Source organism: Alkalicoccus luteus (assembly GCF_052061695.1).
Taxonomy (GTDB): Bacteria; Bacillota; Bacilli; order Bacillales; family Salisediminibacteriaceae; genus Alkalicoccus; species Alkalicoccus luteus.
On record NZ_JBPZEY010000005.1, the window covers coordinates 115,343 to 310,832 of the forward strand.

The window sequence follows — 195,490 nt, forward strand, 5'->3', positions numbered from 1 at the left end:
CGACGTATGACGCCTGCCGGAAGAATCAAATGGGGATATACGCACCAGCCGGTGCACACCTTTCTCTGCCTTCAGGTAGCCAAAAGCGTTATGCCCTTTAATAAGAAGCGTCACACTTTTGACGCCAGCCTCATCACCCGGCAGATAGTCGAGCGTTTCCACCTGAAAGCCCTGCGCTTCGGCCCAGCGGGTATACATGCGAAGCAGCATAGAGGCCCAGTCCTGGGATTCTGTTCCACCGGCACCGGGATGCAGTTCAAGAATTGCATTGTTGGCATCATGAGGTTCGGATAATAGCAGCTGCAGCTCAAACTTCTGCAGGTCACGCTCCACTGCTTTCACGTCCTCCACAAGCTCCGCTTTTAATTCTTCATCGTTTTCTTCTTTAACGAGCTCGTACGATACGTCCATGTTATCCAGCTTTTCTTCCAAATTGCGGTACGTTTCTGTCATAGCTTTCAACGCATTGTTTTCTGCAATCACTTTCTGTGCTTCGTCCTGATTGTCCCAGAAAGACGGATCGGCCATGCGTTCTTCCAGTTCTGCTACGCGGGTCTCCTTTTCATCGAGGTCAAAGAGACCCCCTGAAGTCCGCCAGCGTACCGGCCATATTTTCAAGCTTCTGTCTGATTTCTGCCATTTCCATCGTATATCACTCCATTAATTATTCCCGTCACGGCGAAAGCCGGCGGGGGCCGGCTATTCTTCTTTTCCGTGGCAATTTTTATACTTTTTACCGGATCCGCAAGGGCAAGGATCGTTGCGTCCGACCGTTTCCCCTTTTACATACGGCTGGGTTTTCCCCTGCTCCTGCTGCTGTTGCTGTTGCTGCTGCTCACCCGGCGTACGGTGAACGGCCTTTCCTTCGGCAACCTGCTGACGCTGGAGGTTCGATTGAATCTGGGCTTTCATGATATAGCGGGATACTTCTTCTTCAATAGAAGCAACCATTGTCTCAAACATTTCAAACCCTTCAAACTTATACTCCCGCAGCGGATCGTTCTGTGCATAGGCACGCAGATGGATCCCTTGGCGCAGCTGATCCATCTGGTCAATGTGCGCCGTCCACTTCTGGTCGACGGTGCGAAGCAGGATAACCCGCTCGAATTCACGCATCTGCTCCGGCGTAAACTCTTCTTCACGTGCATCATAATCCTTCTGCACCCGCTCTACAATCAGCTCGGTCATCTCTTCCGGATCAAGATTTTTCAACTCATCTTCCGAAACTTCCGAAGAAGCAAACACAGTCATGTTCATATACTCTGCTAAACCGGCCAGATTCCAGTCTTCCGGAACCTCTTCTTCCGGCGTGTATGAATGGACAACACGTTCGACGGTATTGTGAAGCATATCCTCCACGACCGGACGGAGGTTGTCGGAGTCGAGCACTTCATTACGCTGCTCATAAATGACGTCACGCTGCTCACGCATAACATCGTCATACTGCAGCAGCTGCTTCCGAGCATCGAAGTTGTTTCCTTCCACGCGCTTCTGCGCCTGCTCAACGGCTTTCGTAATGATCTTGCTCTCAATCGGCTGGTCTTCTTCCATTCCGAGCCGTTCCATCATTTTACTCATATTTTCAGAGCCGAAACGGCGCATAAGCGGATCTTCAAGCGACAAGAAGAACAGTGACATACCCGGGTCTCCCTGACGGCCTGCTCGTCCTCGCAGCTGGTTGTCAATCCGGCGGGACTCGTGCCGCTCTGTCCCGAGAACGAACAAACCGCCGAGATCGGATACGCCCTGACCGAGCTTGATGTCAGTACCGCGCCCTGCCATGTTGGTCGCGATGGTGACCGCGTGCTTCTGCCCTGCGTTTTCAATGATCTCCGCTTCACGAGCGTGGTTCTTCGCGTTCAGCACGTTATGCGGAATTCGCTTTTTCTTCAAGAGCTGGGAGATCAGCTCCGAATTGTCAACGCTGACAGTACCAACGAGCACAGGCTGTCCGGCCTTATAAAGCTCTTCGATTTTTTCCACAATTGCACGCTGCTTGCTCGCAAGCGATTTGTAAATTAAGTCAGATTTATCGATCCGTACGATATCTTTATTCGTCGGCACTGCGTACACATTCATGTTATAAATGTTCTGGAATTCCTCTTCCTCTGTTTTCGCTGTACCGGTCATCCCGGAAAGCTTCTTATACATACGGAAGTAGTTCTGGAACGTAATCGACGCCATCGTCATGCTTTCGCGCTTGATTTTGACGCCTTCCTTCGCTTCAATCGCCTGATGCAATCCGTCGCTGAATCGGCGGCCCTTCATCAAACGCCCTGTAAACTGGTCAACGATCGCAACCTGGTCATCCTCTACAACGTAGTCCTCATCGCGGATCATCACTTTGTGAGCTTTCAGCGCCTGATTGATGTGATGGTTCAGCTGCACGTGATCGGAATCAAACAGATTGTCGATGTTAAAGATTCGTTCTGCCTTTGCGACACCGTTCTCCGTCAGCTGGACAGACTTCGTTTTCTCATCGAGCGTGAAATCATCATCAAGTTTAAGCATTTTCACGAACTGGTTCGCCGTGCTGTAAAGCTCTGACGTCCGGTTAGCAGCACCGGAAATAATGAGCGGGGTCCTCGCTTCGTCGATCAGAATCGAGTCAACCTCATCGACGATTGCAAAATGCAGGTCGCGCTGCACCATGTCTCTCTTGTAGGTCACCATGTTATCTCGCAGGTAATCAAAGCCGAATTCGTTGTTTGTGCCGTACGTGACGTCTGCTGCGTAGGCTTCACGCTTCTCTTCCTTCGTCATGCCGGACGCGTTCAAGCCGACTGTCAGCCCGAGATAGTTATACAGCTTGCCCATTTCTTCTGCGTCACGACGGGCGAGGTAGTCGTTGACCGTGACAACGTGAACGCCTTTTTCCGAGAGCGCGTTCAAATAAACCGGGAGTGTTGCGACAAGAGTTTTCCCTTCCCCGGTTTTCATCTCTGAAATATCGCCGCGGTGGAGTACGATCCCCCCGATCAGCTGCACGCGGAAATGCGTCATGCCGAACACTCGCGTCGACGCTTCGCGTACGACCGCAAATGCTTCCGGCAGAAGGTCGTCGATCGTTTCGCCATCTGCCAGGCGCTTTTTAAATTCAACCGTTTTTCCTCGCAGCTCATTCTCGCTCAGCTGCTTTATTTTTTCTCCGTATTCGTCAATCTCGGCTACAAGCTTATCCAGCTTTTTCAGATGGCGGGCATCTGAGTCACCGATCACTTTTTTGAGTAATCCAATCATCGGGCATTGCTCCCTTTCTGCTAAATTCCTTCCCTGCACAAAAAAGCCGTGCCGGGCAGGATCCGCTGTTACACGCTGCTATTCATTTTATCAGGTTGCTGATAAGCTTACAAGGAGCGGCAGGATGCGGAAGAAGCTGCAGGTTGATCCCTGAAAACGGATACGACTATAATAGGAACACTAACGTCACAGCGATATACCTTTAGAAGGAAGGAGGGCTCCTGGTGCTTGCGGTAAAAAAAGTGCTGAACAACAATGTCGTCATCGCTACACATCCGGATCATGAGGAGGTTGTGCTGATCGGCAAAGGACTCGGATTCGGGCGCAGCCCCGGCGACGAGATCGCCGGCAGTCAGGCAGAAAAATTCTTCGTACTCCGGAACGAAACGGAACGCGAACAGTATAAACAGCTGCTGACCTACATCGATGAAGAGTTCGTCGGCTTGATGGAAGAAGAGATTTCGAGGCTTGAAGTCACCTTTTCTTCAAGTTTGAATGAGCATATCCACGTCGGCTTGACGGATCACCTGTACTTTGCCGTCAAACGGATTCAGGATGGTCATGGGATCACGAATCCATTTCTAAAAGAGACGGAGCTCGCCTATCCGAAGGAATATCAGGCGGCGGCTGCCATGGCGGAACGGGTGGGAAACAAGCTTGACGTGCGTCTTCCGGAAGGTGAAATCGGCTTCATTACGCTCCATATTCACAGTGCACTGACGAACCGTGATTTATCTGCAGTAAACCGCCATACGCAGCTTGTCAGCGAGCTTGTGCGCCGGATCGAAACGTTTCTCGGCTTTGAGCTTGACCGCCGGGATGTCAATTACCTGCGCCTCGTCCGACATTTGCATCATGCGATCGAACGAGTGGAAGCGGAAACGTATACAGAAAATCAGGATCCATTGTTAAACGTGTTGCAATCGGAGTATCCGCTCTGCTATAATTTGAGCTGGAAACTGATGAAAGTGATGCAGCAGCGCCTGAATAAACACGTACCGGATGCAGAAGCCGTCTATCTGACGCTTCACATTCAGCGGATATCCGGCGCCCAATCCAATTCCATACGCTGATCGGCTTTTTCCGTGTTACTGGTGATGCAGGCATGAGAGAAAAGGACGACTGAAACACTTCGGCAGGGGAGGACTATCTTCTGACGGAGGTTCGGTTCCTTTTTTCTCATGCCTTTTTTGCGTTCAGCTGTCTGCTTTCTCAGTTCATTATTCTTTTTAGGAGGTTTCCTGCTATGTTTAAACGTTTTTTTGGACAGCTGCAGCGGATCGGTAAATCGCTCATGCTGCCCGTTGCGATTCTTCCGGCAGCAGGTCTGCTGCTGGCGTTCGGTAACGCGATGCGCAACCCGAACATGATCAATCTGATGCCGTTTTTAGAGAGCGACTTCTTCATCAGTCTCGCAACGATGATGGAAAACGCCGGCGGTATCGTATTTGATAACCTTGCGTTAATCTTTGCACTCGGTGTCGCCGTCGGTCTCGCCAATGGGGCCGGTGTTGCCGCACTCGCAGCTCTCGTCGGCTTCCTCGTGATGAACGTGACGATGGGGGTTATGGGCGGGTTGACTGTTGAAGGCGTTCTTCAGTCCGAAGACCCGGCGCATGCGCTCGTCCTCGGCATTCCGACGCTGCAGACCGGGGTGTTCGGCGGGATCATTATGGGGGCACTCGCTGCCTGGGCATATAACCGCTATTACACGATCGAACTGCCTGCATTTCTCGGCTTTTTTGCCGGTAAACGCTTCGTTCCAATCGTAACCGCGTTTGCGTCATTCTTTGTCGGGATCGCCCTGTTCTTTATTTGGCCGCCGATTCAGGAAGGCATGAACTCGGCGTCCCAGTTCTTAATGGAAGAAGCCATGACCGTTGCCGTCTTTTTCTTCGGCTTCATTAAGCGTCTCCTGATTCCGTTCGGTCTGCACCACATTTTCCATGCGCCGTTCTGGTTTGAATTCGGGCAGTATACGAACGCCGCAGGCAACGTTGTCCGCGGTGACATGAACATTTTCTTCGCCCAGCTCCAGGATCAAACGGAGCTGACTGCTGGACACTTTATGGCCGGTGAATTTCCGATCATGATGTTCGGACTGCCTGCTGCAGCACTTGCGATGTATCATCAGGCACGTCCGGAAAACAAAAAAGTCGTCGGCGGTCTGCTTGGTTCCGCAGCCCTGACTTCCTTCTTAACCGGAATCACGGAGCCGATTGAATTTTCGTTCCTGTTCCTCAGCCCGCTTCTCTTCTTTATTCACGCGGTGCTCGACGGGATATCATTTGTGATTCTTTACTGGCTGAATATAAACATGGGCTACACCTTCTCCGGAGGTGCGATCGACTTCTTCCTGTTCGGGGTTGTGCCGGGACGTGAACCTTGGTGGATCGTCATTATCGTCGGCCTCGTGTTTGCTGTCATCTATTACTTCCTGTTCACTTTCATGATCAAGAAGTTCAACCTGATGACACCTGGCCGCGAAAAGAATGTGGATAATGGCGACACGCAAAAGTCCGGTTCGGTCAGTGAACTGCCTTATTCCGTGTTGAAGGCTTTTGGCGGTAAAGAAAATCTTTCCCACCTGGACGCCTGCATCACCCGTCTGCGGATCACCGTAAAAGACGTCGATCAGGTAGATAAAAATGAACTTAAAAACCTTGGCGCGTCAGGGGTCATGCAGGTTGATAAAAATATTCAGGCGATCTTCGGCCCGCGTTCGGAAACAATTAAGAGTCAGATGGAAGATATCATCAGCGGCAAAACGCCTGCTGAACCGGAAACGGCTCCGGAAGCCTCAAGCGGTCCTGTTCTTTCGAGTGCCGCCGTTGCGCTGCCGCTGAACGGCGAGCTGAAAAAGCTCGAAGAAGTGCCGGATGACATGTTCGCTGAAAAAATGATGGGCGACGGGTTTGCAATCGAGCCATCTGACGGTACGGTGGTCTCCCCTGTTGACGGGAAAGTCGTACAGCTCTTCCATACGAAGCACGCTGTCGGCCTTGAAGCTGAGGATGGCACAGAAATTCTCATTCATATTGGAATCGACACGGTCAATATGAAAGGAGAGGGCTTTGAAGCTTTCGTGGAGCAGGGCGATACGGTCCGCGTCGGCGACGAGCTGATCCGCTTTGATCTGGAGAAAGTAAGAAAAGAAGCAAAAGCATCGATCACTCCTGTTATTTTTACGAACTTAAGCGACAAGCAGCATATTGCGATTCTGCGGGAAGGCACGGTTCGCCGTGGAGACACCGACGCCGTTCGAATTGACTGATCAGAAGCATCCGCTGCTGGAAAAAACCGGCGATTCCAAACGAATTGCCGGCACGCTCCATCATATCGGTTCTAAATGTAAAGAAGCTGCCCCTTAGGAGGCAGCTTCTGCTCGTTTTTCAATCAAGATTCTGGTTCAATCAGGCCGTAGCGGCCGTCTCGCCGTTTATACACAACGTTGGTGTCTCCATTAACCGAATTGGAGAAGACAAAGAAGCTGTGCCCGAGCATGTCCATCTGCAGAATCGCTTCTTCTGCGTCCATCGGCTTCAGGTCAAAGCGCTTCGTACGAACGATTTCAAAATCGTCGTCCGGGAATTCTTCTTCTGCGAGCGGCTCCAGTTCATTTTTAAACATGAACTTCAAGCTGTCATCGCCGTTGCGGTATTTACGGTTTACTTTCGTTTTATGCTTACGAATCTGCCGCTCGAGCTTCTCGATTACGAGATCGACGGCAGCATACATATCCGCATGCTTTTCTTCTGCCCGAAGGAGGAGCTTCGGCATTGGGATCGTAATTTCCACTTTCTGCTCCTGATTAAGAACGCTCATTTTCACGTGTACGTCAGAGGATGGTGTTGTATCGAAATAGCGCTCCAGCTTGCTGACTTTTTTCTCCACGTGGTCTCTCAGCGCATCCGTAATCTCCAGGTTCTCGCCACGAATATTAAAATTCATAAGCTAACAACTCCTTTCGGTTATACGTACATTATTCGCTGTACCCTCGCGCTTCTCCTGCTGAAACATTCATTTTCTTCATAAATAATTAACAAAAACCTGCTGGGCGCCGAAGCGGGTCCGCCCTCCTTTCCGCAGGTTCATCTGGTAAAAAACGCCCCGTCAAAGAAGCTTTACGGGACGTCTGCTTATATACGTTATTTTTTCACAACGTTGGATGCCTGCGGCCCTCTGGCCCCTTCGACAACGTCGAACTCGACCTCCTGGCCTTCATCCAGCGATTTGTATCCTTCCTCATCGATGGCCGAATAGTGAACAAACACGTCCTCCGACCCTTCCACTTCAATAAATCCAAATCCTTTTTCGGCGTTAAACCATTTTACTTTTCCGAGCATAGAATGATCCCATTCCCTTCGTAAAAAGTGAGCGGCTGCTCCGTCACCTACAATATATCAACCTCCCTCCGCTTCGTCAATGCTATTTGTCAGATAATTTCATCATCTTTCGGGAGATGATTTATTTTTTCAGAAAGCGTTATCATTTTTGGTTCTTTAGACTCATTTTTCTCTCTTTCATTTGTCATATTATTATTTTAGTACGTATTTTGATCCATTATTTTACTTCTGATTCAGTATTCATTATGGTGCGTAAAACGGCATCCCGTATGCTGTTACATTCCATATGCAAAGGAGGGCAGTCGCAAATCGCAGTTTTCAATCCAGCATCCTAACCTACTACATCAACCAAGTTAAAGGAGCGACTATTATGCTGAATCAATTTATTTTTATCGGAAGAGTGGCTAAAACGCCTCATCATACAACAACTGCTAACGGTGCTTCCCTGACCCGCTTCACGCTCGCTGTCAGACGTTCATTTCGCAACAGCAAAGGCAGCTACGACACAGACTTTGTACAGATTGCCTGCTGGAACAAGCTCGCTGATCGTGTCGCCGACTACTGCGGCACTGGCTCCCTCCTGTCTGTAAAAGGTCGAATTCAGATGCGCCAGCTCGTCGTCAATGACGAAAAACAAGTATGGGTGCCGGACGTGATTGCAGACACCGTCACGTTTTTGAAGCTGAATAAACTCGACGGCACATACGAGGAAGAGACGATGGACGGGTCTTCCGAGGAAGCTGTGCAGGAACAGACGGGTGCGTGATCGGCCGTGACAGAACTGGACCTGCTGAAAGTGATCATCCGCCGGCTGTCGCGTCTTGAAAACCTGCTGTCGTCGAAGGATGATATGGAGCTGATTACGGAACAGCTTGATCATCAGTCAGATGCCATTCGTCATCTGCACGACAGCATGGCTGAAATGAAGGGACTCGTCGATTCCCATCATATGGAGAACGTCAACTCAGACGATGTTCTGCTCCGCTCGATTCTGCAAACCTCAGACAGAAGCTGATACAATCCTGCCTTCCACCCGTTCGCAGGAAAATCAAAAGAAGCCGCCCACGCGGCTTCTTTTCGTATTGTGTCAGATCCATCGGCTTTTGATGCAGCAGACAAGCCCTTAGCTTCTTTCCCCATTCGTGCACTTCTCTGCCGTAATCGCGCTGCTGATTTCATTTCCGCCGGTTGTCAGGATACGATGCTCGTGATTAGCAAGAACTAGCTTGATTTCGGTTCCAGGTTCAAGCTCGCTGAGAGCGTATGGAAAGTCATAGATTCTTGCTTCCCGCTCCCCGTTTACATATAAATGGGCGTGTCCTCCCCGTGTCACCGCTGTCTCTCTCGTAAAGCGGAAATGCTCGGCTTCCGCATGGAGCAGGCATTCGCCTTCCGTATCCTCTAAGCGAATGGCAAGCTCTGGTGCGGGCTCCTCTGCTTCCACCGATCCGTGGTCATGGCTCCCTGTCAGATGTCCAGTAAAATGGCTGTTGACCAGATGACCGTAGAGCATCAGCGCTGCTGTTACGAAAATGAGCACAAAGCTGATCGACCTATACATCAAGCTGCTTCACCCTCCTTAACAGCAGCCAGCCTGCTCCGAGCAGAATCACACCGCTTGCCAGAAAAGCCAGGTCAAACAAAAGCGGGTTTTCAGCTTCCGGATGCACACGGTGAATCTGAAGAATATGATGATTGATGATCCCTTCCAGCAAATTAAAGGTCCCCCCTCCGATTAGAAACAAGCCGCCTGCGGACTTCCACGCGCTTTTCGGCTCATGCGGCTTTCCACTCAACCAAAGCAGCACGGCTCCTGCTATAATCGTCAGCGTTACCGCAAAGTGAAACAGACCGTCGCTGATAATCTGAATCGTCGTCGGAGCATCATGAATCACGCTGTGCCACTGCAGCAGCTGATGAAAAACGATGCCGTCCAATGCTCCTAGAAATCCGAACCCGAGCAGGAAACTTCCGATATACATCTTCTTTTGATCCTTCATACCTCCATCTCCTCTCCAGAAAATTCGTTGTCCTTCTATACACGAGATTTCGATTTCCGAAACGTCATCGAAAGAACTATTATAAACGTTATATATTCGGTTGAAAAAGAGGTTTCTTGCAAGCGCTGACTGGGGAATTGTGTAAGTATCTGAAAATTTCATACAATTCTGTTTTAAGGGAGGAATCTGCATTGTCGAAGCAAGTCAGCGTACAAGTGAATGGAAAGCTCCATCAGGCTTCTGAAGAGCAGACGGTGCTGCAGCACTTAAATGAACGAGGGGTGGAAGTTCCCCAGGTCTGCTATCACGAAGCGCTCGGTCCAATTAAAACGTGCGATGCCTGTATCGTGGAAGTCGACGGCGAGCTCGTCCGTTCCTGTGACACGAAAGTAAAGAAAGGTTCCCGGATCGATACGGTTCAACAGGATGTGAAGGATGCCCAGGTCATCGCGATGGACCGCATTCTACATAACCATGAGCTGTACTGCACAGTGTGCGATTACAACAACGGCGACTGCGAAGTTCATAATGCAGTCAAGGACATGAAGATCGAGCATCAGACCATCCCGTTTGAACCGAAACCGGAACCGAAAGACAATTCGCATCCTTATTACCGCTATGACCCGGATCAGTGTATTTTATGCGGCCGCTGTGTCGAAGCGTGTCAGGACGTGCAGGTGACAGAAACGCTCCGCATTGACTGGGAACGGGACCGTCCTCGGGTTATCTGGGATAACGATGTGGCTATCAATGAATCCTCATGTGTCTCCTGCGGTCACTGTTCGACCGTCTGTCCGTGTAATGCAATGATGGAAAAAGGCATGGAAGGCAAAGCAGGCTATATGACAGGGATGGATCAGAAAACCCTTCGTCCGATGATTGAGCTGACGAAAAATGTGGAAACCGGCTATGGCTCCATTCTTGCAATCTCTGACATGGAAGCTTCCATGCGTGACGCTAAAATCAAAAAGACGAAAACTGTCTGTACCTACTGCGGTGTTGGCTGTTCATTTGATGTATGGACGCAGGGAAGAGACATTCTGAAGGTAGAGCCGCAGGAGGAGGCCCCGGCAAACGGGATTTCCACATGTGTGAAAGGAAAGTTTGGCTGGGATTACGTGAACAGCGAAGAACGGATTACGAAGCCGCTCATCCGTGAAGGATCCCGCTTCAGAGAAGGAACGTGGGAGGAAGCCTACAAGCTGATCGCTGAAAACCTGCGTTCGATCGAAAAAGAACACGGAAACGATGCGCTTGCCTTCATCAGTTCATCCAAAACGACAAACGAAGAGTCTTACCTGATGCAGAAGCTCGCGCGCAGTATTTTCAAAACGAACAACGTGGATAACTGCTCCCGCTACTGTCAGACACCGGCCACGAAAGGGTTATTCCGGACCGTTGGCTATGGCGGAGATTCCGGCAGCATCACCGACATTCAGCAGGCAGATCTCGTGCTCGTAATCGGCTCCAACACGGCTGAATCCCACCCTGTTCTTGCCACGCGGGTGAAGAGCTCCCAAAAGCTTCACGGACAAAAGCTGATCGTCTCAGACCTGAGGCGCCACGAAATGGCAGAACGAGCGGATCTGTTTATTCATCCGCGCTCAGGCTCTGATCTCGTGTGGCTTTCTGCTGTATCCAAATATATTCTGGATAACAACATGGAAGACAAAACGTTCATCGAGAAACATGTGAACGGCATTGATGAATTCCGCCAATCGCTCGAAACGTACACACTTGAGTATGCAGAGAAGTACACCGGACTCAGCCAGGACGAGCTCGTGAAAACGGCCGAGATGATTGCAGAAGCAGACACTGTCTGTTCTCTCTGGGCCATGGGCGTCACCCAGCACCTCGGCGGAAGCGATACGAGCACCGCTATTTCCAACCTGATGCTCATCACCGGCAACTACATGAAGCCGGGCGCCGGAACGTATCCGCTCCGCGGTCATAACAACGTGCAGGGTGCCAGTGACTTCGGCAGCATGCCAGATAAATTCCCGGGTTATGAATCGGTAGAGGACAGCGTAATCCGACGCAAATATGAAGAAGGCTGGGGCACCTCTCTTCCGGAGAAAGCCGGCTGGAACAACCACGAGATGGTAGAAGCGGTTCATGACGGCAGGCTCAAAGCAATGTATTTGAAGGGCGAAGACATGGGGATCGTCGACTCCAATATTAACTACGTGCACGAAGCGTTTGAAAAGCTCGACTTCTTCGTCGTCCAAGACGTCTTTTTATCGAAAACGGCTGAGTTCGCAGACGTTGTGCTTCCGGCAGGCCCGAGTCTTGAGAAGGAAGGTACATTTACAAATACCGAACGGCGTGTGCAGCGTCTGTATCAGGTTCTGGAACCGCTCGGAGACTCGAAGCCGGACTGGAAAATTATCATGGAGCTCGCGAATGAGCTCGGTGCGGGCTGGACCTATTCCCATCCGTCCGAAATCATGGCAGAATCCGCTTCTCTTGCGCCATTGTTTGCCGGTGTCTCCTATGAACGCCTGGAAGGCTATAACAGCCTGCAGTGGCCGGTGGCAGAAGATGGCACCGATACGCCGCTTCTATTTAAGGAAGAATTCCCGTTCCCGGACGGAAAAGCCCGGCTCTTCCCGGTAGACTGGACGGTTCCGCTTGATTTCGGCGAGGAATATGATTTGCACATTAACAACGGAAGACTGCTCGAACATTTTCACGAAGGCAATATGACGTACAAAGCGGAAGGCATTACGAGCAAAACGCCTGGCGCGTTTCTTGAAGTTTCTCCGGAGCTTGCAGAGGAGCGCGGGATTGAAGACGGTTCGTTCGTCAAACTGACGTCTCCATATGGACAGGTGAAGGTATCTTGTATCGTAACGGAGCGCGTGCAAGGTAAGGAGCTGTATCTGCCGATGAATGATTCCGGTGAAGCGGCCGTCAACCAGCTTACGAGCAGTTACGCCGACAAGGATACCGATACGCCTGCCTACAAGGAGCTGTCTGCGAAAATGGAGGTGCTGAAGCCGAAGGGCGCTAGCCCGCTTCCGCGCACGAATCACCGCTACGGCAATCCTCAGCCGCAGATCGGGGTCAATGTTGAAGCCAAATGGCAGCGTAAAGACTACGTGTTTCCTGGAGATATAGTGAGAAGGAAAGGGGCGAAACCGAATGGCTAGACCGATCCGCGACATTGAACCTGCTCCGCTCTCAGCTGAAACGCAGCGGCAAAAGGACCTGGAGGAGGTCGAACAGGCGCTCGCCGATAACAAGGAGGCCGTCCTCGGGGCGATTGATTTAATGAATAATCTGCATAAAAACGGCATCACCCGGATCGCCAACGGTCTTGTGTCAGAAGGCGATAAAGTTCTTGAGATCATCGTGCAGGAGATTTCAAAAGATGAAAACACGAACGCACTACGCAACATGCTGCTGATGGTCGGCGTGCTCGGTACGATCGACATGCGTAAAATCGAGCCGCTGCTGCTCAAGCTGAACAATGGTATCGAGCGCGTGGCCGAAGATCCGGATCCGGATGAAAAAACAGGCTATTTCGATCTCGCTAAGAAGCTGAAAGATCCGCAGATCAACCGCTCTCTGACCATTTTGATGCGCTTTTTGGAAGGCATGGGCCGGGAGACAAAAGATCAGGAACGCAATTAAAGCAGCACATCTCGAGCGGAGGGACACCGCGTTCCCTTCCGCTCGTTCTTTTTTCGTCAATCCGTTCAAAGGAGTGAATAAGTATGGCAGCAGAAACATCTAAAAACCGCTGGCTCATCGCAGCCGCGGCAGTAGGCATTCATATTTCCATCGGTTCCGTTTATTCATGGAGTGTTTTCTCCAATCCGATGAACGAAACGTTTGGCTGGAGCCTGACGGCGATCTCGATTACCTTCAGTATTGCGATCGCCTTTTTAGGTCTGTCGGCCGCCTTCATGGGGCACTTCGTGGAAAAGTACGGACCGCGTGTTTCCGGGCTTGTTTCCACCGCTTTATTCGGAGTCGGCATGATCGGATCCGGTCTGTCTGTCCAGCTCGAATCGCTGTGGATGCTCTATTTCTTTTATGGGGCAATGGGTGGCTTCGGTTTGGGTGTCGGCTATATCACGCCGGTATCGTCGCTCGTCAAATGGTTTCCGGACCGCCGCGGACTTGCGACCGGCATGGCGATTATGGGCTTTGGTTTCGCTTCGTTGATTGCAAGCCCCGTTATGCAATACTTAATTGGTGCCTTCAGCATCGCGGCAACCTTTTATATTCTCGGTGTCGTTTATTTTGTGATCATGCTTATTTCGTCCTTGTATCTCGCCAAACCGCCGGAAGGCTGGAAGCCAAAGGCGATGCGGGAAAAAGAAGAGAGCGGCGAGCAGTCTGAGAAAAAAGACCTTGCCTTTCTCACTGCGAACGAATCGGTTAAAACACGGCGCTTTTACCTGCTTTGGGTGATGCTGTTTATTAACGTCACCTGCGGAATTGCCATCCTGTCCGTTGCTTCGCCGATGGGTCAGGAAATTGCCGGTCTTTCTGCAGCAGCGGCTGCCACGATGGTCGGGATTATGGGCTTCTTTAACGGAGCAGGACGTCTTGCCTGGGCGAGTATATCCGACTATATCGGCCGTCCGAACGTTTACACCGCTTTCTTTGCGATTCAGATCGTCTCATTCATTGCGCTTCCGAGCTTAACCGATGCGCTTATTTTCCAGGCTGTCCTGTTCCTGATCATGACGTGCTACGGCGGCGGATTTGCGTCGATCCCGGCATACATTGGCGACATTTTCGGTACGAAGCAGCTCGGTGCCATTCACGGCTATATACTCACTGCTTGGGCCGCGGCAGGTCTCGTCGGGCCGGTCGTTGTTTCCTGGCTCCGTGAAGTGACGGAGAGCTACGCGCTGACGATGTACATTTTTGGCGGCATGTTTGTTGTCGCGCTGTTTGCCTCGATCCTCATCCGCGCAGACATAAAGAAACTGAAGGAAAAACAGGAAAACGAAGAGTACGCAGAAGCGTCTGGAAGCAGCAGCTGATACGAAAAAGGTGCCTGATCAATTTCTGATCCAGGCACCTCTTCTTATTCGTGCAGCGTTTTACTTGCTCAGGCTGATTCACCAGGCTCAGCAGCGATCAGCTCAAGCGTACCGGTAAAAACAGGCTGCTCCTCCCCTGCTGTGACGACGAAGTGAGCCCCCTTTTGGACGGGCATTTTCCCGCCGTTCAACAGGACATAGCCTTCTCCGTCAATGACCGAGATCAGCTGATACGACGCTTTTTTGGCCAGCGCAGTTTCTGCTTCGACCAGGACTCGGCGAACAGTAAAGTATGGAGCTTCGATCAGCGTTTCCATCGTGGCGCCGGCTGTCTGTTCCGTCGTACGTGGAGGGGTTTGATCCTCATGAGGCACCATCGAGCAGGCGATCGAATCCTCCAGATGCAGCTCCCGCATCTGCCCGTTTTGGTCAGGTCTGTCATAATCGTAGAAGCGGTACGTAATGTCAGAGCTTTGCTGGACCTCCAGCAGCGTGATTCCGCCGCCGATCGCGTGCACGGTCCCGCTCGGCACGTAGACAAAATCCCCTGCTTTCACCGGTACACGGCGAAACAGCTCCTCCCACTCTCCGTGCTCTGCAAGCTTTCGCAGTTCTTCACGGGAATTGGCGTTGTGCCCCAGCACCAGCTCCGCTCCAGGCTCTGCATGCGCGATGTACCAGCACTCTGTTTTACCGTAAGGCCAGCCTTCCTTTTCCTTGGCATATTCGTCATCCGGATGCACCTGAACCGACAAATCATCTGCCGCATCGATGAGCTTGACAAGCAGCGGAAACGTCCCTTCCGGATGACCGAACAGCTCCGGCTTTTCGCTCCAAAGTACAGACAGCGGCACCCCGTCATAAGGACCTCCCTGCACTTCTGTTGCTCCGTTTGTGTGCCCGGAAATGCCCCAGCACTCTCCTGTATTGTCTTTCGCTTGCTCATATCCGAAACGGTCTCTTAGCGCAGATCCGCCCCATACCTTCTCTTTAAATACTGGTTTCATCTTCAGCAATTGTGTCATAACAGCCTCCTGATTGAATGTCCATGGACACACCTTTGTACCCATGCTATACTGGCGGTACAATCGCTTTTTTATTCGTGCTTTTTGTGCAAACGATTGCACTCATTTTGTTGTGTATGAACGGCACGACGAGGTGCACTGACACTTATTGTAGCGGATCCGGGAGGCGCTGCCTACCCGCTCTGCGGACAGGGAGGAACCGATATGCTGCTTGAAGCAATCTACCACCAGCCAAAATCGCAATATGCGTACGCGTACGATCATGAAACACTGCACATTCGAGTTCGCACGAAGAAAGATGATATGGACCGGGTTTCGGTCGTCTGGGGAGACAAATACGACTTCCACGAAGAAACGATCCGGACTTCCGCCATGCACGTTTTTGCCCGGGATACGATGTTTGACTATTATGAAGTAGAAATCAAACCGCCGTTTCGACGCTTTGCCTACGCTTTTAAGTTTAAGAAAGGCGACAGAACCGTGTTTTGGAACGAGACCGGCTTTAAAGAAGACTCGCTGCACTCTGGCGGTGTCGGCATGCTCTGGTCGCCGTCCGGCATGTTCGAATTTCCGTTCTTGAATACCATTGATGTTTTCACGCCGCCTGAATGGGTCAAGGACGCCGTTTTTTATCAAATTTTTCCGGAGCGGTTTGCTAATGGTGACGAATCATTAAATCCGCCGGGAACAGAAGCCTGGACTCCGGACGCTGTTCCGACACGCGATAACTTTTTCGGAGGCGATCTGCAGGGGGTCATCGACAAGCTGGACTACCTGGAAGAGCTGGGCGTGACATGCATTTACTTCACACCGTTTTTCGAAGCGTTTTCCAATCATAAATACGATACGATCGATTACTTAAAGGTAGACCCGCAGTTTGGCGATAACGAAACGGCAAAACGACTGGTCGATGAAGCACATGCGCGCGGCATCCGCGTCATGCTCGATGCAGTGTTCAATCATTCCGGCTACTATTTCCCGCCGTTTCAGGATGTGCTGAAAAATGGAGAAAAATCACGGTTCCGCGACTGGTTCCACATTCGTGACTATCCGCTAGCCGACGATCCGCTCAACTACGATACGTTCGGTTTCGTCGCCCAAATGCCGAAGCTGAATACCGAGCATCCAGAGGTAAAAGCGTATCTGCTGGAGGTCGCCCGCTACTGGGTGGAGGATATCGGCGCAGACGGCTGGCGCCTTGATGTCGCCAATGAAGTCGACCACTGCTTCTGGCGGGAGTTCCGGGATACAGTGAAGAAGGCGAATCCGGATGCCTATATTCTCGGTGAAATCTGGCATAATTCACTCGCTTGGCTCGGCGGCGATCAGTTTGATGCCGTTATGAACTACCCGGTCACCAACGCGATTCTCGATTTCTTTGTGAAAGAAGAAATCGACGCTGCGCACTTTATGGGCCGGCTTGACGCCATGTTGATCTCCTATCCGCGCCAGGCAAATGAAGCTGCGTTTAACCTGCTCGATTCTCACGACACTCCTCGTCTTCTAAGTATCGCAGAGGGCAACAAAGAGCGGATGAAGCTCGCTGCTTTGTTCCAGCTTACGTATATGGGAGCGCCGTGCATTTACTACGGTGATGAAGTCGGCATGGACGGCGGGGCTGATCCAGGCTGCCGGCGTCCGATGGTCTGGGAAGAAGAGCACCAGGATCAGGAGCTGCTTTCGTTTTATCAGACGCTCATTTCACTGCGGCGCAGTCACCGCGCGCTTCGTGACGGCTCCTTCCGCTTTCTCTCCGCGGAATCCGGCAGCAGCGTCACTGCCTATGAACGTTCAGATGACATGTCACGCTTCGTTATCGCAGCGAACGCCGGCACAAAACAGGAGAAAATCGAGTTAAATGGACTCGGTCAAGGAACGTTCCGAAGCCTGGAGGACGACACGCTTTACGAACTTAAAAAAGGAAAGCTGACCATCACACTAGAACCGCTGCAGGCGGTCGTGCTGAAAGAGCAGTAACCACTGATCCGCATCTTCCGTTGACGAAGATGCGGATATTTTAGCAGAATCAGCCTGGATCCCAACTGGCTGGTTTGGATGTCCGGTTTGCAGATCGTGAGTAAAATTACGGATGCCATTACCGAAAGCATTCCATGAAAAAAAGCTCCGGATCGCATTGATCCGGAGTTTTTTCCTGCTTTATGCGTTGCCTTCTTTTTGCGCGAGACGGACGAGCGTGCGGGCGATGTGCCGCTTTTCTTCTTCTTCCGCGACCTGCCACATTTCCTGCAGCAGCTTCTCTTCCGAATTACGCGGCTCTTCATGGTTCTTCAAGTATTCTGCGACGCGCTCAGCACCTTTTGCGAGCTGCTCTTCTCCAAGACCAATCTTTTCACCGCGATTGACCTGCTTGTTTAGATAGTCGAGGAACCCTTGGAAGCTGTCGAGAATTTCCTGCTTCTTCTCTTCGGACGTATGCTCCAGCTTTTCTTCTGCCTGTTGTTTCGGATCCATGTGAAAACGCCTCCTCTATATAGTGTATACGAAGACTATTTCACAAATCGAAACAACCTAAACCCCATAATCAGGATTTTATGTAAAACTTTTTTCGTAGTCCAAAAGATGACAATTACTCTCTCTTGTTGTCTCTTCCTTTTACGTTGCAGTTAAAAACGTGAAAATCCGGTCCCGCATGCCGGGAAGCGCTTCGTGAGCAAAATCAGGATAGAGCACAATCTCTTTTTCCGACGTGATTTTATTATAGGCAGCAAACTGAGTCGACGGCGGACAAACCGGATCAATCAATCCGGTTCCCATTAAGACAGGTGCTTGAATCCGGTCAGCCAGATGCTGAATGTCAATATACCCGAGACGTTCGAAAAACGCATCACGGCCGTTATGGGTAGGATCGAAGCGGCGAAAGTAGCGGCGGACATCCTGATAGGCTTCCACGTCCAAATCCATTTCCCAGACGCGCAGGTAGTCAGATAAAAACGGGTACACCGGCGCTGCCCGCCTCACACGCGGCTCCAGCGCTGCACAGGCAATCGTCAGCGCCCCGCCCTGGGACCAGCCGGTTACCGACACGTTTATTTCATCAATATCGTCCCGCGCCATCACCAGACGGGCAAGTTGCACCGTATCGAGAAAGATATGGCGAAACAACAGCTCGTCCTCTCCGTCCTGCATGCCTCTCGTAATATGACCCTGCAGCGTGTTACCGCTCACGCCGCCGGCATCCTCCGACAGTCCGCCCTGACCGCGGATGTCCATTGAAAAGACGGCATGTCCCGCAGCTGCAAGCGCTGCTTTCGTCGTCCAGTCACCTGCGTTCATGCCGTAGCCATGAAACTCCAAAACAGCAGGCAGCTTTTCTGACCCAGCCGGGGGCTGATGCGGAATGACCGCCTGCACGTGAATCCGCGCCCCGCGCACGCCCGTAAACGTCAAATGCCGGCACGAGGCAAATGGAAATTGAAATGCTGCCTCTTCATCTTTTACGTCCGCCTCAATGGCGTCAAGCTCTGCGAGTGCCCGCTCCCAGTATTCATCAAAATCAGCGGGCTTCGGATTTCTTCCCTGATAGGTATAAAGCTCCTCAAGCGGCATATCAATGACCGGCATCGCTATCATCTCCTGAAGTAGAATAAAGAGCTGCTGTATCCTGCCACATTTTCAGCGCCGGGATAAATTGCTCGTGTAAAAAATGCATTTTTTCAGCTGTCGTCCATTCGTTTTCCGTCATCGCCGCCGCTTCCGTAACCGCATGATGAAACGTGGTCAGCCGGCTGAGCGCGGTCTCCTCAGATCCGAATATGGAGAACATCGTCATGTTTTCCGGATTGTACGGGATCAGTCCCGTACTCACAGAGGCGAGCAGCCTGTCTGCGATATCGTCATCCCCTTGAATGTAGCATTCTCCTGCGTACACAGCCGATTCCTGCACTTCCTGAAGCAGGCTCGTATACTGCTTTAAAAACACTTTCTGCTTCTCGTTCAGCTGAGCTGGCATAAAGAGTCTCCCCTTTCAGACATCATCTTCTTCAGTTTAGCACGCCTTGCCTTGTAAGAAAAAAAGAACACGAACCGGCTGAGCGGCTGTGTTCTGTAAGCTTGTACTGGTTATCGTTTTGCTCCTGCAGCTGCATACGCATTGCCGGCTGCTTTTGAAACACCGCCGGATCCGTGCCGTGCACGGCGGTCCATCTGAATAACTTCCTTCCACGTGTCGCGGAACTCCGTCACTAATCCTGCAGCTTCTGCGAGCGCCTCGCGGTCGTCTTTCGTATTGGCATCAATCAGCCTCGCCAGAATAAAATCGTACAGCTGCATCATACCCTGACTGACGTTAACACTTTGATCGAGCGTCACCATCAGTTCGCGGATAATGTTCTGCGCCTTTACCAGATTCGTATGGCGGTCCTCTGTGCTGCCTGTTTCCATCGCGGCATCGGCTCGCCTGATGAACTTCAAGCATCCGTCGTACAGCATGAGCGTCAGTTCTCCCGGTGATTTTGTTTCGATCGATGTTTGTTTATATGCAGCATATGGATTGTTTGCAGCCATACAGTATGACACCCTTTCTTTCTGGTAATAGACTTCCACTGTTCATATCGGTACATCCGGCGGAAAGGTTTAATGTATTTGCCTGCCAAAAAGAAAAAGAGGAGCCGCAGTCTCCCCTGTCCTCACACTTTCCGGTCAAATAAAAGGCCTGCAAACTCCAGCATGGAGGAGATCATATCGAGAAATTTCTCCGGCGGCAGTTCCCGGACAATTTCATCTGTTTCCCGGTCAATGATTTTGACCATCGTCCTGTCCAGCGTGTCGTGCTGTTCAAACTTTAAGGAACGCTCTTTCATGATCGAAAGCTCGTTCATGCCCTCGAGGCTGCGGTCCAGGTTTTCCTGAGACCATTTCCCTGCTTCTGTACGTCCTTGTGGAGCAGATACGGGCTGCTGCGGCAGCTGTTTCTCCTGATGTATCAGGGCAGAGCGGTCCGGCACCGCGCTTCGGCCTGTGTGCACTTCCATGTGCCAACACCTCACTTTTCCGATGGTACATCGTTTATATCGGACGAAAGGCTCATATGTGAAGGGTTATTTCTTAGAGTCGACGAAAACACCGTCCGGAGTGGGACCACTGTATGGGTTCTCGTACTGCACCGCCCGCTTTCGCTGTTCATGGGAGCGGATATCCTTTTGAATTGCTGCTTTGCCCGATTCCAGCTCCTTCGCAATCTGCTTGGAAAGCCGGATTATTTCCCGGGCAATACGTGTCTCCGCTTCTGATTCAGGCGGCTTGACGCCGTCCGTATACTGCTCCCGGCGCTCCAGTAAATCGTTGACCGTATCAATATACGTGTCACGTGCTTCCCCGTCCTTTGGCATCGGCACCTGGACGTGATCGTAAAGTGCTTTTGATGTTTCGTACAAGCTGCGCAGCTGTGCCATCTCTTTCTCTCCTTTATTTCCGTTTACATGCCGCTAAACATTTGCGCAAAGAAGGTCTCTGCCTGGGCATTCGCTTTTGCGACTGCTTTTTCCATTGCAGTGAACTGAGACCAGTACCGCTGCTCCACCTGCTGCATGCGGCGCTCAAAAGCGGACATCCGGTCTTCGATGTTGTTGATTTCCCGGCCGAGCGTAAACTGCTGATTCACCGTACGGCCCCGCAGTCCGCCGGCCCGTCTTGAAATCGATTCAATCATGCCGTTGGCACTGTCCCGCAGCCGCCGCGCCAGCCCCTTCTCCGATTCAGCCGCACCATCTGCCGCAAAGAGCTGGTACACGCCTTCTGCATCCTGTTCAATCGCTGCCCGCAGACGGTCCTCGTTGATTTCCAGCTTGCCGCCGCTGCGGAAATCGGATGTTGTTGTGATGCCGATTTGCGCCAGCTGCCTGAAATCGGAGCCGGTCCCCTGCACGCTGGAATACATCTGCACTCGGAATCGATCCATCCCCCCACGCAGAATAGAATCGTTCCGCAGCAATCCGCTCATCGCTTTTTCATCCCAAAGCTCGGCTTCCCGCTCGGTTAAATCGCGGCGCTCTTCTTCCGTCAACGGCGGAAAAGCACGGAATGCCTCTTCCGAAATACGCCCCTGCACGAGATCAATCAGGTTATTGTATTCTTCCACAAAGGCTTTTATCGTATCCATGACTTTATCCGTGTCACGCTGAACGGTTAGACTCACGTCTCTGCCGCTGAACGTTTCATGAAGTGTGATCGCCATGCCGTTTACGCTGAATGTATTGGACTGCCGGTGCGTTTCCAGGCCGTTGATCGTGAAAACAGCGTTCGTTCCGGCACGCTCATTCGCTTCATCGAGCTTGAGCGCCTCACGGAAAAAGGATCCGCTGAACGTCATTTCAGCGCCGCCCTCGTTATAAATACCGGTCTCATCCCGGACGATCGACACCCGGTCTGTACCAGTATCATAGAAGGCACTAACGCCGACCTTTGACCGGTTCATCATCTGCATCACGTCGTTCATCGACTGGTCACCGGTGATGAGAAAACGGTCCGTCACCGTCGAGCCGTCCTTCGCCTTCGTTTCAATATTGTTCATAGAAAACAGATCGGTACCGTTCTCGTCCTCGCGCGCAGTAACGACCTCTACACGAGCATTACGGGCAAGCTCCTGGCCGAACACGAGCGTATTCGTCTCCCGGTCAAGCATGACCTGTGTGGCGGTCAGCTCGCCGTCGAAGCCTTCCTCTACCACCTTATAAGAAACACCGTTCACCCTTACGACCGTTGATTCCGGATTTCCGAGCTCGCGGTTCAGGCTGATCGACGACTGGGACTGCTGAACCGTCACTGTTTCACGGTTGACGACACCCCGGGTCCATACGTTATCTGCATCTAGCTGCTGCTCGCTCAGCTTGCCCGAAACTGACAGCTGCTGGCCTACCCGGCTCGTGCTGGCATTCGATGCCGCAGTCGCCAATGATTTCACTTCCGTAAGCCTCAGAGAGCCTTCCAACGTGGATGAGCTTCCCGTTGCCGTCACGAGCGACGGCTGCGAGCTGACGATTTTATTCGCCATCATGGTCGAGCGGCGCATCACGTTATCAAACGTATTGTTTCGAAACTGATCAAGCTTCACGTTAATCTCCCGGAATTGATCGATTCGCCACTGCGTCTGCGTTTTACGCTGCTCTAATTTATTGAGCGGCATTCGTTCCGCCTTCATTAAATCCTGTACCATCTGATTGATATCCATCCCCGTTGCAAAGCCGCTGAGCCGCATATGCCTCACTCCTCATGTTCTATTCGGTTGTTATGCTGTTGTTATGCTGTTGTCAGTACGATCCTCTTCTAACTATATCGGATAAAAAAAGAAGCGCGTTCAGCGCTTCTCGTAAAAACAGGACTATCTGCCCTTTATTCATCAAGTGCCCAGTGACGATCGGCCATAAACGAAACGGTAAGCCATTTTTTTGGGGCAGCTCCGGTCAAAACCGAGGACAACTTTCTTCGCATTTCATCCTGCTTCGTCAACGAATTCAAAGGGCTCGTTTCCGGTGCAACAATGTCAATCTCTACCCAGATGGTGCGCCCTACCTTCGTCATTCGCAGAAAGCTTTCTTCCACGCCGTATTCGCCGGCAAGTTCCTGAAGGGTCTCCTCCATCCGGCTTCGCACTGCGCCGTCCGGACTCATCTCAAGTACTTCTTTCAGCGCTGCACGCATTTCTTTCAGCGGAAACTTCAGGAAGTAGAGTGAGACGAGCAGCACCATCAGCGGGTCCACGTACGGAATAACAGCAGGAAACCACTGGAAGAGGTCCAGTACGAACGCAACGAGAAATCCGGCAAATACACCGGTGCTCACGAGCGTATCCATGAGCCACTGGTTCGATTCCGCCTTCAACAAAGCAGACTCCGACCGTTTCGCACGCTTATGCAAATACATCGTAACCGCTCCGCAGGCGAGCAGTCCGACAAATGAATACGCAAATGCCGGACCAACCTGCATGTCACGCCCTCCCTGAAACAGCGCCGTTACCGCTGCCGCAGCGGAGCCTGCGATCAGGATTAGAATGACCGTATATTTAAACAGGACGACGAGCGGCTCCACAATATCTTTCCCAAACGGATACCGCTTCCAGTCGCTTTTTGCCATAAACGCTGCCGCCATGAGCGACACGTAGGAAAGCGCCACGCTGATTAACGAGTACAATCCGTCAAACAAAATCATCTGGGACTGAAACAGCATACCAAGTACGATGCCAGCACCAGAAAAAAGGATGGCTGCAGCCACAGACATCCAGAGAATATTCTTTTCTTGTTTCAAACTCACGTTTTTCACCTCATTAGATTGTAAGCGCACGAACGAGCATCCGCTTCAGTTCCGCTTCTGCAGTCGTCCGGTCTTCTGTTACCGCCCGGGATAAATAGTGGGCTTCTGCTGCATGCTCAATCAGGCCGACCGTATTATTAACAGCCGCCTTTAGCTCCAGCTCTGTCGTGATTCTGCCAGCCCGCTGCAGCTTGGAAAACTGCGATTCGAGCCAGTCATAGTAGGGCCGGTATATCTCATCCCACCGCTCAAACGAGTAGTACAGCGAGATCCCGCTGTAGCAGAAGCTGATATAGTCCCGGAATTCTTCTGTAATCGTAAACGTCACATCAATCATCGTGTCCATCAGCATCTCCAGCGTTTCTGCATCCCCTCGCTCCTTCATGCGGGCAAGCTGCTCATCGAGAATGCGTGCTGCGATTGCTGGCACAAGCTCGTTTTTTGAAGCAAAGTAATTGTAAAAGGTGCCTTGAGCGACGCCCGCTTCTTTCACAAAGCGCGACACCGACGCTTTATCAAAGCCTTCGCGGCGGATCACATTCATCGCCGCTTCGAGCAGCTGGTCATAGGTTGTCTGCTTCATATCCGCCTCCTGATTTTCAACCGAATAAGTGACTGACTGTCAGTCACTTTCTGTTTATAGTGTAGCACGGCGCAATTTTTTCGTCAAACGATCCCACGCATGGTTTATATGCAAACTTTAGAGAAGCTTGTAATAATAACCCAGTTTCTAGTTACGTATATATTCTACGCTTACGGTCGGACGCTTTCCGGAGGGAACGCGCCCGGCTTTTCCTCCTGACGTCGGGAGCGCTGGATCTTCGCCACGTTCTTACCCTCTCGGAGTCGACGACCTTCGCTTCGAAATTCTATGCTAATAAATTCCACTCGACTACACTCCAACTAAACACGAATCGCACCTAAGCTTTAAATTAGAATCTAACGTTCTCTTACTATTGCTTCATTACAAATGAGGCTTACGTTTCATTTGAAGTATTTTCACGCGAAACTGCCCTTCATCCTAAATTTAATTGAGGGATATTTACAGTTATTACAATGCAGATAAAAAAACAAACCCTAAATGACCGTCGAACAACTGAGCGTCATTTAGGATTCGCTATCGTTTTACAAGATCCTTCAATATCTTTGCCGCAAATACAAACTCTACTGAACTATTCTACCATTTAGATAGTTTCATCTTATCCGTATCGTTTTTATAATCAGTAAACTCTCAATTATTGCATCTGCATGCCGCCAAGCGAGGACATCAGCTGTTCCGCCTGGGCATTCGCTCGTGCCATCGCCTGTTCCATCGCTGTAAACTGTCTCCAGTGGCGCTCTTCCACCTGCTGCATGCGGCGTTCGAAGTTGGTAATCTGTTCTCCCTGCTGCTCCAGCTCACGCCCGAGTGTAAACGTTTGGTTAGAGGAGATATCGGTACGGCCGGCACGTTCACCGATCTGACCGATCGTTCCGCTCAGCGTGTCGCGGAGCCGGCGGGCTATCCCCTGTTCTTCACTCGTTTCGCCGTCTGCGGCAAACAGCTGCTGCACGCCTTCCGGATTTTCAGCAATTTGACGGCGCAGCTGCTCTTCGTCCACTTCCAGCAGTCCGCCCATCTGGTAATCCGACGAGGTCGTAATGCCGATCTCCGTAATCTGGGTCAGCTCCCCGCTGCCTTGTACCGGCTCGTAAAACTGCATCCGCATTTGACTGAGCGCACCGGTTAAAATCGAATCACGGCGCAGGAGCCCGCTGTTGGAGCGCTCCTCCCACATTTCAATTTCCGACTCCGTCATATCTCGGCGCTGCTCATCCGTAAGGGGCGCGTAGTCCCGAAAATACTCTTCGGACGTTTTTTCCTGCACGCCTGCCACCATCTCATTGTAGTCATCTACAAATGCCATCACGGTATCAAACATTTTATCCCCGTCAGAAGCGACGGATACGGTCACCGGTCCTGCCGACTCATTCTGCAGCGAAAACTGCACCCCGTTAATTTCAAACTGGTTGCTCTGGCGCTCCATTTCCGTCAGCCCGTTCATCGTAAATACAGCGTTCTCCGCTTCATCCACAATGGCATGTGCCGGATCAAAGCCGAACATCGAGGAAAAGGCGTTCGCTGCAGTCTCTGTAAACGTCTCTTCATCCCCTGTACCAAACCTGATTTCCGCCCCTGCTTCGTTGTAGACGCCTGTATCGGTCCGCTGCATGGACATCCGGCCGGAGAACTCATCATAAAACGCCTGCACGCCGATCCCCGATCCGTTGATATCTTGAAGCAGGTCATCCAGCGTCGTCGTATCGTCAATCGTAAACGAGCGGACGTGCTCCTCTCCTTCCTTATCGGTCACGGCAATCGCAAACTCCCCTGTCTCAAAGCCGGCTGCGAGCTCCTCTGCCTGATCTGCCAGCGCAAGCTGCCGATCCAGAGAACCGCCTTCGCGAATAAACGAACCGTTTGTGCTGCCTTCCAGAAACGAGGCCTGCGTTTCAGCTTTAGCGAGCGAAATATCGGAAAGCGTGTATGTTCCTTCCGGCGTTCCAGCGCCTGCCGAAACCGACACCGCTGCTTCATTGGAGCTTGCCGCTTCCATGGCGCGCATGTTCGAGCTGCGCAGGACGCCATCGAACGTGTTATTCCGAAACTCAGAGAAACTCCGGTTCATCGTCCGGTATTCGTCAATTTTCAGCTGAAGCTCTGCTGCGTTCTGCTGCATCGGCTCGAGCGGCTGCCGCTCTGCCCGCATCAAATCCTGCACCATTTGATTGATATCCATGCCGGAAGCAAAGCCTGTCATCCTGTTCATGCCATCCATCTGCTCACCCTTTCCAGATTCATAACGAGAAGCGCCTATCAGCCGCTCCATTTAATAAAAAAACAGAACACGAGGCCTCTTTCCGGCACCGTCTTCTGTTTTCCCTGCTTGTGCTTCTATCGGTTTCTTTCACGAAACGTTGACCATCTGCGGGTGATTCAATGAATAGTCCCGGTTGCACCTTCCACCATTTGCTCATAAGCCGCCAGCGCCTGGTTGAACTCCTGCTGCAGTTCCTGCCGCTCTGCTGATGTAACGGAAACTGCCGCTTGTTCAGCGAGACAGCGCATGTACAACAGCATCTGCTCCAGCTGTTCATAGTGTCGGTCCAGACGCTTTACTTCTTCAAGCTGCATCTCGAGCATTTCTTTTTCCACAGCTATCTCCCCTCTCCCTCCTTCCTCGTATCGGCGCTGATCGCCTTCTCGTTAAGGAGCAGGACCAATTTAAGGAAAAAATCACGGAAAACATGATACGATCAGACAAAGGAGCTGATCAGATGACATCTTACCATCCGATTGTAACGGCCGACTGGCTGCTGGAGCATTTGGACGATGACAACGTGCGCGTTCTCGATGCCAGCGTACTGGCGGAGGAAACACCCGATGAATTCCGTGTCCATCCCGGCGCCGAGGCGTATCAGGAGGAGCATATTCCCGGCGCATTTTTCGCCGATCTTCTGACTGTTTTTTCCGACACGAAAGCCACTGTTCCACTCACGGCTGTCAGTCACGACGCATTTGTCACGCTGGCCCGCGGACTCGGGATTCACGATGATACGACCGTCGTCATCTATGACCGAGGTCCGCTCGTCGATGCATCATTCACCTCATCCGACTGGGCCTCGAGGCTCTGGTGGCAGTTCCGGCTGGCCGGCCACGAAGACGTGTACGTTCTTGCATGCGGCCTGCCGCAGTGGAAAAAGCAGGCCGGACCACTTACCGATGAGATTCCGCTTGCTGCTGCCGGCACATTTACCGGATCCCATCGTCCGGAGCTGCTCGCTGATATTAACGACGTCAGACGGGCGATGCACGATGACCAGACCGTTATCATGAACTGTCTGTCGCTGGAGGATTTCCGTGGGGAGTCTGGCCGCTATCCGCGTAAAGGTCACATCCCGGGAAGCACTCACGTGTTTTTTGGCGACTTAAGCCGTGAAGATGGGACATTACCGCTCCCGGAACGACTGCACGAACAGTTCCGGGAATCTGGCGTGCTCGATGCGGATAAGCGCGTGATCACATATTGCGGCGGCGGTGTAGCCGCGACATGGAACGCACTCGTGCTTACTTCACTCGGCCGTGAACCTGCCGTTTACGACGGTTCGCTGATGGAATGGACGAGTGATGACGCCAATCCGCTGACACTGCCGGAAGACAGCTGAATGTAAAAAGAAGCCGTCCGGCGAATTCGGACGGCTTTCATGATTACTGCCCCTGTGCGGACATTTTATCTACTTGCTCACGAGCAAATTTGCCGGCCCACGGAAACTCATACCATTCGCCTTTATACGCCTTCACCATACAAAGGATCCAAATCACAAGCCCGACCGGTGCAAGCAGCGGTGCCAAAATCCAGCCAATAATCGGAATAAAGCTTAAGACGGTGTTCAAAATGAGAAATGCAACGGAAATGACAATCGACTGCATCGCATGAAACCGGATAAATTTATTATCCTTTTCCAGAAACAAAAAGATCAGACCAGTGATGAACCCGAGTACATAGCTGAGCGTTGCGGCTGTGCTTTGCGTAAGGCCGGAGCTGCTGACGGGAGGAGAATTTTTCTCGGACATGATCGATCCCTCCAACTAATTGGATTCCGTGCAAACCATGTTGCTACTTGTATTTTATCATATAACGAACGCTACTGTCACTTATATTTTGACTATTCAGATAACAAGAGAAAGAGGTGCTGCCACCTCTTCCACCTGCGGGGTTAAATCCAGACGTCTACGACACCGCCAAGATACGGCTGCACGCTGCGAAGCTGCTCATCCACCTGCTGCTGCAGCAAATGACGCTGCTGCTCCCGCGCCGCTTCATCCTCCCGGCTGCTGCCGGCTTCCGCAGGCAGTTCTGCCCCGTCCACCGGGAGAACCGACCGTTCTTCCCCTGCCTTGTCTAAAAGCTGATGCTGCTGTATGGATTCTACCTGCTGCTGCGTCTGAAGCTGATTGACGGCAAGCGACATTCTCCCTACATCCAACATAAGCCCTCCTTTCGCGGACAATCGTCCGTGCGGCCTGAACCGCATCTTTATCATACTAAAGATGTTCATCAAAAAGAATACAAGGATAGACCTGTTTCTCTAAAACGCAGTGCTGCTGCATTTATTTATTCTTTAAAACGAACACAATCTGTTATGTTTCAGGATTCAGCGTTTTCTTTTCTGCAAAAAAGGTATGTAATAGATACGCACACAATTAATCGGAAAACGTATTTTCTGCCGCAGATCACCACCATAGACCTACTATCAGGCGCCATATATACAGATCAAGCCGGACACTGCGTCCAGACCGGCAGGCGTAATTTCCTCACTTCTTTTTTTCTCTGCAGAAAACACTTGATTATTTTCACCTGTGCGTTATAATGAACTAAATCATATTCTTTATAACGAACGGAGGAGTACGAATGAGCGAACATCTGCACAGGGAACAAATGCGCTACTTATGGGATTCACCTACTGCACTTCGTGAAATGACGGATTTTCTCATCCGCCGCCTTGCAGGGAGCACCAGGCCTGTTGTTCTCGTTTGTATCGGGACAGACCGATCCACCGGAGATTCACTCGGTCCGCTTACGGGAACGCTGCTGAAAGAGCGATACTTAAAGCAAATGAACGTCTACGGCACGCTCGATGAACCGGTCCATGCCAAAAATCTGCATGGCGTCATTGCCGGGATTGAAGCAGAATACGACGACCCTTTTATCATCGCCGTTGATGCCTGTCTCGGCCGCCGTCAAAATGTAGGAACGGTCGTGGTCGGAGACGGCCCGCTGTATCCAGGTTCGGCGCTGAGCAGAGAGCTGCCGCCGGTCGGCAACATGCACATCACCGGAATCGTAAATGTCGCCGGCTTTATGGAGCTGTCTGTGCTCCAAAATACGCGGCTGCACACGGTGATGAACATCGCAAAGCTGATTGCCTCTGCGATCAAATATACCGACTGGAAGCTTCACCGGGAAAGCGAAGCGGTCCATGAGGAGCATACGAACGTCGTTCTGTTTAAACGGAACGAAAAAACAGCCGAGGTGTAACAAACGGCTGCAGTATTAACAGCTTGATGAAGCCCGGATCATTCTGTCATCATTGCAGAATCATCGCGGGCTTTTTTCTGTGCTGATCACTACGTAGATAACGCTACCGTTTAATCGCATGGCATCCTATCGCTATCTGCTGAAATATGAAAAACTATGAGAAAGTACCAACTTATGTTTAGTGACTCCGTGAGAGTGAAATAGCCTGTCGTAAGTGCTATCATTACTTATTACTAGGAGGATGTATTATTTATGAAAAAATCACTTAAACTTACAGCAGCAACAGGCATGATCGCAGCAGGGGTACTCGCAGGCTGCGGAAACGATGTCGACAACGGAATCGACAACAACGGTGATGGATTGAACAACAACGGTACAGAAGAAAACGCAGATATCGATAACGATGCTGGCGATAACAATGCAATGAACGACGATGACGATGATGACGACATGATGAACGACGATGACGATGACGACGATGATATGTAAGCAGCTTCACCAGCCAGGCGCGCCGGAACTTCCGGCGTGCTTTTTTTATGTCATCCACTGTTGTCACCTGTCACTAAAAAAATACGGGTAAAAACAAACAAAATACTTGAAAGTCAAAGATAGTCAAACTATAATATAGTCAAAGATAGTCAAAGTCAGACTTTGATGATATTAGAAGGAGGTTATCGATTATGAAATGCCAACACTGCCAACAGCGTCAAGCTGCCATTCACGTAAGATTACAGCATAACGAAAACGTTCAGGATATGCGCCTTTGCCACGTTTGCTTTCAGGAGCTGAGGTCCCGGGCTCCTCAGTCACCTACTATGGGCGGAGGGTTTTCCGGCAGCGGTCCGGCAGACGCCGGATTTCAGGCGCCTCCGGAAGCACCCGCGAAAGATCAGGGTGTGCTCGATGAGCTCGGAACGAACGTCACTGACGCTGCCCGCGCCGGTTTGATTGACCCGGTAATAGGCCGGGACAAAGAAGTGAAGCGAGTCGCAGAAATTTTAAACCGCCGTACGAAAAACAACCCGGTGCTGATCGGTGAGCCAGGTGTCGGTAAAACGGCCGTTGCCGAAGGTCTTGCGTTAAAAATTGCTTCCGGCGATGTCCCGGCTAAGCTGAAAAACAAGCAGGTGTACCTGCTCGACATGGCATCGCTCGTAGCTGATACCGGCATCCGCGGTCAGTTTGAAGAGCGGATGAAGCAGCTGATCAATGAGGTGCAGGAACGCCAGGATGTGCTCCTGTTTATTGATGAAATTCATCAGGTGGCCGGAGCAGGCAAAGCTGAAGGCTCTATGGATGCCGGAAACATCTTAAAACCGGCCCTCGCCCGCGGCGGCCTGCAGGTTATTGGCGCCACAACATTGAAAGAATACCGTCAAATTGAAAAAGACGGTGCGCTGGAGCGCCGTTTTCAGCCGGTGATGGTCAATGAGCCGTCGCTGGAGGAAGCACTGACCATTTTAGAAGGGTTAAAAGAAAAATACGAAGATTACCACGCTGTTTCCTTTACCGATGAGGCACTGCAGGCGTGCGTAAAGCTGTCCGACCGCTACATTCAGGACCGCTTCCTGCCGGACAAAGCAATCGATCTGATGGACGAGGCCGGCGCAAGAACAAACCTGCAGAACGGCGGCATAACGCTCAGCGAAGCCGAAGAACGACTCACTCAGCTGGCAGCTGAGAAGGAAAAGGCATTGAAAAAAGAGGATTACGAAACGGCTGCCAAGCTTCGCGACGAAGAAGAAGCGCTTGAAAAACACGTGAAACAGGCCGAGCCGGATGAAAAAACAGCGATCACCGCCGATGTGATTCAGCATATTATTGAGGAAAAAACCGGTATTCCAGTCGGCAAGCTTCAGGATAACGAAGCGTCCAAAATGAAGCACCTCGCCGAATCGTTAAGCGGCAGCGTCATCGGCCAGGAAGAAGCGGTGCAGCAGGTGGCAAAAGCCGTTCGCCGCTCCAGAGCCGGTCTTAAATCCAAGCACCGGCCGATCGGTTCGTTTCTGTTCGTCGGTCCGACCGGTGTCGGAAAGACTGAGCTGACAAAAACCTTAGCGAAAGAAATGTTCGGCACGAAAGAGGCGATGCACCGTCTTGATATGAGCGAGTATATGGAAAAGCACGCCGTTTCTAAACTGATCGGCTCTCCTCCCGGCTACGTCGGCCACGAAGAAGCCGGTCAGCTGACCGAAAAAGTGCGCCGCAATCCGTATTCCATTATTTTGCTGGATGAGATTGAAAAGGCGCATCCGGACGTGCAGCATATGTTCCTGCAGATCATGGAAGACGGGCGTCTTACCGACAGCCAGGGACGCACCGTCAGCTTCAAGGATACCGTGATCATCATGACGAGCAACGCTGGAACGGGTGCTTCCCAGCAGGAGCCGATCGGCTTCGGAGAAAGCGACTCTGTCCGCGAGCAGAACCTCATGGAAAAGCTGTCCGGCTACTTCAAGCCGGAGTTCCTGAACCGGTTTGACGCGATTATTTCGTTCAACCATCTGGAGCAGGAGCACCTCGTGTCGATCGTCGACTTGATGATCAGCGAGCTGAACGAAACGCTCGCCGACCAGGAGCTGACGCTTACAATCAGCGACGAAGCAAAACGAAAGCTTGCGGAGATAGGCTACAACCGCGCGTTCGGTGCCCGACCGCTTCGCAGAACGATTCAGCACGAAGTCGAAGACCGCATCACCGATCTGATTTTGGATCACGACGATCTGACAACAATCCGCGTCGATGTGAAAGACGAGGCGATCACCGTCGTAAAAGCATAGCCAAAACGCCCCGGGTTGAAATCAAACCCGGGGCATTTCTTTGTGATTTATTTTTTTCGCTGATCAGACCATCCGGGGGCTTTTCGTTTCAGCCACCGACCTCCCGCGAGAAGCTCTGCCCGGCTTCGCTCGCGCATGCAAGTCGATTGTTCATTTTGCCCTGCGTTACGTTACAATTGCAAGGTCTTAAGTTATTTTATCTGCTAAGTTGCTTCAATCATTTTAACCGCTCGCTATTGTGTTAGAAGAAACAGCTTCCAGCAGCTTCACATACACAAAAACCGTCTACAGCCTGAACCTGGGCCGTTTTGATGCGCAAAAGTCCGTTACAAGCTGCTTCTACTGCATTTCGTTATGCATCTGCTTCAGCAGGCCTAAAAAGCTGGAGACGCTGTGCTGCGTGAAGTCATTGCGAATTTCGTAGCTGTCGAGACTCGTGTGCACCGCTCCGATGCAGAGCGGCTTATAGTCATAGAACATCACGCTCTCCCGCCTATACTGCATGCGCAGCTGAAACAGGATGCCGGCCTTCGCTGCCTCTATGCAGCGCCGCTGCAAGTCCGTATCTCCAACGCGTTCAGCGAGTGCTGCCAGTGAGGATAAGCCTTCACTGCGGCAGGCAGTCGGCGTGGAACGAGGGGTCCCTTTCATGTCATAGGATCCGTGCCAATCCGGGTCTTCAGTTTTTTCCAGCCGCTGTGCATCCATGATCGCTTCTCCGATAAAATACGCGTGGTCCACGTAGATTTGCTTTGGGCGCAGCGGATACAGGTCATTTAACGCATACAGCAGCCAGTGATCGTGTGGAATCGACTTTTTGTCCGCGTCACGATCGCGGTCGTTGATTAAGTAATGCGCTTCGTCTTCTGCTGCATCGAGCCAACGCTCATCGCCATCATGGTGATAAAGGCGCACCAGGCCAAGAATCGCTTCACCAGGATAGTAGTCCGACGTAAACGGCGAAGCCTTCCCTGACTTAAAGGACATTTTATGAATGGCAAATTTCTTCGTTTCATCCTGCGTCGCGAGCATCCATTCGGCCAGCCCCTGCATCACAGGAAGAAACTGTTTGTCTCCTGTCACATCGATATACTGGCTTAACGCGAGCAGCGCAAGACCGTGCCCGCCCAGCTTGATTTCGTCTTTATGAACGAGTGCCTTTACGCTTCGTCCGTTTACGGTTACCGGCTCCACGTGCCGGACGAGAAAACGCACCGCTTTTTCTGCGTGCCGGAGAAGGTCCGCTTCATTCGTATGGGCATACGTCTGCAGCATCGCATATACGGTTCCCGCGTGCCGCAGCATATTGTAGGCGGTTGATACCTCATTTGTCACCGGATTAAACGCGTAGACGAACTGTCCCTGGCTGCTCACCGCGTGCTGAAAGTAATGCGTCGCAGCCGCTCTCACTGCGTCCTCCAGCACTGCTTCAGTCAGCTTTTCGTGCGACCTTCTGCCGCGAAACAGCGGACGCACGCCATCTTCGCTACAGAACCATGCATCCGTTTCAAACACGTGCACCTGAAGCCATTCTTCGGATACAAGCTCTTTGTATGTATGCCAGTCCTCAGAACGCCCGCGCTGTGGCAGCGCATGGAGCAGCGCCTCGCGGTTCAGCTTTCCTTTGACGATCATGCCATAGGCTTCCACTTCGTCCGGGAGAACATACAAATCTTCGCCAATCAAAAGACCGTGCTTTCTCGGAGTGTAGATGATCTTCGTTTTTGATACAGAGGTAAGCGCCTGCGCCCCGGAAGCCGGCTTCACGTTTTTAACGACGTCGATTCTCATCGCTTCAGCCCCTGCCGCTTTCTGATACGCTTGTCCGCGGAACGGCTGCACGCTGGCCCGCCCCGCCCCATGATCCGTCGACACGAGGACGACGGAGTCCTCCTGGATCGCTGCTTCTTTCTGTACGACCTGCTTCAGCTTTTCCCAGCTCACAAAACCCGCTCCTTCTCTACGCAGAAATACCGGTCCGGAATAACCGGACCGGCTGCTCATTTATTCTTCGTCTTCTACTTCCAGTTCGTCATCATCAAAAAACTCAATTTCCACTTCAAACTCCTCGTAGCCTTCTTCAATGCCGAATGCATTCATGACTTGATCCATAACTTCATCATCCGAGCTGTCTGCATCAAGATCAAGCTCTGTCAGCGGACCTTCCAGCTCTTCAAGCGCACCTTCCCCGGTCAGGCTCAGCTCATCACCGTCACGGCTGTCTTCGATCTGCGCTTCCGGAGTTCCGTCATTGTATTCGTACTCGGCTTCATATTCCTGATCACCGTAGTCGACATCGAGATCAAATTCATAGAAATTCAGATCTTCGTACCAGTCACTGGCCGCTTCTTCATTTCCCTCATCGCTTTCTTCCTCGTTATCTTCCACCTCGCCGTCGACGTCGTCGTTTCCTTCACCTACGAAGTCGTTCTCATCTTCTTCGTCATCCTCAGTTTCCGTCTGGCTCTGCGGGCTGTTGTCATCGGTCTGACCCGTATTTGTCGCATCCATTTCGTTCTCTGAAATATCTAGTCCATTATTATCTTCTCCGCACGCACTCAATACGAGCGCTGCAGCTAGTGTTCCAGTTGTCAGCAGTGTCTTTTTCATAATCGCTTCCTCCTCAAAATAACTAAGTCACAGTCATTATTTCCTGAAAGAGGGAATTGTAAACATATGACCCAGGTCGATGGATAAAGCGCGAATGGTTCAATGCATGTTCCTGGTATCCATCATCACACTTTGTCTGCTTTCTCGGTAAATTCTTTCGCATCATTTCCAGCCTTTGATCATGGACAGAGACGCTGTGAAACGTTGACCTACCTCGTGCAATCAAACAAAACCACGGCCGAGGGGGTATCGACCGTGGCTTGGTGTGCTTATTCGAAAGAAATACCGCTTCCATATTCAAACAGAGTGCCGCCGTCCGGATCCGGAATTGTGACCGGCAGGGTGCCAGTTGGATTCGCTTCGCCAAACAGAACGGCTGCGGTTGCGCGGAAGCTCGCGTCGCGGAAGCCGTACTGGGCGAGGTACGCATCGACGTCCGGGTAGGCCATGATGTCATACGGGTTGCGGATCGCAACGGCCGCCACATCGTCCTTCATGTCCATCACCTCAGCATACATCTGCATCACCGCATTGTCTGCGCTTCGCTGGGCAACAGTCGCTGTGGTGGAGCCGATCACAACGTGGTCTGCCGCTTCAATCGTGCTGCGCTGTTCATCTGTGAGGCTGCTCTGCCCGGAAAGGTTCACTGCATCGACGTGCTCATGATGCTCGCCAACAGCTGAAACCAGGCTGTTCAAATAGGTCGTTCCGACGACGGCAATGCGCTCTTCCGCATCCGGCGTGAGCGGGAGCACGTCATCGTTTTTCAGCATCGTCACCGCATCATCGGCGATCGTCTGCTCGACAGCCAGATGGGAGTCCTGTCCGATCGTATCCAGTGCACCCTGCTTTCCTTCTGCAGGGTCCTGCGGGGATTCCTGCTTGAAAATACCGCGCTCGACCTTTAGCGTCAGAATACGTTCGACGGATTCATCCAGCTCCGCTTCTGAAAGCTCACCGCCGTCTACTGCATCCAGCACACCGTCGACGACTTCTTCCAGTCCGACAGGCATGAGAATGATGTCCGCACCAGCGTCAATCGCCCGAATCGCGGCATCAACCGGGCCGAAGTGATCCGTAATCGCATTCATGTTCATCGCATCGGTCATGACAACACCGTCATAGCCAAGCTCACCGCGCATCAGGTCCGTCAGCACGGTGCGGGAAAGCGTCGCCGGAATCGAAATCTCCGTTCCGTTCTTTTCGGAAATTGCTTTATCTCCGTCAATTTGCGGGAACGTGACGTGTGCCGTCATCACCGCATCCAGTCCAGCGTTCATCGCCTGCTGGAAAGGGTACAGCTCCACGTCCATAAGCCGGTCTAAATCATGCGGCACTTCCGGCAGACCGAGATGCGAATCAACCGAGGTGTCGCCGTGACCAGGGAAATGCTTGGCCGTCGCTGCAATACCGTTTTGCTGCAGGCCGTTGATATAGGAGACGCCCATGTCCGCTACCAGCTGCGGATCTTCCCCGAAGGAACGCACGCCGATAACGGGGTTATCCGGATTGTTATTCACGTCCACAACCGGAGCGAGGTTCGTGTTAATGCCGAGTGAGGACAGCTCCGCTCCGATGACGTCACCTGCTGCTTCTGCAAGCTCCAGATTCCGGGTTGCGCCGAGCGCCATATTGCCCGGCAAATCCGTGCCTGTCTGCAGGCGGGTGACGATCCCGCCTTCCTGGTCAATGGTTACGAGCATACCGAACTTTTCTGCTGCTTCCTGATAGTCATGAACGAGCTGGTACGTCTGCTCCGTTTCCACGACGTTTTCTGCAAATAAAATCACGCCGCCTAAATGATAGTCTTCAACGAGCTGCTCAATTTCCGGCAGCATTTCCGTTACTTCCTGACCATCGTAATGACGGAAGTCCGGCATCATCATCTGTCCGACTTTTTCTTCAAGTGTCATGCCTTCAACTGCCCCGTCCACGATGTCGTAGCGCTCACCGGTCTGCGGGACAAGCTGGGCTTCAACAGGCGGCGGACCTCCCCCGTCTCGCGCATCTGGATTCGGCTTATAGTCCACTGCGATCCGGTCGGTGTACTCCCCGTCCGTCACCGAAATAAACGAACGGCCGCGCTGGCCGGTCATCTCAACGATGCCGCTGTCGTCAACGGTTGCCACGTTCTCATTCGTCGAGCTCCATTCAAGCCCATCTGCCCGTTCGGTGAAATGTCCGTCCTCATGCACGGCGAGCGCCCGGAGATCCAGTCCTTCCTCCAGATCAGTGTCCACACCCGGTACGTTTTGATACAAAATCAAGTCCCCGTCTGATTCCTGTGCCACAGCGGCAGGCGCTGCGTGCGTGAGTAGCATCGTGCCTGCCAGTACGGAAAGTGCTGCTTTTTTCATCGCTATTCTCCTCCCCTTCTATTTGCTGGATGTGCGTTGATCGAGTCGCTCACGGCATCCATCAGTCCAAGCCGCCACGGATTAATTGACCCGCCGTCACGTGTCGGATGCACGCGGTTCGTCAGTAAAATCGCAATCATATTCGTTTCTGGATCAATGACAAACGATGTGCCGGTAAAGCCGGTGTGACCTGCGGCTGTTGGGGCAAATTCTCCCATAAACCAGTCCCGGTTGACGTTAAAGCCGAAGCCCTGCTCCAAATCGCCGCCGGTTTGATCCGTCAACATCTCACGGACCGTGTCTGCTTCCAAAATCCGTTCTCCGTCATATACGCCGCCATTTAACAGCGCCTGTAAGAAAACCGCAAGGTCACTCGCCGTACTGAACAGACCGGCGTGGCCGACTGCCCCGCCAAGTGAATAAGCATTTTCGTCATGCACGCTTCCCCAGACGAGTCCGCGGTCCAGTGCCGGCTGTGGCTCTGTTGCGGCAATCCGCTCCTGCAGCGCTGCCGGCGGATTAAACATCGTATCTTCCATGCCGAGCGGTTCAAAAATCGCTTCTTCCATGTACGTATCAAGCGTTTCTCCGGACACCTCTTCGATTACCTGACCGAGCAGAATCATGTTCAGATCGCTGTAAATGTATGCCTCACCCGGCTCCTCCTGCGGTGCCGTGTTATAAATCGCGTCCCATCTCGCCTGCTCGTCTTCTAAAAAGGCAAGCGGAATCCAGGCCGGCAGCCCGCTCGTATGCGTCAGCAGCTGGCGGATCGTAAACGCCTCCTCCACTTCCGGAATGTAGTCGGCCACCTCATCATCCAGTGCGAGCTCACCTGCTTCGATCAGCTGCACCGCGGCTGTGGAGGTGAACGTTTTTGTGAGCGAAGCGAGATCATAAATCGTGTTGGTTTCCGCTGTAATCCGCTCTGCTTCCGGCAGAAGCGCTGACGCCGCATCGTAGCGAAGCGCTTCTCCGTATGCGTCATGCTTGACGATCGTTCCTTCCTTCGCAACGAGGGCGACAGCGCCAGGAAAGAATCCTTCGGCGATGCCTGCTTCCAGCTCCTCATCCATCTGTTCAAGCACTCGCGGATCCATCTGCACGCGCTGCGCTGGTCCTTCCTGCAGCGTGACGGACGGTCCGCCTGCTCGTTCCCAGGCCGGCACCCAGTCCGGCGCATTTGCCTGCTCTGGCAGACCCTCCAGCTGGCTCTCTTCCATGAGCTCCGGCTCCATCGACGGCGTCAGCTCCGCTGCTCCAGCCGCGGTTCCGGCTGCCAGCAGCGTAACGGCTGTGATCACTGTTTTCTTCATCGCGCTCCTCCTTCAAGAAAAACGACAGGCTTTCATTGAAAGCCCGCCGTCATCCATGCTTAGTTCCCGTGTCCCGGCGGGTTATTTCCGCGTCCAGGGTGATCCGGGCTTCCCGGCGATCGTCCCGGTGCGTCGTTTGATTCATAGAGCAGGTAGTCCGCACGCACATCCATGAAGTCGTCCAGCTCATCCTGCCACTTCGCAATGATCTCGTCTGCCGGCACGCCGTTTAAGAGATCCTCCCGCACGTAGCTGTTGCCGATCAGGTTATCAAAGAAGTTTGTGCCAAGGAATTCAAACTCATTCGGGTACAGCTCGAGCATCGTCTGCACGATATGAAGTCCCGTTTCGACCGGCTGGAACGCATCGCGGTCTTCAATATGAATCTGGACCCCGTTTGATAGCGTTCCCTGATGCTTGGAAATCGTCGGCGTAAACGATGCCGCCCGGAATGTCACACCCGGAAGCTCCAGTGCATTCAGCTCAGCCGCAAGCTCTGTCGAATTGACAAACGGCGCCCCGAGCAGCTCAAACGGCTTCGTCGTACCGCGCCCCTCTGATGCATTCGTCCCTTCAATCAGTGCCGCTCCCGGATAGACAAGTGCCGTATCCAAGGTTGGCATGTTCGGTGACTGAAGCACCCAATGCAGCGGCGTATCGTCGTAGTACATCCAGCGCTCCCAGCCTTCCATCTCGACGACGGATAAATCAGCGTTAATATCAAACTCCTCATTAAAGAAGTAAGCAAGCTCCCCGCTCGTCATCCCGTGCCGGAGCGGAATCGGATACAGCCCGACAAACGATTCAAAGTCCGGGTCGAGCACCGGCCCTTCCACTGCCTCCCCGTTGATCGGATTCGGCCGGTCGAGCACGACGACCGGAATGTCATATTCCTCTGCCGCTTCCATCACGTAGGCCATCGTATAAATGTACGTGTAAAAGCGCGTCCCGACGTCCTGTATGTCATACAGCAGCACGTCGACGTCTTCGAGCATCTCTTCTGTCGGCTGTCTCGTCTCACCATAAAGGCTGTATACCGGAAGACCCGTCTGTTCATCGATGTATGACTCGACGTATTCACCTGCCTGCGCATCACCGCGGATACCGTGCTCCGGGCCGTAAAGTGCGGTCAGCTCCACATCCGGATGCTCAAACAGCACGTCGACGATGTTGTTCAGCTCCTGATCGACACCGGTCGGGTTCGTAATCAGTCCGACATTTTTCCCTTCCACAAGCTCCAGCTCATCCTCCATCAGCACGTCCACACCGAGCTTAAACTCTCCATCCTTGTTAGGCGCATTGCCCGGACTTGCGCCGGCAGTCGTCATCACGGATGCCACCAGTGCTGCAGACAGTAAAATCGACACCTTCTTTTTCATCGTAACCCCTCCTTCGTTTAATAAAGCGCTTACAATTAAAGCGTTTTTGAAATAAAATTTTACAACTATTTATAATTTTCAATCTATCATTTTAGATTTTTCCTGACCACCCTTTTTCATACGGTTTATAGGAATGAACTATGTAAAAAATCCCAGATCCCTTCTTTCCGCTTACGTGCCCCTCACTGGTATGGTTCGTTCGCCTGCTGTCTGCGAGTCTTCAAAACAGGACAGATTCAGGTGCCTTTTTGTCCGCAGCAAAAAACCGCCCGATCGGAATCGGACGGCCGTGTTTCTTATTTATAGACGCTTTGCGACGCCATAATTTGTTCCAGCGCCTGATGGGTCGTCTGGTACGTTTTTAAATCCTGATCGAGCGCGCGGAAAGACATCGCAAGCGACGGTCCGATGCCGACAACGAGGCATTCGGTGCCGATCAGCTGCAGGCATTCGCACAGCTGGCGGATTGCGGATGCAAGCGTTTCGTCAAACGTGTGAATCCCGGAAAGCGCAACAATCACGTAGTCCGTCTCGGAATCCGTGCACGCTTCCAGCACTGCCGACACGAGCCGGCTGCTGCGCTCCTCGGTCATGCTGCCGACCATCGGCACGGCGATTGTGTTTTCCCAGACGTGCATGATCGGAACAGACAGGTCTTCAAGCATTTTCTCCCGCTCCGCGTCCCGTTCTGCGGTGCGCGTCACGTCCTGCAGCATGACAACGTATCCTTCAATCGGGGCGTCCTTCGCCTGAATTGCCGTGATGACAATATCGGTGATGATTTGATCCTTAATCGTGATACGGGTCCGGTGGCCTTTTTCAAGTGACGCCATGATACGCTGCTGATGCTCCGGCTGCTCGTGAAAGTGATTCATCTGCATCCCGATCAGATCCTCAGCGCTCCCATATCCGTATAGCAAGGCGATTTCGTTAAACAGCTTTACTGCCTCGGTATTCATCCAGGTGATGCGGTAGTCTGTATCTGCAATTAAAATGTTTTCCCCAATGCTGTCGATTGCATTCAGTAACGTTATCTGGTCCGGAAGATTTCCGATTGCGGGCACGTTGATCACTCTTTCTGATTGTTTTCATCATCATATCATATTCACTACGTTCAAAAAGGGAGTTAGGACCGATTTTTCATGAATAATCTATTAAATGAAGACCTATTTCAAAAGTATCAATCTTTCTAGTATCGGAATGTTTTCGGAATATTACATAGATATTACAAATTGAATATGATACATATATAAATAGAGACAATTCGAAAAGGCAGGTTTGTTTATGACGATGCTGACCGAAAAAGACGTTGCAATTTTGCACGCCCCCCAGGCAACATCCGAGAAAATGAAGCAGATCCGCTTTCCAGAACCGGTTTCCTGCTCATTTTTAACGAGCTTTGATCCGAAAGAAGCCGCCCGGTTTGATCATATTTTCGTTTACCACCCGCGCGCTGCGCTTATGCTGGAGCTCTTTCCGGAAGAATCGTCCACTATCATGAACGATCTTGAGCCGGTCATCCTCACCGATGAAGCGCATCTGGCAGAAGCGCGGACGCTGCTCGACTATCCGATTAAAGGGCTGCTGTCGATCGAATCAATGAGCGAACGACCGGAGCTGTATTTGCAGCAGCTCGAGGAATACGATTTTATCGCCGATCCCGGCCTCAGCTTTGAAATAGCCGAGCATAACTTTCAATATAAATTCTCACAGCGCCCGATCGACTCGTTTGAATTGAACCACGAGCAGATCCCCGAGTCTGTCACGAAGCAGGAGCGTCTTGTGCTCTACTACTTGATTAACGGCTACTCCACCCAGAAAACCGCCGATGAGATGCACTATTCGCTCAAAACGATCAAGCGCTACATCGGCAATCTGATGCGCAAAACGGGCTGCACCGAGCGCACGAGCTGTATCGTTTACGCGATTCGCCACCACTGGGTGACGAGCGTTCACCGCCTGCCGGAGCGCTAGCGCACCGACGACGTTAATAGGAGCGTCGCCCAGCCTTCATTCGCACGGCGGGTATCCAGCAACAGCAGGCCGCCGTCGTTCTCCAGCCGGCGGTCTGCAGACCCGTCCAGCTCCTCCCAGTCGCTCTCGGCAAGCTCTTCCACAGGCAGCTGTACGACGATCGTATACACGTCACCCGTATGCGAGCGAACGTACGCATCTACGTCCTCATAAGCGTGATGCACTGCGCTCACGATCAGCTCCTGACCAGGCGGCTGAAAATCGTGATGGAGCGTCTGCGACTCTGCAGCGCCAAGCGCTTCAATGAGCGAAGCCTCCGGCATACCTGCGTAAAGCACCGCACCATTTACTTCTACCTCAAACCGGTCGTCCGCTTCCGTCACCAACACCTCTGCATCCCACTCGTCGGCTTCCGCAAGCAGCTGATCCGGCTCACGCTCCGCCGCGGTCTGCGACTCCGGTTCCTCAGCTGGAACCTCGTCATCGATGTCCGTTTCAAATGAGGACAGCGGTTCTTCTATATCTATTTCTACTTCAGCATCGAGCTCCTCATTCGCCAGCGCTTCCTCCGGCTCTCCGTACACCCGGTCCAGAAACTGCGGCATAAACCACACATTAAACCCGAGCAGCACAACGACCGCACCAAGCATCACGTACCGCTCCTTCTTTCGACGCCTCATCCAACCGACTCCTCCTGCATAAAAATAACTATGTATATATTACTATATAACCTAAAGGATAGCCAGTAAAACAAGGACTTTCGAAAGTCAAAAAACAAAAAAGACCCATCCCGAAGGACAGGTCGTGAGAAGGTATTAACCAAGAAGCTGAAGCACGCTCTGCGGACGCTGGTTCGCCTGAGCGAGCATAGACTGAGAAGCCTGAGAGAGAATGTTCGCACGCGTCATTTCCATCATTTCTTTCGCCATATCTACGTCACGGATACGAGACTCCGCAGCAGAAAGGTTTTCAGAAGAGTTGTTCAAGTTGGAGATTGTGTGGTCGAGACGGTTTTGGAAAGCTCCAAGCTTAGAACGTTCAGCAGATACAGCTTCAATTGCATTGTTAATCGTTGTAATCGCAGCTGTAGCCTTATCAGCACTTGTAATATCAATAGCGTCATTACCGCTACGTAGACCCAGTGCATCTGATCTCATATCATTGATGCCAACTAATATATTTTGACCAGAGTTTGCACCAATCTGGAAAGATAGCGCTTTACTTGCATCATTATTTCCCTCATCAGCAGCCTTTACACTAATCGTGATGCTGTCGCCAACTTGCATGTCTGCAAGTCCACTTAAATTAATTGCACTGCCGAAAGCTGCGTCAGTAAGCGAGCTTCCATCAGCCGCTAAAGCAGCACTCAATTCCGATGGATCTCCAATACTAAAATCATCTGCTAAATCCGTAGCGCCTGATGAAGTTCTCGTTATCGTAATAGTTCCAGATTTGTCTAAACCTTCTGCGTCCGCAGCTGCAGCTGTTACATTTGCACCAGTATTAGATTGTAAAGTAACTGTTCCATCTGCCGCTGCTTTTAATCCTTCTTTTTCGCCGTTAAGAAGTTTTTGCGTGTTGAATTCTGTAGTGTTTGCAATTCGATCAATTTCATTAGTTAATTGGTTAATTTCTTTTTGAATTTCTTCACGATCAGATTCAGTATTTGTGTCGTTAGCAGATTGAACTGCAAGTTCACGCATACGCTGAAGGATGCTGTGAGTCTCATCCAATGCACCTTCTGCGGTTTGAATCAAAGAAATACCGTCCTGAGCGTTACGGCTTGCCTGATCCAAACCGTTGATCTGAGCACGCATCTTCTCAGAGATCGCAAGACCTGCTGCGTCGTCCCCTGCACGGTTAATACGAAGTCCTGAAGAGAGTTTCTCCATTGCAGACTGCATGTTGTTCTGGTTAATACCCATCTGACGGTGTGTGTTCAGAGCTGAAATGTTGTTGTTGATAATCATGATTACATGACCTCCGTGTAAGTAGTTTTTGGCATACATCCGTTTATGCCGTTCGTGGCTGAGTGACGGTTGACCTTCTGCTCTACATAAAAAGGACGAGCAGAGGAAAGGACAGAACATGTATCGTTCTGCATCTTCCTCCGCTCGTCCTTGAGCATGAATATTCTTATGCTTGAAGCTGTTGAGTTGGATCCTGCTGCGCAGCTAGAAATGCAGCTGTCTGTTGCTGCTCTTCATACACCTCTCCACGCGTGATGCTCATGTGTCGAGGTGCGTCGATGGCGAGTCTCAGCTGACCTCCAGCACCTCGCACGACCTTGACCGTGATTTCCTCATTGATAACGACGTATTCTCCAGGCTTTCTTCCTAATACCAGCATGTTATACCCTCCTTGGCATGTGAAAAACAAAAAAACGAACAGACTAAGAAACCGTCCACTGCATCCTGCAGCGCGTTTCGCTTGTCTGCTCGTCCTGAGCTTTTTTTATTCAATTCTTTTCCTGCTAAAACACCATTTACTAACCGGTCTGCTTCGTGTCTTGGCGCTTAATGGCGATTTCCTTTGGCGCGTCAAACGCCAGTCGTAACTGCCCTTGTTTGCCTTGAACGACCCGCAGAGTGACGTTGTCACCCACTACAATGCAGTCTCCTGCTTTACATTGCATTACGAGCACGGGACAGCTCCTCCTTCCATGGAAGATAACGAACAGCTTGACACAGGAAAAGCTGGTACGAAAAAGACGAGATACGAATGAACATCCATTGCCTCCTGCAATAAATAACACACGAAACTCGTCCTGAGTTTACCGTCTTTTGAGGTTTTACTGTTCTGATGTATATATCGGCGCTATCTTTCGGCTGTTTAGCGTTTTATCAAATAATAAAAATAATTATTTCTCTGCTTTATATACTTTAGTTTATTGCACATTTTTCTGCATCCATTTAATGACCTTCGCCTGATCCAGCCTGCCTTTGCCGTTCTTCGTGCGACTCAGCCGGATAAAGTTATAGTTCCCCTGCTCTTTTCTACAGTAGATTCTTCCCGTGTCGCCAAACCGGTACTCGGGAATCGTTCCGCCACTCACCTGCACTGGATTTTTCCTGATCGAAGAAACTGTTAGCTTATTCTCGTGCACAAGTCCGGCAATCACACCTTCTGCTTTTAGTCGGTCAGATGCCGTTAGCGCATAAAAATCTTGAAAGAATTCTTCATGAAAAACTGCCCGCTTATAGAGTTCGCGGAATCGAATTTCATATTCATTTCGGAGAATGATCAGCTTTTCTTTATCCTCCGGTGACACTTCAGTTTTCTCTGCCTCTTTTACCGCAATTGTTTCCTGCGCTTGCTCCAACTCTGCTTTGGCATTTTGCAGCTCCATATCAGCGACATTCAACTTTTGAGCAAACGTCGACTCCATCTGCTTCAACCTTGCTTCTGCCTCTTCCTTATCAACAACTATTTGCTCCGTCTCTTTCAAATAACGAAGTATTTCTGCTTCCTTCTCGAGCGTAAGCTGGTATAGTTTTTCTCTATCGTTTTGCAGTGTCGCAACCTCGAGTTTCGCTTGCTCGTAAGCTTCTTTCGTATTAGCAAGCTGATACTTTTCTTCGCGATACTTTTGTTTGTATTCATGAAACTGACTGTTTAATTTCCCAAGCGCCTGAAGCTTTCGCTGAAACTCTTTTTTCAGGTGATCCAGCTCCTGCTGATTAAGAGAAACCTGCCGTTCCAGCTCTGATACTCGTGTTTGCTTTTCTATGAGGAGTTCGGATGAAGGCTCTTGCTTAAACGCTTCTACCTCAATCAGTAATGCGTTCTTTTCCTCTATGAGCTGAGTCGTTCGGGCATCTAGTTCTTGATACTGCTCGCGATATGTATCACGTTCTTTCGCTGTAGTGAGCTGTTCAGCTTGGACCTGCTCCATCTTCATCTCGAACATGTTAAGCTTTGCTTCCAATTGTTCTAAATCCAACTCTGCCTGATGCAGCTCATTGACCTTATTGGCAAGCTCATCGCTTATAGCTGCATATTGCTTAGAGGACGATTCCGCAGTAAGCTGACTCAGTTTTTCATGAAGCTCGAGAATTTCCTGCTGCTTCAACTCGATATACGTCGTCAGCTCATAACGATCTTGCACGTACAGCTCAAACTCTGTTTTTGTCTCCTGCAGTAAGCGAAGCGCTTTGGATAAATAAAAATCCGTCTCATCAACGAGCTTCGAAAACCATCGCTGAGCAGTCGACAGCATTTTATGTAGGATCTTTTTCCCCTGGGATTTCACTTCGTGCATGCACTCACCTCCAAATCAAAATCAAAAAAGAGGCCCGGCCTAAGCCAGAGCCTCCCGTTAAGAAGTAACGAAATGAAATTATCCAAGTAACTGAAGAACAGACTGTGGCTGCTGGTTAGCTTGAGCAAGCATAGACTGAGAAGCCTGAGAGAGAATATTCGCACGCGTCATCTCCATCATTTCGGAAGCCATATCAACGTCACGGATACGAGACTCTGCAGCCGATAGATTCTCAGAAGAGTTGTCTAGGTTAGAGATAGTGTGTTCTAAACGGTTTTGAGTAGCACCTAGTTTTGATCTTTCTGCTGATACTCCTTCAATAGCATCGTTGATAACAGTAATAGCCGCATCTGCACCCGCTTGATTAGAGATATCAACACCGTCTACCTCTAAACCACCTGAAGTCATGTCAGAAAATGTTACTTGAATGTTTTGTCCTTCATTGGCTCCAATATGAAACAAGACACCTTCACCATCTGCAACATTATCAGGGTCAGCAGCAGCTAAATCTCCATTAAATAACGTCTGAGTATTAAATTCTGTATTGTCAGCGATGCGATCGATTTCTTCAATCAACTGACCTACTTCTTTTTGAAGTTCTTCACGATCAACGTCAACGTTTGTGTCGTTGGAAGATTGAACAGCTAATTCACGCATACGCTGTAGAATAGAATGAGTCTCATCCAGTGCACCTTCAGCTGTCTGAATCATGGAAATACCATCCTGTGCGTTACGGCTCGCCTGATCAAGACCATTGATTTGTGCGCGCATCTTTTCAGAGATCGCTAGACCTGCTGCGTCGTCACCTGCACGGTTGATTCTTAGTCCTGAGGAAAGCTTCTCCATCGAGTTCTGCATCGCATTCTGGTTCACACCCATCTGTCGGTGTGTGTTCATTGCTGGAATGTTGTTGTTAATAATCATAATAAATATCCTCCCTGATTTTAACTCCCGGTCACATCCTTGTGATGGAAGTACGTAGTTAGGGCGTTGGTTCCGTCGGCCGCCGACTCCTTTGCCCTGCATGGTTAATATCGGAGGAAGTTAATTAATGTTTAGGAAATAGGTCACTTTTCTTCTGAAAATAATAACCATCTCAAAATGAAGATCTATAAGCTCATATTAAAATGGTGCAGCCTTAACTTTCGCAAGAAACCCCGATCGGCTATACTCGTGCGTTTATGCATTTCGTAAACTGGAACAGGTCCAAAACTTTAAGCGGCATTTCTTTCTATTTACGTATCCGTAGGAAGGAATTAGTCCTTATCAACCTCCAAACGTTCTATTCGTAGCGCAGATCGACGACTCCGGGAGGATCAGGGCGAGCCGAAGATCCACTGGCTTTGTTTCATAAAGCCAGTTAGCTGAGGCCGCCCCCTCCGGAAAGCGTTCGATCGAAAGCGGAGAACGACCCGTCGGCCATTATTTTCTTTTCCTTTGCATACAAAATAAAGCCCTCCTAATCGGAGAGCTTCAAAACCTTTACCTCATTGCATCGACCCAGCCGTTGCGGATAATGCGCACCATGGCGTCGGTGCGGTCGTTAGCGCCGAGCTTTTTCAGCAGGTGGCTGATAACGGTGCTGACGGTGGATGGGGCGAGATACATAAGTTCGGCAATTTTACGGTTGTTATGGCCGTCCAAAATGTGCTGAAGAACGGCGCGCTCGTTTTTCGTGAGCTGGTACTGCACGTCCTCCTGCCTCAGAACGAGCCGCTTAATCGGCCGGTCGCGCAGCTTCTGCTCGTGCAGATGGCGGACGAGGTCGTCATGCATGCCCTGCTCGAGGTAGCAGCCGAATTCGTCGACGGTGCTGATAATCGTTTTTCCGTACGTATAAAAGCTATGTAACGACAACAGACCGCTCAGATGATTGGACAAATATGGAATCAGTGAACTGCTCGGACGTCCGACTGTCACAAGCAGCACCTTTGCCTCCCCCGTCCGTTCCAGCACGTCGTCGATCCAGTCGGTCGTTTCCGACGTCAGGGATTCGATCAGCAGAAACACATGGGAAGCGTCATCAAACGATTGGACATCTCCCTGTTCGACAATGACACGCTCTCCCGGCAGGGTTTCCTGCAGGCGCTTCTCGGAGTTGCCGGTGAGATAGCGGTCATGATCGATGACGAGGACCTGGCCGTTCGCTGCAGTGTGGGTCGGTGTATACGATTGTTGCATGAATGAAGATCCTCCCTTTATTGGTCTACTCATAAGAATACACGTTGAGAAAAAAAACGACAAGATTCGATAGGTATTTTCCAGTCAGTCATCGGTTCACAAAAGGCTTGCTATAGAGGCAAAAGACGCAGACAATTCTAAGACAATTATCGATGCCTTGCGGGTGCGCCTGCATGTTTATTCCACTTATTGGATGTTTTTAGTGACTCGAATCATTTTTTGCAAAGGCTGTCAGCACATCAATACTGGAAGAAGCAGCGCTTGCGTTCTCCTCTTGAATCGCAAGGTACACCTCTTTGCGGTGGATCTCGACGTTCTTCGGTGCGTTAATGCCGAGCTTCACCTGATCGCCTTCAACCGAAACGACCGTGAGCTCGATATCATCGCCGATTTTAATCGATTGATTCTGCTTGCGGGAAAGAACGAGCATTTACTTCCCCTCCTTTGCCGGCACCGGCAGCGCATGTTTCGTCGAATAGCTGCTTTCTGCCAGCACGATTTGCCGTCCGAGACGTGTCTCATGATTAATCACGATCGGTCCGCGCAGATTCGCAGAGGAGTCCTGCCACGAATCCTTCAGCGTCAGCATGACGAACAGCGACACGTCCTCTTCTGCGCTCACGTGGAGCGCTTCCAGCGTCTGATCGCTCAGCTCCACTTCATAATCCGGAAAAAACGTAAACGGATTCATAACGATGAACGCGAGCTCCGCTGTCGCGATGGACTGCAGAATGTAAAACGGCCCCGTTTCTTCTGCGAATGGGAGCAGCACAAACTGCTTTTCCGCTTCAAAGCTCGGGATACCGGACGGGAACACGGTAATGTTCGCTTCATTGATGTCCACCGTTCCGCTGTACTTCGTTTCAATTTGCATAATCATCCCCCTGTTTCTCTTCACTTCGTTTAGTGTACCGCATCAAGCTTCTTCATTTCGATAAGGAATTTGGCTTATATACACTAAATGTTGGTAGTGATTCGTGATAATGAAAAAGGTGTCCCTCGACAAATGGAACACCCAGTTTCTACTATTATATAGTCCGGTCAAGACGCGGGGCCGTGATGCGCACGTCGGGCTTTTGTGTGACGTACGTGTCAACGCTCCAACGAGGTGCATCGATCTGCGGCCGGTTCGGCGTCACATTGACTGCTACGTCAGCCGGATTGACCGTTACCGACAGCTGCGACGGCTCATAGGATATGCGCACCTTCTCCGTTCCGGACGGAATCTGACGGTAGGCGAGCTCGTGCTCAAAGATGCGGCCGCGCTCTTTGGCGAGCATGGCGATTTTATTACCTGGCTCTTCAATCCGCTTCAGCTGCTCCCCGTCCCGGGCCACCTTCGCGATATAGGCGAGCACCTGCTGATTCGCTTTAGCGGCCATTTCGTGGTTGCGGCGGATAATGCTTTTCAACCCGGCGTCTGCAAACGCTTCGGTCTGATCAATCGTCAGCTTCCCGTCCGTCTTACTCATCTGCACGCTGCCCGGATTCTGCTGAATCGACAGCTCTGCCGGCCGCTGCGTGATCTGCATCGGCGGCCGGTGGTGGGTCATGCCCGTTTTCGCGTGGGTTACCTCAATTTGAATCTGCATCAGCTGTTACCGGAGAAAATCCATGAGCGACGGCTGCATGATGCGTGCCCCGGAGGAGAGTGCAGCGCGGTGTATGTTTTCAGCGGTCATTAAGTTCATGATCGCTTCCTCCATTTCCACGTCCTCGTTGTCGGACATGATCCGCTTGGCGATCAAATCCTGCTCCTGCACGCGGCGGTCGATCATTTCGACCCGGTTCATGCGCGCGCCGAGCTCCGCGCGTTCATTAACGGAATTGTTCACGTGCTTATCAAGCACGTCCAGCATGGCGGAAAGCTCCGAGGCTGTTGTATCCGGATGCTCCAGCGCGTTCTCCAGCGCCTTTAAATCCGCAAAAAGCTGGTTGCCGAAGACGGCCTGCGGATTCACGTTAATGTCCACGTTCGTGCCCTTCATCAGCTCCACGCTCACCGTGCGTCCATTCGTCGATACAGCATCTTTGTGAGAGACGATAACGTTTCGTTCAGGGAGCGATTCCGTGCGGGTCGTGCCGTCCTCACTAAAGCTGCGCACGGCTCCGGTCACGCTGCCGTCCTCGATCGTAAACGAAATCGTCTCGTTATCCGGTCCGGTGAAGACCGCGCTGTCTCCTTCCATGCCTTGAAAGGTATAGGCGTTTCCTTTATACATCACGTCGAGCGGAAAGTCCTCGGCTTCCTCCGGGAGATCTCCCTCCAACACGCCGCTCAGGCCGTTAAAGCCGATATCCATGCGGCTCGTATCAACCGGAGCGTTCGTCGTATCCGTGCCGTTGAACATGTATTTATTGTTGTTGCGCGTGTTCGCAAGCGACGCCAGGTGCTCGCGCAGCTGGGCGACTTCTTTTGCGATATTGGAGCGCTGTCCGGATTCGTAGGAGTCATTGGACGCCTGCACGGTCAGCTCGCGGATGCGGTGGAGCGAGTTCGTCGCTTTATCAAGCGTCGCATCCGACGTATCCATCCAGTTGTGCGCTTCAGACAGGTTGCGCTTAAACTGGCCGGTTTCCGTCACCTGAGTCCGGTAGCGGATGCCGTTCATCGCCACGACCGGATCCTGGGAGGCGCGGGAAATTTTCTTCCCGCTTGAAAGCTGGTCCTGGTATTTCATCATCTGTCCGTACCCGCTGGATAAATGCTTCATCGAATTGGCAGTCATCATTGACTGGGTTACTCGCATGCCGTTTCCTCCTCTAGTCGTTTCTTACAGACCGACGCGGCCCATGCCATTGATGACGCGGTCGAGAATGTCATCCATGTTCGTCAGGCTTCGTGCCGCTGCGTTATAGGAATGCTGAAACTGAATCATGAGCGACATCTCTTCATCCAGCGACACGCTGCTCACCGAATGGCGGCGGTTTTCCACCGATTCCCGCAGCGAAGCCGTGTTTCGCTCGAGCCGGCCAGCTTCACTCGTTTCCACGGCCATTTCGCCGATCACCGACTGGTAAAAACTCTGTACGTTCGTTGTGCTGCCGCCAAAGTTCAGACGCGCATCCTTGACGTTTGCAAGCGCAAGCGCTCCCGATCCGTCTCCGGCAAACGCCTGGCCACCGTCAAAGCTTGAGGCAGCAATGTTATCGAGGCTGCTTCTGACCTCGTCGCTGACGCGGAAGTTTTTCGCTGCGCCGACGAAGTATTCCCCGTCACCGAGATTGGCAAAGCGCACGTCAGATCCGGTTCCGAAAAAGTCAATGTCCTGATTTTCTCCGGAGTCGATTTCACTCAGGCTCGCGTTGCTGTTATGCACGTCGTTCAGCGCTTTTGCGAACTGGCTCACCATCATGTCGAGCTCTCTGAGCATATCCGGATAAATGCCGCGGATGTCGGCTGCCGCAGCGGATGCCGGATTATCGGCTGCGCCTGCATAAATACCGTACGCTTCCGCGATACCGAACAGCTTGCCCGGAGAGCTGAATTCACTTAAACGGATTTCCTCACCGCCGATGGAAATAGAATAGAGCGGGTCCTCCAGCTCGTCGCTTTCGGACGGAACGGTGTTCATCGAGATCTGCTCGTATGTAAGGTCCGTTCCGTTGATGACCGTGAGCGGCTGGCCGTCTGCGCCGGTAAGCGCACGGCCGTTTTCATTGGCAAGCGTCACCGTCACTTTTCCGTCTGCCATCTGTTTCGCATTTCCGCCGCTCGGCACGCGGTCAACTTTAATGTTCACATAGGCCGACAGCTCATCCAGCAGCACGTCGCGCTGGTCGTACAGGTCATTTGGCAGCATGCCGTGTGGTTCGACGGATGCGATCTGCTTGTTTAGGCCGTCGATCTGGCGGATGAGGGAATTGACCTTGTTTTCTGTGACGTCCACTTCGTTCAAGTAGTCGCGCTGAATCGCCTGGATTGCGCTGTAATTCGTGCCGATCGTATCAGCAAGCGCTTCGCCGTTCTGACGCACAACGGATCGAGCTCCGGCGTCCTCCGGATTAACGGACAAGTCCTGGAGCGACTGCCAGAAACGGTCCATCGCTTGGGAAATCCCGTCATCGGACGGCTCGTTCATGATGTCCTCCATTTTCGTCAGTGCATCAAGCCGGGCGCCCCAGTAGCCGTTTTTATGATTTTCTTCGCGGTACTGAATATCAAGAAACGATTCCCGGACCCGCTGCACTTCCCCTGCTTTCACACCGGTGCCCATTTGTCCCGGAATACCTGGCTTATTGAAGGCCGGGCTCGGGAAGGCTTCCGTCTGGGTAAAATTCACCCGCTGACGGGAATAGCCCTCCGTATTGGCATTGGCGATATTATGGCCGACCGTCATCAGTGCTGACTGGTTGGTACTCAGCGCGCGGCGCGCTGTTTCAAGTCCGCTGAACGTGGAAACCATTGCGTTACTCCTTCCTGCAGAAAAAGGCCGCCCCTGTCAGGCTTTTGAATCAAACAGGGACCGCCCGTTCTGTTCCTCTTCTTCCCGGCCGCTGCCGGAATAGCTGCTGAACTGCCGGTTCGGCTTCATCGTATCGAGGCTGACGCTTACAAAGCGAAGCGAATCCTCCAACAGCTGCCGGTTTAAGTCATTTTGCGCCTGCAGCCTGTCGACGACATCGATCAGCTTCGTACGCATCGCGCCGAACGCTTCTTTCTCATCTTCTGTTAACAGCGGCGCGAGATCACTCAGCGTCGCCTGCTTCGGAGGCAGGTTCTCTGCCCGCAGCAGCCCTGCTGTCAGCGTGCGCCTTGCCGCTTCAAGCTTTGACAGCCTGGCAGCGAATCCTGCTTCCTGACGCACGAGGTCATCGAGTGCTTTCGTATCGTTTTGCTGAACGGCTGCTGTCTTCTCTTCCGCAGCTGTCAGAAGCTCTTCGTGCACGCTGAGCTGTGCCTGCAGAATGGTGTATAAATTATCCTTCATACAGGCCTCCCCTTACTTATTCCAGTAGTCGTATAGTTTCCGCGCGGTTTCATTTACGTCCGGCTTATACGTGCCGTTCTGCACCTGCGCTTTCAGCTCCTGCACCTTCTGCTCACGGGCTTCTGTAAATTCACGGGCCTTCGCAAGCTCTTTTGCCTGCGCGGAAATTTCCAGCTGATCCGCTTTTTTCACGATCTCTTGTTGCTGACGCTGCATGTTCTGCTGGCTTTTATAAGCCTGAACCGAGTGCATCGGATTGATTTTCATTCGGGCGCCACCTCCTTCTGCTCGCAGCAGAGTCATTTCCTCCATGATAGCATGTCATCCGCTTCCGTGCTTCTACGGCTAGTATCGGCAGAAAGCGCACGCATGTTTACCGGTCTTTGCGTACTTTTCCTTCTAGGGAATGGTAGGTCGTGTAACGGCTTTTTTCGCGAACGGCCTTCCGGTCGCTGAAATCCTTCTCGCGGTTTGACTGCTCGATGCCTGATTCGATCCTCGACCGGCACGTTGAGCAAAGCTTTCCTTCGCGGATATCTTTCCCGCAGGCGTCGCACGGGTACGTTAAATTCGGAAACTGGGAAAGTAAAATGCGTCCATCCCGGATAAACTGAAAGATGCGTTCCTTCGTGACGCCCGTACTCTCGACGACTTCATCGATCGTCGCCCGACGGTTGTCGCGTTTGCGGATAAAGCTGTACACCGTATCAAACTGGGCTTCAACGTCTTTGGCGCACGTTTCACAAACGCTTCTAAGCGCCTTGACGAAAAGCCCGCCACAGTCCGGACAGTTGGCTAACTCCGGCATATGCGTTCCTCCTCTGCAAACCGGATCATCTCCGGCTTTTCTACGTTTAATATCGGCAGGGAGGGCGCGGTTTACATGGGACTTTTGCGTAACGAACGTGCTACTGTTATCCCACAAACCGAGGCTGCGCCTGCTCGGATCAGGACGTCTTTACAGGCGCGCATCGTAGCACCAGTCGTATAAATATCGTCAACAAGCATAATCCGCATGCCGGTCACATTCCCTGTTACGTGAAACGCTTCGCGCAGATTCGCTTCCCGCTCTGCCGGGGTCGATTTACTCTGCTTCGCCGACAGCGTGTGCCTCGCGAGCAGAAGCTTCGGACGTTTCACGACGAGCGCAGCCTGATTAAAGCCACGTTCAAACAACCGGTCCGGATGCAGCGGTACTGGTACGACTGCGTCCGCTTTCGGAAGCCGGCGTAAAAGCCGCTGCATCGGCAGCTGGAATAATTGTGCGAGCGCCGCATCACCGCGGTATTTGAAGCGAGCAAGCACGTCCTTGACGTCGTCGTTGTACGGATAGAAGGAGCGCTGCATAAAGTCCTCCGGCTGACAGGCCGCACAGTGCGGCTTTGAATCGGGATGCCCGCAAATCGTACAGCACCTCGCCTGGTTAATCGGCGCGAGCTTATCGGTGCACGCTGAACAGAGCGGCGGCAGCTTCGACTGCAGCAGCGAATACCAGTCGCCGGCCGGATAAATCGTCTCGGAGCAGAGCAGGCACGTGCCGGTTACAACAAGCTTCATCGGCTTTCCCTGTTCAGGCGCCGTATCGTAGCAACGGCTCTCATCGCAGCAGTCGTCTTGCCAAAATGAAAAAACGCGACGTCGCCGTTCGGGTAGCGCGGGCTGCGTCCGGCCCGTCCGGCGATTTGAATCAGGGCGGTTTCAGTGAAAATTGGCGCTTCGATTCCGAGCACGGCTGTCTGCACGTTTTCGATCGTAATTCCCCGCTCCAGAATTGTTGTCGTCACGAGCACGTCGATCTGCTTGTTCCGAAAGGCCTTCACCCGCTCAGCCCGGAGCGGCTCCCCGGAATACACGCTCGTACAGCGGATACCGGGAAGGAGCTTAGTGACCGCTTCTCTGACTGGCTCCAGATCAGCGGTTTCCGGTACAAACAGCAGCACCTGCCGTTCTCGGTGCTTTCGTAAAAAGCGGGCGAGGGTCTCCGGCAGCCGGCTCTTTTCAAGCCGTTTCTGCCAGCGGCCTGCCCAGTAAAAGGCCGGGACCGGCAGATCAGCGCCGTGGTAGCGCCTCCCGACGGTGACAGCAGGAAGCTTGCCGCGTTTCGCCTCCTGCTGCAGCGTGCGTGACGGCGTTGCTGTCACATATACGGTAAGGCCGTTTTGTTCTACCGCCTGACCGGCTGCCTGGAGCAGCGCAGCATCCGCTGAAAATGGGAACGCGTCGACTTCATCGATGATGAGCACCGGAAACGCGTCGCGAAAACGGAGCAGCTGATGCGTCGTGGCAACGGCTATATCAAAGGAAGCGAGCCGCTCGTGCGGCTCCTTGCCGCCGTAAAACCCGGCCGTTTTCGCTTCCGGAAACGCAGCCCGAATGCGTGGTTCCAGCTCCTGCACGACGTCCCTCCTCGGCGTAGCGATCATGACCGGCTTCTGATCAGCCAGCACCGATTCGATAAGCGGAAACAGCATTTCTGTTTTGCCAGCGCCGCAGACCGCCCACAACAGCTGCCGGCTCCTCTTTTTCCGATAAGCCGTGACAAGCGTATCCGCTCCCTGCTGCTGCAGGTCCGAGAGCGAGCCGCTCCAGGTGCAGGCTGCAGGATGGGCTGCTGGCGGTGACGCCCGGTACAGATACGTGCACGCTGTGATTCGGCCCATCATCAAACAGCCGCGGCAGTAGCTGCACGCTTTGCCGCAGCGGCCGCACGAACCCGGTAAGTTTGTCGGCGTTTCTCCGCAGCGCCGGCATGTTTTTTGAATCGCCGCCGCTTTCGTAACAATCCCTTCTGCTTCGAGTGTGTCAAGAAGCTGTTTCATGCTGTCGTAGCTCTCACAAAATGGTTCGCCGCCTGCCAACGCCGCCACGAGCTCGTCGATCGTGAGCTGCCTGCCGCGAAGGGCGGTGATGATTTCTTTTTCCATAAAAAAGACCCCTTTCCCAATTGAAATGAGGTCCGTTCGTATCACATAGGTTGTCGTTCGATACATTTGCTTCCGCCGGCGGCTGTTAGACCGGTGCCGGCGGTCATGAATCTCAGTCGAGGTGCATCCAGCCGATGCCGATCGCGCCGGGCCCTAAATGGGTGCCGATGACCGGACCGAAGTGGCTGATGTACACGTCCGCGTTCGGATACTGCTCGCGCAGCTCGTCTGCGATCGGCTCTGCTTTATCCAGGCAGTTGCCGTGAATGACGGCAATCGACGCCGATTCCTCCTGCGTTAAGTCCGAGTCAAGCAGCGAGCGAATTTTCGCAATCGCTTTTTTCTCCGTACGCACTTTTTCGTACGGGACGATTTTTTTGTCTTCAAAATGAAGCACTGGCTTCACCTTGAGCATACTGCCGATAAACAGCTGGGCGCCGTTCAGGCGTCCGCCGCGGTGCAGATGATTCAAGTCGTCGGCCATAAAATAGGCGCTCGTTTTTTCTTTCAGCTCCTCGAGCCGAGCCATAATCGCTTTGCCGTCCTTGCCTTCGTTCGCAAGCTTGGCTGCTTCGAGCGCATAAAAGCCTTGAATCATGCAGCTCACTTCGGAATCAAACACGTGCACAGGCAGCTCCTCAAACATGTTCGCTGCGGCAACGGCCGTCTGGAACGTGCCGCTGATGCCGCTGGAGAGCGTGACGACGACAATTTCATCGTATTCCGCTCCAAGCTCGCGATACGTTTCCTCGAACAGACCGATGCTCGGCTGCGACGTCGTCGGCAGCTTTTCCGTATGCTTCATTTTGTAATAAAAATCTTCAAATGTAATGTCCCATTCTTCCTTAAACGTTTCCTCACCGAAAATCACGTTCAGCGGCACCATCGTAATGTTATACTGCTTGCGTGTTTCTTCCGGTATGTAGGATGTAGAGTCAGTAATCACCGCTGTTTTACCCATCGCCAGGTCCCCTTTTTCGTCAAAATTGTCCGTTTGCTGTCTATCTTCCATAGTAGCAGACCGTCTTTTCGCATGTCTATTGTTTCCTGGAAAACACGCGGAAGGACCCACAGAAAAGCCGCCCCTGCGTAAGGGACGGCAGCTTCCTTAATTTACTTTCACCCAGCCATTTTTAATCGCATCGACAACCGCCTGCGTGCGGTCATTCATGCCCATCTTCTGCAAAATGTTACTGACGTGGTTTTTAACCGTTTTTTCACTGATATAGAGTGCCTCGCCGATTGAGCGGTTGCTCTTTCCATCCGTCATCAGCTGCAGCACTTCGCACTCACGGCGCGTCAGCAGGTGCAGCGGACGGCGGTACTCGACTTCACGGAAGCCGACTTCCGTTTCCCCGCCGCCATCTGTCGCCAGACGACGATATTCTTTAATGAGGTTAAACGTTACTTTTGGATGGATGTACGCCCCGCCCTCGCCAACGACTTTAACGGCTTCGATCAGAGCCTCGGTATCCATTTCCTTAAGCAGGTAGCCGGAAGCGCCTGTTTTCAGCACGTGCGTGACGTACGTTTCATCATCGTGAATGGAAAGAATAAGAACTTTAACGTTCGGGAACGTTTCCACAAGCTGCTTCGTCGCTTCCATCCCGTTCATTTCCGGCATGTTAATGTCCATCAGCACCACGTCCGGCTGGTTTTGACGCACGAGATCGATGACTTCTGACCCGTCATTTCCTTCCGCCACGACTTCAATGCTGTCTTCCATGGAAAGAATCCGCTTTACACCTTCGCGGAACAGCTGATGATCATCAATGAGTACAATTCGCAGTTTGTTTTCCATGCTATCTTCCTCCTGTAGGTATATTCATTACGCTGTATCAACGGGAATCTGCACAATAATGAGGGTCCCTTTGCCTTTTTTCGAATCGATGCTTATTTTGCCGTCGAGCATGTTAATCCGTTCCTTCATGCCGATCAGACCAAAGCTGCCTTCTTTTTTCTTGTCGAGATCAAAGCCGCGCCCGTTATCCCGGATCACCGCGGTAACGAGGTGGTCCTTCACGTCAAGCTTCACCTGAATGAGCGTCGGGTCCGCATGCTTGACCGCGTTGTTGACGGCCTCCTGTACGAACCGGAAAATCGCAACTTCCATGTCCGTCGGATAGCGGATCTCACGCCCCATGTTGCGGAGCTCAATGGTAATGCCAGACCGTTCTTCGACGTTTTTTAAATACTTACCGAGCGTCGGCAGCAGTCCGAGATCATCGAGCGCCATTGGACGAAGATCGTAAATGATGCGCCGCACTTCCGCAAGCGAGTCTTTCACCATGCTCTTCATGTCGCGGATCTCCTGGCGGGCCTGCTCAATACCCTGCTTATCAAGCACGCGCTCGACAATTTCAGAGCGGATAGCCACGTTCGCCATCATTTGAGCCGGTCCATCGTGAATTTCACGGGAGAGCCGCTTGCGCTCTTCTTCCTGCGCCTGAATAATCTGCAGGCCGAACCTCTGCATTTGCTCCGCGTCCTCCAGCATCTCGGAAACCTGCTGCAGGTCTCCGGTTAAATAATGGATGACGACGTTGATCTGATTGATCAGCTGCTCGGCACGCTCTATCGTTTCCTGAAGCTTCACGAGCCGCCGTTCAATATGGTCACGTCTGCTGCGCAGCTGCTTTTCCTCCTGGTGAAGCACCGCAAGCTCCACCTGAAAGTTATTCGCCTGCTCATACGCCTCGCGCACCTCCTGATCGGAGTAGCTGTCAAAGTGACGGCTGACCTCTGCCAGACGGTTGCGGGCGAAGCGGGAATGAACTTCGGAGCGCTCGACCTTATCAATAACTGTAATGACCTTATCCTTTATCACTTTCAATTCTTCTGAAAGTGTTTCATACTCCTGACGGGAATCCTCACCGATGTCAAAAATCTGTTCTTTGCTTTTGCCGACGGTGTCCATCATCCCGGTCAGAATATCGTCTATCGACTGTAAGGAGCTCATTGCACCCCTCGCTTTCTCCCTGGGGACGGCATCCTTATGCAGGGCTTCTTCAAACATAAGCCTATATATCTAGTCGATGCCGGATATTTTTCTCTGGGGGTCCCGCAGCATGAGGCGAATAGAATATTTCGTAAAACTTGTCCCCTCATTCCCTTGCTTGGGATAAAGCGGCGTAAACCTCAGACAGGCATGAAGCCTTTTTCCTATTTTCTCTTATATGCAGAAAATGGTCAAGTAAAGCTCTCATCATCAGAATGCCTTCCTTGACAGTATCTCATTACTCATCTTACCCTAAAAAGGGACTGATCTCGGGATAATTCACAACTTTTCTATATTTTTTTAGAATCCAACTTTTGTGCTAGAAATCAGGATGTTCGCTGAAAGGAGCGATGACGTTGCTAAATCAGTACTATACCGTCAAGCCGGAGGGCGAGTCGGAAATTGTCATTCAAAAGTCACGTTTTATTACCTACGTGCGGCGCACGGAAACGGAAGAGGAGGCTGCAGCCTTCATTGACGAAATCAAGCAGCGCCACCGCGATGCCAACCATAACTGCTCCGCCTACATGATCGGCGAGCACGATTTAACCCAGAAAGCAAACGATGACGGCGAGCCGTCCGGCACCGCCGGTGTCCCGATGCTGGAAGTCCTGAAAAAACGCGCCTTAAAAGATACGTGTGTGGTCGTTACCCGCTACTTCGGCGGCATTAAACTCGGCGGCGGCGGGCTGATCCGCGCATACGGTTCGGCAGCCTCTGCCGGCATCAATGCGACCGGCGTCGTGGAGCGCCGTCTTGGCACGGTGATCCGCTTCCAGTTCGACTACGGCCTGCTCGGCAAAATTGAGAACGAAGTCCGTAACTCCGATTATATTCTGAAGGACATCGCCTACGAAGAGAACGTCAGCATGACCTGTTTCGTCGAAGCTGGCGGCGAAGACACCTTCGAAAGCTGGATCGCCGATCTCTCCAGCGGCCAGGCAGCCATTACCCGCGAAGGCAGCGAATACATCGAAATCGACGTCGCGATACAAGGCGACGAACGCGAATGAACGAAGCAGAGGCCCCGGCGATGAAGTGACGCCGGGGCGGTTTTAGGTGGATTGATCGGGTTCTGAGGTGGTCGAAACGAAAATGTTCAACTTTCTTCGCGAAAGCATTAACTTCGCCTGTAATATGTTCAACTTTTGTTATAAAAACATTAAGAACTGCTGTAACATGTTTACGAGCTTCAACTTAGGACTGCTATAACGAATAAATGTTCATCCTTATCAACCAAATGATCAACTTCCCAGACAAAACATTCAACTTTTCCAGGACTACGCCGCCCCACCACCAGTCCCACAAACCCGTCATCCACCTCCGCAGGCTCCTGCCTGCCTTCATAAAAAACTGAGGCGTTTTGTAGAAACAGAAAAACTTCCGGCATCGGCCCGGAAGTTCTTTTAAGCTATTTTCCTTGTGTTTGCTTTTGAATAATTGAATATACGTGACCGTGCCGAATAACAAACGGTTTTAATAATCGTCGGACCAGTTGCATGGGAGGCTGCCCCATCATCATAGCAAATGCCTGCATCGGCAAAGGTTCGCTTAGCAGTAAACTCAAATCGCGCAGTGTCGCTGCATGACTTTCTCTATTGGTGCTCATACATTGCTGGCATCTCCACGTTCCGAATTCACGGATGAGCCGGCCGCTGCACGATTCACAATACATGCTTTCCATTATATCTATTGGCTGGAGCTTGTATTTCTTCAGTAAATCATCTCGTTTGTCGGTACTCTCCTGCTTCAAGTGTATCAACAGCTGCTGCAGCTGTTGTTTCGATATCTGCTTACGCGGATACTTGTGATAAAGCTTCCGAATCATTTCCGGTAGTTTTGCAGCATGATAAATGCGCTCCTCTTCATCAGGAGCTTCAATAATGGCATTCGCATTGGAAGAGATCACATGTGCTTCGATAGGAAGAGCAGGTAACGAGTTTTTTATTTTTCGCTTTAGCATCTCAGCTTGCCTGGCAGTTTGCTGAAGCGGACAACTGACGGCTCGTTCTTCATCACCACGTCTTTGCAGCAGCTGACCCCGGTCGATTTGAAAGACTAATCGCCCTGTCATATTTTTGATTTCGCCTATGTATAAAAAGTATGGGGTACCTATTAGTAAGTCGATCTGAAAGTATTGATTCGTAGAGGAATCTGAGAGGCGAAGCTGTTGAAGAATGAAGCAGCCTTCCGGAAGAAGCGGGTAGTAAAACTGAACGGATGATTCACCTGAATAACCCGCTAAAAACAATCGATAATCATGTTCCACTTGCTGATAGAGAACGTGACTTTGAGGCAGCCTGCGCAAAAGTGCCTCATATTGGTCAATTATAACCGGGCGTGTGCTTGGAATAGTTGTCATGAACGCCTCCTTTTCTATTTTTATCCAGTATAAGGAAGTGTCATTTAATTTGCAAACGTATATTCTTAATTTAGTTGAATCCGAAGCAATGAAAATATTCAACTTTCTTCGCGAAAGCATTAACTTCGCCTGTAATATGTTCAACTTTTGTTCCAAAAACGTTAAGAACCTCTGTAATATGTTTACGAGCTTCAACTTAGAACTACTATAACGAATAAACGTTCATCCGCCTCAGCCAAATGATCAACTTTCCAAACAAAACATTCAACTTTCCCACGACTACGCCGCCCCACCGCCAGTCCCAAACCCATCATCCACCTCCGCAGGCTCCTGCCTGCCTCTGTTAAGAACGATCTTTCAGAGGCGGTTTCAGCTGGATGGCTGTTGAATGTTTGTCTGATCTCTCCATTTAGAAGTCCAGACGCAAAAAACCTCCGCCAGGGATTCCGGACGGAGGCTGCATGAAAAAACGTATTAGAGGCTGCGCGCACCGATGTAAGTGCGGCTCCAGTATGGGTTGCTCAGGCTGGAAACTGTTACCCCTGTAGAAGAACCAGAGTGGATGAACTGATTGTTTCCAATGTAAATTCCTGCGTGAGATGGACCTGTGCGAGTTTCAAAGAATACGAGATCGCCGACAGATGGACTGGATACGCGTGATCCGGCGTTCCACATTTGTGCTACTGTACGTGGCACGCTCTTGCCATTTTGTGCGAAGCTGTACTGAATGAAACCGCTGCAGTCAAATCCGCGCGGGCTGGTTCCGCCCCATACGTACGGGCTGCCAACGAGGCTGCGCGCCGTAGAGATCACACCGCTGTTGCTGCTTGAAGAGCTTGCGCCTGCTACAGAAGTAGACTGGCTGCTGTTGCTGCTTGAGCTGGAAGAGCTCGCTGCAGTCGAGTTATTGCTTCCGCCTGATACGCCGAGGGAGCTGAGCGTACGTGGACCAGCTACGCCGAAGAAATTACCGCGAGGGCTGGAAATACGGTTGGAAAGCTGATACGCCTGAACAGCTGCGAGTGTCTTAGGTCCAAAAACGCCATCAATGTTAGAAGAGCTGTTGTAGCCTTGGCTTGCCAGAGACTGCTGAAGCGTTTCCACGCTGCTTCCGCGGTCACCCATCTTTACTGAAGCTTCTGTAACTTCCGGAGCAATAAAAATAGCGCCTGCAACTGCCAGTGTCATCATAAGTTTTTTCATGTTTTTCGTCTCCCACTTTCTTATTTTGTTTTTATATTTTTTGTTTTTATTTTAGGTTTCCTGCTAACGAGATTAATCATATTAAATTTCTTCAGAGAAATAAACCTATTTTAGAAAATGACAACAAACTTCAATCAACCTGACATACTTATGTAACACTTCGTCTTATTTGAACCATTTATTTCCTTTTAAACATTCTTAAAGTCCTTTAATTAGGACAAATCTTGTCGTACGACCGTTTATTTGTTTGTTACAAAGCGATTTACACTCCAAAATGACTGATTCTATTGAGTGAATTCTTTGTGAAATACACACAATTCCCTTTTCTACTATAGCATTGTACTTTCTTCTGCTGCAGAGCTGATACGGCATCATGGGAAAATAGTTATTTTTCTGAAAGATTATCGTTCGTCCGGCTTCATCGACATCGCTTTCATGCTATACTGGACAGCGACAGCCTTACATAAGAAAGATTGATTATACGCTTGGAGGGACAATCATGGGATATTTTCCAGATCATACACCAATTGAGGAGCTCGAACTTCTCGGCGCAGAGGCCGCTGCTTCTCCGAAAAAACGAACAGAGGAAAATGAGGAGCCTGCACAAACAGAGCTTTCCCTGCACCCGGACTGGAACATCAGTGAAACCGACCGGGCCGCTTTTGAGAAATTGCACGGTGACTTGAATGAATTGCAAAAAGATCAGCTTTCCCTTGCCGGAATCCGCTGGGACCAAAACGATGACGGCGACTACGAATTTCTCGTGTTTATCCGTCAGACGCTTGAAAAAAGCGCTGCGTTCAAATTAACGGTCATCGAGCTCTACGATGAAGCAGATACGCTGCTTGGGCGAAAAGAATTTGATCTGACTGATCTCGGCGAACTGCCGGCCATGAGCAGCCGGCCGTGGACGTTTACGTTCGGGGACAAGGATATGTTCGGACATGACGTGCCGCAGAGCGGATGGAAGCTCGTCTTCAAGAAGAAGAAAAAAGAAATTCCAGAGCATCAGCTCTCACTCACGCCTGCTTGGCGCAAGCGGCTTTCTGCCGAGAACAAGCGCCAGCTGAAGCAGGTCGTCGACAACATGAGGCCGCCAAAGCACGGCCAGGTGAATTTCGTCGGCCTTCGCGCCACGTTTTTACGTGATCGGAAGGAACTTCACGTGACGATGCTGATCCGCAACGGCAGCGACCGTAACGTGAACATCGAAACACTTCCGCTTCAAGTAGAAGATGCAACTGGAGAAATCGCGGCTCGCGGCGGCTTCCGTCTTAAGCCGAAGCTGCAGGTCAAGGCACATACGACGACCCCGTGGAACTTCGTATTCCCGGAGCGCATGCTGTTAAAGGAAAAGCCGGATCTGACGAAGTGGAAGGCCTATCCGCCGAAGCGCAAAAAGGAAGAAGGTACCTCCGAAGAAGAATAAGCCGAACGCCGCAGCTATCTGCGGCGTTTTTCTATTGCGTGCACATGAAAAAGCCGCCCGAATTGGACGGCTTCTTCGCTACGGCGTATAAAATTTCTGCGTAAAGAACGGCCGATCGTCTTCGCCGTAATCTGCACCGACGCCGAGCTGTTCAAAATCAGGACTCAGCAGATTTTCACGGTGCCCCATCGAATTCATGAGGCCTTGCTGGGCAAAGATGGCACTCGCCTGCCCGGAAGCCAGGTTTTCGCCGGCTCTGGAGTAATTCAGACCCGCTTCCCGCATGCGGTTAAACGGAGACTGACCTTCCGGGGATTCGTGCGCAAAATAGTTTCGCTCCGCCATGTCGCTGCTATGCGCTTTCGCGACCGCTGCCACCTCGTCGTTCCACTCAAGCGGTTCGAGGCCGTGTTCGACGCGGTCCGCATTGACAACTTCAAACATGAGCGCAGATGCTTCTTCTGCTGCTGCATCAGATCCCTCACCGTAGTACCCATCCAGTGCCTGCTCCGTCTCGGTTTCAATCAGCTGGATCGCGGCGACTTCCATGTTTTGATGAATGTCATAAAACACGGTTAAATAGCCTTCATCGGTTTCAAACAAATCAAATTCGTCGCTTTCAGCCTGCGAATAGCGCGTGTTTCCTTTTGTGATATAGGCGGATGGTTCACCAAGCGCCTCTCGTGCTTCTGTTTCGTCAGCAGGCGTTGATCCATCCGGCAGCGTCCATTCTGTATTGCTGTAAAGTGCTGTCACCACGCCATCTTCCATGCCGATCAGGCGGAAATTATCATAGCTGTCGTGATAGCTGTACCAGTCAAAGCCGTAATGACTCTCCATCACACGCTCCGGCTCCCCGAAGAGCGCTTCCACGTCCTCGGCGCTGTCACCGACAGCAACACCGTCTACTTCTATCGCTTCCCGGTCTTCTTCCGGCTCCTGTTCATGCTCGGACGGCGCCTCTCCCAGTTCCGGCGCATCCGTACCGGCCTGACTCATCGTCACCGTGACTTCCTTGCGTCCGTCATGTATAACCGCGCGGTTCTCTCCCTCTTGAAAATCCGTATCGACATCCAGAGTCTGTTCCAGGAAGGAAAGCGGCAGATACTGTTCTTCATCTGCGCTGTAAACCGGTTTCTCCAGTTCCACGTAATCGCCGTTTACGTTTACTTCCTCATCGTCCGGCGCAAACTGAAAAATGACGCCTTCCCGCTCTGCAGTGTACAGGTTTTCATCCTCATTCCATGTAAGCTCGGCCTCCAGCTCCGTCATCGTATCGTGGAACGGCACCATCGGCACCTCGTCTACGATAAGGCCTCCGTCAATCGTGACATCCTCAGACCCCATCGTCGTCGTAAGCTCCGGCTCCTGCTCCCGGACATCGCTTACTTCATCAAAAGGAAACCAGAACACAAATACAATAACGGCGAAGAAAAAGAAAATAGAAAATCCAGGTGTTGCTGCTCGTCGATGACGCATCACGCAAAACTCCTTTATCCTTACGCATCCTCCATCGTAAAGTAGCTGCGGAGCTCTTCCAGCTTTTTCGCTCCGATACCTTTTACGCGGATCAGATCGTCGATGCTCTCAAAATTTCCGTTCTCCTTACGCTCCCGGATGAAGCTTGCGGCAAGCTCGGAACCAACTCCGGGAATTTGAAGCAGTTCCTCTTCATAGGTTCGGTTAGGATGAATAAGGACCGCTTTGTCCTCAGTGTCGTCTTCATTAGAAGCCTCTTTCTCCTCTTTCTCGTCAGCTTCCGCTTCACTTTTTGAATCATTTTGACCTTTTTCTCCGGGCGCTCCCGTGTCTTTTTCAGCGCCGTTGTTCGGTGCTGCTTCATTTTCCTGCTCTTCCTCAGCGGCTTCTGTGCCGCCTTGTGACTCAGAATCGACCGGCTGTTCGTTTTCTTCTGCCGGTTCCTGCGATTGCTGGTCGCGATCGTCTTTACCCGGCGCCTTTACCGGCTCATCCTCCAGCCAATTCAGCAGGCTGCGTCGTACGGCAGGGAAAAACTTATAGGCTGCTCCTGCTGCAGTTAAAAAAGCGATGATTTTCTTAAGCATGTTCCAGGTCTCCTTCCGTACAGGCAGTCTGAAACTGCGGCCGGCTGTGTGAAACAGTATATCAGCCTTCCGCAGCTGTATCCCCCTGTATCAGGTCTTTTTTATCATATTCCACATTATACCTGGAAACAAACCGGTATAACAGCAGGTTCAGGCAGGATTTTAAGCATTTATGTCGAATAGAACAAGACGCTGAAACCATTGGCCCGCATGAGCCCGGTTTTCATAAGTCGTGATGACAAGTATGTGCTTCCTCATTTTCCCACATTCCTTCAGAATTCCTCTCAGCGAACACATCCTCATGACATTTTCAGTAAAGGAACGATGTCCTGTGACCCCACCTGCTGTCCATGCCCTGCGCCTCCGCTCTCCCAGACTGGCAGAATCTGCTGCTGAAATCGATCTGCTTTTGCACATAACCGCTTTCATGAAGCAAAAGCACCCGTTTTCTCTGTTAAGCTACACTGTGTTAGACGATGCTTTTCATCTGACGTTACAGCACGAGGGCATTCGGCCGCTCCGCCTTCTGCAGCAGCTAGCCGCCCGCTACCACAACTCCCTGATAGAGTCAGGCCGCGGCCTCGTCCGCAGCGATTATCAGTGCCGGACGCTCGCTACACGGCGCAGCCTGCTTGAGACCGTCAAGTATCATCACCTTCTGCCGGTTCTGCACGATTACCATCCTTCCCCCGATGCCGGAGCACGCTCCAGCTATGCCGCATATGTAAGGGAAGAAAACGGCTTTATTGACCGCGAGTCTGTGCTGCAGTCGTTTCCGGGAGGCACGGATGCCTTCTGCCGCTTTCATGAGAGAGAGCTGGGCACCGCTGTCTCCAGCCTGCAGCTCCGCGAATATTCCGAGGCTTACCTTGCTACGCTGTATACAGTCACCGGATCGGAAGCGGTTGATATATAACATTTGCACACCGACGACTAATAATCCCTGTTTTTCTCATGCATAAATAGGACTATAAACGACTTATTCGCTGGTTATTATACTACTATCGACCTGGTACTTATGCTATACTTACCTTACTTAAACAGACTGTATAAGAAGGCAGGTGAGGTCGTGCAGGAGTCGCTTATTGTGCTCGACGTGCTTTATGACTGGAGGCTTGTGCTGTTCTCGGTAACCGTCGCCATCGTCGGTTCCTATGTGGCACTGGAGATTAATACGAGGTTAACCATGCTTCATTCGTCAAAAAATCAGTTTTTATGGATGGGAATCGGCGCCGTTACAATGGGCGTTTCGATCTGGTCGATGCATTTCATTGCAATGTCGGCGTTTCAGCTGTACGTTCCGCTCACCTATAACTGGTGGCTCACCGCTTTTTCGGTGCTCCCTGCGATTATTGCCGCGTTTACCGCCTTTTTCGTGCTGCACCGCACGCAGCTCCGGGCGCTGACGATCCTTGCTGCAGGGCTGTTTATGGGCTTCGGGATTGTTGCAATGCATTACAGCGGCATGCATGCTGTTACGTTTGCAGGTGTGGTGACTCACTCTCCGGCGCTCGTTATTACCGCTTCTACTGTGGCGGTTGTCGTTTCCTTTGCGGCGCTGCTTCTGTTTACCCTGACCAAAAATATCCGCTCGATTCCTATCCGCGCGCTTGTCGCCTCCGTGATGGGTCTGGCGATCGCATCGATGCACTACACAGGAATGGCAGGCACGGATTTTTGTCTTCCGGCCGGTATGAGCTCGCTCATTCAGCCGGAGCCGGTCAGCTCAACGAACGTATTTGGTGCGACGACGCTGTTTACAGCTGGCACGATCTTTGTCGCGGTTCAGTTTATTCTTTACAGTGAAAATCGCTGGTTTAACCGGATGACGTTCACTGATGCTGCGACCGGACTGGCTAACCGCCGTCAACTGGAAGGGCTCTCAGCTGCCTCGCTTCAGCGCTTCGGGGCTGCCTGCGCGCTTGAAATCAATGATATGAAGGACTGGTCGCTTCACTACGGGTATGCAGCAGCTGACCGGCTGACAAAACAGGCGGCTGAGGTTCTGCAGCGGAGACTTCCGCTCCAGGCTGAGCTGTATAAGACAGAAGACAACCGCTTTACCGTTTTTCTTCCTGAGGCCCCGATATTAGACCTGCGGGAATGGATGGCTGAGCTTGCACAGCCAGTAAGGGCCGAGCTCCCGGAATCGAATCAGATCATGGAGCTTACCTTTTCTGCAGGGGCTGCCTGCGCAGCTGATAAAAAGCCGCTGGCTGAGCTGCTGCAGGAGCTTGATCATGCACTCCGGACGGCGCTGCGAATGAAGCGCGACATTGTGTTTTATGATGAAGATGCGGCCGAACAGGCTCGCGAGGAACGGATTATTCAGGAGCTTCGCCATGCGATAAGCGGCGGAACGCTTGAAGCGTATTACCAGGTGAAGGTCGATTTGCAGACGATGCGCGCCGAGAAAGCAGAGGCGCTTGCCCGCTGGACGCATCCGGAGCTTGGAATGATTTCGCCCGGCGAATTTATTCCAGCCGCAGAGCGGGCCGGACTGATTGTGCCTTTAACTGAATACATGCTGCACCGTGTCTGCAGGCAGCTTCTTACGTGGGACGAGTCGGGTGTACCTGTCCGGGAAGCGGCGCTGAACCTCTCTCCGGTCCACTTTCAGGCAGTCGGCGCGAACGAACGAATTCAAGATATCGTTTCCGGATACGGGATCGACCCCGGCCGAATTGAACTGGAGATCACCGAAACGGCCATGATGCGCAATCTGGAAACGGCAGTCGCACAAATGGAGGAGCTGCGCGCGTTTGGCTTCCGGCTTGCGCTGGATGATTTTGGCAATGGTCTGTCATCGCTTACGTACCTGCAGCAGCTCCCGGTGCATACGCTGAAAATAGACCGCAGCTTCATCTCGCGCCTGACCCGCTCACCGGAAGATCAGGCGATCGTCAAATTAATGATCGATTTTGCTGCAACCACCGGCCTGCATGTGGTCTGTGAAGGCATCGAATCCCGGGAAGAGCTGCTTGCGCTGAGGCTCATGGGCTGCCACGACGGACAAGGCTTTCTCTTTCAGCGTCCGGTTCCCGCTTCAGAAATTACCGTTCGTTATGATCTGGATCTTACCTCCTGAACGACAAAAAAGGCTGTTCCATGTCATACATGGAAACAGCCGGGTAAAAATGGCACAGCCTTTCAACTTACATGTTTATTCGTTTGGCTGTATTTCCCCTCTGCTTACCTAGCCTGCCGTGGGCTGGCATTCAGCTATTGCTCAAGGGGACCCTGTTCAGAAGGGAGAATGGCGCCGTAGGATGGAGCTGCTTCACTTGCGCTTTTCATGCCGTTCAAGTTCGAACGGCGATGAGGCTTCACTCGGACACAGGCTTCTCACGAGAAGCCTTCGAAACCCAGTCCGGCTCCGCTCGTGAGTTAATGCCGTTCGCAGATCTGAACGGCACGGAATCTTCAGGCTGCGCGGCTTCCACGGGCACGCCGGACACAAAGGGGAAATGGATTTGTTTGATGGAGAAAAACGTCTCAATCGCTGAACGCTGCGGCTTTTTTTGGTGGGTACGTTGACGTTCATCCCGATTCGACATCGAAGCGCTGCCTAACGAAAGGTTCCCTTTATATGGAACAAGCTCGTGTGAATCATCACCAGGGTTTTAACCGGACAGCCAGCTGCTAAATCGGAGGAAACTCGACTCCGGGAGGATCAGAACGAGGCGAAGATCCGGCGGACGAAAGGAAGAAGCGGTTAGCTGAGGCCGTTTCCTCCGGAAAGCGAGGGTCCGCAGATATAGGCAGATGCAATCTTATTCACCTAACATGACTTTATCAACACACAGCTTCGCAGGCGAAGCTGTGTTTTTTCTACAAACGTTCAGCTAACCTTTCCGTCCAATTTTTCCTCAATCAAATTACCGACGCGCGCCAGCAATATCGTTACGATGACTGCCGTAACAGCCAGTCCGTAAAACCCGGCTGCGATGCTGATACCGACTCCGCCGACGAAAAAAATCATCGCAGCTGACGTCAGTCCGGTCACGTTGAATCCATCCTTTAAAATGACGCCGGCTCCCAGAAATCCAAGCCCGGAAACGATTTGAGCGGCGAGACGCATCGGATCCATCATAATATTGTCGGACATCTCCGAAAAATGCACGACGCTGTGAATTGAAATCAGCGTAATGAGACAGCAGGAGGCGCAGACGTACATATATGTTTTGATGCCGGCTGGTTTGCTTTTGGAATAGCGGTCCCACCCGATCAGAAAGCCAATGACGGCACTGCCGATTATTTGCAGCAGCATCACCGCATACGGAGTAACGTAGCTGCCGATTGACGTGATATCCATCATAACCAGCCACCCCCTTCCATGTGTTACTGTAAGTATACCGGAAACTGTCATTTCTTAAACAGACGATTTTCATTTTACCCGGTTATTTAGTATCATAGACAGTACAGGAGGTGGCGCGGATGAGCGAAGAAAAAGAAGAACTGAAAGAAAGAGTCATGGCCGAGCTGGAAAACGTGGTGGACCCGGAGCTAGGCATTGATATTGTCAACCTCGGGCTCATTTATGAAATTCAGCTCGATGACAACGATAACGTCACGGTTCTGATGACCCTGACTTCCATGGGCTGCCCGCTTGCCGGCACGATCGTAAGCGATATAAAAACAGCGCTGCAGGAGCTTCAGGAAATTCAGGAAATCGGAGAGGTCGATGTGCAGATCACGTTCAATCCTCCGTGGGATAAAAAAATGATGTCCCGCTACGCAAAGCTTGCCCTTGGTGTAGCCGACAACTAAACAGGAAAACAGAACTCCGCGGGGCGCCGCGGAGTTTTTTCGTGTGGGCTGTAATAATGAAGGCCGTGCAGGGTATAGAGTCCGTGGAAAGGAGAGGATTTTACACGGTTACGATGATACTAGTCGGCCTGACGCTGCTTTTATTAGGGCTACGCTCGTCAGCTACCTCCGTCATAAACGGTTTCAGGAGAGCCGCGTCCATATGGGGCTGCTTATTCATATGTTTTTCGTGTTAACTGCAATCACCATCGGGTTTACGTTCATTTACTACATTCTGCATCTGCAAGGTCCGATTTTACGCGTGAACGATCCAACCGATGATTACTGGGATCCATCCTTTATGGATCTGCTGTACTTCAGCGGTGTCACGATTCTTTCTGTCGGTTACGGTGATTTCGTGCCGATCGGCGCAGCACGCTTTTTTGCCCTGCTGCAGGCAACGCTCGGACTGCTCGTGCCGTCTGCGTTTTTCATGACGATGCTCGGGGAAAAGATACAGGAAAAGCATAAGTAAAGGAGCAAACGCCGTGAAACCCTTATTGACGATGCAGTGGGAGCACGTATTGTTTTTACACTGGGAAGCTGATCCAGAAGCCGTGCAGGCACAGCTGCCGGAGGGAATGGAGCTTGATACATTCAACGGCCGGGCCGTGCTTGGCATCATCCCGTTCTGGATGACGGGCATTTCCCTCACCCGTCTCCCCGCACTGTCCCGCCTCTCGTTTCCGGAACTAAACTTACGAACCTACGTCCGCGTTAACGGACGTCCCGGCATTTATTTTTTCTTTTTAGATGCCAGTCATCCGCTTGCAAACCGGATCGCCAATACCTTTTTTCTGCTGCCTTACCGGCCGGCAAGCTTTCACGTGAGCGACCGGGATGCTGTATCGTTTCAGCACCGCCAGAAAAAGGGTGAAGCCTTTCACGTGCAGTATCGCCCGGACAGTCCGGTTTTTGAAGCGAAGCCCGGCAGCTTTGCCTGGTGGGCAACGGAGCGCTATCACTTTTTTACGAAAAAGGGAAAGTCTTTTTGGCAGGGAGACATTCAGCACCGTCCGTGGCCGCTTCAACGTGCGCGAGCCGCGATCCTGGAAAATACGATCTCATCCCGGCATATGCAGCCGGGACCTATGCTTGAACCGTTTTATAGCCGCAAGCTTGCGGTAACAGCGGCAGGAATAAAGCGGGTGCAGCTTTAACGGCTGACCCGCTCTTTTTGTTTACTTCTCGCTCCATGAAACGCCTGCTTCCGCTGCTCAAGCGACGCATGCAAGTCAACGATTGGAAACGGATACGTCTGCCCAAGCTCCACTGCCGCTTCCTTAAGCCCGCGTTCATCGAGCTTAAACGGTTCATAAATGAATTTATTCGGGACATAATTCAGCTCTGGCAGAAAAAAGCGGACGAAGTCCCCCTTCGGATCGTAGCGTTTCCCTTGGTTGACGACGTGAAACGCACGAAATTCCTTCGCATCGGAGCCGACGCCGGCGATATACTGCCAGTTGCCGTAGTTGCTCGCTGCATCGTGATCGAGAAGGTGCGCTTCAAACCACGCAGCGCCCCAGCGCCAGTCGATGCCGAGGTTTTTCGTCAGAAAGCTCGCCGTATTTTGACGGGCCCGGTTGGACATAAAACCGCACTCTTTCAGCTGACGCATTGCTGCATCGACAAGCGGATAGCCCGTCATGCCGTCGCACCAAGCCTGAAACAGTTCTTTATCCTGCTTCCATTCAATCGGCAGCTGCTGCAGTCCTTCACCGAGAAACATATGCCTGCCCTTTTTCCGCATGAGCAGATGGAAAAAGTCCCGCCAGAGCAGCTCGAAAAAGAGCCAGTAAGTCGAGTCGTTGGCGCGCACTTCTTCCTCAAACCGCTTCAACTCCCAATAGACCCTTCGCGGAGAAAGGGAGCCGGAAGCGAGCCATGCAGAAAGCTTCGAGCTGTCGTTAAACACGAGCATGCCGTTACGCCGCTCTTTGTAGTCGAGAATATCGCGCGACTCGAATAAGTATGCCTGCAGCCGGCGCAGCCCTTCCTGTTCCCCGCCGTTTATGAGCGTTCGGACATCAAGGCTGCGGAATTCCTCCATCAGCTTTTCGCCGGATCCTGCGTGTTCCTCTAAATACAGCGGCTGCTGCTCTTTTGGTGCCGGCACCTCTTCCCGCGGAAGAATATCCTGCTTTTCGACCTTCTTTCGAAAGCCGGAAAACCCTTTAGGGAGGTCTTTAACCGCAAACGGCAGGTCCTCACTGTGAAGCAGCGTATCTCCTTCATACCAGACAATCGGAATGCCTGCTTTTTCAGCGGCTTCTGCCACCGCCCGTTCATCCTCTTCCTCCTCCGTGCCCGGATACGTATAGGCATGAATCCGGGTCACATGGAACCGGTCAATCCAATCCGCAGCCTCCTGCCCGGCTTCTCCTTCCGCAAGCATAAGCGGAACACCAAGTTGAGACAGCTGCTGGTGCATTTCCAGCAGGCATTCGATCAGAAATTTGTGACGTTTTGTATCCTCACGTGCAAAACCGGCTTCGGTCAGCTCCTGGCGCCGCCGATTGAACAAATATCCCGCCATTACCGGCGTATCCGTATCCATCGCCGCTGACAGCGGAGCGTGATCATGTACGCGCAAATCGCTGCGCAGCCATACCAGTTCCATGTCTCTTCACCTCGTCTCTGTTACGTGCTCTATTCCCCGCTGTGCCGGGAAAGAAACAAGCGGCTGGATTATGTATAATGAAACCAGGGAAAACGAAATAGGACAGAGGAGGATGAGACATGAAACTTAAAACAGCACTCGTACAAATGGATGTCGTATTCGGCGATCCCGAGGCGAACCGCCAAAAAGTAAAGCAGGCTGTAGAGGAAGCCGTCGCCGAAAAAGCCGATGTGATCGTCCTTCCAGAAATGTGGACGACCGGCTACGACTTCGATTTTATTAAAGAAAAGCTGGAAAACGAGGCGTCGGATACGATCCTGTTTTTACAGGAACTTGCAAGGAATCACCGCGTTAACCTGATCGCCGGCTCCGTTGCGAAAAAAACGGAGGAAGGAACGTTTAATACGCTGCTCGTGTTTAACCGTCACGGCGGTCTCCGCAAAGAATACAGCAAAGCGCACCTGTTCCGTCTTATGAATGAAGAGAAGCACCTGACGCAAGGAGACGAGGGCGGCATGTTTAAGCTGGAGCACGGCTATGCGGCCGGGTTTATCTGCTATGACATCCGCTTTCCGGAGTGGATGCGCACGCACATGCTGCACCCGAAGTTTACACCGGAAGTGTTTTACGTCGTCGCGGAATGGCCGAAAGCGCGCATCGAGCAGTGGCGCGCACTGCTGATTGCCCGTGCGATTGAAAACCAGGTTTTCGTCGTTGCCTGCAATCGGACGGGTGCAGATCCGAACAATGCATTTGGCGGTCATTCCCTTGTGATCAGTCCACTCGGCGAAGTGCTCGCAGAAACCGGTGAAGAGGAGACGATCCTCTACGCCGAATTTGATACCGAGGACGTGCACGAGATTCGCGAAAACATACCGGTGTTTCAGGACAGACGAACCGACTTGTACCGTCAATAATTGAAAAAAGCGCCCTGCATTCTGCAGCAGAGAGGCGCTAATAAAAACACCACCGGGCGGCAGTCGTCCGGTGGTGCCATTTGTGCATTATTGGAAAAAAATTAAGTTGATCGCAGCGAGCGCTACCGTAATACCGGCAATGCGCCGCATGTTGTCCTGCGAAAGCTTTTTAAAGCATAGCACGCCAAGCCTTGTGCCGATAAGGACCGTTAGCAGGCCGGCCAGGAAGTAGAACGGAAACTCGGCAGAAAAATCGCCGTTAAACGCATGCAGCAGCACCGTCGTCAGGTTCGTTACGAAAAAGGTGACCTGCAGGTTGGCGCTGTACCGGTATTTGCTGTCGGCAAACAGCAGCATCATCACGACGACAAAAAACGGACCGCCTACCGCATAAATCCCGCCGACGAACCCTCCTAGAAAGCCGAATACAAGCGGGATCCACATCGTGTCACGCGGAAGCATCTGCGCGTATTTGCTGCCGAAAAATAAATAAGCCGTCACAAGCAGCAGAAACAGCCCGAGAATATCACGCATGATATCCAGCTCACCATATGCAGATAATACGAGAAAGCCGCCAAACCGGCCGACAAAGGCCGCTGACAAAATGACGAGCAGCGAGCGCCAGACGATATGTCTGCGCAGCTGCCAGGCAATACTCATACATACGACGAGTGCGAGGGAAACCACGAGCAGCGTGCTGTCCTTGACCGTGAAAATAAGCGGCATAAAGCTCATCGCAATCAAGCCAAAGCCGAAGCCGCTTACCCCCTGGACAAAGCTTCCTGCCAGTAGAATAATGGTAATCAGTAACAGTTCGATCCACATACATAAAACCTTGCTTTCTATTGATCATTTTTCAGCCGCTTAGGAGGACTTTATGGACGTCATTACCGTCGCGACTGCCATCTCTGTAATGGGAATTATTATCGGAATCGGCGTGCTGCTCTCCTCAAAAATAGAGGTCGGTTCGCAGGCGAAGCAGGTTCTCGTCATCACCGTGCTGAACGTCGCCGTTCCGTCTGTTATTTTAAATGGCGTCTTTAACACCGATGTATCCGATGACCTGCTCCGGCAGGTCGGCATCATTTTCGGCCTTTCGGTCGGCCTGCACCTGGCCGCGGTCGTGCTTGCTCTCGGCATGACCAGGCTGCTTGGTTTTACGAGCACGAAAGCGCGGCAGCTGACCGTACTGGCTGCGCTCGGCAATACCGGATTTATCGGCATCCCGCTATGTGCCACCATCTTCGGCCCGGTAGGCGGACTGCTTGCCGCTGTCGTGGACGCAGGTCTGGACTTTGTCGTCTTTACGGTCGCAATCTACCTGCTGCAGGCCGGAAACAGCTTTCGGCTGCGCCAGCTGAAGTCGCTGGTTAACCTGCCGCTGGCGGCGGTCATCGTTGGGATCAGCTCCGCGTTTATCGGCTTTGAACCGCCTGCTGTCGTCCGCCAGCTCGTTGAACTGCTTTCCGGGCTTGCGGCCCCGCTGGCGATGCTCTACATCGGTATTTTGCTGCAGCAGCTGCTCTCCCGAACCGGCTTCCGGATCGAAGCGGCCGTCTTCTTTCCGCTCGTCTTCCGGCTCCTGCTTTTTCCGGGACTCATGCTGGTGCTGCTTGCGGCGCTTCCGCTGGCGGAGCTTACGCGCAACGTGCTGATTATTTCGTTAAGCATGCCGACGTTTATGCTCGCGGCGATTCTGTTCTCCCGCTATACGGACCAAGAGGATACAGCGGTGATGACGATCTCGTTTTCTACGATTCTGTCGCTGGCAACGATTCCGCTCATCACCTATATCAGTCTTTTTCTTTTTTGATGCTGCCCGCATACGTCAGCTTGCGCCACAGAGCCTCCAGTGGCCCGTACTGCCAGCGGTTCAAAATAAGCGGGCTCCACCAGAGCTGCAGCGCGATCACCACTAGCACAACGATAATATTGCCTGTCACAGTGAGCGTATCAAACAAACCGCTTATGTGAATGAAAAGCACGATCAGCACCGTGTGGCTTAAATAGTTCGTAAGCGCCATTCGCCCCATTGCGCCAAATCGCTTTAACAGCGGGCCGGCACCGCGCGAGGTGACGTACAGCGTAATCGCACTGATATAGACGAGTGCGAGCGGCAGAGAGCCGATCCGCAGCAGCAGGTCGTATTGATAGATCACGCCCGGATCGGTGAAAAACGTCTCCGACATGCGCATCGGAATCAGCAGCGCGAGAAACGGCACCGCTGCAATCAGACCGCCGATGAGCATCCGCTTAAAGACCAGCTTCTTTTCAGCCGCTCGCTGAAACCATTCCTTTTTCGCCGCGTAAAATCCGAATAAAAATAAGCCCAGTACATACGGAATCAAGAGCGGAATCTGGCCGAGGACGAGAAGCACTTCCTCCTGAAAGCGGAACTGCCACCACGCTCCGCTGAAAAACGGCAGCTGATATGCTGCTTCCGCTTCCTCGAGCACATTGTAGCCGGTCGCCTGCATTCCTTTCATAAGCGATTCCGGAATCAGCAGCTGCGTTGAGTAAAACAGAAAAAACAGGCCGAGAAGCAAAACACTCCAAACGAGCAGAAACTTCTCTTTTACCTTATAGAACAATAGCAGGAAAAACCCGCCGACTGCGTAGTAAAGTAAAATATCGCCGACCCAGAAAACGATCAGATGAAGCAGACCGAACATCCCGAGCGCAAGCAGACGCTTGACGAACAAACGCCGCTCCGGCCACCCCTTTGCCTCAGCCCGCGTCATAAATAAGTAAAATCCGATTCCAAATAAAATCGAGAACGTCGAAATGAACGATCCTTCCACGAAAAATTCAATCAGCGCAGCGAGTATGTTATCAAACGCCGTTTCCGGCTGTGCCTGGATGCCGTAGGCCTCCTTGAAAAAATCGAGAGAGGTCATTATATGTACATTAATTAAAAGAATTCCCATCAACGCGATCCCGCGGATGATATCGAGCGTCTCTACACGCTCATGCTGTTCCACTCCACGCATGACGTTTCCACCCCTTTCCTGTCCACATCTACTATACTACGTTTTCACCTCCGTTGGAAAATAACGCATGGAAGAACGAGGGCATCTGCTTTCGGCGTTCAGCTCGAAAGCACCCACAGCGTCTGGAAGGAAAAGCCAGGCGCCCTTTTTCCAGTTTTGCTGTTTCCTTATAGAAAACCACGCTGCGGGTCGGCTCCGCAGCGTGGTATCAGCTTACTGTTTTTCGATTTGGACGTCGTCAATGACGAGGTGCTCGTCATCGGTGCTGCGTACGGAGAAGATCAGCTCGGCTTCTGCATCGCCGGGTGCCGTATACTCCCACGTGACCTCTTGCCAGTCGCTGCCGTTTAAAGCAGTGTAGGAAGAATAGTTGCTGTAGTTGTTTCCGTGCAGTCCTTCAGCGAACATCGCGTTGCGGATGTCACCGGTTCCTTTTACCTGGAAGGTAACCGTGTACGTGGCACCTTCTTCAATGACGTAGCGCTCGGATGTGAAGCGGTTATGCGTCGTGCTTGTGTTGATGAGCTGTGCCGCTTTATCACCAGAGAAAGCATCATCAGACTCGTTCACCCGCGACTGAGCGATGTTGCTCGCTCCGCCGAACCAGGCAACGGGCAGACCGCCTTCCCACTGTTCAAAGCCTGCGTTCTCCAATGTTTCCAGTGCTGCAGCATTGGATAGCACGCGCACGTTCAGCGTAAGCAGACCGCGGTTTCCAGAGCTGTCCACTGCTTCATAGCGGACCGTGTAGCTGCCGGCGCGGTCAGCATCGACGTTGTTCGTTACCTCTACCTGATCGGTGATGTCGCCGTCCACGTTGTCGACAGCTGTCACTTCCGGCACGTCAAAAGAGTCGCCGGCATTGATTTCCACATACGGGTTCTCGTTCAGCGCCTCATCCACGAAGCGGATTTCCGGCGGCGTCACGTCACCCATGTCATAGTCCGGGTCGATGTCCGGAATCGTCAGCTGCACCATGATCGGATCATGGTCGCTTGCACGGCCGTGCACTTCCATGAACTCGGAGTTAATCGCCATCGCATCAACGTCCATCCCGTCCTGCAGGTGGTCGGATACGAGAATCGAATCCAGTGACTGGGAGCTTCCGTTGTAGTTATACGTATACTGCTCGCTTCGCGGCAGCTCGTAAATCGCGTTGTACAATCCGCCCTGATCAACGAGTGCCTCAACCGGCGGGGACCATGGGAAGTCGTTAAAGTCTCCTAGCACAACGACGTTCGGTTCTTCCGCTTTTTCGTTGAGCTCAGCGACAAAGTCCCCGATGACGTTCGCAATTTCCAGGCGCTGCTCACGGCTCCCCTGTACCGGCGGCTGGATCATGCCGAATGGGGCAAGGTCGCCCCGCTTCGAGTTCCAGTGGTTGCCGATTACGTATACGGGCTCTCCTTTAAAGATAAACTCTGAAATGACCGGCTTGCGGGAGCTGCGGAATGCATCGTTATCCGGATCAATAAAGCCGGTTCCGTGGCTCAAGCTGCCGTCTTCGGCAATTTGCACCGCTTCCTCCGGATCGGCGACGCTGTCATCTGCCAGCTGGACACGGTCGGTGCGGTAAATGTGACCGACGCGGATGTTGCCGCCCGGAATACCGCCGTCCATGCCGTCAACCGGCGCGACGTCCGTCCACGCATACTGCGGTCCGCCCTGATTGCGGATTTCATCAATCAGTCTCTGGTAGCTTTCACTCGCATCTGTATTGCCGCTGTCTGTCGCGCCATCATTATCCATCACTTCGACGAGCGTGATAATATCCGGTGCGTTCAGCTCGTTCGCCATGGAGTTGGCAAGACGCTCTGTTTTTTCACGCGGAACGCCGGGGTAATAGTTTTCCACGTTGTACGTTGCAACAGTCAGTTGATCGTCGTCAAATGCGATCGTTGTTTCATCACGGCGCTCGTTCCCACCGTCCATCAGCTCCGGCAGACCATTTACTGGCTCCAGCTTAAAGTTGCCGAAGTTGTAGCCGATAACGCCGGTGATGCTTTCCTCAAAGTAGTCACCTGTTTTCGCGACCGTGCCGCGCGGTGCGTTGACAAACATAATTTCCGTGTTCAGCTCTGCGTCAAACGCTGTTTCTTCGATGTAGACGCCGCCGGAATCCGTGCGGTTTTCAATGCCCCACTCTTCGGAAATAACCGTCAGCTCATCGTATTTCTGCGGACCGGTAACCGTGACCTGTCCAGGAATTTCGACGAGCATGCCTTCAAGGCTTTCATAAAAATCGAGGGCATTCGCTTCTGCATCAAAAGTAGCTGGATCGTAAATGTCATAGCTTTCCGGATCCGCTGTAAGCACATCCGGAATCTCGCGGTCGACGCCGATCACGATCGGATCGGGCACGTCGTTACCGCTTGAAATTACGTTGATTGCGGACCCTGTAATCTGTGTCGTCGTTAAGTCATCATTGCCGTCAAAGCCGTTTTCTTCCCATTCTACAACGGTTCCGTCAACTGCGACGAGATCGCCGACAGCAGTACCGTGATTGGAACGGAAAACAAATACGCCTTCCGATGTGTTTACGTCGCCATCAGACTCCGCGCTCTGGAAGTAAAAACCGTTGTTTTGCGTATGCGTAACAATCCCTTCTACACCACGCACAGACTGATCCACATACGGTGAAATGTGAGACGCTCCCTGAATATCGTAGATTTCCACCTCGCCAGCTTCTGCACGAAGCGTGTACGTAAAGCTCTGCACCGCGCTCGGTTCCAGGTCTTCACGGAATGCCGCAGCGCGGATCTCCATATCCTCTTCTACAACAATCGGCCCTTCATAAAGCATGCTGTCTGTCGTTGGATCTGTTCCATCCAACGTATAATAAATAGCTGCGCCGTTTGTCGCCGTGCGGAGCGTTACTTCCGTGCCGGAAGCAACTTCCCCGGAATCTGGAGAAGCAGTTACCGCCTGTACCATTCCGGCATCTTCTACAATATCCGCATTATCACGCGGCATTAGCTTATCTTCAAAGAAATGGTAATTAACGACGCCAGTGATCAGATCATAATCCGTCTGTTCCAGCAGATCACCCCACGCCCCGAGCAGGCGGAAGGCGTTTCCGTCGCTGTCAAGCGCGTCAAAATCGTTAAAACCGGTGTTATCAAGTACGGATACATCCTCGATTTGAATCAGCTTTGCCTGCACATCGTCGGCATCCTGTTCAAAAAAGGAAGCATCTACCAGCACAGGTTCAACGGCATTCACATCTGCTTCAACCAGCTCGGAGTCTGTCACAAGCAGCTGCTTCATGTCGCGAAACTCGTCCAGTGTACCTGTAAACGACACGATGTCGCCGCGGTCATAGCGGCTGCCGAGTTCAGAGCCGCGAACGAGAATGGCTGCTGTTTCGTCTTCGATGTACATGTTGGTCTGCCCGCCTTCTTCAAAAGCGGCAGTGACCTCACCAGAAACGGTCCAGACGTCTTCTCCGCCCACTTCCTGGCTGCGCACCTCTGCAATGGACATGCCTTCGTCTTCATCATCGTCCTCCGGCGCGTAGGTAAACGGAGCCGTTACACCGTTTACGACGAGCTCGCCAGCAAGACCTTCCAGGCTGTCATTTTCATGAAACACGGTCAGCTCAGAGCGGTTTTGGTGCGTGACTTCCTGGTCCGTCACTTCCGGCTCCAGGATTTCTCCGCTGTCAAGCTCAACCGTGATGTCGAGCATCCTTTCTGCAGGGATGCCTGCTGGATAGGTTTTGTCAAACTGAACAGAAAAGCTTGTTTCATTCAGGACTTCAACGGATTGAACGTTCCGATCCGGGCCCTGTGCTGACGCGGCCGGAAGGTAGCCGGAAATCATCAGCGCTGCTGCCAGTACGATGACGAGCAGTTTTTTCGCTGTGTGCTGCATGGTATGCATATGTATGTCCTCCTTCTAAGATATGAGTTGAGCGTAGCACGGCGACCTGATAACCGCCATGCAGGACTTCAGATGACAGACCTATTTGACGGTGCCTAATGTCCCTTGCATCTATTGCGAACATGCTTTCGCACATCGTTGTCCCGCTTCGATTTGAATCGTTTCTGCGTAACACCGGCTTTTTTGAATCCGCTTACATCTGTAACAATATTCATTTCCGCTTCACATTTAACCAACATAAGCCTGTTTTTCAGGATAAATATGGATGAATTCACCCTTCTCTATTCCCTCTATGTCGGCCGATCTTGACGAAACGGGGATTCATAAAAATACCCTTCCTGCGTCTTTTGACTCAGAAAGGGTTGTTTACATGGGATTACACGAAACTTTATAGGAAAGTCACATAGCATGAAGCCGGTGCATCAGCCGCCAGACGGACTCTCGCTTTTTGTACAGGGCATGAGCCTCCTCGAGGGACACCGCCTGAAAGCGAATCTCATCATCCGGAATCAGCTGTGCCGCAGTAGACAAATCCTCCTGGATGACGGCGCCGATACGCGGATAGCCTCCGGACGTCTGCCTGTCAGCAAGCAGCAGAACCGGACTTCCCCCTGATGGAAGCTGAATCATACCCGGCACCGTCGCATCAGACACGCCGGTGTTCCCTCCTGCTATTGGCAGAGAGGGGCCGGTCAGTCTGATTCCCATCCGGTCAAGCTCGCTGCTGACGTGAAAGGACGTATCGTAAAACGTATGCAGGGCGGCTTCTCCGATCAGCTGCTGATCGGGTCCTTCAATGATGCGCAGTTCCCGCCTGCTGTAATCCGGCTGCAGCTCGACAGGCAGCCTTCTCCGCCCGGGTCTGCGCGCTTCTGCACCGATGTGAAGGACATCTCCAGCCCGCAGCTCACGGCCGTTCAACCCGCCGAGACCGGCACGCACAAACGTAGACCGGCTGCCAGACTCGAGCGGAACAGAAATACCGCCGTGTAAGGCGACGTACGCTCTTGCTCCCTGTTTTGGCTGCCGAAACGCAAGCCGCGATCCTTTTTTCATCTGGACGGAGGTCCACATTGGCAGAGCGCTCCCATCCAGCTCCGGTGACAGATCAGCTCCGGTAACCGCGATGACAATGTCATCATTTGCAGTGAGCTCCGGTCCCATCATCGTGACTTCCAGCCCTGCTGCCCCTGCATCGTTTGCTACCAGCAGGTTGGCCCAGCGGAGAGCCCAGCGGTCGACCGCCCCGCCGGTTGGAATACCGTGCCGAAGCTGCCCGAAGCGGCCTTCATCCTGGATCGTTGTTAACAGCCCCTGTTTCGTGATCGTGATCGTTTTCATAAAACAGCCTCCGGTGCAGCGACGATAACGCCTGCTTTCTCAAGCCGTTGTCTGATAGCAGCGGCGCTTTCAACGGCATGCCTGCTGTCTCCGTGCACGCAGATCGTACCTGCCTCCAGACGAATGATGCTGCCGTCTGAAGCCGTCACCTCTCCGTTTAACGCGATGCTGACTGCCTGAGCTGCCGCTTCTTCTGCGCTTTCCAATACTGCTCCCTGCTTCGTTCTCGGCATGAGCGTGCCATCCGGTTCGTAGCGGCGATCTGCAAATGCTTCGCGAACAACCGTTAGTCCGTATGCATCCGCAGCCTGTTCCAGTTGACTTTCGGGAGGTGCAAACATCGTCTGGATGGACATGGCGTTCGCTGCACGTGCAACTGCCTCTGCCGCTGCTTCGTCTGCGGCTGCGTGATGGTACAAGGCACCGTGCGGCTTTAAGTGGCTGATCGCGGTTCCGTTGGCGCGGCAGAACGCCTGAAGAGCTCCCGTTTGATACAGGATGTATGCATAAATGTCTTCGGGGCTCACCGCCATCATTCTCCGTCCAAATCCAGCGAGATCCTGAAACCCCGGATGTGCGCCAATCGCTGTCTGGGAAGCGATCGCTTGCTCAACCGTCCGTTTCATGACGTTGGGATCCCCGGCATGAAAGCCGCAGGCTATATTAATCGATGTAATCGAGTCCATCAGCTCCTGATCGTTTCCCAGCTCATAGGCGCCGAAGCTTTCTCCTCCGTCGCCGTTCATATCGATATTCACGGACGCCGCGCCCCTTTCCTGTAGTTGTAGGTCCCTGCCTCAATCTCTTCCTTAATCGTTGAAAACTCCGCTTCACTTACCGGCTTAAACGTCACCATGTCCCCTGCTTCCAGCAGCACGGACGGCTCCCGCAGCTTATCATACAGCCTGACCGGCGTTCGCCCGATCAGCTGCCAGCCTCCAGGTGACGCAAGCGGATAAATACCGGTTTGGCTGCCTGCAATCCCAACCGACCCGGCCGGCACGCTTCGTCTCGGCTCTGCGTGCCGCGGCAGAGCGATCGTTGCATCCATCCCCTCCAGATAAGGAAATCCGGGCAAGAAGCCGAGCATACGCACGGCATAGACCGGCTTTATATGTTTGTGAATCAGCTCTTCTTCTGTTATCCCGAGCCTTGCCGCTGCATCGGTTAAGTCAGGTCCACACGCCCCTCCGTAACAGACAGGAAGCTCCCAGCAAACCGGATCCTGCTCCAGCGTCTCCGACTGCCGGTGCAACAGCTGCTCCACGTCCGCTGTCAGTTCCTGCAGGCTGCACGTCAGCGGATCATAAAATATTGTTACCGCATGAAACGCGGGCACCCACTCTCGTACCCCTTGCGGCCAGTGCTGATGCAGCAGCAGCGCCAGCTTGCGGACGTCTTCTGCCGCCGTATCCGGATGAAACGAAACGCGTAAAGCTGTGTCACCGTAAGCGTGAATCGTCGGCTTCATAAGGTCCCTCCTCCAGCGGAAATTCCAGACAAAACAACGTTTTTCCCGGTTTGGATTCCATCAGATAAATCGATCCCTGATGATTGTCCATCATCCGTTCTGCGATTGGCAGTCCAAGACCTGTCCCGTTTTTCTTCGTCGTCGTAAACGGGGAGAACAACTGCACCTGGGTCTTATCGGGAATCCCCGGTCCATCGTCCACAAATTCAATGCAGTACAGGTTTTTCCGGCGCTGCCCGAAAATCGATATTTTCCCTTGTCCCTCCATCGCCTCTGCACTGTTGCGGATCAGGTTATGGAAAATCTGCTTAATTTGATCGGGATCAGCCTGAACCGGCACACGCTCCATATCGAGCGTAAACTCAATGTCTTTCGTTCCACCCGTTTTCTCAACGAGCGGCATAATTTCTTCGACTACATCCTCAAGAATTAAATTCTCATACGACGGATCGCGCGGCTTCGCCAACAGCAGCATATCTTCAATAATGCCATTGATTCGAGTAATTTCCTTCAGCAGCAGCTCCAGGCGGAAACGCTCCCGCTCTTCTTCCGGGAGCGACTGCTGCATCAGCTTCAAGAAGCCGTCAATCACCGCAAGCGGATTGCGGATCTCATGGGCCGCTCCAGCTGCGAGCGATCCGACAAGCGCAAGCTTTTCAGTGTGCTGAACCTGCTGCTCGAGCGCTTCTGTATCGGTGATGTCGATAAAATAAAACAATTTCCCGATCGTCACCTGGTGTTCGTTAACGAGCTCCGCCTGCGAGCAAAGGAAAATCTGTTCTTCGTCCTCTTTATAAACAGACACTTTTTCATTTTGAAAAATTCCTTTTGCTGAAAGCAGCTTCCAAAAGCTCTGCATCCCGCTGCGTTCCGCTGCGAGCTGCGGCAGCTCCTCTTTATTAAACCCTGCACCTAAAACATCGCGGGCTGCTTTATTCAGACGAATTTCGCCACGCTTTTCGTCAGACGTCACGACCCCGACCGGCAGGGAGTCCAGTATTTGCTCGCGGTACATTTTATCGAGAATGAGCAAGTCAAATGAGCGCTTCAGCTGCTCGGAAAGTTTATTGACCGAGTTCGCAAGCGGAATCAACTCCGGCTGGTTGACGCCGCCAATCTGCTCTCCGTAGTTTCCTTCAGCAATGTAGTGCAACTCGCGCTGGAGCCGGTTGACCGGTCTCGTCAGGCCGGAACTGATGCGGTACGCCGCCACCAGAGCCAGGACAAACACAGCGGCTGCAGTGAGGACGAGCAGGTCGAGCGATTCTTCGATGATCGACGTAAACCGGCCCTGCTGTGTTGCCAGGTCATCGGTTACCTGTGTCCGTTCTTCAGCGAGCCTGACGCGGAATGCTTCCAGCTGGTCCATATAGGTCGTTTCCATAAAAAGAGCCGCCTCTTCTTCGTTGCCGATATCGAGCAGGCCGCTTACCTGATTCTGCACGAGAAAATCAAGCCGCTGCAGCTGTACGTTTGCCGGCTCCAGCTGGGCCGGCGGAGGGCCGTATGCCTCACGCATCGAGACCTCTCCCTCATCCCGAAACGACTCATACCCTTCGACAAAGCCGCAGCAGAAATCTGTCTGAATGCCCATCTGTATGTATTGTTCCTTCATCAGTATCTGCGACTCCCAGTGGGACAGCCACACGAGCTCGGGCACCTGCTCTTCCGTAATCGATTCGCTCACGTCCTGAATTTCCCCGAGCGACTGGATAAAGAAAAAAGAAAGGCTGACCAACAGGCCGGTCAGCAAAAGCAGCACGGCCATAATCTTGGCGCGCAGGCTCCACGTTCGCTTCTTTCCGTCCATGCAGGTCCTCCTTTCTTCAGCGGGTTCCGTTGTACAGATGACGGAGTACGCGTGTATCATGTTTTTTCAGTTCAGCCATGTCTTCCTCTGTAAACATCGGCCCAAACGGCGCCAGATAAAAGACGTGATCCTCTGCTGATAATTCGACAATTCCACCCGGCAGTCCTGCTTCAGAGAGGTAATCGGTCATGATTTTTTCATAGACGAGCGGGACATTGTTCACGATGCTCGTCAAAACGTGCTCGCGGCCGAGATAGCTCTGATCATCAATAAATCCGATCACATAAAAGTCGTCTTCAGCTGCCTGCTGAATCACGTATCGATTAAACGTATTGCCGCGGCTGTAAATGACGTCGGCTCCAGCTTCGCGAAGCCGCTCCAGTGCTTCCAGCGCCTGTTCCGTATTATTCCGGTCCTGCACTACCTCATAATGAAGCTCCGTTCCAAGCTCCTGAAGCCGTTCCTCTACCTGCTTCCGGCTGCGCCAGTCACCGGATTTGCTGAGCACGCCGACGCTGCCGCTTTCTGATTTTAAGGCTGCCGCCGTCATGGCGAGCACCTCAGTCGGGGCCACATCAAACGTATAAACGGTATGATTGTCGTGCTTCGATTCTCCGTGCAGCGACACAAATTCGACGTCCGGGTACTGTTCGGCATACGTCTGAAAGGTCGAGGCGAATTCGCGGCCGTGCCCGATAATCAGGTCAGCCCCATCCTCTGCTTCCTTTGCCGTCCGGTACTCACGCAGTGTTTCCGTCGTCAGATCCGGATAGAGCTCCGCACGGATGCCAAACTCATCGCGTATCAGCACCTGGCTCGTAAAGGCAAAGCTTCCCCAGCTTTGGTCCCGTACAGCGTCTGACGCTAATATTGATACGGTTGGACCGGAGGCCTCGCTTTGGTTCGACTCTTCTGTCATGACCCTGCTCGACAGCACCTGCATCGAGAGCACAATGATGATCGCTGCCGCCGCTCCTGCTGCCAGTACGATCATGCTTTGACGAAAAATGGAACGCACACGAAAACCCCCTTCTTAAATCGACATCATTCGAGTTATTTCTTATTAGTTTACAGCAACAAAAAGCGGAACGTCCAGATAATCTCACAAATTCCCGCTTAACCGACCGCTTTTCTTGCATACCCTCCCTAGTTACGCCCTAATCAGGAAAAAGTTCCCGAACGCAGCAACATTGTTTTAAGAAAGCAGCATCCAATCTCTGCGAAAAAACCGCCTCCTGTCGGAGACGGTTTCCAAGCTGTTGATAAAGTTAACCTGCTTATATGTTTATTCATTTGGTTGCATTTCCCCTCTGCTTACTTAGCCTGCCGTTGACTTTCCTTCAGCTTTTTCTTAGGAGATCCCTTTCTGCAGGAAGTATGGCGCGGGAGGATGGCACGGCTACACTCGGACTCAGGCTTCTCACAAGAAGCCTTCAAGAGCCGGTCCAGCTCCGCTCGCGCTTTTCATGCCGTTTCAGTTCGAACGGCGATGAGGCTTCACTCGGACACAAGCTTCTTAAAAAAAGCCTTCAAGACCTAATCCAGCTTTGCTCGTGCGTTGATGCCGTTCGCAGAGCTGACAGGCACGGCATCTTCAGGCTGCTTGTTGCGCCCATGCTGGACACGTCACGGAACCGGATGTGCTTCTTGGAGCACAACGTCACGAGAGGCAGAAGCGACTGCTTTTTTTGCTTTTCTGGTGAATTCCATGACGTAATAGGCTCCCTATTCAATATTGAAACGTCACGTAACGATACGTTCCATCTGCATTTTAAAAGCTCGTGTCAACCATAGCCACGGAGTTAAACCGTACTTCCAGCTGCCGACATCGGAGGGCCTCGACTCCGGAAGGAGCAGAACGAGGCGAAGATCCAGCGCTTCCGACAGCAGGAGGAAGCGGTTAGCTGAGCCCGTTCCCTCCGGAAAGCGAGTGTCCGCAGATACAGGCAGATGCAACGTTATTCACCTAATACGACTTTATCGACACTCTGAAAACCGCCTCCTGTCGGAGACGGTTTCGAACTTGACTTGTATCAGCCTGTATTCAGAAGCCCTGCAGCCACACCACTGATGGTAAGCAGCACTTCTGTCAAAATCTCTTCGGTATGCTCTTCTTCGTCGGTTGCACGAAGCTTTTGAATCAGATCAACTTGCAGGAAGTTCATCGGATCGACATACGGATTTCTCAGATGGACGGACCCTTGAATATTCGGCGAGAAGTCGAGCAGTTCTTCCGACTTGGAGATGCGGAGCAGCACATCCTTCGTACGGTTGTACTCATCGGAAATATCTCCGAAAATCCGCTGACCGATGTCCTTATCTTCCACGAGGTCAACGTATTCTTTCGCTGTCATCAGGTCGGCTTTCATCAGCGCCATCTGCAGGTTGTTGACCGTGGAACGGAAGAACGGCCAGTTTTCGTACATTTCCTGCAGCAGCTCCAGGTTTTCACTGCTTGCATCAGCAAAGCCAGCGAGACCGGTGCCGGAGGCGTACCATGCCGGAATCATCTGACGGCACTGCGTCCATGCAAATACCCATGGAATCGCACGCAGGTCTTCAAACCGTTCGCTGTTTTTACGGCTCATTGGACGTGAACCGATGTTCAGCTCACGGAGCTCGTTCAGCGGTGTCGTCTGCTTAAAGTACGTCAGGAAGTCCGGGTCGCCGAATACGAGCGACTGGTATTTTTTCAAGGAGGCGTCCGAAATTTCTTCTATCGCCTGTTCATATTCCGGCTTAAGTCCGGTTACCTTTTCCTTCGAATGATGCACCTTCGACGTAGACTGAATCAGCGCAGAAGCAGCCTGCTCGAGGTTACGGAACGCAATATCACCGAGCATGTAGCGAGATGACAGCACCTCGCCCTGCTCTGTGATTTTGACCCCGTCTCCGAGCGTTTCAGCAGGCTGGGAAATAATACTGCGGTTCAGCGGTCCGCCGCCGCGGCCGAGAGAGCCCCCGCGGCCGTGGAAAAACTTCAGGCCGATGCTGTAATCGCGGGCCATGTTATGAATTTCCTGCTGAGCTTTATACAGCTTCCAGTTGGCAGTAAGCGTTCCGCCGTCCTTGCTTCCGTCGGAATAGCCGAGCATGATTTCCTGATGATCTCCGCGCTGTTGAATGTGGCTTCGATACAGATCCATATCAAACAGGCGCTGCATGATTTTTGGACCGGCGATCAAATCATCGACTGTTTCGAGAAGCGGTGCGACGTTAATGTTGCTTTCAACTGTACCATCTACATGTACGCGGTAAATACCGGCCTCTTTTGCAAGAACGAGTACTTCCAGCAGATCGCTGGACGACTGCGTCATGCTGATGAGGTACACTTCGATGGAGCGGCGTCCAAATTCTTCATGGGCACGCTGAATCATTTTGAACACTTCAAAAATGTTCTGCGTTTCTTCTGAATAGTCCTCATTTAAGAGCATAAGCGGACGTGGATCCTTCAGGACATTTTCAAGCAGCTCCAGCTTGTCGTCCTCTTCCATCGAAGCATAGTCGTCTGCAAGACCGACAACCCGCAGCATTTCCGATACAGCTGTTTCATGCTCGCCGCTATGGTTCCGCACGTCCAGCGTTGCCAGATGGAAGCCGAACAGCTCAACCTGGCGAATCAGCTTGCGCAGCTTTTTCAGCTTCACGTTTTCCAGCTGATGCGTGCGAGCATTTTCTTCAATCAGCATGAGGTCGCGCAGCAGTTCCTCAGCATGATCGTATGCATACTTAGACTTCGTGCCGACCTGACGAAGACGCTTCAGCATGACCGCAAACATGCGGCGGTATACTTCGCCTTCGATCTGCCATTTATCTTTTGTCGTCAAATACTTCTTTTCCTGGTCGGTCACGTGCTTAATGAATTCTTCCGGAATCGACACACGCGATGTCGACTGACTGAACCGCTTCATGAGCTCGGTCAGCCCTTCGTCATATTTTCTAACGGCCAGATCACGCTGCAGCTTCAGCGTTTCCCACGTCACTTCGGGTGTGACGAACGGGTTCCCGTCGCGGTCGCCGCCGATCCATGAACCGAAGTTGAGGAAGTTTGGCACTTTCCACGACTTGCCCGGGAAGTAATCGCTCAGCTGATCCTCCAGCTCCTGGTGAACGGCAGGCAGCACGTCGAACAGCGTCTGATCAAAATAGTAAAGGCCGTTTTTCACTTCATCCAGGACAGTCGGCTTGCGGTGACGCAGCTCATCTGTCTGCCAAAGAACCGTCACTTCATTGATCAGGCTTTCTTCCAGGTTGCGGCGCTTTTTATACGGAAGCGCCGGGTGATCAAGCTTCTGCAGAATTGTAGAGATCCGCTTTTGGATCTCCAGCACGGTCCGTTTCGTTGCTTCTGTTGGATGTGCCGTCATGATCAGCTCGATGGAGAGATCATCGATAATTTTTTGAATCGTTTCGTCTGCGTGTTCATCGTTTTTCAGGGCCAGAATCGCTTCCTGAATGGAATGCTTCTGCACATCGCTGTCACGCTCCAGCCGGTAAAACTGCGACCGGCGGATCCGGTGGTTCTGCTCGGCAATGTTGACGAGGTGGAAATAAATCGAAAAGGCGCGGATCACCTGCTGGCGCATAGGCGATTCCAGCTCAGAAATTTCTTTTTTCAGAAGTTCGTATTTATTCGGATCATAGTTTTCACGGAGACCCTTTGTTAATTCACGGATGTCCTCAACCTTCTGAAACAGCTCCTCCCCGCCGTGCTTTTTCAGCACGTCACCAAGAATACTTCCCAGCTTTTTCACGTCATTGCGAAGCTGCAGGTTCTGATCTTGTGTTTCCGACATAGATGATTCCCTCCTAATACAGCATCATCGAGTGTCCGATGACAGTACCGCCAGCATGCGGCAGTCGGAATGGGACAGTTTGTGTCCTGGGTGACGCAAACTGTCCCACCCAGGCCATAGGACACTCGTTAGATTTTATAGTAACAGAAACCATAAAAAATAATCAATTTTTTCTCACTATTTTATGCAAGGCATACATATAGGTAGAAATCCGGCGTCACAGCTAGTTCATCCTCCTTTGTATCTGCTTGCAGCGCTAAATCCCGTCAGAAGCATGTCATGGCAGGTTGAAGATTCAATGCCGTTCGATGTTGAACAGCATAAACAGTAAAGAACCGGCCGCAGCCGGTTCTTCATATTGCCTTCTATTAAGCTCCTTTATCCATGGAACGCGCACGCTCGAATTCGTCGTGCATTTCCTTGGTCGGCTTTGCGCCAACCTTACTGAAGATAATGATGAAGAGCGACGAAATGACAAACCCGGATACGAGCTCATACAGGTCGAAGATTCCGCCTTCAAGCAGTGCCCAGACGATCACGGTAACCCCGCCGGAAATCATTCCGGCCAGTGCCCCGTTCCGCGTCATATCCTTCCAGAAGAGACTGAACAGAACGAGCGGTCCAAAGGCGGCACCGAGTCCGGCCCAGGCGTAGCTTACAAGCTCGAGTACTGTCGCGTCCGGATTCTGTGCAAGAATCAAGGCTACGACCGCTACAGCAAGTACGCCGATTCGTCCAACGGTGACAAGCTCCTTCTGAGAAGCGTTTGGACGAATAAAGCCTTTATAAAAGTCCTCTGTCAGTGCAGAAGAGGAAACGAGCAGCTGGGAATCGATCGTGCTCATGATTGCAGCGAGAACAGCTGCCAGCAGTATCCCTGCAACAACCGGATGAAACAGAACCTGCGTGAACTCCAGGAAGACCGTCTCCGGATTATCAAGCGGCGCATCGGCAAAGTACGCAATCCCGACAAGACCAATGAACACAGCACCTGTCATGGAGAGAATGACCCATGTGATCCCGATTCCCTGTGCCTTCGGAAGCTCTTTCATCGAACGGATCGCCATGAAACGGACGATAATATGTGGCTGGCCGAAATAACCGAGACCCCAGCCAAGCAGGGAAATGATCCCGATGATGCCGACGCCGCCAAAGAGACTCAGGTTATTTGGATCAATCGAACGGATCTGATCAAACGTCGGACCGATCCCGCCAAAGTCCATGATGGCGACAATCGGAATCACAATCAGGGCGAGGAACATTAAAATCCCCTGCACAAAGTCGGTCCAGCTGACGGCCAGGAAGCCGCCGAGGAACGTATAGGCGATGATAATGATCGCACCGACCCATAGCGCCGTCGTCTGATCGAGACCAAACGTGCTTTCAAACAGAACAGCACCGCCGACGAGGCCGGACGATGTATAAAACGTAAAGAAAATCAAAATCAACAGCGCGGAAACAATTCGCAGGGAACGGGAATTATCCTTAAACCGGTTTTCAAAAAAGTCCGGCAGCGTAATTGAATCGTTTGCAATTTCCGTGTATGCCCGCAGCCTGCCCGCTACCAGCATCCAGTTCACAACTGCCCCGATCGCAAGACCAATGGCAATCCATGCTTCCACCAGGCCGGCCGCATAAAGAGCACCAGGCAGCCCGAGCAGAAGCCAGCTGCTCATATCAGACGCACCAGCAGAGAGTGCCGCTACACCGGCGCCGAGACGACGGCCGCCAAGTACATAGTCAGATAGGTTATCCGTCATTTTGTAAGCAATGAGTCCTAATGCAATCATACCGACGAGATAAACAACAAACGTAATAATAATTGGTAATGAACCTTCTACCATGTTACATACCCCCTTTTAAGATGGTGTTCCTACAGAAACGCCCTCCTTTTTTAATTGTCTGACATTTTATCTCTATGCTCCTATTATAAGCCGGAACACGTCAAAAGACTAGGGACGATTTCCTTCTTTCGTAGCACACGCGTTCAATTAGTTTCACCCGTAAAGAAAGCGGGAAAGTCATTATCTGTGACTTACTTTTAGAAAGGAGCTTTCGCTTATGCAAAAATATGCCAAGCAGTTTATTAACGGAGAATGGGTAGACGGTACCAGCGATAAATCGTTGGAAAACGTCAATCCGTTCAATCAGGAAACGTTGTTTACGATGAAGTCCTCCTCTGAAGAAGACCTAGACCGCGCATACCGCGCAGCAGAACAAGCGTTTCCCTCCTGGAGAGACACACTTCCGTCTGAGAAGCAGCAGCTGCTCCATCGCGTAGCAGAGGTGATGCAGGAACGAAAAGATGAGATTGTCGGACTGTTAATTAAGGAAGCGGGCAGCTCCGGCGTTAAAGCCCAAATTGAATTTGGCGCAGCACTTCGCATCGTGCAGGAATCTGCGTCGTTTCCATACAGAATGAAAGGTCAGATCATGTCGTCGGACTTCCCTGGGAAAGAAAACCGCGTCTATAAGTCTCCAAAAGGCGTCATTGGCGTAATCGGTCCGTGGAATTTTCCATTCCACCTGTCGATGCGCTCTGTCGCACCTGCCATTGCAGCCGGCAATACGGTTGTATTAAAGCCTGCAACAGACACGATCGTCACGGCAGGCAGCCTCATTGCCGACATTTTTCACGAAGCAGGAGCTCCGGCCGGCGTGCTGAACGTCACAGCTGGCAGAGGCTCTGAAATCGGCGATGCATTTGTCGAGCATCCGGTCCCGAAAGTCATCTCCTTTACCGGGTCGACAGAAGTCGGATCCCACATTGCTTCCTTAGCTGGAAAGCATATCAAAGAGACAGCGCTCGAGCTCGGCGGAAATAACGCCTTTATCGTGCTGGAGGATGCCGATATCGATCGTGCCGTGGAAGCGGCCGTATTCGGTAAGTTTCTGCACCAGGGTCAAATATGTATGAGCGTCAACCGCTTCCTGATTCACGATTCGATTTACGATACGTTCGCTGAAGCCTTTAAGAAAAGGACGGCCGACCTTCAGGCAGGCGACCCGGCTGACCGCGACACAATCGTCGGTCCTCTGATTAAAGAAGACCAGGTTGAACGCATTATGAAGGACGTCCAGGAATCGATCGATCAGGGCGCGACGCAGATTCTCGGCGGTGATGCCAAGGGAACACTGCTGCACCCGATTATCCTAACAGATGTGACAGAAGACATGCCAATCGCAAAAAACGAGATATTTGGTCCCGTAGCGCCGTTAATCCGCTTCAGCACTGAAGAAGAGGCCGTCAAGCTCGCAAATAGTACGCCTTATGGCCTGAGCGGCGCAGTTCATTCGACCGACATTCACCGGGCGACTGAATTTGCCAAGCAGACCGAAACCGGTATGATCCACGTGAATGATCAGACGGTTAACGACGAAGCGCACGCTACCTTCGGCGGGGAAAAAGCTTCCGGGATCGGCCGCTTCGGCGGAGAATGGGCCCTTGATAAATTCACGACGGAAAAATGGCTTTCGATTCAAGACGGAAAACGGGAATACCCCTTTTAACGCTGACTGAAAAAAGACGACAGCTGCAGACGCTGTGGCTGCAAGCTTTCCGCTGAAATCAATCGTAATCAATTAAAACACGGCTGCATCTGCGGCCGTGTTTTTCAAAGTGTCGACAAAGTCGTTTCAGGTGAATAACCTTGCATTTACCTGCATCTGCGGGCACTCGCTTTCCGGAGGGAACAGGCTCAGCTAATCACTTCTTCCTTTCGTCAGCCGGATCTTCGCCTTGTTCTGATCCTCTCGGAGTCGAAGTCCTCCGATATGGCAGCTGGCAGTCTGGTTGAATCGCCTGGTGAGGAGGAACCCGAGCTTATTCCATATGGATAGAACCTTTATATAGGCAACGTTTTGAGGTCGAATAGGGCTTCCAGTACGTCAACGTGTTCATTAGGAGAGCAAAAGAATCGCAGCTTCTGCCGATCGGCATGTCGTTCTCCAACAAACAAATCCGTTTCCCCGTCGTGTCCATCGGAGGTGCAACAAGCAGCCTGAAGATGCCGTGCCGTTCAGACCTGCGAACGTCATCAACGCACGAGCGGAGCCAAACCGGTTTTTGAAGGCTTCTCGTGAGAAGCCTGTGTCCGAGTGAAGCCGCGCCATCCTCCCCTTCATACAGGGGTCACCCTGGGAAATAGCTGAAGGCCAGCCCACGGCAGGCTAGGTAAGCAGAGGGGAAAGACAACCAATCAAATCATCATTTAAGCTGATTGACGTTTTCAACAGCCTGAAAAACACGGCTGCATCTGCGGCCGTGTTTTTAACGTTATCAATATGCCGTCATCGGCGACTGGACATACGCCCGCAGCAGCCGGTAGGTCGCTTCAAGACTTTCAATGTGCGTGCGCTCATAGGCGTGGGATGCATCGATTCCCGGTCCAACCAGTCCATGAATGACGTCATGACCGGAACGGACGGCCGCCGTGGCGTCTGAGCCGTAGTGCGGATACATATCTACCTGATAGCCGATGCTGTTCGCTTTTGCAAGCTCGACCAGATGCTTTCTAAGCCCGAAGTGATACGGGCCGCCGGAATCTTTCGCACAGATCGACACCGTATGCTCATCGGTCGCCTGGCCGTCTCCCATCGCTCCCATATCGACCGCAAGGTATTCCACCGTTTCCGGGCGAATGCCGGCATTTCCCCCAAAACCGATTTCTTCGTTATTGGAAATAAGCAGCTGTACTGTATACGGGAGCGCTGTCTTTTCTTCGATGATTTCTTTTGCAAGACGCATCAACATCGCAACGCTCGCCTTATCATCCAAATGGCGCGACTTAAGGTACCCGTTTGGCAGCACCTGCACACGCGGATCAAACGAAATGAAGTCCCCCGGACCGATGCCGAGCGCTTCTGTTTCTTCCTTGGACATCGTTTTTTCATCGATGCGCACTTCCATGTTCTCGATGCTGCGCTCCGCCTTGCCGGCGTTATCATACACATGCACGGATGTCTGCTTCATCAAAATGGTTCCAGTATAGCGTTCGCCGCTGCTCGTTTCAATCTCGCAGTACTCTCCTTCGATCGCGTTATAAAGAAAGCCGCCGATTAAATCGAGCTTCAGCCTGCCGTCGCTTTTCACTTCCTTTACCATCGCTCCGAGCGTATCCACGTGGGCTGTCATCATACGCTGCTCGCTGTTTTCTCTGCCGGGAAGCTCTGCTGTCAAGCCGCCTTTGCGCAGTCGTTCCGTGTGAATGCCAAGCTCCTGGAAATACGCCTCTACTTTGCTGATCACCTCTGCCGTACTGCCGGACGGGCTCGGAATAGAGACGAGCTCCTCGATCAACGTTCGGACATCTTCTGCCTGCTGCATTGCCATAGACCGGTTCATCCTTTCCTGTTGCATAATGTCTTCTTCCATGAGTTTACAAAACTTTTGCTGACATGAACAGGGCTGCCCCGCTGGAAGGCGGAATAAGCTATAATAAGAAGCAGGAAGACAGAGGGGGCGACAGGATGAACGTGATTATTGCACCAGATCAGTTCGGCGCAGGTATGACCTCAACCGATGCAGCACTTGCAGCAGCGAAAGGACTGCGAAATGCAGCGGACGCTGAAGCTGTGATCTGTCCGATGGCAGACGGCCACGCCGGAACGTCTCAGGCACTGCTGTACGGGAAGTCGTATAAGGAAGTGCACATGACGGCATCCGATCCGCATTTTCGGGATCGAACGGCGCGTTATTTTGTTGATGAAGACGGCCACGCCTACATCGACAGCGAAGAAATTCTCGGCCTGCAGCTGCTGGAGCCGAATGAACGTCAGCTTTTGGACACATCCAGCACCGGCCTTGGTCAAATGATTGCACATGCTGCCGGTGCTGCATCGATCACCATCGCACTCGGGGGCACTTCTTCCGTTGATATGGGTCTAGGCATGCTGGAAGCGCTCGGCGCTAAAATTCGCGGAGAAAACGGAGACCTGATGCGACATCTGCGGACAAAGGATATTTCCGGAGCAGCCTCCGTCCAGTTTCCGACACGAAATTTGCCGCCAATACGCGTGCTCTGCACCTCCTTCTATCCGCTTACTGGAATAGAAGGAGCCGTCTACCGCACCGGCAGACAGGCCGGAGAGTCCGACAGCGTGATGGAGTTTCTGCATCAGGCTGTCCGCAGCACAGTGCCTCTTTTTCCAGTTCCTGATGCAGCGGACCGGCCCGGAAGCGGAGCTGGCGGCGGCATCGGCTTTGCGCTCGGCTGTCTCGGTGCCGAACTGCATGAAGCAGTCGTTTATACTGCAGCAGTCCATCAGCTGGCGGACAAGCTGCAGCACGCCTCTCTCGTCATCACCGGCGAAAGCCAGGACGGCATGCCGGAGCATACGAGCCATGTCGTACCGTACATTCAAAAATTGGCGCAGCAGGCAGACGTTCCGTGCGCTGACATCACCATCTCCTCTGATGAGCCCGGTGACAGCAGGGCGCTGATTGAACAGGCTGCCAGCGAAGCCGCCCGACAGTTCCTGGCGTAGGAATGTTATTTTTTTACTATAATAAAGGACAAAGTCGGATGAAAAAAGGTTCATATTTCATGAATCTCATGGTACAATAGAAACACCTTAGACACAGAAAGGAATGAACGATTTGGCAAGACTCCGATCTTTCCGGGGCGACTTCTACGAAGGCACGCTCGTGATTCTCGATATTGAACGCAGCACACCTGATGACACATACTATTCCGGAGTCCTGCTGAACGAAAACAATGAACCGGCTTTTGAATGGGTGCATGCGGAAGATCCGCGGATCGTGCACGGACATGAGAGCCACATGTACGTCAGTCCTTATTTGAAAGAACTCGGCGGGCGCGTCGGACTTGGTACAAAGCTGAGGCAGATTCTTGAGCAGGAATCGCTTCCGACCGAAACACGCTAGCCGGACGGAAAAAAGCGAACCGAGCTGGTGCTTCAAGCATTTGCTATGCTCCGCTGTTAATGAAGCCGGTTATGACCGCTTTCCTCTTTCCTGTTCGACAAAAAAGCATCGGGAGCTCCCGATGCTTTTTGACTGCCAATTTCCGTTCAATTACACGCGGATGAGCCGGTGCAGAACAGCTGCGCCGATGACACCCGTCGTGCGTCCGAGGGCAGCGGTGCGCAGATCAACGGAATCGGCGGCACTTTTGTACACTTTAGCTGCTACGGCCTCCTTGAGCTGGGTCATAAAGTAAGGAGCAGATCCAGATACCCCTCCTCCAATCACAATACAATCCGGGTCCACCGTATGAAATAAGTTAGCCAGACCGCGCGCAGTGTAATCCACCCACTCGGCGACCAGCGCCTCCGCCGTTTGATCTCCGCCGGAAGCAAGTGAAAACAGTTCCGGTGCCCCGCCGCGAATTCCGGCTGCTTTTGCCTGTTTGCCGAGAGCGGTGCCTGAGGCAAGCGACTCCCATGATCCATTATTCATACCAGGCTGACGAGGCCCGTTATCGGCGATAATCATATTGCCTACCTCACCGCCGTTGCCCCGGAAGCCGCCGACCAATCTGCCATCAATGATCAGACCTGCTCCGACTCCGGTGCTGATCGTGACGTAGGCCATGCTGCCTGCACCCCTTCCGGCACCGTGAAGCCACTCTGCCGCTGCTGCTGCGTTTGCATCGTTTTCCATTAATACGGTTCGTCCGCTGATGGACTCGAGCGATGCTTTAAACGGAAAGCCGTGCCAGCCGGGCAGATTGGGCGGATCGAGAAACATGCCCTCTTTCGCCTGAAGCGGTCCCGGAGCAGCGACACCGAGGCTGCTGCTTTCCCAAGTCGTGATTGTGCCGGCAATCCAGCGGACAGCCTCCTCCGGATCGAACGGCGTTTTGATTTGCTCAAACGCGGTAACGTGCCCCTTCTCGTCTACACATGCTGCGCGGATAGACGTTCCTCCAATATCAATTCCGATCTCCTGCATGCCCCCACCCCTTCTCGCTGCTTTTTCTTTTCAGCATACTGGATTTATGCACAAAAAAATACCTTAAGCTGGGCAGGCTTAAGGCAAGAGAGTGAGTGCGGAGCTGGGCTTCTCCAGCACCCGAGGGGTAAGACAGTGGATATGGTGGCTGCGTAGCCCTCATATTCGCTTGTCATCAGTATAAAACAGAGTAAAATTTCATGCAGACTGCATAATCACTCAAAAAAGCCGATTACCCGGCGCATACATCCCCTTTTCAGCCTTAAGCGCCAATAATATTCATATAGGAATATTATTTTCCAACGTTTCGCTAATTGACACACTGGCTGGAATCAGTAAAATAGAAGGTGGATTAGCACTCTCTGTGTTAGAGTGCTAAAATTGCAGCGAAGGAGCGGATCCACCATGACAAAGAAAGAATTTAAAGCCGAATCGAAACGGCTGCTGGAGATGATGGTCAACTCCATCTATTCTCAGCGGGAAATTTTCCTGCGTGAGCTGATTTCAAACGCCAGCGACGCCATTGATAAAATGTACTACCGCGCGCTGACAGACGACGCGATTGCTTTCAATCAAGATGACTTCTTTATTCGGGTGAGCGCCGATAGAGACGCGCGTACGCTGACCATTGAAGATACCGGCATCGGCATGAACGAAGAGGAATTGGAACGAAACCTCGGAACGATTGCGGAAAGCGGCTCGCTTGCGTTTAAAAAGCAGACGGAAACCGAAGACGGCCGGGACATTATCGGCCAGTTTGGCGTCGGCTTTTACTCCGCCTTTATGGTCGCAGACCACGTAACCGTTGATACGAAAGCAGCCGGCCAGACGGAAGCCTTCCGCTGGGAATCCAACGGCACGGACGGCTATACGATTGAACCTGGATCGAAAGAATCAACGGGTACTACTATTACCATTAAGCTGAAAGAAAACACTGAAGACGACTCATACGATGAGTTTCTCGAGGAATACCGACTGAAGCAGATTGTGAAAAAGTACTCTGACTTTATCCGCTATCCGATTGTCATGAACGTGACGGTTCATGAGCCGAAGGACGAGGAGAGCGAGGAGACGGTTGAGAAGCAGGAAGAGCAGACCATTAACAGCATGGTGCCGATCTGGCGCAAGGATAAGGCCGAATTAAGCGACGAAGATTACGAGAACTTTTATCACGAAAAGCACTACGGCTTCGATAAGCCGCTTCGTCACGTGCACATTCATGTCGACGGCACTATCCGCTACAGCTCCATTCTGTATATTCCGGAAACGACGCCGTTTGACTACTACTCCAAGGAATTTGAGAAAGGACTGGAGCTCTATTCCAGCGGTGTCCTGATCATGGAAAAAAGCCCGGATCTGCTTCCGGACTATTTCAGCTTCGTGAAAGGAATGGTTGATTCCGAGGATCTTTCCCTGAATATTTCCCGGGAAATGCTCCAGCACGACCGCCAGCTGAAGCTGATTGCTAAAAACATTAAAACGAAAATCAAAAAAGAACTGCAGAGCATGCTGAAAAATGACCGTGAAGCGTACGAAACGTTTTTCGAATCGTTTGGACGCCAGCTGAAATTCGGCGTCTACAACAACTTTGGTCAGGATAAAGAAGATCTGCAGGATCTGCTTCTCTTTACATCATCCAACGAAAACAAGCTTGTCAGCCTGAATGAGTACGTGGAACGTATGCCGGAGGAGCAGAAATACATCTACTACGCTTCCGGAGATTCTGTCTCCCGCCTGGAGAAGCTGCCGCAGGCCGAGCTTGTGAAAGACAAAGGCTTTGAACTGCTTTACTTCACCGAAGAAGTGGATGAGTTTGCCATTAAAATGATGCGTGAGTTCGCCGGCAAGGAATTCAAGTCCGTTTCAAGCGGCGATCTCGGCCTCGAATCTGATGAAGAAAAGAAAGAAGCCGAAGAGACAGCGAGCGAGCATAAAGAGCTGTTTGCAGCCATGAAGGAGCAGCTTGGCAGCGCCGTGAAAGACGTGCGTCTCTCCAATCGCCTGAAGTCGCATCCGGTCTGCCTGACTGCGGAAGGGGAAGTAACCATTGAAATGGAGAAAATCCTTGCGCAGATGCCGGAGAACCAAGGCGTCGAAGCGGATAAAGTACTGGAGATTAACCACCAGCATGACGTTTTCGCTTCGCTGAAGCAGGCATACGAGCAGGATGACAAAGCAACCTTTGAGCTGTACACGAACCTGCTTTACAACCAGGCCCGACTTATTGAAGGCCTGCCAGTCGAGGACCCGGTTTCCTTTACGAACGACGTCTGCAAAATCATGAAATAGTCAGGTGAAACCTGCCCCGCTGCGCGCAGCGGGGTTTTTGGTGCAGGATCGCAGAAAGAAACGTAAGGTGCCTTAAACACAGTGGCAAAAGAAGCTTTCGGCACCAGCCGAAAGTCGTTCCCTCAAATCCTCCAGTTCGCTCAAATCCCGCCTGCGGAGACGATCATTAGAAAGATGGACAGAGGTAAGATTTAGTTTTAAGACAACTCCTCCAACATGTCCCTTAGTTCGCCTTCATTATCGGATAAGAACTGATAAATTTCTTCATCATACAACTCCATAGCTTCATCATACGGAATAGCAACACGGTTCTGAACGCGGAAAAAAATTTGTTCATTATCGAATGTTTTAGATTCTCTCAAGTATTCCGTAATGTCAGCTATGATTTCATGCTGGCCTTTAACAGCTTCCTCATGCAAACTATAAGACTCTTCAAAGCGCGATGGTGGGGTAGTTGCCTCCCAATTTGCTAAGAGGCTTTCGCTACGCTTTAAAACATCTTCAGCCGCCTCATGTGCTTCTGAAGAAGTCTCTAGCAAATCGATAAACAGCACATTCATGAAATCTTCCAAGACGAACCGCGACTCATCCATCATATCCAGGTATTCATAAACAAAGTCCACCTCGCTTTGAACGTCTGCTTCTGCATTGTTTCCGCAAGCACCAGTGAATAAGAATAGTAACCCTGCAATAATGATAGCGAACGCTCTCATCTTCTTCACCCTCTTCAATTTTTTAGCACATATGGTTCTAGTTCCTATTTTCATGAAGTTACACTGCTGATTCTTATCCGAACTCAAACAACGACTGACTTCCTCCTAATTTCATCCCTTTAGATTTGCTGTATAACTTTGGCTTTCGATTCGAGCAGCTTTTTTAAAACACATGATAAAAAGATATTTCAATTATTTTATTGTGTACCTCCCACGGATAAGCAACTATTAAAAAGCTTGTTTTAAAATATTTATGCGACATAAGAAAGCCATGATGTAAGACTTCGTTGACAACGTTCGCTCAAATCCCGCCTGCGGAGACGATCATTAGAAAGATGGACACAAGGACAATCCAGCCGCGCTGGCGCTTTTCCGGCGATCGGCGGCGGACGCTCACGAGCCACAAAAACAGGTAGCCTAAAAAGAAGACGAGTGCAGCTGTAAAAAGAACGTCCCAGCCGCCGGTAAAGCCAGTGCCGGCCGACGTCAGCAGCATGCCTGCCATCGTTGTCCACACCGGCAGCCGGTAGTCGAATCTCCGCTTTTGCACCATTCCTTTTCCGAGCCTTACGATCGTCCAGGTAAAGCCTGCGAGCAGGAAAAACACGCCGGTTTCTTCTACGACGCCAAACAGATACGAGGCAATGAGCAGCACCGATGCAGGAAGTGCATAGCGCAGCACTTGATTGCGTACACGCTGGTCTTCCCGGTGAGAGGCTGAGGCGCGAAAAAATTCGCTGTTCTCTTTTCCTCCTGTTTCCGCAGCTGCAAGCAGCTCATCACTGCGCCCCTGCTCTACCATTGAAACGATATCTTCGCTGCGAAGCCGGCTGCGGAAGATGCGCCGATCCGCCCCATGCTTTAACAGCAGATACACGGCTTCGGCGTTTTCCGCATGTACGGCATAGACGAGCAGCGTCGGGAAACCGCCGACAGATAGATCCGGATGCACGTCCTTACGCTGCAAAAAGGTGTCCAGTCCTGGCATATCGCCAAGCTCCAGCAGCTCTTTATACGTTTGTCGGTCTGCTTCTGCAGCTTCCGTCCATTCGTGATCGGCGCAGTAGCCAAAACCGGGATGATCTGTTGCAGCTCCGGCTGCATTCGTACAAGCGGTCTTGTCCTCGCGGATATACCGGCACCATTCCATCGCCATTCACACCTCCTTTAGCCTGTCTCTTCAATTGCACGCCCGGTCTCCAGCTGCCACAACGCGACAAGCAGGGCCGCAGTCAGGACGCCGGTAGCATTCAGCATAATATCAAGCGCATACGCTTCGCGCGTAAAAAACTCCTGCAGCACTTCCACGACCGCTACACCCAGCAGCAGCGTAACGAGTGCATCAAGCTTCAGTCCGACCCAGCGAAAAAACAGCAGTCCGAGCAGAAATGAACTGACGACGTGCGCCACCTTTGAAAGCAGCAGTCCGCCGCTGTGGCGCAGTGCCTCCACATAGTCAGTCGACCAGAAATACTCCCAGGACACATGTCTTGTGAGCGTAAATGCGACATGCTGGTCATAGATAAGACGTGTGGAGCTTTCTGTCCACATACCGATTAAAAACAAAGCCAGCCAAATAAAAAAGTAAATACCCCTCAATCGTCAGCTCCCTTTCGACCGCCGCTGCCGGCGGTCTTTCCAATAGATGGTATTAGCATACGCGCTAGCTTCCGCTCCAGTCAAACACTTCTTCACGCCGCTGCGGATCGTCCGAATGAAAGGACTCCGGCCCAAGATCTGCGACCCATCCGACGAGCCAGCGCTTCGTTTCCTCATTAAATTCCAAGTGTACAATACCAGTCCGCTCTGAGCTGCTTTGCTCGACCGCTTCACCGTGCCGGTACCACGTATCGTTTCGCTCTAAATGAAACGGAACCCGGCCGATCCAGACACCTTCTGTTTCGAAGACTTCTGCCTGCTTGGGATCGGTTTCCAGCAGCAGCTCATCGGTCTTGCGCATAAACCCTTGCGCCCGCCGGATCCGCATCTCTTCTTCGATCGCACGGCGAAGGGAATCCTTCACGTTTGTGAGCTGATTTTCATCGTTTCGCGATTCCGCTGCTGCGACACCCCACACATACTCTTCAAACGTCGCGGCTAAATGAGAGGCAAGTTCTGCGTCAGCCTCCAGCGTGCTCACATCCGGATTTTCGTCCACGACGACCGTGTCTCCACTTGCTGCACGGCCGTCAGGAAACTGGCGGGCCGCTTCGATCGTAAAGCTTTCATCAAACGGAAACACGGCTTCTGTCGAAAGCCGGTGGTCCACTTCCTGCCCTTCTCGCCGAATCGTCAGCACCGCACTGTCCGGCACTTCCAGGTCGAGCGGCCCCGCGCCCGGCTCCAGCTCCACTACCGCTGTCTCCGGACCTTCAATCGTTACTTCCGTTGACTTGTCGACACTCGCATACTCGCCCTCAAAGGAAAGCGCCGCTTCATAAATGCCGGGCAGAACCGGTCCGTATAATGCGTGTACATCTTCCGATATCGTCATAGCAGTTCCGTTTTCCATCGTTACCTCCAGCCCGACAAAGCCGCCGGTCGTAAAAAACGGCACCGGCGCTACTTCAATCGAATAGCTCGAGAAAAAATTACCTTCCCGTACGACCCGCCACGGCTCATCCTCGGCCATTTGCGCACCTTCTCCTACTGCCTCTGCCTGTTCATACAGGTCAGCAAAAATCTGACTGCCTTCCTGCTGTAAGTATAGCGTCACAGGAGCTGCTTCTTCCTCGGTGAACGGTTCTTCCCCACCCTGCATAACCATTAGTGCAGCTACCCGCTCGACGTCCCCCTGCTGCACCGCTTCCTCCAGCTCTGCAATGGTTTCCTCCGGAGGATTGCCGGCTGAGAGCAGCTGCGGCACTCCGATAAATAACAGCACCCCTGCACTCACCGCCCCGAAACTTACCCACTGCGCTGTCTTCTTCTTTCCGTACCCGCATCCGCTGCACACCCGTTCCTTCCGTTCCGATCCACAAACCGGGCAGTCTTCCATCTCCGTCACCGCCTTCCCGGCAGCCGCACTGCCTTCGTCTCATTCTATACCCGCTTTTCATTAATTTGAGTCAAAAAGTCCTTGCTTCTGTTCGCAATAACGAATACAATAAAAACAACTAATCGTTCTTTTTAACGAACATTACACAGTCTATAGAGAAAGAGGGAGTCCGATGAAAAAACTAATGCTGCTTCTCGTCATTCCGTTTCTGGTCGTTGTCATTGGTGTTGTTGGAATGGGCGGATACTTGTATTATTCGCTGCAGCGGACCGTTTCTGCCGAGATGCAGGAAGGACTCGAGCGCTATCAGTCTCCCCACCGCTACGGGGAAGTGCAAGATGGAGACCCGCTGTCCATCTTGTTTATCGGCGTAGACGCCGAGGACGGAGAAGCAGGCCGAAGCGACACGATGATCGTCGTCACGCTCAATCCAGACAAGGGCTCGTACTACATGGTCAGCATTCCGCGTGATACGCGCACCGACATCGTCGGGCACGGAACCGTCGATAAGCTGAATCACGCCTATGCGTTTGGACGTGAAGAAATGACGGCGGCTTCCGTCGAACACTTTCTTGATATTCCAATCGATCACGTGCTTTCTGTCAACATGACCGGTTTTCAGGAAATGATTGACCTCGTCGGCGGAGTTACCGTGCAAAACGAGCTTGACTTTCAGTATAACGAACACGTTTTTCGGACAGGGGAAATGCACTTGGACGGGGAACAGGCACTTGCCTATACGCGGATGCGGAGCGAGGACCCCCGCGGTGATTTAGGTCGTAACGACCGGCAGCAGCTAGTCATCCAGGGCCTCTTGCAGGAGGCTGCGTCGATTCAGTCGATCACCAAAATTCCCGGTTTTCTCGATATTGCCGGCGATCATATCCGCACAAACATGGATATGGGGGACGTCACGACACTGTTTCAGCATTACCGTCCCGCGCTTGATACGAAGGAACAGCTTGCGATTGAAGGGACAGGAGATACGATCGAGGGCGTCTGGTATTTCATAGTCGATGAAGCCGAACAGGAACGGATCTCCTCTGAACTAAAACGACACATGGAATTATAACTAAAAAGCCTTCAGCCGCTTCTTTTCAGAAGTAGTTGGGGGCTTTTCCGCTTCGACAAATACCGAATAGATTTCAACGAAGCCGTTATAAATGGTTTTGCAGCATGCTTTTGTACTCGCGAAGCAGCTCTCTGGCACCTTCAACGGAGGAACCGTCACTTTCAAAAATGATTTGTTCATCCTGTTTTTTTATTTCCTCTAATGCAGAAGCGATCACATGTAAGTCATCCATCTTTTCTCCACTGTCTAGTAAAGCGCGTACCTCTTCCAGCAGTGCTAAAATGCTCCCGACCAGTTCGCTTGATTCTTCGTCATACAAAAGCGCATAGTGCCGCGATGCGTTGATTGCACTGTGAAATATCTCGAAGTCTTCCTCTTCAATGGCAAGACTGAAAAGCTCCATGTGAAAACTAAACTGATGGACTCGATTTGCATCATGAAGCTCCTTCCTGTCCATTTCGCTTTGATGAGCATCGTACCACTGATAGCTAACGAAAGAAGTGACTAGTAGGAGAATAATAATCGATGTAATGTATAGTCTCTCTTTCACGGTACACCTCCAAAATTAATTAACATACTTTCTGTCAAGTGACAACCTTGCTACTTACTCGTGCGTGTTTTTGGCAGCTTCCTTAGATTTGTTTATTAGAAGAGATATCCAACTATTTCCTTTTAAACTGTACAGGAAACCATTTTCCGTGTTAACGGCCAATAACGACTCTTGTTTCATATGATGCAGTTGATTCTGCAACTAAGGGATGGCCGGCCAAAGACTCTCTCTTTTCAGCAAAAAAGAACCGTTCCCCTTACATAACGGGAACGGTTTTTCTGTCTGTTTAATTTGCCGCTTGTGACGACTGCATAAAGCGAAGCAGATTATTGGTTCGATTGAACTGTTTTTCGGCGGTGTGCAAGGAGATATTCAGCGGCATCCGCGTTCCGTTCCATGTGATAGCTGTAGCCAGCTTTTCAGGCAGCGGCTCTTCTGTAAACATGGAAATGTGAGACGTAAACACCCAGGCACACTCATGCCGATTGGGGGAATGGGTTGGAAAACAGGCGGTATCTCTCCCGTTAATAACGACGGGCACCCGCTTTTGATAATTAAGCATGTTACGGGCAGCATCGATCCTGCCTTTATACGTGGCATACCCCTGGCGCCAGCAGTTCTCCTCAATAATCTGCAGAGGCGTCTGGTAGACGTGGAGCGTTCGTGTTGTTTCCTGAACGATGGTGCCTCCCTGCTCGTGTACGGCAGGTGTCAGCATCTGAGTATCACATGTAATCCTATATCTGTTCGTCTTCATCGTCTACTCTCCCTGTTTGATTAATAGCTGCATACAAAGTGTGATGATAAAATGAAGTGGAGACAGCAAATTAAACGATTGGTTCGTGCCTCATTCCTTTCCTCGGTCACGCCTCCCGTCCTCAGGAGCCCGTTTTTCTTTCTTGCTCAAAGCAAATTAACCCAAGACTTTATGACTAATTTTGCTTCTTTTTTATCATATACGATCAAAAAATGAATATCAATTCATTTTTCATATTTTTTCTAATTTTTCTTTCAATTACCTAATTAACGTGATGTTACACCTCCAGATTCATGACGTTTCACCAGACAAACTCCCTCTTCACCGGGAAGAATTGCTTTTTATTTCCGCCTACACTGGGTGTACCGCGGAATACTTGAAGGTGCGCACCTTCCACTGGTTGTGCAGCATGCAGTTTGACGACGTACTGGAACAGTTTATGCCAATGATTAAAGGATGCATCAGCCGCTGGCGGCTCTATGGGGAGCTGGAGGAGTTTGAACAGATCGGACGAATTGCGCTGCATGAGGCGTGGGAGAAATATAATCCGGAAAATGGACCGTTTGCGCCGCTTGCGAAAAGCTATGTGTACGGCCGGATCCAGCAGGAGCTGACGCGGCAAAACCGCCGGCGAGAGCGGTCGGTCATGCTGGAAAACGATCACCTGCTTCCGGATCAGGAGGATACAGCAGGGCTCATCTGCCTGCTCAGTTTTCTCCAGTCCCTCCCGCTGTCCGGACGCGAAATGGACTGGCTTCGCCTTTATGTCATGGAAGGAAGCGGGCCGAGTGAAATTGCCGAACGCATGGGAGTCTCCGTCCATACGGTAAAAGGCTGGCGCAAGCAGGCCCTGCAGAAATTACGGACGCTCGCCCGTGAGCAGAAGCTGGAGTGGTAGCCATCCAGAAGCGCCTGTCTCCGCTCGATCTCCCTCTTCCGTCTTCCCCGGGACCGGGCAAAGCTGCTCTCTTTTAAGTCGATATGTTTATACTGGGCCTGCCTTGCAATGGGACGAAAAAAGACCGCCACTATGGCGGTCTTTTCATGCGGCTGCTCAGGAAGAACTCCGGGGAAGCGGCTGTATGTACTGGCTGTATGCTTATGTATGTCGGCAGCGTGTAAAGAGGATATTAATAACGGTCATTGGTGCTGGTCTATCCCTTCGGATCTGCCTCCCCGGTGCCCGCTCTTCCGAACTTGAAGGGAAGTTCTTCCTGAACACCGCATCACTTCGTAAAGTATAGCACTCTCTTTTACTGCTGTCAGCCCGTTTTTCCGGATTTGCTATTTTCTCACTTTTCCCACGATCGCCGGTCCGCTACGTCCAGGATGGCAAGTCCGCTCCCGCGCAGGTTGAAGGCGTCCTGTCCGACAAGTACAAGCGGATGCTCCAAGTCGTCAGGAAACAATTGAATAATCGTTCCGAGGCGTCCGTCTGATAAATAAACATCTGCCCCCGTATACAGCTGCAGCATTTGTGCCGTAAACGGCAATCCAAACCGACTCGACAGCTTGCCGGAGAATATATCCTCTGTCACAATTCGCAGCGCTCTGAATGGAGACGATTTTTTCTGATAGCTGCGGTCGGAAGAGACCGCGTCAAACACGTCGGCTACGGCTACGATTAAACCTGCTGCAGATAGGTCTTCTCCTTGAAGCCCCCGCGGATACCCGCTGCCGTCCACGCGCTCATGATGATCGAGGACACCGTCGTGAATCATGCGCGGCACCTCTCCGTTTTTTTTGAGAAGTGCCACGCCGAGCTGCGGGTGCTGCTTCATTTTCTCAAATTCTTCCGGCGTGAGCTTAGCCGGCTTTTGAATGATTTCTTTCGCAATTTGCAGCTTGCCGATATCATGGTAAAGTCCCGCTTTACCGATCTCCATCACCAAATCGTGCGGAAAATCAGCCAGCCGGGCGATCAGGGCAGAAAGCATGCCGACGTGAATGCTGTGTCGGTATGTATAATCGCTGTGCCCCTGAAGCTGCTGCAACACAACCAGCATCGAACCGCTTGCAAGCGCCTCTTCTGCGAGCTTTTCAAATTGATCCGAACATGCTGTCAAATCGATATCAGTCCCATCTGCTGCCGCCGCAAATACCCGCTTGATTTCCTCAAATTGCTGTCTGTATGCCTGTACGAAACGGCTGTACCGCCCTTCCCACTTCTGTTCAAGCTGCTCCAGCACCGACGCTTGGCCTCCAACGGCAATCCGGCTGATGCCATGCTGAAAAAGCAGCTGGATGTGAGCTGCTGTGACGACGGTTCCCTCTTTCAGCAGAAGCGTTTTATGTTTCGAATAAACGTCTTCGGCGAGCTTGCAATCAAGCGCCCGGCACGCTTGACGATGAATATAGACCCATTTCATTTGTATGATCACCTCTTCTAATTATATTAAATCAGATTCACAGCTTCATTTCCATGATTCATAACAGGACTTTTATCTAGTTTTTTATGCAAAATGGCTCACTCACCATACATGTACGTATGTTTCACAGCGCAGAAATTACGATAGTCGGGTATCCGCAGCTTGTCCGTTTTCTCTGACGCAAAGTGAAAGGGATGCAAAACATTGAGCAGCTGATTGCAGATCGCCCTACGTCAACACTAGTCAGGCAAAAGATTCTTTTCTAATAAGAGCGTTTTGCTTTTTGGCATGCAGCAGTTCCGGCTGCATGTTCTCGCTGCATCGTGATCAGGAACAATAAAAGATGCGAAAGACGTTCTCACCGTTATTCCGATCTGTTGCGTGGCGTAACGCCGACCTACTGTTGTGTTCGATTGAGACAGCGTTCAACGCTTTTCCATGCCGCAGGGAAGCTTAGCGCTGTGTTGACGTAAGAGCTTCCACCACCAGACTGCCGGGCACACGCACGAGAAGGCCCTCCGCATCAATACGGAGGGCCTTCGTCTATCTATTTAGTGGGGGGGGGAATAGATATCAGTCTTCGTCGCTGAGGATGCGTTCTGCCTGCTCCTTCAGCTCCTGTCTTGCTTCTTCCTCGACATGACGCTCTGCCTGGCTGGAGTTCAGCCTGTCAACGTAGCGCTCCGTAAAGGAACGTGCCTGATCAGATCGTCCTGCTTCCTGATGGTGCACAGCTTGTCTTGCCGTATTGGAAAGTTGTCCGCGCATCGGGCCGCTAATATAGCCCTCATCGATATACGCATCCGTTTTTCCAGAAAGCTCTTGCATTTGCTGCAGCTTTCTCTCTTCCGGATCGAGCTCATCAGCCGGCTCTTCGCCGCCAGTCTGCACGATGACCGCTGTGAGCGGATCGATCGTCAGCGACTCTTCCGTCAGGTTAAAGCCGTTCGGCTCCGCGACTTCTGTCACACCGGCTTCGTCTGCATCCGCAAGCACGATGCCGTCCGTCAGATCCATGTCGAGCGTCAGCGTGCGCTCACTGTCGTCTGCGTTAATGAAAACGTGGTACGCTGCATCAGATTCTGAATCTTCCGCCCGGTAGCCGATCAGAAGATCTTCGTCACCGATTTCCGGTGCGTCGATGAAGGACACGTGCTCATCGATCGCATCCATCGTGCCGTGACGGAACGCATCCGTGGAACGGCGCAGTTCGATCATACCGGTCATCATTTCACGCGTCATACTGTTCAGCGGGTACGCCTCTTCGTTCGTGGCGAGCTCCCAGTCAAACTTGTTGATTGCATCAGTGGAATCGTACGAATCATGGATAAAGTATGGATATTCAAACGGATTGCCGTCTGCATCCTCCATGTATGTCGACTTGTACGGTGCATCTTCCTCCGCTACCGGTCCGATGAAGTCATCGTCACGGAACTGCTTCGTCCGGCCAAATTCCTGACCGCCGTGCACGAAGGCTGTGCCCTGCGCCGTCATCACCATCGCATTTCCTAAACGGATGCGCTGATGAATTTCCTCCTGATGGTCTTTTGGATCTTTTTGAATCGACTGGGCAATCACGTCGTGCAGCGTCAGGTTGTCGTGCGCTGCGATATATGGAACGACGTCACCCGGGTTCGTTGCCGTAAAGTTGGACGGATTCGCCGTTACGTTGTTGTAAATCCGCTCAATATCACGCGCGCCGCCTGTAATAAAGCGCGGCTCGCCTTCACTGCCGAAGCCGGACTTGAGCTCATTACGGAAGTCATCTGAGAAAGACCCGACGCTTTCCGTATATTGCATCCACTGCTGGTCAGCCGGCTGCACGTCCGGATCAGTTTCATCTCCGACGTACGTCACCCAGCCTTCGCCGATCATAACGACGTTCGGATTCACTTCCTTCGCTTTGTCATAGGCGATTTGAATGCTCTCGGCATCGTGGTCGCCCATCATGTCAAAACGGAAGCCGTCCACTTTAAATTCTTCAACCCAGTACATGATCGAGTCGACCAGAATTCGTCGTGACATCTCATGCGTCGTGCCGAGACGTCCGCCGCCAAAACTGATGCGGGACGTGCCGTCAGCGTCCATGAAGTGGTAGTAGTTTGGCTCCAGGTCCTCGAAAATGTGCTCGCGGGCCGTATGGTTGTAAACCACATCGAGGATCACACCCATATCGCGTTCGTGGATTTCATGGATCAGATTCTTAAATTCTTCGATCCGCTTTTCTGCATCTTCCGGATCTTCAGAATACATGCCCGTCAGCGAGAAATAGCTGTGCGGGTCGTAGCCCCAGTTGTAGTTCGTCTGGGTCGATGCATAATCAAGCATCCGCTCATCTGCCGCAAATTCATTGGAGAAGAAATAACTCATCACCGGAAGCAGCTGTACGTGTGTTACGCCAAGCTCCTCCAGATAGTCGAGCCGCTCTGCGAACGCTGAGAACGTTCCGAACTCACTGTCCAGCTCGTCTTCAATAGACGGGTCAGACGTGAAATCACGGACGTGCAGCTCGTAAATGATCGCATCCTCGCGCTTTTCAAAGCCGTCAATCTCGGCGAAATCGAGATCCGGTCCGATCGCAGATGGATCGACAATCGCTGCTTTGCCGATATAGGCATCATCAGCGCCGCTGTCCCAGGCTGCCATCGACGGTGCGTATGGATCAAGCGCTTCAACGGTTTCCCCGTCACGCTCAATCATGTAGTGATAGTAGTAACCGGTATGATCCGACACGCCTGTTGTACTTTCATCAAGCGTCACTTCCCAGACGCCTCTGTCCTGACGCTCCATCGCCACATCATCACCGATGACATTGTCTTGATCGTCTTTGTCATAGAGACGAACGGAGACGTCATCTGCGCTTGGCGACCATACTTTCAGCGTAACGGAGCCATCCTCGTGCAGCTCGGCACCGAGATCACCGTCATAGCTGTAAAGCTCATCTTTCAGCTGCCAGCCGATAATCGCCTGTGCTGTACGTTCGTTAAACGTAATCGTAAACGGCGCTTGTTCCAGATCAAACGATCCGTGCAGGGAGACAACTGTATCGCTGTCGATTGTCACGCTATCAAAGGAAACAGCCTCTCCGTTGCGGTCTGTAATTGTCAGTTCTTCCATAAGCTGCTCTTCCGTCAGACCGCCCGTGCCGCTGAAGCGGACTTCAATCCGCTCATCTGACACGACTTCGGCGCTCTGCACGCCGTCCATCATGACGTAGTACGGGTTGTTAAATGCCTGATCGGTGCCTGCTTTCACAAAAATCTGGTTGGATCGCTCCAGATCGCTGTAGCTCATGTCTGCCGACTGATCTCCAGATTCCTGATTTAAAAACAGGAAGCCGATTTCTTCTGCATTTTCGGCAAGCTCAATATCGGCATACAGACCGTAGCGGCCTTCGCCGGCAAACGGCGTTGCACCTGTAGGCCAGTCGTCAGACGGGCTCAGCGTATCTTCAAAGTGCCAGATGCTGTCATAGTCGTAGCTGTCTTCGCTATAGTAATGAATCCGCACTTCATCGTCGCCGATGTCAGCCGGTTCCGCAAGCGAATAACTGCCGTCTTCGTACATCCAGATTTCATTCATGTCTTCGTGAATCAGATCGACGTTCACGTCACCGGTGATGTTTTCGCCGCCGGTGTTGTTCACGAGCATGCTGAGACGGTCTGCACCCGGCTCAAGCTCAATGTCGTAATAAGGACCGAAGTCGGACATGCGATCTTCACTGAAGCGCTGCTCGCCAGGCCAGCTTGCATTCTCTTCAGATGGAACCGCAGCGCCGTCCCAGTACCAGACGCCGAGAGATGAAATGTTTCTGTCACCCGCATCAAAGTGTACGCGCAGGTGATCCTCCGGAATGTCGCTGTCTTCAGATGGTGTGTCCGCACCTTCACCGTCTGTGATCGTGCCATTTTCTGTCGTCAAAAGAACCGTTCCGCCGTCCGCAGGTGCCGGAATCGTCATCGTGAGCGTTCCGTCATCTGCCGTGACGCTTTCACCGGAATACGCATCCGTGACGACTGTATCTGCTTCCGTCGTATTCAGCGTCACTTCCTGTGCATCGTCTGCGGTGTTCAGTCCGACGAAAACATTTTCTCCTTCGTAGGCGCGCTCAAAGACGAGGTAGCCTTCATCGTCAGATCCTGCGGTTTCCGAGCGGGTACCTCGGGCAAACAGCTCCGAATGCTCGCCTCGGAAATCAAGCAGCTTTGTGTAATGCTCGTGGAACGGATTGCCTTCCACGTCATTCCAGGCAAAGTCATAGCGGTTGTCATACTCCGGCCAGTTATCGTCGCCCGACTGCCCGAGCTCCTCACCGTAGTAGATCACCGGCTGCCCTTTTGCTGTCATCTGCAATGCAGAGCCAATCATCAGCGCCTCTTCGCCGTGATTGTAGAGGAAACCTTCCTCATCATGGCTGCCAAGAAACTGTCCGAGAAGCGCAGCACTGTCCATGCCTTCATTTCGTTCAATCAAATCATTGTTCACGGATTCCATATCACCGCGTGCAAAGTCACGGGCGCTGTTTTTAAACTCAAAGTCGAGCAGGGAATCCATCGTTCCCGTCCGCAGGTAACCGTGGTCGTTGTTTTGACCTGCGCCCCACGATTCACCGATCATCTTAAAGGACGGATCTTTTTCTGTCAGTTCATTTTTAAAGTGCTGCCACGTCGTGTCATCGACGTGCTTGACCGTATCGACCCGGTAGTAGGAAATCGCGTTTCCATTTTCTGTCGTCGAACGGTCGAGCCACGCTGTCTGCCAGTCGACGAGCTGCTCACGTACTTCCGGATTCTCCGTTTCAAAGTCCGGCAGGCCGGCAAGCTCCATCGTTAAATCATCGCTGCCTGGGTTATCACGGATCATGCCGTCAAAACGTTCGACAATCTCCTCATCCGGATAGCCGTCCGGCGCTTCGTCTTCCGGCAGCGCATCTTCTGCTTTCACTCCGTAACCAGGATGGTTCAGCACAACGTCGACCATGATTTTCATGTCACGCTCTGCCGCTGCGTCGATCAGCTCGTGAAATTCTTCGAGCGTCCCGAGGTGCGGATTTAGCTCTTCAAAGTCGCTTGCCCAGTAGCCGTGGTAGCCAAAATAGTTTCCAGCTTCTGCATCCCACTCCACGTCATGTGCGATGTTTTCCACGATCGGCGTGATCCAGACTGTGTTAACGCCGAGATCATCCAGGTAGTCCAGGTTCTGCGTGACACCGGCAAAATCGCCGCCCTGGTACGTGCCTCGCGGATTCTCGTCATCGTACTGGCTGTAGTCCAGTCCGTACGGATCGTTGTTGTCCGGGTTGCCGTCGTAAAAACGGTCTGTCAGCATGAAATAAATCATCGCTTCGTCCCAGTCAAACTCGCCTTCTGCTTTCTCACGTGCCGCTACTTCAACCGTTGCACTGCCCTCGTACACGCCGCCCTCTTCGTCAACTGCGCGAATCGGCAGCTCGTACGTGCCCGGCTCCGTGTCATGGGTCGCTGCGATCGTCACGCGGTTTAATTCCGTTGAGACATTCAGCTCGCTGCTTCCGCCAAGCTGGCTTGCGTCAATTGATAGCTCGTCTATTTCCACATCGCTGTTGTTCTCGATGTCGATGTCCACGATCGCGTTTTCATCATAATGAAAAGCACCGTCAGCCGACCCGGAAACGGCAATGTCGTACTCGCCTTCCCTATACTCACGCTCTTCCTCTTCGTGTGCCACGTAGTACGGATTCGTGTAAACCGTATCGTCTCCTTCACGCATAAAGATCTGGCTGTGCACGTCGCGCTCGTTGAAGTTGAGATCGTCCGTTTGGTCACCCGTCTCCGTATCAACTAACAGAAAGCCAAATCCATTAGCGCTTGACTCAACGTCTATATCAATATAAGAGCCGTATTCTCCGGTCTGATCGTCAGAAAAACGCAGCGCGTCATCCAGCCAATCATCAAAGGAATGCGCTACACCGCCCCAGCCCCAGAAGCCCATCGGCTCAACCGTATCACCTTCCGGCTGGTAATGGAGCCTTACCTGATCATCAAACTCAATCGGCTCGTAGTAATATACGTGCTCATCGTGTGAAATCCACACCTCGTCCATTTCTTCTGCGAGGATGTCGATTGTAATATCATCTTCTGACACATTATTTCCGTCGCGGTTATTGATAACAAGGCCTAATTCTTCAGTTCCTTCTTCAAACTCTATGTCAACGTAGGCGCCGTAGTCGGTCGTCCCGTAGTCCGAAAACCACTTTCCTTCCGGCCATTCGCCAGGCATTTCTTCTACACCTTCTCCAAAAAACCACAGTCCAAGTTCCGCTACGTCGAGATCCCCATAGTCGTAATGGACGCGAAGGCTGTTCGTGTCCTCTGTACTCTCTTCTGCTGTCACTGCCGGTGCAAATGACGAGAATACGCTTAGTCCCATCACCCCGGCCATCATCGTTGCCATTCGTTTCGTTCTTCGTTTATACACGCTCTTCTCTCCCCTCGTGAATAAGTGACCCTGTACCTGTCGTCTTACTCAGCCCCTTCCTGCACGTTTTGAATCCGGACGTGCAACGTTGTGCAAGTTGCGAAAACGTTTGCACTAACGCCATAAATAAAAGCGCAGCCGTATATTCTTTTTCAGAATGATTTGCAAGCGCTTTCTTTGCCTATTAGCGTATCGTATATTTTTTGACAATTCAACACAATCCGGTATAAATATGCTTTCGGCTTAGTGTATTTTATAAAATTCAGGTCAACCTGACTAGTTGTGCACGCGCATGCACTGAATAAGGAATCGATTCCCTGCTACTTTATGCTCGGGACCGGAAAGGTAATTTAGAACTTTGCTTGAATCATATGAAAAATTCTGATAAAGTCTATATAACCGATTAAGTTGATATGTTTTAACTACTATTAAGGGGGAGTTCTTTATGAAGAAATGGACAGCCGGCCTTTTAGGCGGAGTTCTGCTGATTGCAGGTGCGACGCCTGCAGCAGCGGAGAGTGATGCCCAGTACGAAGTGTGGATGGCCGATCAAGGTACCGACACGATCCATATTTATAACGAGGATCACGAAGAAATTGATACGATTGACTTTAGCGATGTGGGTGAAAATCCACACATGCTGCTCTTTGATGATGACTACGAATACGCGTATGCAGCTAACATGGGCAGCGGTACCGTCTCCGTCATTCACGGGGAGAGCCGGGAAGTCGTTGGAACAATTGAAACAGATGAAGGTGCTCACGCTGCCGTTCCAAATCCAAACGGGGAAACCGTGCTCGTCGCCAACACGCCTGGCGAGAGCCTGTCGCAAATTTCCCTTGATCATGAAAACGGGGAATACGAGGTCGTTCAGGACCTGGATTTAACGCAGGTGGACTCTCTGCAAAACGAAGATGAATTTCCGGATCACCGGCCGATCTGCCTCGACTTTAACGCAGACGGCAGCAAAGCCTACGTAACGATTGGCGGCGGCGGACTCGTCGTTGTCGATACCGAGGAGCTTGAAGTGATCGAGCAGTTTGGTAAAGAGGATGTTCATCCTCACGGCTGCGGCACGCTTCTTTCACCGGACGGATCGGAAATGTACGCGAACTCCGGCTCTGTGGATGACGGCTACTTTTACGTATTTGATACGGAAACAGACGAAATGATCCATAAAGCTGATGCAGGTGGTCTCGATACCCACGGCAAAAACTTCACAACAGACGGGAAGTATCTGTACACCGTTCACCGCGTATCGGACAGCCTGACCGTCATCGATACCGAAACAAAAGAAATTGTAGCAGAACAGGAATTTGTCGGAGATGCACCGGACTTAGCCGTTACGTCACCGGATAACAAATACTTCTACGTGACGCTTCGCGGACCAGAGCCTGCAACTGGCACGCATGACATGGCTGGCGACTCTCCTGGCATTTCCGTCATTGACGTGGAAACGCTGGAAATCGCCCATACGATTGACTTTACCGGCATCGACGGCACCGATCCGCACGGAATCGACATCCGCGTGATTGATGCGGGTAGCACCACATATGACAACTACCAGTTCGAAGGCGACGAACTGCCTGACACAGCAGCTGGCGTACCGTTCTCCATCTGGATCGCCCTCGCTGCAGCCGGCATCGGCGGCGCTCTGCTTTTCGGAAAGCCAAAAACAGCACGCTCTTAATGAGGAAGGCTGTCTCCCAACTGATGGGAGGCAGCTTTTTTCATGTAGTGAAGGCTATTCGGCAGCGTAGCCACAAGGTCATGGACGGGCAATAAACACCGCCTAATTGCAACGTGAGGCTCGGCGTCAGCTAATTTCATCTGCTCTAAACATAGGCCGGCAGCTGCTTTCCCGCATAAAAAAGCTCCGTCTGCGTGCAGACGGAGTGGCGCCTTATCCCGGCGGAGTGCGCGCGAGGCTTTCGAGCTGCTGCTCGCCTTCGCGCGATATTTTATACAGCTTGGAGTGGCTGTCCTTGCCGATCGTGATGATGTACTTTTTCTTTTGCAGGACGCTGATCGCCCGGTACGGATTGGTGAGCCGGATGCCGTTGTCTTTTAGCAGGTCATCCACGGCGCTCGACTTAAATACCCGCTCCTGGCTCTTTTCCTGAATGAACTTCCCCGCGACAAGCGCCTTGTCGACGTCCTTCAGATCATCGTGAAACTGGTAGAGCCATTCCCCGAACGCATCATCTTCGGGCTGCAGCTGCGGCCATTCTGCCGCGGCAGCCTGTGACGGCCCGCTCCTGACGCGGTCCACGAGGTCGTCCAGCTGCTCCATCTGTTCACGGACAAACTCCTCCGAGCCTTTAATTTCAATTTCTCCGGTGCGCACGTTCATCCTGATGCTTGCCTTCGCCACTTCATCACTCCTCTTGGTTATACTGCCTTCACGCGCTTTCCTGACAATTCTCTTTTCCCTCTGCCAGTATAACCTGAAACATACCGCCGCATAAAAAAACAGGCAGGAGCGGTTCTTCCGCTCCTGCCTGCCTGCTGTTTGTATTAGTCGTTAATGGCATCAAGCGACTGGACGAGTCCGCTTCCGTACTGATGGGAAGCACCGAGTGGAACCGCCGTGTCATTTAGCAGATCACGCAGCTCGGCGCTGGAGAGCTCCGGCTTTGCCTGCCATACCTGCGCCGCTACACCAGCTACGTGCGGTGCTGCCATGCTCGTTCCGTTAAAGGACGCGTAACCATTTCCCGGAACCGTGCTGAGAACGTCCACTCCCGGAGCGGAAATTTCAACCGCCGGTCCGGTGCTCGAGAACGTCGCCCGGTTATTGGTTGCATCGACTGCCGCTACTGCCATCGCGGAATCGTATTTCGCCGGGAAGCCGACTGTGTCGTTATTACCGCCGCGGTTCCCGCTGTTTCCGGCAGCCGCAATGACGAGCGAGCCTTCTTCAAAAGCGAGATCCGTAAAGCTTTCCAAAACCGACGAGCCGGACGATCCGCCGAGGCTCATGTTGATGATGTCGATATCGTTTTCGATCGACCATTCAATGCCTTCTGCAATGCCGGCAAGGGAGCCGCTGCCAGAGTTACTCAGAACTTTGACGGCATACAGATCCGCATCCGGCGCTGCTCCGATGACGCCAAGGTCGTTGTCAACTGCCGCTACCGTGCCCGCCACATGCGTGCCGTGACCGTTCCCGTCAAAAAACGGATTGCTGTTGTCTGCATCGCTGAAAACCGAATAGCCGCCGACAACGTTATCTGCCAAGTCTTCATGGCCTGCATCAATGCCGGTATCAAGCACTGCTACGCTGACGCCGTCACCGCTGATTCCCTGGGCGTATGCATCCGTTGCCTGCACCTGATCGATGCCATAGGGAACCGCCTGACTGAGTGTTGTCACTTCCGCATTTTCGTCAACCGCTTCAATCTGCGGATGGTTTTCCAGCAGCGGAACCTGTGCCTTGGACAATTCCACGAGCTGAACATCCAACAGATCGTATGTATGCAGCACGTCCGTCTCACTGATGCCAAATGCCTGCATCAGCCCTGCTTCAGCCGGACCTGAAAACTCCACCAGATACTCCTGCTTTTCTGTCTCCCCCTGCGGACTGACTGCCCCCGCACTCATTGGCACGGCAAAAAGTGCTGCCGCTGCTGTCATGAAAAGTACCTTCTTCATCAAAAAACCCCTTTTCCGAAATAGTCTGCACCACCGCGGTGTTTTTTCAGAATAATCGGAACAGGTCGTCTTTTCAACATACTGAACGCTTGTTCATTATCCCGCCTCAGAAATTTTTCTGTCAATAAAGGACTTTCTGCCCGACAGCCTGTCCGTTTATGAAACTCTGTTCAGCAAGTCCTTCCGCACTGAAAAAAAGAACCTGCCGGATTACCTTCGACAGGTTCCCTGTTCGTTTACTTAATGACATCAACTGGTCCGTGGTCGTCAATGTGATCGCCGTGCACGTGATGAAGGCGTCCGTCAACGAGGTAATCATAGTGATCCCCGTGCGGAACAAGTTCGTGTCCGCAGTCTTCATTATGCTCGCAGTCCGACTGCACCGGCGCACATGAATCCGGGTTCTCATCGCTCACGCCGATTTTACACTCATCCCAGTGCTCCTGGTGCTTGTGATGCAGGTGTCCGTCGTGCACGTAATCAATATGATCACCGTGGCGGATTTTCGTGTGTCCGCAGGAAAGGGAATGCTCGTGCGTATGGTTGTCATGTGTATGATGGCTCATCAACAAAACCTCCTTTTACAGTCAGTGTACCACTAAAAAAGGGCGCTGAAACGGGTTTGGCGTCGATAGGAATCATTCCGTCTATACCGGCTGCATGCGCTCTTCAATCTGCTTGAACTCTTCCTCGCTATCGGTGATGCGGCTGAGTACTTGCAGCGATTCGAGCATAAACGTCAGATCGAGCCGGTACATGTGGTCCGGTGACTGGTGGCGGAAAATATCGGCCGCAAACGCCCAGATGGTCTCCTGCTTCGTTTCATCAAGGGACTCTGCAATTTTTGCCATGCAGTTGATCAGCTCCGTCAATAGCACGTGATCATCTTCGGCGTAATGGCGAATAAAGCCGAAGCCTTTGTATAAATACGACTCAAACGATTCCGCCATGAGAACGATCCGCGTCTGCCTATTTTCATCCTGTAAGTACGGGGTAAATGTAATATACTCCACCACTTCCAGCATCAGCTCTGCCATCTGGTGCATCGTCGTCATCGCCGTTTTCGGATCCTTGTTGCCGATCGATTTGATCGCAATCTCGGAAAGCTTGTACATGCCCATCTGCAGATCCTGCAGCTCGAGCTCCTTATGACCGATCTGCACCATCCTCGAGTAGTCATCCATCTCCACATTCTCTGCACCCGGGCCCCAGTAGCTGAACAGTTCATTTCCAGCCAGCACGTATTCGCCCATGCGTCGGTGAAACTGCACGATGATGTCATCACGCCGCGCTTGCTCAAGCATTTTGCGGTAGTCCACAAGCTGCACGTAGCCGCTCTTTTTCGCCTGTACGCGCACAGTATCTTCTTCATATTCAAGCTTCATGTCTCCTGACGTCTCCGCACGGTACACCTCAAGCTCCCGGCTCAGCGTGTCTTTGATGATCCGTTGTGAATTTTCCTTCATCGTATTCGTGATGTTGTGCACCTGCATCCACGTCGTCGCATGGTTAATAAAATAAATAAACGTCATGGCCGTTAAAAAAGCGAGAAAAATCGTCGTGATCGGCACAGCTGCAAAATTTTCCCGCTCGGTGCTGCCGATAAATAAAAACACGAGCAGTACGTATACGAAGCTTCCGTTAAATACGCCGAGCGCGTGCTGGGTACGGCGATCGGCCACGAAATTTAACAGCATCCGCGGTGAAAACTGCCCGCTGAACGTCGTCAGCACGACGAGCAGGGAGTTCAGCGTGAACGCGCTCAGTGTGAGAATACCACCGATAAGCGTACTGACGAGCATCTGCGTTGTTTCAGCTGTAATGGATACGATCGGAGGCAGCTGCCTTTCAATGTCCAGCTGAATATCTAAAAACAGTGCAAATACAACGAGAAAAACGGATAAGGATACGTAAAGCAGCGGCATATACCAGAGCGTGGACTGGATTTCATGCTTCCGCTCGCGCCGCGACATCGTAACGTATTTTCTGAGCGACGCCGGCAGCAGCTGGAGCAGCATCATCGGTAAGCCTCCTCTTCCAATGGCGCCAGATCTCGCCCAGGCACCTCTATCGATTCTGACGGGCTCATTCCCGCCTGACCACGGAACTGAAACATGTTGCCGTGATTTTACAAAAACATTCGACAATCTGCGCCACAAACGTTGTTCAACTGGCTAAAAACCGTTTTCGTTTTCCAACTTCTCCTGTAAACTGGAAGGAAGGACTCAATGAAAGGAGCAGATTGATGGAACCGTACCGTCTCGCGATCGGCATACATATCGCCATGTTTTTCTTTTTCACTGTCGTCACCTTCGGCTATCTGTCCGTCACCAGCGATCCGGCAATGGTGCGTGACACCGTTTTTTACGTTGTCATGGCCGCACTTTCGGCACTCGCTGCACTGCTGTTTACCGTGACTGTCTCGGCTTCCTTTTACACGGCACGCTATGTCGCCCGACGCATCAGCCGGCAAAGCACCAGCTCGTACAGGCAGTGAACAACGGACGTGACGTCATGTCAAAGTACGTGCCGCTTTCCTGCAAGCAGGATATTGCCAAGCAAATCGAGAAAAAAAACGCACGATTACCGACATGGCCGATCAAATCGGCAAACACCGGGCCACCGTCGGAAAATGAGTGAAGGACGACAATGGAAAGCACGCCAGCCGGATTAGACATAAAGAAACGGGACCCTGTCAGGCAAGGGTCCCGTTCAAGGTAAACGTTCGCAGACGATAGCTGAGCGTTTTGCCGCCGCAAATCACGCTTTCTTTGGTATATCAGCCTTCAGTTGAAGCGCGTAGATGATTGTCGCTCAACGTTAATGCTTTTGCCGCAAAAGTTGACCACTAACGTCCGGCCGTGTGTGTTCTCCAAATGAGCGAACTCCTATCCCTCCTCGAACATAAATAAGAACCCGGCATGTCACCGGGTCCCTCGATATCTTTTTCAACTCGTTTTAAAACCGCTGATTTCCTCCTGCAAATCAAGCGCGATCGTGCTCAGCTCCTCTGACGTGAGCGCAATTTCGTTCATCGAGGCGAGCGATTCCTCGGATGTCGCAGCAACCGTGCCAGTGCTTTCGGTCATCTGTCCGGCAAAGGACGAGAACTCCTCCATCCGTCCGTTCAAATCCGCTGCTTTTTCCGTCATGGATTCGATCACGCTGAGTACACTGGAGATGTGGCTGTCCACATCAGCATTGATCGTCTCCACCGATCGGAACAGCTCCTTCATCTCCTCCACAGAGCCCACTCCGGCCTCGACCTCCCGGCTCACGAGCTGCATCGACTCGACAGACGAGTGCGTATCCTCCTGCACGTCCGTGATCATGCCCCTGATTTTATCAGCGGAACGCCCGGACTGCTCGGCCAGCTTGCGCACTTCATCAGCTACGACTGCGAACCCGCGCCCGTATTCGCCTGCTCTCGCTGCTTCTATGGACGCGTTCAGCGCGAGTAAATTCGTCTGATCGCTGATATCTGTCATGGCCCGGATGATATCGTTGATTTCATTTGACCGTGATTCCAGCCGGTGAATGACCGCCATCGTCTCATCAACAGCGTCTTTGATGCCGGCTATCTTTGCCCCCGTTTCCTCTGATGAAGCTGCCCCCTCCTTCGAAACCGCCACCGACTCGTCCGACTTTTCCTTCAGACTTACAGCCGCCTCTTTTACTTCCAGCAGCTCGTGCCCTTGAACATTTACCGCCTCCATGCTCGCAGCAGCGCTTTCGTGCATGTTCTCGGCAATCTCCGCAACCCCCTGCACCTCATGCGCTGTATGCTCACTGGACGACGTGTTTTCCTGAGCGCTTGCGGTCAGCTCCTCCGAAGATGCCGCAACCTGGCTCGACTTCTCCTGAATGTTGATGATCATAGAACGTAATTTTTCCTGCATCGAGTTGATCGATGCCGCTAAAAGCGCTGTTTCGGTGCGCCCTTTCACACGCAGCGGTTCAGCGCTTATGTCCCCGTCCGCTACCTGTTCTGCCGCACGTTTCACTGCGTTGATTTGCCGGCTGATGCGGTTCAGCATGAAAAAGAGCACGATCCCGCTCAAAAGCACAGCTCCAGCTCCAGCAGCAACGGCCGTCCAGCCGATCACCGCCGCTGCACCGTAAAACTCTTCACTGTAGGCGGCAAGCCCGTAGTGCCAGCCCCACGGCTCAAACGTGCTCATGTACGCATATTTTTCCCGCGCCTCGGTTTCACCCTGATTCAGCCACATATACTGGTAGTAGCGGCTGTCCGTCTCGCTCTGCTGTGAGGCCTGAATCAACCCTTGTATCATAAACGTGCCGTCATGATCCTGCACGTCAAACATGTTTTCCCCTTCACGGCCGATCGGGTGCATCACCGTTTCCCCGTCATTTAAAAAGCTGTAAAAATAGCCCTCATTACCATATGTAAACGAACTCGCCTGAAAGTCGCGAAGCACGTCTCCTTCATCATCCGTCCCGGTTACAGGTCCGGCAATGCGGACGCGAGCCTCTTCCTGCGCCTCCTCGAGAGAAAGCTGCCCCGCCTCCACCTGCTCGTGCAGCGATTCCATCAGCTCCCCTGCTGATTCCACCCGCACCTGCAAATCCCGCTCGCCTGCCTCCGTTAAATAATGCTTGGCAAGACCGTAGCTTGTCACTCCAAGAATACCGACCGCTGCCACAATCAGCACCACCACAACCATAAAGATTCGATTCGCGATCCGATCATAAAACTTCACCTGATCTCCCCCTCTACAAGACTTTTGACTTACATTTTTACATGCCCTACGGTTACTATCGTCGATTAGTCAGATTATTTTAACGATTCAGGGCAAATGTCTGATGAAAAGGGAGACAGGTTACCACCGCAAGCATTTCTTTCTATTGCTGCTGACTGCGGTCAAAAAAAGTTGAACGTTTGCAGATGAAAGTTGAACATGTTGCCGCCGCAAATAACGCTTTCTTCGTTATAACAGTTCTAAGTTAATGCTCGTAAACATTTGCTAGTCAGAGTTAATGCTTTCGCAATGAAAGTTGAAGCTTTCAGGAGCGAAGTTCATGCTTTTGCCGCAAAAGTTGAACACTTTCGTCAACCCGCCTAAACGCACGACGTGAAACAGTCCCGCACGACCTTAATCCACTCACAAAAAAGAACCCGGCACGCGGCCGGGTTCACTCCTGAATAGCTTATTCACCTTCTTCTTCCTGTGGCAGGAAGCTCTGTGTTTCGAGCGTATCCCAGAAAGAAGTGTCCGCTTCTTCGATCGAGCGGTCAGCGATTGCTTCAATGGCTGCTTCCATGGAAACAACTGCCTGCTGGATCAAGTAGCCGTTGCTCTTTTGACCGAGCACCGCTGATTCGTTAACATTGTCGATCATGCCGCGCATTTCAAACAACAGTGTTGCGATATCGTATTCAAATGCCAAACCGTTACGAGCGATCGTGTTGGCATCTCCGCCCGGATATTTCGCGAGCAGTCCCCAGCCGCGGTCTTCTACGGAATCATACATAACAGCGCCAAGCTGCTTGGACATTTCCACGACAGCTGGGTCGACACCCTCATTGGTCGGGTGAAGAATGGAACCAGATACGAGCTCTCCATCAATGGCAGAACGCGCACCCTGATGATGAAAATCGACTAAGTAATCAATATCATACGCCTGCAGCACGTTTTCATGCAGCGCGATGTTCTCCGGCTGCGTCAAGTCGTTATGGTCCCGGTTTAAGTCGACGTTGTTGGCATTCGTACGCGTTGCCAGTCCACCCGCAACGTAGTCAGAAGTGTCAAAATCGACATCGCCGATCGCGCCGTCCATGTTGATTCGCGGTACGAAAAAGACGTTCACATTTTCCGCAAGCTCAGCATTTTGGCGACGGTTGTTGGACAAGCTGCGGATGACCTGCAGTGCCCCTTCTGTGATCAGCACTTCATTTCCGTGCTGCTGTGTCAGAAACAAGATCGTCGGGTTATCTGGATTTGTACCGAACTTCAATAGCGGCAAGTCACGTCCTTTTACCGACTGGCCGATGATCTCCAGCTCCATAAAATCAGAGCGTTCCGCTGCGCGTTCTACCTGCGCCATTAAGTCTTCATTGCTCGTCAGTCTGGAATCGTTGATCGTTTCGTTGCCGTTGTAATTCGGCCCGTTGCCTACAGCTCCGGCTGGCAGCGCCATTGACAGGAACATCAGAACAGCAAGCAATGTAACCAGCGTCTTTTTCATGTTCGCTTCATCCCCTTCGTCTCGTTTTAGTGCATGGCCGTTAAGGCCCCGCTGACACTAACGCTACGAGACTCGAAAGAAATGCACAACCGTTTTTCGTACAATTACGTACTGTGCAGGAATCTTCATCAGATCGTACTGATCAATCATGTCACTATTCAGGATGAAAGTCTGAACTTTTTTGTCAGAATGATCTAGTCGTCAAAAAACCGCCCGTCCCTTTTTGATAAAAGGACAGGCGGTTTCGATTAACGGTAGTTCGTAAATTGAACAGGCACACTCAGGTCGGCTGCACGCACAGCAGCCATCGTTTTTTGGAGGTCGTCCTTGTTTTTACCGGTGACGCGCACCTGCTGATCCTGAATCTGCGTTTTCACCTTTAGCTTTTCTTCCTTCACGAGCTTGACGATCTTCTTGGCATTAGCCTGGTCAATGCCCTGGATGATTTTCGCGCGCTGCCGCACGGTGCCGCCGGATGCGGATTCGAGCTTTCCATAGTCAAAGCTCTGTACGGCGACTTCCTGCTTGATCAGCTTGTTGACGAGCACGTCCTTGAGCTGGTCCATTTTGTACTCGTTGTCGGATACGAGGACAAGCTCTTCATCGTCCAGCTTGACGGAGCTTTTGCTGTCCTTAAAATCGTAGCGGTTTTGAATTTCTTTTTCAGTCATGACGACGGCGTTCTGCACCTTCGACATGTCCACTTTTGATACGATATCAAACGAATTTTCTTTTGCCATCTGAATCATCCTCTCTCAGTCATCGTTATACCCAGTCTATCATGAACGCACCTAAAAGAAAGCCGCTCGCGGACGCGAAAGTTTTTATTCCCACGCTGTAAGTTATCATTCTAAGCGTAAAAGTTTTCATCCTGCCGACGAACGTTTTCATCCTCCGCCTCAAACTTATTATCGTTATTAACTTTCGTTCGCTATAGCGAAAATCTTATCATTTCACAGGCTCAAGTTTTCATTCGCACCCAGCAAGTTATCATTCTCCGAAACCAACAGAAAGTCCGGGGAAGCTGCTCCCCGGACGAAACTCCTTTATAAGCTTTTTCCAACGACCGGTATGCTCCCGATCGAACCTGCATACAGCTGGTATCCCTGCTCCAGGAAATAATGGATCGTCGCAGAATCGGTCTGATACTCAGAGCCTGGTGACGCCGGTACGAGCGCGATGTAGTTGACGTACATGAAGTCGAGCGTCGCCTCCATCTCTTTTAGCAGCTCTCTGCCGTATCCTTTGCCGCGGTAGGGCTCATATACTTCTATTTCATCAATCACGGCGACCATGCCGTAAATCGATTCACGGTCCTTGATCTTCTCAAGGGTGTCCATCACTAACCCGACACGAGGCGAAATCGTGTGAGCAATGTCACGGATCACCGTCCAATCCTCCACGTGTGCATCAAACAAGTAAAGCCGGCTTTTTCCTGCGGTATGCAGCCAGCCGGTGCGCTGGTCGGTAAATTGGAAAAGCGGGTTCAGCTCCATGTAAGGGAGGCCGTGTTCGTTGCTGACATGAAAACTGGTGTTTAAGGTCTTCTTCATGTGCTCATCCTCCTCTTGACGCACATGGGCCGCGTTCGGTCTAAGAGCGTTCACTATAGAGATAGTATAGCACGATTTTGTCGAAAAGTGTCAGATAACTTACTTGTTTTCCTTATAAGCTGAATCCCCCTAAAAAAGTGCAAAAAAACGTCCGCTGGAGAGCTTCCCAGCGGACATTTGCGCTAGTTTTGAACAGTGCGTAAGCGCCATGCCGCGTGATAGTCACGGTCGGCGAACAGCTTAAATTCGCCGTGTGTTTCCTGCCCCCAGCTGTCGTCACCGCCGACACCCATCTGCCCTGCAAGCAGTCGGATAACGGTTTTGTCAGATTCGGGCAGCTTATGCACGTGCGTAGCTGCTTCCAGTTCAGCTGGCGACCAAGGGAGTACGCTTCCCTCCGAGGATGTCAGCGCTTGAATATCCAGGCTGCCGACCTTCAGCTGCTTGAGATCTGCGATGTTTCCGCACTCCTGCGGCTTTAAGTATGGCGCGAGCCGGTCTTCAGGCGCCGCCTGCCAAATGCCCGTGCGTCCGGACAGCTTCCGGTCACGGTACGTTTCATGCGGACCAAGTCCAAACCAGCTGAACGAATCGGCTGCGGACATCTGCAGCTCGAGACCGACAGCCGGAAGCTCTGGCAGACCGGCTCCAGGCTGCAGCGTCATGGAAACATCGAGTCCCCCTTCCGTACCGAGCTCGTAGCAAAGCGTAACGCGGCTGCCGTTGTCCAGTTCAAGTACGGCAGATACAGCTACTTCATCTACAGTGACCTTTACGTGCTGTACCTGCGGATTCTGCCAGACAGCCGTTCGCTCCGGTAGTTTACAGCCACGGTCGTTGTCTGTCATCGCCCGCCAGAACGTCGGCTTCAAAGGCTCCATCAGCTGTTCGATTCCGTTTACCGTCAATGAGATCAATAGTCCGCTCGCCTTGGATACGACGGCCTCCGTGCCGCCGGCTTTCAGCACGACTTGCTTCTCATCAGCATATGGAGTAACCGGATCTGCTTTTTCCGGAATGGATGCTTCTGAAAGCGTCCACTCTGCCGAAGCGGCTTCAAAGCCTTCCTCCGCCCACGCTTCATCGGCTGCAAGGACTGCCGACACCGTCAGTACTGCTGTTCCAGATGCAGACTTTTCCGAAACCGGAAGCGGAATCGTTTCGCGCTCACCAGGAGCCGCCAGAAGCGGGAAAGAACCGGTCGCCGTGAGTTCGCCGTCACAGCGAAGCTCAAAGCGGCCCTCTAAAAAGCCGAGATCCCGGAATAAGTAGTTGTTTGTCACGCTGAGCGTGCCGTTCTCCCAGTCGAAATCGATGTACTGGTAGCAGTGCTTCACTTCTTTTATCTGCGGCGTGAGCTTCCCGTCGGCGGTGATCAGCCCGTTTCCGGAGAAATTGCCGTCGTGAGGCGATTCGCCGAAATCTCCGCCGTAAGCGAGAAAGCGCGTCCCGTTTTCTTCTTTCCAGAGCGCCTGGTCGCGCCAGTCCCAAATGAATCCGCCCTGTAAGATATCGTATTTCTGAAACAAATCGGTGTACTGATAGAAGTTTCCGAGTGAGTTGCCCATCACATGCGCGTATTCACAAAGGATATACGGCTTAGCGCCGCCGTTCTTTTCTGCGTCCAGCGCATATTCCTCCACTTTGTGCGGCGGAATGTACATCGTGCTCTCCACGTCTGATGCCTCATCGGTCTCGCGGTAGTGGAACACACCCTCATAATGCACGAGCCGCGTCTCGTCACGCTCTTTAAAGAAACGGTGCATCTCCAGAAAGTTTGTACCGCCGAACGATTCGTTCCCGAGCGACCACATGACGATCGACGGGTGGTTTTTATCGCGCTCGAACATGGAGGCACAGCGGTCCAGCAGATTCGCCGTCCATTCCGGCTTATCGCCCGGAACTGTTTCCTGCAGACCTTCCTGGCCGTACACCCACGTCCCATGTGTTTCCAGGTTCACTTCATCAATCACGTACAAGCCATATTCATCGCAAAGCTCGTACAAGTACGGATGATTCGGATAGTGCGACGTCCGCACCGCATTGATGTTGTGCTGCTTCATTTTCAAAATGTCTTCACGCATTTCGTCTTTCGTAATCGCGGCACGACCCGTTTCCGGAGAAAACTCATGCCGGTTGACACCTTTAAAGACGATCCGCTTCCCGTTGATTTTCATCAATCCGTCTTCCATGCCGAACGTGCGGATGCCGGTCTTAGCCGATACATACACTTCACGTCCGTGCAGCTCAGACTTTAATACAAGCGTATACAGATTCGGCTCCTCCGCGCTCCAAAGCTTTGGCTCCTGCAAGGTAAACGTGAGCGTCTCGTCAGAATAATCCCCTATTTCTCCCGGTGCGGTGTGGGCATCCGCCACTGTTCGCCCGTGATCATCCAGCAGTTCGCCGGAAAGGTGCATATCTGACACAGCTTTTCCAGAATCGTTCGCTAAAGAAACGTTCACCGTGAGCGTTGCTTTAGCACTGTCCACACGCGAGCGGACAAAGAAATCGCGGATGGCGACATCCGGACGTCTGTAAAGAAAAACGCTGCGAAAAATGCCGCTCATGCGCCAGAAATCCTGATCTTCCAGCCAGCTGGCGTCGCACCAGCGGTATACTTCCACTGCGATCCGGTTTTCCCCGTTCTTTAGCACGTCGGTCACGTCAAACTCGGCCGGCGTGAACGTATCTTCGCTGTAGCCGACAAGCACGCCATTGATCCAAAGGTAAAAGGCAGACTCGACGCCTTCAAAGTGAAGCAGGTAGCGCTCACCTTCTACAAGTGCGACGTCGACCGTACGTACATACTGCCCGACCGGGTTGTACACGGTCGGAGCAAACGGCGGCTTAATGTCCTCGCGCTCTTCCCACGGATAGCGCGTATTCGTATAGTGCGGATAGTCCCATCCTTGCAGCTGCCAGTGCGACGGCACTTGAATCGTGTCCCATGAGGACATGTCACGGTCTGTTTTGTAAAAATCCACGTCACGTTCCTCCGGCCGTTCGGCGAAGCGAAAACGCCATTCCCCGTCAAGACTTGTCCGGAAAGGAGACGCTTCCCGGTCCCCTTCCACGGCCAGATCCCGCTCTGGATAAGGCATCATTGTGGCATGTGCCATCTCCCGGTTCAGCTGAAAGGTCTCCGGGTTATTGTTCCACTCCGGATATCCGTTCGCCGGAGGTGTATACGCAAAAGCTTTCTTCGTTGTATCCATCAAAACCCCCACTTTCGTTCGTCATTATTCTTTAACCGAGCCGCCCAGTATTCCGGAAATGAACTGGCGCTGGAGCAGCAGGAAGAAAATCATAATCGGAAGCACCGACAGCGTTGTTCCCATCATAATCTGACCGTAGTCTACGCGGGACATGCCGACGAGACTGGAAAGTGCAACCGGCAGCGTGTACATATCGCTGTCACCGAGCACGACGAGCGGCCAGAGGAAGTTGTTCCACTGAAACATGAACAGAAAGATCGCTACGGCAGCGAGTGCCGGACGCATCGTCGGCAGCACGATCTGAAAGAAAATCTTAAACTCCCCTGCTCCGTCAACTCGCGCTGCTTCCAAAAGCGAGTTCGGAATCGAGCGCATGTTTTGCCTCATGAGGAAGATCGCAAATGGATACGCCAGGTTCGGCAGCAGCACGGCACGATACGTGTTCAGCCAGCCAAGGTCCGCCATCATCTGGAAGAGCGGAATAAGCATGACGTGATACGGAATCATAATCGCCAGGAGCAGCGTAAAAAAGATCGCGTTGCGTCCTTTAAACTGATACTTCGCAAATGCAAAGCCTGCGGCCGCTGCAATCAGTACCGCAAAGAACGTAAACGTGAGCGCGATGATGAGTGAGTTCATCAGCACGCGAATAATGCCGACGTTTTCGTTTAAGTTCGTAAAGTTTTCAACTAAAAAATCACCAGGGAGCAGGTTCGGCGGTACGCTGAAAATGGCACCGGACGGGTTCGTCGCTCCGATAAACATCCAGTAGAACGGGAAGATCGATAAGATCACACCGATCCCGAGCGTTATATACAGCAGAATTTTACGGATGATCACGCTTGTCTTTTTCTTATCAGTCATCGTCATCACCTACCACTTTCATCTGCACATACGAGAACAGCGCAATGATTATGACGAGCACGTACGCAATCGCAGAAGCATAGTTAAAGTCAAAGTAACGGAAGCCGTTTAAATAGAGATAAAGTGAAATCGTCAGCGTCGAGTTGTTCGGTCCGCCGTCAGTTAAGATGAACGGCTCGTCAAACAGCTGCAGCGTTCCAATTGTCGACAGCATCGCCGTAAACAAGAAAATTGGCTTCAGCTGCGGCAGTGTGATCGAGAAAAACTGACGGATTTTTCCGGCGCCGTCAATGCTTGCCGCTTCGTACAGGTCATTGGAGATATTTTGCAGTCCGGCAAGGAAAATAACCATGTTATAGCCGGTCCAGCGCCACGTAATCGCAATGATCAGCGACACTTTCGCCCAGAACGGATCGTTCAGCCACGCGACCGGATCAATGCCGACAAGCGAGAGTGCGTAGTTGACGAGCCCGAAATTCTCATCGAGCATGATCATGAAGACGATCGCATAGGCTACAAGCGCTGTGATCGCAGGCATGAAGAACGCCACGCGGAAAAACCCGCGCATTTTCAACAAAGCAGAATTCATGAGCACCGCGAGCACAACGGCGATCGACAGCATGATCGGCACCTGAATGATCAGGATCGTAAAGGTGTTAAACAGAGCCGTATAGAAAAGCCCATCGTTAAACAGTCGGATGTAGTTGTCAAAGCCCGCAAACTCACTTTGGCCGCCGGTTGACGTTTGAAAGCTCAACAGCAGCGACTGGATCACCGGCCAGAGAGTAAATACGAGAAAAAACAGCACGGCTGGTGCGATGAAGAAATAGGGTGCTGTTTTCGGTGTGACGATTTTTCGCTTACGTTTATTCGCAGCCATTGTGCAAACTCCTTCCAAAAGCAGAAACTACTTTTTAAATTAATTTTTATAAGTAAGAAGAAAAGCGGGGCTGGCCGGTCGATGCCGGCTCAGCCCCTGATCAACAGGGTGCGGACTGTTTTTAGTTCGCGCGCTCGCGTCCTGTTTCGTTTTCAATGCGTCCTGCTGCTTCATCAAGCGCGTCCTGCACTTCACCGCCGGAAAGCAGTGCTTCTGCCTGTGCATCCGCAGAGTAGCGCAGTGCCCGTGCATAGTCGCTCGTGTAGTTAGCAGGCAGCGTGCCTTCCGCTACTTCTGCAAACGTAGACCAAATCGGGCTGTTGTTGAAGAACTCATCTTCTTCTTCAAAGAATGGCTCGTCGTAAGCCGCCGTCAGAGATGGGAAGAGACCGTACTCTTCAAGCGCGACCATCTGTGCATCGACATCGGTCGTGAAGTATTCGACGAATGCGTAAGCAGCATCCGGGTTTTCTGTATGGGAAAGAATAGACAGGTCAGAGCCGCCGAGGTTCGCATCACGGTTATCGTCGCCTTCAAATGCCGGGAGCTTAAATACGTCCCACTCGCCTTCCTGCTCAGGTGCCTGGTCCATGATCGTACCCGCATACCAGACCCCGAACGGAACCGTTGCTACCTGATGGTTGATCGTTGCTGTTACCGTTCCATCCCAGCCGTCGACGTTTGCGATCAGATCAGCTTCACGCATCTCCTGAATTTTGGACAGCGCCTGCTGTGCCTCGTCAGAATCGATGTCGATGTTACCATCTTCATCGAAGTAGTAGGTGCCGAGCTGGTTCATCATCATGCGGAACAGCGCGTCGTCACTGGAAATATCAACTGGTGCCATCTGAGCGCCGGTCGCTTCCTGGATCTGCTCGCCTGCTTCGATGTAGTCATCCCACGTTTCGATGCTGTCTGGGTCGACCCCTGCTTCTTCAAAGTGCGGCACGTGGTAGAACACGCCCGCCGGTCCGATATCCCAAGGGGCTGCGAGGAAGTTTCCGTCCGCGTCCTTCATCGCCTCTGCCTTCGCTTCAGGAAATTCTCCTTCATGCTCGTCAAAACCGTATTCACTCAGGTTCACAAATCCATCCGGGAATTCTGCAAAATAGTTATCCAGGCGGTCTGTTTCGATCATCGTCACGTCCGGCAGTCCGGATCCGCCTGAAGCAAGTCCGACAGTGAGTCTGTCGTACAGGTCTTCAGTGCCGATGTCTTCTACCACTACGTCCACATCCGGGTACTCTTCCTGGAACTGCTCAACAGCAAGCTCCATGGAAGCAGCTGCAACATTCCAGCCCCAGACCGTGATTTCACCGGAGACTTCAGAAGCATCTGCTTCGCTGTTGCCATTTCCTTCATTTCCTCCGCCGTTTGTGTCTGCGTCGTCGTTTCCTCCGCCGCACGCTGCAAGCAGTCCGATCGATAAAGCCCCTGTCAGTGTCATCTTCCAGATTTTCATGGTGGTTCCCCCTTTAAAGTGTATACGCTTTCAAACTCTGTGAAAAAAAGAGCGACTTCTTAAAATAATTTTAATAACTATTGTTAAAGTATCATATTTTTCTCACAATGGGAAGGGTGTTTTAAAAATATTTTTGAAAAGTCACCCTTCCACTTCGAAAATCTCCTGTAAGACAAGCGTAACTGCTCCAAGCATGGCACTGTTCGTACCAAGTTCAGACAGGACAACCTCGGTCTGCTGCGCTTCCTTTGTCAGCGCACGGTGACGAATCAAATGCCGAAGCGGCCCCATTACGTATTCGCCGGCTGCCATCACCCCGCCGGTAAAAATGATTTTATCCGGGTTCATCGTGTTGATCAGATTCGTGCAGGCAAGCCCAAGAAAACGCCCTGCTTCTGCGAGCACTTCCTGCGCAAACACGTCTCCGCTGCGTGCCGCTTCATGAATCACTTCCCCGGTGATCTCCTCTTTCCGGTCCACCATTTTCAGCATCATCGTCGAGCGTCCAAGCGTTAAATCGTGCAGCACGCGTTCCCGAATATGGATCCCGCTTGCGACCGTCTCCAGACAACCGTAGCTGCCGCACGTACAGCGGCGTCCGTTTAAATCGACGATCATATGTCCAAGCTCGCCGGCGATATGGTGCCGTCCTCGGAAAATCTTTCCATCGACGATCACTCCGGCGCCGATGCCTTCCCCGACGTTAATGCAGACGATGTTATTGTAATGCTGTGCGCTGCCAAACCATCGCTCTGCAATCGCAGAACAGCGTGCATCGTTTTCCATTTTCACGGGCAGCTTGAATTCGCGGCCAAGTATTTCCACGAGCGGAATGTCACGATAACCGAAGTGCGGTGCATAAATGCTGACGCCCTGCTCCACATCGACGATCCCGTGCATGCCGACCCCGATGCCGAGCACCTTGGAGCGCTCCACACTCGATGAATCAAGCAGCTCGCGGATCGTCCGGATCAAGAGCTCCAGAAATTCACTTTCCTGCATGCCCTCCGGAAACTTCTGCGTGCGAATTTCTTTTACGTCGGCCCGTAGATTGGTCAGTCCGACGCGCAGCTGGCCCGTACCGACGTCGACTCCGATCACGTAGCTGTGGTCATCGTAAATCGATAAGAGCATCGGCTTCCGTCCGCCGCGCGACTCGCCTACCTGTCCCTCCCGCACGATGCCTTCTTCAGTCAGCTCGGCGACAATATTACTCACCGTCGGATGTGTCAAACTCGCCTTTTTCGATATATCGGTCCGCGAAATCGGCCCGTGCTGCCGGATAATATTCAGCACAAGCGAGCGGTTTAATGATTTCATCAGCTGAAAACTGCCTGTCATTCCCTGCATGCCTCTCCGCCTCCCCTTCTATGCTTTAGCTTAGAATAGAAGCGCTTTCAATACAACTGAAAGTTTTTTGAACGAATCGATTTTGTGTGTGATTTTCTGACAAGAAAGGAGGTGATGGGGCGCTTTCGGTGTGCCGAAAGCTTCCTGATGATGGCGTCCTTATTCGTAACTCGAGGCCGCTATTCGCACGGGGGTTCCCGTTTACGAGGTGCCGATCGGGTTTTACGAGGCCGCTTTTGTCCTTTACGAGCAGTTTTCGTCTTGTTACGAGCAGGTCCGCTTCTTTTATGGGAAACCGCCTCTTCCACCTAAACCCACAGCTTCGGCAACGGCCGAAGCTCTATGTTCAGTTCTTATTCGTAACTCGCGGTCACTATTCGCACGGGGTTTCCCGTTTACGAGGTGCCGATCGGGTTTTACGAGGCCGCTTTTGTCCTTTACGAGCAGCTTTCGCTTTTTTACGTGGAGGTCCGTTTCCTTTATGGGAAACTCCCTGTTCACCCAACCCCCAGCTTCGGCTCCGGCCGAAGCTCTCTGCTACGTGCCCTTTTTATTCAATGGCTTTCGCCCGGCGAAAGTGTCCTTCTATCTATATCTTGTCGTGCCGCTATTCGTAATTACTGCCCTTTATTCGTACCGCTCTTGTCATTTATGCGTACTTATCTGCCCGTTATGCGTACGGTTTCTTGTTTTATGCGTAGACTACTAATCGTTATGCGTACTTTACTCTATTTGATAAGAACCTCTGATCCATCCACCCAGCAAAGCAGCTTTCTCCGTTAAAGCCGCCATCCTTTACTTATAACTTTCTCAACTACCTGCTGAAATATGCGACTAACAAACCCTTCTTTATTCCCATTTTCTCACACCTTGTTACACATTTACATAATTTAGTCTATAATCTCAAACATAGCCATAGATACGGACAAATTTAAAGGAGGATGTCGGGATGAATGAGCTGTTTCAGCAGAGGGCGGCAGTCAATTGCATAGGGGAAGGGGATTTTACGTGGTCAGGCAGCATCAGTCAGACGCTGGCAGCCACGTCGGTGCACGCTCATTTTTATCTCGCAGATGATATTCAGTGTATTGAGCAGTTTAAACTGGACTGCCAGGACGACCTCCAGAGTCAGGAGCTTCCCGCCTTGATTACGAAAGAACCGCTTGCAGCTCAGGATGTCCTGGACCTGCAGGAGCTGTTCCCGGTTCTCGTTTCCGCGGCCTATGTGGACAAGCATCCACATCACGTTCAGCAAGCCATCACCAATAACCATGCGCTGGTTGAGCCTTATGCCGCCCGGGAAATGGCCGTGCAGCTGCATCAATACCGCCGCCGTGACAATCCGATTAAAGAGTTTCATCTCGTTCGGAATAAGCTGGCTAAGCTGTTAACAGAGCTCGAGCTCGACATTGTCGCCTGTGTCATTCAAGGCATGAGCACTAAAGAAACAGCACATGCCGTCTACCTTGCAGAGTCGACGACTGCCACGATGCTTTCTCAGATTTACGATAAGCTGAGCGTCAGCAACCGGACGCAGCTCGTGTATATTTGCATTCATAACAACTGGCTGGAAGCCGAGCGAACGTAATAGCAATCCCCTGCGGCATTCAGCTGCAGGGGGATTTTTTAATTTGCTATCCGGGTCTCCATCCGTTCGATCAGCTTCAATAAAAACGGCAGCATCAGTAAAATCGTCAGCACGCGAATAATCTGCAGGCTCGCGACAAGCGTCGGATCAAGATTTAAGGCAAAGGCAGTCGCCGACATTTCCGGAGCCCCTGCTGGTACGATACTGAGCAGGCTCGTCATCATATTCAAGCCGCTCACGGTATGAAACAGCCATGCGAGCAGTACCCCGAGCGCGAGAAAGAGAACGATGATGTAGATGCAAATACGACCGAAGCCGTACAGCCGCCTCATGACCTGCGGGTTAAATGTGACCCCGATCATGACACCAATCAGCGCCTGGCCGATACCACCGATATAATCCGGCAGGCTTTGCACCGGAATGAAAAATTCACTGAGCAGAAAAGCGGTGACGATCGCATACAGTAAAATACCGGCCGGCAGCGGGAAAAACCGGTTCAAAAGAGCCGCTACTGCCATCGCGATGAGGATAACAGCGGCGAGTGAAGCAGTCATCCCTGCTTGGCCGTTCCCAGCTATACCGGCTGCCGGCGTGCCGATCCCGACAATAAGCGGAATCGTAAACACGAAAAAGAAAATCCGGAACGAGTGAAATGCAGCTACGATTCGTTCGTCTGCCCCCGCTTCCCGGCTTGTCACGATCACTTCTGACGCACCGCCCGGAATCGTACAGAAAAGCGCCGTTTTCGCATCCATTCCTTCCGCATTTTTATAAAGCAGCCAGCCAAGTAAAAAGCTGCCGGCAAACGTGAGTATCAGCGTCAACAGCAGCGGTCCGATATAAGACCCGACTTGCAGAAACACGTCACGCTCCGTCAGCACCCCAATATTAGCGCCGATCAGAGCAAGTGCTCCCTTAAACAACGGCCCCCTGTAAGCCACATCCTGCCGTATCATCCCGTACACCGCTCCAAATAAAAGCGCCCCGATCAGCCACCCAGCCGGTACACCGATCAGATGAAAGATAAAGCCGGAGAAAAGCCCGGCTATGAGAACAATGATTTTTCTGGTCACCCCGCACCTCCTGAATACCTCTCACTTTACCGTATCACAGTTCGCCTACGAAACGTTTTGTTTTCACATGACCCCATAAAAAACACCCTGCTGTTAACAGGGTGCCGTCCATTATCCACCAAGCATCATGACAAAACTGAACAGAAGCGTCAAAACAACCATGACCATGAGCGCACAGCCGGCAAGCCAATTTCGCTTCCCAGGCCCTGATCCTAAGAACATACCGATAAAGACGGCAAAGGCAACGAACGGGAAGAGCATGATGATTTCCATGAGACCCTCCTTGAATTAGTTCTGACGCTTCAGCAGCCGGCGGACGCTGAGGTAAACTAAAATGCCGCTCCCTGCCCCTGCGGTATCAATCAGCACATCTCCCACCTCTCCGGATCGCCCCGGAATAAACGTTTGATGGTATTCATCTGAAACAGCATATAAACAGCTTATAAGCAGTGCCCAGGCTACCGCCTTTTTACCCGAGACGTGCAGCTTCAATGCTCGCAGCAGTAATATACCAAGCACTGCATAAACGGTAAAATGAGCACCTTTACGGAGTAAAAAGTGGAAGGTGTCACTCGGCTCAAACGGAAGCAGCGCGGTGAGTGCCTGGAGTACCCCGCTGCTCATTTCCCCGGAACGATCCCCGGGCTGATGCGAAAAATAAAAGATGAGCCCCATCCAGGCAAGGACGAGGGCCCAGGAAGTTAAAACTGTAGATAAAGAAAATCGTTTCATCATCAAAACCTTTCTATCTGTTAATCGTTCAATACATATGTCCCTTCTTCAATCGCATAATAAAAGTTCCCATCAGCATACGTAATAAAGATATCAATATCACTGCCCCGATCCCGGAAAATAGCCACTTCCGTTGTGGACGGCTGGTAGATCGCAGCAAGCATATCCGACATGTCATTGTATTCAGGTGCATTCACATAAACTTCTCCTGGAAGAGAAGCGATGAGACTGTCCGCATCACTTCTTGAAACAAATCCCGTCATGCTGTGAACCGTCTCCGGCTGAATATAGTACTCGCGATCCAAATACGCTAGCACGAGAGAGCCATCATAATCGTAGTCCATATGTTCTTCCAGAGGTGGGCCACCGATATCCTTGACGGATTTCGCTCCAGCACCTAACCCAACTCCACCTAACTGATAAACCCCGTTTTCAGCGGTTAAAAAGCTTCCTTCATAAGCAGCTGGTTCTTCGGCCTGCGCCTCTCCCCAAACTTCCATCGAACGTGTCATGTCTTCCAGCACCTGCTCGATTTCAGCATAAAAGGTATCTGATACATTGGCGTAGACGGTATACATGATATCATGCACAACTACTTCGGCTGTATACGTCACCCTTCCCCCTTCACGAAGCATTGCTTGTTCGGCTGTTTCGCCAGATTGGATTGTGACAGAGGACGTTTCTCCTTCTGCAAAGCTCCCTGCAGCGTAGGATGCATAGACAGAAACGGTATTGCCGTCCTGCTCATACAGCGTTAGCCCGTCGTCATTTGTCGGTGCCTCTCCCGGATTCCATTCAGCAGGATACGAGACCGAAAACCCGAAGCGGTCGTTCGTGTAAGTCGTCCAGTTAATTTCCGGCTCCGGTTCCTCTTCGACTTCCGGTTCGCTCTCTTCTTCATTTACTTCTTCCTGCTCGCTGTTATCCTCCGGCTCATTATCTGTTTCTTCCTCCGCTTCATCAAGGAAGGACAAATAGCTGTTCAGGCTCGCTTTTTCCAGTAAATACACCGTTCTGTTCTGCTGAAGCGTGAGGATTTCTTCATTTCTTTCCCAGTCGATTTCTTCCTCTTCAAAGAACGGATCTACGTCTTCCAGCTCGACCGTGGTGCTGTCCCATGATTCGATCGTCGTTTCCACTGTATCCGAATCATTTGCTAAAACAGTTGTCTGCTCCATGGCGTCAACAACAACGTAGAGTTTCTCTTCTTCATCGAACCAAACGCCGTCCAGCTCCTCGGCAGGATCGGCTTCTTCAGGCTCCTCCTCCACTGACTCGTTTTGTTCCTCACGCTCGTTCTCCTGCTCGTTCGTTTCTGCATCAGCGGACTCGGTATCGGTTTCCTGACAGGCGGCAAGCAGTGCAATCGTTGAGAGCAGGAGAACTTTTTTCACATAACCACTCCTAAAAGGTGTTTTCTTCTAGTTTATCACTCGATTGGTAAAAAGTACTGCTTTTCTTCAATTCATGGAGGTATTTTGTTGTGTTTCTCACGGAAACTAAAAAAGACCGGCAGTTAATCCGGTCTCCTGGCAGCTAAAAACGCCTCGATTGTTTTTCGATCCGGCATTCCACCCTGCGCGCCAAAAGTCTGCACCGATAAAGCGGCAGCTGCATTTGCCATTGTTACCGCTTGCTCGCAAGTCGCTCCTTCTGCTAATAGCGCTGCGAACACTCCGTTGAACGTGTCTCCTGCTCCAGTTGTATCTGTCACCTGAACTTTATGACCTGGCACTTGTTTCACTTCATTGTCCGCCCAATAAGCGACACCATTTGCCCCTAGCGTGGTAATGAGCTTTTCACGGAATTCGCCATGTAAGAACAGCTGCTGTTGCTCACGCTCATTGGGCGTGATCCACGTTGCTTTCTCCCAAACCTGAGCCGGAAGCGCTGCGGCAGGCGCGGGATTGAGCACAACAGGCACGTCATGTTTATGTGCTAAATGAACCGCTTCTACTACCGTCTCAAGCGGTATTTCGAGCTGCAGCAATACAACATCACTGTCTGCAATCACCGACTCCACCGAAGCGATGAAAGAAGATGTGACTGATGCGTTCGCACCAGGTGACACAATAATGCGATTATCGCCTTCTGTCAGAAGAATCACCGCCGTTCCGGTCGCCTCCTCTTGTACGATTTTAACGCAGGAAGTATCGATACCAGCCTTCCTTAAATTCGCGAGCATGTCGCTGCCGATGCTGTCATCGCCGACGGCGCCGATCATTGTCACGTCCGCCCCAGCTTTAGCGGCAGCGACGGCCTGATTCGCTCCTTTCCCGCCAGGAACGGTTCGAAAGCGTCCGCCGATCAGCGTCTCTCCCTGTTCGGGTATCCGATCCGTTTCCGTTACCATATCGACATTAATGCTTCCAATCACTAAAACGCGACCCATGATGCCCTCTCCTTAACAAAAAATTATGAACGTAGCGTCTCATTTAATTTATTTAAATGCATAGGAGCATCTGTCCAATCTTCCACGATCAGTTCAATGAACCGTTTTTTCTCACCGGACTGAAGCACCTTCTGCAAGTCACCGGCTGTTTTTACGCTCGCATACGTAAAATCAGGCGCAAATCCTTGCACGAGCTTCTGATAATCCCACTCCGGTATATCGTTGTAGCTTGCGTCCGGCCGGGGCGGGTGCAGCTTTCGTTCGACCGTGTATCCTTTGTTGTTCAGCAAAATCACGGTAACATCCAAATCCTCTGCCGTAAAGGTGCTCAGCTCCTGGATCGTCAGCTGGGCCGCGCCGTCGCCAATCAGGCACCACGTATGCCCGTCTCTTCCCGCAGCGGCTGCTCCAAGTGCCGCCGGGAGCGCGTAGCCAATGCTTTGCCACGAGCCCTGTGCGATCATGCGTACGTTATCGTTCAACGGCACGTACGGCATGCCGTACGAGAGTGTCCCGGTATCCACCGACACGACATCACCTGGTTTTATTGCTTCTGATAATAAATGATAGTAAATGTCAGTTTGGAGCGGGTCCTCATCAGTAAACGTCCGCTTCTCCTTTTGCTGCGGAGGTTTTTGATGGAAAGCGAGCTTCTCTTTTTTCATCAGCTCTTCCAGTACGCGAATCATCGGTGCCTCTTCAATGATGTCGCCAAATATCACAACGTGGTCGTGATATAAATCAATGCGTTTTTCTTCAGGAAGCTCTGCCGTGAATTTCGCTGTATTAAAGTCAGATAACAGGAGTCCTGCTGTGACAATCACCTCTGATTTTTCAATAAATGACGTGACGTCTTTTTCTCCAAACTGCCCGCCATACGTACCGATGTACTGTGGATCACTTTCCGGAAAGGCACTTTTCGCCTGCATCGATTGGGCTGTCGGCAGCTGATAGTGCCTGCTGAAGGCAATGACCGCATCTTCAAGAAAGTAGCGCGATGTCAGTAAATCAACAAGCAGCACGGCACGATCGGTTTCACTGAGCGCCTTGTAAATCGCATCCGCCGCCCATTCACTGTTGATGGCTTCCTGCTCTGTACCAGCCAGCGGCTCCGGCAGCTCAATTGTCACTTCTGCCACATCCTGCGGTATGTCTAAATAAACGGGAAGCCGCTTTTCCACCGCCTGCTGAACCGCAAGCGGAATTTCCTCCGCGGCATTTGCTTCCGTAATCCGCACCGCTTTCACGGTCACATTTTCGTGCATGCGCCGAAACACGTCCAGATCCCCGTTCATGAGCGTATGATGAACCAGCTTTCCTTCTTCATGCGCCGCCGAGTCCGGCGAACCCGCAATGTGAATAATCGGCACCTGCTCACTGAAGGCACCGGCCGTTGCGTTCATCGCGCTTAAATCTCCTACACCAAACGCCGTCAATATCGCCCCGGCTCCCTTCACTCGGGCATAGCCATCAGCCGCATAGCCGGCGTTCAGCTCATTGCGGTTCGTGATCATCCTTATATCCTCTCTCGTTTCCAGCTCGTCGTACAGCGCGAAGTTGTAATCCCCAGGGACACCAAACACTGTGGCCACCCCGGCATCACGCAAACAATCAAATACCAGCTTTGCTATCGTCGTCATGCTGCACCTCCTGAAAGATCTCTTACTGCCATTCCCGATTCCAGCTCCCGGTACGCCTTTTTAAAGCGGACTCTGTATCTCTATTCGCAACTCAGCACCCCTATTCGCACCGGCACCCTCGTTTACGAGGCGTGTTTTACTCGTTACGAGGTGCGATCTGCTTTTTACGAGGAGGCTTTCGCTCTTTATGCGGTACTTCCTTGCTTTTATAAGAAACCTCCATGCGACGCTTTCGGCTCCCGGCCGAAAGCCTCCTTCCTGTAAAATGAAAGCTTCGGACGCTTCCAAAGCTCCCGCCTTCATCACTATTCGCAACTCAGCACCCCTATTCGCACCGGTATCCCCGTTTACGAGGCAGGTTTTACTCGGTACGAGGTGCGATCTGCGCTTTACGAAGAGGCTTTCGCTCTTTACGAGGTACTTCCCTGCTTTTATAAGAAAACTCCATGCAACGCTTTCGGCTCCTGGCCGAAAGCCTCCTTCCTGTAAATATGAAAGCTTCGGACACTTCCGAAGCTCTCCCCTTCCTCACTATTCGCAGCTCAACTCCGCTATTCGCACCGGCACCCCCGTTTATGAGGCGGGTTTTGCCCGTTACGAGGTGCGATCTGCTTTTTATGAGGAGGTTTTCGCTCGTTACGAGGTACTTTTCCTCAAATACGAGAAACCCCCTTTTTCAACCGACTCGTTACGCCGCCGCTTCCCCACAAAAAACAGCCCCCTTCATGCGAAAGGGGCCGTCGCTATTGATTATTCAGCTGCTGTGTCGACGATGCGTCCTTCTACATCGTAGTCTACTTCGCCGAGGTCTTCCATGTAGTCACGGAGCATTTCCCAGTCGGTGAAGCCGACGATCGTTACGCGTCCGTCATCGTTAATATCTGCGAAGACATCGTAGCCGTCGCCGCCGCCAGCGGTGAAGTTGTTCGTTGCGATCGTGTGCATCGTATCGTCACGCGCGATTTCTTCGCCGTCAACGGTGATGGATTCCACACGCTCGCCTGCTTCATTGTCGCTGCTGTAAACAATTTCGGTTCCGTCAGACACGTGCAGGAATCCGCCGTTTTCGTTCGGCGCTTCAGAGACGCTTAACTCAAACGCTTCGTAAAGTTCGTCCCCTGTGATATCCATGAGAGCAAGTCGGTTACCGAAAGGCTGAACGGTAATGACGTCACCAATGGATGGTGTGCCTGCTGCGAGCGCTTCGCGGATTCCGCCGCCGTTTTGAACTGCCATGATCACATCGTCATCAGCTGTAAGAGCTGCATCCAGCTGTCCGTCTGTAATCAGATTACCGAGCGCTGTTTCATTCGCACGAACGCTCACATCACTTCCGGTGCCTAGACGCGGGTTCGGCAGGTCGTTTACGATTGTGGCATTAACCGGCGTGTTCTGCAGCTCTTCTACTGCTTCTGTAAATGGCTCGAGCATTTCTGCCGCTGTTGGATCTGCTTCAAATTCTTCTGAAGCGAACAATTCGCCGTCCACGCCTGTGACAACACCGTCACGGTCAAATACGACATTCATAGCACCGAGATGCTCGCCGTATTCACCGGCCTGGCCAATAACTGTCGGCTCCATTGGCTCACCGTCTGCATTCTCTTCAACGAGAAGCGGTGGTGAAACTTCATCATGGCTGTGGCCGCCGATGATAACATCGATGCCTTCTACGTTTGCTGCGAGCGTCTGGTCACTGATCGTACCAGAGAAGTTCAGGTGCGTCAGCGCCACGATCTTATCGACGCCTTCCTCCTGAAGGTTCGCTACTGCTTCCTCTGCTGCTTCCAGATAGTCTGTAAAGAGTACATTTTCCGGACTCGAAATCGTCTCTGTTGTTTCTGTGTTCAGTCCGAAAATACCGATCTCTTCCCCATCCTGCTCGACGATGATGCCGTCATAGATGTTGCTGTCTTCTGCATCACGAGTGATACCGCCCTGAACGAGGTGGTCGAATCCAGCGTCGCCGGAGAAATCAACGTTAGCTGCAACAATCGGAAATTCTGCTGCCTCAAAAAATTCCACAAGCTCTGGATGTCCTTCTTCCGGATCGCCGAGGTCAAACTCGTGGTTACCGGGAACGAACGCGTCATAGCCCATGTAGTTCATGAACTGGACCGCGTCCTGACCGCGGAACTCGTTAAAGTAGAGCGTACCGGAGAACACGTCGCCTGCATCAAGAAGCAGCCCTTCCCCGTACTGCTCCTGAGCCGCTTCATATGCCGTTACGAGATGCGGGAACGCATCGGTACGGCCATGGTTATCATTCGTATGGAAAATACTTAATTCAAATTCGTAGTAGTCAAAGTCAAGCTCTTCTGCTCCAACCGTCAGTGTACCGGTTTCCCCGCGAAGCGAGTCATGTGTCACGGTTACTTCCGAGCGGTCGCTTTTGTTTACTTCTACATCCAGATCTCCGACATCGATTGCTTCCCCGTCTTCATCCACAACCGATACGTCGACAATCCGCTCCAGCGGCAGTCCTGCCGGATACGTCTTATCAAACGAAATGGAAAAGCTCTCTGCATCGATCACGTCTACGTTTTCAACAGCGCGATGTGGTCCTTTTCCGTTACTGTTTCCCGGACCTTCTGCTGCCACCGTTCCTGTCATGGCGATCATGCTCACTGCCAATACCCCTGCTGCACTACGTTTAAATTTCATGCATCTTGGCCTCCTATGTAGAAAAGTAGCGTACACTCTTCATTCTATTGGGAGCGCATTCATCGCTCAATAGGATGATTTAATGAATCGGAGTCACGATTAGGTCCAAAAACTGCGGAAAACGTTAAAAAAGTGACAAAAGACACCGACCCTTATACCCCATGTCAATAAATGTATCCTATTACTTTAGCACTGAAAAGAACCGCATGCTATACTGTCTGCGAGGAGGAAGATACCATTGAAAAAGCTGTTATACGGAATGCCGCTTTTGTTGCTTGCTGCCTGCGGGAATGATGAAACCGCGATGGAGGAAATGAGCACCGAGGAGCTGCAGGAACATATATATGACGACGGATTTGATGACGAGGTGCTTTACCTCGACGTTCGGGAAGAAGATGAATTTGCAGAAGAACACATCAGCGGATTCACCAACATTCCGATGAATGACGTCATGGAAGATCCGTCACTCGTCGGCGAGGACCAGGATGTCATCATTCTCTGCCGGACACAAAACCGCAGCATCGAAGTCGGTGAACATCTGATCGAGAATGGCTATGACGCCGACAATCTGACTGTCGTCATGGGCGGCATTTCCGATTATGAAGGAGATACCGTGTCAGAAGAATAAGAAGAAGGTCGCCATAATCGGCGGCTTTTTTATATAACAGGCGGTGCGCTATTCGTACTCGAAGTCGTCGTATTAACCTCCTACGTATCATTCTCTCCGTTTTTTTGTTACGGCTATTACCCACAGAACACAACCACATTTATCTTTAATATGATATTATTAATTAATGTAAAGGATCTTTAACGATATTATTCACATTAAAAATATCACTATAAACGGAGGAGTTCTCATGAAAAAGCCTTATCAGCTGCCTCTGCTCCCTGTCACCTTCCCCCCGGAAACAGAACTGACCTTTTATAAAAAAACAGTAGATACGATGACAACACTCGAAAAGCTAAAACAGCGTCTTCACTATTCCCCGGTCCATGAAAACTTCATTCAGCTGTTAACGCTTAATGAATCTGTGCAATCGACTCGAATCGAAGGTACACAAGTTACGTTTAGTGAAATGCTTGAAGACAACATTGATCTCAGCGCAGACTGGAAGCGTGTCGAAGTACGGAACTATCAGCAGGCGTTGACACGTGGCGTGGAACATATTCAAAGTGGCTATCCCCTGACAGAACGCCTCATCCGGGAGATGCATGACATATTAATGCAGGATGCTCGCGGCTCTGGAGGTGCAGCGGGCAGCTATCGCCGAATTCAGAACTTCGTCGGGCCTTCCAGTAAAATGAGCGAAGCCTCTTATGTACCACCAGAACCTCAGATGATGAATGAGTACATGACTAATTTGGAGCGGTATATCAATGGTCATCCTTATCAAAAAGAAAGTGAAGAACAGCTTCATCCGCTTATAAAATCTGCCATTATCCATGCACAGTTCGAATCAATTCATCCATTTTTAGACGGAAACGGCCGGCTGGGAAGAATTTTAATTGTCCTTTATCTTTTGCAAGAAAGAGTTATTGACACCCCCACTTTCTTTTTAAGTGAAGAACTTGAAAAGGAGCGCTTTAAATATTATGCGATGCTGAACGGTGTGCGGGCTATTGGCAAGCAGGAGCCTGACTGGAAGAACTGGATCCTGTTTTATCTCGATGCAGCGAAACGTATGGCCTGGCAGCATGAGCGGAAGCTGCAGCAGGCTGGCGACTTATACGAGCAAGGTCTTCGAGATCTGGATCAGCTTTCGCTTCAGCAAGTCTGGAAGTCATTCTTCCTGCATCCTGTAGCCAATGTGCATCAGCTCTCTGAAACCACAGGCCTTGCTGCCTCTACCGTGCGCAAAGCGCTTAGAACGTTGACAGATCGGCACATGCTTTTTGGTGATGACCGCGAACGCAGCCGCCGCTACTACCATTATGATCTTATTCGTATTATGACTACCGAATAAACGTGGATGCTTTCTCCCTTATGAACCGCGCAGGACCGCTTCGAGCCTGTGCGGGTTTAACACGCCGGCCGAATCATTAGAAAAGCCGCATCTGTTGTTTGTTCATCCTGGCTGTCTCCTCCAGCAGATATCCAAGCCGTTTATAGCCTGACAACCTGCTTTTGTACGCTGCTTTCAAAACCGGTACTTGTTTATCCACATAATCATACACTTCGACCGATTCTTTCCCAGCATAGCTTCGATGCAGCCTGCCGACATACTGCTCCACACTCCCACTCCATTTTATCGGCATGACGAGAAACAGCGTATCCAATCGCGGATCATCGAAACCTTCCCCAACAAATCCTCCTGTTGCAAGAATTAATCTCTCTTCATCTGAAGGAATAGCCGCCAGTCTCTCAAAAGCTTCGCGCTTCTCCTTTACACGCATTTGCCCGTGCAGTACAATGACATGTTTAACGAACTTTTGAAACCTGCCCTCCAGTTCGTTTATATGAGCAATTCGCTGGCTCAGCACAATTGGGCTGCGATTTCGATCAAGTGCCTCCAATACGTCATTAAAAATCTGCTCATTCCGCTTCGTATCAAGCGTCATTTGTTCATAATGATCATGCCATTTATGTTCGTTATCCGACGTGTAAGCGGTAATTTGAGGCTTTAAAATGTGATGAAAGCTTCTCATTGCAGCCATTTCTTTTCCGCTTGTCTCATACACGACCGGCCCGCACTGCATCGTCATAAACGGGTGCCAGCCGTCTCTTCGCTTCGGTGTGGCAGTTAGTCCATGAACATAGGCAGCAGAAGCCTGCTTAAGAATTTCTTCAAAAGTGTACGCAGATATATGGTGACACTCGTCCACAATAATCTGCCCATATTCCAGACCTTCGGCTTGATGGCGCACGCTCTGAATCGTAGCGACATCGATGATTCCGGTCGGCTTCTGCTTGCCGCCTCCCAGCTGTCCAATCTGATGTGGCTCGATGGATAAAAAGCTTGCAAGCTTCGACTTCCACTGATCAACCAACTGTGTTCGATGAACGAGGATCAGCGTATTTACCTGCCTTCTGCTAATGAGAGCGGCTGCAACAACGGTCTTTCCAAATCCAGGACCGGCCGATACAATCCCGCAATTGGATTGAAGCAGTGCTTCTAAAGCAAGCTCCTGCTGTGGAAACAGCTCGGACATAAACGACGTGTGCAACGGGATTCCGTAGTTTCGCTCGTCTTCTATCGACTTCAGCTGCAGCACACGCTGGATATCGTCCACTTTTCCACGAGGGAACAGACATGCTTCCTCATATTCTTCATATCCCTTTAAGCGGGCTTCCAACATCCGTGTGGATCTCCGCTGAGATTTCGCTTTGTAATAGTCCGGGTTATGGAAGGAACAAAGCTCTTTCAGCGACTCGAACTGGCTTTCTGTCATGAAGCTTTTAGGAATCAGCAGCCCGTTTTTCAACACGGGTTTTTCCTCTGTCTGCAGCTGCATATAACGCTTTATCTGGGTAGCTGTTGAACGCTCGGCCTCCCTTACAACACTCCACTGATCGGAATAAGGCTGAATCAGCTCATCAACAAATACAGACCTTCCAAGCTTTCTTCGTTTCCCTTGAAGCGGTAACGCAATTAAATTTCCAAGTCCCTTCCCAGTTAATTCACTTTGAGCTGGGAAGAACCTGTCAAAGGAAGCCAGCTGCTTGCATTTCAGGCGCCTGGCTGTTTCACGCAGAAGTTTTTTTCCGGCATCACGAACCATTGCCGCCGGAACCGCCTCCTCAAAAAACATCCAGACATGACAGCCATTACCGGACTGAGATACTTCCATCAACGGAGCGAATCCGTGAAGCTTGCACGTCTTATAAAAATGAGCCGCTTCCTTCCTCCAAGAGCCTTTATCAAAGTCTGCCGCTAAGAAGTAGCAGGTCTGATCTTCCAGCAATGGATAAATACCGATCATGTCTGATCCTGCCAGATGATGATAAAGAACTGAGTCTGTCAGAGGAGAATGCCTCTTCCCATGCTTCACTGGATAGTAGATTGTACCATTTTTGTCTTCAATCAGCTGTGCATACACGTCCTGCCTCCCACGAAACAATCGTTTATACGCCTGGATTCTTTCCTGTACAGCCTCCTGTTGTAAATGAGGCTCTGGAAGCAGACCATGCTTGTTTAACAGCTGTTTGAGTAATGCATTTTCCTTACGAAGTTTGCTTAATTCCGCCTCCAGCTGCTTAATACTTTTTTCTTCTGCCATAGATGCCTCCAACTTATATCTTTTGTACAGCATACAAGAAATAAGCCGTTAGTTCAGCAATTATTTTTATTGTAATTTTCTGATAATTTTTGTAGTATAAGGTGTACAAAGGTAATATTTAGGGGTTACTGAATAACTGGCTTTTTGAATAAAAACAACTGTTGAAAGGGGAACATCATGGATCGACTGTCTTTCATTCGCTTGCGAAGGATAACGACACACCAAGCAGGAAGGTCCCGTAGGGCCTTCGCCAGGTTCAGGTTTAAGATTTGCAGCGAGATGACGGTTTCGCTGGTATCTTGACGACGTGCTTGAATACGACCTAGTCCGTAGCTGCGCTTGCCCTCGCCGAATTTCCCTTCCACGGCATTTCGCTCACACGCATCCTGATAGGCCTGATGGTTTGCTGCTTCTTTGGTTTCTTTCGACGGACGCCCGAGCTTGGGGCCGCTCAGTCGGATCTTGCGTTCCTGGCAGAACCGTCGGTTCTCCCTCGTTCGGTACAGTTGATCAGCCAGCACCGCCTCCGGGTAATGGCCGTGGCGATCGTAATACGCTTCCACCGCTCGAGGGAGATCTTCCGCGTCGTGATAGGCATCCCACTCCAGTCGGTCCAGGTGGGTCCATCCGTTGGTGACGACCACGGACATCTTTGCTCCGAACTCCACGGCTGCATGGGCTTTCCCGCGCACCATAGGGCGGACATGGGGCTGTGCGATACTGACAATCCGATGATCAATACGGCGCCGCTTGGAAACAAACATCGTTTGCTGCTGGCGGTACAGCTCCTGGATAACGAGGAGATCTCGGTACTGCTTGGTGGACAACGGCATCAGGGTCGTTTCCTCCGCCAGCGCCGCTACATGATCGAGGTCCCGACGAACATGATGCAACTGCTGGCGGATCGCGCTACGACGCTTCTTTGCCCCAGGCCGCCGCTTCTTTGCCACTGCCAAATACTGTTTCCGCGCTTTGTTTCGATAGGTACGTGGTTTGACGCTTCCGTCAGGTCGTTCTTCATGCATGGTATCGATAATGGCTTCGAGTTTCTCCCGGGCATTGTTCAAAAGCTTCAGGTCCGTTGGGTAGGCGATGTCCGCCGGGGTGCAGGTCGTATCCATGAGCAGTTTCCCCTGATGATATTGAGGACGATCGGAGGGGGCTGCGTCTTGATCCCTTCCCTCCTGGCTGTTTGCGGATGGTCCGCCGTGATCATCATCTGGAGGATCTTCCTCGTCAGAGGAAGAAGAGGCGGCTTCCACTACCCACTCATTCACCTGTGCGATCATGTCCGCATCGATTCGACGTCGGTGCCAAGCGCCATCCGGACCGAATAGGCATGCGCTCCCTGCGTGACATCTTTCAGCTTCTGTTTGTACATGCTTTCCGCTTGGCCCCATGGGATCAGTTGGGCCAGATGAACCCATCGGTTATACGGGTTCAGGGAACCTCCGAAAGGAAGAAAGAAGTCACCAGGCAGTAACAGCTGATTTTCCGAGTGATTGTACATGGATCATCGCCTCCAGATGCAAGGATTTTTGAACGCGGACGGGTTTTTCCTTGCATCTCTTTTCGACAAAAACGTCCAAAATCCTTGTGGCACAAGAAATTAACCGTTATTCAGTAGCCCCTATTTAAATATTTGATAGAAAATCAAAACAACGGTCAAGTTATAATCATCGAAAACGAAATACCTCAATTAGATTATAGTAACGCTAACCTTATACATTTCACGAAAGATGTGAATAATGGTCGTTATGGATTACTAAATGGTGTGACCGAGTAGTGGAAGTTCATTCGAATAACGGCAACACAAAAAAGCCCGCCAAGCTGTCATTAGACAACTTAGCGGGCAGAACTTTACTTCACCTTATAATAATCAACATACCAATCAGCAAATTGCTGTAAGCCTTCTTCGATCGATGTTTTCGGTTTAAAACCTACCGCTTCCTGCAATAAGTCAGTTGAAGCATACGTTGCAGGAACATCTCCTGGCTTAATCGGTTCAAACACTTTTTCAAACTGCACTTCTCTACCTAAAGCTTTACTCAAGGTCTTCTCCAACGTATTAATAAACGTCATCAGTTTTTCCGGATTGTTGTTACCGATGTTAAACACCTTGTGAGGAACGGCATCAATCGGAGGTTTACCGATAAGTCGCTCTATTCCTTCGACTATATCATCGATATACGTGAAATCACGATAGAGATCATTATCAAAATCACCATTATTAAAGATCTTAATTGGTTCCCCAGCAAAGTATTTATCCGTAAATCCAAAGTAGGCCATATCCGGTCTTCCCATAGGACCATAAACAGTAAAGAAACGAAGTCCAGTAGCCGGTATTTTATATAAATGGCTATACGTATGGGCCATTAATTCGTTTGACTTCTTTGTAGATGCATATAATGAAACTGGAGTATCTACAAAGTCTGTTTCTTCAAATGGTACCTTTTTATTAGCCCCATAAACAGAACTAGATGAAGCATATACAAGGTGATCAACAGGATAGTGTCTGCATGCTTCAAGGATGTTATAAAATCCAATAATGTTACTTTGAATATATACATCCGGATTTTCTATTGAATACCTAACACCAGCTTGTGCGGCTAAGTTTACTACAACATTAGGCTTGTACTCTTCAAAGACGCTATTAATCATAGGCTTGTCCGAAATATCTCCCTCAATAAAAGTAAACTTATCAAATGGTTGAAGTTGCTCTAGACGAGCGTGTTTAAGTTTCACATCATAGTAATCATTTACATTATCAATACCTATTACTTGGCAGCCACCTTCTAGTAGTTTCTTAGATAAATAATATCCGATGAAACCAGCAGCTCCAGTAATAAGATAAACTTTACTAGGATCTAACGGCTTGTAATTCAAGATTTCTCAACTCCTTTACAACTTCTCTCTCTACAGTTTTTCTTCCAATAGAGTGATACTCCACTCCTGCCTCCCGCATCTCTTCAATACCATAAATATTTCTTCCATCATATACTAACGGAGTTCTCATTAATTCCTTGTACTTTTCAGGTGTGACTGTTTTTACTTCGCCCCATTCCGTGAAGATAAAGCATACATTTGCATCTTTTAATGCTTCCTCAACATCACTTACATACGCCATACTTCCTTTTCCATGCTGACCTTCTGGATGTACTTTCGCAAAATTTTCTGCACCAACAGGGTCATACGCATAGATTTCTGCACCTTGTTCTAATAATAAAGGTACATTCTCAAGAGAGGCCGCTTCTCTTAAATCATCTGTTCCTGGCTTAAATGTTAACCCTAGTACTGCTACCTTCAGACCGCTAAACGTAATCAGTCTCTTGCTCGCCTTTTTGTATAACATTGTCTTCTGATCTGTATTCACATCAATCGCAGCCTTAACCGTTCGCAGCTCATACCCATGCTGTTTTGCAATGTTTTCTAGTGCTTTCGTATCCTTAGGGAAGCATGAGCCACCATAACCAATACCTGCATTTAAAAACTTATTCCCTATACGTGCATCATAGCTCATACCTTTTGCAACATCTTGTACGTCTGCTCCAACTAGTTCACATAAATTTGCAATGTCATTCATGTATGAAATTTTAAGAGCCAAAAAGTCATTAGATGCATACTTGATCATCTCTGCAGATCTTCTATTCACCGAAACAATAGGCAAATTAAAAGGCTCATAGAGTTTCATTAATAACTCTTCAGCCCACTTACTTTCCGTCCCAATAATAATTCTTTCTGCATGAAGTGTATCATGTACAGCTGACCCTTGTGCTAAAAACTCTGGATTTGATGCCACTTCTACTTTTACATCATTAACTAAAAAGTCTTGAATAAACTGTTCTACTTTATCATTCGTACCAACTGGAACTGTTGATTTAACAACAACTAAGCAATCTTTTTCCATAGATTCAGCAATTTGTCTTGCAACAGTTGCAATATATGATAGATTCGCAGAACCGTCTGGCTGCTCTGGAGTACCTACACCGATAAAGATAGCATCTGCATCTTTATACGCTGATTTGTAATCTGTTGTATATTCAATTCTTCCAGCTGCATAGTTCTTCTGCATTAACTCTTCTAATCCTGTTTCAAAGATTGGAGAAACTCCAGATTTCATTACATTTACTTTTTTTTCATCAATATCTACACAAGCTACTTGATGACCAACTTCGGCAAAACAAACACCTGCGACAAGGCCAACATAGCCTGTTCCTGCTACTGCAATTTTATACATAGTAATACCTTCCTTTATCTTAAATTATAGTTTATTGTCTCCGCTTCATTATATTTATTACATCGTATTTCCTCGCCTTATAGTAAGTAAACCCAATTAATATTACATTTGATAAAGCTGCAATCATACATAATAATATAATTGCAATAAGGTCATCGTTGAAAATTATAAAACCAATAAATAAAGCTCCTGCTCTAATTAAAGTGGTTAGTATTTCATAAAATAAGAATAACCCCTGCAACTTAAGCACGGGAATAGTTTTTGTAGTAGGTCGATTAATAAAACCAAAATATAACCATATTGATAACCACCTTGCATATTCCCCAGCTTGTATCCAATCCTCCCCCAAAACTAATCCAAACAACCATGGTCCAAACATAAAAACTATCCCAAATGGAATTATCCCAACTATTGCTAATCCCATGGTTGCTTTAAAAAGCAGATTGGCAACGTGTTCTCGTTTATTTGCAGCCTGAGTAATTCGTGGATAAAAAACATCCCCAATAGATTTGCTTAGTAAATTCGTAGGGACATGTAATACCTTTTTACTTATAGTATAAAAACCAGCATATGCTGGTCCAAAGAAACTTGCAAGTAATAATATTGGCAAACTTGAAGAAATACCATTTACAAGTTCCTGAGGTGCTCTATAAAGCGGAAAATCTTTATACACCTTTAGTAACCTAACCATTTCACCTGCATTATCTTTAATATTCAAAGTACTTCTACTAAATTTATATTTTAGATGAGATACTATAAGCAAAGTGTGTAGTAAATAACTAAATGCAGTTATAGAAATTAACACATATGCTACAGGGTGGTATAATCCAACTCCTATTTTAGAAAGATTTTCAATAATTGACTTATATATCATGGCTTTTGCAGTTAACTTAAACTTTTGAAGACGAATTAACCACTGTTCTGAAACTTGGTATAGCACTGAAAAAATTATTATTAAAGGAATAAAAAACAGATAAGACTCTATCTCTTCTAAATTGAATAAGGAAGCAATTGGCTCTCTATAAAAAATTAAAATGGTTAATGTTAAAAAGGCTATTACAAAAGACAAATAAATAGAGGCTTTCACTAAAATTTTTGCCTCTTCATCTTTATTAGGTAGTACTATAGCAACAGGATAAGTTAAACCTGAAATTTTTGTTACAATGGCGGTAATTGCCACAAATACCCCTAATATTCCTATACTTTCAGGTCCATAGATCCTAGCTATTATTGGAATAGATAACATAGCTATTACTTGGGCTATTACAGTACCACTTGCAACCACCGTTACATTTCTAATAAATTTACTTTTTTTTAGTTCCATTATTTTTTTCAGCATTGTTACCTCTTTTTTTATACCCTGAAAATAATTAATAAAGATATAAACTAATTTAGTTTTGTATATTATTAATTTCAAGCATATCTCCTACTTTTTTATTCCATTCGAGTGGATAAAAACTCCCCATTCCACTTTGAGGAAAAAAAGTAAGTTCACCAAAAATTATTACATTATTTACATAATAGAAATCGACTCTAACAAATGGAAAACCTTTTGATAGCGTGCTTGCTAAATTAATCATCTGCTCATATTTTTCAGGTTTTAAATACTTGGAATTGGAGTTGGGCAATGGTCTCAAACCTGTAAAATCCATATGCTCCCAATCTTCATTGTAAAAATCGATAGTTTCATTTTCCCCTCTTCCTCTTATTACTTGACAATACTTAGCTTCTCCATTAAAGCAAAAGAATTTATAGTCAGTTAACGCTACAGTTTGTTCTCCTTCAGACATGTATTTCTCACAAATTATTCTAGGTTTTATATCCTTGTATACCCATTCGCGTTTTTCCCAATAATAATTCTTTTTTAGCCAACGTTTCATTTTCTTGTATTCTTTATCCCAGTCAAGCTTATTTTTATCCTTACAGATAATATTAAACCCGGACCCATGTGTTCCCTTTAAAACAAAAGCTTTAGGTAATTTAGAAATGTTTATTTCCTCGACTGATTCATAAACTTCATAAAGATCGTTTAAATAGTCCTCTCCAATTCGTTCTTTTACAAAATATCTTACTTCATATTTATCTGCACACTTAGTTGCCAAGGGATCTCTCCAATTTAACTTCAACCATTGTAATTTATCGTTAAATTGTTCAGGGTTATCTAAATTAAGTTCTCTACCTACCCTCTTCTTAAACGTATTACGAATTACTTTTTCATCATTTATTAGACTCTTATAATAGTAATACTTTAACACATTGTAAAAACTCACCATTTGTCCATTTTTCTTTAAAATCCTTATTATCGACATGCCCTTTTTGCACCGCCTTAAATAAATAACGATATACCCTTAACTAATTGTATATCTCTTTACACTTTTTTACGCTTTTCCATAATACGGTCAATAATTAAACTTGCAAACAGTATGCTATAAAAAAACGTATATGATCTATGGTAATAAGTAACTTGCCCTATTTCAAAGATCAATGTTACGATTAATAACCCAAATAAAATCTTTGAAACTTCACTTTTATTTTTAGTTGTCAGATATATTAAGAATACCCATAAAACATAGGCATAATAAAATATAAACCCAATAATTCCTCCAGATACCAACATTTCTAAATAATTGTTATCCGAAACAATAGTGGATGGATGCATCAGTCTAAACGCATCTAACCCATACCCGTATATTGGATTATTCTTAAAAAGTTCATATGCATAATTTATTAATGACATTCTTGTTGTAACAGATGAATCAGATACATCATTGCCCAGAATTAAATTTAATAATTCTTCAAGTCTATAACCAATTATTTGGTAAAGTGCTGGTATATATAATGTAAGTAACAGTATTAATACACTGGTAAGAGTTCCAATTAAAATATATAAGACTTTTTTTGAACCTTTATACAAGAACAATGAACTAATTATTATTCCTCCAAGTAGAAACAATAATCCCTTTCGGGAACCTGCAGCAAATATTGTGAATAACATAATAAATGTTGAAGAGTAGTACATTAATTTTGTTTTGGATTTGGTTTCTTTAGAAATTAATATTAATAAAAAAATAATAGAGAGAGAAGAATAATAGGCTATTCCGTTAGGACCTATAGTTGACAACTCAATACCTAAAAAATTGTGTGTTACTGTTTCTCTCCATGAAAAAGCAATTCTAGAAGTAAACAAAGATTCTCTATTAATGAGTAAAATTATTAAATTACTAATTAGTGAGGAAAATATAAATACTTTCATAATCTTATATAGGTTTTTAGTCAATAAAATAAAACTAAATAATATAATTCCATATACAAGGTTCATACCCACAGTTTGTACCATAGAAAGAGAGTGCACACTATTGTATACTTCCCCAAGCCATATGTTTAAGAGAGAAAAAATAATAAACATACTAATAGTAATATGCATTCCATTCAACCTTATATATTTTCTCTTCAAAAGAAATAGTAAGCCTACTATCATAAATAACAATAAAGATAGTTGGCCTAATAAGCTATATCTAGCAACATTTCCAAATATAAGCTGGATAGAGAGGAAAACATAAAAAACATTTCCAATTGAAGTTAACGAGAATTCGTTATTGAGGTTAGGTATGTTATTATTGATTTCATTATTAGTTACACTTTTATATTTAATTTCTTCCATGTTATCTAGCACCCTCTATTATATATTCTCGTTTTCTCTTGGATCTCCATAGATTACTAACCAACATTTGAATAAAATTATTAATAATTATTTTTTATTTGAAACTGATTCAAGGTATGATAGCCATTTATTAGCTATCAAATTAATATCTAGTTTATTTATTATCTCTCTAGCCTCATTAGCTATTTTAGTTGCAAATTCTTCTTCTCTAACAACTTTTTCCATCGCCTTCGTTAGTTCTTCAGTATTTCCAACAGAAACTAATAACCCATTCTCGCCGCTTGTAATTAATTCGTTTGGTCCTCCAGCAGGACAATTTGTGGATATAACTGGTAAACCAATTGCCATAGCTTCTATCAATGCATTAGGCATCCCTTCGTAGTTTGAACTTAAAACGAACAGTGATGCACCAGTAATACGCTCTAGCACATCAGACTTTTTACCCGGAAAAGAGTAGGTATTTTTTTTGAGCTTCTGTTCTGCATAAGTCTCTAATTCATTTCTCAATGAGCCTTCACCGTATATGATTAACTCATAACCATCATTATTCTTCTGAAATTTTGAAAAGGCATCAATTAGTAGATGATGATTCTTTTGCTTTTCCAATCTCCCGATAGAAACTATTTCTTTCCGTTTTACTTCTTCAATATTTTGAGGGATTCTGGAAGGGTCTAATGGGTTCGGTAATATTATACCTTTATGTTGAATACGCCTTGAGAAAAATTCACTTGCTTCCTTTGTTTGAAATATGAAACCATTTACTGTAGGGTATATAATCTGTCTAATTATACGCTTAATTTTACTAGGGGGGTATATTGCAGGATTATTCCTTTCAGATACTACGCGCGGAATTCCTGTTCCGACCAGTGACAGAGCAGTCCATACATTTACCTTTTCCGGCATTGAAAGTACTACATCGGGATCGATACCTTTTATCAATTTCCTCATTTTCGTGTAAGCACCCAATAACCCCTTTTTCCCGATACGGCTCTTCGAAGACAAGGAAATAATTTTAACTTCTTTTTTAATAGAATAAAAACAAGGCTCATTTACTTCAGTTATTATTGTACAATTTATATTATTTTCAATAAACCAATTAGCTAATTGTGCAATAACACGTTCACAGCCACCACCATGCATGTCCCTCGTCACAATAACAATATTTTTCAATTTTCTCACCCGTAATCTAAAAGAGTTTTATATACTTAATTGTTATACAATCATCAAGTTTGAACTAATTTAAAATAATGTTCTTTTAAATGTTTTGCGTTTTCCTTAACATTAAATCCTGCCTCAGTTATTTCATGAATTACTTGTTTTTTCACTCGTTGCCTATCAATCATCTCTATTTCACTTATCTTTTTAACCCAGGCTGCTTCACCTGCTTCTAATGGCAAAAATTCTACTAAATCGGTAAGTTGTACTTCTTGTGTAACGTTGTCGGATATTATTGATGGTAAACAAGCAATTTGCCATTCAATAACTACATTAGGTAGTCCTTCATATCTGGATGGCAATACCATTATATCCATTGCTTGTATCAACTTTTCTACTTCAAGTGATTTACCAGTAAATATCACATTATTAGATAAACCCTTTCGTTGAATTTTCTTTTCTACTTCTTTTCTTGTATAACCGTCTCCTACCAAAAACAATACGTATTCAGGAGACCTTTTGACTAAATGTTCAATTATACCTATTAGGAAGTCATGGTTCTTTTGATAATTAAAAGCTCCAACATGTCCTATCACCTTTTTTCCTTCCAGATTATACTTCTCTCTGTATATTTGACGTATTTCTTCATTATATGAAAATTTCTCCACGTCATTTCCATTATTCACAACAGTAAAATTATCACTCTGAAATAGCCATCTACCAGCTTGATAACCACAAGCAAATCCATGTGTGTAAGTAAAATTAAATACAGGCCTTAACAACTTATGAATTAGTTTATGTTTACACATAGAGTTACGACTATGTGATATTCGTACTTTTACACCAGCTTGTTTTGCAGCTAGCATTTCTACTGCTAAAGTACAACTGTTCCCATGGGCATGTACAATATCATACTTTTTCTTAGAAATTATTCTTTTTAATTCTCTAAAGTAAAGTAGTGGTTTTTTATTCCTTAATAGTAATTCAAATATTTCTCCATTATTGCTTTCTATTTCTTTCCTCAATCGCTCATTGATTTTATTTGGAATTACAAAGTCTATTTCCATATTAGATTTATCCATATATCTGTAGTAATTCATTACACTATGTGTAATACCATCTAAGTCAAATTTAGTTGTAGCTATGATTAATAATTTTACCTTTTTATGTTTCAACAAATGCACCTACTTATTTAAAGATAGTTTTATACGTTACTATTTTATTAAATTCAATGGGAACAATTACATTATGTTATTAACCTTATACAATTTACTTTTGGGCAATCATTCCGATCATCTTCTCAGTATTCTCGCCAAAAATCCCCTGCCCATTAGCATATTGAGGAAACCATATGGACTGAGAAGTAATATTTATTTCTATTAACACAATTGACTCATTATGATCAACCATAAAATCCCAAGATATTATTCCTAAGTTAGGTATCCGACCATGTAATCTCTTTGCAGCCTCAATTATTTCCTGTGTTTTAACTACTTGATATCCATCAAAAGTAATTCCACTATCAGGGTGTACAGTATAGCTATCTTGAAATTCAGTAAAGCCCGTGCTTTTTAATATACCTTCATCACACAGCCCAATAACAATTCCGCCAGCATGAGCATTATCAACAAATGAACCATTCATCCCTACTCTTAATGAAAGAGGTGCGCAATACACTTCTCCGTCTAAGATGTAGGTAATAACCCTCAATGTATTAATAGAGTTTTCATGTAACAAACTATATGAGTGATGTGCTATGAGCATTTCCTGGATGATGAAGTTTCTTTTATATTTATTAATAATGGTATCGATAGTTTCACCAGTAAATATATCAATTCCATTTTTGACATTTATTAATCTTACACCTCTTCCCGAACTAGTATTAACTGTAGGCTTTATTACAGCCTTTCCTATATTCTGTATACTAGATAGGATATTCTCTTGATTCGTCACCACTCGCTCACTATCATAACAAAAACCATTAGAATTAAGGGTAATCGTTTTTGGGGTTCTAACCAGTTCATTATTAATTAGCATTTCTGTAACGGACTTGTCCGAAAGTGTCCTACAAATATATCTTGGATTCATCATAGGCTCGAGTTTAGTAGAAAATAATATCTCAGGAAAATAGTGTGGGTCATATTTACCAAGATAACTTTGGTATAGCCGGTGCCATTTTTTTGAAATTTTCTTGCCGTAGTTTTTTTCCCATAGAGCATCAATTTCTTGTATTTGTTGATTACTTAATTTTACTTTTGAATAAAGTTTTTTCTTTTTTCTAATATTCTTTAACTCATGCAAGAAAATAATAAACCTTAATAAATAATATAAAATTGATTCAAAAAGTTTCTCTACTCTAGTATATATCCTCAAAAAGAATCCTCCTACACCCTACTAATTGGTAGAGTAATCCAACTACCCATTTTCTTATTAAATTCATAAGGGGTGATTTTACTAAAACCTGCCCCGTTAGTGAATGTAATTTCACCAAAGTATATCTTTTTATTTGAAATATAAAAGTCTACACGCGCATGATGGAACTTTGATGACAATATTTTTGCGTAGTCTAACATTTCTTGTAATTGCTTTGGTTTTTCTACATATTCTGATTCATCGTTTTTATACCCAATAGAAATACCTTTCATTAATTTCCAATTTAAGTCATATAAGTTTCTTTTATGGTCCGAAAACCTAGAAGTGTGGACATCAATGAATTTAGGTACTCCATTAAAGCAAAAGACTTTGTAATCAACTGGCACGGAATTATTATCACTTAGAAACTTTTCAATTATTATTCTTGGTTTTACCACATTGTAAAACCATTCGCCATAACTCGGAAGATACTTTACCTTTAACCACTTCTTCAACCTATTAATTGTATCTTTACAATTTAGTTCTTGTTTATTTTTGCAAATAATGTTTAGGCCTGATCCATGAGTAACCTTTATTACAAATTGGTTAGGAAGATCTTCAAAAGGGATATTTTCAGGTTCAAAGCCTTCCCAATATAAATCATTTAAAATATGCCCACAACCTAAAGAGGCTACAAAATCTCTAACTGTATATTTATCACTGCATATAGGCATTAAAGGATTTTTATCATATAATTTTATCCAATTTAGCTTTTCATTATAGGTAATTGGATTTTCTAAATTTAACTTCTGACCTGTTTTTAACCTATAAAGAAGCTGAAGTTCTTTTTTGGGGTTTACTTTATAAAAAATATTAAAAGGGGCTAAAATTATGTTCTTTGTTAAATTATTCATATTTACCCCTCTCTTTTATTGATTTTAAATCTTTTACATTTATTTGTTGTTCAGAAGCTGGATTAATAATTTCTTGCTCACATATTTTTGCGTCAACTAAATACCTATACCAATAACATTCAAAGTAATGATATATATAGCCTTCTTTCCCATCTAAAAATCCAAATTTGAAATAGTAATTATACACAAACCATAACCATGCTCTGAAAAATCTTGGAGCCTTATAGTATAATCCAAATTTCTTTTTTCTTGTACTTTGGATTTTTTCATCCGTTTGAATTTCGCTAGAATTTCCTTTTTTATAAGCTAAATAATCTTCCATTTCACGAGTAGCATAATAATTATATTTTGTTATAAAACTATTAATATCTTTAAAATCATGGTGGATAAAACGTTCCTTTGTAGGAACAGATCGACCATGAGATAATACACTATGGGCATCACGTTTCCTATCCTCTATCCGACCTATTCCACATTTAAAAATCATTAATTTTCTCTTCTTACTAGCACCATATTTTAGACGTTTACCTAAAAAATATAACCATGCTTCCATGGTTATACCGTTAACATCATCATCTGCATGTTTGGACATCAACATTTCAGCTTCTTTGCATAGCTCTAGAGTAAATCTTTCATCAGCATCTAGGCGCAGAATCCATTTTGTTTGAATATTTGTATTATCAATTCCCCAATTAAACTGCTTGGCATAGTATTCAAATTCATTGAAATAAACATCTGCTCCGCAAGACTTTGCTAACTCAACAGTATTATCTGTACTTCCACTATCAACGACAACTGCTCTTTTAGCAAAACCTTTTATTGAATCCAGACATGCTACAATATTTTTACTTTCATTTTTTGTTAATATAATTGCAGTTAAGTCAGCCATTATTCCACATTCCTTCATATAATTATTTCTATTCTTCAGTCCTTCTAATCGACTCATGTAAATCTCTAATTCTATAATTATCTTTATAACAACTTAAATTCTGATCATATATTAAGTTCCCAAACACTTTATTAATAATCCCTATTTTTCGACCCATTATCCCCAAAACAGGATTGAATACTTTAGTCAACCTAACCTTTTTGCCATGAGCTTCTCCAATTAACTTAACCATCTCACTTGTCTTAACGTATTCAGCATTTTGTGGGAAGAATAACCCACTCTCATTGTTGTCAATTAATAGCCGCAAGAATTCACATAGATTATCTATATGGAGCATGCTACGCTGATTTTCAATGTCCGGAAATAAAGGTAACTTCTTAGCTGCTTTTGCTAGTTTGGGATAGTTTCCTTTTGACCCTTTCCCATAAATCATAGGAGGTCGAATAATTACAATATTAAAAGTTTGATCTTCCATCTCAGTAATTCTTTGTTCTGCTTCAAGTTTGCTCTGTCCATAAAAGTTACTGGGACGTGCAAGAGTATCTCGACCTATGACACGTTTATCTTTTGAGCTATCTCCATAAACAATTATGCTACTCATAAAGATAAACTGCCCTACTCCTTCAAATTTTGCTTTTTGGGCAATTTCAACTGTTAAATCTCTATTTACTTTATAATATAAATCTTCCATGTTTGGATCACGAGAAACATGTGCAATTCCAGCTAGGTGAAGAACAACATCAAATGAAGAGAAGTTAATTTTTTTCCAAGAATTATCACGAACACTTATCTTAGTTACTTGGTATTTGTCCTTAGTTTTATTTAGCCAAGCTTCAAATTGCTTTCCAATGTAACTACTTTCACCTGTAATTAAAACCTTTTTCATAGTTACAATGACTCCTTCGTATTTGATTGTTGTTCTTGTAACTTGGAACCCGTGCCACCTTCGACTACACCATCACTCTTAACAACACGTACGATGGTTCCAAAGAAACACTTAACATCCATCCAAAGGTTAATCTTCTCAACATACTCCCCATCCAACTTAGCCTTAATTTCGATAGGAAGTTCATCCCTACCATTAATCTGTGCCCAACCGGTCAATCCAGGTGGTACATCATTAGCGCCATATTTATCTCGTTCATCGATCAAATCATACTGATTCCAAAGTGCTGGCCTAGGCCCGATTATACTCATCTGTCCAACAAAGATATTCCAGATCTGAGGTAGTTCATCTAATGATGTTTTTCTCAAAAATTTACCCATTTTTGTAATATACTGATCAGGGTTATCTAATAAATGTGTTGGTGTATCTTTAGGTGTATCAATTTTCATCGTACGAAACTTTAATATATTAAAATGTGTTTTGTTAATTCCAACACGCTTTTGTTTGAACAGAATAGGACCTTTTGAATCTAATTTCATTCCCACAATAAGAATTAATAAAATAGGGGACAATACTATCAACCCTACTAAAGAAAGAACTATATCTATTAACCTTTTTATTTTCATGTACATCTCCGTTACACTCCTTGAAAATTTTTTAGTTTGTTAGTACTAGATTAGAACTCATTCCAACCAACTACTAACCTACTAAACCTCATCTATATCCGATAGCCACCTCGTCTTTTGTATTCAAAAATATACTTTAAGTAAAATATATAGTTATAAATACTACCTTTTGGTACAACACACTCTAGTTCCAAACATTATTGTTGCTCCATTTGGTTTTAAGAAATAAAGACTTTCTCACACTCATCTGATTAAGACTATCCATAATAGATTAAAACTTTAAAAACCAGTTCAATCATTCAACATATAGTTCGGTAATTATCGTTATTGATCTATATTGTATTGTCACGTCCTGCCTACTAATTCTATACGCTTTCGGCCTCGTGCTTTGTCATTCTCTCTTATTCAAAATCGTTCATCGAACCTTCATCTCGATTGGGGCGACCTCCCCCTTCATTGCTTCTTCATGGTAGGCGGCCGGGGTCATGAAGTGGAGGCTGCCATGAGGCCGTTTAGCGTTGTAGTAGGCATAGTAGGCGTCCACTTCGGCATAGGCTTCATCGAAGAATGTAAAGACGCATTGATCGAAACATTCCTGATGGAGATGGCTGTGAAACGCCTCCACGTATGCGTTCAGGTTCGGAGATTTTTGTGGAATGCTTTCATAGTAATTGTGATGTTGGTGCATAAACGTTTTGACCAGCATCTGGCGAATCTGCATCCAGCGGCACTCCGGGCCGCGATAATAACCGACAATGGTCCGGTCAAAGACATCAATCACATTGCAGATAAAGAAGAATCGCCCCGATTCCGCAATGATGCCGTATTTAAGATCCATCTGCCAGAGCTGGTTCGGTGCGGTGATGACCCGCACGCGTGCCAGGTGACGGGGGTAAGGCGGCTTTTTGTGTCGTTGTTCCTTGAGAATACCGAGCTCCTGGCAGAGGCGGTAGACCTTCTTTTTGTTAATGACAAGATCAAAGTCGCGGCGAAGCAAGCCCCCCATTTTTTGTAGCCACAGGTGCTGGCCCACTCGTCACAGGCCAGTTCCATCAATCGTTCTTTAATCGCGTCATCCGGAATGGGGTCTCCGTGGATCGTCAGCGAATAACCGGGAATCGGTCGGCCTCGTGGCCGTTCAAGCAGACGCAGGGTTGCGTTCATGGTACGTCTGGGATAGGCAGTGTAGTACGTCGAGACGGCAATCCTCACCAGGCGCAGGATCAAACGGGCCCGGAAGCCGGCATTTTAAGTTGTTTTTGTGCGGACTCCCTCTGAAACCTGAAAAGCAATGTCTTATTTTTTATCTTTTTTAGTCTGTTTTAAAGTCCACTTATTAAACGATAGCAGCTGCAAAGCCACTCCTTTTGTGTTCTGATATAAATATCGGTCCCCTATGCCTGGTTTCAGAGTTCCGCAGTCCACTCTCGGTTAAAGCGATTTGATTCAGTTTTCAACGTATAATTAGAGTCCTTAGTGGTCACAAACGCAACTTTCGGAATCGCAAGCAGCCATTGTTCCTGCATGAGACGAGCAACCGTTTTGACCAACATCGTGTAGCCCCACGCCACCAAATCTTGATGCACGCGCGGGCTCCATAGCTGCCCCTGCTTTCGCGAAACGATCGGCTTACCATCCGTTTTTTCTCTGTACGATCCGCTTCTCCGTCGGTCTCTAGTGCATGTTGACGCTGTTTCCATTTGTAATAGCCGCTTTTCGAAACCTGCAAAATGCGGCACATCTTCTCGTTGGCATACTCGTTTCCATGGCGTCGAATATGCACGTGGATCACGGCTTTGGCTGCATAAACAGTGCATAGTTTTTTAAAAAATCTCATTTTCCTCTTTCAGGTCAAGCACCTCTTTTTCATACGCTTACTTCATCGCTTCCAGATCGCCTAGAGTCGACAGAATGTCACCGGATCGCTCTAGTGCGACTTGCAATCGATCCGCTTTCACCTATTTTTTTCCACAGTGGCGCGGTGTTTCCCGATTTTTTTCTGCCCGATCCCGGTTGACTATAAATCTCTTCTTCCACTAACTTGGCGATGTGTTCCTTACATATGACGATACATAATAGCTCTACTCATTCACGTCCTTTTTAAATACTAACTCTGTGATTGTGCGTTACCTTTGCGTCTGCCTGTAATGCTCACTCTAACGACTAACATCCATTTGTTTTAATCTATTTTTTAGTTTATTTTATTTAGCAATACTATAATTTCTTAAACCGCTAACGCGGAAGTGGGAGATATTGAGAACTAGCTCACGCAAATCGTTAATATCTTGTTTTTCAAATGTATTGATTAATTCATGTATTACTTGAATATTCACTGGAGGTGTTTTTCCCCTGTAAATCATTGGGAAAATTTGTTGATCGTGAACTTCTTCATTTCCTAACAGCTCTTCAAACAGCTTCTCGCCCGGCCGCATTCCAGAATATCGTATGGCAATTTCATTTTCACTGAATCCAGAAAGCTTTATCAGGTTTTTAGCGAGATCCACGATCTTTACTGGTTCTCCCATATCAAGCACAAACACTTCGCCCCCTTCTGCTAATGACCCTGCTTGCAGCACCAGCCTCGAAGCTTCCGGAATTGTCATGAAATACCTTGTCATGTCCGGATGTGTAACGGTCAGAGGGCCCCCGGCAGCTATTTGCTGCTTAAATAAAGGAATGACTGACCCCCGACTACCAAGCACGTTTCCAAAACGCACGGCGACAAATTTCGTCGAACTCTTTTGTCCCATACACTGCACGATCATTTCTGCGATGCGTTTCGTTGCCCCCATCACGCTGGTCGGATTTACCGCTTTATCGGTGGAAATCATGACAAAGGATGACACGCCGGCTTCATCGGCTGCCTCTGCACAGTTTTTCGTTCCGATCACATTGTTTTTCACTGCTTCGTGCGGGTTACGCTCCATCAATGGTACGTGCTTGTGCGCTGCTGCATGATAGACGACGTCAGGCGCATGGGTTTTAAATACATCCACCATACGTGCTTTATCCTGCACATCGGCAATCTCTGTCACAATATCCATCTTTAGATCACTGAATTTCGTACGCAACTCCATTTCAATCGTGTAAATGCTGTTTTCCCCATGTCCTAACAGGACAAGCTTTTCAGGAGAATACCGTGACACTTGCCTGCAGACCTCTGAACCTATCGATCCTCCGGCCCCCGTTACCACGACCGTCTTACCTGTTAACGTTTCTCCAATCTTCTTCGTATCCAGTTCCACCGGCTCTCGTCCTAACAAATCCTCTACTTGCACATCGCGCATCTGCGTCACACTGACTCTTCCGGACATGATGTCTTCTACAGACGGCATGATTTGAGTTTTTACCTTCGTTTGTGAACAGATCTCGAATAGTTCACTCAGCTGTGATTTGGATAAGGATGGAATCGCAATAATGATATGCTGGATGTTTTTATCTTTAACGATGCTCGGAATGCTTTCCTTCGTTCCTGCCACCGGAACTCCCATAATTTCAAGACCGGTTTTCATTTTGTCATCGTCAATAAAAGCAACGGGGTGCAGTTCAGACATTTCGCTATTCAACAGCTGACGCGCTACCATCGTGCCGCCGTTTCCAGCTCCGATGATCATCGCCCGTTTTTTATTGGCTGCTGATCTAAACTTGGCATCCCGGTACACTCGCCACGAAAATCGGGAGGCACCGATTAATAAAATATGTAGCATCAATGTAATTAATAACGTTCTTGAATACATGACCTGGTAAAGCACCAGCTGCAGTATTCCTACCGTTGCAACGGAGAGTGTTACGGCTACAAAAATCGATGACAGCTCACGAATACTCGCGTACTGCCAAACGCGCTTATAGAGCTTAAAGAAATGGGCAAATACGTGGTGGCTAATTAGTAGCCCGATCGATGTGACAATCAGTGCAGGTGTGACAATTTCCGATGCGGGGGCGATGAGCCAGTTACCAACGAACACAGAAAGCATGACAATCAGTGAGTCAATCGCTATGAGTAAAGCGAGCCGTTTATGGATCGTCACTTGAGACCCTCCTTTAATCAAGAATATGTTTTGCAAAACAACACAGCCCTTTCGTTCAAAACGGCTCTATTGTTTTACATTTTAAAAGAAAAGAGAATGTCTATTCTCTACAGAGAATAGACATTCCTGAATTATGCGGCATCTAACCGGTCCTCACACTTTGCCTATGGCAACAGTCCGCACCTAAGCTGTTCAACATCGTGAACAACCAACAGCAAAGTCGAGTTCCTCCGTTGGTAAGGGTGTTGGAGAAATGACCCGTTTCTTGCCTTTTTTTACATCTATTCAAGGTCTTTTACATTCTATCACAATCAGGGGTTTACCGATAGGAGGTAAGGGGAAATTATACATTAATTTTGGGTAATTTCTGTATTTACGATTAGGCTTTCGTTCATCTATGAACGTTGTATCTAGTATATAAGCTTTAGGTAGGGGTTAATATAAGGGAAAAGACCTGAATGAACTGTCTATTTATCTCGTAACATGTCGAATATCAGGAAATAGTACAAATGCCTTTCCGACTTTTGTCCATAAGGCATTGGCTTACTTTCGAAATAATCTTTCTAAAAAGTGTTTAGCACGAAACTCTATTGGCGCCTCTGGATAAATCATTTGTTGATTTAAGAGCTGATTCGCATGTTTTTTTACCTGCTCTACAGTTCCTGTTTTCTCTGCTTGGAGGTACGCCTCCTGCAGGTGAAAACCTCGCGTTTTTACGTGATGGGCATCACTGGCTACAAAATGAACGACGTTGTGTTCTAATAGTTCCAGGGAGAAGCGCTGCAGCTTCTTCCCGAACTTTCCAGCGAGGCTCCCTGCGGTAAGCTGCGATAGCGCCCCGTGTTGAACATAGCGATAGAGCAGCGAAGGCTTTTCTATCAGCACTTTATTTCGCTCCGGATGGGCAATGACCGGGGTAATTCCTTCTAACTGCATGTCGTAAAACAGCTGCGTTGCAAACCTCGGAATACTGTTACTCGGAAACTCCACGAGCATGTAATCGGATCGATTCAGCGTCAGCAGCTTTCCTGCTCGCCAATCTTCTAATAGCTCCCCGTACAGCCTCACTTCTTGACCAGGGAGTACTGTCAGCGGAATCTCATGATGCCTTAGCAGTTCATTCGTCTGCTCGACTGCCCCTTCGATTAACAACGCTTCGTTTTCGTACACCCCGTTTTTATGGTGCGGAGTGGCAATGACATGCGTGATTCCTTCTGCTACGGCCGCTTTCGCAAGTTCAAGCGTGTCTGCTTCAGTTTGTGCCCCGTCATCAAGGCCAGGTAGAAGATGACTGTGAATATCAATCATGCTAAGCCTCCATATGACAAAGAGAGGGATCTTATCCCTCTCCGTAATAATAGTAATACTGCGACTGCTCCATCTGTCGGTCGTTTAGAACAGCGCCAATGAGATTCGCATCGACTTTCTTTAACGATTCCACTGCGCGTTCAGCGTGATCCTCTTCCGTTTTCCCGCTGCGAATGACAAGCACGACCCCATCTGTATGACCCGCAAGTATTTGCGCATCAGTCACGGCATTCACCGGCGGTGCATCGAAGATGACATAATCGTAGCGGTCTTTTACGTGCTGCATAAACTGCTTCATGCGCTGCGAGCCTAATAGCTCACTCGGATTTGGCGGCAGCGGGCCTGATGGGAGTACGTCTAAATTAGCAATCGATGTTTCAAACACCATGTCATCGAATGTACTCTGGTTAGTCAGTACATTCGTAAATCCAGCTTGGTTTGGTACTTGGAAGGAGAAATGTACGGTCGGCTTACGTAAATCCGTATCGACGAGCAGTACTTTGTTATCCTGCTGCGCGAGCACGATACTTAAGTTGGCAACGGTTGTCGACTTTCCTTCACCAGGTGAGGAAGACGTCACGAGAATAGAACGAACCGGCTTATCAATGGATGCAAACTGGATATTCGTGCGAAGCGTACGATATTGCTCGGAGATCGGTGAACGCTTTTGAAACTCCGTGATGAGTGCGCGCTGTTTATCGGACATTTCCTGTTTGTTCTTTTTACGCGCCATACGTTTCACGTCCCTTTCCCCGGCGAGTGTGCGATAGGTCGGATTCTTCCATATCGGAAGTGTTCATCGTGGAAATAGAAGCAAGCACCGGAATCCCGAGCTTTTCTTCCACATCGTCCTCAGTTTTAATCGTGCGATCCAAGAAAGCGAGTAGAAACGCAAGTCCGACGGAGGCCATGAGACCAACAACGAAGGCGATCGCCATATTTAGAGTTGGATTTGGACTTACCGGTGACGGATTATCACTTAGCTCTGCTGCTGATAAGATCGAGACGTTATCGACGTTCATAATTTCAATAATGTCCTGCTGAAAGACGGAGGCCATCGTATTGGCGATTTCTACGGCACTTGCCGGGTTCGCATCTTCGACTGTGACAGTCACGACCTGCGATTCTCCTTCAGCTGATACGTTCACTTGATTTCGGAGTGTTCCGACACCTTGCTCTAAATTTAACTCGTCAATCGTCGGCTCTAAAATCCGCGGGGATGTCATAATGACGTTATACGTATTAATGAGCTCTACGTTCGTACGGATATCGTTTTGCGTAAAGACGTTTTCGCCTTCTGTCGATTGGTTGACGAGAATTTGGGTAGAGGCGCTGTACATTGGGGTTAACACAAAATACGAGACACCAGCAGCAATGGCAACCGCCGCGAGGGTGATGGAGATAATCATGATCAGGCGCTGTCTGATCGTCTGAATAATCTCCTTCAGACTAATCGTTTCTTCCATGGTGTTCCTCCTGTTACGTTCATTTATTAGACAATTACTGTTCTATATGCTAAAGGAAAAGTCCGGTAAAGTAAATCACTTCTCCCAAATTCTTTCATTCGAGAAGCAAAAATGGTGCTTGTCGCATCCTGAATCTGCCAGTATACTGATAGTAATCTGAAAACGAATGGGGCGTAATTTTCATGAAAAAATTCTTACTCATCACGACCGGCATTTTCGCTGTCTTCTTGCTGGCGGTTGGCGGCTATGCCTTTTATTTGTACAGTTCTCTGCAAAGTACCGCCTCGGAGATGCACACGACACTTGATCGCGACAAGTCCGACAAACGAGAAGTCGAAGTGAACATGGATGAATCCGATCCGATTTCGATTCTGTTGTTAGGTGTTGATGCGGAAGAGTCGACTACGGGACGAACGGACACGATGATGATTGTCACCGTGAATCCACAGGATGAATCGATGCGCATGGTCAGCCTCCCGCGGGATACGCGCATGGAAATCGTCGGACGGGATATGCAGGATAAGGTGAATCACGCCTACGCGTTTGGCGGCGCGGACATGGCGATGGATACGGTTGAAAACTACTTTGATATTCCCCTTGATTATTTTGTGACGGTGAACATGTCCGGTTTTAAGGATATTGTCGATGCGGTTGGTGGTGTAACCGTTGATAATCGCTTTGCATTTGATCAAAGCGGCTATACGTTTAACGAAGGAGAAGTCGATCTGGATGGCGATCAGGCGCTCGCTTATTCCCGGATGAGAAGCGAAGATCCGCGTGGCGACATGGGCCGTAACGACCGACAGCGCCAAGTCGTGAATGCGATCATTCGCGAAGGCGCACAGTTCAGCTCCATTACACGCGTCGGAGACATTCTCGATTCCGTTGGCATCAACGTGCAGACGAATATGGAATTTGATAAGATGCGCAAGCTGCAGCAAAATTACGCCGGCGCTCGTCATAACCAGGAAACGATGGAGATCGAAGGCTACGGAGAGCGGATTGACGGCATCTGGTATTTAATCGTTTCAGACGAAGAGCGCGAGCGGATTAGCAGCGAGCTTCGGGCTCATCTTGAATTAGATGAAACATCTACCGCTTCATCGGACTAAGCGTTTTCAGGCAGGGACCCTTCGGTTCCCTGCCTTTTTTAGGACAAATCACTAGTTCGTTTACACCCTTCCTTCTATTTTCGAAGTTTTTTGTTTCTTTTTCCACTCAGGTGGATATAATAGAGAGTAGTTATTCCACCTCAGTGAACGATAGGACTTCGTTATCGGTATTTTACATAATTGACCATAACCCTTCAACAATCCACCTCGGTGGACGATAATAAGGGGAGTACGCTACTGACAAAGGAACAAACTAATAAAAACAGGTTTTTCTTTCCACATTTATGGAAAGATATACATATAGTCTTATTTCCACTCACGTGGATGGCTTTGCCCTGTTCGAAGGAGAGATGTGCATGTTTTGGAAGGCGAATCGAAAAAAGCAAGTGATGGAAGCGACGCATATTGAATGCCCAAGCTGTGAAACGGTCACAGCTGTTCAAGCTTGGAATAAACTTGCGGTAGGTACCTACGGCGATGATACTCCAGATGTGCGCAAAGCAGCTCTCAACAAACAAAATTCGTTTCCGTTCCAATGTCCAACGTGCTTTAAAGGCTATTCGGCCCATCGCCTGGAGTTCGTAAAGCCGTTGGGAAAACACACCCACCTCGCAGCTAGCGTCACGCAGACAAATCTAAACTAACGCAAAGGATCATCCGACTTCGCATCGGATGATCCTTTTTTCGTTCGCTTATTGGGTCACGAGATACGGGCGAATCGCTTCTGCCCACAGCGTATGTCCGTCTTGATTAGGCATCCGCTCTTCGGTGACGTAATTGAGCAGTTCTTCATCGTCCAGGTCCGGCCATGCTTCCCAGTGATCGATGTACACGTACCCTTCCTCTTCGGCAAACTCGGCAAAATCTGCGACCTGTTCCGGATAGATCGACGTTTCATATGCCGGCGGTGATGGATGCAAGACCGTGATCAAATCACTATTATCTGCGGTTGCCGCCTCTGCAATCGCATCGATCTGCTCGTGCGCGTCGTCTCCTGTTACGACAGCGAGGTTATTGTTCCAATTGAATCCTTCTAACAATAAAATGTCCGCTTCATTGTCAGCTAAGTCATCGTGGCGATTTTGCTCGACAATCTCTTCTGTCGTAAAGCCGCCAAAGGAAACATTTGTGAACTGGAACGTTCCTTCCCCATATGCCTCATTCAGCTCTTCTTCCAACAGCTCCGGCCAAGGCGTTAGGCCCTCGTCCTCTGCGTCCGTGGAGGAACGCGTACCTACCGTTAACACACGCACGGCTTCTCCAGCAGACAGCCGTTCTGCGATGCGATCCGCAATCGAATTCGGAAGCTCTGACGTCAGCTGCTCCAGCTCCTCGTCCTCATAGGCGGATTCTTCTAGCTCATTCTCATCTTCAGCCGCCTCTTCCAAGACGACTGCTGCTTCATCAGCTTCTTCGTCATCTTGTACCTCCAGCTCTTCTGCATCGATTCCGGCTGAAGCAGCCAGCTGTTCATGCGCCTGATCCGCTGTTGCCTGAAGCTGATCCTGGTAGTATAATCTTCCGACCAGCACTGTCACACCGGTTAAGACGACGACAATCAGTAATGTAATACGTTGCACCGAACTTCCCCTCCCTTCTGAATTCACTTGTATCATTATACCCATTAAGCAAGTTTCCGTATAGTGGACTGGCAATATTTTCTTTAGATCACAGCAGAATGAGGAGAATGCAGGATCGGATGTATGTCTTCTGGCTTTGTAGAGAGCTTGACGTGAAAGTAACCGAAGTCGTCTGTTAGTGTCGTAGCGATAATCTGCCCTCCGCTATGTACGAGCGCGATTGCTTGATGTACACACGGATCTGTTAACAAAAATCCTACGGCGAAATGCTCGTTCTCGTCATTAGTCGTTACGGTCCATTCCCATTCCATGTAAAAACACTCCTTTTTCTTTCGTGTTCGTCGATGAATAAGGGTGATCCGTTACAAGTTTATGTTATTCGCAAGTGGAGAGCGCTATTCGGACTGGGATCAACGTTTACGAGGAAGTTCTTCCGCTATGCGAGGTTCTTTTGCGGGCTTACGAGGAACTGTGACCTCTGTTGAATGACCTATTTAAAAGTCCTTCGCTCTAGACAAACGAAAAACACTGTACAAGGGCATTTACCCAAGTACAGTGCTTCCCTACTCCCGCTCGCAGTCGACCCATTCGTTGCGGATCGCATGAACGACGACGCCGGTGCGGTCACTCACCCCGACACCGCGAATCAGGTTACTGACATAGCGTTTCACCGTTTTAACCGAGTAGTACAGCTCTTCGGCCATTTCTGGCGTTGATTTTCCGTCCAACAGCAGCTGCAGAATATTCAGCTCTGACTTGCGCAGGTCAACATCGACCCGCTCCGGGATCAGCTTGAAGCGGCTGATCGGCTGCTGGCGCTCTTTTCTCTGTTTCACTTCTTCAGCGAGCTCGTAATTGACCTCCGGATTTAACAGAAATGGGTGGTCACAGATGATTTCCATCGCCTGCTCGGAGTGCTCTCTGAACTTTTCCAGGGAAATGAGTCCCTGCATTTCTTCTCGTAGCATGTCTTTTGCTTTGTGCATGCAGTCGTCCGGTACAATGAAGACAATTTGCTTGCCTTCCCATTCGACCTTCTTCACGCGTGCGCGCTGCTCTTTAATAAGCGTATCGGGATCTGAGCTGAAGAGAAACAGCGTATCAAACGTCGCGGCGTACTCGTCGTCCGCCTCATCCAGAAATTCATAGAGGACGCTTGATGGCGCTTGAATCTTCCTCAGGTCGGCTGCGTATTCCTTCTCCGTGCAGATGAGCGCGATTTTCTTCAAATCTGCCTTCGCTGTTTCCATCTGTAACCCCTCCACTCACACATCCCTTTTAACGGATGAACAACAATTGTACTACCATTGTAAACATAGAACGGTGCCAATTTCCACTGTTTAGGCCTATCTTTTACGTTGACCTCCCTTTACCCAGGTAAAGGACCGAAGAAAGTCTTACGTATGAAGGGTAGATGCTTTCCTTTTGTTAGTATAAGGAGATAAAATCTGTCATCCTGTCTGCCGAAATCCGTCATACTCTGTCATCTTATCTGGCGCGAAAAACCCCCGGCTTCATTCAGCCGGGGGCGGTGTTTACCATTCGTTATTGGTTGTTGTTTCCCATTCCGCGTTCTCTTCTGTACCGGACTCCGTCTGCCCGTCGTTCTCAGCGCCGTTATGTTGCTGCCAGCTTTCTTCTTCCGGGTTTTCTTCTGTGTTCCACTCATTGTTTTCCGGGCCGGCATCTTCGTTAACGTCGTTTTCGTTCCACTCGAGGTTCGGCTCCCCGCTCGGCTCTACGTCGCTGCCGTCATCGCCGCCTTCGAGCGCTTCAGCATAAACGGGATCGAGCGAGGCGCGCAGCCCTAAATGAACCTGCAGGCGCTGCCGTGTTTTCTCAAGCGAGAATTCATCCGGCTGGTAGTAGTAGACGCCGTCCTGCATTACGCCTTCTCCGTCATAGCCGAACGACTCGATGTTATCGAGCTCGGAGGCGTAGGCGTGCATGTCAACCATGTCGTTAAACGCGACGTTCGTGTACAGATTGTTGCCGATCGCATTGAGCAGGGAATTAAAGTTGGTAATCGAATTAAACGATGCCATCTCGTCCACGATGGACGCCATCACTTCTTTCTGGCGTTCTCCGCGGCCGATGTCTCCTTGAGGATCTGATTTCCGCATGCGCACGTAAGCAAGCGCCTCTTCTCCGTCCAGCGTCTGTTCGCCTTCTTCGATTTCAATTGTGCCGTACGTCTGATTATCGGTTTCCGTGAAGGCCATCGGCGAATCAACCGTCACGCCGTTTAACGCATCGATGATCTCCATGAAGGCATCGAAGTTTAACGATACGTAGTAGTCTACCGGGATTTGAAACAGGTTTTCTACTGTATCAACGGTCAAATCCACTCCGCCGTAAGCGTGGGCGTGGTTGATTTTATCCTCTGCCTGTCTGCCAGGGATCGGCACGAGCGTGTCACGGGGGATGTTCACCATTTTGATGGAAGGGTCATCCGGGTTAAATGTGGCGAGCACCATTGCGTCGGTACGGCCGTCCAGGTCACCGTCGCGTGTGTCTAGCCCGAGGAATAAGACGGAAACAGGATCGACATCCGGTTTTACCGCCTCTTCACGCTGTTCGGACTGATCGCCGCGCTCCAGCTCCACCTGGGACTCTGAGGTCACATTGTGTACCTGGGTGGCGACATAGGCAAAGGTACTACCTGCGGCAATAAGCAGAATCGCAAACGTAATGATGAGCGTTTTTAAGACGGGACGTTTTTTCTTTTTACGGGCCATGCGGGATTCCGCCATAGGGACACTCCTCAATATATATGTGATGCTCGAACATTCGGACAAAAACCTCAACAATTAATTTTACTTGACATACACCCGTGAGTAAAGATGCCAATGTTGTTTTTTTTCAGCGAAGGGTGCCATTTGTTATGATCTGGTAGTATAATGGGGACAGCTCAGTTATACGCACAGGAGGGGTACATATGGTGAAAGTACGTAAAGCAATTATACCGGCAGCGGGACTCGGGACGCGTTTCCTGCCGGCAACGAAGGCGCAGCCGAAGGAAATGCTGCCGATCGTGGATAAGCCGACGATTCAGTATATTGTTGAAGAAGCGATCGCATCCGGCATCGAAGACATCATCATTATCAGCGGACGCGGCAAGCGCGCGATTGAGGATCATTTCGATACGTCGTACGAGCTGGAAGAAACACTTCGCCGCAAGGAGAAAACGGCGATTTTAGAGGAAGTGCAGGCCATTTCCAACATGGCGAACATCCATTACATCCGCCAAAAGGAAGCGAAGGGCCTCGGGCATGCGATCAGCTGTGCAAAGCACTTCATCGGCGATGAGCCGTTCGCCGTACTTTTAGGGGACGATATCGTTCGGACAAACGGTACGCCTTGTTTAAAGCAGCTGATCGACGTATTTGAACGATACAATTCATCTGTCGTCGGGGTGCAACCTGTGCCGGATAATGACGTCAGTAAATATGGAATCGTTGCGCCGAAGTCAACGGAAATTGAAAAGGGCGTGATTCACGTCGCCGACCTGATGGAAAAGCCGGCTGTAGAAGACGCGCCGTCGAACTATGCGATCATGGGCCGCTACGTGCTGCGCCCGGAGATCTTTGAGATTCTCGATCAGCTGCCGCCGGGATCCGGCAATGAAATTCAGCTGACGGATGCCATCAAGGAGCTGAACGAGTCTCAGATCGTGCTCGCCTATGAATTCAGCGGCAAGCGCTACGATGTCGGTGACAAGCTCGGCTTCGTGAAGGCAACTGTTGATTTTGCACTCGAGCGTGACGACCTGCGTGACGATGTGCTGGAATATTTAAACACACTTTCCGAGAAGGTTTAATACAGGAGGATTTGAAGCATGACAAACATTGCGGTAGTTGGGACAGGATATGTCGGGCTTGTGACAGGCGTCGCTCTGTCGGAAATCGGACATCAGGTGACATGTATTGATATTGATCAAGCGAAAGTCGAACGTATGCGCCGCGGGGAATCTCCTATTTATGAACCGGGACTCGATGAACTGATGACAAAAAATATTCAGGCCGGACGCCTCTTCTTTACTGCTAACCACGCAGAGGGCTTCACCGATAAAGACGTCGTCTATATCGCGGTCGGAACACCGGAAAAAGAAGACGGGACCGCTGATCTCCGTTTTATTAACCAGGTGGCAAAGGATATTGCTGCAAACGTGAAGCAGGATGTCGTCGTCGTGACGAAGTCGACGGTTCCGGTTGGAACGAACGATCATATTTTGTCAGTGATCAAAGAGCATCTCGTGCACAACGTGGACGTGCAGATGGTCTCGAACCCCGAATTTTTACGTGAAGGAAGCGCGATTGACGACGCATTTCACGGCGACCGGATCGTGATCGGCGCTGACGCTGGCTACGCCGGCGACTTGATCGAGGACGTGAACGAAGCGTTCGGGATTCCCGTTTACCGTACCGACGTGCGCAGCGCGGAAATGATCAAGTATGCGTCAAACGCATTCTTAGCGACAAAGATCAGCTTCGTGAACGAGATTGCGAATATCTGCGAGAAGACCGGCGCCAATATTGAAGACGTGGCTTCCGGAATGGGCATGGACGGCCGCATCGGCCACCAGTTTTTGCGCGCCGGCATCGGCTACGGAGGATCCTGTTTCCCTAAAGATACGAAGGCACTCGCACAGATCGCTGCGAACCACGACCACAGTTTTGAACTGCTGGAAGCGGTGATCCGTGTGAACAACGAACAGCACCGCTCGCTCACGAACAAAGCAAAAGAAGCGTTCGGTTCGCTGAAAGGTCGCCGCATAGCGCTGCTAGGCCTTGCATTTAAGCCAAACACCGACGACATGCGCGAGTCGCCTGCGATTGCGATCAGCCAGGAACTGCTGCTCGCAGGTGCAGAAGTCGTCGCGTACGACCCGATCGCAACCGAAAACGCAAAGCGCGTCATGCCGGAAGGCGTCACCTATGTGGCAACAGCCGAGGAAGCGCTCCGCGGCGCAGATGCGGCCTTTATCGTGACCGACTGGAGCGAAATCAAGTCGCTTGAATTGCGCGCATATGAGCAGTACTTGAAAGAGCCGTATGTGTTCGACGGCCGTAACTGCTACTCGCTCGAGGACGTTGCCACCACATCGCTGAATTACTATTCTGTAGGACGTAAAGCCGTTGTGAATGGAAAACTTGTAGAAACGGTTTGATTAGAGAGCAGCGGCCCCGGACCGCTGCTTTTTAGGTGGATATGGGGTTGGGGTGCCTATTCGTAACTTGGAGCCGCTATTCGTAACCGTAGCTGCTGTTATGCGAATGGATATCCGTTTTGTGCGTAGCGGAAGCTGCTTTATGCGGAGCCTTTCTTCGTTTATGCGAACCTTTCCTTTATTTCTGCTTAGTCGTTGCTTTCGGCTTCAGCCGAAAGCGTCGATTCAGATGAATACGGGTGGCTTCGGTCGGTGCCGAAGCCTTCCTTTTTGTAAGTGACCGCTAATCGTAAGTGGAGACTGCTATTCGGACCTGTAGCTGCTGTTGTGCGTACGAATACCGGTTTTGTGCGTAGCTACAGCTTCGTTATGCGTAATCTCCCTTCTCTTGTGAGTACTTATTCTTTTTTTATGAGCTACTTTTTCTTAAATTAGCCAATAATGGATTGTTATCCCTTTTTCAAAGAACAGGTGTTTGGTCTATACTTAACGGTAACTCTATATGAGAGGGGCTTATCCATGCTGCTTAATCCTAGAAAAAAGCCTTATTTCTTTTATCAATACGAGGCGCTGCTAAGGCGGCTGCCGAAAACACACCCCATATATGCTCGTGCGGAAGCTGACTTTTACCGGTATCGTGCCGGATTTTCAGGCGAAAAGGAACTTGACTATTACTTCGACTACCTCCCCAGCGACATTTCTTATTTTCATCAGCTCTACGCTTCAGTACCTAACAGCAAATTTTCGGTACAGATTGACTTACTGCTTCTCTCCCCAACATTTATCAGCATCATTGAACTCAAACATTACGCCGGTTCTCTCTATTTTTCGAGCCACTATAATCAGCTAATAAAAACAGCTGATGGTCAATCTGAAGTGATGACCTGTCCGCTCGCTCAAGTAAACCGGCAGCGCATTCAACTAGAACGCATCTTAAAACACGATTTAAAAAAGGAGATTCCTATTCTCACACAGGTTTTTGTCACTAACCCACGCTGTGAAATAAAAAGTGACCTGCCAATTCAAAACCTCGCTCATGTTGCCAAACTGCCTGAACTTGTTCGCCAATGGAAGACAACTTACACTGAGCCAACGCTAACGAAAAGTCAGATTAGCAATCTTGGGAAACGTTTAGTAAATCGATTAAAAAAGGAAGAACGAAACCTGCTTTCCCGATATAAGCTGGATTCTTCCATATTGAGATCAGGCGTTTTGTGCAACTCATGTGATGCGATCATGGCTCGGCGCCGTGGTTATTGGGTCTGTGCAACCTGCTTCGAGAAAGGGAAGAATCAGCATCAGCAAGCATTTAGGGATTATGCGCTGTTACATAAGACGACTATGACTCTAACAGAAGCGATGAATTGGGCCGGCATGCGCCGTGACACCTGTGGTCGCCTGATGCAGCAGCAATTTAAGCGAGTCCCCTCCGTTTATCCAGTGACCTATCAGCTAATCGATTAGGCGGTCTCTAAACGTAACTGGGCAGCGTTATTCGTATCAGGTTCATGTATTGTGCGTACGGAGTGGGGTTTTATGCGTAGTGGAAGCTGCTTTTATGCGGAACTTTTCTTCGTTTATGCGAACTTTTCCTTTATTTCTGCTTAGTCTTTGCTTTCGGCTCGAGCCGAAAGCGTCAATTCAAATTAATGTGGGTGGCTTCGGCTCGCTGCCGAAGCCTTCCTCTTGTGAGTGATCGTTAATCGTAAGTGAATGCTGCTATTCGTATCAGGTTCATGTATTGTGCGTACGGATACCGGTTTTGTGCGTATCGGAAGCTTCGTTATGCATAGCCTCCCTTCTTTTATGCGAACCTTTCCTTTATTTCTGCTTAGTCGTTGCTTTCGGCTCCAGCCGAAAGCGTCGATTCAAATTAATGTGGGTGGCTTCGGCTCGCTGCCGAAGCCTTCCTCTTGTAATTGATCGCTAATCGCAAGTGAAGACCGCTATTCGTAACAGGTTCATGTGTTGTGCGTATGGATACCGGTTTTGTGCGTAGCGGAAGCTTCGTTATGCGTTTGCTTTCTTCTTTTATGCGTAAGACGAAGCCATAAATGCAAAAGACCCCGCTTCAGCGGGGTCTCAGCTCTTTATTGATAGTAACGCTTCAGTCCATTTACGACTTGAGTTGCGAGTTTATCCTGCTCATTCAGCAGCACGCTCAGGTCGCTGCTGTTGGTCATAAAGCCTGGTTCGATGAGGACTGCCGGCATGTTCGGTCCGGTGAGGACAGACAGGCTGCGGTTGACTGTTCCGCGGTTACGAAGCCCCATGCCGTTTGCGATGCTCGACTGCAGTTCCAAGGCGAGCATGCGGGAGTCATTCGGATGCTTGCCTGCCGAGCTGTAGAGTACTTCTGCTCCGCTTGCGGCACTGTTCGGGAAGGCGTTGGCATGAATGCTGATGAACAGATCCGCACCGGACTGATTCGCAGCAGCAACCCGCTGACCGCCGCTCAAGTAGCTGTCGCCGGTACGGCTCATCACGACGCGGGCCCCTTCTGCTTCCAGCCGCTGACGGACTTTCTGGCTCAGGTTCAGGGCGATTGTTTTTTCATAAATGTTCCCTTGCACGACAGCGCCTGGATCGCGGCCGCCGTGACCGGGATCAAGAAAGATCGTTTTGCCGCTCAGGCTTCCGGATCCGGAATTGCTGGAACCGGATGAAGTACCGACTTCACGGACGTAGCTTGCGTGCACGTAGGCCCAGCCGTTGCCGCGCTTAATCGTATACCAATTGCCGTTTTGCTCGTGAATATCGACCTGTGTGCCGCGCGTCAGGCTGCCGACAATGCTGGAGCTCGTGGACGGCTCCGAGCGCACGTTTAAGCTGTTTGCGGTCACTTCGCCTTTCGTAGTTGCTGCTTCCGGAGCAGAGCCTCCTGAAGACGGACCGGATCCTTCTGTTTTTACGAAGGAGCTGTGAATGTAGCCGGAACTTATTTTGTACCAGTCACCGCTTTTTTCCTGCAGATCGACTTGATCGCCGCGCTTCACGCTGCCAACGATGCGGTGCGAGGTAGATGGTCCGGAGCGAACATTCAGGCTTGATGCCGTAATTTCACCCGTTGCGGCACTGGTGCTTTCAGTTTTTTTCGAAGACGAACTGCTGCTTGTTTTGATGTAAGAGCCGTGTACGAATCCTTCGCTGCTGCCGACCTTTACTTTCAGCCAGTCACCGGATGTTGCAGTGATGTCCACCTTCTGTCCGCGACTCAGGCTGCCGACAACGCGGTGGCTTGTAGACGGTCCGGAGCGAACGCGCAGGCTTCCGGCAGTCACTTCTCCGGTGCCGGAGGCAGCTTCTGCACTGCTGCCGGACGAGGCTGTTTTCACAAAGCCTTTATGTATGTGACCCCATCCGTTGTTAAAGCGAATTTGATGCCAGTCGCCTTTCGTGGCATGAATCTCGACCTTCGCCCCTTTTTGCAGGCCGCCGATGATGCGTGCATTTGACGCTGCGTCTGCACGGACGAATAAGGAGGAGGCGGTGACCTCTCCCTGCTGCGCTTGTGCATGGGCAGTTGTCGCTCCGCGTTCTTCAAAGCTGTACACGATAGAGAATAATAAAATAAAGATAAGTGCAAAAAGACTTGTTCGTTTCACGCGTGTCCCTCCCCTGGCACATTTTTCAGATTATTTCCTTTTACTGTATCTTAGTGGTTAGCATTTGTACATAGGAACAAGTACCAAACAGAAAATGAGACTTTCTCATACTTTCTCAAGCTGTCCTGCTAGTGGCAATTCTTTTGCAATTACCACTATTTTAAAACGCATTCAATTTTATGAAAATTTCCTTTAGGATGGATGGACGCATGTCCAAACTTACATATGAAGGGACGGTTTACCATTATGCCTGAGAAAAAGAAGAAAGGCTTTTTTCAGAAATTTCTAGACGGCATTGAAATTGCGGGAAATAAGCTGCCGCATCCGGTGACGATTTTTGCGATTCTTGCTTTGCTCGTCATTGTCGCTTCAGCTATCATTTCCGCGATCGGCGTGAGCGTCGAGCACCCCGGTGAAGAAGGCGAGATCGTTGAAGTAACGAGTCTGCTTACGACCGAAGGGATTCAATATTTATTTTCCAGCATGGTCGATAACTTCATCGGCTTCGCACCGCTCGGCGTCGTGCTGGCAACGATGCTCGGGATCGGGATTGCAGAACGCACCGGCTTAATCAGCGCCTGTCTGCGGGGCTTTGTGCTGTCGATTCCGAAAGTACTGATCACAGCCGGCCTCGTATTCGCTGGCATTATGTCCAGTGTGGCCTCAGATGCGGGTTACGTAGTACTCCCTCCTCTCGGGGCGGTTATTTTCGCTGCACTCGGACGACATCCGCTTGCCGGTCTTGCGGCCGCGTTCGCCGGCGTTTCTGCCGGGTTCAGTGCCAACTTATTCCTGTCAGCAACAGATCCGATGCTCGGGGAGCTGACGATTTCAGCAGCCGCAATCATTGATCCGGCCTACGCGGAAGGCATGAACATCGCGATGAACTACTACTTCATCATTGCATCAGTCTTTATGCTCACGCTCGTCGGCGCCTTTGTCACGGAACGCATCGTTGAACCGCGTCTTGGTGAATACAAAGGCGACTACCGTGAGAGCCTGAACGGACTGGAAGCGATCGAGAAAAAAGGACTGCTCTGGGCAGCCGGATCGCTTCTCGTGACGACGATTTTGTTTGCACTCACGATCGTTCCGGAAAATGGTGTGCTCCGGGCAGAAGACGGCGGCATTGTACAGTCACCGTTTATGGATTCCCTTGTTCCGATCATTTTAATCCTGTTCTTCATACCTGGTCTTATATACGGGATTGCGACGAAAAACATTAAAAGTGATAAAGATGTCGCGAACCAGCTTTCCGAAACGATGGCTGCTATGGGGATGTTTATCGTGCTCGCCTTTACTGCCGGTCAGTTCGTCGCTTACTTTGCAGAAACGAACATCGGTCTTGTTCTCGGCGTGTACGGGGCAGAGGCGCTCGAGGCGGCGAATCTGACCGGCATCCCGCTTATTCTCGGCTTTATCGTTGTCGCAGGCTTCATTAACTTGTTCGTCGGCAGTGCGTCTGCTAAGTGGGCAATGATGGCACCGGTCTTCGTGCCGATTATGATGCAGCTCGGCTACTCGCCGGAGCTGACGCAAATGGCGTACCGTATCGCTGACTCTACAACGAACATCATTACGCCGCTGATGACGTACTTTGCGATCATCATCGCATTTGCACAGAAGTACGATAAGAAGATGGGGATCGGAACGATGATCTCCGTTATGTTCCCGTATTCGATCTTCTTCACGATTGCATGGACGATCATGCTGATCATCTGGATGACGACAGGCTTCGATTTAGGACCTGGCTCTCCAATTCACTACAATCCGTAAAGGTAGGACGATCCCCGGCAGCTCGCCGGGGATTTCTTTTTGTAGTGCTTTGTCGGGTGGATTTGAGATTTTGCATAGAGTGGGAAGCGGTACGCATAAAGGAGGTTTTCACACGCATTAAAAGCGGTTTGCTACGCACAAAAGCTGATTCAATACGCATAAAGGCTGTTCAAGTACGCATAACGCTCCTCACTTACGCATAAGCTTTTCATAGAGGGCTTCGGCGACCGCCGAAGCCCTGGGTTGAGCTGGATTATTTTTATTGCGTTAAATAGAAATTCTTACGCCTAAACACAGACACGATACGCACATAGGCTGATTTCTTACGTATAAAAGCTGTTCAGGTACGCATAGCGACGGTTTCAGTACGAATAGCGGTCGTCACTTACGCATAAGCCTGCCACCGATTTTACCCACACCCGTCATCTTTTTTTGCCAATTATTTTCCGCGAGGTGTAACCCTTTTCTTTATAGAGCGTCCAATCAGTTGAACCATAGGCAGAGACTCTGTTCTGTGGTACGATGCATGGGATTTAATTAGAGAAAGGGAGTATCCCGATGAGTGAAGAACTTCAGCGGTCGCGGCGCCAGGAGAAGCGTCCGTCCCGAATTAAAAAACTGTTTAAAGTAGCCTTGCTTTTCTTTTTAATAACATTTATTGTGACTGGCGGTGTCCTCGGATACATGGTGTATCAGGTCCAGAGTGCGACGAACAGCTCGCAGGCTGAGCTTGAGCGTGGTGACAAGTCGGACATGCGCGACGAAGCGGTCGATCCGGTTGATGATCCGGTGTCGATTTTATTTCTCGGCCTCGACAGCCGTGAGGATGATTTGAGCGGACGCACCGATGCGATGGTGCTCGCGACGTTTAATCCAAATGATGAGTCGGTCAAAATGGTGAATATTCCGCGTGACTCTTACGTGTACATGCCGGACCGTGATACGAACGACAAAATCAATCACGCCCATGCTTACGGTGGAGTGACGTCAACGATCAACACGGTCGAGCACATGCTCGATATTCCGGTTGACTATGTCGTTTCCTTGAACTTTACAGCATTCGTTGAAATCATTGATACGATCGGCGGTGTCGAAGTCGACGTACCGATGCCGATAGCTGACACGGATAACGCGACGTACGGTACGATCGAAATCGAAGAAGGGCTTCAGACGCTGAACGGCGAGGAAGCGCTCGCTTATTCGCGTATGCGTAAGCAGGATCCGCGCGGAGATTTGGGCCGAGGCGACCGGCAGAAAGACATCATTGAAGCCGTGATTCATCAGTCGGCAAGCTTCCGCACGATCACAAACTTTAACTCGCTTGTCGACAGCATGGAGCGGAACCTGAGCACGAACTTAAGCTTTGGCAACATGGTCAGCATGCATTCGTACGCGAACGACATGAATGACATCGAATCGCTCTCCTTTGAAGGCGACGATTACAATGAAGGCGGCGTTTACTACTACCGCATTCGCGACGAGTCCCTCGCGGACGTTTCCAGTACGCTGAAAGAACATCTGGAAATTACAAGTTCCACAACAGCCTCACAAGAGTAAAAATGGCCAGCCCCCGTTACGGAGGCTGGCTTTCTTTATGCTTTGTAGTAATCCATCGTACGCTGCAGTCCTTCTGCAAGTGTTATTTTCGACTTCCATCCGGCTGTCTCGCGCAGCTTCTCCGATGAGAGATAGCTGTGGCGAATATCTCCTGTGCGCGGTTCTCCGTAGTCAGGATTGAACTCTGTATTTGCTGCACGGCTCAGCTCCTGTAACAGCTCATTGATACTCGTCTGCGTTTCAGAGCTGACGTTATAGACACCGCTCACGTCATGATCAAAGGCGGTGATCACCGCTTCCGCCACGTCCTCGACGTAGACGAAATCTCGCGTCTGTTCCCCGTCTCCTTGAATGAGCGGCTGCTTTCCTGCTAGAAGCGCTTCGCAGAAAATTGTGATCACACCTGCTTCTGTTTCCACCGTCTGACGTGGTCCGTAAACGTTCGCAAACCGGAGCGCTGCCGTACGAATCGGGTACAGCCTCGCATACGACTGGATGTACTGTTCGGCTGCAAGCTTCGACGTCCCATACGGCGAGAGTGGCTCAGTGGCGGACGTTTCATCGATTGGCAGTTGCTCGGCGTGTCCGTAAACAGCAGCCGACGATGCGGAAATAAAGCGCGGCACATCGTTTGCTTTTGCTGCTTCCAGCAGATGTACCGTGCCTAAAATGTTAATCTCCAAATCCATATCCGGCTGCTCCAATGACGGACCGACTTTGCTTTGTGCCGCCAGGTGAATGATACCGTCCGGCTTCTTTTCTGCGATGGCCTGCTGCACGGCCGCTTTATCGCGGATGTCGCCTTCAATAGCTTCTGCCCCTGCCGGTATATTCGCAGCGGAACCGGTCGTAAAGTTGTCATAAACGACAACACGGTCCCCACGCGCGAGCAGCCGCTCGGCAACGTGGGAACCGATAAAGCCGGCTCCGCCTGTCATGAAAATTGTCTGCATATGAAAAGCCCTTTCTTCAAACGGAATCTAAAAGTTAAGCGACGATTTTTTGCGATTGGCCGCTTCGTCTTTGTTTTCCTCTTCCGGCCGTTCGATCGTGACCGACGTATCTTCTGCGCCTTCTGATTTCGACTTATCGAATACGACGAGGCACGTTTTCAAAATGATGATAATATCGAGCCAGAGGCTGTAGTTGCGGATGTAATACAAGTCAAAGCGCAGCTTGTCCTCAGCATCCGTCGTATACTTCCCCATCACCTGCGCATAGCCGGTGATCCCCGGCTTCACGCGGTTTCGGTAGCCGTAATGATAATACTTCTGCGTGAGCTCCTGAATGAAAAACTCCCGTTCCGGGCGCGGCCCGACAAGCGACATGTCGCCTTTCAGCACGTTAAACAGCTGCGGCAGTTCGTCTAAACGCGTCGCCCGGATCAGCTTGCCGACTTTTGTAATCCGCTTATCGTCAGATGTCGCAAGCACCGGCCCCGTCGATTTTTCCGCTCCCTGAATCATCGAGCGGAACTTGTAAATCGTAAACGGCTTGTTGTATTTTCCAAGACGCTCCTGCGAGTAAATAATATCCGCCTTCGGGTCTTCCAGCTTCACCATAATCGCCGTGGCAATGAGCGCCGGTGACGCGAGAATGATAAGAATCACTGCGGATAAAAAGTCGAACACGCGCTTTAAGAACACTTTATCCCACGTGAGCAGAAATGGACGGACGCCCATAACAAGCGTATCATCCATCGGTGATGACGTTGCCTTCTGAAGCAGCAGCTCGTACAGCTCCGGAATGACGTATACGACCTTGTTACGCTCCATCGCATAATAAATGATCTGTGACTTTTTCTCTTTCGAGATGTCGGTTGCGAGCACGACGAAATCGACTTCATTTAAGTAATAGTTCAATTCTTCGAGAGGCACGTGCTCCGATACGTGGCGCACCGCTGTGCCTTTAAGCATCGGATGGCGGATTTTATAGAGCAGCTTAGACGCCGCTTCCCCGTCTCCGACTAAGAGCACTTTTCCAATTTTGTTTCCGCGCGTCACCTTCAGATAGAGCACCTTGAACGTGACCATGAGAAACACCGTGAAAATACTGGCGATCAGGACGACCGATCGCGGCATCGCAAATTCACGGAATAAGTAGGACGCTGCCATCGTGAGAAACGTCATCAGTGCCGTTGCGACGAGAATTTTACGGACGATGTCACTGACCGTGTGCTTGCGGTCCAGGCTGTACAATTCGTAAACCGAGATGAAAAACAATCCTATCAGCAGAATCCACGGCAAAAGCGAGAGAAAGGCCTCCCAGTTTCTATCCGGAAAGTCCAGATAGCGGATGTAAAATGCGCTGATATAAGCAATTAATATACAGAGTAAGTCCCCTAAGATGAGCAGAAATTTATGATTTCTCGTGTCATCCATGCTATACATGTCAAAACCTCTTTCTATCCCCCGTTACCGTCCATGACGCAACGCTGTTCATGCTATGTTTCATTATAGTCGTTTTACGAGGCGTATGCTATCCTTTGCGGAAAATCGATACGTCATTGTAATAGACGGGATTCAGAGGGAAATGTTGCAATAAAAGCGGACTAGGGAAATTCCTTAGATGAAAGAGGCTTATATCTTGAAAGAAGATATTAAAGAAGATGCTTATTCGTAAGTAAAGGTCGCTGTTCGTGCTGCACTTTGCAGTTATGCGCAGCAACATCACCTTTGTTCGTATTGATTCGTTTCCTATGAGTACCATTCTCGCTTTTATGCGCTAGTTATACCCCGTAAAGCAAAAGTACTTTATCACTCTTCCCCTTGACTTCGGCCCGTGCGAACGAGCTCCACTCCAAGCTTATACGTAAGTAAAAGCCGCTATTCGTAGAGATACCGACTGTTATGCGTATCGTTCCTGCAACAATGCGTATGTTTCGGTATGTTATGCGTAGTGGTTTTTGTTTATGCGTAACCAATCCCCAGTAAAGCAAAACTGTTCATCTATTCTGGGTATAATCGTAAGTGAAGGCTTCTATTAGCACGGTAATCGCTTATTCGAGAGGCGATTTCAGCTTTATGTGGGGCAGCTGCTTCTTTACGAGATGACCGTCTCCTTCTATGCCAAACTTGTACCTCCGCTATTAACGAGAAAGCACCGCGGCTCGTCGCTGCCGCGGTGCTTGTTGTATTACTGGAGTTCTCTCAGCCGCTCCAGACTAACGCTGTCCATAATGCCACTCACAGGAAGATCTTGAGAAGCCTGAAATTCGGAGACGACTGAAGTCGTAACAGAACCATAGACGGTAGAAGGATCAGTTGGAAAATTGCCATAACCAGCTGCTGTCAACATACGCTTCATTACGTATGCCTGCTCCGATGAATGACCAGCTTGAAGTTGTGTGTTCGTTTCTCTTTCCAGTATCTGGATCATCCGCTTATTAACTTCTTCCTGCTGCCTAATGGAGAAGTGCTGTTGAAACTCGTTTACGACTCTCATCGTCACCGGACCGTACGCGTTCGTAGGAGACGTTGGAAAGTTTCCAAATCCGAGCTGAGTAAGCTGCTTTTTCAAAAGTCTCGCTTCCTCCGACCTGTCTCCATTCCGAATGACGATAGTTGATAACTCGTTCATCTTGTTTATTGTTAAACGATCCAGCCTTCCAGTTTCTCTTAGTTCCTGATCCGATTGAAAATCTCTTACAACTCTCTCGGTCACAGGCCCAAAAGCTGTAGAAGGATTTCTAGGAAAATTTCCGTAGCCTAACTCAGTGAGCTGCTGCTTCAGCGTTACTATTTTGGGGTCTCTATCCCCGCTTTTCCAAGCAATAGCGAGTGCTTCTTCCATTACTTGTTGGGTGATCAAATTCGCTGTGCCTGATTCAACAAGACTATTTGCTTGCTGAAATTGCTTCACTACTCCCGCGGTGACTGGACCGTAAACTCGAGACGGGAAAGTTGGAAAATTACCAAAACCCAGCTCCGTCAGCTGTTGCTTGAGTTCTCGAACTCCGTCACTCACATCTCCATTTTTAAATGCCCTACTCCAAACTTCGCTCATTTTTTCAAGTGTCACTGGGTCGCCTATCCCGTTTGTGATAAGTCCATAGTGCTGTTGGAAATCCTTCACAACGCTTGCTGTAACCGGCCCAAACCGAGAGGAAGGCCGTTCTGGAAAATTCCCAAATCCTAAGTGAGTGAGTCTTATTTTAAAAGCCCGTACTTCTTCAGAATCAGCTGTATTAGCGTATTTCCCATCGATGACGCTTTGCATGAATTCTAATAACTCTGTATCCACTTCTCCTGATTCTGGAAACCCATAGTACGCTTGGAGTTCTATCACTGCTGCTTCAGTTCCGTCATTGAAAACACCTGTTTGCTCGCCGCTATAAAAGCCCAGCGTAACTAAATACTCTTGCAATAGTTGAACATGATTACCTTCATCATGCAGCCTCAAGGTTTGATCTGCTTTTTCAACAATAATGGATTTTGTACTGGTATTTCCTATACTGTCCTTCGCTTCCAACTGAAGGGTTGATTCTCCACTTTTCAGCTCTTCCCGGATAGAGAATATACCATCAGACTCTACCTTAGCCGTTCCTGAAGCGTAAATCTCCTCTTCTTGTGACAACGTGTACGAAAGAGTCAGTGATTTACCTCCTGCATTTGTTTCTGCAAAGCGGGAAGCAATCGTTCCTTGAATAAGGTTTCCCTTTATGACTTGCTCTTTAATGTTAATGACTGGGGCAGTATGATAGATTTCCAATTCGAAGCTGGAAGTGAATGTTCCTCTCGTTGTAGCGGCCGATAGTTGTATCGTATACACACCAGCTTCAGCTGTTTTCTTCTCATCCTGCATAGTCATATATTGTAGATCCCAGGTCAGATCATTTGTGGCTGCTGGTTCTATTTTCCCTAAATTCTTCCCGGACTCGTTCAGCAAATGAATGGAGACAGCAGCCTCCTCAGACAATTCCCACGTGAACGATGGTAAGTAGGCACCGCCTACAATAGATCTATTTGTATCGAATGATGTGATCGGTGATGCCATCTCTTCTATCGCACCGCCGTAAGGAAGGCGTAACTTCTTACCGGATGATTCCTCTAAAACAATCCAACCATCTAAATATCCGGCTTTTTGTTTCCCATCAGCAGTCAATGTTACCGTCACTGGTACGGTCTCACCTGCCGGAACCGTAATTGATTCTGGAAGCTCTAGGCTGGCATGGCTGTCATGGTTCGACTCTACATTCGTTAAGTATTCTTTCATCTCGCTGCTTTTATTTTCTACGTATAGCGTATAGTCTCGTGTGAAGGAAGCACCAGCCGGCAGAGAACGCATATTGAGACTGCCATTCCAATGATCGATTGAGCTGGTGTCCCCCCCTTCTTGATACGTATGATGATCTAAAAACCAGGCTGTCTCTGTAGCTTGCAAAACAGCTTTGGGATCAACATTTCCTGCGCCTGTCTCATTTACCGAATAGCCGCTGATCTTCGTCGTATTATTCATTAGTCGCAGCTTCACTTCAGACGGGGTGAGTTCCGAATTCTGCTCTAATAGCAATGCAGCCAGGCCCGCAATATACGGGGCTGAAAAGCTGGTACCTGATACTGTATCATATGCTTTCTCGTAATTTCCTTTTGCTTTCGATTTGGAAATAGCCGTGTAAATGCTTCTCCCGGGTGCAGTTAAATCAGGCTTAATATCCAGCGTATCTGTCAAAGGCCCTTGGGAGGAGAACTCTGTAACAATATGGGCCCCTCTTACGGTTGCAGAGGATCCAACCGTAACAGCAAGCGGGGAGGTCCCCGGGCTAGTAATCGTCCCTTCTCCATCTACACCTTCATTTCCTGCGGAGGCGACAACGACGATTCCTGCTTCTACCATATGATTAATCGCCTTTGTCAACGGTGTATCTGCTTTATTCGATACTTGCCCAAACGACAAGTTAACTACATCGACCTTGTCCTTCATTGCTTGCTCCATCGCTGAAAGGATTACTCCTGTGGGTCCCCTCCCATCTTCTCCAAGGACTCTGTAAACGTATAAATCAACGTCCGGAGCTATCCCGTTTAGCTTTCCGTTGCCCGCAATAACGCTGCTGACACTTGTTCCATGAGAACTGTTTACACCATGGCCTTCTAACACATCTGTCCGACCATCCCTGATAAAATTACTCCCTCCGCGAAAGGCGTGCTTTAAATCCGGATGATGGTAGTCGATCCCACTGTCTAAAACAGCAATCTTTATTCCCTTGCCTGTTAATGATGTCGATCCCTCATGTAGTAAAGAAATAACATCTTCTTCTGTTTCATCCTCATCAGTCTGTTTCACTTCATAGATCTGGCTTTTATAAATTGCCTTTATATCGTTAAATGATGTGAGCTGTTCAATATCAGATGCTTTTATCACCATCGTGTACCCATAAAATACATTTTCCAGCTTTTCTAAACCTTGTACTTTTATATTCTCATCCTGCAGCAGCTTTAAAAATGCTTCATCAACTGCTTCCGGAGACTCTGTTTCAGTAGAATGTATCTCGTCACTCTCACTATGTACGGGCTCCTGATTGAAATCAATAATAACTTCGATCATTTGATCGGTTTCTAGAGGGATATCTGGATCAATATACATCTCACCAGCTGCAGCCGTCTGCATTCCGATGAACCCTACCAACCACCAGCAAACAACTGCAACGACTATCTTCATTTTCTCCACCATCCGATCCAGAATATTGAAAAGACAGAGAATTCACTTTCGTGAATCTCTGCCTCTATTATATCGTGTTTTTTACTATTTTTTATAGATTTTTCAACTTTATTTTATCTGTATACCGGCACTTCAAAGGGCAAATACGGATTATTGATTTGGCTGTACAAATTCCTAATCATCGTCGTTTGTTTGGAAGCCCAGCCAATGTCCGTTGCATATTGATAAAAGTGGCTTCGGTTAATACTGATGTTACTATTTAATGCTGCTTCGTGGAAATCAGGATCCCAGCGCATTTTGTAGATGGTATCCTGCCCTCGATTTAAATAATTATTCGAGATAAACTGCGCGCCGCCACGAATGGAATCTTGTGGAGTGAACCAGCCTTCGCGATAGGCTCGCACAGATCCTCTCGTATACGGATCGCTGTCTACCGCTTCAATCCCAAACATGTTATACGTTTTGCGCATGTCGATTTTGCTTGTGTCAAAGTTATCATTGCGCGTGCGAATCCATCTCCACGTGTTGTCTGCCTCGTTGAAACGTCGCTCTAAAATAAATGTGCGAGTACTGCCATTTGATTGCGGCTGAACCGACACCCATTTATTAGACTCAATCTGTCCAACTTCAATAGAACCGTTCGAAAGGATCGATGTGCCGTGCCCTGTTTCAAGGATAGCATGTGAAATCAAATAAATGTCATTGACACCTTGTGATTCGGCCGCACGTTTAAATGCGTCTCCCGTGTTATGCAGGATTCCTCGATTTCTCAAAATGTTGTTCAACTGAGATGCCGGTACTCCGGACGTTTGAGACAACACCAGAAACTGAAACATATCCTGATGGCCGGGATCCAACGTAAACTGCTGGGGATCAAGAAAACGGCGAACGTCCGCTGCCCTGGCATCTTGCCAGCCGCCACCGTACAAATCCGTCTGCGGCCTTAATGACATTTGACGGTTAAGCATTTGTGTAAGTGTCATCTGATACTGACGGTAATCAATTTGTACTCCAAACTTCGATAGTTCATCATTAATTTTCTGCATCGTTCTCGGATCACCGATGCCGTTAACGACTAAATCGTGATGCTGCTGAAATTCCCGCACAACATTTGCTGTCACAGAACCATAGCCGTTAGATGGATTGGAAGGGAAATTACCGAACCCAAGTCTGGAAAGGTTGTTTTTTAGTTCACGTACGTTCTCGTGTCTACCCCCGTCCACATAATGGGAGTTAAGAATCGAATGAACAAAATCTGCATCACTTTCACTAAACTCTCCTGTAACGGCTAAACGATAGTATTCCTGAAACTCTCTTACAACTCTCGTTGTGGTAGATCCATAGGCGTTTGAAGGTGTAGACGGGAAACTTCCGAATCCGAGCTTCGTAAGCTGCTGTTTCATTTCCACAATTTCTTCTCCGCGATCTCCATTTTTATACGGATACGTCAATTCATCTGTATCTAACTGAAGAAATGCTCCACTTACATACGCTGGTGACTCTGTAATCGATGCATGGGTGATTCGATACCACCCATTAGATTGCTTCTCAATTAGATTCACGACAGTTCCGTTGGGCAATCCCGTAATAACGGAATAATTTGTACTCGGACCACGTCTGACATTTAATGATGTAGCCGTGACGGTTCCTGTCCCAATTGATAAGTTATTAATCTGCTCTTCAACTAGCTTAATCGTCACAGGATCACCTATCCCGTTCACTTTTAAGCGATTAGCAGCTTGAAAATCTCTGACAACGGATGCTGTTACTGAACCATAAGCATCTGATGGGTTAGAAGGGAAATTCCCATAGCCGAGACGAGTTAAATCATTCTTTAAGCTGCGAATGTGTTCTCCTCTTTGACCTGAAGAATAGGAAGAGTTTTTAATATCGTTAATCATCTTCAGCGTTTGTGAATCTGGGATGCCTGTGTCTCTTAACCCATAATATTGCTGAAATTCCTTTACTACTCGTATCGTGACAGATCCAAATGCATTTGATGGAGTCATTGGAAAATTTCCGAAACCGAGAGTTGTTAAATCTTGTTTTAACTCCCGAATATGCTCGCCTTGTGCCCCATCATAAAACGCGTTCAGCTCTTCTGTTATCAAATGAAGCATGTTGCTCGTAGGGAGCCCCGTTACATCCAGACCATAGGCACGTTGGAAATCTTCGACTACACTCATCGTCACCGGTCCGAATGCATTGGACGGGCTGGACGGGAAGTTGCCAAATCCAAGTGCTGTTAGATCTACTTTCAGCTTTCGAATATGTTCGCCGCGAGCGCCATTGTAAAATTCACCAGCGTACGTAGCTGATTTAGCAGGTCTTAGTTCATCTTCGATCAGCTGCAACATCTCTTCTGTCGGCAGGCCGGTTACTTCCAGGCCGTAGGCACGTTGAAAGTCTTCCACAACGCCCATCGTCACCGGTCCGAATGCATTCGACGGACTCGATGGGAAGTTGCCAAACCCAAGCTCGGTTAAATCGTACTTGAGTTCACGGATGTACTCGCCGCGCGCCCCGTTGTAAAA

General features: G+C 49.9%; 159 protein-coding genes and 1 pseudogene (1 of these 160 only partly in view). 40 read left to right on the plus strand and 120 right to left on the minus strand.

Annotation, left to right across the window (positions count from 1 at the left end):
* Both prfB and secA read right to left on the minus strand, forming a co-directional pair.
* Positions 1–646 (minus strand): peptide chain release factor 2 gene (gene prfB, locus ACSZLD_RS08350; protein WP_444684881.1). Its coding sequence is split into 2 segments (ribosomal slippage): positions 1–573 and positions 575–646, totalling 1,101 coding nucleotides (it extends 456 nt beyond the left edge of the window); the frame shifts between segments, so codons are not numbered across the junction.
* A gap of 53 nt (positions 647–699) precedes the next feature.
* Positions 700–3,240, minus strand: a complete 2,541-nt coding sequence (gene secA / locus ACSZLD_RS08355; protein ID WP_444684882.1) for a preprotein translocase subunit SecA — start codon at positions 3,238–3,240, stop codon at positions 700–702.
* A 224-nt stretch (positions 3,241–3,464) separates the two neighbouring features.
* On the opposite strand from secA, the gene glcT reads away from it, so the two are divergent.
* The gene (glcT, locus tag ACSZLD_RS08360) at positions 3,465–4,313 is read left to right on the plus strand and encodes a glucose PTS transporter transcription antiterminator GlcT (protein ID WP_444684883.1); all 849 of its coding nucleotides are present in this window, start codon (positions 3,465–3,467) and stop codon (positions 4,311–4,313) included.
* Between the two features lie 173 nt (positions 4,314–4,486).
* Positions 4,487–6,514 carry a glucose-specific PTS transporter subunit IIBC gene (gene ptsG / locus ACSZLD_RS08365; protein ID WP_444684884.1) on the plus strand — a complete coding sequence of 676 codons (2,028 nt, stop codon included), beginning with the start codon at positions 4,487–4,489 and terminating at the stop codon, positions 6,512–6,514.
* A 122-nt stretch (positions 6,515–6,636) separates the two neighbouring features.
* Here ptsG and hpf read toward each other — a convergent pair whose 3' ends face one another.
* Entirely contained in the window at positions 6,637–7,191 is a 555-nt protein-coding gene (gene hpf, locus ACSZLD_RS08370; RefSeq protein ID WP_377909610.1) for a ribosome hibernation-promoting factor, HPF/YfiA family, read from the minus strand.
* Between the two features lie 197 nt (positions 7,192–7,388).
* Positions 7,389–7,586: a cold-shock protein gene (locus ACSZLD_RS08375; RefSeq protein WP_377909609.1), complete on the minus strand. Its 198-nt coding sequence runs from the start codon at positions 7,584–7,586 to the stop codon at positions 7,389–7,391.
* 370 nt (positions 7,587–7,956) lie between these two features.
* On the opposite strand from ACSZLD_RS08375, the gene ACSZLD_RS08380 reads away from it, so the two are divergent.
* Positions 7,957–8,352 carry a single-stranded DNA-binding protein gene (locus tag ACSZLD_RS08380; RefSeq protein ID WP_377909608.1) on the plus strand — a complete coding sequence of 132 codons (396 nt, stop codon included), beginning with the start codon at positions 7,957–7,959 and terminating at the stop codon, positions 8,350–8,352.
* A gap of 6 nt (positions 8,353–8,358) precedes the next feature.
* Positions 8,359–8,601, plus strand: a complete 243-nt coding sequence (locus tag ACSZLD_RS08385) for a hypothetical protein (RefSeq protein WP_377909607.1) — start codon at positions 8,359–8,361, stop codon at positions 8,599–8,601.
* 108 nt (positions 8,602–8,709) lie between these two features.
* Here the strand turns inward: ACSZLD_RS08385 and ACSZLD_RS08390 are convergent, their stop codons facing one another.
* Both ACSZLD_RS08390 and ACSZLD_RS08395 read right to left on the minus strand, forming a co-directional pair.
* Positions 8,710–9,150 carry a hypothetical protein gene (locus tag ACSZLD_RS08390; RefSeq protein WP_444684885.1) on the minus strand — a complete coding sequence of 147 codons (441 nt, stop codon included), beginning with the start codon at positions 9,148–9,150 and terminating at the stop codon, positions 8,710–8,712.
* Positions 9,140–9,586: a DUF2243 domain-containing protein gene (locus tag ACSZLD_RS08395; RefSeq protein WP_444684886.1), complete on the minus strand. Its 447-nt coding sequence runs from the start codon at positions 9,584–9,586 to the stop codon at positions 9,140–9,142. Before ACSZLD_RS08395 ends, ACSZLD_RS08390 begins: the two co-directional genes overlap by 11 nt.
* Before the next feature lie 191 nt (positions 9,587–9,777).
* On the opposite strand from ACSZLD_RS08395, the gene fdhF reads away from it, so the two are divergent.
* The 3 genes from fdhF to ACSZLD_RS08410 all read left to right on the plus strand — a co-directional run bounded on the left by fdhF (position 9,778) and on the right by ACSZLD_RS08410 (position 14,589).
* Entirely contained in the window at positions 9,778–12,738 is a 2,961-nt protein-coding gene (fdhF, locus tag ACSZLD_RS08400; RefSeq protein WP_444684887.1) for a formate dehydrogenase subunit alpha, read from the plus strand.
* Positions 12,731–13,222, plus strand: a complete 492-nt coding sequence (locus tag ACSZLD_RS08405) for a helical membrane plugin domain-containing protein (RefSeq protein WP_444684888.1) — start codon at positions 12,731–12,733, stop codon at positions 13,220–13,222. The genes fdhF and ACSZLD_RS08405 overlap by 8 nt, the downstream gene beginning before the upstream one ends.
* Positions 13,223–13,305: 83 nt before the next feature.
* Positions 13,306–14,589: an L-lactate MFS transporter gene (locus ACSZLD_RS08410; protein WP_444684889.1), complete on the plus strand. Its 1,284-nt coding sequence runs from the start codon at positions 13,306–13,308 to the stop codon at positions 14,587–14,589.
* A gap of 68 nt (positions 14,590–14,657) precedes the next feature.
* On the opposite strand, the gene manA is transcribed toward ACSZLD_RS08410, so the two are convergent.
* The gene (manA, locus tag ACSZLD_RS08415) at positions 14,658–15,614 is read right to left on the minus strand and encodes a mannose-6-phosphate isomerase, class I (RefSeq protein WP_444684890.1); all 957 of its coding nucleotides are present in this window, start codon (positions 15,612–15,614) and stop codon (positions 14,658–14,660) included.
* 204 nt (positions 15,615–15,818) lie between these two features.
* Here manA and ACSZLD_RS08420 point away from each other — a divergent pair, with 204 nt between their 5' ends.
* A complete protein-coding gene (locus ACSZLD_RS08420) occupies positions 15,819–17,591 on the plus strand; it encodes a glycoside hydrolase family 13 protein (protein WP_444684891.1) in 1,773 nt (590 codons plus the stop codon).
* A gap of 180 nt (positions 17,592–17,771) precedes the next feature.
* On the opposite strand, the gene ACSZLD_RS08425 is transcribed toward ACSZLD_RS08420, so the two are convergent.
* The 11 genes from ACSZLD_RS08425 to ACSZLD_RS08475 all read right to left on the minus strand — a co-directional run bounded on the left by ACSZLD_RS08425 (position 17,772) and on the right by ACSZLD_RS08475 (position 27,075).
* The gene (locus tag ACSZLD_RS08425) at positions 17,772–18,086 is read right to left on the minus strand and encodes a DUF3243 domain-containing protein (RefSeq protein WP_377909599.1); all 315 of its coding nucleotides are present in this window, start codon (positions 18,084–18,086) and stop codon (positions 17,772–17,774) included.
* Between the two features lie 141 nt (positions 18,087–18,227).
* Positions 18,228–19,196: an alpha/beta fold hydrolase gene (locus tag ACSZLD_RS08430; protein WP_444684892.1), complete on the minus strand. Its 969-nt coding sequence runs from the start codon at positions 19,194–19,196 to the stop codon at positions 18,228–18,230.
* Complete coding sequence (locus ACSZLD_RS08435) at positions 19,183–19,584, minus strand: DUF8042 domain-containing protein (RefSeq protein WP_444684893.1); 402 nt, start codon at positions 19,582–19,584, stop codon at positions 19,183–19,185. Before ACSZLD_RS08435 ends, ACSZLD_RS08430 begins: the two co-directional genes overlap by 14 nt.
* A gap of 110 nt (positions 19,585–19,694) precedes the next feature.
* Complete coding sequence (gene fliS, locus ACSZLD_RS08440; protein ID WP_444684894.1) at positions 19,695–20,138, minus strand: flagellar export chaperone FliS; 444 nt, start codon at positions 20,136–20,138, stop codon at positions 19,695–19,697.
* A 122-nt stretch (positions 20,139–20,260) separates the two neighbouring features.
* Positions 20,261–20,605, minus strand: a complete 345-nt coding sequence (locus ACSZLD_RS08445) for a flagellar protein FlaG (protein WP_444684895.1) — start codon at positions 20,603–20,605, stop codon at positions 20,261–20,263.
* A gap of 66 nt (positions 20,606–20,671) precedes the next feature.
* Complete coding sequence (gene fliT, locus ACSZLD_RS08450) at positions 20,672–21,025, minus strand: flagellar protein FliT (protein WP_444684896.1); 354 nt, start codon at positions 21,023–21,025, stop codon at positions 20,672–20,674.
* A gap of 23 nt (positions 21,026–21,048) precedes the next feature.
* Complete coding sequence (gene fliD / locus ACSZLD_RS08455) at positions 21,049–22,827, minus strand: flagellar filament capping protein FliD (RefSeq protein ID WP_444684897.1); 1,779 nt, start codon at positions 22,825–22,827, stop codon at positions 21,049–21,051.
* A gap of 134 nt (positions 22,828–22,961) precedes the next feature.
* Positions 22,962–23,879, minus strand: a complete 918-nt coding sequence (locus ACSZLD_RS08460) for a cation diffusion facilitator family transporter (protein ID WP_444684898.1) — start codon at positions 23,877–23,879, stop codon at positions 22,962–22,964.
* A 13-nt stretch (positions 23,880–23,892) separates the two neighbouring features.
* Entirely contained in the window at positions 23,893–24,462 is a 570-nt protein-coding gene (locus ACSZLD_RS08465) for a TetR/AcrR family transcriptional regulator (RefSeq protein ID WP_444684899.1), read from the minus strand.
* Positions 24,463–25,114: 652 nt separating this feature from the next.
* Positions 25,115–26,689, minus strand: coding sequence for a flagellar hook-associated protein 2 (locus tag ACSZLD_RS08470; protein WP_444684900.1), 1,575 nt, complete (start codon positions 26,687–26,689; stop codon positions 25,115–25,117).
* 167 nt (positions 26,690–26,856) lie between these two features.
* Positions 26,857–27,075 carry a hypothetical protein gene (locus ACSZLD_RS08475; protein ID WP_377909589.1) on the minus strand — a complete coding sequence of 73 codons (219 nt, stop codon included), beginning with the start codon at positions 27,073–27,075 and terminating at the stop codon, positions 26,857–26,859.
* A 122-nt stretch (positions 27,076–27,197) separates the two neighbouring features.
* On the opposite strand from ACSZLD_RS08475, the gene ACSZLD_RS08480 reads away from it, so the two are divergent.
* Positions 27,198–28,085 (plus strand): sulfurtransferase, encoded by an 888-nt coding sequence (locus ACSZLD_RS08480; RefSeq protein ID WP_444684901.1) that lies wholly within the window; start codon positions 27,198–27,200, stop codon positions 28,083–28,085.
* Positions 28,086–28,128: 43 nt separating this feature from the next.
* Here the strand turns inward: ACSZLD_RS08480 and ACSZLD_RS08485 are convergent, their stop codons facing one another.
* Positions 28,129–28,494 (minus strand): DUF4870 domain-containing protein, encoded by a 366-nt coding sequence (locus ACSZLD_RS08485; RefSeq protein ID WP_444684902.1) that lies wholly within the window; start codon positions 28,492–28,494, stop codon positions 28,129–28,131.
* Between the two features lie 143 nt (positions 28,495–28,637).
* Positions 28,638–28,907 (minus strand): hypothetical protein, encoded by a 270-nt coding sequence (locus tag ACSZLD_RS08490; RefSeq protein ID WP_444684903.1) that lies wholly within the window; start codon positions 28,905–28,907, stop codon positions 28,638–28,640.
* A 425-nt stretch (positions 28,908–29,332) separates the two neighbouring features.
* Between ACSZLD_RS08490 and yyaC the strand changes: the two genes are divergently transcribed.
* From yyaC to ACSZLD_RS08505, 3 genes are all read left to right on the plus strand, one after another.
* Positions 29,333–29,959 carry a spore protease YyaC gene (yyaC, locus tag ACSZLD_RS08495; protein ID WP_377909586.1) on the plus strand — a complete coding sequence of 209 codons (627 nt, stop codon included), beginning with the start codon at positions 29,333–29,335 and terminating at the stop codon, positions 29,957–29,959.
* A 252-nt stretch (positions 29,960–30,211) separates the two neighbouring features.
* Entirely contained in the window at positions 30,212–30,448 is a 237-nt protein-coding gene (locus ACSZLD_RS08500; RefSeq protein WP_444684904.1) for a hypothetical protein, read from the plus strand.
* 191 nt (positions 30,449–30,639) lie between these two features.
* Complete coding sequence (locus ACSZLD_RS08505; RefSeq protein WP_444684905.1) at positions 30,640–32,739, plus strand: ATP-dependent Clp protease ATP-binding subunit; 2,100 nt, start codon at positions 30,640–30,642, stop codon at positions 32,737–32,739.
* Between the two features lie 339 nt (positions 32,740–33,078).
* Here ACSZLD_RS08505 and ACSZLD_RS08510 read toward each other — a convergent pair whose 3' ends face one another.
* The 6 genes from ACSZLD_RS08510 to ACSZLD_RS08535 form a co-directional block, all read right to left on the minus strand.
* Positions 33,079–34,683, minus strand: a complete 1,605-nt coding sequence (locus ACSZLD_RS08510; RefSeq protein ID WP_444684906.1) for a hypothetical protein — start codon at positions 34,681–34,683, stop codon at positions 33,079–33,081.
* A 60-nt stretch (positions 34,684–34,743) separates the two neighbouring features.
* A complete protein-coding gene (locus tag ACSZLD_RS08515) occupies positions 34,744–35,349 on the minus strand; it encodes a YusW family protein (protein WP_444684907.1) in 606 nt (201 codons plus the stop codon).
* Positions 35,350–35,618: 269 nt separating this feature from the next.
* The gene (gene nagZ, locus ACSZLD_RS08520) at positions 35,619–37,706 is read right to left on the minus strand and encodes a beta-N-acetylhexosaminidase (protein WP_444684908.1); all 2,088 of its coding nucleotides are present in this window, start codon (positions 37,704–37,706) and stop codon (positions 35,619–35,621) included.
* Between the two features lie 2 nt (positions 37,707–37,708).
* Positions 37,709–39,022 carry a serine hydrolase domain-containing protein gene (locus tag ACSZLD_RS08525; RefSeq protein WP_444684909.1) on the minus strand — a complete coding sequence of 438 codons (1,314 nt, stop codon included), beginning with the start codon at positions 39,020–39,022 and terminating at the stop codon, positions 37,709–37,711.
* A gap of 59 nt (positions 39,023–39,081) precedes the next feature.
* Positions 39,082–40,401 (minus strand): exo-beta-N-acetylmuramidase NamZ family protein, encoded by a 1,320-nt coding sequence (locus ACSZLD_RS08530; RefSeq protein WP_444684910.1) that lies wholly within the window; start codon positions 40,399–40,401, stop codon positions 39,082–39,084.
* Positions 40,402–40,697: 296 nt separating this feature from the next.
* Positions 40,698–41,465 (minus strand): STAS domain-containing protein, encoded by a 768-nt coding sequence (locus ACSZLD_RS08535; protein WP_377909578.1) that lies wholly within the window; start codon positions 41,463–41,465, stop codon positions 40,698–40,700.
* Between the two features lie 220 nt (positions 41,466–41,685).
* Between ACSZLD_RS08535 and ACSZLD_RS08540 the strand changes: the two genes are divergently transcribed.
* A complete protein-coding gene (locus ACSZLD_RS08540; protein WP_444684911.1) occupies positions 41,686–42,375 on the plus strand; it encodes a helix-turn-helix transcriptional regulator in 690 nt (229 codons plus the stop codon).
* On the opposite strand, the gene ACSZLD_RS08545 is transcribed toward ACSZLD_RS08540, so the two are convergent.
* The 20 genes from ACSZLD_RS08545 to ACSZLD_RS08640 form a co-directional block, all read right to left on the minus strand.
* Positions 42,372–43,055 carry a hypothetical protein gene (locus ACSZLD_RS08545; RefSeq protein ID WP_444684912.1) on the minus strand — a complete coding sequence of 228 codons (684 nt, stop codon included), beginning with the start codon at positions 43,053–43,055 and terminating at the stop codon, positions 42,372–42,374. The two genes, ACSZLD_RS08540 and ACSZLD_RS08545, sit on opposite strands and share 4 nt — an antisense overlap.
* Positions 43,056–43,190: 135 nt before the next feature.
* The gene (locus ACSZLD_RS08550) at positions 43,191–44,345 is read right to left on the minus strand and encodes a flagellin N-terminal helical domain-containing protein (protein WP_444684913.1); all 1,155 of its coding nucleotides are present in this window, start codon (positions 44,343–44,345) and stop codon (positions 43,191–43,193) included.
* 166 nt (positions 44,346–44,511) lie between these two features.
* On the minus strand, positions 44,512–44,724 hold the full coding sequence (locus ACSZLD_RS08555) for a carbon storage regulator (RefSeq protein WP_168005363.1): 213 nt from the start codon (positions 44,722–44,724) through the stop codon (positions 44,512–44,514).
* A 139-nt stretch (positions 44,725–44,863) separates the two neighbouring features.
* Positions 44,864–45,010, minus strand: a complete 147-nt coding sequence (locus ACSZLD_RS08560; protein ID WP_377909708.1) for a carbon storage regulator — start codon at positions 45,008–45,010, stop codon at positions 44,864–44,866.
* Between the two features lie 252 nt (positions 45,011–45,262).
* Positions 45,263–46,636: a coiled-coil domain-containing protein gene (locus ACSZLD_RS08565; RefSeq protein WP_444684914.1), complete on the minus strand. Its 1,374-nt coding sequence runs from the start codon at positions 46,634–46,636 to the stop codon at positions 45,263–45,265.
* Positions 46,637–46,714: 78 nt separating this feature from the next.
* Positions 46,715–47,560: a flagellin N-terminal helical domain-containing protein gene (locus ACSZLD_RS08570; protein WP_444684915.1), complete on the minus strand. Its 846-nt coding sequence runs from the start codon at positions 47,558–47,560 to the stop codon at positions 46,715–46,717.
* Between the two features lie 558 nt (positions 47,561–48,118).
* The gene (locus tag ACSZLD_RS08575; RefSeq protein ID WP_444684916.1) at positions 48,119–48,817 is read right to left on the minus strand and encodes a response regulator transcription factor; all 699 of its coding nucleotides are present in this window, start codon (positions 48,815–48,817) and stop codon (positions 48,119–48,121) included.
* A 199-nt stretch (positions 48,818–49,016) separates the two neighbouring features.
* Positions 49,017–49,247: a carbon storage regulator CsrA gene (gene csrA, locus ACSZLD_RS08580; RefSeq protein WP_168005357.1), complete on the minus strand. Its 231-nt coding sequence runs from the start codon at positions 49,245–49,247 to the stop codon at positions 49,017–49,019.
* Positions 49,248–49,691, minus strand: a complete 444-nt coding sequence (gene fliW, locus ACSZLD_RS08585) for a flagellar assembly protein FliW (RefSeq protein ID WP_377909570.1) — start codon at positions 49,689–49,691, stop codon at positions 49,248–49,250.
* A gap of 154 nt (positions 49,692–49,845) precedes the next feature.
* Positions 49,846–50,409 carry a DUF6470 family protein gene (locus ACSZLD_RS08590; protein WP_444684917.1) on the minus strand — a complete coding sequence of 188 codons (564 nt, stop codon included), beginning with the start codon at positions 50,407–50,409 and terminating at the stop codon, positions 49,846–49,848.
* Positions 50,410–50,415: 6 nt separating this feature from the next.
* Positions 50,416–51,567 carry a flagellar hook-associated protein FlgL gene (gene flgL / locus ACSZLD_RS08595; RefSeq protein ID WP_444684918.1) on the minus strand — a complete coding sequence of 384 codons (1,152 nt, stop codon included), beginning with the start codon at positions 51,565–51,567 and terminating at the stop codon, positions 50,416–50,418.
* Between the two features lie 24 nt (positions 51,568–51,591).
* The gene (gene flgK, locus ACSZLD_RS08600; protein WP_444684919.1) at positions 51,592–53,223 is read right to left on the minus strand and encodes a flagellar hook-associated protein FlgK; all 1,632 of its coding nucleotides are present in this window, start codon (positions 53,221–53,223) and stop codon (positions 51,592–51,594) included.
* Between the two features lie 36 nt (positions 53,224–53,259).
* On the minus strand, positions 53,260–53,748 hold the full coding sequence (locus ACSZLD_RS08605) for a flagellar protein FlgN (protein ID WP_444684920.1): 489 nt from the start codon (positions 53,746–53,748) through the stop codon (positions 53,260–53,262).
* 12 nt (positions 53,749–53,760) lie between these two features.
* Positions 53,761–54,015: a flagellar biosynthesis anti-sigma factor FlgM gene (gene flgM / locus ACSZLD_RS08610; RefSeq protein WP_444684921.1), complete on the minus strand. Its 255-nt coding sequence runs from the start codon at positions 54,013–54,015 to the stop codon at positions 53,761–53,763.
* A 106-nt stretch (positions 54,016–54,121) separates the two neighbouring features.
* Positions 54,122–54,556: a TIGR03826 family flagellar region protein gene (locus ACSZLD_RS08615; protein WP_444684922.1), complete on the minus strand. Its 435-nt coding sequence runs from the start codon at positions 54,554–54,556 to the stop codon at positions 54,122–54,124.
* A gap of 71 nt (positions 54,557–54,627) precedes the next feature.
* Positions 54,628–55,305 carry a ComFC family protein gene (locus tag ACSZLD_RS08620; protein WP_444684923.1) on the minus strand — a complete coding sequence of 226 codons (678 nt, stop codon included), beginning with the start codon at positions 55,303–55,305 and terminating at the stop codon, positions 54,628–54,630.
* Positions 55,302–56,672, minus strand: coding sequence for an ATP-dependent helicase ComFA (locus ACSZLD_RS08625; protein ID WP_444684924.1), 1,371 nt, complete (start codon positions 56,670–56,672; stop codon positions 55,302–55,304). The genes ACSZLD_RS08620 and ACSZLD_RS08625 overlap by 4 nt, the downstream gene beginning before the upstream one ends.
* A gap of 112 nt (positions 56,673–56,784) precedes the next feature.
* Positions 56,785–57,684 carry a DegV family protein gene (locus ACSZLD_RS08630; RefSeq protein ID WP_377909561.1) on the minus strand — a complete coding sequence of 300 codons (900 nt, stop codon included), beginning with the start codon at positions 57,682–57,684 and terminating at the stop codon, positions 56,785–56,787.
* A gap of 96 nt (positions 57,685–57,780) precedes the next feature.
* On the minus strand, positions 57,781–58,473 hold the full coding sequence (locus ACSZLD_RS08635; RefSeq protein WP_377909560.1) for a response regulator transcription factor: 693 nt from the start codon (positions 58,471–58,473) through the stop codon (positions 57,781–57,783).
* 27 nt (positions 58,474–58,500) lie between these two features.
* Positions 58,501–59,631 (minus strand): sensor histidine kinase, encoded by a 1,131-nt coding sequence (locus ACSZLD_RS08640; RefSeq protein ID WP_444684925.1) that lies wholly within the window; start codon positions 59,629–59,631, stop codon positions 58,501–58,503.
* 395 nt (positions 59,632–60,026) lie between these two features.
* Here ACSZLD_RS08640 and ACSZLD_RS08645 point away from each other — a divergent pair, with 395 nt between their 5' ends.
* Positions 60,027–60,683: a YigZ family protein gene (locus ACSZLD_RS08645; RefSeq protein ID WP_444684926.1), complete on the plus strand. Its 657-nt coding sequence runs from the start codon at positions 60,027–60,029 to the stop codon at positions 60,681–60,683.
* A gap of 398 nt (positions 60,684–61,081) precedes the next feature.
* On the opposite strand, the gene ACSZLD_RS08650 is transcribed toward ACSZLD_RS08645, so the two are convergent.
* Together ACSZLD_RS08650 and ACSZLD_RS08655 are read right to left on the minus strand one after the other, a co-directional pair.
* Positions 61,082–62,032, minus strand: coding sequence for a nuclease-related domain-containing protein (locus tag ACSZLD_RS08650; RefSeq protein ID WP_444684927.1), 951 nt, complete (start codon positions 62,030–62,032; stop codon positions 61,082–61,084).
* Positions 62,033–62,506: 474 nt separating this feature from the next.
* The gene (locus ACSZLD_RS08655; protein ID WP_444684928.1) at positions 62,507–63,235 is read right to left on the minus strand and encodes a C40 family peptidase; all 729 of its coding nucleotides are present in this window, start codon (positions 63,233–63,235) and stop codon (positions 62,507–62,509) included.
* Between the two features lie 499 nt (positions 63,236–63,734).
* Between ACSZLD_RS08655 and ACSZLD_RS08660 the strand changes: the two genes are divergently transcribed.
* Positions 63,735–64,664 (plus strand): accessory Sec system S-layer assembly protein, encoded by a 930-nt coding sequence (locus ACSZLD_RS08660; protein ID WP_444684929.1) that lies wholly within the window; start codon positions 63,735–63,737, stop codon positions 64,662–64,664.
* A gap of 78 nt (positions 64,665–64,742) precedes the next feature.
* On the opposite strand, the gene ACSZLD_RS08665 is transcribed toward ACSZLD_RS08660, so the two are convergent.
* Both ACSZLD_RS08665 and ACSZLD_RS08670 read right to left on the minus strand, forming a co-directional pair.
* A complete protein-coding gene (locus tag ACSZLD_RS08665) occupies positions 64,743–66,143 on the minus strand; it encodes a CAP-associated domain-containing protein (protein ID WP_444684930.1) in 1,401 nt (466 codons plus the stop codon).
* 20 nt (positions 66,144–66,163) lie between these two features.
* Positions 66,164–66,730 carry a ComEA family DNA-binding protein gene (locus ACSZLD_RS08670; protein WP_444684931.1) on the minus strand — a complete coding sequence of 189 codons (567 nt, stop codon included), beginning with the start codon at positions 66,728–66,730 and terminating at the stop codon, positions 66,164–66,166.
* 331 nt (positions 66,731–67,061) lie between these two features.
* On the opposite strand from ACSZLD_RS08670, the gene ACSZLD_RS08675 reads away from it, so the two are divergent.
* A complete protein-coding gene (locus tag ACSZLD_RS08675; protein ID WP_444684932.1) occupies positions 67,062–67,646 on the plus strand; it encodes a hypothetical protein in 585 nt (194 codons plus the stop codon).
* Between the two features lie 153 nt (positions 67,647–67,799).
* Complete coding sequence (locus ACSZLD_RS08680) at positions 67,800–69,818, plus strand: putative bifunctional diguanylate cyclase/phosphodiesterase (protein WP_444684933.1); 2,019 nt, start codon at positions 67,800–67,802, stop codon at positions 69,816–69,818.
* 753 nt (positions 69,819–70,571) lie between these two features.
* On the opposite strand, the gene ACSZLD_RS08685 is transcribed toward ACSZLD_RS08680, so the two are convergent.
* Complete coding sequence (locus tag ACSZLD_RS08685) at positions 70,572–71,048, minus strand: MgtC/SapB family protein (RefSeq protein ID WP_377909550.1); 477 nt, start codon at positions 71,046–71,048, stop codon at positions 70,572–70,574.
* Between the two features lie 119 nt (positions 71,049–71,167).
* Here ACSZLD_RS08685 and ACSZLD_RS08690 point away from each other — a divergent pair, with 119 nt between their 5' ends.
* The 3 genes from ACSZLD_RS08690 to ACSZLD_RS08700 all read left to right on the plus strand — a co-directional run bounded on the left by ACSZLD_RS08690 (position 71,168) and on the right by ACSZLD_RS08700 (position 72,699).
* Positions 71,168–71,500 (plus strand): metal-sulfur cluster assembly factor, encoded by a 333-nt coding sequence (locus ACSZLD_RS08690; RefSeq protein ID WP_377909549.1) that lies wholly within the window; start codon positions 71,168–71,170, stop codon positions 71,498–71,500.
* Positions 71,501–71,702: 202 nt separating this feature from the next.
* The gene (locus ACSZLD_RS08695) at positions 71,703–72,014 is read left to right on the plus strand and encodes a potassium channel family protein (RefSeq protein WP_444684934.1); all 312 of its coding nucleotides are present in this window, start codon (positions 71,703–71,705) and stop codon (positions 72,012–72,014) included.
* A gap of 13 nt (positions 72,015–72,027) precedes the next feature.
* On the plus strand, positions 72,028–72,699 hold the full coding sequence (locus ACSZLD_RS08700; RefSeq protein ID WP_377909547.1) for a YqjF family protein: 672 nt from the start codon (positions 72,028–72,030) through the stop codon (positions 72,697–72,699).
* Here the strand turns inward: ACSZLD_RS08700 and ACSZLD_RS08705 are convergent.
* Positions 72,696–74,159 carry a cryptochrome/photolyase family protein gene (locus ACSZLD_RS08705; protein WP_377909546.1) on the minus strand — a complete coding sequence of 488 codons (1,464 nt, stop codon included), beginning with the start codon at positions 74,157–74,159 and terminating at the stop codon, positions 72,696–72,698. The genes ACSZLD_RS08700 and ACSZLD_RS08705 overlap by 4 nt on opposite strands.
* A gap of 119 nt (positions 74,160–74,278) precedes the next feature.
* On the opposite strand from ACSZLD_RS08705, the gene ACSZLD_RS08710 reads away from it, so the two are divergent.
* Entirely contained in the window at positions 74,279–75,076 is a 798-nt protein-coding gene (locus ACSZLD_RS08710; protein ID WP_444684935.1) for a carbon-nitrogen family hydrolase, read from the plus strand.
* An 87-nt stretch (positions 75,077–75,163) separates the two neighbouring features.
* On the opposite strand, the gene ACSZLD_RS08715 is transcribed toward ACSZLD_RS08710, so the two are convergent.
* The gene (locus ACSZLD_RS08715) at positions 75,164–75,901 is read right to left on the minus strand and encodes a sulfite exporter TauE/SafE family protein (protein ID WP_444684936.1); all 738 of its coding nucleotides are present in this window, start codon (positions 75,899–75,901) and stop codon (positions 75,164–75,166) included.
* A 52-nt stretch (positions 75,902–75,953) separates the two neighbouring features.
* On the opposite strand from ACSZLD_RS08715, the gene ACSZLD_RS08720 reads away from it, so the two are divergent.
* The gene (locus ACSZLD_RS08720) at positions 75,954–76,889 is read left to right on the plus strand and encodes an AEC family transporter (RefSeq protein ID WP_444684937.1); all 936 of its coding nucleotides are present in this window, start codon (positions 75,954–75,956) and stop codon (positions 76,887–76,889) included.
* Here ACSZLD_RS08720 and ACSZLD_RS08725 read toward each other — a convergent pair.
* The 9 genes from ACSZLD_RS08725 to putP form a co-directional block, all read right to left on the minus strand.
* Complete coding sequence (locus tag ACSZLD_RS08725; protein WP_444684938.1) at positions 76,870–78,066, minus strand: DUF418 domain-containing protein; 1,197 nt, start codon at positions 78,064–78,066, stop codon at positions 76,870–76,872. The two genes, ACSZLD_RS08720 and ACSZLD_RS08725, sit on opposite strands and share 20 nt — an antisense overlap.
* A gap of 213 nt (positions 78,067–78,279) precedes the next feature.
* Positions 78,280–81,948, minus strand: a complete 3,669-nt coding sequence (locus tag ACSZLD_RS08730) for a DUF8508 domain-containing protein (protein ID WP_444684939.1) — start codon at positions 81,946–81,948, stop codon at positions 78,280–78,282.
* Between the two features lie 399 nt (positions 81,949–82,347).
* Positions 82,348–83,289: a 5-oxoprolinase subunit C family protein gene (locus tag ACSZLD_RS08735; protein ID WP_444684940.1), complete on the minus strand. Its 942-nt coding sequence runs from the start codon at positions 83,287–83,289 to the stop codon at positions 82,348–82,350.
* Positions 83,286–84,047 carry a LamB/YcsF family protein gene (locus tag ACSZLD_RS08740; RefSeq protein WP_377909539.1) on the minus strand — a complete coding sequence of 254 codons (762 nt, stop codon included), beginning with the start codon at positions 84,045–84,047 and terminating at the stop codon, positions 83,286–83,288. The genes ACSZLD_RS08735 and ACSZLD_RS08740 overlap by 4 nt, the downstream gene beginning before the upstream one ends.
* A complete protein-coding gene (gene pxpB, locus ACSZLD_RS08745) occupies positions 84,044–84,760 on the minus strand; it encodes a 5-oxoprolinase subunit PxpB (RefSeq protein ID WP_444684941.1) in 717 nt (238 codons plus the stop codon). The genes ACSZLD_RS08740 and pxpB overlap by 4 nt, the downstream gene beginning before the upstream one ends.
* Positions 84,732–86,570: a sensor histidine kinase gene (locus tag ACSZLD_RS08750; RefSeq protein ID WP_444684942.1), complete on the minus strand. Its 1,839-nt coding sequence runs from the start codon at positions 86,568–86,570 to the stop codon at positions 84,732–84,734. Before ACSZLD_RS08750 ends, pxpB begins: the two co-directional genes overlap by 29 nt.
* A 16-nt stretch (positions 86,571–86,586) precedes the next feature.
* The gene (locus tag ACSZLD_RS08755) at positions 86,587–87,588 is read right to left on the minus strand and encodes a BMP family ABC transporter substrate-binding protein (protein WP_444684943.1); all 1,002 of its coding nucleotides are present in this window, start codon (positions 87,586–87,588) and stop codon (positions 86,587–86,589) included.
* Between the two features lie 1,015 nt (positions 87,589–88,603).
* Positions 88,604–91,366, minus strand: coding sequence for a phosphoenolpyruvate carboxylase (gene ppc, locus ACSZLD_RS08760; RefSeq protein ID WP_444684944.1), 2,763 nt, complete (start codon positions 91,364–91,366; stop codon positions 88,604–88,606).
* A gap of 368 nt (positions 91,367–91,734) precedes the next feature.
* On the minus strand, positions 91,735–93,210 hold the full coding sequence (putP, locus tag ACSZLD_RS08765; protein ID WP_444684945.1) for a sodium/proline symporter PutP: 1,476 nt from the start codon (positions 93,208–93,210) through the stop codon (positions 91,735–91,737).
* A gap of 217 nt (positions 93,211–93,427) precedes the next feature.
* Between putP and ACSZLD_RS08770 the strand changes: the two genes are divergently transcribed.
* The gene (locus ACSZLD_RS08770) at positions 93,428–94,876 is read left to right on the plus strand and encodes an aldehyde dehydrogenase family protein (RefSeq protein WP_444684946.1); all 1,449 of its coding nucleotides are present in this window, start codon (positions 93,428–93,430) and stop codon (positions 94,874–94,876) included.
* A 769-nt stretch (positions 94,877–95,645) separates the two neighbouring features.
* Here ACSZLD_RS08770 and ACSZLD_RS08775 read toward each other — a convergent pair.
* Entirely contained in the window at positions 95,646–96,698 is a 1,053-nt protein-coding gene (locus ACSZLD_RS08775; RefSeq protein WP_377909532.1) for a M42 family metallopeptidase, read from the minus strand.
* Positions 96,699–96,835: 137 nt separating this feature from the next.
* Between ACSZLD_RS08775 and ACSZLD_RS08780 the strand changes: the two genes are divergently transcribed.
* A complete protein-coding gene (locus tag ACSZLD_RS08780) occupies positions 96,836–97,852 on the plus strand; it encodes a glycerate kinase (protein ID WP_377909531.1) in 1,017 nt (338 codons plus the stop codon).
* A gap of 112 nt (positions 97,853–97,964) precedes the next feature.
* Positions 97,965–98,252: a hypothetical protein gene (locus tag ACSZLD_RS08785; RefSeq protein ID WP_377909530.1), complete on the plus strand. Its 288-nt coding sequence runs from the start codon at positions 97,965–97,967 to the stop codon at positions 98,250–98,252.
* 150 nt (positions 98,253–98,402) lie between these two features.
* Here the strand turns inward: ACSZLD_RS08785 and ACSZLD_RS08790 are convergent, their stop codons facing one another.
* Positions 98,403–99,281, minus strand: coding sequence for an ROK family protein (locus ACSZLD_RS08790; RefSeq protein ID WP_444684947.1), 879 nt, complete (start codon positions 99,279–99,281; stop codon positions 98,403–98,405).
* Positions 99,282–99,686: 405 nt separating this feature from the next.
* Here ACSZLD_RS08790 and htpG point away from each other — a divergent pair, with 405 nt between their 5' ends.
* A complete protein-coding gene (htpG, locus tag ACSZLD_RS08795) occupies positions 99,687–101,570 on the plus strand; it encodes a molecular chaperone HtpG (RefSeq protein ID WP_444684948.1) in 1,884 nt (627 codons plus the stop codon).
* A 197-nt stretch (positions 101,571–101,767) separates the two neighbouring features.
* Here the strand turns inward: htpG and ACSZLD_RS08800 are convergent, their stop codons facing one another.
* The 4 genes from ACSZLD_RS08800 to ACSZLD_RS08815 form a co-directional block, all read right to left on the minus strand.
* On the minus strand, positions 101,768–102,337 hold the full coding sequence (locus tag ACSZLD_RS08800) for a hypothetical protein (protein ID WP_444684949.1): 570 nt from the start codon (positions 102,335–102,337) through the stop codon (positions 101,768–101,770).
* Positions 102,338–102,584: 247 nt separating this feature from the next.
* Positions 102,585–103,439 (minus strand): hypothetical protein, encoded by an 855-nt coding sequence (locus tag ACSZLD_RS08805; protein ID WP_444684950.1) that lies wholly within the window; start codon positions 103,437–103,439, stop codon positions 102,585–102,587.
* A gap of 11 nt (positions 103,440–103,450) precedes the next feature.
* The gene (locus ACSZLD_RS08810) at positions 103,451–103,882 is read right to left on the minus strand and encodes a hypothetical protein (RefSeq protein ID WP_377909525.1); all 432 of its coding nucleotides are present in this window, start codon (positions 103,880–103,882) and stop codon (positions 103,451–103,453) included.
* A 64-nt stretch (positions 103,883–103,946) separates the two neighbouring features.
* Positions 103,947–105,281 (minus strand): YvbJ-related protein, encoded by a 1,335-nt coding sequence (locus ACSZLD_RS08815; protein ID WP_444684951.1) that lies wholly within the window; start codon positions 105,279–105,281, stop codon positions 103,947–103,949.
* Between the two features lie 172 nt (positions 105,282–105,453).
* Here ACSZLD_RS08815 and ACSZLD_RS08820 point away from each other — a divergent pair, with 172 nt between their 5' ends.
* Positions 105,454–106,353, plus strand: a complete 900-nt coding sequence (locus ACSZLD_RS08820) for an LCP family glycopolymer transferase (RefSeq protein WP_444684952.1) — start codon at positions 105,454–105,456, stop codon at positions 106,351–106,353.
* A gap of 85 nt (positions 106,354–106,438) precedes the next feature.
* On the opposite strand, the gene ACSZLD_RS08825 is transcribed toward ACSZLD_RS08820, so the two are convergent.
* Together ACSZLD_RS08825 and ACSZLD_RS08830 are read right to left on the minus strand one after the other, a co-directional pair.
* Positions 106,439–106,903, minus strand: coding sequence for a hypothetical protein (locus ACSZLD_RS08825; protein ID WP_444684953.1), 465 nt, complete (start codon positions 106,901–106,903; stop codon positions 106,439–106,441).
* A 286-nt stretch (positions 106,904–107,189) separates the two neighbouring features.
* Positions 107,190–107,660 (minus strand): competence protein ComK, encoded by a 471-nt coding sequence (locus ACSZLD_RS08830; protein ID WP_444684954.1) that lies wholly within the window; start codon positions 107,658–107,660, stop codon positions 107,190–107,192.
* A 409-nt stretch (positions 107,661–108,069) separates the two neighbouring features.
* Between ACSZLD_RS08830 and ACSZLD_RS08835 the strand changes: the two genes are divergently transcribed.
* Positions 108,070–108,558 (plus strand): sigma-70 family RNA polymerase sigma factor, encoded by a 489-nt coding sequence (locus ACSZLD_RS08835; RefSeq protein WP_444684955.1) that lies wholly within the window; start codon positions 108,070–108,072, stop codon positions 108,556–108,558.
* A 394-nt stretch (positions 108,559–108,952) separates the two neighbouring features.
* On the opposite strand, the gene ACSZLD_RS08840 is transcribed toward ACSZLD_RS08835, so the two are convergent.
* Positions 108,953–110,029 (minus strand): HD-GYP domain-containing protein, encoded by a 1,077-nt coding sequence (locus ACSZLD_RS08840; RefSeq protein ID WP_444684956.1) that lies wholly within the window; start codon positions 110,027–110,029, stop codon positions 108,953–108,955.
* 573 nt (positions 110,030–110,602) lie between these two features.
* Complete coding sequence (locus ACSZLD_RS08845) at positions 110,603–116,485, minus strand: pullulanase (RefSeq protein ID WP_444684957.1); 5,883 nt, start codon at positions 116,483–116,485, stop codon at positions 110,603–110,605.
* A gap of 445 nt (positions 116,486–116,930) precedes the next feature.
* Between ACSZLD_RS08845 and ACSZLD_RS08850 the strand changes: the two genes are divergently transcribed.
* Positions 116,931–118,175 (plus strand): YncE family protein, encoded by a 1,245-nt coding sequence (locus tag ACSZLD_RS08850; RefSeq protein WP_444684958.1) that lies wholly within the window; start codon positions 116,931–116,933, stop codon positions 118,173–118,175.
* 213 nt (positions 118,176–118,388) lie between these two features.
* On the opposite strand, the gene ACSZLD_RS08855 is transcribed toward ACSZLD_RS08850, so the two are convergent.
* The 4 genes from ACSZLD_RS08855 to ACSZLD_RS08870 all read right to left on the minus strand — a co-directional run bounded on the left by ACSZLD_RS08855 (position 118,389) and on the right by ACSZLD_RS08870 (position 122,160).
* The gene (locus ACSZLD_RS08855; protein ID WP_377909516.1) at positions 118,389–118,859 is read right to left on the minus strand and encodes a hypothetical protein; all 471 of its coding nucleotides are present in this window, start codon (positions 118,857–118,859) and stop codon (positions 118,389–118,391) included.
* Positions 118,860–119,002: 143 nt separating this feature from the next.
* Positions 119,003–120,139: a S8 family peptidase gene (locus ACSZLD_RS08860; protein ID WP_444684959.1), complete on the minus strand. Its 1,137-nt coding sequence runs from the start codon at positions 120,137–120,139 to the stop codon at positions 119,003–119,005.
* A 236-nt stretch (positions 120,140–120,375) separates the two neighbouring features.
* Positions 120,376–120,705, minus strand: a complete 330-nt coding sequence (locus tag ACSZLD_RS08865) for a hypothetical protein (protein ID WP_377909514.1) — start codon at positions 120,703–120,705, stop codon at positions 120,376–120,378.
* An 81-nt stretch (positions 120,706–120,786) separates the two neighbouring features.
* Positions 120,787–122,160 (minus strand): DUF2254 domain-containing protein, encoded by a 1,374-nt coding sequence (locus ACSZLD_RS08870; protein ID WP_444684960.1) that lies wholly within the window; start codon positions 122,158–122,160, stop codon positions 120,787–120,789.
* Between the two features lie 224 nt (positions 122,161–122,384).
* Here ACSZLD_RS08870 and ACSZLD_RS08875 point away from each other — a divergent pair, with 224 nt between their 5' ends.
* Positions 122,385–122,636: a hypothetical protein gene (locus ACSZLD_RS08875; RefSeq protein WP_444684961.1), complete on the plus strand. Its 252-nt coding sequence runs from the start codon at positions 122,385–122,387 to the stop codon at positions 122,634–122,636.
* Between the two features lie 451 nt (positions 122,637–123,087).
* On the opposite strand, the gene ACSZLD_RS08880 is transcribed toward ACSZLD_RS08875, so the two are convergent.
* The 9 genes from ACSZLD_RS08880 to ACSZLD_RS08920 all read right to left on the minus strand — a co-directional run bounded on the left by ACSZLD_RS08880 (position 123,088) and on the right by ACSZLD_RS08920 (position 135,673).
* On the minus strand, positions 123,088–124,860 hold the full coding sequence (locus tag ACSZLD_RS08880) for a methyl-accepting chemotaxis protein (protein WP_444684962.1): 1,773 nt from the start codon (positions 124,858–124,860) through the stop codon (positions 123,088–123,090).
* Positions 124,861–125,308: 448 nt separating this feature from the next.
* Entirely contained in the window at positions 125,309–126,346 is a 1,038-nt protein-coding gene (locus tag ACSZLD_RS08885; RefSeq protein ID WP_377909511.1) for a M14 family zinc carboxypeptidase, read from the minus strand.
* A 248-nt stretch (positions 126,347–126,594) separates the two neighbouring features.
* Positions 126,595–127,086, minus strand: a complete 492-nt coding sequence (locus ACSZLD_RS08890; RefSeq protein WP_444684963.1) for a YajQ family cyclic di-GMP-binding protein — start codon at positions 127,084–127,086, stop codon at positions 126,595–126,597.
* A 306-nt stretch (positions 127,087–127,392) separates the two neighbouring features.
* Entirely contained in the window at positions 127,393–127,899 is a 507-nt protein-coding gene (locus tag ACSZLD_RS08895; protein WP_377909509.1) for a GNAT family N-acetyltransferase, read from the minus strand.
* Positions 127,900–128,081: 182 nt separating this feature from the next.
* Complete coding sequence (gene lacZ / locus ACSZLD_RS08900) at positions 128,082–131,117, minus strand: beta-galactosidase, LacZ type (RefSeq protein ID WP_444684964.1); 3,036 nt, start codon at positions 131,115–131,117, stop codon at positions 128,082–128,084.
* A gap of 24 nt (positions 131,118–131,141) precedes the next feature.
* Positions 131,142–131,981 (minus strand): carbohydrate ABC transporter permease, encoded by an 840-nt coding sequence (locus ACSZLD_RS08905; protein WP_444685012.1) that lies wholly within the window; start codon positions 131,979–131,981, stop codon positions 131,142–131,144.
* Positions 131,974–132,861: a carbohydrate ABC transporter permease gene (locus ACSZLD_RS08910; protein WP_444684965.1), complete on the minus strand. Its 888-nt coding sequence runs from the start codon at positions 132,859–132,861 to the stop codon at positions 131,974–131,976. Before ACSZLD_RS08910 ends, ACSZLD_RS08905 begins: the two co-directional genes overlap by 8 nt.
* Positions 132,862–132,982: 121 nt before the next feature.
* The gene (locus ACSZLD_RS08915) at positions 132,983–134,323 is read right to left on the minus strand and encodes an ABC transporter substrate-binding protein (RefSeq protein ID WP_444684966.1); all 1,341 of its coding nucleotides are present in this window, start codon (positions 134,321–134,323) and stop codon (positions 132,983–132,985) included.
* Positions 134,324–134,464: 141 nt separating this feature from the next.
* A complete protein-coding gene (locus tag ACSZLD_RS08920; RefSeq protein ID WP_444684967.1) occupies positions 134,465–135,673 on the minus strand; it encodes an ROK family transcriptional regulator in 1,209 nt (402 codons plus the stop codon).
* Positions 135,674–136,622: 949 nt separating this feature from the next.
* Here ACSZLD_RS08920 and ACSZLD_RS08925 point away from each other — a divergent pair.
* Positions 136,623–137,261, plus strand: coding sequence for a response regulator transcription factor (locus ACSZLD_RS08925; RefSeq protein ID WP_444684968.1), 639 nt, complete (start codon positions 136,623–136,625; stop codon positions 137,259–137,261).
* Positions 137,262–137,299: 38 nt separating this feature from the next.
* Here the strand turns inward: ACSZLD_RS08925 and ACSZLD_RS08930 are convergent, their stop codons facing one another.
* The 7 genes from ACSZLD_RS08930 to ACSZLD_RS08960 all read right to left on the minus strand — a co-directional run bounded on the left by ACSZLD_RS08930 (position 137,300) and on the right by ACSZLD_RS08960 (position 145,759).
* A complete protein-coding gene (locus tag ACSZLD_RS08930; RefSeq protein ID WP_444684969.1) occupies positions 137,300–138,334 on the minus strand; it encodes an AbrB family transcriptional regulator in 1,035 nt (344 codons plus the stop codon).
* Between the two features lie 111 nt (positions 138,335–138,445).
* Entirely contained in the window at positions 138,446–138,607 is a 162-nt protein-coding gene (locus tag ACSZLD_RS08935) for a hypothetical protein (protein ID WP_444684970.1), read from the minus strand.
* A gap of 15 nt (positions 138,608–138,622) precedes the next feature.
* Positions 138,623–139,069, minus strand: a complete 447-nt coding sequence (locus ACSZLD_RS08940) for a VanZ family protein (RefSeq protein ID WP_444684971.1) — start codon at positions 139,067–139,069, stop codon at positions 138,623–138,625.
* Positions 139,070–139,086: 17 nt separating this feature from the next.
* A complete protein-coding gene (locus ACSZLD_RS08945) occupies positions 139,087–140,460 on the minus strand; it encodes a hypothetical protein (RefSeq protein WP_444684972.1) in 1,374 nt (457 codons plus the stop codon).
* Positions 140,461–140,582: 122 nt separating this feature from the next.
* Complete coding sequence (gene rbsK / locus ACSZLD_RS08950; protein ID WP_444684973.1) at positions 140,583–141,458, minus strand: ribokinase; 876 nt, start codon at positions 141,456–141,458, stop codon at positions 140,583–140,585.
* Positions 141,459–141,481: 23 nt separating this feature from the next.
* Positions 141,482–143,098: an alpha-keto acid decarboxylase family protein gene (locus tag ACSZLD_RS08955; protein WP_444684974.1), complete on the minus strand. Its 1,617-nt coding sequence runs from the start codon at positions 143,096–143,098 to the stop codon at positions 141,482–141,484.
* A 750-nt stretch (positions 143,099–143,848) separates the two neighbouring features.
* Complete coding sequence (locus ACSZLD_RS08960) at positions 143,849–145,759, minus strand: bifunctional metallophosphatase/5'-nucleotidase (RefSeq protein ID WP_444684975.1); 1,911 nt, start codon at positions 145,757–145,759, stop codon at positions 143,849–143,851.
* A gap of 238 nt (positions 145,760–145,997) precedes the next feature.
* On the opposite strand from ACSZLD_RS08960, the gene ACSZLD_RS08965 reads away from it, so the two are divergent.
* Both ACSZLD_RS08965 and ACSZLD_RS08970 read left to right on the plus strand, forming a co-directional pair.
* Complete coding sequence (locus ACSZLD_RS08965) at positions 145,998–146,387, plus strand: rhodanese-like domain-containing protein (protein WP_444684976.1); 390 nt, start codon at positions 145,998–146,000, stop codon at positions 146,385–146,387.
* A 229-nt stretch (positions 146,388–146,616) separates the two neighbouring features.
* Positions 146,617–147,723 (plus strand): Fic family protein, encoded by a 1,107-nt coding sequence (locus tag ACSZLD_RS08970; RefSeq protein ID WP_444684977.1) that lies wholly within the window; start codon positions 146,617–146,619, stop codon positions 147,721–147,723.
* 76 nt (positions 147,724–147,799) lie between these two features.
* On the opposite strand, the gene ACSZLD_RS08975 is transcribed toward ACSZLD_RS08970, so the two are convergent.
* The 19 genes and pseudogenes from ACSZLD_RS08975 to ACSZLD_RS09065 all read right to left on the minus strand — a co-directional run bounded on the left by ACSZLD_RS08975 (position 147,800) and on the right by ACSZLD_RS09065 (position 171,499).
* On the minus strand, positions 147,800–149,977 hold the full coding sequence (locus ACSZLD_RS08975; RefSeq protein ID WP_444684978.1) for a TOTE conflict system archaeo-eukaryotic primase domain-containing protein: 2,178 nt from the start codon (positions 149,975–149,977) through the stop codon (positions 147,800–147,802).
* A 125-nt stretch (positions 149,978–150,102) separates the two neighbouring features.
* Positions 150,103–151,487, minus strand: a pseudogene (locus ACSZLD_RS08980) (transposase).
* 350 nt (positions 151,488–151,837) lie between these two features.
* Entirely contained in the window at positions 151,838–152,863 is a 1,026-nt protein-coding gene (locus ACSZLD_RS08985) for a GDP-mannose 4,6-dehydratase (protein WP_444684979.1), read from the minus strand.
* Entirely contained in the window at positions 152,838–154,214 is a 1,377-nt protein-coding gene (locus tag ACSZLD_RS08990; RefSeq protein WP_444684980.1) for a UDP-glucose dehydrogenase family protein, read from the minus strand. Before ACSZLD_RS08990 ends, ACSZLD_RS08985 begins: the two co-directional genes overlap by 26 nt.
* 31 nt (positions 154,215–154,245) lie before the next feature.
* Positions 154,246–155,631 (minus strand): lipopolysaccharide biosynthesis protein, encoded by a 1,386-nt coding sequence (locus ACSZLD_RS08995; RefSeq protein WP_444684981.1) that lies wholly within the window; start codon positions 155,629–155,631, stop codon positions 154,246–154,248.
* Entirely contained in the window at positions 155,606–156,523 is a 918-nt protein-coding gene (locus ACSZLD_RS09000) for an ATP-grasp fold amidoligase family protein (protein WP_444684982.1), read from the minus strand. The genes ACSZLD_RS08995 and ACSZLD_RS09000 overlap by 26 nt, the downstream gene beginning before the upstream one ends.
* 59 nt (positions 156,524–156,582) lie before the next feature.
* Positions 156,583–157,875, minus strand: coding sequence for an O-antigen ligase family protein (locus tag ACSZLD_RS09005; RefSeq protein WP_444684983.1), 1,293 nt, complete (start codon positions 157,873–157,875; stop codon positions 156,583–156,585).
* An 87-nt stretch (positions 157,876–157,962) separates the two neighbouring features.
* Entirely contained in the window at positions 157,963–159,045 is a 1,083-nt protein-coding gene (locus tag ACSZLD_RS09010) for a glycosyltransferase (RefSeq protein ID WP_444684984.1), read from the minus strand.
* Between the two features lie 53 nt (positions 159,046–159,098).
* Positions 159,099–160,205 carry a glycosyltransferase family 1 protein gene (locus ACSZLD_RS09015; RefSeq protein ID WP_444684985.1) on the minus strand — a complete coding sequence of 369 codons (1,107 nt, stop codon included), beginning with the start codon at positions 160,203–160,205 and terminating at the stop codon, positions 159,099–159,101.
* A gap of 94 nt (positions 160,206–160,299) precedes the next feature.
* Positions 160,300–161,403, minus strand: a complete 1,104-nt coding sequence (locus ACSZLD_RS09020; protein WP_444684986.1) for a sugar-transfer associated ATP-grasp domain-containing protein — start codon at positions 161,401–161,403, stop codon at positions 160,300–160,302.
* A gap of 11 nt (positions 161,404–161,414) precedes the next feature.
* Positions 161,415–162,296, minus strand: a complete 882-nt coding sequence (locus tag ACSZLD_RS09025; RefSeq protein ID WP_444684987.1) for an ATP-grasp fold amidoligase family protein — start codon at positions 162,294–162,296, stop codon at positions 161,415–161,417.
* Positions 162,289–163,185: a glycosyltransferase family 2 protein gene (locus ACSZLD_RS09030; RefSeq protein WP_444684988.1), complete on the minus strand. Its 897-nt coding sequence runs from the start codon at positions 163,183–163,185 to the stop codon at positions 162,289–162,291. Before ACSZLD_RS09030 ends, ACSZLD_RS09025 begins: the two co-directional genes overlap by 8 nt.
* A gap of 28 nt (positions 163,186–163,213) precedes the next feature.
* Positions 163,214–164,071, minus strand: coding sequence for an NAD-dependent epimerase/dehydratase family protein (locus tag ACSZLD_RS09035; RefSeq protein WP_444684989.1), 858 nt, complete (start codon positions 164,069–164,071; stop codon positions 163,214–163,216).
* 2 nt (positions 164,072–164,073) lie between these two features.
* Positions 164,074–164,703, minus strand: a complete 630-nt coding sequence (locus ACSZLD_RS09040; RefSeq protein WP_444684990.1) for a sugar transferase — start codon at positions 164,701–164,703, stop codon at positions 164,074–164,076.
* A 409-nt stretch (positions 164,704–165,112) separates the two neighbouring features.
* The gene (locus ACSZLD_RS09045; protein WP_444684991.1) at positions 165,113–165,730 is read right to left on the minus strand and encodes an integrase core domain-containing protein; all 618 of its coding nucleotides are present in this window, start codon (positions 165,728–165,730) and stop codon (positions 165,113–165,115) included.
* Positions 165,731–166,898: 1,168 nt separating this feature from the next.
* A complete protein-coding gene (locus tag ACSZLD_RS09050) occupies positions 166,899–168,725 on the minus strand; it encodes a polysaccharide biosynthesis protein (RefSeq protein WP_444684992.1) in 1,827 nt (608 codons plus the stop codon).
* A 543-nt stretch (positions 168,726–169,268) separates the two neighbouring features.
* Positions 169,269–170,033, minus strand: a complete 765-nt coding sequence (locus ACSZLD_RS09055; protein ID WP_444684993.1) for a tyrosine-protein phosphatase — start codon at positions 170,031–170,033, stop codon at positions 169,269–169,271.
* 31 nt (positions 170,034–170,064) lie between these two features.
* Positions 170,065–170,766, minus strand: coding sequence for a CpsD/CapB family tyrosine-protein kinase (locus tag ACSZLD_RS09060; RefSeq protein WP_444684994.1), 702 nt, complete (start codon positions 170,764–170,766; stop codon positions 170,065–170,067).
* Complete coding sequence (locus ACSZLD_RS09065; RefSeq protein ID WP_168005997.1) at positions 170,756–171,499, minus strand: YveK family protein; 744 nt, start codon at positions 171,497–171,499, stop codon at positions 170,756–170,758. Before ACSZLD_RS09065 ends, ACSZLD_RS09060 begins: the two co-directional genes overlap by 11 nt.
* 182 nt (positions 171,500–171,681) lie before the next feature.
* On the opposite strand from ACSZLD_RS09065, the gene ACSZLD_RS09070 reads away from it, so the two are divergent.
* Both ACSZLD_RS09070 and ACSZLD_RS09075 read left to right on the plus strand, forming a co-directional pair.
* On the plus strand, positions 171,682–172,611 hold the full coding sequence (locus ACSZLD_RS09070; RefSeq protein ID WP_444684995.1) for an LCP family glycopolymer transferase: 930 nt from the start codon (positions 171,682–171,684) through the stop codon (positions 172,609–172,611).
* A 356-nt stretch (positions 172,612–172,967) separates the two neighbouring features.
* Entirely contained in the window at positions 172,968–173,255 is a 288-nt protein-coding gene (locus ACSZLD_RS09075; protein ID WP_444684996.1) for a CpXC domain-containing protein, read from the plus strand.
* A gap of 48 nt (positions 173,256–173,303) precedes the next feature.
* Here the strand turns inward: ACSZLD_RS09075 and ACSZLD_RS09080 are convergent, their stop codons facing one another.
* From ACSZLD_RS09080 to ACSZLD_RS09095, 4 genes are all read right to left on the minus strand, one after another.
* Entirely contained in the window at positions 173,304–174,191 is an 888-nt protein-coding gene (locus ACSZLD_RS09080; RefSeq protein WP_444684997.1) for an SGNH/GDSL hydrolase family protein, read from the minus strand.
* An 83-nt stretch (positions 174,192–174,274) separates the two neighbouring features.
* Entirely contained in the window at positions 174,275–174,502 is a 228-nt protein-coding gene (locus ACSZLD_RS09085; protein ID WP_444684998.1) for a hypothetical protein, read from the minus strand.
* Between the two features lie 252 nt (positions 174,503–174,754).
* Positions 174,755–175,441: a response regulator transcription factor gene (locus ACSZLD_RS09090; protein WP_444684999.1), complete on the minus strand. Its 687-nt coding sequence runs from the start codon at positions 175,439–175,441 to the stop codon at positions 174,755–174,757.
* 285 nt (positions 175,442–175,726) lie between these two features.
* Positions 175,727–176,944 (minus strand): LCP family protein, encoded by a 1,218-nt coding sequence (locus tag ACSZLD_RS09095; protein WP_444685000.1) that lies wholly within the window; start codon positions 176,942–176,944, stop codon positions 175,727–175,729.
* A 188-nt stretch (positions 176,945–177,132) separates the two neighbouring features.
* On the opposite strand from ACSZLD_RS09095, the gene galU reads away from it, so the two are divergent.
* From galU to ACSZLD_RS09110, 3 genes are all read left to right on the plus strand, one after another.
* Positions 177,133–178,011: a UTP--glucose-1-phosphate uridylyltransferase GalU gene (gene galU, locus ACSZLD_RS09100; RefSeq protein WP_444685013.1), complete on the plus strand. Its 879-nt coding sequence runs from the start codon at positions 177,133–177,135 to the stop codon at positions 178,009–178,011.
* Positions 178,012–178,029: 18 nt separating this feature from the next.
* Positions 178,030–179,361 carry a UDP-glucose dehydrogenase family protein gene (locus ACSZLD_RS09105; RefSeq protein WP_444685001.1) on the plus strand — a complete coding sequence of 444 codons (1,332 nt, stop codon included), beginning with the start codon at positions 178,030–178,032 and terminating at the stop codon, positions 179,359–179,361.
* Between the two features lie 519 nt (positions 179,362–179,880).
* A complete protein-coding gene (locus ACSZLD_RS09110; RefSeq protein WP_444685002.1) occupies positions 179,881–180,825 on the plus strand; it encodes a nuclease-related domain-containing protein in 945 nt (314 codons plus the stop codon).
* Between the two features lie 626 nt (positions 180,826–181,451).
* Here the strand turns inward: ACSZLD_RS09110 and ACSZLD_RS09115 are convergent.
* Positions 181,452–182,966 (minus strand): N-acetylmuramoyl-L-alanine amidase family protein, encoded by a 1,515-nt coding sequence (locus tag ACSZLD_RS09115; RefSeq protein WP_444685003.1) that lies wholly within the window; start codon positions 182,964–182,966, stop codon positions 181,452–181,454.
* Between the two features lie 246 nt (positions 182,967–183,212).
* Between ACSZLD_RS09115 and ACSZLD_RS09120 the strand changes: the two genes are divergently transcribed.
* Both ACSZLD_RS09120 and ACSZLD_RS09125 read left to right on the plus strand, forming a co-directional pair.
* Positions 183,213–184,742 (plus strand): AbgT family transporter, encoded by a 1,530-nt coding sequence (locus ACSZLD_RS09120; protein ID WP_377910422.1) that lies wholly within the window; start codon positions 183,213–183,215, stop codon positions 184,740–184,742.
* 558 nt (positions 184,743–185,300) lie between these two features.
* A complete protein-coding gene (locus ACSZLD_RS09125; RefSeq protein ID WP_444685004.1) occupies positions 185,301–186,299 on the plus strand; it encodes an LCP family glycopolymer transferase in 999 nt (332 codons plus the stop codon).
* Between the two features lie 35 nt (positions 186,300–186,334).
* On the opposite strand, the gene ACSZLD_RS09130 is transcribed toward ACSZLD_RS09125, so the two are convergent.
* From ACSZLD_RS09130 to ACSZLD_RS09145, 4 genes are all read right to left on the minus strand, one after another.
* Entirely contained in the window at positions 186,335–187,252 is a 918-nt protein-coding gene (locus tag ACSZLD_RS09130; protein ID WP_444685005.1) for an SDR family NAD(P)-dependent oxidoreductase, read from the minus strand.
* Between the two features lie 27 nt (positions 187,253–187,279).
* Complete coding sequence (locus ACSZLD_RS09135) at positions 187,280–188,689, minus strand: sugar transferase (protein WP_444685006.1); 1,410 nt, start codon at positions 188,687–188,689, stop codon at positions 187,280–187,282.
* Between the two features lie 745 nt (positions 188,690–189,434).
* The gene (locus ACSZLD_RS09140; protein ID WP_444685007.1) at positions 189,435–192,956 is read right to left on the minus strand and encodes a peptidoglycan-binding protein; all 3,522 of its coding nucleotides are present in this window, start codon (positions 192,954–192,956) and stop codon (positions 189,435–189,437) included.
* A gap of 113 nt (positions 192,957–193,069) precedes the next feature.
* On the minus strand, positions 193,070–195,490 hold a 2,421-nt coding region (locus tag ACSZLD_RS09145), incomplete at its 5' end, for a peptidoglycan-binding protein (RefSeq protein WP_444685008.1).

Excerpts from the sequence above, each read along its gene's own strand:
- ACSZLD_RS08465 (WP_444684899.1), bottom strand. The coding sequence starts at position 24,462 with ATGAAGCAGACAACCTATGACCAGCTGCTCGAAGCGGCGATGAATGTG.
- ACSZLD_RS08830 (WP_444684954.1), bottom strand. The coding sequence starts at position 107,660 with ATGAAGACGAACAGATATAGGATTACATGTGATACTCAGATGCTGACA.
- ACSZLD_RS08870 (WP_444684960.1), bottom strand. The coding sequence starts at position 122,160 with ATGATGCTGCTCCAGCTGCTGCCGGCGTCGCTCAGAAAATACGTTACG.
- ACSZLD_RS08720 (WP_444684937.1), top strand. The coding sequence starts at position 75,954 with ATGGACGTCATTACCGTCGCGACTGCCATCTCTGTAATGGGAATTATT.
- ACSZLD_RS08485 (WP_444684902.1), bottom strand. The coding sequence starts at position 28,494 with ATGTCCGAGAAAAATTCTCCTCCCGTCAGCAGCTCCGGCCTTACGCAA.
- ACSZLD_RS08895 (WP_377909509.1), bottom strand. The coding sequence starts at position 127,899 with ATGAAGAAGACCTTAAACACCAGTTTTCATGTCAGCAACGAACACGGC.
- ACSZLD_RS08875 (WP_444684961.1), top strand. The coding sequence starts at position 122,385 with ATGGAACCGTACCGTCTCGCGATCGGCATACATATCGCCATGTTTTTC.
- ACSZLD_RS08620 (WP_444684923.1), bottom strand. The coding sequence starts at position 55,305 with ATGAAGCTTGTTGTAACCGGCACGTGCCTGCTCTGCTCCGAGACGATT.
- ACSZLD_RS08665 (WP_444684930.1), bottom strand. The coding sequence starts at position 66,143 with ATGCGTCATCGACGAGCAGCAACACCTGGATTTTCTATTTTCTTTTTC.
- ptsG (WP_444684884.1), top strand. The coding sequence starts at position 4,487 with ATGTTTAAACGTTTTTTTGGACAGCTGCAGCGGATCGGTAAATCGCTC.
- ACSZLD_RS08430 (WP_444684892.1), bottom strand. The coding sequence starts at position 19,196 with ATGCCGGTCATTGATATGCCGCTTGAGGAGCTTTATACCTATCAGGGA.
- ACSZLD_RS08730 (WP_444684939.1), bottom strand. The coding sequence starts at position 81,948 with ATGCATACCATGCAGCACACAGCGAAAAAACTGCTCGTCATCGTACTG.
- ACSZLD_RS08890 (WP_444684963.1), bottom strand. The coding sequence starts at position 127,086 with ATGGCAAAAGAAAATTCGTTTGATATCGTATCAAAAGTGGACATGTCG.
- manA (WP_444684890.1), bottom strand. The coding sequence starts at position 15,614 with ATGACACAATTGCTGAAGATGAAACCAGTATTTAAAGAGAAGGTATGG.
- ACSZLD_RS08425 (WP_377909599.1), bottom strand. The coding sequence starts at position 18,086 with ATGGATCCGAAACAACAGGCAGAAGAAAAGCTGGAGCATACGTCCGAA.
- ACSZLD_RS08955 (WP_444684974.1), bottom strand. The coding sequence starts at position 143,098 with ATGACGACGATAGCAAAGCTGGTATTTGATTGTTTGCGTGATGCCGGG.
- fliW (WP_377909570.1), bottom strand. The coding sequence starts at position 49,691 with ATGCAAATTGAAACGAAGTACAGCGGAACGGTGGACATCAATGAAGCG.
- ACSZLD_RS09005 (WP_444684983.1), bottom strand. The coding sequence starts at position 157,875 with ATGGAAGAAATTAAATATAAAAGTGTAACTAATAATGAAATCAATAAT.
- ACSZLD_RS08800 (WP_444684949.1), bottom strand. The coding sequence starts at position 102,337 with ATGAAAATAGGAACTAGAACCATATGTGCTAAAAAATTGAAGAGGGTG.
- ppc (WP_444684944.1), bottom strand. The coding sequence starts at position 91,366 with ATGTCGGAAACACAAGATCAGAACCTGCAGCTTCGCAATGACGTGAAA.
- hpf (WP_377909610.1), bottom strand. The coding sequence starts at position 7,191 with ATGAATTTTAATATTCGTGGCGAGAACCTGGAGATTACGGATGCGCTG.
- ACSZLD_RS08640 (WP_444684925.1), bottom strand. The coding sequence starts at position 59,631 with ATGAGCTCCTTACAGTCGATAGACGATATTCTGACCGGGATGATGGAC.
- ACSZLD_RS08885 (WP_377909511.1), bottom strand. The coding sequence starts at position 126,346 with ATGAAAAAGACGCTGGTTACATTGCTTGCTGTTCTGATGTTCCTGTCA.
- ACSZLD_RS08530 (WP_444684910.1), bottom strand. The coding sequence starts at position 40,401 with ATGAAAAAGAAGGTGTCGATTTTACTGTCTGCAGCACTGGTGGCATCC.
- ACSZLD_RS09000 (WP_444684982.1), bottom strand. The coding sequence starts at position 156,523 with ATGTCGATAATAAGGATTTTAAAGAAAAATGGACAAATGGTGAGTTTT.
- ACSZLD_RS08480 (WP_444684901.1), top strand. The coding sequence starts at position 27,198 with ATGACATCTTACCATCCGATTGTAACGGCCGACTGGCTGCTGGAGCAT.
- nagZ (WP_444684908.1), bottom strand. The coding sequence starts at position 37,706 with ATGAAAAAAGCAGCACTTTCCGTACTGGCAGGCACGATGCTACTCACG.
- putP (WP_444684945.1), bottom strand. The coding sequence starts at position 93,210 with ATGGTAGAAGGTTCATTACCAATTATTATTACGTTTGTTGTTTATCTC.
- ACSZLD_RS08715 (WP_444684936.1), bottom strand. The coding sequence starts at position 75,901 with ATGTGGATCGAACTGTTACTGATTACCATTATTCTACTGGCAGGAAGC.
- ACSZLD_RS08925 (WP_444684968.1), top strand. The coding sequence starts at position 136,623 with ATGAATGAGCTGTTTCAGCAGAGGGCGGCAGTCAATTGCATAGGGGAA.
- ACSZLD_RS08635 (WP_377909560.1), bottom strand. The coding sequence starts at position 58,473 with ATGGAAAACAAACTGCGAATTGTACTCATTGATGATCATCAGCTGTTC.
- ACSZLD_RS08705 (WP_377909546.1), bottom strand. The coding sequence starts at position 74,159 with ATGGAACTGGTATGGCTGCGCAGCGATTTGCGCGTACATGATCACGCT.
- ACSZLD_RS08695 (WP_444684934.1), top strand. The coding sequence starts at position 71,703 with ATGGGGCTGCTTATTCATATGTTTTTCGTGTTAACTGCAATCACCATC.
- fliT (WP_444684896.1), bottom strand. The coding sequence starts at position 21,025 with ATGGCACAGCTGCGCAGCTTGTACGAAACATCAAAAGCACTTTACGAT.
- ACSZLD_RS09030 (WP_444684988.1), bottom strand. The coding sequence starts at position 163,185 with ATGGCTGACTTAACTGCAATTATATTAACAAAAAATGAAAGTAAAAAT.
- ACSZLD_RS08515 (WP_444684907.1), bottom strand. The coding sequence starts at position 35,349 with ATGAAAAAGACACTGCTGACAACTGGAACACTAGCTGCAGCGCTCGTA.
- ACSZLD_RS09135 (WP_444685006.1), bottom strand. The coding sequence starts at position 188,689 with ATGTATAGCATGGATGACACGAGAAATCATAAATTTCTGCTCATCTTA.
- ACSZLD_RS08905 (WP_444685012.1), bottom strand. The coding sequence starts at position 131,981 with ATGACTGATAAGAAAAAGACAAGCGTGATCATCCGTAAAATTCTGCTG.
- ACSZLD_RS09090 (WP_444684999.1), bottom strand. The coding sequence starts at position 175,441 with ATGGAAACAGCGAAGGCAGATTTGAAGAAAATCGCGCTCATCTGCACG.
- ACSZLD_RS08615 (WP_444684922.1), bottom strand. The coding sequence starts at position 54,556 with ATGCCGGAGTTAGCCAACTGTCCGGACTGTGGCGGGCTTTTCGTCAAG.
- ACSZLD_RS08655 (WP_444684928.1), bottom strand. The coding sequence starts at position 63,235 with ATGAAAAAACTTATGATGACACTGGCAGTTGCAGGCGCTATTTTTATT.
- ACSZLD_RS08935 (WP_444684970.1), bottom strand. The coding sequence starts at position 138,607 with ATGGAAATCATCATGCTCTTCCCGTTCGTTGCCTTTGCCGTCTTTATC.
- ACSZLD_RS08445 (WP_444684895.1), bottom strand. The coding sequence starts at position 20,605 with ATGGAAGTGCACACAGGCCGAAGCGCGGTGCCGGACCGCTCTGCCCTG.
- ACSZLD_RS08860 (WP_444684959.1), bottom strand. The coding sequence starts at position 120,139 with ATGAAGAAGGTACTTTTCATGACAGCAGCGGCAGCACTTTTTGCCGTG.
- secA (WP_444684882.1), bottom strand. The coding sequence starts at position 3,240 with ATGATTGGATTACTCAAAAAAGTGATCGGTGACTCAGATGCCCGCCAT.
- ACSZLD_RS08625 (WP_444684924.1), bottom strand. The coding sequence starts at position 56,672 with ATGGAAAAAGAAATCATCACCGCCCTTCGCGGCAGGCAGCTCACGATC.
- ACSZLD_RS09025 (WP_444684987.1), bottom strand. The coding sequence starts at position 162,296 with ATGAATAATTTAACAAAGAACATAATTTTAGCCCCTTTTAATATTTTT.
- ACSZLD_RS08630 (WP_377909561.1), bottom strand. The coding sequence starts at position 57,684 with ATGGAAGATAGACAGCAAACGGACAATTTTGACGAAAAAGGGGACCTG.
- ACSZLD_RS09065 (WP_168005997.1), bottom strand. The coding sequence starts at position 171,499 with ATGGAAGAAACGATTAGTCTGAAGGAGATTATTCAGACGATCAGACAG.
- ACSZLD_RS09040 (WP_444684990.1), bottom strand. The coding sequence starts at position 164,703 with ATGTACATGAAAATAAAAAGGTTAATAGATATAGTTCTTTCTTTAGTA.
- ACSZLD_RS08790 (WP_444684947.1), bottom strand. The coding sequence starts at position 99,281 with ATGCAGGAGATCGGAATTGATATTGGAGGAACGTCTATCCGCGCAGCA.
- ACSZLD_RS08805 (WP_444684950.1), bottom strand. The coding sequence starts at position 103,439 with ATGGCGATGGAATGGTGCCGGTATATCCGCGAGGACAAGACCGCTTGT.
- ACSZLD_RS09130 (WP_444685005.1), bottom strand. The coding sequence starts at position 187,252 with ATGCAGACAATTTTCATGACAGGCGGAGCCGGCTTTATCGGTTCCCAC.
- ACSZLD_RS08540 (WP_444684911.1), top strand. The coding sequence starts at position 41,686 with ATGACGATGCTGACCGAAAAAGACGTTGCAATTTTGCACGCCCCCCAG.
- flgM (WP_444684921.1), bottom strand. The coding sequence starts at position 54,015 with ATGAAAATCAATCCGATGCACTCGGTTCAGGCTTATAAAAGCCAGCAG.
- ACSZLD_RS08915 (WP_444684966.1), bottom strand. The coding sequence starts at position 134,323 with ATGAAAATCTGGAAGATGACACTGACAGGGGCTTTATCGATCGGACTG.
- ACSZLD_RS08990 (WP_444684980.1), bottom strand. The coding sequence starts at position 154,214 with ATGTATAAAATTGCAGTAGCAGGAACAGGCTATGTTGGCCTTGTCGCA.
- ACSZLD_RS08850 (WP_444684958.1), top strand. The coding sequence starts at position 116,931 with ATGAAGAAATGGACAGCCGGCCTTTTAGGCGGAGTTCTGCTGATTGCA.
- ACSZLD_RS08500 (WP_444684904.1), top strand. The coding sequence starts at position 30,212 with ATGAAAAAATCACTTAAACTTACAGCAGCAACAGGCATGATCGCAGCA.
- ACSZLD_RS08960 (WP_444684975.1), bottom strand. The coding sequence starts at position 145,759 with ATGAAATTTAAACGTAGTGCAGCAGGGGTATTGGCAGTGAGCATGATC.
- yyaC (WP_377909586.1), top strand. The coding sequence starts at position 29,333 with ATGAGCGAACATCTGCACAGGGAACAAATGCGCTACTTATGGGATTCA.
- ACSZLD_RS08780 (WP_377909531.1), top strand. The coding sequence starts at position 96,836 with ATGAACGTGATTATTGCACCAGATCAGTTCGGCGCAGGTATGACCTCA.
- ACSZLD_RS08605 (WP_444684920.1), bottom strand. The coding sequence starts at position 53,748 with ATGAAGGATAATTTATACACCATTCTGCAGGCACAGCTCAGCGTGCAC.
- ACSZLD_RS08545 (WP_444684912.1), bottom strand. The coding sequence starts at position 43,055 with ATGAGGCGTCGAAAGAAGGAGCGGTACGTGATGCTTGGTGCGGTCGTT.
- ACSZLD_RS09070 (WP_444684995.1), top strand. The coding sequence starts at position 171,682 with ATGAAAAAATTCTTACTCATCACGACCGGCATTTTCGCTGTCTTCTTG.
- ACSZLD_RS08820 (WP_444684952.1), top strand. The coding sequence starts at position 105,454 with ATGAAAAAACTAATGCTGCTTCTCGTCATTCCGTTTCTGGTCGTTGTC.
- ACSZLD_RS09085 (WP_444684998.1), bottom strand. The coding sequence starts at position 174,502 with ATGGAATGGGAATGGACCGTAACGACTAATGACGAGAACGAGCATTTC.
- ACSZLD_RS08505 (WP_444684905.1), top strand. The coding sequence starts at position 30,640 with ATGAAATGCCAACACTGCCAACAGCGTCAAGCTGCCATTCACGTAAGA.
- ACSZLD_RS09120 (WP_377910422.1), top strand. The coding sequence starts at position 183,213 with ATGCCTGAGAAAAAGAAGAAAGGCTTTTTTCAGAAATTTCTAGACGGC.
- ACSZLD_RS08435 (WP_444684893.1), bottom strand. The coding sequence starts at position 19,584 with ATGCCAGCTCAGCTGAACGAGAAGCAGAAAGTGTTTTTAAAGCAGTAT.
- flgK (WP_444684919.1), bottom strand. The coding sequence starts at position 53,223 with ATGGTTTCCACGTTCAGCGGACTTGAAACAGCGCGCCGCGCGCTGAGT.
- ACSZLD_RS08710 (WP_444684935.1), top strand. The coding sequence starts at position 74,279 with ATGAAACTTAAAACAGCACTCGTACAAATGGATGTCGTATTCGGCGAT.
- ACSZLD_RS08975 (WP_444684978.1), bottom strand. The coding sequence starts at position 149,977 with ATGGCAGAAGAAAAAAGTATTAAGCAGCTGGAGGCGGAATTAAGCAAA.
- ACSZLD_RS08525 (WP_444684909.1), bottom strand. The coding sequence starts at position 39,022 with ATGAAGAAAACAGTGATCACAGCCGTTACGCTGCTGGCAGCCGGAACC.
- ACSZLD_RS08910 (WP_444684965.1), bottom strand. The coding sequence starts at position 132,861 with ATGGCTGCGAATAAACGTAAGCGAAAAATCGTCACACCGAAAACAGCA.
- ACSZLD_RS08685 (WP_377909550.1), bottom strand. The coding sequence starts at position 71,048 with ATGATGGATATCACGTCAATCGGCAGCTACGTTACTCCGTATGCGGTG.
- ACSZLD_RS08750 (WP_444684942.1), bottom strand. The coding sequence starts at position 86,570 with ATGGACGGAAAGAAGCGAACGTGGAGCCTGCGCGCCAAGATTATGGCC.
- rbsK (WP_444684973.1), bottom strand. The coding sequence starts at position 141,458 with ATGGGTCGCGTTTTAGTGATTGGAAGCATTAATGTCGATATGGTAACG.
- ACSZLD_RS09095 (WP_444685000.1), bottom strand. The coding sequence starts at position 176,944 with ATGGCGGAATCCCGCATGGCCCGTAAAAAGAAAAAACGTCCCGTCTTA.
- ACSZLD_RS08970 (WP_444684977.1), top strand. The coding sequence starts at position 146,617 with ATGAAAAAGCCTTATCAGCTGCCTCTGCTCCCTGTCACCTTCCCCCCG.
- ACSZLD_RS08560 (WP_377909708.1), bottom strand. The coding sequence starts at position 45,010 with ATGCAATGTAAAGCAGGAGACTGCATTGTAGTGGGTGACAACGTCACT.
- ACSZLD_RS08470 (WP_444684900.1), bottom strand. The coding sequence starts at position 26,689 with ATGAACAGGATGACAGGCTTTGCTTCCGGCATGGATATCAATCAAATG.
- fliD (WP_444684897.1), bottom strand. The coding sequence starts at position 22,827 with ATGCGGCTCAGCGGCTTTGCAACGGGGATGGATATCAATCAGATGGTA.
- ACSZLD_RS08725 (WP_444684938.1), bottom strand. The coding sequence starts at position 78,066 with ATGCGTGGAGTGGAACAGCATGAGCGTGTAGAGACGCTCGATATCATC.
- ACSZLD_RS08775 (WP_377909532.1), bottom strand. The coding sequence starts at position 96,698 with ATGGCAATGCAGCAGGCAGAAGATGTCCGAACGTTGATCGAGGAGCTC.
- lacZ (WP_444684964.1), bottom strand. The coding sequence starts at position 131,117 with ATGGATACAACGAAGAAAGCTTTTGCGTATACACCTCCGGCGAACGGA.
- ACSZLD_RS08835 (WP_444684955.1), top strand. The coding sequence starts at position 108,070 with ATGCAGTTTGACGACGTACTGGAACAGTTTATGCCAATGATTAAAGGA.
- ACSZLD_RS08920 (WP_444684967.1), bottom strand. The coding sequence starts at position 135,673 with ATGCAGGGAATGACAGGCAGTTTTCAGCTGATGAAATCATTAAACCGC.
- fliS (WP_444684894.1), bottom strand. The coding sequence starts at position 20,138 with ATGGCTGCAAACAATCCATATGCTGCATATAAACAAACATCGATCGAA.
- ACSZLD_RS09105 (WP_444685001.1), top strand. The coding sequence starts at position 178,030 with ATGACAAACATTGCGGTAGTTGGGACAGGATATGTCGGGCTTGTGACA.
- ACSZLD_RS09110 (WP_444685002.1), top strand. The coding sequence starts at position 179,881 with ATGCTGCTTAATCCTAGAAAAAAGCCTTATTTCTTTTATCAATACGAG.
- ACSZLD_RS09035 (WP_444684989.1), bottom strand. The coding sequence starts at position 164,071 with ATGAAAAAGGTTTTAATTACAGGTGAAAGTAGTTACATTGGAAAGCAA.
- ACSZLD_RS09060 (WP_444684994.1), bottom strand. The coding sequence starts at position 170,766 with ATGGCGCGTAAAAAGAACAAACAGGAAATGTCCGATAAACAGCGCGCA.
- ACSZLD_RS08940 (WP_444684971.1), bottom strand. The coding sequence starts at position 139,069 with ATGATGAAACGATTTTCTTTATCTACAGTTTTAACTTCCTGGGCCCTC.
- ACSZLD_RS08420 (WP_444684891.1), top strand. The coding sequence starts at position 15,819 with ATGCTGCTTGAAGCAATCTACCACCAGCCAAAATCGCAATATGCGTAC.
- ACSZLD_RS08550 (WP_444684913.1), bottom strand. The coding sequence starts at position 44,345 with ATGATTATCAACAACAACATTTCAGCTCTGAACACACACCGTCAGATG.
- htpG (WP_444684948.1), top strand. The coding sequence starts at position 99,687 with ATGACAAAGAAAGAATTTAAAGCCGAATCGAAACGGCTGCTGGAGATG.
- ACSZLD_RS09140 (WP_444685007.1), bottom strand. The coding sequence starts at position 192,956 with ATGAAGATAGTCGTTGCAGTTGTTTGCTGGTGGTTGGTAGGGTTCATC.
- ACSZLD_RS09055 (WP_444684993.1), bottom strand. The coding sequence starts at position 170,033 with ATGATTGATATTCACAGTCATCTTCTACCTGGCCTTGATGACGGGGCA.
- ACSZLD_RS08735 (WP_444684940.1), bottom strand. The coding sequence starts at position 83,289 with ATGAAAACGATCACGATCACGAAACAGGGGCTGTTAACAACGATCCAG.
- flgL (WP_444684918.1), bottom strand. The coding sequence starts at position 51,567 with ATGCGAGTAACCCAGTCAATGATGACTGCCAATTCGATGAAGCATTTA.
- ACSZLD_RS08650 (WP_444684927.1), bottom strand. The coding sequence starts at position 62,032 with ATGACAACTATTCCAAGCACACGCCCGGTTATAATTGACCAATATGAG.
- ACSZLD_RS08670 (WP_444684931.1), bottom strand. The coding sequence starts at position 66,730 with ATGCTTAAGAAAATCATCGCTTTTTTAACTGCAGCAGGAGCAGCCTAT.
- ACSZLD_RS08375 (WP_377909609.1), bottom strand. The coding sequence starts at position 7,586 with ATGCTCGGAAAAGTAAAATGGTTTAACGCCGAAAAAGGATTTGGATTT.
- ACSZLD_RS08380 (WP_377909608.1), top strand. The coding sequence starts at position 7,957 with ATGCTGAATCAATTTATTTTTATCGGAAGAGTGGCTAAAACGCCTCAT.
- ACSZLD_RS08565 (WP_444684914.1), bottom strand. The coding sequence starts at position 46,636 with ATGCACGAAGTGAAATCCCAGGGGAAAAAGATCCTACATAAAATGCTG.
- ACSZLD_RS08555 (WP_168005363.1), bottom strand. The coding sequence starts at position 44,724 with ATGCTGGTATTAGGAAGAAAGCCTGGAGAATACGTCGTTATCAATGAG.
- ACSZLD_RS08590 (WP_444684917.1), bottom strand. The coding sequence starts at position 50,409 with ATGCAGATTCAAATTGAGGTAACCCACGCGAAAACGGGCATGACCCAC.
- ACSZLD_RS08770 (WP_444684946.1), top strand. The coding sequence starts at position 93,428 with ATGCAAAAATATGCCAAGCAGTTTATTAACGGAGAATGGGTAGACGGT.
- ACSZLD_RS08815 (WP_444684951.1), bottom strand. The coding sequence starts at position 105,281 with ATGGAAGACTGCCCGGTTTGTGGATCGGAACGGAAGGAACGGGTGTGC.
- csrA (WP_168005357.1), bottom strand. The coding sequence starts at position 49,247 with ATGCTCGTTCTTTCCCGCAAGCAGAATCAATCGATTAAAATCGGCGAT.
- ACSZLD_RS09075 (WP_444684996.1), top strand. The coding sequence starts at position 172,968 with ATGTTTTGGAAGGCGAATCGAAAAAAGCAAGTGATGGAAGCGACGCAT.
- ACSZLD_RS08865 (WP_377909514.1), bottom strand. The coding sequence starts at position 120,705 with ATGAGCCATCATACACATGACAACCATACGCACGAGCATTCCCTTTCC.
- ACSZLD_RS08570 (WP_444684915.1), bottom strand. The coding sequence starts at position 47,560 with ATGATTATTAACAACAACATTCCAGCAATGAACACACACCGACAGATG.
- ACSZLD_RS08660 (WP_444684929.1), top strand. The coding sequence starts at position 63,735 with ATGGGATATTTTCCAGATCATACACCAATTGAGGAGCTCGAACTTCTC.
- ACSZLD_RS08840 (WP_444684956.1), bottom strand. The coding sequence starts at position 110,029 with ATGAAATGGGTCTATATTCATCGTCAAGCGTGCCGGGCGCTTGATTGC.
- ACSZLD_RS09125 (WP_444685004.1), top strand. The coding sequence starts at position 185,301 with ATGAGTGAAGAACTTCAGCGGTCGCGGCGCCAGGAGAAGCGTCCGTCC.
- pxpB (WP_444684941.1), bottom strand. The coding sequence starts at position 84,760 with ATGAAGCCGACGATTCACGCTTACGGTGACACAGCTTTACGCGTTTCG.
- ACSZLD_RS08575 (WP_444684916.1), bottom strand. The coding sequence starts at position 48,817 with ATGCAACAATCGTATACACCGACCCACACTGCAGCGAACGGCCAGGTC.
- ACSZLD_RS08690 (WP_377909549.1), top strand. The coding sequence starts at position 71,168 with ATGAGCGAAGAAAAAGAAGAACTGAAAGAAAGAGTCATGGCCGAGCTG.
- ACSZLD_RS08410 (WP_444684889.1), top strand. The coding sequence starts at position 13,306 with ATGGCAGCAGAAACATCTAAAAACCGCTGGCTCATCGCAGCCGCGGCA.
- ACSZLD_RS08405 (WP_444684888.1), top strand. The coding sequence starts at position 12,731 with ATGGCTAGACCGATCCGCGACATTGAACCTGCTCCGCTCTCAGCTGAA.
- ACSZLD_RS08395 (WP_444684886.1), bottom strand. The coding sequence starts at position 9,586 with ATGAAGGATCAAAAGAAGATGTATATCGGAAGTTTCCTGCTCGGGTTC.